The organism is Brevibacillus sp. NSP2.1 (assembly GCF_000470975.2).
Lineage (GTDB): Bacteria > Bacillota > Bacilli > Brevibacillales > Brevibacillaceae > Brevibacillus > Brevibacillus agri.
Window position 1 is genome coordinate 3117406 of the sequence record NZ_CP048274.1, and the last position, 230686, is coordinate 3348091.

233 protein-coding genes, 1 tRNA gene, 5 pseudogenes and 1 other annotated feature (2 of these 240 running past the window's edge) are annotated in these 230686 nt (G+C 54.0%); of the genes and pseudogenes, 31 read left to right on the forward strand and 208 right to left on the reverse strand.

Going from position 1 to position 230686, the window contains the following annotated elements; all coding sequences use genetic code 11:
* The 7 genes from M655_RS14980 to M655_RS15010 all read right to left on the reverse strand — a co-directional run.
* Positions 1-383 carry the 5' portion of a GNAT family N-acetyltransferase gene (locus M655_RS14980; protein ID WP_005833503.1) on the reverse strand. Its footprint begins 289 nt before the window's first position, so the window shows 383 of its 672 coding nt (coding positions 1-383); its start codon is at positions 381-383; the stop codon falls past the left edge of the window.
* 48 nt (positions 384-431) lie between these two features.
* Complete coding sequence (locus M655_RS14985) at positions 432-1100, reverse strand: GNAT family N-acetyltransferase (protein WP_005833505.1); 669 nt, start codon at positions 1098-1100, stop codon at positions 432-434.
* A gap of 27 nt (positions 1101-1127) precedes the next feature.
* A complete protein-coding gene (locus tag M655_RS14990; RefSeq protein WP_005833506.1) occupies positions 1128-1985 on the reverse strand; it encodes a carbon-nitrogen hydrolase family protein in 858 nt (285 codons plus the stop codon).
* 278 nt (positions 1986-2263) lie between these two features.
* On the reverse strand, positions 2264-3532 hold the full coding sequence (locus M655_RS14995; RefSeq protein WP_005833507.1) for a M20 family metallo-hydrolase: 1269 nt from the start codon (positions 3530-3532) through the stop codon (positions 2264-2266).
* Positions 3529-5151, reverse strand: a complete 1623-nt coding sequence (locus M655_RS15000) for an amidohydrolase (RefSeq protein ID WP_007779635.1) — start codon at positions 5149-5151, stop codon at positions 3529-3531. The genes M655_RS14995 and M655_RS15000 overlap by 4 nt, the downstream gene beginning before the upstream one ends.
* Before the next feature lie 39 nt (positions 5152-5190).
* Positions 5191-6684, reverse strand: a complete 1494-nt coding sequence (locus tag M655_RS15005) for a sodium:solute symporter family protein (protein WP_005833509.1) — start codon at positions 6682-6684, stop codon at positions 5191-5193.
* On the reverse strand, positions 6681-6884 hold the full coding sequence (locus tag M655_RS15010) for a DUF3311 domain-containing protein (RefSeq protein ID WP_005833510.1): 204 nt from the start codon (positions 6882-6884) through the stop codon (positions 6681-6683). The genes M655_RS15005 and M655_RS15010 overlap by 4 nt, the downstream gene beginning before the upstream one ends.
* Positions 6885-7049: 165 nt before the next feature.
* Here M655_RS15010 and M655_RS15015 point away from each other — a divergent pair, with 165 nt between their 5' ends.
* Both M655_RS15015 and M655_RS15020 read left to right on the forward strand, forming a co-directional pair.
* Positions 7050-8729: a PucR family transcriptional regulator gene (locus tag M655_RS15015; RefSeq protein WP_026557117.1), complete on the forward strand. Its 1680-nt coding sequence runs from the start codon at positions 7050-7052 to the stop codon at positions 8727-8729.
* A complete protein-coding gene (locus tag M655_RS15020) occupies positions 8722-8913 on the forward strand; it encodes a hypothetical protein (protein WP_005833513.1) in 192 nt (63 codons plus the stop codon). Before M655_RS15015 ends, M655_RS15020 begins: the two co-directional genes overlap by 8 nt.
* Before the next feature lie 101 nt (positions 8914-9014).
* Here the strand turns inward: M655_RS15020 and M655_RS15025 are convergent, their stop codons facing one another.
* The 7 genes from M655_RS15025 to M655_RS15055 form a co-directional block, all read right to left on the reverse strand.
* Entirely contained in the window at positions 9015-10628 is a 1614-nt protein-coding gene (locus M655_RS15025) for an ABC-F family ATP-binding cassette domain-containing protein (protein ID WP_005833515.1), read from the reverse strand.
* Between the two features lie 377 nt (positions 10629-11005).
* On the reverse strand, positions 11006-12121 hold the full coding sequence (locus tag M655_RS15030) for a sulfate/molybdate ABC transporter ATP-binding protein (RefSeq protein WP_026557116.1): 1116 nt from the start codon (positions 12119-12121) through the stop codon (positions 11006-11008).
* Positions 12118-12984, reverse strand: coding sequence for a sulfate ABC transporter permease subunit CysW (cysW, locus tag M655_RS15035; protein WP_026557115.1), 867 nt, complete (start codon positions 12982-12984; stop codon positions 12118-12120). The genes M655_RS15030 and cysW overlap by 4 nt, the downstream gene beginning before the upstream one ends.
* 12 nt (positions 12985-12996) lie before the next feature.
* On the reverse strand, positions 12997-13833 hold the full coding sequence (gene cysT, locus M655_RS15040) for a sulfate ABC transporter permease subunit CysT (protein WP_007779650.1): 837 nt from the start codon (positions 13831-13833) through the stop codon (positions 12997-12999).
* A gap of 40 nt (positions 13834-13873) precedes the next feature.
* Positions 13874-14941: a sulfate ABC transporter substrate-binding protein gene (locus M655_RS15045; protein ID WP_035422688.1), complete on the reverse strand. Its 1068-nt coding sequence runs from the start codon at positions 14939-14941 to the stop codon at positions 13874-13876.
* 170 nt (positions 14942-15111) lie between these two features.
* Positions 15112-15585 (reverse strand): hypothetical protein, encoded by a 474-nt coding sequence (locus tag M655_RS15050; protein ID WP_286085837.1) that lies wholly within the window; start codon positions 15583-15585, stop codon positions 15112-15114.
* Positions 15586-15851: 266 nt separating this feature from the next.
* Complete coding sequence (locus M655_RS15055; protein ID WP_005833528.1) at positions 15852-16076, reverse strand: hypothetical protein; 225 nt, start codon at positions 16074-16076, stop codon at positions 15852-15854.
* A 128-nt stretch (positions 16077-16204) separates the two neighbouring features.
* Between M655_RS15055 and M655_RS15060 the strand changes: the two genes are divergently transcribed.
* Entirely contained in the window at positions 16205-16507 is a 303-nt protein-coding gene (locus M655_RS15060; RefSeq protein WP_026557113.1) for a DUF3846 domain-containing protein, read from the forward strand.
* A gap of 119 nt (positions 16508-16626) precedes the next feature.
* Here the strand turns inward: M655_RS15060 and dut are convergent, their stop codons facing one another.
* Entirely contained in the window at positions 16627-17163 is a 537-nt protein-coding gene (gene dut, locus M655_RS15065) for a dUTP diphosphatase (RefSeq protein WP_005833531.1), read from the reverse strand.
* Between the two features lie 220 nt (positions 17164-17383).
* Between dut and trhO the strand changes: the two genes are divergently transcribed.
* The 3 genes from trhO (at position 17384) to M655_RS15080 (ending at position 19246) form a co-directional block, all read left to right on the forward strand.
* Positions 17384-18325: an oxygen-dependent tRNA uridine(34) hydroxylase TrhO gene (gene trhO / locus M655_RS15070; protein ID WP_005833533.1), complete on the forward strand. Its 942-nt coding sequence runs from the start codon at positions 17384-17386 to the stop codon at positions 18323-18325.
* A 231-nt stretch (positions 18326-18556) separates the two neighbouring features.
* Complete coding sequence (locus M655_RS15075; protein WP_005833535.1) at positions 18557-18760, forward strand: hypothetical protein; 204 nt, start codon at positions 18557-18559, stop codon at positions 18758-18760.
* 18 nt (positions 18761-18778) lie between these two features.
* Positions 18779-19246, forward strand: a complete 468-nt coding sequence (locus tag M655_RS15080) for an NUDIX domain-containing protein (RefSeq protein WP_026557112.1) — start codon at positions 18779-18781, stop codon at positions 19244-19246.
* Here M655_RS15080 and M655_RS15085 read toward each other — a convergent pair.
* The gene (locus M655_RS15085; protein WP_026557111.1) at positions 19204-19908 is read right to left on the reverse strand and encodes an HAD family hydrolase; all 705 of its coding nucleotides are present in this window, start codon (positions 19906-19908) and stop codon (positions 19204-19206) included. The two genes, M655_RS15080 and M655_RS15085, sit on opposite strands and share 43 nt — an antisense overlap.
* 181 nt (positions 19909-20089) lie before the next feature.
* Between M655_RS15085 and M655_RS15090 the strand changes: the two genes are divergently transcribed.
* Both M655_RS15090 and M655_RS15095 read left to right on the forward strand, forming a co-directional pair.
* Positions 20090-21499: an amidase family protein gene (locus tag M655_RS15090; RefSeq protein WP_502708207.1), complete on the forward strand. Its 1410-nt coding sequence runs from the start codon at positions 20090-20092 to the stop codon at positions 21497-21499.
* 166 nt (positions 21500-21665) lie between these two features.
* A complete protein-coding gene (locus M655_RS15095) occupies positions 21666-22142 on the forward strand; it encodes a GNAT family N-acetyltransferase (RefSeq protein ID WP_026557109.1) in 477 nt (158 codons plus the stop codon).
* 432 nt (positions 22143-22574) lie between these two features.
* On the opposite strand, the gene M655_RS15100 is transcribed toward M655_RS15095, so the two are convergent.
* From M655_RS15100 to dsdA, 4 genes are all read right to left on the reverse strand, one after another.
* A complete protein-coding gene (locus M655_RS15100) occupies positions 22575-23024 on the reverse strand; it encodes a hypothetical protein (RefSeq protein ID WP_005833542.1) in 450 nt (149 codons plus the stop codon).
* 153 nt (positions 23025-23177) lie between these two features.
* Positions 23178-23336: a hypothetical protein gene (locus M655_RS15105; protein WP_005833543.1), complete on the reverse strand. Its 159-nt coding sequence runs from the start codon at positions 23334-23336 to the stop codon at positions 23178-23180.
* Positions 23337-23551: 215 nt separating this feature from the next.
* A complete protein-coding gene (locus M655_RS15110; protein ID WP_005833544.1) occupies positions 23552-24208 on the reverse strand; it encodes a helix-turn-helix transcriptional regulator in 657 nt (218 codons plus the stop codon).
* A 335-nt stretch (positions 24209-24543) separates the two neighbouring features.
* Positions 24544-25911 carry a D-serine ammonia-lyase gene (gene dsdA / locus M655_RS15115; RefSeq protein ID WP_026557108.1) on the reverse strand — a complete coding sequence of 456 codons (1368 nt, stop codon included), beginning with the start codon at positions 25909-25911 and terminating at the stop codon, positions 24544-24546.
* 278 nt (positions 25912-26189) lie between these two features.
* Here dsdA and M655_RS15120 point away from each other — a divergent pair, with 278 nt between their 5' ends.
* Entirely contained in the window at positions 26190-26642 is a 453-nt protein-coding gene (locus M655_RS15120) for a GNAT family N-acetyltransferase (protein ID WP_026557107.1), read from the forward strand.
* A gap of 86 nt (positions 26643-26728) precedes the next feature.
* Complete coding sequence (locus M655_RS15125; RefSeq protein ID WP_238502144.1) at positions 26729-27178, forward strand: NUDIX hydrolase; 450 nt, start codon at positions 26729-26731, stop codon at positions 27176-27178.
* A 485-nt stretch (positions 27179-27663) separates the two neighbouring features.
* Here the strand turns inward: M655_RS15125 and M655_RS15130 are convergent.
* Together M655_RS15130 and M655_RS15135 are read right to left on the reverse strand one after the other, a co-directional pair.
* Positions 27664-28858 (reverse strand): annotated as a pseudogene (locus M655_RS15130) (transposase).
* An 861-nt stretch (positions 28859-29719) separates the two neighbouring features.
* The gene (locus M655_RS15135; protein WP_100228564.1) at positions 29720-30160 is read right to left on the reverse strand and encodes a hypothetical protein; all 441 of its coding nucleotides are present in this window, start codon (positions 30158-30160) and stop codon (positions 29720-29722) included.
* Between the two features lie 308 nt (positions 30161-30468).
* On the opposite strand from M655_RS15135, the pseudogene M655_RS15140 reads away from it, so the two are divergent.
* From M655_RS15140 to M655_RS15150, 3 genes and pseudogenes are all read left to right on the forward strand, one after another.
* Positions 30469-30558: pseudogene (locus M655_RS15140) on the forward strand (IS3 family transposase); the annotation flags it as partial.
* A gap of 43 nt (positions 30559-30601) precedes the next feature.
* Positions 30602-31492 (forward strand): annotated as a pseudogene (locus tag M655_RS15145) (aminotransferase-like domain-containing protein); the annotation flags it as partial.
* 457 nt (positions 31493-31949) lie between these two features.
* Positions 31950-32909 (forward strand): carbon-nitrogen hydrolase family protein, encoded by a 960-nt coding sequence (locus M655_RS15150; protein WP_005834566.1) that lies wholly within the window; start codon positions 31950-31952, stop codon positions 32907-32909.
* Between the two features lie 124 nt (positions 32910-33033).
* Here the strand turns inward: M655_RS15150 and M655_RS15155 are convergent, their stop codons facing one another.
* The 4 genes from M655_RS15155 to M655_RS15170 form a co-directional block, all read right to left on the reverse strand.
* The gene (locus M655_RS15155; RefSeq protein WP_026557105.1) at positions 33034-34152 is read right to left on the reverse strand and encodes a YheC/YheD family endospore coat-associated protein; all 1119 of its coding nucleotides are present in this window, start codon (positions 34150-34152) and stop codon (positions 33034-33036) included.
* Between the two features lie 59 nt (positions 34153-34211).
* Complete coding sequence (locus M655_RS15160; RefSeq protein WP_007785344.1) at positions 34212-35120, reverse strand: RluA family pseudouridine synthase; 909 nt, start codon at positions 35118-35120, stop codon at positions 34212-34214.
* A gap of 29 nt (positions 35121-35149) precedes the next feature.
* Positions 35150-35497, reverse strand: a complete 348-nt coding sequence (locus M655_RS15165; RefSeq protein WP_005834571.1) for a thioredoxin family protein — start codon at positions 35495-35497, stop codon at positions 35150-35152.
* 93 nt (positions 35498-35590) lie between these two features.
* A complete protein-coding gene (locus M655_RS15170; RefSeq protein ID WP_007785346.1) occupies positions 35591-36478 on the reverse strand; it encodes a LysR family transcriptional regulator in 888 nt (295 codons plus the stop codon).
* Positions 36479-36593: 115 nt separating this feature from the next.
* Between M655_RS15170 and leuC the strand changes: the two genes are divergently transcribed.
* Positions 36594-38024 carry a 3-isopropylmalate dehydratase large subunit gene (leuC, locus tag M655_RS15175; RefSeq protein WP_025845610.1) on the forward strand — a complete coding sequence of 477 codons (1431 nt, stop codon included), beginning with the start codon at positions 36594-36596 and terminating at the stop codon, positions 38022-38024.
* Positions 38021-38614 (forward strand): 3-isopropylmalate dehydratase small subunit, encoded by a 594-nt coding sequence (leuD, locus tag M655_RS15180; RefSeq protein ID WP_005834576.1) that lies wholly within the window; start codon positions 38021-38023, stop codon positions 38612-38614. The genes leuC and leuD overlap by 4 nt, the downstream gene beginning before the upstream one ends.
* 228 nt (positions 38615-38842) lie before the next feature.
* Here the strand turns inward: leuD and M655_RS15185 are convergent, their stop codons facing one another.
* The 37 genes from M655_RS15185 to M655_RS15365 all read right to left on the reverse strand — a co-directional run bounded on the left by M655_RS15185 (position 38843) and on the right by M655_RS15365 (position 81120).
* Positions 38843-39355, reverse strand: coding sequence for a GNAT family N-acetyltransferase (locus M655_RS15185; RefSeq protein WP_025845614.1), 513 nt, complete (start codon positions 39353-39355; stop codon positions 38843-38845).
* Between the two features lie 109 nt (positions 39356-39464).
* On the reverse strand, positions 39465-41123 hold the full coding sequence (locus M655_RS15190) for an AMP-binding protein (RefSeq protein ID WP_005834580.1): 1659 nt from the start codon (positions 41121-41123) through the stop codon (positions 39465-39467).
* A gap of 119 nt (positions 41124-41242) precedes the next feature.
* Positions 41243-41725, reverse strand: coding sequence for a hypothetical protein (locus tag M655_RS15195; protein WP_005834582.1), 483 nt, complete (start codon positions 41723-41725; stop codon positions 41243-41245).
* Between the two features lie 93 nt (positions 41726-41818).
* The gene (locus M655_RS15200; protein ID WP_005834584.1) at positions 41819-42310 is read right to left on the reverse strand and encodes a YajQ family cyclic di-GMP-binding protein; all 492 of its coding nucleotides are present in this window, start codon (positions 42308-42310) and stop codon (positions 41819-41821) included.
* Between the two features lie 45 nt (positions 42311-42355).
* Positions 42356-43144 carry an SDR family oxidoreductase gene (locus tag M655_RS15205; RefSeq protein WP_026557104.1) on the reverse strand — a complete coding sequence of 263 codons (789 nt, stop codon included), beginning with the start codon at positions 43142-43144 and terminating at the stop codon, positions 42356-42358.
* 130 nt (positions 43145-43274) lie between these two features.
* On the reverse strand, positions 43275-46370 hold the full coding sequence (locus M655_RS15210; protein WP_007785357.1) for an efflux RND transporter permease subunit: 3096 nt from the start codon (positions 46368-46370) through the stop codon (positions 43275-43277).
* A 3-nt stretch (positions 46371-46373) separates the two neighbouring features.
* On the reverse strand, positions 46374-47597 hold the full coding sequence (locus M655_RS15215) for an efflux RND transporter periplasmic adaptor subunit (protein WP_025843810.1): 1224 nt from the start codon (positions 47595-47597) through the stop codon (positions 46374-46376).
* Positions 47598-47850: 253 nt separating this feature from the next.
* Positions 47851-49662, reverse strand: coding sequence for an oligoendopeptidase F (gene pepF, locus M655_RS15220; protein WP_007785361.1), 1812 nt, complete (start codon positions 49660-49662; stop codon positions 47851-47853).
* Positions 49663-49815: 153 nt separating this feature from the next.
* Positions 49816-51102, reverse strand: a complete 1287-nt coding sequence (locus M655_RS15225; protein ID WP_005834593.1) for a UDP-glucose dehydrogenase family protein — start codon at positions 51100-51102, stop codon at positions 49816-49818.
* Between the two features lie 9 nt (positions 51103-51111).
* Positions 51112-52188, reverse strand: a complete 1077-nt coding sequence (locus tag M655_RS15230) for a glycosyltransferase (RefSeq protein ID WP_005834594.1) — start codon at positions 52186-52188, stop codon at positions 51112-51114.
* Positions 52189-52213: 25 nt separating this feature from the next.
* Positions 52214-53164 (reverse strand): NAD-dependent epimerase/dehydratase family protein, encoded by a 951-nt coding sequence (locus M655_RS15235; protein WP_025843809.1) that lies wholly within the window; start codon positions 53162-53164, stop codon positions 52214-52216.
* On the reverse strand, positions 53161-53964 hold the full coding sequence (locus M655_RS15240; protein WP_007785367.1) for a glycosyltransferase family 2 protein: 804 nt from the start codon (positions 53962-53964) through the stop codon (positions 53161-53163). Before M655_RS15240 ends, M655_RS15235 begins: the two co-directional genes overlap by 4 nt.
* Entirely contained in the window at positions 53961-55007 is a 1047-nt protein-coding gene (locus M655_RS15245; RefSeq protein WP_005834602.1) for a glucose-1-phosphate thymidylyltransferase, read from the reverse strand. The genes M655_RS15240 and M655_RS15245 overlap by 4 nt, the downstream gene beginning before the upstream one ends.
* A 122-nt stretch (positions 55008-55129) precedes the next feature.
* Positions 55130-56308, reverse strand: coding sequence for a glycosyltransferase family 4 protein (locus M655_RS15250; protein WP_026557103.1), 1179 nt, complete (start codon positions 56306-56308; stop codon positions 55130-55132).
* Positions 56289-56717, reverse strand: coding sequence for a hypothetical protein (locus M655_RS15255; protein WP_005834604.1), 429 nt, complete (start codon positions 56715-56717; stop codon positions 56289-56291). Before M655_RS15255 ends, M655_RS15250 begins: the two co-directional genes overlap by 20 nt.
* A gap of 111 nt (positions 56718-56828) precedes the next feature.
* Positions 56829-57512 carry a DnaD domain-containing protein gene (locus tag M655_RS15260; RefSeq protein ID WP_005834606.1) on the reverse strand — a complete coding sequence of 228 codons (684 nt, stop codon included), beginning with the start codon at positions 57510-57512 and terminating at the stop codon, positions 56829-56831.
* A gap of 116 nt (positions 57513-57628) precedes the next feature.
* Positions 57629-58918 (reverse strand): asparagine--tRNA ligase, encoded by a 1290-nt coding sequence (gene asnS, locus M655_RS15265; RefSeq protein WP_005834608.1) that lies wholly within the window; start codon positions 58916-58918, stop codon positions 57629-57631.
* A gap of 191 nt (positions 58919-59109) precedes the next feature.
* A complete protein-coding gene (locus tag M655_RS15270) occupies positions 59110-61542 on the reverse strand; it encodes a WIAG-tail domain (RefSeq protein WP_238500601.1) in 2433 nt (810 codons plus the stop codon).
* A 181-nt stretch (positions 61543-61723) separates the two neighbouring features.
* Entirely contained in the window at positions 61724-63238 is a 1515-nt protein-coding gene (locus tag M655_RS15275; protein WP_025843807.1) for an AAA family ATPase, read from the reverse strand.
* Positions 63231-63758, reverse strand: a complete 528-nt coding sequence (locus M655_RS15280; RefSeq protein WP_007785387.1) for a hypothetical protein — start codon at positions 63756-63758, stop codon at positions 63231-63233. Before M655_RS15280 ends, M655_RS15275 begins: the two co-directional genes overlap by 8 nt.
* Before the next feature lie 159 nt (positions 63759-63917).
* Positions 63918-64397: a cell wall elongation regulator TseB-like domain-containing protein gene (locus M655_RS15285; protein WP_025843806.1), complete on the reverse strand. Its 480-nt coding sequence runs from the start codon at positions 64395-64397 to the stop codon at positions 63918-63920.
* A gap of 30 nt (positions 64398-64427) precedes the next feature.
* Positions 64428-65123 (reverse strand): hypothetical protein, encoded by a 696-nt coding sequence (locus M655_RS15290; RefSeq protein ID WP_005834620.1) that lies wholly within the window; start codon positions 65121-65123, stop codon positions 64428-64430.
* A 374-nt stretch (positions 65124-65497) separates the two neighbouring features.
* Positions 65498-66802 carry an amidohydrolase gene (locus M655_RS15295; RefSeq protein WP_005834622.1) on the reverse strand — a complete coding sequence of 435 codons (1305 nt, stop codon included), beginning with the start codon at positions 66800-66802 and terminating at the stop codon, positions 65498-65500.
* A gap of 15 nt (positions 66803-66817) precedes the next feature.
* Positions 66818-67441, reverse strand: a complete 624-nt coding sequence (locus M655_RS15300) for a redox-sensing transcriptional repressor Rex (protein ID WP_005836584.1) — start codon at positions 67439-67441, stop codon at positions 66818-66820.
* 14 nt (positions 67442-67455) lie between these two features.
* Positions 67456-68346: a ComEC/Rec2 family competence protein gene (locus M655_RS15305; RefSeq protein ID WP_025843805.1), complete on the reverse strand. Its 891-nt coding sequence runs from the start codon at positions 68344-68346 to the stop codon at positions 67456-67458.
* 41 nt (positions 68347-68387) lie between these two features.
* Positions 68388-71288 carry an ATP-dependent DNA helicase DinG gene (gene dinG / locus M655_RS15310; RefSeq protein ID WP_026557102.1) on the reverse strand — a complete coding sequence of 967 codons (2901 nt, stop codon included), beginning with the start codon at positions 71286-71288 and terminating at the stop codon, positions 68388-68390.
* A 92-nt stretch (positions 71289-71380) separates the two neighbouring features.
* Positions 71381-72862, reverse strand: a complete 1482-nt coding sequence (locus M655_RS15315; RefSeq protein ID WP_026557101.1) for a tetratricopeptide repeat protein — start codon at positions 72860-72862, stop codon at positions 71381-71383.
* Between the two features lie 82 nt (positions 72863-72944).
* Positions 72945-73328, reverse strand: a complete 384-nt coding sequence (panD, locus tag M655_RS15320; RefSeq protein WP_007785399.1) for an aspartate 1-decarboxylase — start codon at positions 73326-73328, stop codon at positions 72945-72947.
* Positions 73329-73389: 61 nt separating this feature from the next.
* Positions 73390-74253 carry a pantoate--beta-alanine ligase gene (gene panC, locus M655_RS15325; protein WP_005831229.1) on the reverse strand — a complete coding sequence of 288 codons (864 nt, stop codon included), beginning with the start codon at positions 74251-74253 and terminating at the stop codon, positions 73390-73392.
* Positions 74250-75104: a 3-methyl-2-oxobutanoate hydroxymethyltransferase gene (gene panB, locus M655_RS15330; RefSeq protein WP_005831230.1), complete on the reverse strand. Its 855-nt coding sequence runs from the start codon at positions 75102-75104 to the stop codon at positions 74250-74252. The genes panC and panB overlap by 4 nt, the downstream gene beginning before the upstream one ends.
* 267 nt (positions 75105-75371) lie before the next feature.
* Positions 75372-76355: a biotin--[acetyl-CoA-carboxylase] ligase gene (locus M655_RS15335; RefSeq protein WP_005831232.1), complete on the reverse strand. Its 984-nt coding sequence runs from the start codon at positions 76353-76355 to the stop codon at positions 75372-75374.
* Positions 76345-77574 carry a CCA tRNA nucleotidyltransferase gene (locus M655_RS15340; protein WP_026557100.1) on the reverse strand — a complete coding sequence of 410 codons (1230 nt, stop codon included), beginning with the start codon at positions 77572-77574 and terminating at the stop codon, positions 76345-76347. Before M655_RS15340 ends, M655_RS15335 begins: the two co-directional genes overlap by 11 nt.
* A gap of 158 nt (positions 77575-77732) precedes the next feature.
* Positions 77733-78848 (reverse strand): N-acetyl-alpha-D-glucosaminyl L-malate synthase BshA, encoded by a 1116-nt coding sequence (gene bshA, locus M655_RS15345; protein ID WP_005831236.1) that lies wholly within the window; start codon positions 78846-78848, stop codon positions 77733-77735.
* A 20-nt stretch (positions 78849-78868) separates the two neighbouring features.
* Positions 78869-79570, reverse strand: coding sequence for a bacillithiol biosynthesis deacetylase BshB1 (bshB1, locus tag M655_RS15350; RefSeq protein ID WP_007785406.1), 702 nt, complete (start codon positions 79568-79570; stop codon positions 78869-78871).
* Positions 79567-79977, reverse strand: a complete 411-nt coding sequence (locus M655_RS15355; RefSeq protein ID WP_005831238.1) for a methylglyoxal synthase — start codon at positions 79975-79977, stop codon at positions 79567-79569. The genes bshB1 and M655_RS15355 overlap by 4 nt, the downstream gene beginning before the upstream one ends.
* Positions 79978-80027: 50 nt before the next feature.
* Positions 80028-80780, reverse strand: coding sequence for a 4-hydroxy-tetrahydrodipicolinate reductase (gene dapB, locus M655_RS15360; RefSeq protein ID WP_005831240.1), 753 nt, complete (start codon positions 80778-80780; stop codon positions 80028-80030).
* Positions 80773-81120: a nucleotide pyrophosphohydrolase gene (locus M655_RS15365; protein WP_025843800.1), complete on the reverse strand. Its 348-nt coding sequence runs from the start codon at positions 81118-81120 to the stop codon at positions 80773-80775. Before M655_RS15365 ends, dapB begins: the two co-directional genes overlap by 8 nt.
* A 232-nt stretch (positions 81121-81352) precedes the next feature.
* Between M655_RS15365 and M655_RS15370 the strand changes: the two genes are divergently transcribed.
* Positions 81353-82210, forward strand: a complete 858-nt coding sequence (locus M655_RS15370) for a YitT family protein (protein WP_005831244.1) — start codon at positions 81353-81355, stop codon at positions 82208-82210.
* Between the two features lie 90 nt (positions 82211-82300).
* On the opposite strand, the gene M655_RS15375 is transcribed toward M655_RS15370, so the two are convergent.
* The 41 genes and pseudogenes from M655_RS15375 to tnpA all read right to left on the reverse strand — a co-directional run bounded on the left by M655_RS15375 (position 82301) and on the right by tnpA (position 116272).
* Positions 82301-83116: a sporulation protein YpjB gene (locus M655_RS15375; protein ID WP_026557099.1), complete on the reverse strand. Its 816-nt coding sequence runs from the start codon at positions 83114-83116 to the stop codon at positions 82301-82303.
* 49 nt (positions 83117-83165) lie between these two features.
* Complete coding sequence (locus tag M655_RS15380; RefSeq protein ID WP_005831247.1) at positions 83166-83765, reverse strand: DUF1405 domain-containing protein; 600 nt, start codon at positions 83763-83765, stop codon at positions 83166-83168.
* A 75-nt stretch (positions 83766-83840) separates the two neighbouring features.
* Positions 83841-84638 carry a menaquinol-cytochrome c reductase cytochrome b/c subunit gene (locus tag M655_RS15385; protein ID WP_005831249.1) on the reverse strand — a complete coding sequence of 266 codons (798 nt, stop codon included), beginning with the start codon at positions 84636-84638 and terminating at the stop codon, positions 83841-83843.
* A gap of 29 nt (positions 84639-84667) precedes the next feature.
* Positions 84668-85339 (reverse strand): menaquinol-cytochrome c reductase cytochrome b subunit, encoded by a 672-nt coding sequence (gene qcrB, locus M655_RS15390; RefSeq protein WP_005831250.1) that lies wholly within the window; start codon positions 85337-85339, stop codon positions 84668-84670.
* Position 85340: 1 nt separating this feature from the next.
* Entirely contained in the window at positions 85341-85859 is a 519-nt protein-coding gene (locus M655_RS15395; RefSeq protein ID WP_005831251.1) for a Rieske (2Fe-2S) protein, read from the reverse strand.
* A 222-nt stretch (positions 85860-86081) separates the two neighbouring features.
* The gene (locus tag M655_RS15400; protein WP_005831253.1) at positions 86082-86507 is read right to left on the reverse strand and encodes a DUF2487 family protein; all 426 of its coding nucleotides are present in this window, start codon (positions 86505-86507) and stop codon (positions 86082-86084) included.
* 88 nt (positions 86508-86595) lie between these two features.
* Positions 86596-86811, reverse strand: a complete 216-nt coding sequence (locus M655_RS15405; protein ID WP_005831255.1) for an IDEAL domain-containing protein — start codon at positions 86809-86811, stop codon at positions 86596-86598.
* Between the two features lie 9 nt (positions 86812-86820).
* Positions 86821-87939, reverse strand: coding sequence for a hypothetical protein (locus M655_RS15410; RefSeq protein ID WP_005831257.1), 1119 nt, complete (start codon positions 87937-87939; stop codon positions 86821-86823).
* A 130-nt stretch (positions 87940-88069) separates the two neighbouring features.
* On the reverse strand, positions 88070-89014 hold the full coding sequence (locus M655_RS15415) for a tetratricopeptide repeat protein (RefSeq protein WP_005831260.1): 945 nt from the start codon (positions 89012-89014) through the stop codon (positions 88070-88072).
* A gap of 102 nt (positions 89015-89116) precedes the next feature.
* A complete protein-coding gene (locus M655_RS15420; protein ID WP_051353869.1) occupies positions 89117-89767 on the reverse strand; it encodes a zf-HC2 domain-containing protein in 651 nt (216 codons plus the stop codon).
* Positions 89764-90354, reverse strand: a complete 591-nt coding sequence (locus tag M655_RS15425) for an RNA polymerase sigma factor (RefSeq protein WP_007785416.1) — start codon at positions 90352-90354, stop codon at positions 89764-89766. The genes M655_RS15420 and M655_RS15425 overlap by 4 nt, the downstream gene beginning before the upstream one ends.
* A gap of 145 nt (positions 90355-90499) precedes the next feature.
* Positions 90500-91456: an amidohydrolase family protein gene (locus M655_RS15430; protein WP_241752999.1), complete on the reverse strand. Its 957-nt coding sequence runs from the start codon at positions 91454-91456 to the stop codon at positions 90500-90502.
* Between the two features lie 474 nt (positions 91457-91930).
* On the reverse strand, positions 91931-93214 hold the full coding sequence (gene aroA / locus M655_RS15435; RefSeq protein ID WP_007785420.1) for a 3-phosphoshikimate 1-carboxyvinyltransferase: 1284 nt from the start codon (positions 93212-93214) through the stop codon (positions 91931-91933).
* A gap of 81 nt (positions 93215-93295) precedes the next feature.
* A complete protein-coding gene (locus M655_RS15440) occupies positions 93296-94399 on the reverse strand; it encodes a prephenate dehydrogenase (RefSeq protein ID WP_007785422.1) in 1104 nt (367 codons plus the stop codon).
* A 68-nt stretch (positions 94400-94467) separates the two neighbouring features.
* Positions 94468-95562, reverse strand: a complete 1095-nt coding sequence (hisC, locus tag M655_RS15445) for a histidinol-phosphate transaminase (protein WP_005831272.1) — start codon at positions 95560-95562, stop codon at positions 94468-94470.
* 29 nt (positions 95563-95591) lie between these two features.
* Positions 95592-96410 carry a tryptophan synthase subunit alpha gene (gene trpA, locus M655_RS15450; protein ID WP_025843792.1) on the reverse strand — a complete coding sequence of 273 codons (819 nt, stop codon included), beginning with the start codon at positions 96408-96410 and terminating at the stop codon, positions 95592-95594.
* Positions 96410-97642: a tryptophan synthase subunit beta gene (gene trpB / locus M655_RS15455; protein ID WP_005831276.1), complete on the reverse strand. Its 1233-nt coding sequence runs from the start codon at positions 97640-97642 to the stop codon at positions 96410-96412. Before trpB ends, trpA begins: the two co-directional genes overlap by 1 nt.
* Positions 97602-98273 carry a phosphoribosylanthranilate isomerase gene (locus tag M655_RS15460; protein ID WP_005831278.1) on the reverse strand — a complete coding sequence of 224 codons (672 nt, stop codon included), beginning with the start codon at positions 98271-98273 and terminating at the stop codon, positions 97602-97604. The genes trpB and M655_RS15460 overlap by 41 nt, the downstream gene beginning before the upstream one ends.
* On the reverse strand, positions 98270-99079 hold the full coding sequence (gene trpC / locus M655_RS15465; RefSeq protein ID WP_007785428.1) for an indole-3-glycerol phosphate synthase TrpC: 810 nt from the start codon (positions 99077-99079) through the stop codon (positions 98270-98272). Before trpC ends, M655_RS15460 begins: the two co-directional genes overlap by 4 nt.
* Positions 99069-100094 carry an anthranilate phosphoribosyltransferase gene (gene trpD / locus M655_RS15470; RefSeq protein WP_005831282.1) on the reverse strand — a complete coding sequence of 342 codons (1026 nt, stop codon included), beginning with the start codon at positions 100092-100094 and terminating at the stop codon, positions 99069-99071. The genes trpC and trpD overlap by 11 nt, the downstream gene beginning before the upstream one ends.
* Complete coding sequence (gene trpE, locus M655_RS15475) at positions 100088-101602, reverse strand: anthranilate synthase component I (RefSeq protein WP_005831284.1); 1515 nt, start codon at positions 101600-101602, stop codon at positions 100088-100090. Before trpE ends, trpD begins: the two co-directional genes overlap by 7 nt.
* A 282-nt stretch (positions 101603-101884) precedes the next feature.
* Complete coding sequence (aroH, locus tag M655_RS15480; RefSeq protein WP_005831286.1) at positions 101885-102262, reverse strand: chorismate mutase; 378 nt, start codon at positions 102260-102262, stop codon at positions 101885-101887.
* The gene (gene aroB, locus M655_RS15485) at positions 102262-103365 is read right to left on the reverse strand and encodes a 3-dehydroquinate synthase (protein WP_026557097.1); all 1104 of its coding nucleotides are present in this window, start codon (positions 103363-103365) and stop codon (positions 102262-102264) included. The genes aroH and aroB overlap by 1 nt, the downstream gene beginning before the upstream one ends.
* Positions 103365-104528 carry a chorismate synthase gene (gene aroC, locus M655_RS15490; protein ID WP_005831290.1) on the reverse strand — a complete coding sequence of 388 codons (1164 nt, stop codon included), beginning with the start codon at positions 104526-104528 and terminating at the stop codon, positions 103365-103367. Before aroC ends, aroB begins: the two co-directional genes overlap by 1 nt.
* 202 nt (positions 104529-104730) lie before the next feature.
* Complete coding sequence (locus tag M655_RS15495; protein ID WP_007785434.1) at positions 104731-104898, reverse strand: hypothetical protein; 168 nt, start codon at positions 104896-104898, stop codon at positions 104731-104733.
* Positions 104899-104975: 77 nt separating this feature from the next.
* Positions 104976-105749: a CheR family methyltransferase gene (locus M655_RS15500; RefSeq protein ID WP_007785436.1), complete on the reverse strand. Its 774-nt coding sequence runs from the start codon at positions 105747-105749 to the stop codon at positions 104976-104978.
* A 140-nt stretch (positions 105750-105889) separates the two neighbouring features.
* Positions 105890-106333, reverse strand: a complete 444-nt coding sequence (ndk, locus tag M655_RS15505; protein WP_005831294.1) for a nucleoside-diphosphate kinase — start codon at positions 106331-106333, stop codon at positions 105890-105892.
* 104 nt (positions 106334-106437) lie between these two features.
* Entirely contained in the window at positions 106438-107403 is a 966-nt protein-coding gene (locus tag M655_RS15510) for a polyprenyl synthetase family protein (protein ID WP_007785438.1), read from the reverse strand.
* A gap of 16 nt (positions 107404-107419) precedes the next feature.
* A complete protein-coding gene (locus tag M655_RS15515; RefSeq protein ID WP_007785439.1) occupies positions 107420-108283 on the reverse strand; it encodes a menaquinone biosynthesis protein in 864 nt (287 codons plus the stop codon).
* A 4-nt stretch (positions 108284-108287) separates the two neighbouring features.
* Positions 108288-108884, reverse strand: coding sequence for a UbiX family flavin prenyltransferase (locus M655_RS15520; RefSeq protein ID WP_007785441.1), 597 nt, complete (start codon positions 108882-108884; stop codon positions 108288-108290).
* Positions 108881-109750, reverse strand: coding sequence for a UbiA-like polyprenyltransferase (locus M655_RS15525; RefSeq protein WP_005831302.1), 870 nt, complete (start codon positions 109748-109750; stop codon positions 108881-108883). The genes M655_RS15520 and M655_RS15525 overlap by 4 nt, the downstream gene beginning before the upstream one ends.
* Before the next feature lie 68 nt (positions 109751-109818).
* Positions 109819-110538 (reverse strand): demethylmenaquinone methyltransferase, encoded by a 720-nt coding sequence (locus M655_RS15530; RefSeq protein WP_005831303.1) that lies wholly within the window; start codon positions 110536-110538, stop codon positions 109819-109821.
* Between the two features lie 4 nt (positions 110539-110542).
* Positions 110543-111379, reverse strand: a complete 837-nt coding sequence (locus M655_RS15535; protein ID WP_005831305.1) for a heptaprenyl diphosphate synthase component 1 — start codon at positions 111377-111379, stop codon at positions 110543-110545.
* Between the two features lie 115 nt (positions 111380-111494).
* Positions 111495-112010 (reverse strand): hypothetical protein, encoded by a 516-nt coding sequence (locus tag M655_RS15540; RefSeq protein ID WP_005831307.1) that lies wholly within the window; start codon positions 112008-112010, stop codon positions 111495-111497.
* Positions 112011-112082: 72 nt separating this feature from the next.
* A complete protein-coding gene (gene mtrB / locus M655_RS15545; RefSeq protein ID WP_005831309.1) occupies positions 112083-112307 on the reverse strand; it encodes a trp RNA-binding attenuation protein MtrB in 225 nt (74 codons plus the stop codon).
* 36 nt (positions 112308-112343) lie between these two features.
* On the reverse strand, positions 112344-113021 hold the full coding sequence (locus tag M655_RS15550; protein ID WP_005831311.1) for a lytic transglycosylase domain-containing protein: 678 nt from the start codon (positions 113019-113021) through the stop codon (positions 112344-112346).
* 136 nt (positions 113022-113157) lie between these two features.
* Positions 113158-113234 (reverse strand) — tRNA-Pro (locus tag M655_RS15555).
* 176 nt (positions 113235-113410) lie between these two features.
* Positions 113411-113917 (reverse strand): hypothetical protein, encoded by a 507-nt coding sequence (locus tag M655_RS15560; protein WP_026557096.1) that lies wholly within the window; start codon positions 113915-113917, stop codon positions 113411-113413.
* A gap of 46 nt (positions 113918-113963) precedes the next feature.
* A complete protein-coding gene (tnpC, locus tag M655_RS15565; protein ID WP_035422683.1) occupies positions 113964-115541 on the reverse strand; it encodes an IS66 family transposase in 1578 nt (525 codons plus the stop codon).
* 58 nt (positions 115542-115599) lie between these two features.
* Positions 115600-115955: pseudogene (gene tnpB / locus M655_RS15570) on the reverse strand (IS66 family insertion sequence element accessory protein TnpB).
* The gene (gene tnpA / locus M655_RS15575) at positions 115949-116272 is read right to left on the reverse strand and encodes an IS66 family insertion sequence element accessory protein TnpA (protein WP_026557094.1); all 324 of its coding nucleotides are present in this window, start codon (positions 116270-116272) and stop codon (positions 115949-115951) included. Before tnpA ends, tnpB begins: the two are co-directional and overlap by 7 nt.
* Before the next feature lie 445 nt (positions 116273-116717).
* Between tnpA and M655_RS15580 the strand changes: the two genes are divergently transcribed.
* From M655_RS15580 to M655_RS15595, 4 genes are all read left to right on the forward strand, one after another.
* Entirely contained in the window at positions 116718-117902 is a 1185-nt protein-coding gene (locus M655_RS15580; protein WP_286085838.1) for an ISL3 family transposase, read from the forward strand.
* Between the two features lie 93 nt (positions 117903-117995).
* Positions 117996-118466 carry a YqxI family protein gene (locus tag M655_RS15585; protein ID WP_026557093.1) on the forward strand — a complete coding sequence of 157 codons (471 nt, stop codon included), beginning with the start codon at positions 117996-117998 and terminating at the stop codon, positions 118464-118466.
* A gap of 24 nt (positions 118467-118490) precedes the next feature.
* Positions 118491-118817 (forward strand): hypothetical protein, encoded by a 327-nt coding sequence (locus tag M655_RS15590; RefSeq protein ID WP_026557092.1) that lies wholly within the window; start codon positions 118491-118493, stop codon positions 118815-118817.
* A 478-nt stretch (positions 118818-119295) separates the two neighbouring features.
* Positions 119296-119811 carry an SMI1/KNR4 family protein gene (locus M655_RS15595; protein ID WP_026557091.1) on the forward strand — a complete coding sequence of 172 codons (516 nt, stop codon included), beginning with the start codon at positions 119296-119298 and terminating at the stop codon, positions 119809-119811.
* Between the two features lie 274 nt (positions 119812-120085).
* On the opposite strand, the gene M655_RS15600 is transcribed toward M655_RS15595, so the two are convergent.
* The 11 genes and pseudogenes from M655_RS15600 to M655_RS15650 form a co-directional block, all read right to left on the reverse strand.
* Complete coding sequence (locus M655_RS15600; protein ID WP_122953491.1) at positions 120086-121300, reverse strand: IS256 family transposase; 1215 nt, start codon at positions 121298-121300, stop codon at positions 120086-120088.
* 117 nt (positions 121301-121417) lie between these two features.
* Positions 121418-122452 carry a tetratricopeptide repeat protein gene (locus M655_RS15605; protein ID WP_026557090.1) on the reverse strand — a complete coding sequence of 345 codons (1035 nt, stop codon included), beginning with the start codon at positions 122450-122452 and terminating at the stop codon, positions 121418-121420.
* A gap of 473 nt (positions 122453-122925) precedes the next feature.
* Positions 122926-123216, reverse strand: a pseudogene (locus M655_RS15610) (tyrosine-type recombinase/integrase); the annotation flags it as partial.
* 271 nt (positions 123217-123487) lie between these two features.
* The gene (locus M655_RS15615; RefSeq protein WP_026557088.1) at positions 123488-124129 is read right to left on the reverse strand and encodes a tyrosine-type recombinase/integrase; all 642 of its coding nucleotides are present in this window, start codon (positions 124127-124129) and stop codon (positions 123488-123490) included.
* A gap of 302 nt (positions 124130-124431) precedes the next feature.
* Positions 124432-124995: a GTP cyclohydrolase I FolE gene (gene folE, locus M655_RS15620; RefSeq protein WP_005831313.1), complete on the reverse strand. Its 564-nt coding sequence runs from the start codon at positions 124993-124995 to the stop codon at positions 124432-124434.
* Positions 124996-125307: 312 nt separating this feature from the next.
* Entirely contained in the window at positions 125308-125580 is a 273-nt protein-coding gene (gene hbs, locus M655_RS15625) for a non-specific DNA-binding protein Hbs (RefSeq protein ID WP_005831316.1), read from the reverse strand.
* Between the two features lie 237 nt (positions 125581-125817).
* Positions 125818-127296, reverse strand: a complete 1479-nt coding sequence (gene spoIVA, locus M655_RS15630) for a stage IV sporulation protein A (RefSeq protein WP_005831318.1) — start codon at positions 127294-127296, stop codon at positions 125818-125820.
* Positions 127297-127477: 181 nt separating this feature from the next.
* A complete protein-coding gene (locus M655_RS15635; protein WP_026557087.1) occupies positions 127478-128206 on the reverse strand; it encodes a YphF family lipoprotein in 729 nt (242 codons plus the stop codon).
* 20 nt (positions 128207-128226) lie between these two features.
* Complete coding sequence (locus M655_RS15640) at positions 128227-128568, reverse strand: 2Fe-2S iron-sulfur cluster-binding protein (RefSeq protein WP_005831321.1); 342 nt, start codon at positions 128566-128568, stop codon at positions 128227-128229.
* A 14-nt stretch (positions 128569-128582) separates the two neighbouring features.
* A complete protein-coding gene (locus M655_RS15645) occupies positions 128583-128879 on the reverse strand; it encodes a 2Fe-2S iron-sulfur cluster-binding protein (protein ID WP_005831323.1) in 297 nt (98 codons plus the stop codon).
* Positions 128880-128891: 12 nt separating this feature from the next.
* On the reverse strand, positions 128892-129080 hold the full coding sequence (locus tag M655_RS15650) for a DUF2768 family protein (protein WP_005831325.1): 189 nt from the start codon (positions 129078-129080) through the stop codon (positions 128892-128894).
* Between the two features lie 129 nt (positions 129081-129209).
* Here M655_RS15650 and M655_RS15655 point away from each other — a divergent pair, with 129 nt between their 5' ends.
* Positions 129210-129740, forward strand: a complete 531-nt coding sequence (locus tag M655_RS15655) for a hypothetical protein (RefSeq protein WP_005831327.1) — start codon at positions 129210-129212, stop codon at positions 129738-129740.
* Positions 129741-129860: 120 nt separating this feature from the next.
* On the opposite strand, the gene M655_RS15660 is transcribed toward M655_RS15655, so the two are convergent.
* From M655_RS15660 to prsW, 17 genes are all read right to left on the reverse strand, one after another.
* Positions 129861-130130, reverse strand: coding sequence for a stage VI sporulation protein F (locus M655_RS15660; protein WP_005831329.1), 270 nt, complete (start codon positions 130128-130130; stop codon positions 129861-129863).
* Between the two features lie 74 nt (positions 130131-130204).
* Positions 130205-131242 carry an NAD(P)H-dependent glycerol-3-phosphate dehydrogenase gene (locus M655_RS15665; protein ID WP_007785459.1) on the reverse strand — a complete coding sequence of 346 codons (1038 nt, stop codon included), beginning with the start codon at positions 131240-131242 and terminating at the stop codon, positions 130205-130207.
* Positions 131243-131290: 48 nt separating this feature from the next.
* Positions 131291-131893, reverse strand: coding sequence for a glycerol-3-phosphate 1-O-acyltransferase PlsY (gene plsY, locus M655_RS15670; protein WP_005831334.1), 603 nt, complete (start codon positions 131891-131893; stop codon positions 131291-131293).
* A gap of 15 nt (positions 131894-131908) precedes the next feature.
* On the reverse strand, positions 131909-133222 hold the full coding sequence (der, locus tag M655_RS15675; RefSeq protein WP_005831336.1) for a ribosome biogenesis GTPase Der: 1314 nt from the start codon (positions 133220-133222) through the stop codon (positions 131909-131911).
* 53 nt (positions 133223-133275) lie between these two features.
* Positions 133276-133458, reverse strand: a complete 183-nt coding sequence (locus M655_RS15680; protein WP_005831338.1) for a capping complex subunit for YIEGIA — start codon at positions 133456-133458, stop codon at positions 133276-133278.
* 3 nt (positions 133459-133461) lie between these two features.
* Positions 133462-134367: a YIEGIA family protein gene (locus M655_RS15685; RefSeq protein ID WP_007785462.1), complete on the reverse strand. Its 906-nt coding sequence runs from the start codon at positions 134365-134367 to the stop codon at positions 133462-133464.
* A gap of 6 nt (positions 134368-134373) precedes the next feature.
* Positions 134374-135009, reverse strand: coding sequence for a YphA family membrane protein (locus M655_RS15690; RefSeq protein WP_007785463.1), 636 nt, complete (start codon positions 135007-135009; stop codon positions 134374-134376).
* Between the two features lie 79 nt (positions 135010-135088).
* Positions 135089-136141 (reverse strand): type 2 isopentenyl-diphosphate Delta-isomerase, encoded by a 1053-nt coding sequence (gene fni, locus M655_RS15695; RefSeq protein ID WP_026557085.1) that lies wholly within the window; start codon positions 136139-136141, stop codon positions 135089-135091.
* A gap of 106 nt (positions 136142-136247) precedes the next feature.
* Positions 136248-137420: a 30S ribosomal protein S1 gene (rpsA, locus tag M655_RS15700; protein WP_005831346.1), complete on the reverse strand. Its 1173-nt coding sequence runs from the start codon at positions 137418-137420 to the stop codon at positions 136248-136250.
* A gap of 187 nt (positions 137421-137607) precedes the next feature.
* Positions 137608-138201 (reverse strand): lysophospholipid acyltransferase family protein, encoded by a 594-nt coding sequence (locus M655_RS15705; protein WP_007785466.1) that lies wholly within the window; start codon positions 138199-138201, stop codon positions 137608-137610.
* Positions 138198-138869 carry a (d)CMP kinase gene (gene cmk, locus M655_RS15710; protein ID WP_025843785.1) on the reverse strand — a complete coding sequence of 224 codons (672 nt, stop codon included), beginning with the start codon at positions 138867-138869 and terminating at the stop codon, positions 138198-138200. The genes M655_RS15705 and cmk overlap by 4 nt, the downstream gene beginning before the upstream one ends.
* Before the next feature lie 185 nt (positions 138870-139054).
* Complete coding sequence (locus tag M655_RS15715; RefSeq protein WP_005831352.1) at positions 139055-139237, reverse strand: hypothetical protein; 183 nt, start codon at positions 139235-139237, stop codon at positions 139055-139057.
* A 27-nt stretch (positions 139238-139264) separates the two neighbouring features.
* A complete protein-coding gene (locus tag M655_RS15720; RefSeq protein ID WP_235694604.1) occupies positions 139265-139882 on the reverse strand; it encodes a flagellar brake protein in 618 nt (205 codons plus the stop codon).
* A gap of 184 nt (positions 139883-140066) precedes the next feature.
* Positions 140067-141434 carry a germination protein YpeB gene (gene ypeB / locus M655_RS15725; RefSeq protein ID WP_025843784.1) on the reverse strand — a complete coding sequence of 456 codons (1368 nt, stop codon included), beginning with the start codon at positions 141432-141434 and terminating at the stop codon, positions 140067-140069.
* A gap of 35 nt (positions 141435-141469) precedes the next feature.
* Positions 141470-141967: a cell wall hydrolase gene (locus tag M655_RS15730; RefSeq protein WP_369750406.1), complete on the reverse strand. Its 498-nt coding sequence runs from the start codon at positions 141965-141967 to the stop codon at positions 141470-141472.
* Between the two features lie 198 nt (positions 141968-142165).
* The gene (locus M655_RS15735) at positions 142166-142324 is read right to left on the reverse strand and encodes a hypothetical protein (protein WP_005831362.1); all 159 of its coding nucleotides are present in this window, start codon (positions 142322-142324) and stop codon (positions 142166-142168) included.
* 21 nt (positions 142325-142345) lie between these two features.
* Positions 142346-143020 carry a glutamic-type intramembrane protease PrsW gene (gene prsW, locus M655_RS15740; RefSeq protein WP_005831364.1) on the reverse strand — a complete coding sequence of 225 codons (675 nt, stop codon included), beginning with the start codon at positions 143018-143020 and terminating at the stop codon, positions 142346-142348.
* A gap of 82 nt (positions 143021-143102) precedes the next feature.
* On the opposite strand from prsW, the gene M655_RS15745 reads away from it, so the two are divergent.
* A complete protein-coding gene (locus M655_RS15745) occupies positions 143103-144074 on the forward strand; it encodes an asparaginase (protein WP_005831366.1) in 972 nt (323 codons plus the stop codon).
* A 143-nt stretch (positions 144075-144217) separates the two neighbouring features.
* Here M655_RS15745 and M655_RS15750 read toward each other — a convergent pair whose 3' ends face one another.
* The gene (locus tag M655_RS15750) at positions 144218-145450 is read right to left on the reverse strand and encodes a Glu/Leu/Phe/Val family dehydrogenase (protein WP_238500620.1); all 1233 of its coding nucleotides are present in this window, start codon (positions 145448-145450) and stop codon (positions 144218-144220) included.
* Positions 145451-145820: 370 nt separating this feature from the next.
* On the opposite strand from M655_RS15750, the gene M655_RS15755 reads away from it, so the two are divergent.
* Positions 145821-146573: a PIG-L deacetylase family protein gene (locus M655_RS15755; protein WP_005831371.1), complete on the forward strand. Its 753-nt coding sequence runs from the start codon at positions 145821-145823 to the stop codon at positions 146571-146573.
* Between the two features lie 71 nt (positions 146574-146644).
* Here M655_RS15755 and M655_RS15760 read toward each other — a convergent pair whose 3' ends face one another.
* The 7 genes from M655_RS15760 to M655_RS15790 form a co-directional block, all read right to left on the reverse strand.
* Positions 146645-147244, reverse strand: coding sequence for a genetic competence negative regulator (locus M655_RS15760; RefSeq protein ID WP_007785485.1), 600 nt, complete (start codon positions 147242-147244; stop codon positions 146645-146647).
* A 285-nt stretch (positions 147245-147529) separates the two neighbouring features.
* Entirely contained in the window at positions 147530-147895 is a 366-nt protein-coding gene (locus M655_RS15765; protein WP_005831375.1) for a hypothetical protein, read from the reverse strand.
* 156 nt (positions 147896-148051) lie between these two features.
* Positions 148052-148984, reverse strand: coding sequence for an NAD(P)/FAD-dependent oxidoreductase (locus M655_RS15770; protein WP_007785488.1), 933 nt, complete (start codon positions 148982-148984; stop codon positions 148052-148054).
* 59 nt (positions 148985-149043) lie between these two features.
* A complete protein-coding gene (locus tag M655_RS15775; RefSeq protein WP_237716678.1) occupies positions 149044-149634 on the reverse strand; it encodes a LysM peptidoglycan-binding domain-containing protein in 591 nt (196 codons plus the stop codon).
* A gap of 92 nt (positions 149635-149726) precedes the next feature.
* Positions 149727-150308: a CPBP family intramembrane glutamic endopeptidase gene (locus M655_RS15780; RefSeq protein WP_007785490.1), complete on the reverse strand. Its 582-nt coding sequence runs from the start codon at positions 150306-150308 to the stop codon at positions 149727-149729.
* Between the two features lie 17 nt (positions 150309-150325).
* Positions 150326-151834, reverse strand: coding sequence for a RecQ family ATP-dependent DNA helicase (locus M655_RS15785; RefSeq protein ID WP_005836239.1), 1509 nt, complete (start codon positions 151832-151834; stop codon positions 150326-150328).
* Entirely contained in the window at positions 151827-152945 is a 1119-nt protein-coding gene (locus M655_RS15790) for a YpbB family protein (protein ID WP_007785492.1), read from the reverse strand. The genes M655_RS15785 and M655_RS15790 overlap by 8 nt, the downstream gene beginning before the upstream one ends.
* A 186-nt stretch (positions 152946-153131) precedes the next feature.
* Between M655_RS15790 and M655_RS15795 the strand changes: the two genes are divergently transcribed.
* The 6 genes from M655_RS15795 (at position 153132) to M655_RS15820 (ending at position 159353) form a co-directional block, all read left to right on the forward strand.
* Entirely contained in the window at positions 153132-153950 is an 819-nt protein-coding gene (locus M655_RS15795) for a hypothetical protein (RefSeq protein WP_241753002.1), read from the forward strand.
* Positions 153951-154052: 102 nt separating this feature from the next.
* Positions 154053-154259 (forward strand): ferredoxin, encoded by a 207-nt coding sequence (locus M655_RS15800; protein ID WP_005836244.1) that lies wholly within the window; start codon positions 154053-154055, stop codon positions 154257-154259.
* Positions 154260-154608: 349 nt separating this feature from the next.
* Positions 154609-154859 (forward strand) — a binding site (T-box leader).
* A gap of 66 nt (positions 154860-154925) precedes the next feature.
* Positions 154926-156080 carry a pyridoxal-phosphate-dependent aminotransferase family protein gene (locus M655_RS15805; protein ID WP_007785494.1) on the forward strand — a complete coding sequence of 385 codons (1155 nt, stop codon included), beginning with the start codon at positions 154926-154928 and terminating at the stop codon, positions 156078-156080.
* Complete coding sequence (serA, locus tag M655_RS15810; RefSeq protein WP_007785496.1) at positions 156073-157656, forward strand: phosphoglycerate dehydrogenase; 1584 nt, start codon at positions 156073-156075, stop codon at positions 157654-157656. Before M655_RS15805 ends, serA begins: the two co-directional genes overlap by 8 nt.
* Before the next feature lie 125 nt (positions 157657-157781).
* Positions 157782-159065 carry an ArsB/NhaD family transporter gene (locus tag M655_RS15815; RefSeq protein WP_005835975.1) on the forward strand — a complete coding sequence of 428 codons (1284 nt, stop codon included), beginning with the start codon at positions 157782-157784 and terminating at the stop codon, positions 159063-159065.
* A gap of 12 nt (positions 159066-159077) precedes the next feature.
* Positions 159078-159353 carry a hypothetical protein gene (locus M655_RS15820; RefSeq protein ID WP_025843778.1) on the forward strand — a complete coding sequence of 92 codons (276 nt, stop codon included), beginning with the start codon at positions 159078-159080 and terminating at the stop codon, positions 159351-159353.
* Between the two features lie 86 nt (positions 159354-159439).
* Here the strand turns inward: M655_RS15820 and M655_RS15825 are convergent, their stop codons facing one another.
* From M655_RS15825 to M655_RS16090, 54 genes are all read right to left on the reverse strand, one after another.
* The gene (locus M655_RS15825; RefSeq protein ID WP_007785502.1) at positions 159440-160573 is read right to left on the reverse strand and encodes an HAD family hydrolase; all 1134 of its coding nucleotides are present in this window, start codon (positions 160571-160573) and stop codon (positions 159440-159442) included.
* Between the two features lie 14 nt (positions 160574-160587).
* Positions 160588-162378: an ATP-binding protein gene (locus M655_RS15830; RefSeq protein WP_005835982.1), complete on the reverse strand. Its 1791-nt coding sequence runs from the start codon at positions 162376-162378 to the stop codon at positions 160588-160590.
* Positions 162379-163095, reverse strand: a complete 717-nt coding sequence (locus M655_RS15835) for a response regulator transcription factor (protein WP_005835983.1) — start codon at positions 163093-163095, stop codon at positions 162379-162381.
* Between the two features lie 90 nt (positions 163096-163185).
* Positions 163186-164415, reverse strand: a complete 1230-nt coding sequence (gene ccsA / locus M655_RS15840) for a cytochrome c biogenesis protein CcsA (RefSeq protein ID WP_026557081.1) — start codon at positions 164413-164415, stop codon at positions 163186-163188.
* A 24-nt stretch (positions 164416-164439) separates the two neighbouring features.
* Positions 164440-166068: a cytochrome c biogenesis protein ResB gene (resB, locus tag M655_RS15845; protein ID WP_026557080.1), complete on the reverse strand. Its 1629-nt coding sequence runs from the start codon at positions 166066-166068 to the stop codon at positions 164440-164442.
* Between the two features lie 12 nt (positions 166069-166080).
* Positions 166081-166605: a thiol-disulfide oxidoreductase ResA gene (gene resA, locus M655_RS15850; protein WP_005835990.1), complete on the reverse strand. Its 525-nt coding sequence runs from the start codon at positions 166603-166605 to the stop codon at positions 166081-166083.
* A gap of 109 nt (positions 166606-166714) precedes the next feature.
* Positions 166715-167464, reverse strand: a complete 750-nt coding sequence (locus M655_RS15855) for a pseudouridine synthase (RefSeq protein ID WP_026557079.1) — start codon at positions 167462-167464, stop codon at positions 166715-166717.
* A gap of 113 nt (positions 167465-167577) precedes the next feature.
* A complete protein-coding gene (locus M655_RS15860) occupies positions 167578-168111 on the reverse strand; it encodes a spore maturation protein (RefSeq protein ID WP_005835993.1) in 534 nt (177 codons plus the stop codon).
* Positions 168112-168122: 11 nt separating this feature from the next.
* Positions 168123-168713: a nucleoside recognition domain-containing protein gene (locus tag M655_RS15865; protein ID WP_005835995.1), complete on the reverse strand. Its 591-nt coding sequence runs from the start codon at positions 168711-168713 to the stop codon at positions 168123-168125.
* Positions 168706-169875, reverse strand: a complete 1170-nt coding sequence (locus M655_RS15870) for a D-alanyl-D-alanine carboxypeptidase family protein (RefSeq protein ID WP_025843774.1) — start codon at positions 169873-169875, stop codon at positions 168706-168708. The genes M655_RS15865 and M655_RS15870 overlap by 8 nt, the downstream gene beginning before the upstream one ends.
* Before the next feature lie 96 nt (positions 169876-169971).
* On the reverse strand, positions 169972-170556 hold the full coding sequence (gene scpB, locus M655_RS15875) for an SMC-Scp complex subunit ScpB (protein WP_005835999.1): 585 nt from the start codon (positions 170554-170556) through the stop codon (positions 169972-169974).
* A complete protein-coding gene (locus M655_RS15880; RefSeq protein WP_005836001.1) occupies positions 170546-171307 on the reverse strand; it encodes a segregation and condensation protein A in 762 nt (253 codons plus the stop codon). Before M655_RS15880 ends, scpB begins: the two co-directional genes overlap by 11 nt.
* 20 nt (positions 171308-171327) lie before the next feature.
* Positions 171328-171996 carry a site-2 protease family protein gene (locus M655_RS15885; protein ID WP_005836004.1) on the reverse strand — a complete coding sequence of 223 codons (669 nt, stop codon included), beginning with the start codon at positions 171994-171996 and terminating at the stop codon, positions 171328-171330.
* 227 nt (positions 171997-172223) lie between these two features.
* Positions 172224-172658, reverse strand: a complete 435-nt coding sequence (locus M655_RS15890; protein WP_005836006.1) for a peptidylprolyl isomerase — start codon at positions 172656-172658, stop codon at positions 172224-172226.
* Positions 172659-172725: 67 nt separating this feature from the next.
* Positions 172726-174993: a bifunctional diguanylate cyclase/phosphodiesterase gene (locus tag M655_RS15895; protein ID WP_026557078.1), complete on the reverse strand. Its 2268-nt coding sequence runs from the start codon at positions 174991-174993 to the stop codon at positions 172726-172728.
* A gap of 122 nt (positions 174994-175115) precedes the next feature.
* Positions 175116-176438: a diaminopimelate decarboxylase gene (gene lysA, locus M655_RS15900; RefSeq protein ID WP_005836011.1), complete on the reverse strand. Its 1323-nt coding sequence runs from the start codon at positions 176436-176438 to the stop codon at positions 175116-175118.
* Positions 176439-176612: 174 nt separating this feature from the next.
* On the reverse strand, positions 176613-178082 hold the full coding sequence (locus M655_RS15905; RefSeq protein WP_005836013.1) for a spore germination protein: 1470 nt from the start codon (positions 178080-178082) through the stop codon (positions 176613-176615).
* A complete protein-coding gene (gene spoVAEA, locus M655_RS15910; RefSeq protein ID WP_005836014.1) occupies positions 178036-178653 on the reverse strand; it encodes a stage V sporulation protein SpoVABEA in 618 nt (205 codons plus the stop codon). The genes M655_RS15905 and spoVAEA overlap by 47 nt, the downstream gene beginning before the upstream one ends.
* A 27-nt stretch (positions 178654-178680) precedes the next feature.
* Positions 178681-179031: a stage V sporulation protein AE gene (gene spoVAE / locus M655_RS15915; RefSeq protein ID WP_005836016.1), complete on the reverse strand. Its 351-nt coding sequence runs from the start codon at positions 179029-179031 to the stop codon at positions 178681-178683.
* Positions 179031-180056: a stage V sporulation protein AD gene (spoVAD, locus tag M655_RS15920; protein ID WP_005836018.1), complete on the reverse strand. Its 1026-nt coding sequence runs from the start codon at positions 180054-180056 to the stop codon at positions 179031-179033. Before spoVAD ends, spoVAE begins: the two co-directional genes overlap by 1 nt.
* 14 nt (positions 180057-180070) lie before the next feature.
* Positions 180071-180556, reverse strand: a complete 486-nt coding sequence (spoVAC, locus tag M655_RS15925) for a stage V sporulation protein AC (RefSeq protein ID WP_005836019.1) — start codon at positions 180554-180556, stop codon at positions 180071-180073.
* 98 nt (positions 180557-180654) lie between these two features.
* Positions 180655-181074 carry a stage V sporulation protein AB gene (locus M655_RS15930; RefSeq protein ID WP_007785524.1) on the reverse strand — a complete coding sequence of 140 codons (420 nt, stop codon included), beginning with the start codon at positions 181072-181074 and terminating at the stop codon, positions 180655-180657.
* Positions 181071-181685 (reverse strand): stage V sporulation protein AA, encoded by a 615-nt coding sequence (locus tag M655_RS15935; RefSeq protein ID WP_005827376.1) that lies wholly within the window; start codon positions 181683-181685, stop codon positions 181071-181073. Before M655_RS15935 ends, M655_RS15930 begins: the two co-directional genes overlap by 4 nt.
* A gap of 156 nt (positions 181686-181841) precedes the next feature.
* Positions 181842-182597: an RNA polymerase sporulation sigma factor SigF gene (gene sigF, locus M655_RS15940; RefSeq protein WP_005827375.1), complete on the reverse strand. Its 756-nt coding sequence runs from the start codon at positions 182595-182597 to the stop codon at positions 181842-181844.
* An 11-nt stretch (positions 182598-182608) separates the two neighbouring features.
* Complete coding sequence (gene spoIIAB / locus M655_RS15945; RefSeq protein WP_005827374.1) at positions 182609-183058, reverse strand: anti-sigma F factor; 450 nt, start codon at positions 183056-183058, stop codon at positions 182609-182611.
* A complete protein-coding gene (gene spoIIAA, locus M655_RS15950; protein ID WP_005827373.1) occupies positions 183059-183409 on the reverse strand; it encodes an anti-sigma F factor antagonist in 351 nt (116 codons plus the stop codon). It lies immediately after the preceding gene.
* Positions 183410-183558: 149 nt separating this feature from the next.
* Positions 183559-184746, reverse strand: coding sequence for a D-alanyl-D-alanine carboxypeptidase family protein (locus M655_RS15955; protein WP_005827372.1), 1188 nt, complete (start codon positions 184744-184746; stop codon positions 183559-183561).
* A 99-nt stretch (positions 184747-184845) separates the two neighbouring features.
* Positions 184846-186918: a methyl-accepting chemotaxis protein gene (locus M655_RS15960; protein ID WP_005827371.1), complete on the reverse strand. Its 2073-nt coding sequence runs from the start codon at positions 186916-186918 to the stop codon at positions 184846-184848.
* A 176-nt stretch (positions 186919-187094) separates the two neighbouring features.
* Entirely contained in the window at positions 187095-188054 is a 960-nt protein-coding gene (locus tag M655_RS15965) for an ABC transporter ATP-binding protein (protein ID WP_005827370.1), read from the reverse strand.
* Positions 188055-188068: 14 nt separating this feature from the next.
* Positions 188069-189064 (reverse strand): ABC transporter ATP-binding protein, encoded by a 996-nt coding sequence (locus M655_RS15970; RefSeq protein WP_005827369.1) that lies wholly within the window; start codon positions 189062-189064, stop codon positions 188069-188071.
* A 14-nt stretch (positions 189065-189078) separates the two neighbouring features.
* Complete coding sequence (locus M655_RS15975) at positions 189079-189996, reverse strand: ABC transporter permease (protein WP_005827368.1); 918 nt, start codon at positions 189994-189996, stop codon at positions 189079-189081.
* 7 nt (positions 189997-190003) lie between these two features.
* Positions 190004-190936 (reverse strand): ABC transporter permease, encoded by a 933-nt coding sequence (locus M655_RS15980; RefSeq protein WP_005827367.1) that lies wholly within the window; start codon positions 190934-190936, stop codon positions 190004-190006.
* 246 nt (positions 190937-191182) lie between these two features.
* A complete protein-coding gene (locus M655_RS15985; protein ID WP_007785533.1) occupies positions 191183-192835 on the reverse strand; it encodes a peptide ABC transporter substrate-binding protein in 1653 nt (550 codons plus the stop codon).
* A 112-nt stretch (positions 192836-192947) separates the two neighbouring features.
* A complete protein-coding gene (locus tag M655_RS15990) occupies positions 192948-193418 on the reverse strand; it encodes an Lrp/AsnC family transcriptional regulator (protein ID WP_005827364.1) in 471 nt (156 codons plus the stop codon).
* A gap of 331 nt (positions 193419-193749) precedes the next feature.
* A complete protein-coding gene (locus M655_RS15995) occupies positions 193750-195057 on the reverse strand; it encodes a pyrimidine-nucleoside phosphorylase (protein ID WP_005827363.1) in 1308 nt (435 codons plus the stop codon).
* Between the two features lie 24 nt (positions 195058-195081).
* On the reverse strand, positions 195082-195891 hold the full coding sequence (locus tag M655_RS16000) for a purine-nucleoside phosphorylase (protein WP_005827361.1): 810 nt from the start codon (positions 195889-195891) through the stop codon (positions 195082-195084).
* A 60-nt stretch (positions 195892-195951) separates the two neighbouring features.
* Positions 195952-197124 (reverse strand): phosphopentomutase, encoded by a 1173-nt coding sequence (gene deoB, locus M655_RS16005; protein ID WP_007785537.1) that lies wholly within the window; start codon positions 197122-197124, stop codon positions 195952-195954.
* Between the two features lie 168 nt (positions 197125-197292).
* Positions 197293-198180, reverse strand: coding sequence for a site-specific tyrosine recombinase XerD (xerD, locus tag M655_RS16010; protein ID WP_005827359.1), 888 nt, complete (start codon positions 198178-198180; stop codon positions 197293-197295).
* 88 nt (positions 198181-198268) lie between these two features.
* Positions 198269-198508, reverse strand: coding sequence for a YqzK family protein (locus M655_RS16015; protein ID WP_005827357.1), 240 nt, complete (start codon positions 198506-198508; stop codon positions 198269-198271).
* A gap of 57 nt (positions 198509-198565) precedes the next feature.
* Complete coding sequence (gene ald, locus M655_RS16020) at positions 198566-199696, reverse strand: alanine dehydrogenase (protein ID WP_005827356.1); 1131 nt, start codon at positions 199694-199696, stop codon at positions 198566-198568.
* Between the two features lie 118 nt (positions 199697-199814).
* Positions 199815-200279, reverse strand: coding sequence for a ferric iron uptake transcriptional regulator (gene fur, locus M655_RS16025; RefSeq protein ID WP_005827355.1), 465 nt, complete (start codon positions 200277-200279; stop codon positions 199815-199817).
* 94 nt (positions 200280-200373) lie between these two features.
* Positions 200374-201000: a stage II sporulation protein M gene (gene spoIIM, locus M655_RS16030; RefSeq protein WP_005827353.1), complete on the reverse strand. Its 627-nt coding sequence runs from the start codon at positions 200998-201000 to the stop codon at positions 200374-200376.
* A gap of 66 nt (positions 201001-201066) precedes the next feature.
* Positions 201067-202236 (reverse strand): endonuclease Q family protein, encoded by a 1170-nt coding sequence (locus tag M655_RS16035; RefSeq protein WP_026557077.1) that lies wholly within the window; start codon positions 202234-202236, stop codon positions 201067-201069.
* Positions 202236-202799, reverse strand: coding sequence for an NUDIX domain-containing protein (locus M655_RS16040; protein WP_005827350.1), 564 nt, complete (start codon positions 202797-202799; stop codon positions 202236-202238). The genes M655_RS16035 and M655_RS16040 overlap by 1 nt, the downstream gene beginning before the upstream one ends.
* 160 nt (positions 202800-202959) lie before the next feature.
* Positions 202960-204168 (reverse strand): DUF3866 family protein, encoded by a 1209-nt coding sequence (locus M655_RS16045; protein WP_026557076.1) that lies wholly within the window; start codon positions 204166-204168, stop codon positions 202960-202962.
* 117 nt (positions 204169-204285) lie between these two features.
* On the reverse strand, positions 204286-205410 hold the full coding sequence (locus M655_RS16050; protein ID WP_005827347.1) for a M20/M25/M40 family metallo-hydrolase: 1125 nt from the start codon (positions 205408-205410) through the stop codon (positions 204286-204288).
* A 101-nt stretch (positions 205411-205511) separates the two neighbouring features.
* On the reverse strand, positions 205512-205925 hold the full coding sequence (gene mce, locus M655_RS16055; protein ID WP_005827345.1) for a methylmalonyl-CoA epimerase: 414 nt from the start codon (positions 205923-205925) through the stop codon (positions 205512-205514).
* 370 nt (positions 205926-206295) lie between these two features.
* Complete coding sequence (locus M655_RS16060; RefSeq protein ID WP_026557075.1) at positions 206296-208440, reverse strand: copper amine oxidase N-terminal domain-containing protein; 2145 nt, start codon at positions 208438-208440, stop codon at positions 206296-206298.
* 273 nt (positions 208441-208713) lie between these two features.
* Positions 208714-210090 carry a dihydrolipoamide acetyltransferase family protein gene (locus M655_RS16065; protein ID WP_026557074.1) on the reverse strand — a complete coding sequence of 459 codons (1377 nt, stop codon included), beginning with the start codon at positions 210088-210090 and terminating at the stop codon, positions 208714-208716.
* Positions 210091-210111: 21 nt separating this feature from the next.
* A complete protein-coding gene (locus M655_RS16070) occupies positions 210112-211095 on the reverse strand; it encodes an alpha-ketoacid dehydrogenase subunit beta (RefSeq protein ID WP_005827340.1) in 984 nt (327 codons plus the stop codon).
* A gap of 13 nt (positions 211096-211108) precedes the next feature.
* On the reverse strand, positions 211109-212101 hold the full coding sequence (locus tag M655_RS16075; RefSeq protein WP_005827338.1) for a thiamine pyrophosphate-dependent dehydrogenase E1 component subunit alpha: 993 nt from the start codon (positions 212099-212101) through the stop codon (positions 211109-211111).
* A 17-nt stretch (positions 212102-212118) separates the two neighbouring features.
* Positions 212119-213540, reverse strand: coding sequence for a dihydrolipoyl dehydrogenase (lpdA, locus tag M655_RS16080; protein ID WP_026557073.1), 1422 nt, complete (start codon positions 213538-213540; stop codon positions 212119-212121).
* 198 nt (positions 213541-213738) lie between these two features.
* Positions 213739-214830 carry a Glu/Leu/Phe/Val dehydrogenase dimerization domain-containing protein gene (locus tag M655_RS16085; RefSeq protein WP_005827335.1) on the reverse strand — a complete coding sequence of 364 codons (1092 nt, stop codon included), beginning with the start codon at positions 214828-214830 and terminating at the stop codon, positions 213739-213741.
* 209 nt (positions 214831-215039) lie between these two features.
* Positions 215040-217115 carry a sigma 54-interacting transcriptional regulator gene (locus M655_RS16090; protein WP_005827333.1) on the reverse strand — a complete coding sequence of 692 codons (2076 nt, stop codon included), beginning with the start codon at positions 217113-217115 and terminating at the stop codon, positions 215040-215042.
* 174 nt (positions 217116-217289) lie between these two features.
* On the opposite strand from M655_RS16090, the gene M655_RS16095 reads away from it, so the two are divergent.
* A complete protein-coding gene (locus tag M655_RS16095) occupies positions 217290-217550 on the forward strand; it encodes a DUF2627 domain-containing protein (RefSeq protein WP_005827332.1) in 261 nt (86 codons plus the stop codon).
* A 37-nt stretch (positions 217551-217587) separates the two neighbouring features.
* Here M655_RS16095 and M655_RS16100 read toward each other — a convergent pair whose 3' ends face one another.
* The 8 genes from M655_RS16100 to M655_RS16135 all read right to left on the reverse strand — a co-directional run bounded on the left by M655_RS16100 (position 217588) and on the right by M655_RS16135 (position 223218).
* Complete coding sequence (locus tag M655_RS16100) at positions 217588-218460, reverse strand: hypothetical protein (protein ID WP_026557072.1); 873 nt, start codon at positions 218458-218460, stop codon at positions 217588-217590.
* Positions 218442-219134, reverse strand: a complete 693-nt coding sequence (locus M655_RS16105) for a glycosyltransferase family 2 protein (protein WP_026557071.1) — start codon at positions 219132-219134, stop codon at positions 218442-218444. Before M655_RS16105 ends, M655_RS16100 begins: the two co-directional genes overlap by 19 nt.
* On the reverse strand, positions 219121-219678 hold the full coding sequence (locus M655_RS16110; RefSeq protein WP_026557070.1) for a copper transporter: 558 nt from the start codon (positions 219676-219678) through the stop codon (positions 219121-219123). Before M655_RS16110 ends, M655_RS16105 begins: the two co-directional genes overlap by 14 nt.
* A gap of 9 nt (positions 219679-219687) precedes the next feature.
* A complete protein-coding gene (gene steA, locus M655_RS16115) occupies positions 219688-220854 on the reverse strand; it encodes a putative cytokinetic ring protein SteA (RefSeq protein ID WP_026557069.1) in 1167 nt (388 codons plus the stop codon).
* Positions 220855-220963: 109 nt separating this feature from the next.
* Complete coding sequence (locus tag M655_RS16120; RefSeq protein WP_005827324.1) at positions 220964-221140, reverse strand: DUF2759 family protein; 177 nt, start codon at positions 221138-221140, stop codon at positions 220964-220966.
* A gap of 144 nt (positions 221141-221284) precedes the next feature.
* Positions 221285-222055 (reverse strand): class I SAM-dependent methyltransferase, encoded by a 771-nt coding sequence (locus tag M655_RS16125; protein ID WP_026557068.1) that lies wholly within the window; start codon positions 222053-222055, stop codon positions 221285-221287.
* 1 nt (position 222056) lies between these two features.
* Positions 222057-222431 carry a VOC family protein gene (locus M655_RS16130; RefSeq protein ID WP_005827320.1) on the reverse strand — a complete coding sequence of 125 codons (375 nt, stop codon included), beginning with the start codon at positions 222429-222431 and terminating at the stop codon, positions 222057-222059.
* Positions 222424-223218 carry a class I SAM-dependent methyltransferase gene (locus tag M655_RS16135; protein WP_005827317.1) on the reverse strand — a complete coding sequence of 265 codons (795 nt, stop codon included), beginning with the start codon at positions 223216-223218 and terminating at the stop codon, positions 222424-222426. The genes M655_RS16130 and M655_RS16135 overlap by 8 nt, the downstream gene beginning before the upstream one ends.
* A 97-nt stretch (positions 223219-223315) precedes the next feature.
* On the opposite strand from M655_RS16135, the gene M655_RS16140 reads away from it, so the two are divergent.
* Positions 223316-224182, forward strand: a complete 867-nt coding sequence (locus M655_RS16140) for a LysR family transcriptional regulator (protein ID WP_005827315.1) — start codon at positions 223316-223318, stop codon at positions 224180-224182.
* On the opposite strand, the gene M655_RS16145 is transcribed toward M655_RS16140, so the two are convergent.
* From M655_RS16145 to spoIVB, 6 genes are all read right to left on the reverse strand, one after another.
* The gene (locus tag M655_RS16145; RefSeq protein WP_007785578.1) at positions 224176-224967 is read right to left on the reverse strand and encodes a metallophosphoesterase; all 792 of its coding nucleotides are present in this window, start codon (positions 224965-224967) and stop codon (positions 224176-224178) included. The two genes, M655_RS16140 and M655_RS16145, sit on opposite strands and share 7 nt — an antisense overlap.
* Before the next feature lie 67 nt (positions 224968-225034).
* Positions 225035-225613, reverse strand: a complete 579-nt coding sequence (locus tag M655_RS16150) for a beta-class carbonic anhydrase (protein WP_005827311.1) — start codon at positions 225611-225613, stop codon at positions 225035-225037.
* A gap of 411 nt (positions 225614-226024) precedes the next feature.
* Positions 226025-226660, reverse strand: coding sequence for a restriction endonuclease (locus M655_RS16155; RefSeq protein ID WP_286085839.1), 636 nt, complete (start codon positions 226658-226660; stop codon positions 226025-226027).
* Positions 226661-226730: 70 nt separating this feature from the next.
* A complete protein-coding gene (locus tag M655_RS16160; protein WP_007785582.1) occupies positions 226731-227396 on the reverse strand; it encodes an MBL fold metallo-hydrolase in 666 nt (221 codons plus the stop codon).
* 985 nt (positions 227397-228381) lie between these two features.
* Positions 228382-229170 (reverse strand): sporulation transcription factor Spo0A, encoded by a 789-nt coding sequence (gene spo0A / locus M655_RS16165; RefSeq protein WP_005827306.1) that lies wholly within the window; start codon positions 229168-229170, stop codon positions 228382-228384.
* 356 nt (positions 229171-229526) lie between these two features.
* Positions 229527-230686 carry the 3' portion of a SpoIVB peptidase gene (spoIVB, locus tag M655_RS16170; protein WP_005827304.1) on the reverse strand. It continues 175 nt past the right edge of the window, so only the last 1160 of its 1335 coding nucleotides appear in the window; the start codon falls outside the window, past its right edge; the stop codon is at positions 229527-229529.

Genomic DNA, 230686 nt, shown 5'->3' on the forward strand with positions numbered 1-230686 from the left:
CCGCCAAAGCTGTGCTCCTCCACGCGGTACGGATCGTAAATTTCGGCAAACATGCCGTACAGCTCCTTGCCGTTTTCCTTTGCAAGCGCGAGCAGGTCTTTTTGCCGCTCTCTCGCCAGAAAACGGCCTACGCCAAGCCCTTCCCGCCCGATAATCGTAAAGTCGGTCATCGCGACGTTCAGGTCGGGATAGTAACGGTATTCGGTGGCTCCGACTACTTCTCCTTCATGCACCGCGACAAACACGCGAATGCCCGGGTCTTCGAGCGGCTCTTTCCACAGGTCGTAGTCCAAAACCTCTTCTGGCGGGAAAACTTCCTGCATCAAACGGTGCATTTTCGCAAACAGCGGGTTGTCAATATGTTGAATGCGTACAAATTCCATCGGGATCCATCCTCCTGAGCGTGAGAAAATCGGTGTATCGTCTGTCGCCTAGCGTGCCAGAAACGGGTTTTTCCACTCCATCAGCACGGCGTAGTTGCGGGACTCTTCGTCCTCCAAATAGTTCGGCACAATTTGCACGGGCACACGGCCACAGCGCATGAGAAACGTGATGACCGGGTCTTTGACCTCTCCGGCGACCACGCGCTCGACGTATTGCTCTGGCGTCCACTCGCCAGCGTAGCGGCCGTAGCCAGGCATTCTGCCGCCGCCCAAGAGCCGCTTCAAGCCTTTTTGCACGACCAGCTCGTACATCGCCTGCATCATGAGCTGTCCGAGTCCGAGCTTGCGGTGACTCGGCCGGATGCAAATGTCGACTATGTACAGCGTGTCCCCGTCCGGATCGTGGTTGCGAATGTAGCCGTTGTCGGTCACATCCGCCCACTGGTGCTCCGGGTGCGCTGGATCGAACGGCACGAGCAGCCCGGTCATCGAGCCTGCCAGCACGCCGTCCACCTCCACGCAAATCGCGCCCTCGGGAAACAGCGTAATGTGGTTGGTGAGCTGCTCCTGGTTCCACCACAGCTCGGATGGAAACGGCGGCGGGAAGCTTTCCGCCTGAATCTGGATCAGCTCGAAAAAGTCGGAGCGGTTGTAGTTGCGGATGACGGCCTTGCGCGGCTTGTCCCCTTCAAACACATACAGCTCTTTGCGGTACATATCCATCCTCCGTCCGTTCGCGGTATGCTAGCTCCAATCGGGATACAGGTCTGTGCGACGGTCGCGCCAGGTGGTGACCGAGCCTTTTTCCCGCACCTCGTACAAAAGCGACAGGTCGAGATCGGCGGTCACGAGCATGTCCTGGTTGATTTCGCCCTCGGCGAGCACTCCGCGAGGCGGGAACGGCACATCGTTCGGCGTCAAAATCGCGGCCTGCCCGAAGTTGGCACGCATAAAGTCGACGGTCGGCAGCGAGCCTACCGTCCCTGTCAGAACGACGTACACCTGGTTTTCGATCGTGCGCGCATGGCTCGTGTAGCGCACGCGGTGGAAAGCGTGGCGGTCGTCGGTGCAGGACGGACAGAAAATGACGTCCGCTCCGCGCGCCTTGGCGATGCGCACCCACTCGGGGAACTCGATGTCGTAGCAAATAATCAGCGCGACCTTGCCTTTGTCGGTCTCGAAAATTTGCAGCGAGTCGCCCGCGCCCATGTTCCAGCCTTTGACTTCCCATGGCGTGATGTGGATTTTCTTTTGCTGGCCCACCCGTCCGTCCGGATAGAACAAAAAGGCGGTGTTGTACAGCTTGCCGTTTTCCTCGATAATGTGCGTGCCGCCGATGAGGTGCATGTCGTACTTGGCCGCGAGGGAAGAAAACAACTGCACATACCGCTCGGTGAACGACGGCAGTGCCGTGATCGGCAAAGCATTTCCGTGTTCGTCGCCGATGGACATGAGTTGGGTAGTAAACAATTCAGGAAACAGCAAAAACTCGGCGTCGTACTCCTGGGCGTTTCGGACGTAGTGCTCAACCTGATTTGCAAAATCTTCAAAGCTATGTATCGTATGCAGATGGTACTGCACTGCTGAGACGCGCATTTTCATGGCATTCTTCCTTCCTTTTTTCCATATGCCTAAAATATATCAAAAATGATCGAGAAAGTCTCTCTTGCAATATGCCGCACAGCAAACTTGGCCAAAGGCAACAGAAGAGTCACCTGCCCCTTCGGACAGGCGACTCTTTTTCGGTCAACAAACGCGGAAATGCCCTCGCCAAAAAAACGGGGGTGCAGCAATGTACTTCGTGACCGGGCGACTGACCGCCTTCATGCAGCGAAACACCGTCCCGCCGGGAGTTGCGCGCGAGTACCGGCAGAAGCTTTTTACATGCCGCTGTTCGTGCCGCTCATGCGCAAGGCCGTCTTGTACAGCAGCTCCGTCCCGAGCGCGATGTCTTCATAGGTGGAAAATTCCTGCGGATTATGGCTGATCCCGTCCTTGCAGCGGACAAAAATCATGCCGTAGTCGCACACGTACGAAAGAGCCAGCGCATCGTGGAACGGGCCGCTCATCAGTTCGCGGGCGGAAATGCCCAGCGCACGGCTCTCCTCGTGCATGATCGCCTTGATCCAGTCCGCGCAATAGCGCGGGTCGCTGTTCGTGTCCTCCGTAATCGTGTACTGCAAGCCGCCCTCTGCCGCCGCACGGGCAATCGCCTCGCGCAGCGCTTTTTCCCGCTCGTCCCGCCGCACGAGATCAATGTCGCGCAAATCGACGGAAAAGCGCACCCGCTCAGGGATGATGTTGCGGGAATCCGGGAACACCTCCAGGTGGCCTACCGTGCCTACCGTCGGCGCCTCCGGGTCTAGCCGGGCCAGCTCGTTTACCGCGAGAATGACTTTGGCCGCTCCGACCAGCGCGTCTTTGCGCATCGGCATCGGCACCGATCCGGCATGTCCGGCAAAGCCCGTCAGCTCGACCGTCCACCACAGCGGGCCCGAGATCGCCGACACGATGCCGATCGGCTCGTTGGCATCGTCGAGAACTGGCCCTTGCTCGATGTGCAGCTCCAGATAGGCGCCGATGCTGCCTGCGGGATAGACCGATTCGGCCAGGCGCTCGGGGTCGCAGCCGAACGCTGCGAGCGCCTCCCTGCGCGTCACGCCGCTTTTGTCGGTGCGCTCCAGGTCTTGCGGGTCGAGCTGCCCGAGGATTCCTTTTGAGCCGAACAAGCCTTTTTGAAAACGGCAGCCTTCCTCGTCGCAAAACGCCACTACCTCAATCGGCTGCTTGGGGACGATGCCTTGCTCGCGCAGCGTCTGGGCGACCTCCAGACCGCCCAATACGCCGATTACGCCGTCATACCTGCCGCCGTACGGCTGGGAATCAATGTGCGAGCCGATCATCAGGACGGGCGCAGCCGGGTTTTGGCCAGCCAGTCGCCCGATCAGGTTGCCGAAGTGGTCCAGCCGGGCAGACAGCCCCGCTTCCTCCATCCAGGAGCGCACCAGCTCCACGCCAGCGCGATCCTCCGGGGACAGGGCCAGCCGACATACACCCGTCTCGCCGATTTTCCCGATCTGGGCCAAAGCTTCGATCCGCTTTCGCAGCCGCTCTTCGTTGATCGTAAGCACTCTCGCTTTTACGTTCATGCCTTCAAAACCTCCTCATCCTGACTTTGGTAAACGATCTTGCCGTCAATCATCGTCTGTTCGACCTTCAGTTCTTTGATGCGCTCGTGCGGGTGGGACAAAATGTTGCCGTTCAGCACCACGAGATCGGCCAGCTTGCCCGGCTCAATGCTGCCCTTGATCCCCTCCTCGAAGCTGGCGTACGCGCCGTTCCAGGTGAACATGCGGATCGCTTCCATGACGGTGACGCGCTGGTTGGTCCCGACTGGCTGGCCTGTTTTGCTCCGTCGGTTGACCGCGGCGTGAATGCCGATCAGCGGGTTGAAATCGGTCACCGGGCAGTCCGATGCCCCTGCCGCGATGATGCCAAGATCAGCCTGCCCGCGCGCGGGAAACATGTGCCCGACCCGTTCCCCGATGTTTTTGACGTACGAATCGCCGTGATCGTAAATGAACGCCGGGTTCGGGATCGGCACAACGCCCAGTCGGGCCATTCGCGCAAGTAAGTCCGGCGACGAGACGCCCGCATGCTCGATCCGGTGGCGGTGGTTCTTACGCGGATGCGCGGCCAGCGCGGTTTCAAAGCAGGTCAAGAGCATGTCGATTGCGCGATCCCCCTGGGCATGCGCGGTAATCTGAAAGCCTTTGGCATGTGCCTCTCCCAAAATCGTATTCAACTCGTCCTGTTCATAGTAGAGAATTCCGCAATCGCCGGGACGGCTGTCAAACGGCTTGCGCATCGCCATCGTCGGCGCAATGCTCGCTCCATCGGTAAACACCTTCGCCGGGCCGATGCGAAAGCGCTCGTCGCCCGTTCCCGTGACCATTCCCGCGTCGATCATCCGCCGCACGAAGTCCTCCGACTGATTCAGGGCGCAAATGATCGCGTAAATGCGCACCTTGACGTCGCCTGCCTGCACCGCCTTTTGCATCGCCCGATAGTTGTCCGGCCCGTACCCGCCTGCGTCGTGAACGCTGGTGATGCCAGCCGCCACAAAATCTTCGGAGGCGAGGCGCAGCCCCTCTTTGTACTCCGCTTCGGAAAAAGCGGCCAGCTCAAACATTTTCATGTGGGCCGTCTCGACCAAAAAGCCTGTCAATTCGCCCTGCCCGTCGCGGTCGATCCGGCCGCCCTGCGGGTCCGGCGTCTGTTTGTCGTAGCCGGCGCGCTCCAATGCCCGGCTGTTTGCGACACTGTGGTGGGCGCACGTCCGCATGACGAAGATCGGATGCTTGCCCGACACCGCATCCAGTTCGGCACGGGTCGGATAGCGCTGCTCGATCATCAAGTTTTCGTCGAACCCGCACGCTCTCACCCATTCGCCCTCCGGCGTTGTTTCCGCCCGCTCCCTGAGCGCCGCGAGCAGTTCCTCGATCGAGCGGATGCCGCGCGCCTTGCAGTCCACGCCGAGCTTGTTCGTGCCGTAGATCGTGATGTGCAAGTGCGCGTCGATAAAGCCGGGCAAAAGGCTTTTGCCTTCCAGGTCGATGATGTTTGTCTCTGGCTCGATCAGCTTTTTGATCTGTTCGGTTGTGCCGACAGCGACAATCCGGTTGCCTTTGATCGCGACCGCTTCTGCGATCCGGTCCTGCGCATCCACGGTCACCACATGTCCATTGAGAAAAACGGTATCTGCCATGTTGCTTCCCCCATTCGTTTTTTCACGTTGCCTTGCGCGCTATTCCAGCGTAGGCGTCCCTTCTGCTTTCGCCGCCTGATGCTCACCGACAGCCATGCTTCTCGTTACCGCTGTCACGGCAAACATGACGACGATGTTGACGAGCAGCGCCACTACCCCGATGTTCAAATCTTTAATCGCGGACGGCCAATGCGGGAACATTGTCGCCAGCGTCACGTTCGCCACCGTGACATAAGCCACCGTCGCCACCCCTGCGAGAATGCCGGCGAACGCCCCGTATTTGTTCACCCAGGGCTGCTTCGGCAAGCTGAACAACAGCGCCGGGAACAACTGGGTCACCAGGCTGTAGCCCATCAACAGCAAGGTTACGAGCGTGTCGCCGCCGCCGAGCGTAAAGTAGAGAGAAACCAGAGAGATAACTGGCACGAGCAGTTTTGCCGTCTTCGCGATCTGGGCATCCGTCGTGGCAGGCGCCATCACCTTGTACACGTTTTTCGCCAAAAGCGTCGCCCCTGTCATCAGCAGCATGGAGCCGGGCACGAGCGCCGTCAGCAGCCCCGCCGCCCCGATGATGCCGACGATCCACGGGTCAAACGTTGTAAGCGACAGCCGTAGCAAAGACAAATCCCCGTCTGCCCCTTGCAAGCCGGGAACTTGCAGGATCGCGGTAAAGCCGACGAAAAACACAAACAAGAGCATCAAGGTGTAGAGCGGCAGCATGATCGTATTTTTGCGGAAAACATTTTCATTCTTGGCCGAAAAGACCGAGCCGAACGTATGCGGCCACATATAAAAGCCGAAAACCGTAATGAGTACGGTGGAAATGTACCAGGAAATGCTGAGCCCTTCTTCCGGAAAGGTCAGAAAGCCCGGATTCGCCGCCTGCACCGCTTCGAACATCGGCTGAATGCCGCCGTAGTAGTGGTACGGCAAGTAAATCCCGAGAAAGACGACGACGAAAAAGATCATGATGTCCTTGATCGCTGCCGTCCAGGCCGAGCCGTGAATGCCGGACAGCATCACGTAGATAGTGACCGCGATCACGCCGAGCCAAACAGCGGCTGCTGGCGAGATCGTCCCGTAAGAAGCTTCCGAGACGATAATGCCAAGCCCTTTAAATTGCAGCACGAGGTACGGGATGATCGCGACGACGCCAACGGCGGCCACGAGAATGCCCAGGATCGGGCTGTTGTATTTGCTCACAAAAAAATCGGATTGGGAGACGAGTCTGTGTTCTTTGGCATAGCGCCAGATCGGAGGCAGTAGCCAGTAGGAAATGACGTAGGCAAGCGAGATGTAGGACAGGACGTAGTAGGAAGGCGCTCCTTTGGAGTAGGCCCAGCCGCTTCCGCCAAGGAACGTAAAGGTCGTATAAATTTCCCCCGCCACCAACAGGAAAATAAAGATAGAGCCAAAGCCTCTGCCGCCAACCGTCCATTGCTCCATGTTCATGTCTTTTCCTTGTCGCGCGCGAATCCCGGAGTAGAACGCCAGCAGCAGAAAGGCAAAAATAATCAAGAGGGCGCTGTTCATGATGAGCTCTCCTCCTCTTTTGTCGCCGGATCGATTTTGTTCAAAATCGCCATGACGACAGAGATCAGCACCACCCACAACACAATCCAGAACAGGACAAATGGCATCCCAAGCACATACGGCTCCACCCGGTTGACAAAAGGTATCCCGCCAAGCATGCCGACAAACGGCACGACCCCAAGCCAATCTCTTGCTTTCATGCAAATCCCCCTGTTTACTCGATTTGTCCCATTGCCTGCGCGCGCTTTGGACATGTACTCTATTATTATCGAAAAATTCAATTTTCTCCTTTGTGCAAATGACCAGAAAACAGAGCAAGCTTTTGTTTGTGCTGATAAAAAATGGAACACCGGGGGGGAAGTAGCGTGATAACAGTCCGTGAACTGATACAGGTTGGGGGCTTTGCAAAAAACGCCGTGCTGGCGGGGGAAGAGTTTCTCGACAGAGAGCTGCTCGGGGTTACTTCGTTTGACTCTCCCGACGGGCACCGCTGGCTGCGGCCCGGCGAATTTGTGCTGACGACAGGCTTCCCGTTTTTGACGCAAAAAGATTCATGCGAGGAAGGGCTGACCCGACTGATCGACGAACTGGTCGAGACGGGAACGCCGGGACTTGCGATCAAGCTCGGCCGCTACATCGAGAGCCTGCCCCCTGCCGTCCTCGCCTACGCGCAAAACAGGCAAATGCCGATCCTGTCTTTTCCGATGGAAAAAGCATGGTCAGATGTCATCGTGCCCGTCGTGCAATACATCAACGACAAACAGCGCATCGAACTCAACCGCACACACGCCATTTACGAGCGGTTTCATCGCCACCTGACCGCCGGAGATCCGGTTTCCAAGCTGGCTGAACTGCTGCACGACCTGTTGCAAGCCCCCGTCTCCATTCAAGTGCCTGGCTGCAAATGGAAGTGGGAGTCGCCGCCCGAAGCATTCCCCGCCGACTCGGAGATCGGCCAAAAGTTTGGACAAACCGCTTCCCGCCATCTGGGCATGCACCCGCTCGCCAAAAGCGCCAATGGCTATCCCATCCGGTGGCTGCTGCACGAGCAGAAGGTGCAGGGCGCGATTGTTGTGGGGCAAATGGACCGGGAGCTGCACGCGTGGGAAAAGGTCGCCATCGAGCAAAGCGCGGCCTTGCTGTCGCTGGAAATGGAGCGCATGCGCTCTGTCGCCGAGACGTATCAGCGCTTCCGCAACGATTTTTTGCAGCTTCTTCTCGGCGGCGAGATTCATGCGCAAGACGTGCTTACGCGAAAAGCGGATGAGGTCGGCTGGAAGCTCGCGGACCACTATACCGTCGTCGTCATGGGAGTGTCCCCGCACGAGCGCACAGGCATCGAAAACTGGACCGAAAATCACGGTTTGCTGGAAGCTCTCCGCCCTCTCCTGTCTTCTCTCGACCTGGCGATCCTCTTCGGGCTCGATCAGCACAATCGCGTCGTTTTGCTCGTGCCGACCGCAGCAGAAACCGCAGAGGCTGTAGGCAGCATGCGGCAAGTGCTCGAAGCCGTGCGCTCGTTTGCCTGGCAGCAGCCTGTGTTCGTCGGGCTGGGCCGCTTTCATTCTGGACGGGCAGGCATCGTCCAGAGCTACCGCGAGGCGCAAATCAGCTTTCGGACGGCGCTGCGCGGCAGTTCCGCATCCGCCGCGGCCAACACCGTCGTCGTCGACTTCCACGACCTCGGGCTGGAGCGCATCCTGTTTGCGGAGCAGCCCGGCACGGAAGCATCCTCTTTGGCTAGAGAATACTTGGGCCGGATCAGGGAGTACGACCGGGAGAAAAACGGCCAGCTCTTGCAGACGCTCCAAGTCTTTTTGCAGGCGGACGGCAATCATGCCGAAGCAGCCGCGCAGTTGTTCGTCCACAAAAATACGATCAAGTACCGGCTGGCACTCATCCGCGAGCTGTCCGGGCTGGACCCGGAAAACGGCCATGACCAACTGCTGCTGCGCATCGCCATGACAGTGCAATCGATCGGGTATCCGCAAGCGGAAGCTGGTATAATGGCAAAAGAGAGACGTAGGGGGAATTTGCATGGATGAGTGGTTGAACAAGCCTGTGAAAACGAGAGAACGCCCGAAAAAACGCGGAATCGTCGAATACATCGACGACCAGTACATCGTCGTCTTTTTTACGGCTCCGCGCAAGGAACGCGTTATCTTTTCGAGCAAAGAGTCGTTTTTGAGCAAAGTGGAGTTGTTGGAGGACGAGCCGCCCGCCCCGTAACAGTGTGCTTTTTCGCACGCCAAAAACCCGTGTCCGGCACAACGAATGGTGCATAGGACACGGGTTTTGCGTTTTCCTGTGAACGTAAGAAACCGTCGCTTTTACGCGTAGTGCTCTTCGCGCAGGCGCTTGATCTCTTCGCTGTCGAGGTACTCGTCGTAGGTCATCATCTTGTCGATAACGCCCTTAGGAGTGAACTCGATGATCCGGTTGGCGATGGTTTGCACGAACTGATGGTCGTGGGAGACGAACAGCAGTGTTCCTTCAAAGTCGATCAAGCCGTTGTTCAACGCTGTGATCGATTCCAGATCCAAGTGGTTCGTCGGTTCGTCCATAATCAGCACGTTGGCGCCAGCCAGCATCATTTTGGACAGCATGCAGCGAACTTTTTCGCCCCCGGACAGCACGTTCGCTTTTTTCAGCGCTTCGTCGCCGGAGAACAGCATGCGGCCGAGGAATCCGCGAATAAACGTCTCGTCCTGCTCCTTGGAGTATTGACGCAGCCAATCCACGAGGCTCAAATCGGTGTCGAAGTACTCTGCGTTGTCTTTCGGGAAGTACGCGCGGGAAGTGGTGACGCCCCATTCAAAAGAGCCGCTGTCCGGCTGTACTTCGCCCATCAAAATTTGGAAGAAGGTCGTTTTCGCCAGCTCGTTTGGTCCGACAAACGCTACCTTGTCGCCTTTGTTGATGACCAGATGGAGGTTTTCAAACAGCTTTTCGCCTTCTACGGTCTTGCTCAAGCCTTCGATCGCCAGCAAGTTTTTGCCCGCCTCGCGCTCCGGCTTGAAGTTGATGAACGGATATTTGCGGCTGGACGGACGGATGTCTTCCAGCGTAATTTTCTCCAACAGCTTTTTGCGCGAGGTCGCTTGCTTCGACTTGGAAGCATTCGCGGAGAAGCGCGCGATGAACTCCTGGAGCTCCTTCATCTTTTCTTCTTTTTTCTTGTTCTGCTCACGAACCATCTTCAGCGCGAGCTGGCTGGATTCGTACCAGAAGTCGTAGTTCCCTACGTACATTTGAATTTTGCCGAAGTCGATATCCGCAATGTGCGTACACACTTTGTTCAGGAAGTGACGGTCATGGGAAACGACGATGACGGTGTTTTCATAATCGGCCAGGAAGTTTTCCAGCCAGCGAATCGACTCGATATCCAAGTGGTTTGTCGGCTCATCCAAAAGCAGGATGTGCGGGTTGCCAAACAGCGCTTGCGCGAGCAGTACCCGTACTTTTTCCGTACCGGACAGGTCTTTCATCAGCTTGTCGTGCAGGTCGGTCGGGATGCCCAGACCGATCAAAAGGCTCGCCGCATCCGCTTCCGCCATCCAGCCGTTCAGCTCTTCAAACTCGCCTTCCAGTTGAGAGGCGCGGTTGCCGTCCTCTTCGGAGAAGTCTTCTTTCATGTAGAGCGCCGTTTTTTCTTCCATAATCTCGTACAGGCGCTTGTGACCCATAATGACTGTTTTCAGTACATCGTACTCGTCAAACTCGAAGTGGTTCTGCTTCAACACAGCGATACGCTCGCCTGGTGTCACCGAAACGTGTCCGCTCGTCGGTTCGATCTCTCCGGAGAGGATCTTGAGAAACGTAGATTTCCCCGCACCGTTCGCACCGATGAGGCCGTAACAGTTACCAGGGGTAAACTTAATGGATACATCTTCAAACAGTGCGCGTTTGCCGTAGCGCAGCGTCACGTTCTGAGTGCTTATCATCGTCGCAATACCTGCCTTTTTTGAATCGTTCAAACACTTATCTTACCAGAGATAGCCTCATATTGCAAAAGAAAAGCAGATGCCGCGAAGCGCGGCCAAAACGGACTCCCCCACATGGATTGCGGCGGAAGCGGGAAAGCTACCACTGTACGTCCATCCTAACGAAGAAAGAGGTCGTGACGATGTCCAAGCACAACGGAGTCAAAAACGAGATGGGCAAAAAAGAAAATCCTTCCCAGACGCGTTCTTCGACAACAGTGGGCAAAGAAGAGACGCGCTCCAAGCAACGCGGCGAATAACCGTGCCCTTCCCAGCGAAAACCGGCCTGCCTGTTTGGGCAAGCCGGTTTCGCATTCGTTTTGTCGCGCAACTACCGCTCAAATGCTCACTTGCTGCGGGACGTACGCCCGCGTTGGCTTGATCGCTGGCGCGTTGTCCACAAAAATGGACACGTTGTGCAGCGTCACGTACACGGTTCCGCCTTCGACGACGTTCAGTTCCAAAAACCGCTGCCGGCTCATTTCCGCTTCAAACACTTCCTTCGTATCCAGCCGCTTCAATTCCAGACGGACGATCGGCCCGAGCAAGGTAATCCGCTCGGTTTGCGCCTGAACGGCTGTCGCTGCGGACGATTTTGGCGGATGCAGCGACACTTCCACGTCATGCGGACGCATGTAGCCGACGGCTGGCCCCTCGCCGACATCGTGCTCCGCCTCGAACTCCGCTTCCCCCAGCTTGATCCGCCCGTTTTGAATCCGCCCGTGGAACAGATTGACGCGGCCGAGGAAGCTGTAGACAAACGGATTGGCGGGCTTGTGGTAAATTTCTTCGGGGGAGCCTACCTGCTCCACTCTGCCTTCGTTCATGACGACGACGCGGTCTGCCAGCTCCATCGCCTCTTCCTGGTCGTGCGTCACAAACAAAATCGTCAAGCCGAGCTTTCCGTGCAAATGGCGCAGCCAGCGCCGCAGCTCCTGCCTGACTTTCGTGTCCAATGCGCCAAACGGCTCATCCAGCAGCAAAAATTTCGGCTCCACCGCAAGCGCTCTGGCCAGCGCGACACGCTGCCGCTGTCCCCCGGACAACTGCGAAGGATAGCGATGGGCAAGCCCCTCCAATTGAACCAGCCGGAGCAGGGAATGCACTTTTTCGTGAATCTCTCTTTTGCTCGGCCTTGTTTTGCGGGGACGGACAGTAAGACCGAAAGCGAGGTTGTCGAAAATGTTCATGTGCCGAAACAGGGCGTAATGCTGGAACACAAAGCCCACCTGGCGCTCGCGCACGTCCCGGTCCGTATTGTCCTCGCCGTTGAACAGGATGCGCCCCTGCTGCGACTGCTCCAGTCCGGCGATCAGCCGGAGCAAGGTCGTCTTGCCGGAGCCGGACGGACCCAAGAGCGCAACCAGCTCGCCCTCGGGTATGTGCAAATTGACATTTTGCAGCGCGGTAAAGTTTTTGTATGTCTTCGTAATGTTGACAACCTCAATGCTCATCCTGCCCTCTCTCCTGACACGTCAAAGTGATGTTCCTCTTCCCCCTCGGACTGTCGCTCCGTTTTCCACTCAATCACGCTTTTCAAAACGAGCGTAACCAGTGCCAACACAGCGAGAAGCGTCGCGACCGCGAAAGCCGCAGCGAACTGGTATTCGTTGTACAAAATCTCCACGTGCAAAGGCAGCGTGTTGGTCATGCCGCGAATATGGCCGGAAACGACCGAGACAGCGCCAAATTCGCCCATCGCCCGGGCATTGCAGAGAATGACGCCGTACAAAATGCCCCACTTCACATTCGGCATCGTGACGCGCCAAAACGTTTTCCAGCCGCTCGCCCCGAGCGACACGGCCGCTTCCTCTTCGTCCTTGCCCTGCGCCTCCATCACGGGAATCAGCTCGCGGGCGACAAACGGAAACGTCACAAAAGTCGTCGCCAGCACGATGCCCGGCACGGCGAAGATGATTTTCAGGTCAAGCGCAGCCAGCCACGGCGCTGCAATTCCCTGGCTGCCGAACAAAAGAACGAAAATCAGCCCGGCGATGACAGGCGACACCGCAAACGGCAAGTCAATCAGGGTCAGCAGCACATTTTTGCCGCGAAACGAAAACTTCGCGATCGTCCACGCGGCAGCGATGCCAAACGTGACGTTCAACGGCACGCTGATCGCGGCGACCAATAGCGTCAGTTTGACCGCCGACAGCGTTTCCGGGTCGGAAATGGCGGCGAAAAACACGTCTGCCCCTTGCTTGAACGCCTCGGTGAACACGGCAATCAGCGGCAGGATGAGAAACAGGCCGAGAAACAGAAAAGCAACTGCGATCAAGCTCCAGCGCACGTAGGCTGGCTCTGTTACATGCTTCATTGGTCACACCCTCTATCGTGCCGCATCGAATTTGTTAATCCTCCATTGCAAGTAGTTAATTATCAGTAACATGACAAACGAGGCGACGAGCATGACCGTCGCGATCGCCGTCGCGCCCGCGTAGTCGAACTGCTCCAGCTTTGTCATAATGAGCAGCGGCACAATTTCTGTCTTGAGCGGCATATTGCCGGAAATAAAGACGACAGAACCGTACTCGCCGAGCGCTCGGGCAAAAGCGAGGGCAAAGCCGGTGATGATCGCCGGGAGCAAATGGGGCAAGATGACGCGGGTAAACGTGCGAAAGCGTGTCGCCCCCAGCGTCGCGGCTGCTTCCTCCATCTGCAAATCCCAGTCCTGCAAAACAGGCTGCACCGTCCGCACGACAAACGGAAGACCGATAAACGTCAACGCCACCCAAATGCCGATCGGCGTGTACGCCACTTTGATCCCCCACTCCGCCAAATACTGCCCGATCCACCCGTTTTCGGCGTAGATCGAGGTGAGCGCAATCCCGCCTACCGCTGTCGGCAAGGCAAACGGAAGATCGACAATGCCGTCAATAATACGTTTTCCGGCAAACTGGTAGCGGGTCAACACCCAAGCGACCAGCACGCCGAATACCGCATTGACACAGGCGGCAAAAAAGGAAGTGAGAATGCTGACGCGTATCGAGGCGAGCACGCGCGTATCGAGAATCGTGCCTACGAACTGCTCCCAGCTCAAGGTGGAAGCTTTTAAAAACAGGACGGACAGGGGGATCAGCACCAAGAGGCTCAAGTAAACAATGGTGTAGCCCATCGTGATCCCGAAGCCCGGCAAAAACCCCCTGCGCGAAAATAGTTTTCTCATGGAGCTAACTCCTCTGATGGCAAGATATGTTTATGGGCGATTACGGTTTGTAAAGCTGATCGAAGACGCCCTGGTCGGAGAAATGGATTTGCTGCGCCTTCGTCCAACCGCCGAACAGTTCGTCTATTGTGAACATTTCGATTTCAGGAAACGCAGGTGTATGTGCCTTGAGCACCTCTTCGGAGCGCGGACGGTAGTAGTGCTTCGCCGCGATTTCCTGGCCTTTTTTCGTGTAGAGGAATTGCAGGTACGCTTCGGCGACTTCCTTAGTCTTGTGCTTTTCCGCGTACTTGTCGACGACGGTGACAGGCGGCTCCGCCAAAATGCTGATAGACGGATTGACGATCTCGAATTTGTCTTTGCCCAGCTCTTTCACCGCGAGATACGCTTCGTTTTCCCAGGCGATCAGCACGTCGCCAATGCCGCGCTCGACAAAAGTAGTCGTCGATCCGCGCGCGCCCGAATCGAGCACCGGGACATTTTTGAACAGCGCTGCCACGAACTCCTGTGCTTTCGCCTCGTCGCCCCCGTTTTTCTTGAGCGCATAGCCCCAGGCAGCGAGGTAGTTCCATCTGGCTCCCCCGGACGTTTTCGGATTCGGCGTGATGACCGAGATGCCCGGTTTGACCAGATCGTCCCAATCCTTGATCTGCTTGGGATTACCTTTGCGCACCAGAAAAACGATGGTCGAGGTGTACGGCGAGCTGTTGTCCGGAAGCTTCTTTTGCCAGTCGGCCGGGATCAGCTCGCGCTCGGCAATGGCGTCGATGTCGTAGGCGAGCGCCAATGTGACGACATCCGCCTCCAGACCGTCGATGACGGAGCGGGACTGCTTGCCGGACCCACCGTGAGACTGCTTGATCGTGACCGATTGTCCGGTTTTTGCCTTCCACTCCTGGGCAAATTCCTCGTTAACCTCCTGGTAAAATTCTCTCGTCGGGTCGTAGGAGACATTGAGCAGCTCTACAGTCTGGGCGCTGCCCCCCGCCTCTGTCCCGCTTGTTCCCGTTCCTGTCGACGCAGCGGAGCATCCGCCCAAAGCGATAGCCAAAGCGACGATGCCGATGCGTTGCAGGCTGGAATGGATCTTGCCCTTTGTGGTGTTCATACTGGTAACCTTCACTCCCTGTTTTTTAATCTATACTATTTTACTCGGAATACTTAGTTATTTACGATTATACCCGCCTTTTTATCGCTGTCAATCATATTCCCATCCACTTTATGCCCCATGGGCGGGCGAGGTGAGCGCGGGCAGCCGTGCAGATGATCTTTATCGCATCAGTTGCGGCGACCGCTCCATTGAGTTTTTCCCTTGCGCAAACGTATCGCGCCGCTTCCCAGAGCATTTTTGGTCCAAAACAAAAAAGACAGCAACCGGCGCTGTCCCCCATGAATGCGGATCGATTTATTCATAAACTTTACTCCCCGGTTCTGTCGTCTGCTGCCGCTTGAATCTGTTGCACGACCTCTTGCGCTTCGAGCGGCGTGTGCGCCGGGAGCTCTAAAAAAGTAGCGGCCCGTTTCCTTGATTTTTTCGTAAAGCGCAAACAGTTCCGGGCCACTTTTCTCGCCGCCAGCCAGGATCGGCTCTGTATCGGTCGCGATGACGATTCCTTTGGCCCCCCCACCTTCCATGATGAACGAGAGCTTCTCATCCGTAGGAGATAGCCAATCCTGCATAGAACGGCCGTCATAGGAGCGTATTTCCTCCGCTTCCGGCAGCACAGCTCCCGGAATGGAAAAGCCGGACAAGCTTACGTTGCTTTTTCATTTGCTGAAAAATTTGCTGTCTTTGTTACGGGCCTGTTCCATCTTTTTGTAGCAGCCAGCGCTTCCTTGTCGCCTTGGTTCATGGCATTCGCCACGTAGCCAACGAAATTCCGGCCACGATGACGACGCCGAGCAATGTCCACGAATATTTATTCATAAACAAACCCCCACGTTCATTTTTTTCAAAACCGTATAAGGAGTCGACCCATTCTTGTCTGGCTTGAAATAGTATACCTAAAATATCCAATCTACCAAAATAACATAAAAAAACGGACGCCCTGTTCCTCGCCAAAAGAATGGATGCTGGCGGCAAGCAACTTGTCATTGGCGAACTGCAGCAGCCCTGTGTTGGCACAACTGCTGCCTCCGCCGACGATCACCACATCACAGCGCAAATCGTCCGAAATGGCAGGATAGCGTGGCGGGTTGGGAAAAGTATGCGACCAATACAGTTTGCCATTCACTAAATCCATGCGGCAATTCCCCTCGGCATTGGTTGGTGTAGCAGCTAACCCATAGCATAACCAACAGAAGCGTTGACATCCGTCTCGCGCATTTTTTCGCTTTCGGTTATGATGAAGGGACAAAGGAGTGAAGGAACGTGATTACCGTCTATGTAAAACGTCCGCATGAACAGGCGGAAAAGCTCGACATTGCCGATACCAGCTCCTTGAGCGACCTGGTGGACGGCGACTTTGAAGTGGTGGCCGACGATCATCTGGAAGGAATTTCCTTGATCGTGAATGAAGATGGGCGCGGCGTGTTGGGGAACAACTTCCCGATCACCTCGGACGGCTATTTGGACTGGGTCTACGGTCCGTGCGTGTTCGTCAAAGCCGACAGCCGTTCGCTCACGGAGGAGGACATCAGCCGGATCGACCGCTTCCTTGCGGCCAAAGTGTAAAAGCAGCTTGCTCGTTGCAGCGAGCGTACAGCGAAAAGACCCCTGATCTGCCCGCGATGTGCCGTTTGTTTCTGCACACGCTGCTTCCCAGGGGTCTTTTCTTTGTTGGGCAGATCGGCCTAGCCGTTGATCCCGCTGCTGCCGAAGCCTCCCGCTCCTCTTTCCGTCTCATCCAACTCGTCGACAACCTCGAAGCGGGCGACAGGCACCAGACCGATCACACCTTGCGCGATCCGGTCGCCTTTTTTAATGAAGTAGCTGTGCGCGTCGACTTCCTCAGCCACCTCCACCTGTTTTTCGCCTGCATCCAGACACACTTTGCCGAGCTTGCCAGAAGGAATGCGGATGTTGTCCATCAACACGCACACCTCTCCGCGATACCCCGCATCGACCGTCCCCGGCGCATTCGACAGGCGCAGCTTTGTCTTCGCGCCTATCCCGGAACGCGGGCGCACTTGCAGCTCGAACCCTTCCGGCAAGGCAAAAGCCAGTCCGGTCGGAATTTTGGCAGACTCCCCCGGAGCGATAATCGTATCTTCTACCGCTACCAGATCGAATCCGGCGTCCATCGCGCGCGCGTATTGCGGAATGACGGCATCCGGGTGCAGTTTTTTAAGTTTCACCTGGGCAACCAGGCGCTCATTTGTCGTATTCATCCAAGTCTCTCCTCGTCTATCGCCTCTACAGCTAATGTCCTTCCATAGTGTACAAGATGAACCTGCATCCAGCAAGTTCGCCGCTTTTTCACTACTATTTCGCACATTTTCATAGAAAGCTCACAAATTCCTTTCTTTTTCTACGCTTTTGCTGGCGAGTTGTGATATAATCACCGTTGCGTCATAAACTACAATTGAACAAGAAAGGTGGAATTGTACCTTGCAAGTACAAAAACCATACCGTATTTTGCTTTACTACAAGTACACTCCAGTGGACAACTATGAGGAGTATGCTGCTGAACACTTGCAATTTTGCAAGGAGATTGGACTGAAGGGACGGATTATCGTCGCTCCCGAGGGCATCAACGGAACCGTATCCGGCACCATCGAGCAGACAGACGCCTACATGGAGTATGTGAGAAAAGACCCGCGTTTTGCCGACATGTGGTTTAAAATAGATGAGGCGGACGGGCACGCGTTCAAAAAAATGTTCGTTCGCGCGAAAAAAGAGCTGGTGACCTGGCGCCTGGAAAAAGATGTCGACCCGAACGTCAAAACAGGAAAATACTTGAGCCCGAAAGAATTTTACGAAATGATGCAGCAAGAGGACGTCGTGATCCTCGACGGCCGCAACTACTATGAATACGACCTCGGTCACTTCCGCGGCGCGATCCGTCCGGAAGTCGATTCCTCCCGCGAGTTTCCTGAGTGGATCGCGAAAAACATGAGCCAGTTCAAGGACAAAAAAGTCCTCACCTACTGCACAGGCGGCATTCGCTGCGAAAAGCTGACCGGCGTGCTGCTGGAACAAGGCTTTAAAGATGTGTACCAGCTCCACGGCGGAATCGTCACCTACGGAAAAGATCCGGAAGTAAAAGGCCGCCTGTGGGACGGAAAATGCTACGTGTTCGACGAGCGCATCTCCGTACCGATCAACCACACCGAAGAAGACGTGGTGATCGGCCGCTGCTACTACTGCGGTACTGTCGAAGACCGCTACGTGAACTGCGCCAATCCTTTCTGCAACAAGCAGCACTTCTGCTGCCCGGAATGCGAGCAAAAATACAAGCGTTCCTGCTCCGACGAATGCCGCGAGCATCCGCGCAACCGCTTCGTCGAAGAAGAAAAAGCGAAGCTGCAAGCTGCCGGAGCGAACGCATAAGCAAACGAAAAACAAAGCAAGCTGACTGTCCCTTGTGGTAGTCAGCTTGTTTTTTTGCGCCTCTCGTCCCGGTGCGGATAAATAAGATGCTGTCGTTTCGAAATGCACCTTGATTCAGCCGATCTTTTCGGTTGTCTCCAAACGCAATCTCCTTCATAATAAACAAAGTGTTCGCAAAAATGGAAATCTCATCCTTTTGCTACATTTCGTTCTTTTTGCTTGGGAGGTGCTATGGAAAAGAAGATAAGTATCGTCATCGGTTTTTTGGTCGGACTTGTTTTCGTCAACTACGAGATCGACTATAATTTCCTGTTCGATCTGGGGATCAAGCCCGAGCCTGTGCGGCTTGCCGTGAAGCTGATCGGCTTGCTCAGCACCCTCATCTGCGGCCTGACGCTGATTTTCGACGCGTGGCGAGCGATGCGCTCAAGCTGATAAGCGGAGGAAACGCCCATGAATAACTATATTTCGACCATGCGCAAGCTCATCGGTCACGAGACGTTGTTGACAGTAAGCTGCGGCGCTATTTTGGAAGATGACCAGGGACGCATTTTGTTGCAGCAAAAATACAACCGGATATGGGGCATTCCCGGCGGCCTGTTGGAAATCGGCGAGACGTTTGCGGAGACGATCCACCGCGAAGTGCTTGAGGAAACGAACCTCATCGTCAAAGCAATGCAACTGTTTGGCATCTACTCCGGGAAAAACGGTTTTGCCCAGTACGCCAATGGGGACAAGGTGTTTAGCGTTCAGCTCATTTTTCATGTCACCGACTACACAGGCACCGGCCATCTCAATGAAGAGAGTACCGGACAGCCTGAATCCTCATCAGGCTCCGTTCATTCTGGACTGGGCAAACGGCGCAACAACGACAATTGTCAAATAAAGTCCAGGTCCCGGCTCGCCTGCCGCCGAAGCTGAACAGCCGGGAGCGCGATTCCGATCACTTCCGCCAGATCGGCAATGACGGCGTCCGCCTCGGCAGCCGCAGCAAACTGATCGCTGCGCTTCCAGACCGCTTTCATCCCGACGGCTCGGCTGGCACGCACGTCGTTTTCCGGATGATCGCCCACGTATATCGCTTGCTCCGGCGGTACGCGCAGCTTGGATAGCGCCCGTTGAAAAATCGCCGGGTCGGGCTTGCGCAATCCTTCCCATTCCGAAATCAGTACCGCCTCGAAAAAATGCGCGATGCCGAGCGCCTGCAAATTGGCGTACTGGAACTGTCCAAACCCGTTTGAGATCAGCCCGAGCTTGATGCCCTGCTGTTGCAGTTGTCCAAGCGTCTCGTGCAGATGAGGAAAAGCAATGCAATGTTGCGGAAACCGGCTGATATAGTCTTGCAGCAAAAACGAAGCGTCCAGATCGGGAATGGCGAACTCCGCGACAAGCTGCTCGTACACTTTGTCTTTCCATACATACCCGTGCTGGTCCAGCTCGATAAAACGCTCGCAAAAGACATCCTTTTGGACAAGCTGCAGCGCGCCAATTCGCTCGTACTGATCGTGTACGAATCGCAGAAGAGACGTGTCGCGGTCCAGCAAAGTGCCGTCCAAATCAAAAAGCACAGCCTGAATCGTCATGCCCAAGCACTCCTGTCTTCTTTTTGGTTTGCGGGCGCTACCCGTTACACCCGCTTCTGTTTCTCTGCCATTTTCCCGCTTCCCTGCTTTTGGTAAAATAAGAATGGTCAAATCCATCAGAAAAAGGTGAAAACTCGTGTCACCAAATTATGAAGCAAGCATTCTCGAATGGCAAGCAGCAATGGAAGAAGGAAAAACCACCTCGAGGGAGCTGACGCTTTCCTTTTTGGAGCGAATCGCGGCCTACGACAAACAGGGGCCTTATATCAACGCGATCAGTGAAATCAATCCGGACGCCCTGTTCATTGCCGAAGCACTCGACCGGGAGCGCGCCGTCTCGGGCAGTCGCGGCCCGCTGCACGGCATCCCCGTTCTCATCAAGGACAACATCGCGACCAAAGACAATATGCACACGACAGCCGGCTCGCTGGCACTGGCCGATTCCTACGCGGCGGCCGACTCCTTTGTCGCGGCGCGGCTGCGGGAAGCGGGAGCCGTCATTTTGGGCAAAACCAACCTGACCGAGTGGGCGAACTTCATGGCCGACCTGATGCCAAACGGCTACAGCTCGCGCGGCGGACAAGTCCGCAATCCGTACGGCCCCGGCACGTTTGATGTAGGCGGCTCCAGTTCAGGCTCGGGGGCAAGCATTGCAGCAGGCTTCGCCGTCGCGGCGGTCGGAACGGAAACATCCGGCTCCATCCTGCACCCTGCGGAAAAAAATTCGCTGGTCGGGATCAAACCAACGGTCGGCCTCATTAGCCGCCGCGGCATTATTCCGATTTCCCACAGCCAGGACACGGCCGGGCCGATGACCAGAAGCGTCACCGACGCAGCGATTTTGCTGGGCGCTCTCGCAGGAGTCGATCCCAAAGACCCGGCGACGGAAAAAAGCGTTGGCATCGCGCAGCGCGATTACCTCCCCTTCCTGGATGCGAACGGTCTGCAAGGCGCGCGAATTGGCGTCGTCCGCTCCCGCTTTCTGGCAAAATGCTCCGCGGAAGAAGTCGCGCTTTACGAAGCGGCTCTTTCGCAACTGCGAGAGGCTGGCGCGACGCTGATTGATCCTGTCCGCATCCCGACAGAAGACGCGGAGTGGAGCTCCCACGTTTTGATGCACGAGTTTAAAGCAGGCATCCAGGCGTATTTGAAAAACTTTGCGCCAACCTATCCGCTTCGCACCTTGAAGGACATTATCGCCTTTAATCGCGAGCACGAAGCAAGAGCGCTTCGCTACGGACAAGACATTCTGGAGCAGTCGGAAGAGACGAGCGGCACGTTGACCGAGCCGGCCTATTTGCGCCAGCGGCTGTACGATCTCGAAATGTCGCAGCGCCAAGGGATTGATGCCGCCGTCAGCGAACACGCGCTGGACGCCCTGCTCTTCCCCGGCAGCACAGGCTACGCCATTCCTGCCAAAGCGGGCTATCCGTCCATTACAGTACCTGCGGGCTACACGTCGGAAGGAAAGCCTTTCGGGATCACGCTGACCGGACTGGCCTTCACCGAGTCGGTGCTGCTTCGTCTGGCTTACGCTTACGAGCAAGCAACGTTGCTGCGCGTGCCACCCGTATTGTCGGACAAGGTCTGAGCCGCCTGCCGCACCTGATTCATCCCACCCATTGGCAAGGCCAACCGCTGATATTCCGGTTGGCCTTTTTCTGTAGCTTGCCAGCATGTCCAGATCGTGACATGATGAAGCAAGCTGGCTTTCCTCTCAACCAAACAGCCGACAAATGAATCGGAGGACTTTTGCCTTGAGCCACATTCGTTTACGTCCGACAACAGCAGACGATTTGCCCACATTTTACGCCCAACAGCTTGACCCGGAAGCAAACCGCATGGCCGCCTTCACGTCCAAGAACCCGAGCGACCGCGAAGCGTTTGCAGCGCATTGGAACAAGCTGTTGGCAGATGAATCCATTCACAAAATGACCGTGCTTGCGGATGAAAAGATCGCTGGTTACATCGTGCACTTCGAGCAATTCGGCCATCCTTCCGTCGGCTACTGGCTCGGAACGGAATACTGGGGCAAGGGCATCGCGACGACGGCGCTGCAAACATTTTTGCAGCTCATCCCCGCTCGTCCCGTCTACGCCCGCGTCGCCAAGGACAATGTCGGCTCGATTCGCGTCCTGCAAAAGTGCGGTTTTCAGACCGTTGGGGAGGACAAAGGGTTTTCCGCTGCGCGCGGCAGCGAGGTTGAAGAGTTTATCATGCGGCGAGAAGCTTGAATGAGCCGGGATGCAGCAACAGGCGTGACCGTGTGCTGCGCGCCGATTTTCCCGCTACGCTGAAACTTCTAGTATCTTCCAATCGGATATCCGAGAGAACAAGTCTGCTTGCACAGGAGGGAAAAAATTATGGCTGTAGTCTCCAACGTGTTGGTAGCGGTTTTGCTGTTTGCCTGGGCGGGGGCAGAGGTGCTTTTGGAGCCTGCGATGGGCATGGCGAACTCGCCTTGTCTTTTTTCTTTCCCTCGTTGTCATCAGCGGCGTGATCTACTGGAGCGGCTATTGGTGGAAAAGCTGATCGCATCGAAGATTTCGACGCGAGCGGAGAGCGGCGTACGGACAGCTTTTCCGCTCGTGGCGCAAAAGACGTCTTCTCCTACTCCAGCAGCCCATAAAAAAACGCATCGAACCGCTACAGGTTCATGCGTTTTTTTACATCGTCGTCGTTTCTTGTTCCGCTTTGCCCAGTCTGTCCTGGAACAACTTGCCGAGCTGGCCGATGTCTACTTCCCATTTTTCGTCCTTGTAGTAGACAGTAGCCTTCGTCTCTCCCTTTTTGCCCACGATGCGAATGCTGGCCGTCTTGACTTCGTAGCTGCCATCCGGCTGAAACGTAATGTCGGCATCCTTTAGTTCGCTGTCCAGCACAGGGGTGATCGTCTTGTCCACCACTTCCTGGGTGGCCACCACCGCTTGCCGCCCCATCTGAATGACTTCCTCCGGGCTGAACTGGAAAAACAGCACCAGCACCACGCCGATGATGGCAGCGAGCGAAATGATCCGGATCAGGCTGCGCACGACCCATTGTGCCGCCAAAATCACCACGATGATACAAACCGCGACGGGCCAGTAATCTTTTACGAGTTGAAGAACTTGCTCCATCCTCACCCCTCCTTCACCATCCCATTCTCGCCAAAAATGGGCGGTCGTTAATCAACAACCGGCGAGAAAATGGCGATTGTTTTGGAAAAGTAGAAAAAACCGCCGCATGATGTGCGGACGGACATGTTTGCCTGGCCTTCCCAAGCCTTAACATCATTCGACAATCCGGGCCAAGAGTCCTGCCCCCGGGCGTAAAAACCGCGAAGCGGCATGCGTCGCAAGCCTTGCCAGCTTTTGCTTCCCGGTGATTTTCTTCGCGATAAAAATGTCTGTCAGCTCAAGGGCGGCCATGCCTTCACCGAGCTGTGCCACGGTACTGTGCCACGGTTATTCCCGCCGCTCGGCAATCGCGATCTGCCTGTGGGCAATATCCGAACATCGTATGCGGCTTGATCGCAGGCCGGAGAGCAGCCCCTTCTGCATTAGAGCGACTGCCTCTGTAGCAACTTGTACTCCATGCGGTTCAGAACACTGGGCAGAGCGGCGTGACCAGTTCGTCCGCGCTATTTCCGATCAGCTTCATCGGGTCAGTCTTGCTCCGGCTTTTGGCTTTTGCGCAGCTCATCGAGATAGCTGTACAACGTCACCTTGGAAATTTTCAATTCGGCCGCCACCTTCTCCAGTGCGCCTTTAATTAAAAACACGCCTTTTTGGTCCATGAACTGGACGATTTGCAGCTTTTCGTTTTTGTCGATTTTCTCCACGTCTTTCTCGGAGATCGTCTGGGCAATCAGCTTTTCCACGATCTCCCACACGTTTTGCACAACTTCCGCTCCTTCGCGCTCCAGCGGCTCCCCGCCCATGCGGATGAAGTCCTCGATAAACTCCCGTGTGCTGACAAGCGGCTGGATGTCGATGTTGATGCAAAAAGCGCCGATCGCTTCCCCTTCGGCATTGCGGATCAGGGCAGTCGTCGACTTGATCGTCCGCCCGTCCTCCGTCTCGGTCCGGTAATTGGCTACGACGTCATTTTGCAGCTTTTGGGACAAAAGCACCTGTGTGATGAGCTGATGGAACGACTGGCCGATAGCCCTTCCTGTTACATGGTTGTTGGCTGCGTAAATAACCGAAGATTGCGGCGAGCTTAAATCGTGAATTACAACCTCGCAGTTCTTCCCGAAAGTCTGGGCCATGGCGTCCGCAATCGGAATGTAACGCTTTAATTCCTCCCCGTATTTCCCCATGCTTCCCGCTCCTTTCGTCCATGCTGGCGTTGCGGCTTGTTAGCCCTCATTTTATTTGCATGTATATTTTTTCAAGGTAATAGCATAATTTTTTCTATGAAATTCGAAAAAAGAGATTTTCTTATCGAACTGGGTAGACAGCCGCAAAAAGATGAATCTTCCACACTTCCTGGGCTATTGGTCCTTTGCGGAAAGAAGCGCCGAGAAAAAATTATATACGAGAGCCTCTTCGTTTTTTCTTTCTAAGTTTATACTTTTTTCTACAAACTTGCAGCTAAAAAAACTCAAAAAGAACCGCCGCCGATCCCCCAGACCGACGGCGCTCTGTTGCGCGACTAGATGTTGCGTTGGTCGTACTGCATGCCTTTGGCATAATACGCTTCCTGGATGTGCGCCGGAACCATGCTGCCTCCGGTCGCCCAGACGATATGGGTCGCGTTTGCCAGTTTGTCGGCAAGCCCTTGCTGCTCGATGTAGCGCTGCCCCGCCTCGGTCGAAAGCAGGCGGACTGGCCCCGGCATGCCAGCGAGAGCAGACGGCTCCAGCCGCACAGACTCGCTGTCGCGCAGCGCCCGCAGCAGCCGGTACAACTCCTCGTCAGCCACGGTGTAAACGCCGCTGAGCAGCGATTCCATCACCTTGCCGACGAAACGGGAAGGCCGCCCCACGGCCAGTCCGTCCGCTTCTGTCCTGTTGTCGATGCCAAAGTCTTGCACGGCTACCTGGTCATGCAGGCCAGTCATCAGGCCGAGCAGCATACAAGGCGAATGTGTCGGCTCCGCAAAAAAGCAGTGGACGTGATCGCCGTAGACGAGCTTCAAGCCGTAGGCGACGCCGCCCGGGCCGCCGCCTACCCCGCACGGCAAGTACACAAAGAGCGGATGCTCGCTGTCGACCACAACCTGCTGTTCCTCCAGTTGCTTTTTCACTCGTTCAGCGGCCACGGCGTAGCCGAGAAACAGCCGCTGGGAGTTTTCATCGTCAATAAAATAGCACTGCGGATCGGCTTCCGCCTGTTTTCTGCCCTCTTCCACCGCTTTGCCGTAGTCGGACTGGTATTCGAGCACCTGCACGCCCTTAGCGCGGAGCAGCTCCTTTTTCCACGCTTTCGCATCGGCGGACATATGTACCGTCACCTGAAAGCCGAGCTTCGCGCTCATCACACCGATGCTCAGCCCGAGATTGCCCGTCGACCCTACAGCGATGGAGTAGCGGGAAAACAACTCGCGATACGAATCAGAGGCAAACACGGCGTAGTCCCCGTCAACAGGCAGCAGACCGTGCTTGTCGGCCAATTCCTCCGCATGGGCGAGAACCTCGTAGATGCCGCCTCTCGCCTTGATAGAGCCTGCGATTGGCAGGTGGCTATCGCACTTCAGCAGGAGCCGCCCCGGAATTTCCTGTGCGAAGCGGGCCGCCAGTTCGCTTTGCATTTTGCCGATGGAGACGAGCGGCGACTCGATCAGTCCGCCTGCCTCGGCCGTTTCCGGAAATGCGCGTTGAATGAAAGGCGCGAATCGGCGCAAACGTTCCTCCGCCTCGCGCACCTCATCGGCCGTAACCGACAGAGCCGCACGGGCGATGGGGGCATAGCCCGGATTTGTCCAAAATACTTCTTTCGTCGCCATCATTTCGGACAATAACGGATACTCCCGCTTCCACTGCTCGATTGATTTTCCTGCTACTTTCACACTGTTTTCCATCGCAATCGCCTCCATTTTTGTTCCTGCTGCTCGTCAGGTTGCTTGTTCGCCCGGTGATGCGACTGGTGTGGTATACTTGCTCGTTCGCATCGCATCGTGACTGTACATATTTTACCAGCTCGCCCGTATCCGTATCGCGATTGGCACATTTTGCAAACTTTTTTAACGATTGTTATAATAGCACAAATACAAAGCTTGCCAATAGCAAGCAACGGCTGGAAGCTGGCAGGTCTGTGCTGCAAAAGCAGACTAAACCCCAGCCAAAAGGAGAGAACAAAATGGAAATCAGAAAGCTGGCTCCGCACGAGGAGGCCCCCATGCCCCTGCTATTGCTTGCAGATCCTTCGCCAAAATTGGTGGAAGACTACCTGAAAAGGGGGCAGTGCTATGTCGCCGTCCAGGACGCGGCCGTCGTCGGGGTCTACGTCCTGATCCCTACCCGCCCGGACACGATCGAGCTGGTCAATATTGCGGTGGATGAAGCTCATCAAGGAAAAGGCATCGGCAAACAACTCGTTTTGCACGCCATCGAGGTGGCAAAGGCGTCCGGATACAAAACGATCGAGGTCGGCACAGGCAATTCCAGCCTGAATCAGCTCGCCCTTTACCAGAAATGCGGGTTTCGCATGACCTGGATCGACCGCAACTTTTTTCTCCGCCATTACGAAGAAGCGATCATCGAAAACGGCATTCCATTGACCGATATGGTCCGATTCTCCCAAGATATTTGAATACTGCGCATATCGCCATATCAGAAAGGATTCCCATGTATACATACACAATCTGTTTTCTTATGCATCAAAACGAGTTTCTGCTGTTGAATCGGCGCAAACCGCCATTGATGGGCCGCTGGAACGGCGTCGGCGGCAAGCTCGCACCAAACGAGTCACCGCTTGCCTGCGTTCTCCGCGAAGTATTCGAAGAAACCGGCATTCCGTTGACCTCCGCCCGCTACAAAGGAATCGTCTCGTGGAAGCTCGACAGGACGGTACTTGGCGGAATGTACGCTTTCGTAGCCGAGCTGCCGGATGCATGGGAGCGTTTTGACACGCCCCGGCGAGTCGAGGAAGGCATTCTGGACTGGGTGACGCTGGACTGGATCTTGCACCCGGACAACGAAGGAATTGCGGAAAATGTCCCGCGTTTTTTACCGTATATGTTGGAAAACGACGAGCCTGTCGAGCACGCATTTACATATGAAGGCGGCCGGGTGATTGGCTACGAGCGGGTTTCGCTTCTGGAATTATCTCCATACCTGTTTGGTTGATTCCCTTAACCACAGCCTAGATGGTAGAATATCCCTATACTATCGCTGAAGACGAATTTGCTTGCTTAAGCTAAAACCAGGTTTGTTCTTAGCTATTACTTTGGGCATCCTTGGCTGCTCACCTTCAAATCCAGAGGAAACTGATACCCCCAAATATAAAGAGTATTCAAATCCTGAATTCGGGATAACCCTCCAATACACACCTGAACTTGAGATTGATAAATGATCCAACTTGTCTTGTTAGGTTTAAGTCAAAAAAAAGAACATGAGAATGATGAATTTATCGAAAACATCTCCATTAATGTAAAAGATATTGGCTCTTTTCAACTTGAAATGATACAAGTTGCTATTTGAGCACTTTGCATAATTCCATTTTCGAGAAAAAGACAACAGATTTATATGGCCTGTGGTTGGTTTCAATGTCGTGATGTGATGGCTTTGGAAAAATGGGCAGACCTGCAGAATTTTCGTCTATGCTGAAAAATTTAAGCTGCGGCTTTGCTTGAATGCTTAACCATGGCTAGTGCAGAAGCCAGCAATACAATGGCGTTAAGGTACTGGTGCGTTGTGACTTTCTGAATTCCCCAAACGTGCATCGCATCGGCAGTTAGATAGGTTTTCAAGCGGGAATTGCATCGTTCCACGCTAGTTCTTTCGTTGTACAGTTCTTTCCAACGCTTGCTCTCCCGATGCGGTGTGGAGTAGCGGCGCAGATCACTGGTTGTATCCACCTTAACGACCATCCCATAATTTGGAAGGCGAACAAGCGGCCATTCCGAGCGGGCAGTCTACCTTGCCTGTAGCATGGGGACAGCGGAATTTCAGAACATCGCCATCCGCTCCCCAACAGGTCATCGGAAAACCCATGGAGCAGCAAGGCGTTCCGTTTGATGTCATGCCGGCAGGCGGCTCTTTCTCATTGCGAAGATTCATCGGGATGATCGCCTGTGCTTTCAAATTCCGGGCAGCCTCATAGTTTTTTAGTTGGTCGTACCCAGCATCGAGGACAAAGAAGCTGACTTTGGTTTTTGCCGCGACTTGTTCCATCAGATCTGGCGCCATATCGCCGTCATGGACATGAGCCGGTGTCACGGCGAGCGCCATCGGCAGTTCGCTTTTGGTATCGACGGCGAGATGAAGCTTGTAGCCAAACCACTTCACCTTATTGCCGAAGGAGTCGAACTTGGCACCCCAGTTTGCATTGCCTGTGAGCTCGCTTTTACGTTTCGGCTGTTTCTTCTCGTAGGCATGGATCGCGGCACTATCGATGGCCACATGACTTCCATCGACGATGCCTTCTTGCTTGCAGCGTGTGACCAGATCCTCAAAAAGTCGCTTGACCAGGTCTTTGCTCGTAAGCTCGGCAAAGACGCGGCTCAACGTTGCCACGGAAGGAGCTTTCCGATCAAGCCGAAGTCCGCATCGATAGCGAAAACGAAGATCCATATCCAGCCGGCGATGTAGGCCAGTGAACGTACTGATATTCTCAAGCGGAGCTGCAAGCAAAGCCCGAAGGATTCCTTGTCTGCAGTGACCGTCAGCGCCTCGGGGGGAACGGCTTCTCAGTTCTTTGGCGTAAGGACGTAGGTCAAGAGCGCTGAAAAAGATAGGCAATCGTTCTTTGGATTCAAGTTTTTGCAGTTCCTCGAAGGAAAACAGACTTTCTTGAAGAATATACAAGGTGACTTCCTCCTTTTGGGCGTTTTTGGTTTGGTCACCGAAAAACTTCTCCAAATTGGGGTGAAGTCCCTTTTTTATCCCTAGAAATCCTTGTGTCTCAAGGGCTCAGATTTCTGCAAAATGCTCATTTTTAAAAATGGAAAATGATTTATGTTCACTTATACAGGTGAACAAACGAAATATGAAACATACGAAAAAGTTATCGATTCCATGATTCGGTCGATTAAATTCAGCACTATCGAGTAAATAATTCTTGATATTACTACCTTTCCATATCCATTCTCCAAGGATGTTTGTGAACGCTCACCAAAATGTTGACCACTTTGCTCATCATAAAGTTACCCACCTGACAGTTTGAGCACACGTCATCATTTTCACACCTAATTGCAAATGTTTTTACTGAGCCAAGGATCGTCAAGGGCTTGCGTAGCAAGGGGTTTACCCTTTATCCTTGACGATCCTTGGTGCAGGAAATAAAATGCTACTTTGTGTGAAAAAAAGCATCGTAGGTGGTCAACTCGAAGATGAGCGTTTGCTCCAAAAATGGTCAACTTTTTGATTAGCATTCACAGATGTTATCCAAATGGATAAGGGTGAAGATACAGCTTGACAAGATAAGGGGGGATGACTCAAATCAAATTTCGGGGCTTGAATATTTGGCACTACTATCTTCAACTATCGAATCCAGTTAACTAACCAAAAGCTGCCGTTAAAACTTAGGCAGCCTTTTCAATTCTTCTGTTATTCTTAGCTTGTTTTTTATTGTATTCAATTTTGTGAGGGAATAATAATTTCTCTCCAGAAACATCTTGATTAATTACGTTAAATAGAAAATTACGAATGATTTAAGTCTCTTTATAATCATCCAACGTAATCCTCAATCTCAAGTAGACAGGAAAGTTCATAAGACTGAATACCATGTACTTCGTTCTCAAAATCCACTTCACATTTCATCGACATTCTTATGGAGCGATCCGTTCTCTCCCCGAATTCCATGTTAGTAACGCAGACTGGACTATGGTAATAGGACAAATAAATTGACGCATCAGGCATAGGAACTTCGTAATCCTCGAAAGCGACGTCGGTAAACTCGTAAGCCTTATTCTCCAAATCCCTCCAACTCCGAACACCTGGCAATTCACGAAAATCAATACTGATCTTTGTATGTATTGGGTTATCTATACATTCATTTCCTTCCAGCTCAAATGGGCTCAAATTTACTTCGATTGAATGATATAACTTCCCATCAAATAAATTTGAGGAGTATTTACCACCAATTGCTACTAGTTTTACAGGTTTCATGACTACCCCCAGCATTTTCACGATTTTTTTGCAGTAATTAGTTTGATTATACATCCAAAAGTTGGATTTTTCATCAGATAAAAAACGCTCACTCTGGCTAAAAAATGAAAGTTTAGCGCAAGGCCGATGCTCACTTGTTTAATGAAAAAAGTGGATCAGCTACACTAAATTGGATAGAAAAATAAGGGCTTGGAGAATAAACCTATCATGTTACGGAGCGGAACTCTACAATGCCAAAACAACGACGACGTACCTTTACCTCAGAAACAGAGTTTGTGAATCAGATGAACTCGCAGAATCTCCGTCATCTGGAGCTGGAATTATATGATTACGTGAACTGGTTTAACAAGCATCGCATTCACGAAACCTTAGACTACATGACGCCTGTTCAGTATCGCCAAGAAGCCCTAAAAAAATTGTCTGATTTGCTGTTGACAATCCACCTCTGGAGCACAGCAGGCTCTATATTTAATTGTCCAGTGCTTGCTTCAACCAGGGGATGCAGTTGCGATTGAAGATCCTTCATATTGCTATTCGCTGCCCTTATTTAAATCAGCTGGACTAAGACCCTTTTTGCTGCCTGCTGATAATCATGGGATTAATCCGGATGATATCGTGCAATTGCATAAGCAGCATCGCATAAAAATGGTATTTCTTAACCCCAATTTTCAAAATCCCAATGGGTCGTTACTCGACCTGGAACGTAGAAGAAGGGTACTGGAAATTTCGTCTTACTACGGAATACCGATTATTGAGGATGATCCATATAGCTTAACTGCTTTTGATAAAACACATATTTCAACGTTAAAATCCATGGACCAAAATGGTACCGTTCTCTACGTCAGTTCTCTAAGCAAAATCGTCGCGTCAGGATTGCGAATCGGATGGATTTTTGGCCCACAAACAGTAATTGAACGCTTGGCGGATGCAAAACAACAAATCGATTTTGGACATAGCATTATTCCTGAATGGATCGCAACCCAGTTTTTATCGTCTGAGGATTTCTCGATACATATGCACAAGCTTCGTGACTCACTCGCATTGAATAGAGACAAAATCGTTTTCTCGTTATATGACCAACTTGATGACCAGGTAGAGTTTCTAATACCTGAGGGAGGCATTCATATCTGGTGCAAAGTGAAGGAAGACGTTAGCGAACAACAATTATTTAAGGAGGCAATCAAAAGAGGAGTTGTTTATGTACCTGGAAGTGTGTTCGGGACACAGAAAGGATATGCTCGCTTTACATTCGGCCGAGCTAAGGAAGAACATATACATGAAGCAATTTCTCGCTTTGCAGATGCATTACGTAGTTTCAAAAAAGGCAAATGATATCTCATAAGCAAGGGCTGCCCAAAAGCAGGTTTTCTACTGGCAGGTAGCAGCCATTTTCTTTATCGCTTTGTTGAACAGGTAGGTTGTGATTGCAGTGGATGGTTTAATCGATATAACATTGGATGGTTTGTTTTCATACTTTTTCTTTTATCATAGATAGCAAGTCGGGATTCATTGAGGAGTGATCGTACTTGACTATTTAAGACAAAAAAGAATCCAAGATCAAAATGCTCAAACGACCAGAGGGTGCTCAGCCTGAGTTGTTACTGCATTTCGAATTTGCTAGAAACAACGGTTATTATCTGGAGATTAAAGAAGGATATTGGCGGGCCGAAGCATGGAAGGAGGAAGGGCTCAGGCGAATATTAGCCCATGAAAACGAATGGATGCCATGATTGCAACGCTTTCCCATTATTACTCTGAAAAAATTTAAAAATAAGGGGAACTTACTAAAATGAATAGAAGAGCTATATGTGTAGCAGTTGTCCAATCCGCACCTATTCTTTTTAACAAGCAATCATCCTTGGACAAAATTGTAAGGATGACGAAGGAAGCTGCTGGAAAAGGAGCGAATTTAGTTGTCTTTCCGGAAGTTTTCTTGCCGGGTTATCCGAGAGGGTTATACTTTGGTACACGTGTCGGGAGCCGGAATACCGCTGGACGAAGTGACTGGGAACGATACTGGGAAAATTCGATTGACGTACCTGGCGTAGAAACGGAGCTTCTAGGTGAGCTTGCCAGAGAGACCGGAGTCTATCTAGCTATAGGCGTCGTGGAACGGGATCGGGAATTCAGTAGAGGAACTTTATACAATTCCATTGTGTATATAGGCCCGGACGGGAATGTTCTGGGCAAACACAGAAAACTCGTGCCAACAGGTTCTGAGCGACTGTTATGGGGGCAAGGGGATGGAAGCACGCTAACGGTCATCGATACTCCCTTCGGAAGAATTGGCGGTTTGATTTGCTGGGAAAATTACATGCCGCTTGCTCGAACAGCCATGTACGCTCAAGGGATTGACATCTTTATTACTCCTACGGCAGATGCCCGAGACACCTGGCAGGCCACTATACAGCATATTGCCTGTGAAGGGCGTTGCTTTGTTATTTCCTGCAACCAGTTCGTGACTAAAGATACGTATCCGACAGACTTGGCTTGTTACGATGACATTAGGCAGGACCCCGACATTTTATGCAGAGGGGGCAGCGCCATCGTTGGACCACTTGGGGAATATATTGTGGAACCTCTTTATAATCAGGAAGGCATTCTGATTGCAAATCTGGATCTTTCCTTGGTCACGCAAAGCCGATATGATTTCGATGTGGTAGGCCATTACAGTCGTCCTGATGTATTCCAATTAATCGTCAATCGTCAAAAACAGGACATTGTTCGGGTTTCAAAAATGGATGAGTGACGGCATACTGTTTGGAAAGAATTTTTGGAGATTTCTCCCAAAAACTTCCTACTGCCTCCCCCCACACGCACACCAAACAGCCGATGCTTTCTCAGCTCGGCTGTTTCCTTCTCTTCCGTCTTCCCTACCGACTTGCCACTTTACGCTTCAAAAAAGGCTCCCGTCCTTCGCGCCCCTGCGTTTTTACCAAATAGAGCGCGTACTCCAGCGGCCGCCGGATCGCCTGTCTGTACTGCTCGGTCGCGCCCATCTCGCGAAAAATTTCCCGCGCGGGCTTTGGGTTCACTTCGATCAGCCAGGCGCGTCCATCCACGTCAATCCCGATATCCAGCCCAAACTCGACCATGCGGCCAAAATGTTCCTCCAGCGTCAACGCTGTCTGATAGGCCAGCTCCTCGCAGTCGCGGACAATCCGGGCAGCGTGGTCCTCGCCGAAGCGCGGGCGCAAGAAATCAAACACCGGAACCGCCTTGCCTCCCCCGTGCAGGTTCGAGGTCGCGCTGCGCTCCCCGCCCACACGGATGCCATGCCCGGTGATGCTCCACTCGCCCTGCCCGTTTTTCTGGATCAGCAGCCGCATGTCCACGGCGCGCGATGGCACCAGTTGCAGATACAGCCCCTGCTGGACGATAAACTTTTCCTGCCTCGTCCAGCGATCGGCCCAGCGCTGGACGGCGGAAATGTCCGTGAAAAAGCTCTGGACCTTCGCCCGCTGCTTGTCGCGTCCCAGCAGCCGATAGCCGCCCCCGCGCTTCTCGATGGAAAAAAGATTGCGCCCGCCCGTCCCGTTCAGCGGCTTGACGTACAGAAACGAATGTTTGCCCAGCATTTGGACGAGGTTTTTTCTGTTATATAACACAGTTTCCGGCAACCAGCGATGCATGCGCGAATCGCGGTGCAGCACTTCGTGGACGCGCCACTTGTTTGCCAATCGATTGTTTGCGTATAAAAAATCGCTGGTGCGGCGAAAAGCGACGTAGTCTTTGAACGCTTGCGTCGGCGTATAGCGGTAGCGGTCGAACACGGCGTCCGGGCGAGGGAACAGGCGTCCTTGCCATTTGCCCTGCGCATCCAGGACGTATCCTCTCACCTGCTTGCCCGAGGCCAGTACATCCTTGGGCGAAAACAAAAAAACGGTGCAGCCCAGTTCTTGTCCTGCCTTGAGCAGTCGCCGGAAATAGGTCGGCTCTGCGAAGCGTTTGCCCTCCCGCCAAGTCAAGATGCCGATTGTGGGTCGTTTCATTCTTCCACCCTCTCTCGTTTCTTCCTTGGCAGTTTATTCAGCAGCGGGGCAAATGGCGCTTAGCGCAGCTTCTTTTCCAAGGCGAGCAGATCGAGCGGAAGCGGCGCGTACGCTTCCACGGCTTCGCCTCCAAACGGATGCGCAAGCGTGAGAACGGCCGCGTGCAGCGCCTGTCTTTTGACCAGATCGCGCTTGCCGCCGTACAGCTCGTCGCCGAGCAGCGGATGGCCGAGATGGCTCATGTGGACGCGAATCTGGTGCGTCCGTCCCGTCTCCAGCCTGCACTCCACCTTTGTCGCGGTCTTGTAGCGCTCCTTGACCTCGTAATGGGTGATCGCGGGGTCGCCGTTTGGAGCCACTCGTCTGCGTGTCGCATGATACCTGTCCTTGCCGATTGGCTCGTTGATCTTTCCGCTGCCCTTGGCCATTTGCCCCGAGACGAAGGCGATATACGTCCGCTTGATTTTGCGTTCGCGCAGCATTTCGTCCAGCAAGGCAGACGCCCAGGCGTGCTTGGCGTACAGCACCACCCCGGACGTATCCTGATCGAGCCTGTGGACGTGGCGCACCTTCGCTTGCAACCCCGTCCGGAAAAAATGCCCCGACACCAGATGGTCCAGCGTCAGATGATGGTGCGGCTCGGTTGGATGCAACAGCATGCCCGAAGGCTTGTTTACGATTAACAGATGGTCGTCTTCATACAACACTTGCAGCGACTCGCTGGCAGGCGCAAGCCCCAGCGGCTCCGGCGGACACATTCGCAGGCGAATCTCTTGCCCCTCTCTTACCGGCACATGCTGGGCGACAGGTGCGCCGTCTACGAGCACTTCTTTATGCTGAAACAAAAGATGGACCTGCTTGCGCGGCAACTTCCACACCTCGCGCAGCAGGTTCCCGATCGGGATGGCGTCGTCGTCCGCCTGCAAGCGGGCAACGAGCCATTCTCCTTCCTTTTTCATCGATCGCATGGTCAATCTCCTGCCTTATGTTCGTGCTGTCACGCCTCTGTGAGTCCGCTATTCACCTGAACGGCGCGGTCGAGAAAATGCTCGATCTCCTCGCGGCTTTTTCCGAGCTTGCTGACGAAGCGGATCAGCTCTTTGCCCTGGCTGAACGCGATGAAGCTGGGGATTCCGAACACATCGTATTTCTGCGACAGGTCTGGCAGCGTATCGCGATTGACCGCAACCATGTCCAACTGGTCTTTATACTTTTCTTCGACTTCCGGCATGAACGGATCAATCCGGTGGCAATCCGGGCACCAATCGGTGAAAAACTTCACCACAACGGGCTTGCTGGAAGCAATCGCCTGTTCAAATTCTGCTTCTGTCTTGATTTCTCTCATTTCGGGATCTTCCTTCCTACCTAGAATGATTTGGCAATAGTGTAGCACAAAAAATGCGCGTTTGTCGCACGAGGCCGACACTTCTCCTGTAAGCTACAGGGCGCCGCCCTGCTCCACCAAACATCGCACAAACGCTTCTGCCGGGCGAGACAGCGGCTTGTCCTTGCGATAGGCGACGACGAGCGTCCGATACGGCCTTGTCGCAAGCCGCACGTAAACAGGCGGCTCCAGCGTGCCCGGCGCGAGCGTAATCATTTTCGGCGCAAACGACAGCCCCATCCCCGCCGCCACGAGCGACTGGACTGTCTGGATGTTGGTGCTCTCAAACACGATGCGCGGACGGAAGCCAGCCTGCTCGCACAGCCGCAGAGAGATCGTCCTAAAGCCTTGGCCTTCCTTGAGCAAAATAAACGGTTGATCCGCAATCTCCGCCAGGTCTACCTCCTTTTTGCCCGCCAAAGGATGCTGCGGTGGAACCGCGAGAAAAATTTCTTCATTGATGGCCGGGATGATCGCAAGCGAAGGATCGCTGATCGGCATCGTCAGCAGGCTGACATCTATTTTGCCCCGCACGAGCAATTGCTCCAGATGGCTGGACGTTTCCTCCATCAGTTGCAGTTCGACTCCCGGGAACTGCTTGGTAAACGTCGGCAGTACGCGCGGCAGCACATACGCGCCTGTAATCGGCAGGCTGCCTACCAAAAGCCGTCCGCTCTCTCCGACCGCATAAGCGCGCATCTCCCGCTCCAGCCCTTCGGACATGTCCACGAGCGTTTGCGCGACCTGCACGAACCGTTGGCCCGCATCCGTCAGCTCCACATGCTGGGGCAAACGATGGAACAGGCTGACCCCGAGTATTTTTTCCAGTTTGGCAATCTGCTGGCTAAGCGACGGCTGAGCCAGATGCAAACGGTTGGCTGCCCGCGAAAAGCTGCGTTCCTCCGCAACCGCAAGCACATAACGAATCTGTCGTAACTCCATAAAAACCTCCCGATAGGCAAAAGCTATCCTTCTCATAATTATTATATCTTTGAACTATTTCCTTTGCCATGATACAACCTTGTTAAGAGTTTTCGCACGAAGGAGGAAATCATTGATGAAACCCCGCACGATGTTTGAAAAGATTTGGGACAATCACGTGATTCACGAGGAAGCCGGCAAGCCGACCTTGTTGTACATCGACCTGCACCTGGTGCACGAGGTCACTTCCCCGCAGGCGTTTGAAGGACTCCGCCTGGCTGGCCGCAAAGTACGCCGTCCTGAGCTGACTTTTGCCACCATGGACCACAACGTGCCGACAGCGGATCGCTTCAATGTCAAAGACCCGATCTCCCGCCAGCAAATGGAGACGCTGACCGAAAACTGCCGCGAATTTGGCATTACGCTCGCTGACCTGAACAGCCCGGACCAAGGGATCGTCCACGTCATCGGCCCGGAGCTTGGCCTGACCCACCCCGGCAAAACGATCGTGTGCGGCGACAGCCACACTTCTACGCACGGTGCTTTCGGCGCTCTCGCCTTCGGAATCGGAACGAGCGAGGTCGAACACGTTCTCGCGACACAGTGTCTGCCGCAGTTGAAGCCAAAAACGATGGAAGTCCGCGTGAACGGCGAGCTGCCCTTTGGCGTCAGCGCAAAAGACTTAATTTTGGCGATTATCGCAAAATACGGAACTGATTTTGCTACCGGCTATGTCGTGGAATATACGGGCGAAGCCATCCGCAAGCTGACGATGGAAGAGCGCATGACCGTCTGCAACATGACGATCGAGGGTGGCGCACGCGCCGGGCTGATCGCTCCGGACCAGACGACGTTCGACTACCTGAAAGGCAGACGCTACGTTCCGCAAGGCGAAGATTTCCTCGCAGCCGTAGAAGCGTGGAAGCAACTGTGCACCGATGAAGGCGCAACCTACGACACCTGTGTCGAAATCGACGCGGCTACCATCGCGCCGCAAGTGACCTGGGGAACAAGCCCTGGCATGGGCACCAACATTACCAGCACCGTTCCAGACCCCGAGTCTTTTGAAACAGCAGCACAACGCAAAGCGGCTCAAGACGCGCTCGCCTACATGGATTTGGCTCCAGGCACGCCGATGAGCGAAATCAAGATCGACCGCGTCTTCATCGGCTCCTGTACAAATGGTCGGATCGAAGACTTGCGCAAAGCAGCGGAAGTGGCAAAAGGACGCAAAGTCTCCCCTAACGTGCACGCCATGGTCGTACCTGGTTCCCAGGCTGTCAAGCAGTTGGCAGAAGAAGAAGGCTTGCACCTCATCTTCCAGGAAGCCGGCTTTGACTGGCGCGAATCCGGCTGTTCCATGTGCCTCGCGATGAACCCGGATGTCCTGTCGGAAGGAGAGCGCTGCGCTTCTACCTCCAACCGCAACTTCGAAGGCCGCCAGGGCCGCGGCGGACGCACGCACCTGGTCAGCCCGGAAATGGCGGCAGCGGCAGCGATTGCAGGCCACTTCGTAGACGTACGTGAATGGAAAAGAGAGAGCGTAAGCAAGGAGGTATTCCAATGAACCCATTTGTCGTCCATACCGGACTGGTCGCACCATTGGACCGTGTCAACGTAGATACAGACGCCATCATCCCGAAACAGTTCCTCAAGCGCATCGAACGCAGCGGCTTTGGCCAGTTTTTGTTCTACGAATGGCGCTTTGCGGCCGATGGCACGCCGATTGACTCGTTTATTTTGAACACGCCAGCGTACAAAGATTCGACCGTGCTGCTCGCTCGCAACAACTTCGGCTGCGGCTCGTCGCGCGAGCACGCTCCCTGGGCCTTGCTGGACTACGGCTTCCGCTGTGTGATCGCTCCGTCGTTTGCGGACATTTTTTACAACAACTGCTTCAAAAACGGCATCCTGCCGATCAAGCTCAGCGAAGAACAGGTAGATGAACTGTTTCAGCGCGCGCAAAGCCGCGAAAATTACGAGCTGACCATTGACCTTGAGGAGCAGGTAGTGCGCGACAGCGAAGGTCTGTCCTACCCGTTCGAGGTCGATCCGTATCGCCGCTACTGCCTGCTGAACGGCCTCGACGATATCGGCATCACGTTGCAGTACGAAGACAAAATCGCCGCTTACGAGGCAAGCCGTCAAGCTCGTTAAGCTGGCCCACGAAAAAAAGTCCGTCTCATAGCGAAGCGAAGGCATGCAAGCTGTTCATGCCTTCGCTTTTTTGCTTGGATCCGCTGTTTTCCCCCGATGGGGCACCAAGGTCGGACGGAGGTTCGCATCCCCCCGCCTCCACCAACCGATGGGGGGAGACTGTCACATGCACGGGGCCATGCGACCCGCGTGGCCGCTTCGGTGTGCCGTCATCACGTACGGCAACTGTCAATCGTGCAACAGCATGTACATATGCGTCTCGTCGACGTAGCGCTCCCCTGTTTTCAACGCCCGTTTTTCCAAGCCGTACGGCAAAAAGCCCATTTTTTCGTAAAAGCGCACCGCGCCGGGGTTTGTCGTGACAACGGCAAGCTGTACCTGGTCGATGTCGCCCCGCTGTCTCAAATAGGCCAGCTCTTCTTGCATCAGCGCGGCCGCAACTCCTGTTCCGCGATGCGCTTCGCGGACGTACATGGATACGACGGAAGCTTTGTGTCTCGCTTTCAGTCCGCGGTGCCGGAAATAGCCGATGATGCCCGCCAGCTCGCCCCCGACAAAAGCGCCGAAATAGCCGCTGTCGCCCTCAGGCCCCTGGGAAAGCCGTTCCTGCCATTCGGCCATCGGGCGCTTGATTTCCTCTTCATAGGTGGCGCCGAACGCGTCCGGGTCGGTTTGCAGCCCTTCCAGCCTTACTTTGACGAACGCTTCTGTATCCTCTGGTCCCAGTCGTCGAACTTCCATCTTTTGCTTCCCCTCTCCTAGCATTTCCACTCATCATAGTAAAGAGTTGCTAGGTTGTAAAGGATTGCCACAACAAAACGCCAGGAAAATATCCTGGCGCTTCGTTTGCTTACGCTAGCTCGGTCTGGGCGGGATCTGTGAGGCCAAACGTCGCCAGCGCCTGTTCACGCAGCTTGAATTTTTGAATTTTGCCGGACGCCGTCATCGGGTATTCGTCCACAAACTGAATGTAGCGCGGCGTCTTGAAGCGGGCGATTTTTCCTTCGCAGTATGCCAGCACTTCCTCCTCGGTCAATGTCTCTCCCGGCTTGACGCGGATGCAGGCCAGCACCTGCTCGCCGTATTTGGCATCCGGCACGCCGACGATCTGGACGTCTAATATTTTCGGATGAGTGTACAAAAACTCCTCGACTTCGCGCGGGTAGATGTTTTCGCCGCCGCGAATAATCATGTCCTTCAGCCTGCCTGTAATCCGGTAATACCCTTCCTCGTCTACGGTCGCCAAGTCTCCGGTATGCAGCCAGCCCTCTTCGTCGATCGCCTTTGCCGTCTGGTCCGGCATGTTGTAGTAGCCTTTCATCACCAAATACCCGCGCGTGCACAGTTCGCCCTGTACACCAGGGGGGACAATCTCTCCCGTGGCAGGGTTGATGATTTTCGCCTCGACCCCTTCGTGCAGCCGGCCGACGGTCGATACCTTGCGCTCGATGGAATCCTCCGGCCGCGTCTGGGTGATGACAGGCGAAGACTCGGTCTGTCCGTAGGCGATCGTAATGTCGCGAATGCCCATTTTGTCCACGACTTTTTTCATCACCTCGATCGGGCACAAGGACCCGGCCATAATGCCCGTGCGCAGCGAGCTGAGGTCGCGCTGTTCAAAAGTCGGATGGTTCAGCTCCGCGATGAACATCGTTGGCACCCCGTACAGCGCCGTGCAGCGCTCGGCTTCGACAATCGACAGCACCAGCCCCGGATCAAAGGCGATGACCGGAACCATCGTCGCTCCCGTCGCAACGCAGGCGAGCGTGCCCATCACGCAGCCGAAGCAGTGGAAAAACGGCACCGGGATGCAGACGCGATCGTCTACCCCGAGTCCCTGACATTCCGCGACCTTGATCGCGTTGTTGACGATGTTGACGTGGGACAGCATGACGCCTTTCGGAAAGCCTGTCGTACCGGATGTGTACTGCATGTTGATGACGTCATCGAAAGACAGCGACTCCTGGCGCAAACGCTGTTCTTCCTCGCTGACCAGCTCGGCTCGCTCCAGCAAGTCTTTCCATAAAAACATGCCGGGCTGGCGCTCTTCGCCCAAGTAGACGACATTTCGCAAGTTCGGCAACCGCTTGGACACGAGAGCGCCGGGCTCGCACGTCGCAAGCTCCGGACAAATTTCCCGGATCATCTCCAGGTAGTTGGCGTCGCGATAGCCGTCGATCAAAAGCAATGTCGTCGACTCCGACTGGCGCAGCAAATATTCCAGCTCGTGAACGCGATAGCTCGTGTTGACCGTCACCAGCACCCCGCCCATCTTGGCCGTCGCAAATTGCGAAATGACCCACTCCGGTACATTGGTGGCCCAGATGGCGATGTTTTCGCCTTTTTGAATCCCGAGCGACATGAAGCCTCGTGCCGCCCGGTTGCACACCTCCTGAAACTGGGCGAACGAATAGCGGAGCGATCGCTCCTGATAGACCAACGCTTCCTTGTCCCGATACAGTCTGGCTGCCTCATCCAGCAAGTTGCCAATCGTAATCATTCGCAGCATACAAGCACCTCCAAAACATTCAGACTATTCCATCTTTATTAACTAGGATTCGTTCCTTCCCATCATATTCCTTCTCGATAGAAAAAAGAAAAGCGTCCCCCAATCGGAACGCTTCCCGTTTACTTCACGACAATTTTTTGCGTCGCTTCCACCTTGTACGGCAGATGGTTGCTGTAGTTCAGCTCGACGCGAATCTCATGCTCGCCCTTCGGCAACTTTTTCAGCATGAACTCCGGATGGTAGATCATTCCTTTGGACTCGCCATCGAGGTACAGATGGGCGTGGCCTTTTCCATACACCGGCGTTTGCCCAAGCTCGCCGTTTTCCTGCACGAACTCGAAGTTTTGCGTCAAAAGCGATACTTCCGCTGTCGTTCCATCCACCTGTATATCCATGTTCAACGACGGCTTGGCTGCCCCTTCCGGCTGGGTCAACGGAGCACTGGCATTGGTCGTGGCCGGAACACTCGTGTCACCTGGACGATAGGAGTCAGAGACGTGCAACGGATCTTTGACCAATAGCACGATGCCCGCCACCAGAACAACCAGAAAGACGATTCCGCCCAAAATGAGATTGCGCATACTGATAATAAAGACCTTCATGTCTCTACTCTCCCTTTCGCAAGTGCTTGTCACTTATTTGTACATGCATATGCGAGAGGAAAGAGAGGTAGAAGCAAAACTTTGCTATAGCCGTCAGCGGTAGTTGATAAATTGCACCTCGAGCGGCAAATCCGCCTTGCGAATCGCACTGATGACTTGCTGCAGATCATCCTTGCTTTTGCCTGTCACGCGAATTTGATCGTCCTGAATTTGCGTCTTCACCTTCAGGCCGGCATCCTTAATAATGCCGTTGATCTTTTTGGCGTTGTCCTTGTCGATGCCCTGCACCAGCTTCACCCGTTGGCGCACGGTGCCGCCCGCTGCCGGCTCGACTTTTCCGTAGTCCAAATTTTTGATCGGCACGTCGCGCTTGACCAGCTTGCCCAGCAAAATGTCCTTGACCTGGCTAAGCTTGAAGTCGTCGTCGGAAACGAGGACGAGCTCGTCCTTTTCCAGTTTGATGCTGCTCTTGCTCCCCTTGAAATCGAAGCGGTTCTCGATCTCCTTCAAGGCGGTTTGAATGGCGTTGTTCACTTCGGCCAAGTCTACTTTCGAAACGATGTCAAACGAGCTTTCCTTGCTCATGCGTAGTTCCTCCTTCGCTTTTGCCTGTTTGGCGTTTTTTCGCTGCTAGATCGCCCGAACCAGTCCTCCGTCCACGAGGAAAGACTGCCCCGTGATATAGCTGTTGGCTGGCGATGCCAAAAACGTCACCATGCGCGCGAACTCATCCGGCTGGCCGTACCTGCCGACCGGGATTTGTTTTTCCCAGTTTTGCCGGACTTCCTCTGCGCTAATCCCTTGCCCCTGCGCACTCAGCCCGTCCAGTTGCTGCACCCGGTCTGTCGCAATTCGTCCCGGGCCGATCGTGTTGATGAGAATGCCATCCGGCCCCAGCTCAGCGGAAAGCGTTTTGGCCAGCCCCAGAACCCCTGTGCGAAACGTGTTCGACAAGATCAAGTTTTCCAGCGGCTGCTTGAACGAGGAAGACGCAAAGTTGACGATTCGCCCGAACTGCTTGGCGCGCATGTGCGGCAAAACAGCGCGGATCGCCCGGACGTAGCTCAACAGGTTCAGCTCGAAGGCCAAAATCCACTGCTCGTCCGTCAACTGGTCGAACTTGCCCGTCGCAGGTCCGCCCGAGTTGTTGACCAGTATATCTACGCTGCCGAAGTGGCGAACCGTTTCCTGCACGACTCGCTCGATGTCTCCCGGCTTGGTGACATCCACCGGAACGGCCAGAGGCGACTGCCCCGCTGCCTGCTCAATTTCGGCGCGCACGGCTTCCATCGCCTGCTCGTCTCTGCCGCAAATGGTGACATTCGCTCCCTCCTGCGCCAGGCAGAGCGCGGTCGCTTTGCCCAAGCCTTTTGACGAGGCGAGCACGAGGGCTGTCCTGCCATGCAATTGAAGATCCATGTTCAACGCTCCTTTCGAGGTACGGTTTTGGTTTTGTATGTATCATCCTTGCTTTATATTCTACAGAACTTTCAGACGAACGAAAAGCAAAGAGAAGGGGAAAAGCACACTCCCCTTCTCTTTTTCGCCGTTACATCTCTTTGTGAGACGTGTTGCTGTTTTTGTTTTGCTTCGCGATGCGCTTTGCCTCTCGTTTGGCCTGACGCGCTGCCTTGCGGGCGAGCCGTCTTTCTTTGGCTCCTTCAAACAACGAGTACAGCACAGGCACGAGCACCAGCGTCACCAGCGTGTGGAAGATCAAGCCGGAAATTACGGCTGTCGCGAGCGGTGCCTCCAGGTCGGAGCCTTCCGCCATCGCCAGTCCCATCGGCAGCATCCCCAGAATCGCCGTCAGCTTCGTCATGATAACCGGGCGGACGCGGTCCTTCGTGCCTTGTACAATCGCTTCGGCGGTAGCCATCCCGCGATTGCGCAGCAGGTTGATCCGGTCGATCAGCAAAATCGCGTTGGACACGACGATCCCGACCAGCATGATAATCCCGATCATCGCCATTTCGCCAAACGTTCGTTGTGTAAGCACGAAGCCCATCACCACGCCGACCAAGGCCATCGGAATCGTCAGCAAAATAATGAACGGCTGCGAGAGACGGCCAAACTGCGCGACCATGATGACGTAGATCAACGCGAGCACGCCGACGAAGACGAAAATCCCTTGCGCGAGGTTGGCGCTTTGCTCTTTCAGCTTCCCGGCGATCTCCACCTTGTACCCGGCAGGAACGACCAGGCCCGGCAGCTTCTCATTTATTTCACGGCCAACCGTCCCCAAGTCGCTTCCTTGCATCTCGGCAGATACCGTTACGATCCGCTCGCCTTTTTCATGGATCAACGTAATCGGAGACTTGCTGTAGTACCAGTCCACGAGGTCAGCCAGCGGCACCTGGGCGCCGTCCTTGGCTGTCACCATCATTTGCTTGAGCTGTTCCGGGTGCTTCAGCCAGTCGTCCGGCATTTGGGCGACGACATCCACCTCGATTCCATCCTTCGTGATCGACGTGATCTGCTGGCTGCCAATCCATACGCTCAACTGCTGGAGCAAGGAGCGGTGGTCGACGTTCAGTCTGGCGAGCGCCTCCTGCTTCGGAATGAGCGTTACTTTTTCCTTGCCTTCTTTAAAGTCGTTGCGAATGTTGGTCAAGCCCGGTACGGTGGACAGCATGCCTTCCACATCGGTAGCGATTTTGCGCATTTGCTCCATATCATCCCCGATGATGTCGAGCTGGATCGGCGCCGAAGCCCCTTGCTGCCCGAACGTCATCGAGATGGATTCAATGCCCGGGATCGAGTTGAGGCGATCGTTAATATCGGCCGTCAACAGTTCTTTGTCGCGCGTGCGCTCTGATTTCGGCACGAGCGAAATGAAAATCTCCGACCCTGTGCTGGAGGAGAAGAAGAACACGTCTTTTACTTCCGGGATGCCGCGCAGCGCTTCCTCTCCGGTCAGTGCCGCCTTCTGTGCCCGCTCCAGGGTGGAGCCTGTAGGCATCTCCAGCGTGGCAAAAATGAAGTTTTCATTCGGGTTAATGCCTTGCCCCATCTTCATGAGCGGCATGAGGAAGCCCGCGCCGACAAACATCAGGAGCGCGACGATAATCGTCTTGACCCGGTGGCGCAAGGCCAGTCGCAAGAGGCTGTTAAACAACCGATTAACCACATGCTCTTTTCCTTCGCCTTCCAGCGCGACGTGTTTGTCTTTTTGCAAAAAACGATCGGAAAAGACGGGAACGAAAAAGAAAGCGGCGATGGTCGATGCGATAATGGCGGAAGATACCGTAAAGGCAATCGTCGCCAAAATCGGTTTGAGCCAGTCTTCAAAGTCAGCAAAGACGAGCGGCAAAAAGACGATGATGATCGTGAGCTGCGAGGTGAAGACCGGCGTCAAAACCTCTCGCGTTCCTTTGATAATCGCCTGCTTGAGCTCCTCGCCTCTTTCCCGGAAGTGGTAAATGCTCTCCAGGACGACGATTGCGGCGTCGACAATCAGGCCGACAGACAAGCTAAGCGAGAGCAGGCTGACCATGTCAATGTTGTAGCCGCCGATTTTCATGGCGATAAACGTCATGAGCGCGGACAGCGGCAGCGTCGTCGCGATGACGAGCGTCACCCGCCAGTTGCGCAGGAACACGAACAAGATGATGATCGCCAGCGCGCCACCGATCAAAACGTCACGGCTGAGGTTGGTCACCGCATGCTCGATGTACGAAACGGCTTCGAACATGACTTTCATCTGGTATTTGCCATTCGCTTCCGCATTGATCCCGCGGACGACTTCCTCGACTTTGCGCTGGGTCGTAATCAGGTCGCTGCCATCCGCGCGCGAAACGCTCAAGTGCACGAATACGTTTCCGTTCGTCAGCGCTACCGAATCTTTCACTTTTCCACGCAAGTCCTCGACCGTCGCGAGCTGTTCCAACGTAACCGTGCCGTTTGGCGTCACAATCGGCAACGCGTTCAGTTCCTGAACCGAGTTGAACGTGTTGTCAATCATGACGACGGTGTCAAAGCCCGTGTTTTCCAGCGTGCCGATCGCTTGCTTCCAGTTCGTCTCCTGAAGCTGCGAGATCACCTCTGACGGGGTAGTCCGATACGCACTCAGCCTGTCTGGACGCAAAGTGATGGCGATCTTGTTTTCGAAGCTGCGGTCCGATACGGCGACTTCCTTCACCCCGGACACTTCCTCGATCCGGTCCTTGATCGTCGTTTTCGCCAGGCTGAGCATCGCCTGCGGATCGGCTCCGACCAACGCGTAGTCGATCATTTGTTCATTCCCGAAGTTCATCTGGTTCACGCTGACGCTGTCAACGGCTTTCGGGAACCCGTTGCGCAAGCGGTTCACGGCATTTTGCACGTCCTGCTTGACTTTTTCGCCTTGCCCTTCCGTGGCCGTAATCTGCACGTTGACGTAGCCGGTACCTGTCGTAGACGAAAATTCTTTGATATCCGCAATCGATTTCAGTTCCTGCTCTACTTTTTTCGTAATCTTCTCTTCCATCTCTTCCGGAGGCAGCGCCCCACCTGAGATGTTGACGGAGAGCACGGGGAAGTTCGTTTTCGGAACCAGCTCAACGTTGAAGCTGAGCAGGGAGCCAAGACCGGCGATGACGAGCAAAAAGGTAAACAGATAGACGATCAGGCGCCGCTTCAGCAAAAAGAGAATCATCTTGTTCATGCGCTATTCTCCCTTCGCCTCTACTTTTTGCCCCTCGACGTAGAAAGTAATACCGCTGCGCAAAAGCTGGTCGCCTTCTTTGACACCCGAGAGAATCTCGATTTGATCGTCGACAATTTGTCCGGTTTTGACTTCCTTTTTCACGGTCAGGCCGTTTTCCACCGCCATGACGTAATGCTGGGTAGAGCTGACTCCGACGCTTTCCAGCGGTACGAGGAACCCGTTTACTTTGCGCGGCGCCTCAATCGTCGCAGCCATTCCCCCGCGCCAGAAGCCGTCTGGGTTCGGAATCGTCACTTCCACGCGGTACTTGCCCGTCTCCTTGCTCACGACAGGCGAGACGAAGGTAATCGTGCCCTCGCTCTTTTTCCCGTCGTCAGATACTGCCTGCACCTTCGCCTTTTCCTGGAACTGGCTGATGAGATCGTTGGTGACGTCGAGCGTGACCTTCACTTCCGTCAAGTCGACCAGATGGACGATTTTCTCGCCTGGAGAAGCCTGCTCGCCAGTCTGCTTGTAAACGTCTACGACCGTTCCGGCAAAAGGCGCGTGAATTTTCGCATCATCCAGACTCTTTTTCGCCCGCTCCACCTGTCCGGCTGCCGCCTTGATCGAAGCGTTCGCCATCGCGATGTCCTCTGGCTGCGCTCCGCGTTGCAGCTCGGTGAGCGACAACTGGGCGTCGCGGGCGGAAATTTCCGCTTGGGTCAGGGCGCGGCGCAAATCATTTATTTCGGTTTGCGAAATAGCGCCTCCCGCGAACAGCTTCTCGCCTGCTGCGAGGTCTTGTTTCGCCTTTTCCAGACGGCTCTGGGCACTTTGCACTTGCAGGCGCTGCTGCTCGATCGCTTCTGCTGTCGCGCCCTTCAGCGCTTTCGTTTTGCGGGCGGCCGCCTCTTCTACCTGGCTGGCAGCGGCTTCGACTTCTTTTTGGTAGTAGCGCGAATCCAGTGTCGCCAAAAGCTGTCCTTGTGCAATCTTCATCCCTTTGCTCACCTGGATGGCCGAAATCGTTCCCCCAGTGCCAAAGGGCAGTTCCGCGCCGCGCTTTGCTTCCACCATTCCCGTTACCCGCAGGAAAACAGGTTGTGCGGCCTTCTGTACTTTGACGACCTCCACGACTTTCGCTTTGGCTTCCACCTGCGCCGGAGGCTCTGGTGCCGGTCCTCCGCAGCCGGCTGTAACCAGCAAGAGAGAGGCCATAATGATCGATGCCCGTTTTTTCACAATGATTCCTCCAAATGTTCACAATCATTCCCTTGCGTAATTGTGCCAGTTTTTACCTTTCCTGCAAAACAGTCAGTGGTTGGAAATTTGCCTCAGCCCCGAGACGGAGAACACAATCCCCACCAGTTCATAAGTATATACGAACAATATGCAGGACCGTTACCTTTTTTTGGACTTCTCGCTAATATTTTGTAAAAAGGGAAAAGGCAGCCAAACCCGATAGCTTGACTGCCTTTTCATGCGGTGACGCTGTTTAGTTTTCTGCGAGAAGCTGTTCCATTTCGTCCAGCAAGCCTTTGAACACGCTCAACGCTTCCGCGATCGGAGCCGGAGAAGCCATGTCCACGCCCGCCTTTTTCAAGAGATTGAGCGGATAGTCGGAGCTGCCGCCCTTGAGGAATTGCAGGTAGCGGTCCACAGCCGGCTGGCCTTCCTCCAAAATCTGTTTGGACAAGGACGTCGCGGCCGAAAACCCGGTGGCGTACTTGTAGACGTAGAAGTTGCGATAGAAGTGCGGGATGCGCGCCCACTCCAGGTCCACCTCGCTGTCCACGACCATCTCCGGTCCGTGGTAAGCGACGTTCAGCTCGCGGTAAATCGCGCTGAGCGAATCGGCTGTCAGCGGCTCTCCCTGCTCCTCCTTCTCGTGCACGATCTTTTCGAACTCGGCAAACATCGTTTGCCGGAAAACGGTGCCGCGGAATTGCTCCAGGTAGTAGTTGATTAAGTACATCCGCTGCTTTTTGTCTGTCGTGGTCTGCAGCAAGTGGTGCATCAGCAACGCTTCGTTGAGCGTCGAAGCCACTTCGGCCACGAAAATTTTGTAGTCCGCATACGTGTACGGCTGCGCCTGGTTGGAGTGGTAGCTGTGCAGCGCATGGCCCATCTCGTGCGCCAGCGTAAACATGTTGTTCACGTTATCCTGGTAGTTCATGAGCACGTACGGATGGGTCGTGTACGCGCCCCACGAATACGCCCCGCTCGTCTTTCCTTCGTTTTCGTGCACGTCGATCCAGCCGTTGGAAAAGCCTTCGGCAAGCACGCGGCCGTACTCTTCGCCGAGCGGATGCAGGGCTTCCTTGATCGTGGCTACCGCCTGGTCGTACGGGATTTTCATGTCGACCTCGGGCACGATCGGCACGTACAGGTCGTACATGTGCAGCTCCTCTACGCCGAGCAGCTTTTTGCGCAGAGCGATGTAGCGGTGCATGAGCGGCAAATGCTCGCGGATCGTCGAGATCAGATTGTCGTACACGGACAAGTCCACATTGTCCGAGAAAAGAGCCGCGTACAGCGCGGACGGATATTTGCGCGTCCGGGCGTAGAAGACGTCGCCTTTGATCGCAGAAGTCAGCGACGCCGCGATCGTATTGCGGAACTTGCCGTACGTGGCGTACAGCGCCTGGAAAGCTTCCTTGCGCACGCGTCTGTCCTTGCTCTCCATGAACTGCGTGTAGCGCCCTTTGGTCAGCTCGACCTCTTCGCCGTTTTCGTCCGTAATCATCGGGAACTTCATGTCGGCGTTGTTCAGCATGCCAAAAATTTTGGTCGGGGCAGAAGCCAGCTCGCTCATGTTCGCCAGAAGCGCCTCTTCTTCCGCGGAAAGCGTATGCGGCTTGAAGCGCGTAATCTCTTCCAGCAAAATCCGGTAATGCGCGAGTCCCTCTGTTTCCTTGATCCACTTCTCCAGCTCTTCTGTCGGGATCGCCAAAATCTCCGGCTGTATGTACGCGATTGCCCCGTACACTTGCGTGCTGAGGCTGGTGGCACGGTCAGTCAGTCCCTGATACGTGCTGTTCGCATTGTCCTCGTCGCGGCGCATGCGCGCGTACACGTACACGGTATCGAGCGTCTTCAGCAGCTCGTCCTGCAAGGTCAGCGCTGCGAGCAACTGCTTCCCGGACTGCGCCAGCGTCCCTTTCAGAGCGGCAATCTGCTCGGTCAGTTGCTTCGCCTTTTGCACATCCTTTTCCCAGTCCGCGTCGGTCGCGTAAATATCCTCCAACCGCCACTTGTATTCAGCGGGGACGTCACTTCGTTTTGGCAATGTTTTGCTTTTGTTCACCGCGATCACTCCCTCGTCATTTGCACAAGAATGGTCAAATCATTCATATGTGACTATCCTACCGTATTATGCCATCTTGTTCAAATCATTAGCACAGTTGGCACCTGCTTTTTCGCGGCAAAAGAAAAAAGCTGAGCTTCTCCTGCGGAAAAGTCAGCTTTTTCCTACGCCCACATAGCGAAATCCGGCTTCCTTGACGATTTTGGCCGGCCACGCATTGCGTCCGTCCAGCAAAACGGGCTGGGCCATCTTTTGGTAGACCTGTTCCCAATCGAGCTGCACGCACTCTTTCCACTCGGTAATTAAAAGCGCGGCATGTGCGCCTTGCACGGCTTCTTCGGCTGTCTTGGTGTACGTAACGTTCGGAAACTTCTGCCGCACGGCGTCGGTTGCGATCGGATCGTAGGCGAAAACCGCAGCTCCCTTTTCCTCCAGCGCTTGCAGGACGGCCAGGGACGGCGCCTCGCGAATGTCGTCCGTATCCGGTTTGAACGCCAATCCGAGTACCGCGATCCGCTTGCCGCGACAGTCCGGAACGAACGGTTGCAACTGCTGCAAAAACCAGACGGGCTGCGTGGCGTTGACTTTGCGCACTTGCTCCAAAATACCGAGCGAGATGCCGTTTTGCGCAGCGAGCTGCAGCAAGGCAATCGTGTCTTTCGGAAAACAGGATCCGCCATAGCCGACGCCCGCCCGCAAAAACTCCGGCCCGATCCGGCTGTCCAGCCCCATGCCGTGCGCGATCGTCACGATATCGGTTCCCAGTGCCGCGCTCAGCCGCGCCAGCTCATTCATGAAAGAAATGCGCGTCGCCAAAAAGGCGTTGGAGGCGTACTTAATCAGTTCGGCGTTCGCGCGGGTCGTGACCACGCGCGGAGCGTCCACCCCCTTGTACAGCTCCTCCATGACCTCTCTCGTTTCCGGCTCGCCCGCTCCAATGACAATCCGCGAAGGCGCCAGCGCGTCGTACAGCGCACTGCCCTCTCGCAGAAACTCCGGATTGGACGCGACCGACAGCTCCCCGCAGCCGCTGAGCAGCTCGGCAACCTTGTCGCCCGTCCCCACTGGCACCGTGCTTTTGACGACTACGACTCGCCTTTTCGGGGAGGCTTGATGCATCTGTTCGATCGCAGCTACGGCACTGTACAAATAGCGCAAATCGGCGGTCCCGTCAGCCGCTTCCGGAGTGCCGACGCAAACAAAGAAAACGTCCGCGTCTGCTGCCTCCTGCAGCTTCGTGGAAAAAGCGAGGGTGCCGTTTTCCAGCACCTGTTTCAGCGCTTCCTCCAACCCGGGCTCGTAGATGGGCGAGATTCCTTGCCTCAGTTTGACAATTTTGGCTTCGACCAGATCGATGCCGATCACCTGATGGCCGTTCATGGCCAGGGAGACAGCGGTTGTCAGCCCTACGTAGCCGGTACCGATAACGGCAACTTTCATCACTTCACCTCATCGTTTTTTCATCACACGCAAATAAAGCTCCTCCAGTTTGAGACGCTGCTGGTGAATATCGTGGTTTTTCTCCACCTTCATCCTCGCCCGCGCCGTCATTTCCGGCCATTCGTGCGCGGATGCGAGCACGTGGTTTATCATCCGTCCGAGCTTCGCCGGAGAGCGCTCCGGGACGAGATAGCCGGACTCCCCGTGCTCCACCAGTTCGGGAATGCCCGCGTGATACGTCGAAATGACGGGCCTGCCGGACGCCATCGCTTCCATCAGCACGTTCGGGATGCCTTCCTGGTCGCCGTTTTTGGCCGTTTTGCAGGCGATGACAAACAGATGGCATCGCGCCAGCTCGCGCTGCACCGCTTGATGCGGCAAAGCGCCCTTGAGGACGACTTGCTTTTCCAGCTTGTATTTTTTAATCATGCTGCGCAGCTTTTTCTTTTTCTCGCCGTCGCCGACGATAATCAGCTTGGCCTTCGGATGCTTTTTGTGCACCTGCACGAACGCCTGGATTAACGTGTCCATGCCTTTTTTCTCCGTCAGGCGGCCAACGCTGAGCAGCCGGTACTCGCCATCGTGGACCGGCTGGGGCGGCAGCATCGGAAATTTGCGCAGATCAATGCCGGAGCGGATCAGCGTGATTTTGTCGCCCGAGCAGCCCAGGCGGATCAGCCGCTTTTTCATATGATTGCTGACGACGGTAAACGCCTTGCCTTTGCGAAACAGTCGCTTCAGCGAGCGGCGATAGCCCGGATTTTCCCGCACGCGCTTGGTCGCATCAAAGCCGTGAAAAGAAGTAATCAACGGCAGTCCCGCCTTTTTGGCGTACGGAAGCAGCTCCAGGCCAGCCGGGCCAAACCGCGCATGCAAGCATTTGATCTTTTTTCGCTTCAGCCACCCGGAGAGGCCCGCCATTGCCTTGCGCACATAGACCGGCGAGTACGGAAACTGTTTGCGGTTGAACGGCCGCTGTCTGGTCAGCACGACAGGTTTGACTCTCTGGTGCCCAAGCAATTGCTCGTAGATGAAGGTTTCGCTTCGGGGCAGGAATTTTCTCCGATAGACGAGGACCCGATGCATGCAACTGGCCTCCTATTTTCGAGTTTTAGCTCCTCGGCTGAAAACGCATATCCGCCAACTGCCGACGAAGCCCCTCTTCCAAGGAAACTTGCGGACGGTAGCCCAGGCGCTGCTCAGCCAGCCGAATGTCCGCGCAAGTGCGCAGCGAGTCGCCTGCCGGACCGGGCTGAAAGCTGATTTTCGGCGAGATGTTCATCAGCGTGCCCATGATGTTCAGCACGTCGATCAATTTGACTTCACGATTTCCACCCACATTAAATATCTCGCCGGGTGCAGCGTGGCGCCCCGCCAATATGTTTGCCTCCACGGCGTCCGTAACGTAGGTAAAGTCTCGCGATTGCTGCCCATCTCCGTAAACGACGACGGGATCTCCCTTCATCATTTGCCGGAAAAAGCGGTGAAAAGCCATGTCCGGCCGCTGTCTCGGGCCGTACACGGTAAAGTAGCGCAGCATCGTGATCGGCAGTCCGTACGCTTTGACGTAGACGGAGCACACCTGCTCCATCGCTTCCTTCGTGACGCCATAAGGCGATACGGGACGCAGCGGAGCAGATTCGTCCGTTAGCGTCCCTTGCATCGTGCCGTACACAGAAGAGGAAGAAGAGACGACGATGACAGGCGGTTTTGGCCTTTGCATGCACGCCTCCAGAAGCAGTTGGGTAGCCAAAATATTGTGACTGACGTACTCCGCGAATGCCTTGCCCCAACTGTTCCGCACGCCGGGCAGCGCAGCCAGGTGATAGACCACATCTACTCCGTCCAGCCAGTCTTTCCACCGCTCTGCCTGCAGCATGGTTGAATGAAAAGTAAAGGCGGGATGGCTCCCGATCTCTGCGAGATTGCGGAGTTTGGCAGCAACGTCGTAGTTATCGACGAAGCCGTCGATGCCGATCACTGTCACCCCGTCATTTAGCAAGCGCTGGGTCAGATGCGACCCGATAAAACCAGCACAACCGGTGACAAGTGCTTTTGTCATCGCTTCCGCCGCCTCACTTTCTTCAACCGTTTAATGACGAGATAGCCATCCTTGTAGCCGTAGACCGCTTTGTATTTGTTGCCCCAGCGTTTGAGGTAATAATTGAACGTTTTTTTGCGTAAATGATTGCGTCTCCGCTTCATCTTGTTGTCGGTAAGCTGTCCTTTGTGCTTCGTCCGGTTGTACAGCTTGCGATTGATAAACCGGACGCGGTATTTTTCAATCAGCCGCAAAATGATGCGCCGATCCTCCATGATTCGGCCTTCGTATTTGTCGGAGGTATCCCAACCTCCGACCTCCCGAAGCGCTTCGACCCGGTAGCAGCGCGGCGCCACCATCCAGCGGTTGTACTTCAAAAACTGGTATTTGTTGCGAAAATGCTTGTGCTTGACGAGAAACGGGTTGTAGTATTTCCCGCGCCGCACTCGCCATATTTTGACGTTGCCGTAGTAGAGCGCTGTACTTTTTTTACTCTTGCGAATGTACTTTTTAATGACAGCCAGCGTCCGTTTTGGCAGCCAATCGTCCGAATCAAGCTGCAAAAGGTATGGCGTGTCGACCATAGACAAGGCCTGATTCATCACTTTTCCGATGCCGGAGTTTTGTTCCATCCGGTAGTACATGATGTTCGGATGGTACAAATACTTCTCTACCTTTTTCCTCGTCTTGTCGGTAGAGGCATCGTCAATGATTAGCAGCTTCCAGTCTTTTGTCGTCTGCTTCAAGACACTGTTGATCGCTTTGCGGATGAACTTGGCGCGATTGTACGTCGGGATGACCACAGTAAAGGTTGGGTTCATGTGTCCTCCCTCTTCACGGCTGGAATGCGAATCGATGACTTGTCGCTTAAAATGAAGACACCGCTCGAATTGGCTGACTGTCCTGTCAAATGAGACGACCTTCCGAAAACGCTGTCCGTAACGCTCCAGGCGACGTCCATGAGCGAGCTGTTTTCCAACAGGATGCTGTTCTCAATGTGCGCACAATTTTTCAGATGCACCCCGTTTTGAATCGAAACGTACGGACCGAGCCGGCAATTTTCAATGTGACAGTCTTCCCCGATCAGCACAGGTCCGATAATCTCGCAGTTTGTGACGACGGACCTTTGGCCAATCTGGTGAGTCTGACCCAAATCTTTTGCCAGCATCCAACGGTTTGCCTCCAGCCAACGATCAATGGTTCCCACATCGGAATACTTGCCGCTCGTAAGTGCATGCGCAATATGAAAACCGCGATCAATCATGGACTGGATCGCATCCGTGATTTCATATTCACCACGGGCGGATGGCTGCAGTGTAGCAATCGACTCAAAAATGGGTGGGGTAAACAGGTATGCGCCAATGACAGCCAGATTGCTCTTCGGCTGACGAGGTTTTTCTTCCACGGAGACCAGACGCCCTTCCTGTACTTCGGCAATCCCATAATCCTGTGGTCTCTCCACTTCACTTAGCATCACAACACCGTCTGATTTTTCACTGGTAAACGCACGCATTAGCCCGTGCAGCGAATCCATCAACAAGTTGTCACCAAGTAACAAGATAAACGGTTCGTCTTGCAAGAACGGTTGCGCTAAATGGACAGCATGTGCGATTCCAAGCGGCACCTCCTGCTCGATAAAAGTAATGGTAGCCCCAAATTGACTACCATTGCCCACCAAGGGAGGAATCTGCACTTGGGAAGGGTGGATGACGATGCCGATGTCATGCACACCCACTTCACGCAGTTTGCTGATGCAGTAGTGTAATACCGGATGATTGGCCACAGGGAGGAGGGTTTTTGGTTGCGAATAGGAAAAGGGGTGCAGTCGCGTACCACGTCCAGCACACAAGATTAACCCTTTCACAAGTATCACTCCCCAGTTGTGCTCTGCGATACTTATAAGGTATGCGCCTCGTGATCTCTGGACAGGGCAGACGTCCACCGGGCACAAAGAAAGGGCAATAACCTAGCGGCTGGACAAGTGAATCATCCCGTTTTGAGCAGCGGCTGCTTTTCTTTTGGCTTCTTGCCGACCACGCTTTCAAACACATTCAAATAGCCTTGCGCCGTGGCGTACCAGGAGAATTGCTTTGCGCGAAGCAATGCCTGTTTGCCCATTTCCGTGCGCACGTGCGGCGTGCTCCAGAGCAGCTCCCAGATGGCGGGCAGTTCTTTTTCCCACTCTTTGGGCGGAATCAGGAACCCGCTGCCTTGATGGGTGACAACCTCCTTGATCCCGCCCCGCGTCGTGGAAATGACAGGCTTGCTCGATGCCATCGCCTCGAGGTTGACCCGGCAAAAGGCCTCCTTCCAGATCGAGGGTGTCGCCACGACATCGCCAATCTGGTAATACAGCGGCATCTGCGCGCTGGGGACGAAATTGACGAAGCGTACTTTGTCGCCGAGCGGCTTCGCCAGCCGTTTCAGCTCGCGCACGTACGGATTTAAGCGATTGCTGCCGTAGCCGGTTCCGCCGACGATGACGAGCCGCGCGCGAGGGTCTTGCTTGCTGACCTGGTGAAACGCCTTGATGAGAATGTGGACGCCTTTTCCCCGCATGAGCCTTCCCGCGTAAAACAAAACGCGGTCATCCGCTGCGAGGCCGATCTGTTTGCGCAGCTTTTTGATCGTGTAATGCAGCTTTGCCACCTGGTACGGCGACACGTCTACCCCGAGATGCACGGCGTGAATTTTGTGTGGAGGAATTTTGCACGCCTTGATAAAATGCTGGCGCAAAAACTCGCTGTTCGTAATAAATCCGGACGACAGCCGGACGACCCGCTTCATTTTTTCCTTGCTAATCATGGCGGGAGAGCCGTAGACGTGCGAATGCATGTTGACGAAAACCGGAATTTTGGGAAAATGCTTTTTGAGTTGCAAGACGTAAATCGGCCGATTTTCGACGAGAATGACATCCGGTTTATGCTTGCGAATATGCTTGATGATCTTGCGCAAATAAGGCGTTGGACCATCGTAGGGGAAGCGAATGAACTCCCGGTTGTCCTCCACGGACGACGTTGGGTAGGTCGCACAGCGCCGGGTGTAGATCGTCACTTTGTGCTCGGGATCGATCATCTTCGTCACTTCGTCGATGTCGTGCTCCACCGAGCTGCCTTTGACGGGTGGCACGGAAAAGGGCCCCGGGCTAATTATGGCGATGTTCATTACGCTCGCTCTCCCACTCCTTTTTCAAGGAAAGAACCACCTGATACAAATATTGCCTTTCTTTGGCCTGCTCTTCCTCGGCTTTTTTCCACCGTTTTTCCCAGGCGGCAAGCGACTCCTTCAAGGCGGCAACCTCCTGCTCCAGCTTCTCCAGTTGCTCGGTCGTCACCACGTCGGTTTCTCTCATCATGATCTCGAACTTCGGCTCCAGCACCAGCTCTCGCGCCTCTGCGGGCTGCTCGCAAGCGGTCTGTTCCGTCGCTGTCGCTTTTTCCACGGCGGCCTCCTGTCCTTTTTCACCGGGTTTCACAATCGAGATGCGCTCTACCGCTTCATCGACCACAAAATGGCCAGAAAAGACTCCTGGCGTGACCCAATGCGGCAGATCCCATTTTTTGCGTTTTTCCATAAGTCTTCCCTCCTGCAACGTGCTTCTACGTAATATGCTATGACAAACGCGGAAAATGGGTACGTGTACATAGGAGACAGACAATAGAAAAAACCGCCTTGATAGCTGGCATCAAAGCGGTTGTCGATAGTCTTTGGATTGGTTTTGTCTGCGGAAGTTCAGGCTGTACAGCCGTGCCTGCTCGACCGTGGTAATTTGCTGTTTTTGCCACTCCAGAAGGATTCTGTCGATGTAGCGAATGTGAAGCTTGCCTACGGTTGCGGCTTCACGCAATGCTGTTAAAATCAGCTCTTCCTGATAACCGTCCTGCTCTGTCCACATGTGGATGCTCTCCAATTCAAAAGGAGACAAGGGCCGACCAAAAGCCTGCTCAAACCGGGAGTAAATCGCCACCGGCTCGGAATCTACCGTGGCCGCGGCTTCGTTGAACGGCGCCAGCATCCGCGGATCGGCCTGCTGCTCGCGCCAGGTCTGGTACAGCTTTTTGTACAACGGGGTCAAATTGTACTGCTCGTGGCGCAGCCCCGTATGCGGGTCGATAAACTCGTCGATGCTGATCCAGTCTTCCTTCAGCAGCTTTTGCAGCGATTGGATCAATCTCATGCTGGACATGGACATGCGTTCTTCCAGCTCAGTCAAGGTCGGAAAACGGTTCCCCTCCTGCTGAAAAGAAAGCAGATGAATGAGCAGCATCATTTCGTCGTCTGCCAGGGACATTCGTTTGTACATCTTCAGAAGAAGGTTGGAGACGGATGTTGCACCTTCTTGCAACAGTTGCAATATATGGGAATCCATAACGCATGTTCACCTCTGGGTTGGATTAACAAAGGAAGGGCGTAAAACGCGCTGCCATACAATAGGAACACCCTGCTGCCCTCTCGCAACAGGGTGTATGGAAAAAACGAAAAACCTTACGGGTAGAGACGGTACAGCATGCGCGGGAACGGAATCGTTTCGCGCACGTGATCCAGTCCGCAAATCCAGGCAATCGTCCGCTCAAGGCCCAGACCGAAGCCGGAGTGAGGAACGGTACCGTATTTGCGCAGGTCCATGTACCAGCGATAAGCTTCCTCGGACAGCTCATGCTCGGCGAAGCGCTTCGCCAACAGCTCCGGATCGTCGATGCGCTGGCTGCCGCCGATGATCTCGCCGTAGCCTTCCGGGGCGATCATGTCCGCGCACAGCACGACTTCCGGACGCTCTGGATGAGGCTTCATGTAGAAAGCCTTGATCTCGGTCGGATAGTGCGTGATGAACACCGGCTTGTCGAAGTGGTCAGCGATCAGCGTCTCGTCCGGCGCACCGAAGTCGTCGCCCCACTTGATCTCGCTGCCTTTTTCCTGCAACAGCTTGATCGCATCATCGTACGTGATGCGCGGGAAGGAGCCCGTCACGTTTTGCAGTTTGGTTGTATCGCGCTCCAGCGTTTTCAGCTCCTGCTGGCAGTTTTTCAGGACGGATTGCACCACGTGGGACACAAAAGCTTCCTGAATGCGCAAGTTTTCCTCGTGGTCGACGAACGCCATCTCCGGCTCGATCATCCAAAATTCGATCAGGTGACGACGGGTTTTCGATTTTTCCGCACGGAAGGTCGGTCCAAACGAGTACACGCGGCCCAGTGCCATTGCCGCCGCTTCCATGTACAGTTGGCCGGACTGGGACAAATACGCATCTTCATCAAAATATTTGGTGTGGAACAGGTTCGTTGTTCCTTCTGCCGAAGTCGGTGTCAGGATTGGCGGGTCTACTTTGACAAATCCATTTTCATGGAAAAACTCGTAAACAGCGCGAATCACTTCAGAGCGAACCGCCATGACCGCACGTTGACGAGGAGTGCGCAGCCACAGATGGCGGTGATCCATCAGGAAGTCTACCCCGTGCTCCTTGAGCGAAATCGGGTATTCCTGGGCAATCTGGATGATCTCCACGCCTGTTACCGTCAGCTCGAAGCCGCTTGGAGCACGGTCATCTGCGCGAACAACACCGGTTATGTATAAAGAGCTTTCCTGGGTCAGTTGGGATGCTTTTTCCCATACGTCTTCCGCTACTTCTGCTTTTACTACTACGCCCTGGATGAAGCCGGAGCCGTCGCGAAGCTGCAGAAACTGAATCTTGCCGCTGCTGCGCTTGTTGTACAGCCAACATCCAATGCGCACTTCTTGTCCAACATGCTGCCCTACCCGGGCAATCGTCGTCAACATCGAATAATTCCCTCCATTTACCATGCCACACTACAGACTAAGTGTACCCAACAATTATACTATTGGGGAACGGCAAATTCAATGAAAGTCTCCCCGTCCGGTGATTACCATAATTTTATTATGTAAACAAGCGCAAGGGAGATCGTCTGGCTTGCTCGCCAATGACCTCCCCTGCCCTCCGGTTTTGCAAGCTAGCCGTTCACGTCGTCTGTATCCTCTGTGTCGCCAGCCGCTTCGCCGTCGAGTTCGCCCCCTTCTTCTTCGCTGTGATCTTCATCGGCTTCGTCGTCGCTCTCGTCCCACTCATCCTCCAGGACGTTTTCCTCGTGTCGGTGCAGATGCAGGGCAGAAACCTCATCGTGCACAGGCTCTCCCTTTTCCCCGACTGCAATCCATTGCAGCACTCCGCTGTCTTCCTGCTCTGTCTCATGGCGAAAAACCGTCAGTACGGCCGACGTGCGCTTTGTGTACTTCAGCGAAACCGACACTCCTGCCTGATTCGTCATCGCCACCAGGCAATAGTGCGTATCGGCATACGGTAGCGGCACGCGCACGGTGACATCTGCCGTCTGGCGCTGCGCCGGGATGCGGAACGGGACAAAGCCGAATTGCTGCAACGTCGTCCCGATGCGGCCTAGAGTCTCTACGGCTTGAAAAGCGAGCTTTTCCTGCGTGATCGACTTGTCGGCAAGGTGCTCTTCGGCAATCGCCCGCGGCGCAATTTTCGCTTTCGTGACCGCATGATCGGCCAGCTTTTCCTCGCTGACAGCGTGCTTTTGCAGATGCTGCCCCTCGATGGATTGCGCAGCGAGATGTTCGCCAGACAGCGTTCCTTTCGCGAGATGCTCGCCGTTCAGGCTGCCCTTTTCTACATGCTTGCCTGTGATCGCATGCAAATCCAGCTTGCTTCCGTCGACAGCGTGATCGGCCAGCTTGTCGCGGGTGACGCTGCCCTCCTGCAATTTTTCCTTCGAGATCGCTTTCGGCTGGATGTGCTCGTTCTGCACGGATTGATTGGCGAGATGCTGGGACGACACCGCTTTTTCCGCGATCTTCTCGCCCGTGACGGCTCCCTTGCCCAGATGCCTCGCCTTGATCGCGTCTTTCGCCAGTTTGGGGGCAGTCACAGCAGCATCGGCGAGCTTGTTGGCGGTGATGCTCAGATCGGTCACCTTGTCTGTCGAGACGGACTCCGGCGCAAGCTTCGAGGTAGTGACGACGTGCTCGTGCAAATGCTGGGTTTGAATCGCGTAATCCCGCAGATGGTTGCTGCCGATGACGCGATCGGTCAAATGCTGTTCTTCAATCGAGCGCCGCGCTATTTTTTCCGCGCAGATGGCCCCGTCTGCCAAATGCCTCGTGTTGACGCTCTCTTCGATCAACTGCTGGTCGCCCACGCTTCTGTTCGCCAATTTATCGACCGTGACGGCCCTGTCAGCGATTTTTCCTGTCGTGACCTGCTGCTCCCCGATTTTTCGCGCGGTCACCTGCCCATCCTGCAAGTGGCTCGTCTGGATGCTGCCAGCCTGAATGTGTACGCTGCCAATCGATTCTTTGGCGACTTTTTCCGACGTGACGCTCGCATGGTCGAGATGCTCGGTCAGGACGGCATACGGGCTGATTTTGTCGCTGGTGACCGCCTCCGACTGCAGATGCTGGCTGTAGATGGCGTGAAAGGCGATATGCTGGTCCGTTACGCAGCCGAGCGCGATATTGTCGCCATCCACGCTGTTCTCCGCCAGATGATGACGCAAAATAGCCCTTTCGCGAATATGCTGGGACTCGACTGCATCTTCCTCCAACTTGGTCGAGGTCACCGCCCCGTCGCGAATTTTGTCCGTCGTGACTGCGCCGTCCTCCAGCTTGACGGAGTTAATCACGTAATTGGCGAGGTTCCGTGTCTGAATGCTGCCCATCTTGATTTTATCCGAGGTGACAGACTGGTCCTGGAGCAGCTCTGTCGTAATCGCCTGCTCCTGGATATGCTTGGTCTGGATCGCTGCTTCGGCAAACTTCATCGAGTCAATCGTCTTGTCAGCGAGCTTCTCGGAAGTAATGCTGTTGTTGACCAGCTTTTGACCGCTAATCGAATGGTCCTGCACATTGTCGCTCGTGATGACATGGCGCCCCAGATGTTCGCCCAAAACGGCGCCGGGCGCAATTTTGTTCGAGGTCACGCTCTTGTCCGCAAGCTTGGTGCTGTCCACGGCGTAATCTTTCAGCAGCGCGGTATCAATCGTCCCCGGTTTGATTTTGGAGGAATCGACAGCTCGATTGGCGATTTTCTCCGTGGTGACAGACTGATCCGTCAAGTCGTCGGTGTAGACAAACGATTGTACCCTGTCGTCGTTGCGCTCCTTGATAATTTTCGAAAAGGTCGTCTGATTCGAGGACGCCCCCTGCTTGGGCATTTTCTGCAGCGGCTGTTGCAGTGGACTTTTGGCTGCGTGGGCGCTTGGCTTCGCGCTGTTGACAGGTTCGCTCTCCGAAAGCTCCAGTTCCAGATCAGCCACCCAGTCGCGCTCCACCGTAGAAGAAGTTTGCATCAGCGGAATTTCATGCAGCGTCTGCCGAAATGTTTTTCCCAGACCTTTGCTCGTTTTTTTTCGGTTCACATTCGCCATAGAGTCTCCTTGCCTCCTGATGTCATTCCCGTATCATTGTGTAACATATTCAACCCATAGGCTTTTGGCACCGCTCCGCGAAATTTGTTTCCCCACGCGCGCTCGCCACGCATGCCAAAAAACCTGCCAAACCAACGGCAATCGTTGGCTGGCAGGTTTTTGGTAACGCATCACGCTCTGATTACGACACAGCCGCTTCCTGTCTCGTCTGGGACAAAAGGGCTCTAAACTCATCGCCTTGCAGGACTTCCGTTTCCATCAGCGTGCCCAGACCTGTCTGGAAAACAGCGTCATACTGTCTGAGCAGGCTGCGCGTATCCTCCAGCAGACGGGAGAGCAGCCGATCCACTTCGTCGTGAATCCGGTTTTTGTCGACGTACTGCAAATGCACGATCCCGAGGTCGGACATCCCGCTGGAAACGATTTCCTGCGCCATGCCCAGCGCTTGTTCGAAGTCGTTTTTGGAGCCGGTACTGCGTCCGCCGTAGTAGATTTCTTCTGCAACCGCTCCGGCCAGACTGACCATGATCTGGTTTTCCAACGCTTCTCTGGTGTACAGATAGCGGTCTTCCATCGGATTTTGCCGGACGTAGCCGAGCGCCTTGCCGCGCGGGCTCAGCGTGACTTGCGAGACTGAGCCTGGGCGCACCACTTCGCTCACGATCGCGTGGCCCAGCTCGTGCAGCGCTACCCGCTTTTTCTCTTCCTCGGAAGCCTGGCGGTCGACTTTTTCGCCGAGCATGACCTTGTCTACGGCGTAGGCAAAATGCTTCGCCATGATCTTGTCGCTTTTGTCGCGCATAGCGTAAATCGCTGCCTCGTTCGCGACGCTTTCCAGTTGCGCACCGGAGAAGCCGAACGTCTCTTGCGCCACTTTTTCTAAAACGACATCTGGTCCAAGCGGCTTGTTCGCCGTATGAATGGTCAAAATCTGCTCGCGTGCAGGCTTGTCAGGCAAATCTACGGTAATGTGACGGTCAAAACGGCCTGGTCGAAGCAGCGCTGCATCGAGCATGTCTTTGCGGTTCGTCGCAGCCATGACCAGAATGCGCGGCTTGTCACTCGTCGCCACCCCGTCCATCTCGGTCAAAAGCTGGTTCAAGGTCTGGTCGTACTCCCGCTGCTGCTGACCATCCCGTTTTCCCCCGACGACATCAATCTCGTCGATAAAAATAATCGCGCTGTCCTGTCCATTTTTCTCCGCCATCGTCTTCGCTTCTTTAAACAGCTCGCGCACGCGCTGCGCCCCGACCCCTACGTACATCTCCACGAACTGGGAGCCGGAAGCCGCCACGAACGCCGAGTTGGTGTAGTTCGCTGCGGCTTTTGCCATCAATGTTTTCCCTGTACCGGGAGGCCCGGTCAACAGCACTCCTTTGATCGGGCGAATGCCGTACTGCTCGATCTTGTCTTTGTACACGAGAAAGTCAAGCGATTCCTTCAGCTCTTTTTTGGCCCGCTCCTGACCGCCGATGTCGGCAAACTGCACGTCCGACTTCGGAATTTCGTGCTTGTTCTGCTTTCGTTTGCCGCCGAGCGCGACATTGCCTCCCTGTCCGCTTTGCTGGCGAACGACGAGGAAGTAAATCGCGCCCAGCACAGCGGCGAACAGCACAAAGGGCGTAATGTTCACCCCTAGAAACACGAGAAAAACCAACACCGCAGGAACGACGCCGATCAGCAGCTCTTTACCCACGTGCCGTCACCTCTTTTGCCTCGGAACGGGGAATGATCGTGTAGAAATCTTCCGTTCCTTTTTTCAAGTAAACGTAAATGTTTGCATCATCCATCAAAGCAGACGCTTCATCCAGCTTGTTCGCCTGTTTCCACTCCTCGATCAGAGAAGGGATGCGGCTGTATTGGTGCAAGTCCATCGCTTCCGTGAACACAAACTGGCCGCTTTTCCAAATGTCTGTCATCGCTTCGGACTGGTTCGCGACTACGATCGCGACCTGCTTGTTGCCTGCAATCTTTTCCGTTTTGGCAACGAGGTTGCGGTACTCCGCCGGAAACGTCTCTGGATTGGTTACTTTCAAATCTATTTGAATTTTGTCTTTGCTCACATGGAAATGGCCCAAGGTGGCGGATTGCATCTGACCGATTTCTGCGCGGATAGGCTCCTCAATCTCTATCTTCTGATACAAGAACCAGCCTCCGAACAGGAGAGCAAGTGTCGCCAGCAAGGACAATCCGATCGCACTTTTTTTCAACTGCACTGCTACTCCCCCCATATCGCGTTCTCGTTGTTCTCTCTTGTCAACAAAACCAGTATATCACATGGGTATATCAATTTTTTATACAGATGTTGGGTCGCATGCCAAACAGGCCTTTTCCTCAGCGGAAAAGACCTGTCCTCCGTTCTTTTTATGAAGCGATCATGTAGGCGACAATACGTAAGAAGCGAGCAAAGCCCCACTGAACAAATCGTAGTGCAAGTAGTGGTAGCGGCCGTTTGCGTCTTTTACCGTGACTTCCCAAAATTTCTTGTCCTTTTCAAGTCCGGGGACGATATGCGTTATCTCTGATTGCGGAAACGCCTTGCTTACTGCTTCCTCGACATTTTTGCGCGGCACAGCGAGATCCATTCGATCAAACGCTACTTTTTCCGCAGTCATCCAGGCGACGACAGGCGTACCGGCGTTGTTTTTGCCGATGACGACCGCGTAACTCTCCGTCCCGCGGTATTCGTCGATCGACTCGATTTCGGCGATCGTCGTCCGCGCCTGTACCCACTCGCGGACAGTCGCCTCGAACTGGTTGCGCTCTCCTGCTACGGAAGCAGTCAGATGATAGGCGAATCCCGCTCCTGTCACCAAAAGCGCGATGATCGCTCCCACAATGATTCTCACTAGCACGTTCCCGTTAACTCCTTTATGCGGTTGACATTACAAACGGAAGCGAAGCTGGTCCTGTTTGACGCCAGCCGCCGTCCTGATTTGCATTTCCAGCTCCAACTGGCGAAGCGTGCCTGTATCCGGCTCATACCATAGCTGGTACTCGATGCTGATCCCGCGCGCCAGCTCAGGCGTGATGTCAGCGATCGGAAAAGACGGTCCGAGCCACATCGAAAGCAGCGACGTCACCTTTTCCGGCGGCACCGCCAGGCGATAGCCGCTCCAGTCGCTGCCCGACGTATCCGCAATCGGCTGGGGCGAGACGGATGGCAGCACACTTTTCAACAGCGTCGCATGTTCATACGGCGTAAACAAAGCGTAGGGCAAGGCAGCGTGATCCTGCACCTGTCCGTCTATTCTTACGGAAACCGGCTGCTCGTGGTTACGGCTGATGGCCAGCTTGTGCCCCCCGATTTCCCCGTCGAGACTGAACGTCTCGCGTACATAGCGCCCGTTCAATGCCTGGTCGTGCATGTAAACGAGAAACGCCCGCTCTTCGTCCTGTGTCAATTGCGCAAGCAACTGCGGCACCGAATACGGCTCCTGTTTGGCTGCCGACACCTGATCGCCCCCTGTCCCGGCAGCCGAATGAATCCATTCACCTGCAGAACCGAGCGCCATCCCCAGACCAAACAGACCGAGAAAGATCGGGAAAAGCCACCACAGCTTTTTGGGCCGGATGTACATCTCCGTCCCCCCTGTCCCATTTTTGTCTCTAGCCTATGCTATACGGGAAGGTTTTAGAACGACACGGAAAAGTTGCTAATCATAGCTCGGGGCCGGGCGGTCATACTACTTATACACCCGCAAGGAGGTGAGCGCGTGAAGTCACCGCAACAAAACGCATCTCCTGACATACTTGGGTTTTTGCTACAGGAATACCGCGTCTCCTGGGCTGGATTGTCTTCTCCATTGCGTCAACTGTCGCACACACCCACACTGCATTTTCGCCATCATCCCCTGACAGAGCTGTGGCGAAAATGAGCACGGCATGTAGTACCCATATTCCCCTACCTACACCTACACTCCCTTACTCCTGTCCCACACCAGACAGGAGCCTTTTACCGTTTCAACTGCTGGAACACGCGGTTCGCTTCGTAAATCGCCCGCTCCTCGTCAATCGTGAGCAGCTTGTGGTTGCGCATCAAAAATTTGCCCGCAACAATCGTATCTTTGACGTCGCGGCCATTTGCGGCATAGACGACATGGGAAATCGGCTCATGCGCCGGGTGGAAATGGGCTTGATGGCTGTCGAGAACGATCAGGTCAGCCTGCTTGCCTACCTCGATGCTGCCGAGCGTGTCCGCCTGGAATACGCCGTCTGCGCCGTAGCGTGTCGCCATGCGCAGCGCTTCCTCGGCTGGCACCGCAACCGGGTCGTTGTTTACACCTTTGTGCAAAATCGCCGCGAGCTTCAGTTCTTCAAACAGGTTGAGGTTGTTGTTGCTCGCCGAGCTGTCTGTGCCAAGCGAGACGCTCACGCCTTTTGCCAGCATTTTTGGCACAGGTGCAACCCCGCTCGCCAGTTTCAGGTTGCTCACGACGTTATGGGAAACTTTCACTTGATAGTTTGCCAAAATGTCAATCTCTTCATCCGTCAAATGTACGGCGTGCGCAACCAGCGTAGGACGGTTGAACATGCCAAGCTTCTCCAGGTGAGCGACTGGACGCAGGCCGTAGTCTTTCTCGTTTTGCCCGACTTCCCAGGCAGTTTCGGACATATGAATGTGTAGCGGCAAGGACAGCTCGTCCGCTTTTTCGATAATTTGCGTAATGAACGCAGGCGAGCACGTGTACGGCGCATGCGGCGCCATCATGACGGTGATGCGGCCGTCTGCCTGGTTGTGCCATTCTTTGGCAAACGCAGTCGCGTCGCGCAGCTTGGTTTGTCGCTCTTCCTCGGAGCACAGGCCGATCATGCCGCGGCACAGGCGAGCGCGCATGCCGGACGCCTCGACAGCCTTGGCTACCTCATCCATGTGATCGTACATATCCACGAACGTAGTGGTCCCTGTGCGGATCATTTCGATCAGCGACAGTTGCGTGCCCCATTTGACGGAATCGGCGGTAAATTGCGCTTCCAGCGGCCACATTTTTTCTTCCAGCCACTGCTGCAGCGGCAAATCGTCGGCATAGCCGCGCAGAAGCGACATGCCCGCGTGTCCGTGCGTGTTAATCAGACCTGGCAGGATGAAGTCGCCTTTTTGGTCGATGACTTCATCGTAGCCGGCGTCGGAAAGATCCTCAGGCGTCGGTCCTACATACGTGATCTTGTCGCCCTCGAAAGCGACCGCTCCGTCGTGGATCACTTCATTTTGCTCGTTTACCGTAATCACTGTTGCGTGGATGAGGATAGTTTTTTTCATGGTTACACTCCATTCTTACGTTAAGTAATAGGCCAGGCTCTGCAAATTGGATGTCACATCCGCATAGTGAATGCGCACATCTTTTTTCGCGCGAATTGTCGTAGGAGCAAAATTCAAGATTCCCTTGATACCCGCTTGAATCAACAGATCACATACGGATTGCGCTGCCGGCGCAGGGACGGTAATGATCGCCAACTTGATCTCTTTTGCTGCGATCGTGTCCGCCAGCTCGTGCAAGGGCTGGATCGGGATACCCGCCACTACTTTTCCCAGCTTGCCGGGATCGTTGTCAAAAATGGCCGCAATCCGCATGTTATCTTTTAAATAAGCGTTGTAGTTGCTGATCGCATGCCCCAAATGGCCTGCTCCTACCAGAGCGACGCGAACTTCCTCTGTCAGCTTCAAAATCTGCCGTATTTTTTCCACCAGGTAATTGACGTCGTAGCCAATCCCTTTTTTCCCGAAATCGCCGAAGGTAGCCAGGTCTTTTCGGATTTGGGCTGGATTCACATCCAAATTTTTGCCCATTTGCTGGGAGGAAACAGTGGTCACCTCGTTTTGCTGCAAATAGCTGAGGTAACGCAGATAAATCGGCAAACGGCGGACGACCGCTTCCGAAATCTTTTCGTGTTTAGCCACGTTCGGTCTTCCCCCTATTTCTTTTGCTTGAATACCCTGTAATCTTTCCCATTGGACAAAATGACGATCGAGCCGTCCCTGCCTGTTACATACGTCTCCGCCCACGATTCGCCCAACCGCTCCAGCACCTCGGACTGGCCGACCTCGCTGCGCTCCTTGCCTGTCTGGATGACCGCAATCTGGGGGTCGACCCGCGTCAGAAACGGCTGAGAGGTGCCTTGATTGCTCCCCTGGTCGCCGACCTTGAGCACTTCCGCCTTGAGCTGGTCCGGATGGCGCTCAATCAGGCGTTCCTCGGCTTTTTCGTTGATCCCGCTCGCAAACAAAAACCGCAATTGGCCGTGCTTGAGCAAAAAGACGAGCGAATTGTTTTGCGGAGACAAAAACAGCGGTTCGCTCGGCAACAAAGCCTCCAGCGTGACGTCGGTATCGAGAATGAGCTCCTGATTTTCCTCCAGCTCTTTCTGCTTTGGAACCTTGTGGAGCGGGACGAACTGGCGGATCGAGGGCGAAATCAGCTTGGGCAAAATGACCGAGTCGATGATGATTTGCTGGCTTAAAAAAGGGTATCCTCCTGCATACTCGGGCTGATCGTTCGTCAAAACGAGATAGTCGAGGCGCGTCACCTTCGCGGCAGACAGATGCGCGGACAACGTGCTCCAATCCTCCGCGCTGCCTGTATCAATCAGCATCGTTTTTCCGCCCGGCATCCGCACCAGCGTGCTTTCGCCATGAGGAAGCGCCCAATACGTAATGACAAGACCCGTAAACTCCTCCACGCGCTCGGTAGCAAACGGGTCGTCTACCTTCACGGCTTCCTGCAAATGGTTGTCGATCGAGCACGAGCACAGCAAAGCCACACACGTGACGAGCAACAGCCAGGCCCGCTTTTTTTTCCATAACATTTATTTTATCACCTAAATCCCTGCTAGACTATTGCTTCATTTTATGAATCTGACAAGGATTGCATACTAAGGAACGGCGCAATCCGCTCACGCAGCGTCGCCCAGGAGCCGGTTTCGACCTGGAACGGCGGGAGCGATTGCAAAAACGAACGGCCGTAGCGCGATTCGACGACACGCGTATCGAACACGACCACGACGCCGCGGTCCAAATGGTGACGGATCAACCTTCCGACCCCTTGCTTGAACAAAATGACAGCCTGCGGCAGCGACAGCGACATAAACGCGTTTTTCCCCTCGGCCTTGAGCGATTCGGCGCGTCCCTGGTAGACAGGGTGATTCGGCGGCGTAAACGGCAGCCGTACGATGACCAGACTGCTCAGCCACTCGCCCTGGATGTCCACGCCTTCCCAAAAGCTGCTCGTCCCAAGGAGCACGCTTCTCTCCATCGTCCGAAACAGGCGCACCAGCTTGCTGCGGTTGTTGCTGTCGATGCCGTGCCCGAACAGCGTGTACGGCTCTGCCTCCTCGGCCAGCCGCTCCTTCATGGCCTGGTACACCAGCCGCAGCATCGAGTGCGACGTGAACAGGATCAACGTTCTGCCCTTCGACGCCACGACGATATCGACACAGCCCTGGACAATCGCATCGAGATACGCCTGATCGTTTTCTTTGCCGGGCGCCGGAAAATCGGACGGGATCAAGAGCAGCCCCTGTTCTTCGTAGCGGAACGGAGAAGGCAGCGACAGCGTGCGCACCCGTTCGGCCGGCAGTTTGTCCAGGCCGAAGCGGCTCATGACGTAAGAAAAGCTGTTTTTGACAGTCAAGGTGGCCGAAGTCATAATCAGGCTGCGCTTTTGCGAAAACAGCGGTTCCTGGAGCGAATCGGCCACGTTCAGCAAGGCCGCAGACAGATGCACCTGCTTGCGCGCCGCGCGCGACTCGACTTCCATCCAGTAGACGTATTCTTCGTCTTGCACGAGTAAAAAGAAATGCAAAAGCTCCATCATCTGCTGCCATTCCTTCACCAGCCCGAGCAGATCGGTCTGCAGGCTGCGGATAGAAAACGGCGGCTTCTCTTCCTGGGGAATGCTTTGTACCATTTGCTCCAGATGGAGAGCAAATGCCGTCATGCCATCGAGCAGCTTTTTCGTCGCCTTGCGGATTTTCTCATGCTTTCCGGTGAAGGAAGCTACGCGGTAGCGCACTGTCTCTCGGCCGGCATCCGTCGTCTCTTCCGCGCGCTGCGAGGCCCATGCGAACAAAAACTGGGTCCACTGCTGGGCCTTCTCCCGCAAGGAAGCAGACAGCTTCTTGCATTCGGAGAGGTGCGCGGACAGCTCCTGTGCGACTGCAGGCTGCCAGCTTTCCAGCTCCGCTGCGAAGCGTGCGATCGCGCCGCCGTCCTCTACGGAAGCCCGGTCGAGCAAAAACAGCAGTTGGGTCGTCGTCAACTGCTTGCCCAAATGCTGGGTCGCCGCATCTTCCAAATGATGCGCCTCGTCGATAATCGCAACTTCATAGGGCGGCAAAATCCGGTTCTCTGCTTGCAGGTCGCTGATGAGCAGGGCGTGGTTGACGATGAGGACATCCGCTTCCTTTGCCCGTTCTTTCGCCTGGAAGTAGTAGCAGCGGCTAAACCACGGACAGGCGCGGTTCAGGCACGAGCTGGTGTCGCTTTTGACTTGCTGCCACAAAAGCTGTCCGCTCGGCGGCATGCTCAGCTCCTCCACGTCGCCCGTCTCGGTCTGCGTCAGCCAGGTGAGCAGTTGCCCTTTTGCCAGCCGCATTTCCTGGCTGCTGCCTTCCACCGGCTCCTCCAGCGCCTGCTCGAACTTGCGCAGACACAAATAGTTGCCCCTGCCCTTCAGCGTGGAAGCCGTAAACGAAAACGGCAGCGATTGCTGCAAGGTCGCAATCTCTTTATGGAACAACTGTTCCTGCAACTGGATCGTGTTCGTGCTGACCACCAACTGCTCCCGATTCTGGTGCGCCCAGATGATGCCTGGCAACAAGTAGGCCAACGACTTGCCCGTACCTGTCCCTGCCTCCACCAACAGGTGCACACCGTCTTGCATCGCGTCAAAAACGGCGTGCATCATCGCTTCCTGGGCTTCCCGCCGCTGAAAGCCGCTCATGCTCACCTGTATCTGTCCCTGCTCGTCCATCAGCTTTTCCAGTTGCTCGCCGAATGCTTTTGCCCGGACCAGATCGCCCTCGGGCCGCTGGAAGCTCGCTTTCAGCTTTTCCTTGCGCTTTTTTATGGCGAGCTGGCGATAAATGTCCCACAACTGCGTGTTTTCCTCTGCCGACTCAGCCCCCAGCTCGGGCAGCTCCGTGAGCTTTTCCATCTCCATTTGCCGCAAAAGGACGTGGATGTCCGAGCGAAACGACGAAACAAGCATTTGCAGCCGTTGAATGGTCACGAGCGGCAATTGCTGCAAAATATCGAGCAAGTGCAAAAAAAGTTGGGCCGTTGCCAGCGCGTCACTGTCGGCCTGGTGAGGATTGTCGTGCTCGATGGCCAGCTCTGACGCCAGCTCCCCGAGCCTGTAGCTGTTTTGCATCGGCAACAGCAGGCGGGACAGTTCCACCGTGTCGAGCACGTATCCGTCAAACGCATAATAGCCCTGACTCAGCAGGGCTTCTTGTAAAAATTGGAGATCAAAGCTTGCATTATGGGCCACAAAGACCCGTCCATCCAATAGTCGCAAGAATTGAGGAAATACCTCTTCCAACGTCGGGGCACCGGCCACCATCTCGTTAGTAATTCCCGTTAGCTGGGTAATAAAAGGGGGGATGTCCTGTCCGGGATGAATCAGGGTCGAGAAGCATTCTGTGATCTGGCCGTCGTCGATGGCCACAGCGCCGATCTGAATGATGCTGTCTCCCTGCCGCGGATGGCTCCCCGTCGTTTCAAAATCTACTACAAGTAATCGATTCAAGCGTTGTCACCTCGTAACCTGAGCGGGAACCTGTCATCCGCACTCATTCACATTCGGCAACGATGCGAATGATTCCTGCTTCCAGGCTGCAATTACGGCTGCACAAGCTCGCTTTCTGCCGCTTGCCCGCCGAGCTTGCTCGCGCACAATTGCAAGTAAATAGGGATTTCGCGGAACTGGTCGGCATGCGGAAGCGTCCGTTGGAAATACTGCTCGGCCAGCCGCCAGTTTTCCTCGATCATCGCCAGTCTGCCTAAATGAAAATAGCCAAGGGAACGGATATACGGGTCTGAATCGTCCAGAAACTGCTTGGCCAGCCGCTTTGCTTCCCGCGTCTCTCCCACTTTTTCAAAAGCGGAGATCATCCCCGACTGGCCGAGGCGATTTTCGCTGTCTTTTTCCAGCATGTGGCGAAACGCTAGGATGGCGCCGGGGATGTTCCCGTCAAACAACTGCATCCAGCCGTAGCTGAAGACGAAGTCGTCCTGCCCCGGCGCCAGGCTGATCGCTTTTTTCATCAAGGTCAGCCCCCGTTCGCTGCCTGCGATCAGCCAGGTGTTCCACGCCAGTCCGTGCCACACCCAGCCTTCTTTTGGCAGGCGCTCGGTCAAAAAATGATAGCAAATCTGCGCCCGGTGATAATTGGCCACCGCTTCGTACAAATGCGCCATTTCCTGCAGCGTCTCGCTGTCCAGCTCGCGATTCGGCAACGTCAGGCTGGCAGGCGGGGCAAGCTCAGCCGTCTCGTCCATCTGAAACAGCAAATGGGCGGCGCGCAGCCAGAGCAACTGCGCCTCCCAATCGTGCTCGTGCTTTTGCAGGTAGCCTTCGATTTCATCGAGCGCTTCCTGGGCATCTCCGTCCATCAAGTAGCAGAGCGCGAGATTGTACCTGGCTTCTTCCTGGTCGGGCTTTGCCTCCAGCGAGGTTTTGAAGGCTTGCGCCGCCTCCAGCCACTGCTTTTCCTCGGCGAGTATGCAGCCGATCGCATTGTAGCTGATGGCGACGACGGTCGGAGAGCTTGCCGACTTGGCGAGCAGGCGAAACTCGCGAAAAGCCGTTTCCATCTCGTCGCAAAACAGCAGGCTGTAAGCGTAGTACAGCCGCCCGCTCTCCCAGTCCGGCGACTCCTGCACGAGCTGGGCGAAGCATTTTTTGGCGTCCTGAAACATGCGCAAATGGTAAAAGCCTTCTCCCCGGCGAAAGACAGGCTCATACGCGTGCATTTCTTGCGGGAGCTTGCCGTGTTTGACCTCACTGCCCGCTTCTTTTGCAGCCGTTTTGCCCGCCTCTTTCTGAACGAGTGCTTCCCCTTCTTTTGCCATGGCCGTTTCGGCCTGTTCCTCTTGCGTTGCGGCCGGAAGCTGCCCTTCCATTTGCTTGATATGGCGGATGGCGTTGGACAACTTTTCCTCAAACTGCAGCCACAGATCTACGACCGTATCGCTGACCTGGCGCAAGTAAAACAGTTGGTCGGCGAGCTGAAGCCGCTCCTGTTCCGAGGCTTCCTTCCACCGCTCTTCGATGCTCTGCGCTTTGGTACGCAGCGTCTGAAACCAGTCTTCGATTTTCACGCGAAAAGCACCCCCTTGTGAGGCATGAGTAGTTTCATTGTCTCACAAGGCAGGTGGCTCTATGCGTACAAGCGGCCCTCGCCTAGACGATGGTCCCGTGCACTTCCTCGCCGAGCATTTCCTTGATCCGGTTGTGCTCGTCCATAATCGCCACGCGCGGCTTGTACGTGCGCGCCTGCTCGTCTGTCATCATGGCGTAGGCGATAATGATGACGATGTCGCCTTCCTGCACGAGACGGGCGGCTGCGCCGTTCAGGCAAATCACGCCACTGCCTGGCGCCCCTTCAATGACGTACGTTTCCAGGCGGGCACCGTTGTTGTTGTTGACGATTTGCACTTTTTCGTTCGGCAAAATATCCAGTGCATCCAAAATATTTTTGTCGATCGTAATGCTGCCCACGTAGTTGAGGTTGGCTTCCGTCACGGTAGCGCGATGAATTTTCGCCTTCATCATAGTGCGAAACACAGGCATTTCCTCCTTTGGCGTTCTCGAAAATAAGTATCCGCTAATCGCCTATCCCTATCGGTCAACGGATCGCGGCAATCAGATTGTCAATCAGGCGCGTCTTGCCAAAGCGAACGGCCAGCGCCACGATAATCGCTTGTCCCGGCAGTTCGGTTTCTACAGGCTGCAAATCGGGATAGCGCAAAATCTCTACGTAGTCGATCTCGGCGAGCGGTTTGTCTGCGATCATCTGTCTGATGCGCGCTTTGATCTGTTCCAGCGGCAGCCCTTCTTCCAGCCATGCCGCCGCCTGCCGCAAGCTTTGCGAGAGGACGAGAGCCTGTTCGCGCTCTTCCGCCGACAAGTAGACGTTGCGCGAGCTCATCGCCAGCCCGTCCGCTTCCCGGACGATTGGGCACGGGATTACTTCGACTGGAACGGACAAATCGTTGACCATTTGCGTGACGACAGCCACCTGCTGGGCGTCTTTTTGCCCGAAAAAGGCGTAGTCAGGCTGGACGATGGAAAACAGCTTCAGCACGACCGTCGATACCCCGTCAAAATGGCCCGGACGGGAAGCGCCGCACAGTGGTGTCGTGACATTTGCGACCGATACCGTCGTCAAAATCGGCCTTGGGTACATTTCTTCCACGGACGGGGTGAACAAGAGATCGACTCCCGCCCCCGCCGCCATTTGGCTGTCGCGCTCGATATCGCGCGGATAGCGCTCAAAATCTTCGTTTGGGCCAAATTGCAGCGGATTGACAAAAATACTCATGACCACCAGGTCGCATTTTTCCCGGGCCGCTTTGACCAGGCTGAGGTGCCCCTCATGCAAAAAGCCCATGGTCGGCACGAAGCCGATCGTTTTTCCTTGCAGCCGTGCTGCCTTTATTTGAACGCGCAATTCCTCGATGGTGGATATTTGCTGCATCGTTTGAATCATGCCTGGGTCACTCCTTCCCCGTACAGCTCCTTGATCGTTTCTTCGGACGCGTGGAAAACGTGATCGGGTCCAGGGAAACGCCGAAGCTCGACTTCTTTAATATACGCGGCGACCGCTTCGCGGATGGACGTGCCGATGTCCGCGTAGCGCTTGACGAATTTCGGGGTCAATTGGGAAGCGTAGCCAACCAGGTCGTGGAACACCAGCACCTGACCGTCGCAGCCTGCCCCGGCACCGATGCCGATGACCGCGATCTCCAGTTTCTCGGCGATCATTTTCGCTACTTCTTCCGGCACGCATTCCAGCACGATGGCAAAAGCCCCTGCCTGTTGAATCGCCAAGGCGTCGTCCAGCAATTTTTTCGCCGCCTCCAAATCTCGTCCCTGCACCTTGTAGCCGCCAAGCTGATGCACGGACTGCGGCGTGAGGCCGATGTGCCCGACAACGGGAATGCCTGCCTGCACCAGACGGGTAATGAGTGGCGCAAGCTCGCTTCCGCCCTCCAGCTTCACCGCTTTCGCCAGTCCCTCCTGCATTAGTCTGCCCGCGTTTTTCACCGCTTCCTCAATCGTTCCGTGGTAGCTGAGAAACGGCATGTCCGTGACGACAAAAGCGCGCTTGGCCGCTCGCGTGACCGCCTTCGTATGATGGAGCATGTCGTCCATCGTCACCGGCACGGTCGAGTCGTAGCCCAGAACGACCATCCCCAGCGAGTCGCCAACCAGGATCATGTCCGCGCCTGCTTCTTCCACCAGCTTCGCAGATGGAAAATCGTAGGCTGTCACCATCGAAATCGGGATGCCCGCTTCTTTCTTTTTGCGGATGTCGGAAGTCGTGACTTGTTTTGCCATTTGCGTCTTCTCCTCTTTCGCGCCAAGGCTTCGTGGATGGAGAGGAACAAAAAAACCTTCTCGCTCAAATGCGGAGAAGGTTGTCCATGCCAAAGAGACATACTTGTCTTGTCATAAACGGATTCCTTCTGTCTCGGTCCACAAAGGCTCTGAGCAGATTTTTGTCCTTGCACTATTGCCTTATTGATACACCAATCATGCCAAAAATACTCCGGGAGTACCGTTCTGCCACAGATACAGCCTCCCATTTGGAGTATAGCAAATCATCTACACATTTGCACGATAATTGACGTCGGCCGAATACACTTTATGAATTTGTCCGGCGCGATCCTCGACCATCAGCACGCCTTCTTCATCGAGGCCGATTGCCTGGCCCTCCAGCTTTTGCGAGATCGTCTGCACCGTCACCCAGCGGCCGATCGAGTAGGAGTTGGCTTCCCATTCGTCTTTCACCCGCTGGAAGCCCTCCTGCAAGTAATGGTCGTACTCTTCCTCGAAGTTTTGGCAAAAGCGCTGGATGAACGCGACGCGCTTGACCGGGGTGCCCGACTCGATTCGCAACGACGTGGCGATCGAAAGCAGCTCTTCCGGGAAGTCAGCCTGTACACTGTTGGCGTTCAGCCCGATGCCGATAACCAAATAGTTGACCCGGTCTGCTTCCGCATTCAGCTCGGTCAAAATTCCGCACACTTTTTTATCGCCAATGAAAATGTCGTTCGGCCATTTGATTTTGACCGTTAGTCCGGTTTCTTCCCGAATCGTCCTCGCGACGGTCACCGCCGTCAGCAAGGTCATCTGCGGCGCTTTCGGCAACGGAATCGCAGGACGGACGATCAGACTCATCCAGATGCCTGTCCCTTTCGGAGAGTGCCACGGACGTCCCAGCCGCCCTTTGCCGCCTGTCTGCTGTTCCGCCAAAACAAGCGTGCCTTCCTGCGCCCCTTTTGCCGCCGCCTCATGCGCGAGCGGCTGCGTCGAGACGACCTCGTCGTGGGCGATGACGTGCTGTCCGATCCTTGTCGTGGCAAGCCCTGCCATAATTTCCGCGGCTGACAGCCGATCCGGCGCGGCCAGCAGACGATAGCCCGACTTGCGAACCGCCTCGACCTCGTAGCCGTCCCGCCGCAACTCTTCTATATGCTTCCAGACGGCCGTTCGCGAGCAGCCGCACGTCTGGCTCAATTCTTCGCCAGAGATAAAGCGCCCTGGCTGGTCGCGAAATGCTTGAAGAATGACCTGTTTAATGTTCATCTTGCGCTACCTCTTTCTTTGCAGCTTCGATTAGAGCCTCCGGCGTGTTCGGCAAGCCGTGGAGAGCTGTCTGCGCAAGCAGCGCCCGAAGCACGTGGACAATCCACTCGCCCGCTTTCTTTTGCAGCGCGACTTGCAGGTCAAGCCCTGTCACCGCCAGCTCCTTCATCGTTTTCACAGGCATGGCCCGATACTGTTCGACCAATGTCTGCATCAGGCTGTGCGTCTGCGCTGGCTGCTTCCACCAGCAGCTTTGCAATATCCCGGCAAGCTGTTCGCACGTGTCCCAGCCGGCATCAAGCAGCAACTGTCCCCACTCGACAGTCTCGGGCGCGTCCCATTTTGGCTGGATGCGCTCCAACAGCTCCACAAAGCCGACGATCGTCTCCGTCTCCCGTTTGGACATCCGCAGCGACTGGCAAAACGCTTTGGACTCCGCCGCAGTAAAACGCGCCGCATAGAGCAAAAGCGACCATTTTTGCGCCAGACTCTCCACATGGACAGCCCGCCAAAACTCGGAAGCCGCATCGCGAAACAGCCGCTGCAAGCCAGGAGCGTACCCGAACAGCCCTGTTTTGTTAATCAACGCGCAGCCGATTTGCGGCGAATCGCTGGCGAGCATTTTGTTCAGCTCTTCGCGGACGCGCTCCACCGCGATATGCGACAGGAGCGGAGCCGTCTGTTGCATAGCGGCAAGCGTCTGCGCCTCGATGGAAAAGCCAAGCTCGGCGGCGAACCGTACCGCCCGCAACAACCGCAGCGCATCCTCGCGAAAACGCTCCAGCGGCTCGCCTACGGCCCGCACCAGCTTTTGCGCGATATCCGCCCGCCCGCCAAACGGGTCCTGCAGCTCTTTTGCGCGGTTCATCGCCATCGCATTCATCGTAAAGTCTCTGCGTTCAAGGTCCAGTCTCAGCTCGGAAACGAACTGGACATCAGCAGGACGGCGGTAGTCTTCATACTTGCCTTCCGTCCGGTACGTCGTCACTTCAAAAAACTGCCCTTCGATTCTCACGGACACCGTTCCATGCTTGAGTCCGGTCGGGACGTGATCGGGAAACAAGCGGATGACGTCGCTAGGATGGGCATTCGTACATATATCTATATCGTGCACCGGCCGAGACAACAGCCAATCGCGGACGCAGCCGCCGACATAATACGCTTCAAAGCCGTGCTTCTCCAACGTTTCCAGAATCTGGTTAGCCAGATGGAGCGTCATGCCACTTCCCCCCTTTCTCGCATGGTTCACCTGATTACATAAGGAGGCGATACGCATGAGATTTTTGTATGGGCTCTTTATTTTCGTATCCAAACTGCATCAACTGGCGAAAAGCAATCTGTCCCGCCAGTGAGCGTGACCGTTTGCGGCAAAAAAGCTTACCCGAGCAACTTTGTATAGAGAGCCTCGTACTGGGAGGCAATCGTCTCGTGACAAAACGTTTTGCAGGAGCGCTCGATGCTGTTTGCGGAAAACTCGCGGTACAACGCTTCGTCTTGCAACAGGCGAATCGCTGCCTGCGACATGCCTTCGACATCCCCAATCGGGCGCAAAAAGCCATTGACGCCGTCGACCACGACTTCGGGTATCCCGCCGGCAACCGTCGCCACAACAGGCACGCCGCAAGCCATCGCTTCTAACGCAACGAGCCCGAAGCTTTCTTTTTCCGACGGCAACAGCATCAGGTCGGCCATGGACAACACTTCCGCGACGTCTTCCTGCTTGCCGAGAAAACAGACATCGTCCGTCAAATTTTGCTCGGCAATCTGCTTGCGGACCGCCCCCATTTCCGGCCCTTCGCCAATCAGGATCAACCGGGCAGGCATTGCTTCCTTGACCCGCGCGAAAATCTCAATGACGTCCGGGACACGCTTGACCGGGCGGAAGTTGGAGATGTGCATGAGAATTTTTTCACCATTCGGCGCGAACACCTTTTTCAGCTTCTCTACTTCTTTTGGATAGTAGCGGCGCTTGTCGACGAAATTGTACACGGGAACGATTTCTTTTTCGACGTGCAGCAGCTCTTTTGTCTGCCTGATTAAGTCTTTGGACACAGCCGTCACCAGATCGCTGCGCTCGATGCCAAAGCGGATCATGTCACTCAGGTTCGAGTCATAGCCCAAAACGGTAATGTCCGTCCCGTGCAAGGTCGTCACGATTTTCAAATGATCCCCGACCATCTGCTTCGCTAAAAACGCGCACAGCGCATGCGGCACGGCATAATGTACGTGCAGTAAGTCCAGGTTTTCCGTTTTGGCCACCTGCGCCATCCGGTTTGCCAGCGTCAAGTCGTAGGGAGGGTATTTGAATACATCGTAATGGTTCACTTCTACTTCATGGTAAAAAATGTTCGGGTGGAAGGCACCGAGGCGAAAAGGCATCCCGCCCGTAATGAAGTGCACCTGATGCCCCCGCTCCGCCAGCAGCTTGCCTAGTTCCGTCGCAACGACCCCGGACCCTCCCAGCGATGGATAACACGTAATCCCGATCTTCATTTCTTAGGTGTCACTCCTTCTCACAAGCTGGTCAATACATACGGCGCAGCGCTGACAAACCCTTCGGCATAACGGACGCCTGCCTGCTGCCCAAACAACCGCTCGCGGTACTCGACGGATTCGAGATACCCGTTCGTGAGCGGTGTTTGCACGCTGCCTTCTTCCAGCTCGAACTGGCTGCGGTAGCAACGGAGGACTTCCATTTTTTGCGGAAAAACCGTAGTAATATCGACCACGACCTGCGGCGTTACCGTCGAATTAATAAAATAGTACAGAAATTGAGCGGGACGATACGCCGGCAGCTCCGGATCGGGCATGTACTTGCGGATGCCCGCGTTGAAGATGGCTTCGCGCACGATGCGGCTTACGCTCTCATGGTCGGGATGGCGATCGGAAAAATACGGGGCGAGTACGGTGCGCGGACGCGTCTTCCGAATCAGCTTCACCACACGCTCGATCGCTTGCTCCCTGACAGCTTCCAGCCCGCGGTCAGGCAATCCGAAATTGTAGCGCGCACACACTCCGAGCAGCTTGTCGGCCGCAGCCGCTTCCTGCTGTCTGCGCTCCACCGTACCGTTGGACGACAGTTCAGCGTAAGTCAGGTCGAGAATCGCTGTCCGTTTGCCGGAAGCTGCCGCCAATAGCAGGCTGCCTGCCGCCCCGATCTCCACGTCATCGGGATGGGCGCCAATCGCCAAAATGTCGAGTTCGCGTGTACTCATGCTTCGTTCTCCTTGTGCAGCACGTCACGCCAAGCCAGCTCTCCCCGTTCCAGCGCCTTGAGCATAATCTCCGCAGAGCCAAGGTTGGTGGCAAACGGAATTTTGTGCACATCACACAGTCTCAAAAGCGCGATAATATCCGGTTCGTGCGGCTGGGAGGTAAGCGGATCGCGCAAGAAAATAATCAGGTCCATCTCGTTTTTGGCAATCATCGCGCCAATCTGCTGATCGCCGCCTAATGGGCCGGACAAAAACCTGGTGAGTTTCAGCGAAGTGGCATCCATGATTCTTCCGCCCGTCGTTCCTGTGGCGTACAGCTCATGCTCCGCCAGGATGGATTCGTAGGCCATGGCCAGTTGGACAATCTCTTCTTTCATTCGATCATGGGCAATCAATGCTATTTTCACGAGAAACTCTCCCTTATGTCTCGATAGAGATCGCTTTTTTAATCAAACGTTTAATCAATCAGATGTTCCAAACCGTAGATCAAGCCATACATACTCATGACGGCCTTAATCGCCAAATTAACGCCTGGCATAAACGACTCGCGGTTGATCGAATCGTGGCGAATGGACAACGTTTGCCCGGTCGAACCGAACAGCACTTCCTGGTGAGCGACCATTCCCGGCAAGCGCACACTGTGGATGCGGAAACCTTCGTACTCCGCTCCCCGTGCGCCGGGAATCGTCTCTGCTTCTTCCGGGTGCCCCTGCTTCAGCTCCTGGCGTACCGCGGCGATCATCTCCGCTGTCTTCAACGCTGTACCGCTCGGCGCATCCAGCTTGCGATCATGGTGCAGCTCGATGATTTCCACATGCGGCATATATTTGGCTGCCATCGCGGCAAATTTCATGCACAAAATAGCGCCAATCGCAAAGTTCGGAGCGATGATGGCACCAAGCCCCGCCTCTTTGTAGCGATCTGTCATTTCCTGCAACTGCTCTGGAGTCAAGCCCGTAGTCCCGACCACTGGCCGCACCCCATGGGCCAAACACAGCTCCATGTTTTTGTAGACGCTGTGCGGCGTGGTAAAATCGACGAGCACATCCGGCTTCATTTCTTCCATCTGTTTGTTGATTTCTTCGCTGCCAAGGCGAGTATCCAAATTTCCGGTGTAGATCAACTGCGCGTCCTGCGCCAGCATTTTCACTACTTCCTGGCCCATGCGGCCATTTGCGCCTGCAACCGCTACGCGAATCTGTTTATCCATGTTGGTTGTTCTCCTCAATTCTTGTCCAGCGATCTTTATCGCGTGTGTTGAATTTGTGCATAATACGATCAAACGCTTCCTGCAGGTCGATGCCAAGCGAGTTCGCGAAGCAGATCACGATAAAGAGCACGTCTCCCAGCTCTTCCTCGACGGTTTTCTCGCCTTCGTCTTTCTTCTTTGGCTTTTCGCCGTAAAAGTGATTGATCTCCCGCGCCAGCTCCCCGACTTCTTCGGTCATGCGCGCCAGCATGGAAAGCGGCGAGAAATACCCTTCCTTGAATTGCGATATGTATTGGTCCACTTCCTGCTGCATTTCCTGCATGGTTTTTTGCCGTTCCATCTGCCCACTCCTTTTGTTTTTCATCCTTCTCTCTTTCACCTATCGTACACAAAAAGGCTGCGTTTGCCAAATCTCAATACTTCGTCTTCCAACATATGGACAATCAAATAATCGTTCATTTATAATGGCTTTCGGATGGCCCTAAGGTATTGAGTATTTCGCCCGCACTACTGCACAACATGTCGGACGATCAACAGCGTCATTTTTCGCTCCGGCAAAACAGGAGGACACTATGAACATACGTTGGAAGAGCATCATCGCTATCATTATCGGTTCTGCCATTATGGGATTCGGCATTAACGCCTTCAATATCCCCAACCACCTTGCCGAGGGCGGGATCACGGGGATCAGCATTTTACTCAAGCTGTTGTTTCCCGCTATCGACCAAGGGATCGTCTTCTTCGCCCTGAACGTGCCGCTGTTCATTTTAGGATGGAAAATTCTCGGCCGCACTGCTTTTTTCTATACTATTTTAGGGACCGTTTCGCTCTCTGTCTTCCTCTCGGCGTTTGATGGCGTGCTGCCGCTCGTGATGCACGATCGTCTGCTCGCATCCTTGTACGCCGGCGTGGCTGTCGGTGTCGGTTTGGGCATTATTTTCCGCTACGGCGGAACGACTGGCGGCGTTGACATCATCGCCCGATTGCTGCAAAAGTACATGGGCGTGAGCATGGGAAGAACGCTGTTTTTCGGCGACATCCTCGTCATCGGCGCTTCGCTCGTATACTTGAACCTGGAGAGCGCGATGTACACGCTCGTCGTCGTGTTTATTGCCGCCCGCGTCATCGACTTTTTACAGGACGGTGCCTATGCCGGAAAAGCGCTGACGATCATTTCCAACCACGCAGAAGAAATCTCCCGGCAAATTCTCGATTTGGGCCGAGGCGTAACGCTCCTGGCTGGTAAAGGCGCATACTCCGGCGAAGAAAAGAAAGTGATCTACGTCGTCGTCGGCCGCAACGAGGTCATGCGCTTCAAAACGATCGTGCAGGAGATCGACCCGCACGCATTCGTCATCGTCAACGATGTTCACGAAGTGCTCGGCGAAGGCTTTACGCTTGATGAAAACAAGAAGCCTTTGCATGACTAAGCGTGACGCGAGTAAGGAAGGCCGACATTGCACCAAAAATAAAACCTTGCCTGTTTTTCGGCAAGGTTTTTTTGTATGCGCTTCGCTTCATTAGGCAGAACGGATTTCCCCGTTGTATTTTTTCCAGGCCACGTACGCCAAGGCAGCGACCAACGCAATTGAGATCGAAAACAGGATCGCCAGTGGCGAGTCAGGCCGCATCATCAGGCGGGCAAACGTACTTTTCTCCTCGCCGACAAACGCTGTCTGGATCGAGCCGTTCAAATCGCGCAAAGCTTCCCTGACGAGCTGCCAATCCATTTGCGCGTTTCGCATCTCTTTGGAGATGACGTCATACGCCGCAGAGATGGAAGCGAGCTGATCCTCGGGGAGTTGGATGCTCATTCCCGGTTTGATCGCCAAAAACAGGCGGTAGTTTTCATCAAACTGCTCGCGGAACTGGTTGTAATTGCGTTCCACGGCGGATTGCTGCAAATTTTGCACCTGTGTCACAAGGGATGGATAATAGCTGCGCCACATCGGCTGATGCTCGTGCGTCAGGGAGTCAATCGCTACACGAACCTGCGTGGCGTGCCACAACAACTGCTGCTCGCTTACGTTCGTGGAGGCAAAGCTTTTTTTAGCCGCCAAAATCGATTGGGTAACCGCGTTCAGACTTTCAATCCGAATCGGATAGGTCAAATGCTGGTTGGGAAACTTCTCAGCCAGTTGGATAATCCGCTGCTGCGCTCCTTCGAGATCCCCTTTTTTGGCGTAGGTCAAAAATTCATTCGCGATCTGATCCAGTGCCACTAGCTGCTGCTCCTCGATCGGCTGGTTCAGCTTCGAGTACAGGCTGTGGATCGGCCACGACAAAAACAGCCCGATCGCGAGAAAAAACATTAAAAAGCGGATGTTTTTCTTCAACGCAAAAAACCCCCTTCCCCTAGTACAGCCTATGGAAAGGAGGACAAGATTAGACCTTGTTTATCGTGTGCTTTGTGTTTACGAGCCAGATGACGGATATGGAAATCAGGCTGAGAAGCACGGTAAACAGTCCCACAAAACCTTCGTACGGGTCAAGCACACTCGGCAACCACGGATGGATGTCCATGACGTAATCCAAAAAGTCGTTGTTCAGTGTCCACAAGGCAGCGATCCCTACTGGCAGGATGCTTAATTTGTAAAAGCGTGCATACAAAACTGATTCAACCGCCATGCCTGCATGGGAAAAGATTAACATCACATCTGTCCAACGCACTTCATTCCCCATCATCCAACCCGCTAAGATGATGCAGACGGCCCATACACCGTACTTGAAATTGGTGATTCCTGCCAACGCTTCTAGTACCGGGATATGGCGACCCAACAAATAAGTAAGGAGTACCAGCGTGAATAGTCCACTACCTGTCGGGCTGTCTGGAACAAAAGGAGTCAAGTACGCTGGCGTTTCTGCCAGTTGGTTTTTATACCAGATGAATCCGTATATAGTTCCCAGCAGGTTTACGATAAACAGCGTCCATAGAAACCATCTTTTCCCCAAAGAATGTATAAACCACTCCCATATCCAGATCATGTTTATCGTCTCCCGCTGTGTACGCCGCTAAAGAAAAAGCTGACCGCATCGTCAGCCAGCTTTTTCCTTATTAGCTTATTTCAAGGTTGCCATGTATTCAGCCAGCTTAGCGATTTCCGCATCATCCTTGATTAAGCCGCCTGGCATTCCAGGTGCTTTCCCGTTTTTGATGATGTCGGCAATCTGCGTTGCATCGTATTTTTCACCGATCTTCTGGAGATTTGGCCCCATGCCACCCTCCATGTTTTTGCCGTGGCAACCCATGCAGCTTGTTTGCGCTTTCCAAACTGCATCTGCTGTAAAGCTGGTATCAGCAGGTGCAGGCGCAGCCGCGCTGGAGCCGCCGTGACCAGCACCGCCACCATCTTTGCTGGACGGATGGTTGAGGGAGTGCTCATGATCGGCTGCCCAAGTGAGGTAGAAAATCCCTACGAGAGCTGTCAGCATCAAGCCTGTAGCAACCGGACGCTTGGATGGACGACGCTCTTTGCTGGTGTCCAGCCAAGGCGCGAGCAGCAAAGCACCAAATGCGATACCTGGTACAACGATGGTCCCGAAGACTACCCAGTCACCCGCAGCCCAAGGGTATTTCAACATTTGGTACAGGAACAGGAAGTACCAGTCTGGCAATGGAACGAATGACGTATCATTCGGGTTTGCCTTGTCTGTCAGCGGCGACGGATGGGAAACCGTCAGCACGAGGAAGCCAACCAAGCAAACTGCTGCCACCATCCACTCTTTCAGCAGGAAGTTAGGCCAGAACGGCTCATTTTTTCCCGGAAAATCGGAGTAGGATGGAGAAATGTTAGGGATACGCTTCGCCGATACTCGGGAATCTCCGACGAAGGTAGCATCTTTGTCTTGTTTTGCCATGCTATTTCCTCCTTTTTATCGAAGACCGATTATAGTGGACCCGAGATACCTTGCGAACGAATCATGACAAAGTGTGCTCCCAAAAGGCCGAGCAATGCGCCAGGCAGGAAGAACACGTGAATCGCGAAGAAGCGGGAAAGAGTTTGTGCCCCTACGATGTCTCCGCCTGTCAGCAACATTTTCGCATATGGACCGATGATCGGAACGGAGTTTGCAATCTCCAGACCTACTTTTGTCGCAAAGTATGCGGTGTTGTCCCATGGCAGGAGGTAACCTGTGAAGCCAAGTCCCAGCATGACGAAGAAGATCAGCATGCCCACAACCCAGTTCAGCTCGCGAGGCTTTTTGTATGCACCTGTAAAGAAAACACGCAACGTATGTAGGAACATCATCACGATGACCAAGCTCGCGCCCCAGTGATGCATACCGCGTACGATTACCCCGAACGCTACTTCGTTCTGCAGGTATTTGACAGATTCGTATGCGTTAATAATGTCTGGCACGTAATACATCGTCAAAAACATACCAGACAAGATTTGAATAACGGTAATAAAGAACGTTAGGCCCCCAAAGCAGTAAACGAACGCAGAGAAGTGGTGTGCCGGGTTCACGTGCTCAGGTACTTCGTGGTCGGCCAAGTCACGCCACATTGGAGTGATATTCAGGCGCTCATCGACCCAATCATACATTTTTTGCAACATCTTAGCCGTTCACCCCCGGACGAGGATTTGCCTTTACTTTACCCAAATACAACTTGCCGTCTTTCACTTCTGTTTCATACTCATCAAGAGATGCCGTTGGTGGTGTCCCCAGAATGTGTTCGCCGTTAATGGTATAACGGCCCAAGTGGCATGGACAGAAGTACTGGTTCGGATGATCGGCACTTTCGTTCCAGTTTACTGTACAGCCCAAGTGCTTACAGATCGGGGACAGAGCGAGGATTTCACCCTTGTCATTCTTCGTAATCCATGCAGATAAAGTAGATTCAGATTCATACCAACCGTCCTTGGTATGTACTTTAAACTCAACGCGCTTTGGTTCCGGACCAAACTCATCTGGTGAACCAACAGCCACTTTATCTCCACCTGCATGTCCTTGCAGTAAAGGATCAACCGCAAAACGAATCATAGGGGTAATCATACCCGCAGCAAGGAACCCGCCAGTTCCCATGAGTGCGTAGTTCAAAAATGTACGTCTGGAAATTTCGCGTTTGTCTCCCATCTCTTTTTTCCCTCCTTATCCTGTAAAATAGCGCTACGATGGCGTTTTCATACATATACACTAGGTCAATCCCAATCATAGCTAACGCCTATAAAGATGTCAAGAATGTCCAGTGGACATGTCTGAACCCAACCACCGCCTGCGGAGAGATTGTTGCCATTTTGTCAAAATTTGCTCCTTGTCCCTCCCGTTTTCCTGTAGTATTACCGGAAAACGCTTTCTCTATTGCGCACTCTTTTGCTGCCACAAACGAATAATTTCTTTGGTCAGCACATCGACCGTCACTTCAAAGCGCAACGACGAATCCAAGTCTTCCTCGCCTACCGGAAGCATGAGCGTACTTGCCTCTCCCTGATCGCCAAGCCGGATTTTGTCCCCGGAAAAATGCAGTCCAACGGAAAAAGCGAAGCCCGGCGGCGTCTTTTGCTCCTGCTCCTCCCAGGCGAAGCGATAGCTGAGCGGAAACAACAGAATCCTTCCCTTCAGGCGCTGCTCGATGCCAGCCGCCACATTCAGCAAGTAGTTCATGCGCAGCACGTGCTCTTTTACCTCGATCCCGTCCCGGTACAAATAAAGAGGGAGCAGCGCGGTGTCCACATAAGGCCGCAGCTCCTCCCAATTTTCAAACTCGTTTACATTCCATTGCATAGGGTCGTCTCCTCTTCTTCGCGTAGATTTCCGGAAACTAGCGTACCATGAATCAGCGGAGACTCGCAATATCGCTTCCTGCTAAGGTTCAGGCCTTTTCGTAGGCCATGATTTCTTTCAGTTCGTCTGTCAAGCGGATAAACAGCTCTTTGTTTTTCGTAGCCAACGCCTCATCGATTTCCTGGTAAAGCGCCCGCTTGCGGTATTGACGCATTTGCTCGTCGATTACCATCTCAGAAAGCAACCCGGATACCATTTGATTGTTCGTTCCGTACGCGTTGGAATAGAAATTTGGCCACTCCATACCCATCCCTCACTTCAATAAAATAGTCGTTTCCGTAAAGCCGTTGTATTTTCGAAGCCAAGTCTGGCTCGCATAGGTGGCAGTGTACAACCACTGTTCATGCTCGTCTTGGCCGACTCGAAGCAATCCGAGGTGCACCATCATTTTGCAGACGCGATTGACCAAAATATCTGCGGGTGCATCGTAGTAAAACTCCTTGATCCACGCAAGCAGCGTGTTCATCAGCGATTCCTGCCTTACCCAGCCACCGGCTGCAAGCAGCGGAATCAACTGGACAAGCATCGGCAAATTCGGGATCGCCCGCTTGTACAACCTCATCCAAAAACGGATCACATCGTGGTAGAGCTGATCGGTGTACGGCTGCTCCAGCCGCTCGCGGCCCGCCTCCGTAATCGCCACTTTTCCTTCCGCTTCCTCAATCCACTTGTGGTAGTAGCAGAAATCGTAGAGCAACGAAAACCGGTCCGGGTACACATCGAAGTGAAGTCCGTAGCCAAAGCGCCATTTTTGCGGCAAAAGCGGTTCTTCCTTCACGTACAAAAATTGAAACAACTGCTGCTGATGCCTTTTGTACATGCCTCCTTCGGCCGTAAGCGGTACAGGCTCTTGCTGAAGGAATTGTAAAAATTGCATGATATCGTCGCAGAGAGCCGTTCCTTCATCCCTGTACGCTTCCGGTCCCGGAACGACCAGCGTGTTTTGTTCGCGCCACTGATCGAGCCAGGCTTGTATGTACGGCTCACGGATGTCGAGCGGAATTTGATACTGCCCGATCGTCTTGCTTTTCGCCGGGAAGATCCATCCTCTTTTCATGGCCGCGGCCACGAACTTTCTTGCTTCTTCCTGCTTTTTTTCTTTGGCACTCTCCAGAGCTACTCCCGCTTTGGCCAGCAAATCTTCCAGCGACATGACGGTTCGCTTGTCGAGTAGCAGTTGCAGCAAAAAATGCGTTTCTGCCGAGGATAGCTGGGCTACTTCTTGCGCGATTGTCAACCGATGGCGCAGGCTGGACAAGAGCGAGGTGATTAGCTCGTTTTTGGAATGAGGGTTGCATTCGCATCCGTAGTGATTGGCAATCTGATGGAGCTGCCGGATATCGGTGTACACCAAGATCTCAGCCAAGTTCATCTGTGCATCCCTTCTTTGCGATGGCTTTCTTGTATCCCTCATTCTTGCCAATAAGCGGAAAAATAAACAGGAAGCCACCTGAGTGACTTCCTGTTCGTCGATTTTTTTATGCGCGAGCGTTTTTTTCGCTCTATTCTTCGTCTGTTTCGTGATCCCATTGGTCGTGCAACTGCTGGTATTCTTTCGCCTCGTCGTACCGTCCTGCCTGCGTCAAAAGCGCAATCAGGCGGCGAATCTGGTCGAGGTCGAAGCCGGACAGCGTCACGTATTGCTTCAAGGCGTCGATGGCCTGCTCGGTTTTGCCGAGCGACAAGTAAATGTCTGCCGCCAAAGGGTACGCGGCGACGTATTCCTCGTCAATCGCCTGCAGGGTGGTCACCAGCTCCACGGCTTCCTCCAGACGTCCCACATGGAAGCCCATCAAGGCTGCTCCGTACAGCACTTCCGGCGAGCGATCGAGCACCAACGCCTGGCGGAACACCTGGTACGCCTGCTCAAACTGGCCGCTTTGCGCCAGCGAGCGCCCTTTTGTCAACAGCAGATCGAGGCTCTCGTGGCCTGCCTCCTCCAACAGCTTCATCGCTACGTCGTCTTCGCCGATGCGGAAGTACAGATTGCCGAGTGCCGCCAAAATGTCCTGGTTGTCCGGCTCTTTTTGCCTTGCCTGCTCCAGATACTTCACCGCCACCTCATCCAAATCTTGCAGCGCGTACAAATCGGCGAGCAACAGGTCAAGCTGAATGCTTTCGTAGCCCGATTCCTTGCATTCGTAGAGCAAATGCTGCGCGGTTTCAAAATCGCTGGAATCAAGGGCAATTTCTGCGAGCAACAGTTGGCACTCTCTGCGCAAGGAAGGCTCCATGCCCGGATTTTTCTCCAGCACCTCCGACAACAGCTTGCCCGCTACTTCCAAATGTCCCAGCCGGTACCACACCTCGGCCAAATACATCATCACATCCGGAAGATCAGATCCGTGCTCCTGCACTTTTTGCAGGGCGGTCAAGCCCAGCTCCACCTCGTCGTTTTCAATCCGCTTGATTGCCTCGTCTATGACATACAGCCATTTTTTTGGCATCGTGTTCACCTCATATGTATTTTGCTTCGGCCGTATTCTCAATGAATAGCCACAAAAGACCGTCCGAGGACGGTCTTTTCTTTCCTTAATGATCTTATACCATTATGCACGAGTAAGCCAGCTCATTGTCAACACGGTTATCAAAATCCCGAAAACACTGAGCACGATCGAATAGTTAGGCTTGGCTGCATCCGCTGTCGCAGGCTTGCCATCCAGCGGAACGATGGAAGCCGTCGCACTCGCAAGCGCATCTCCCTGGGAAGAGAGCGGCTGTGCTTCTACAACGTATGTACCATCATCTGTTTGCATGGAAGAAGAGATGACTTGTGCCTTTGGCGTGTTCATCGCCATCACTTCCCCGTTAATGACGAGGGCGTTAGCCTGTTCCGTGGAGCTTGTATTCACATATAGCGTAAACGTAAACAACAGCAGCAAAAGTACGGCTACACTTGCCCCCATACGTCGCATTCTGGCTGTTACGCTGAAAATTTTTCTGCCAATCGGGATCGCCCACTGCTCCTCAGACAAAATCCGGGCCATGACCGCATCTACAATGGAACGGGAAGGCGTAACCGAATGGTACTCTTCCTTGTCCATCGCCATCCACTCCCCGCTGTCCGACCAAATTTCATAGTCGGAACGGCAGGCATAACAAGAAGCCATATGATGGTCGACGCGGCGTTGCGTCACCTCGGGCAACAGATTTTCGGCGTAGTCAGGCAGAATTTCCTGCACTTCTTCACATTTCATCATCGATTCATCCCTTCAGCTTCATCCAATTGAGGGTCCAGGATGTAGGTTTCCAACTGGCCTTTTATACTTTGGCGTGCCCGAAACAGCAAGGATTTCACGGAGCTGACGGTCAAATTGAGGATCGTGGCGATCTCTGTGTAATCCATTTGTTCGTACTCCCGCAAAATCAGGGCGGAACGCTGCTTTTCCGGCAGGTTGTTGATCGCCAGTCTGACCATGCTCTCCCGCTCGTTGCGCAACAACACCTGCTCGGGCAAGGTTTTGGGAGAAGCCATCGGCACTTGCAGCGTATCGTCCAGATACACGTCGGAGTTGCGGCTTTTGCGCAATTCGCTGAGTACGGAGTTGCGGGCTATCGTATAGAGCCAGGTGGAGAAGGTTGCTTCTACATCACGGAAAGAATGAATGCTCTTATACGCCTTGTAAAACGTCTCCTGACAGATGTCCTCAGCGATATGCTCCAAATGAGCCTGGCGCAAAAGGTGAGTGACAAATGAGAGGATCTTTTTTTCATAACGACGAATCAGTTCAGCATAGCATTCCAGATTACCTTCTTTAATCTCTCGGATAAGCTGGGAATCGGTCATGATCAGGATTACCTCCTTGCGATTCCGATCCCTCAGCGGCCTTTGTCATATTAGACTGCTGGGGATGTAAAAAGTTGCGCGACCTTACGATTCTTTTCTCGTCTCACTGCGGGAATCCTTCACGAAAAAACCCCCAATTTTGGGGTTAAATGACATAGGCGTTGGGCTTTGTGTCGAAAATCCGCCTGCCCATCCCGATTGAAGAACTAAACTGCGCATTTCGATACATCCATTTACCGTTCGACATAACAGATGCTGGAAGATGCATTTCGCTAAAATTGAGAATAGTGGAAAGATCATACTTTGTCAACCAGTTTTCCTTTTTCAGGAAGACAATATCAGCGTCCGCCCCTGGTGTCAAGCTTCCTTTTTGCGGATAAAGCCCAATCGCCTTGGCAACGTTTGTCGAAGCGAGTCTGACGAGCAGACAAAGCAGCATTTCCGGCGAGCACCATCTCCTGCGATAGTCAATGCGAACCTCCTGCAGAGGCGAAGCGACCTGGCAGCTATCGTAAAACCTCTGATATATATATCGGACAGCCCGGTCAGTTGTTTCAGCGTTCAAACGGAAAATGTGCAAAAACGGATCGGATTGTTTTGGTTCAAAGGCCGCTGACGGATCAGCAATGACAGTACGCACCTTCCAGTATCTCGTGGCGTCCAGCCAAAGCTGCCGAATGAGATCACGCTGTTCTTTTTTTACGGAAGCATCATTTTGAATATGCAAATGCAGAATCGTTTGTTTAGACGTATGAAGTGGCAAAAGCGTTTCCCAATTTATTGTGGAAATTTCTTCTGGGCTTCGGACCGTCACATGAAAGGAAGAAAAGCCGAGCTCTGAGTACTGCGCCACCGTTCTCGGCTGTAGCTGGGCAGGCTCGATCGCCACGTGCCAGGCGTAGTCGAGCGGGCTGTTGAAGTGCCTCGTCTGCTGGTATTCCACCTGCGGCCTGCTCATCCACGGCTCCGGGCGCAACACGTCCACGAAGCTCGTACAACCGCTCCTGACGAGCTCTCGCATCACTTCTATGTACGTCTTCCCATCTTTTATTTTATACAACGATTGTGTCGGCAGTGCGACGAAACCGGGCAAAAGATACATACCGGACGCGTCCACCTCTTCAAAGACGGTCGTCGCGGTCGTTTTGGGCAAGGTATCCTTGGCGATGCGAACGATTTTTCCGCCTGCAATCCAAATATCTGCTTCTTTGACTCCGTGCGCTGTGACTACCGCTCCTCCTCGAGTGACCATTCCTTGCTCCGGCACGCTCGTCCCCTCCCGCCTCGCATCGAGCTGCAATTTGTACGAGCATATGCGCGGGCAAGGAAAAAAATACAAAAAAAGACCGCCGTTGATTGTAAGCGCATTCAAACGGCGGTAGCACACGTGTGCTTTTATAATATTGGATAGGAGTGGAGAGAAACCATACTGTAGTTTTATAATAAACGGAATGTAAGCGCTTGTCAAATCATTTTTGCTAAAAACCGCCAGACCTGTCCCGACGTTTTCCCGGCGGTTGGTAGACAGGCAAAAGAGCCTGGCTCGGTTGCGAGCGGCAGGCTCCTTTCCCTCTTTTTACTGTTGGCTGATGCGCGTAAGCAGCTCGTGGAATCCCGGGAACGATACGTCGATCGCTTCCTCGTTTTCGATTCCCGTCTCCCCTGTTGCCGCCAATCCGGCAATCGCCATCGCCATTCCGATGCGGTGATCGCCCATGCTGTCGATGACCGCGCCTGTCAGCGGAGTCTCGCCTTCGATAATCATGCCGTCCTCTGTCGGCGTGACACGACCGCCGAACTTGGAGAGCTGGCTTACGACCGTAGCGATGCGGTCGGTTTCTTTTACCTTCAGCTCCTCCGCATCGCGAATCACGGTCTTGCCCTTTGCCTGCGTCGCCATGACCGCGATCACCGGAATCTCGTCGATCAGCCGCGGAATGATGTCGCCCGCGATTTCAATGCCGTGCAACTCGGAATGGGTCACGAGCAAATCGGCAACCGGCTCTTCGTTTACGACGCGCTCGTTGAGCAGCTCCAGGCTTCCGCCCATCGCTTTGACCACGTCGATGATCCCTGTGCGGCTCGGATTGATGCCGACATTTTCGATCAACAGCGAGCTGCCGGGAACAACCATAACCGCTGCGATCAAAAACGCCGCAGAGGAAATGTCCCCTGGCACGGAGATAGCCCGTCCTGTCAGCTTTTGTCCGCCTTCTACAGATACGGTCAGGCCGTCGCGCACGACAGAGACGCCAAACGCTTGCAGCATGCGCTCCGTATGGTCGCGGGACAAATGCGGCTCCGTGACGCTGGTCACGCCGTTCGCCTGCAAGCCTGCGAGCAAAATCGCCGACTTGACCTGTGCGCTCGCTACCGGAGACTGGTAAGCGATCGCCTCCAGCTTGCCGCCGCGAATCGAGAGTGGCGTAAACTCGCCGTCTTTTCTGCCGTCGATCTTCGCGCCCATCTGGCGAAGCGGTCCGATCACGCGCCGCATCGGGCGTTTGGCGATCGACTCATCGCCTTCCATCACTACGTGAAACGGCTGTGTCGCCATAATTCCGGACATCAGGCGAATCGTCGTCCCGGAGTTGCCGACGTCGAGATGCTGCAAAGGCTCCCGCAGGCCGTACCAGCCTTTTCCGTGAACAGTCACCTTGTCGCCTTGCTGTTCGATCTCGATGCCCAGGCGGCGGAAGCAACTGATGGTGCTCAGGCAATCTGCCCCAGGCAAAAAGCCTTCAATCGTGGTGACGCCCTCTGCCAGCGCACCGAACATGACAGCGCGGTGCGAGATGGATTTATCTCCCGGAACACGCACGGTCCCTGTTATTTTTTTGGCTTGACGAACTCGAAGCACAGTTCCACTCCCCTTTGTCTCTTCAGCAATTAGTCATGCTGTGAAGCGTCTTCGTTGTAAAGTGTGTTTGTACAAAATGGCTTAGGAACGCCTGTACACATTGTAATCGAAAAAGCGCAGAAGTTCCTCCCCTTTTTCCATCTCCTCCTGGGAATGGAAGGTGATGCGCAGCGCTCCGTATATGTCTTCACGCGTCTCTCTGATTTGCAGGTTGGTAATGTTGATCTGCTTCGCTCCCAAAAGCGTCGTGATGCGGCCAATCTCCCCCGGATGGTCGGGAATGTCGATATACAGGTCGTTCAGAGGCGGCAAAGCCCCGGCTTTGCGCTCCGGCAGGCCGTCGCGAAAATCGCGCGCTGTCTGGAAAAACCGCTCAATGCCTTCTGGATCGCCCTCTTCCACAAGCTCGATAACATCCTCCAGAGCTTTTGTCCAATCTTTGGCGATTTTTAACAGCGGCTCACGGTTTTGCAGGAGCACATCGCGCCACATCCGCGGGTTGCTGGACGCAATGCGCGTAATGTCGCGGAAGCCGCCTGCGGCCAGGCGTGCGTGCCAGCCGTTTTCCTCGTCGTAGCCCGCAACCAGATTGACCAGCGCGGATGCCAGCACGTGCGGGAAGTGGCTGACCGCGCCCACTACCTGATCGTGGGTGTCAGCGTCCATTTGCACGACTTTTGCCCGCGTCAGCGAGAGCAATTCGGTCAGGCGCTCGACTTTTTCAGGCGGGGTGCCCGGTGCGGGCGTCAATACGTAATAGGCATTCTCCAACAGCCTGTCCGAAGCCGCTTCGACCCCTGACTTGTGCGAGCCTGCCATCGGGTGTCCACCAATGAACGTCACGCGCTCCGGGATGACTTCTACGGCTTGTCTGACGATGCCGGCCTTGGTGCTGCCCACGTCTGTTACAATGACGTCTGGCTGCAGCTCCATGTCTTGCAAATGCTGCAAGGTAGCGACGATCTGCTCGACAGGCGCAGCGAGAAAAATGACATTCGCTTCCCGGACGGCCGTTTGCAAATCGGTCGTGCCTGCGTGGATGACGCCGAGCGTCAACGCTTTATCTAACGGTTCTTGACGTACGTCGTAACCGACGACCCGGATGTTGGGGTCCCGTCGCATCGACAAAGCGATCGAACCGCCGATCAATCCGACTCCGATTACGGCGATAGTAATTTTTTTCATCTCCACTTCCTGTCCTTCCTTGTTCGCGTAGACAAAGATGCCGGGGCACGCCCGGCATCTTTTGTCCGTTATTTCAATGCGCCAGTCACAATTTCTTTCAACACAGACAAAATCTTTTCATTCTGTTCTTTCGTTCCCACCGTAATCCGCTGGTATCCCGGGAAGCCGAGTGCATTCCCCGAGCGCACGATGATGCCGTGCGTCAACAGCTTTTTGAACACTTCATCGGAATCTCTTTTCAGGTCAACCAAAATGAAGTTGGTCTGCGACGGGAAGTAAGAAAGTCCCCACTCGTCAAAAGCGTCCGTCAATTGCTTCAGCCCTTCGCGGTTGCGCTCGCGGCATGCGGCCACGAACTCCTGGTCGCGCAAGGCCGCACGAGCTGCTACTTGACCGAGCGCTCCGGTGTTGAACGGTTCGCGCACGTGCTCCAGTGCAGACACCAGCTCTTCGGAGGCGATGCCGTAGCCGATCCGCAGCGTTGCCAGACCGTAAATTTTGGAGAACGTCCGCAAAATAATCAGATTCGGATACTGATCGAGCAAAGGAACGGTTTGTGGATATTTTGGATCAACAACATACTCGTAATAAGCTTCATCCAAAACAACGAGAACGCTGCTCGGCACTTTTTTCAGGAACGCTTCCAGCTCTGTCGCAGTCACGATGGTACCGGACGGGTTGTTCGGGTTACATACCCATACGACTTTTGTCTGTTCGTTGATGGCTGCTGCCATCGCTTCCAGATCGTGAACGCCGTCCTTGAGCGGAACCTCGATCAGCTCTGCCCCTTCGATAATCGCATTGGAGCGATACTGGGAAAAGGTAGGAGTCGCCATGACCGTGTTCGTGCCTTCACTCAAAAAAGCGCGGGAGATCATCAACAAATTTTCGTCGGAACCATTGCCGAAAATGAGTTGACTAGGCTTCACGCCGAGGAAATCAGCCAAATCCCAGCGCAGGCTGAGGCTTGCGCCGTCCGGGTAAAGAGCGAGATTGTCCAGTTGCTCCGCAATGGCCGCCTTCGCCTTAGGCGAGCAGCCGTAAGGGTTCTCGTTGGACGCCAGCTTGATTACTTCTGTCAAACCAAACTCCCGTTTGACGTCTTCAATGGGCTTCCCTGGCTGATATACCGGGGCATTGAGTATGCGTTGCTTCGGTTGCATCCACGTTCACTCCAGTCACATTTTTCCCATTATTGTAGCGCACTCGCCAACTGTTGTACAAACGTTTTTATTTTTTCAACAGCAACTGGCATTTGTGCCGGATCTTTCAGTTGGTCCTCGTGCTGTTCAATCTGCTGCACGATCGCGCTGCCCACGATCACGCCGTCTGCATGCGGCGCTACGGCCCGCACCTGCTCTGACGTGGAGATGCCGAATCCGACGGCAGTCGGCGCAGTCGTGCTTGCTTTTACCCGCGCCAAAAAGTCCGCCAAGTCTTCGCGCAAGTCTGTCCGCGCTCCCGTCACGCCGAGCGACGAAACGCAGTACAAAAAGCCTGTCGCCTGCTCGCCGATCGTCTGGATGCGCGTATCGGACGTCGGTGCCACGAGCGAAATGACGTGCAAGCCGTTTTGCTTCGCGGCAGCCACGGCTGGGCCGTTTTCTTCAATCGGCAAATCCGGAATGACGACGCCGTCTGCTCCATGCGCGGCCAGGTCGGCGAAAAAGCGTTCGATTCCGTATTGCAGCACGGGATTGAAGTAAGAAAACAGGACGATGCCCGCTTCTACGCCCGACTCTCGCAGGCGGGAGACGAGCTGCAAGGCGTCTGCGATCGACACGCCGTGTTGCAGCGCACGCTGCGAGGCGCGCTGGATCGTAGGGCCATCTGCCAGCGGATCGGAATACGGAACGCCAAGCTCGATCACGTCCGCTCCGGCCTCCACCATCGCAGTCACGAGTTGAAACGTCGCTTCCAAGGTCGGATCTCCTACCGTAATAAACGGGATAAAACGCTTGCGGCTGCGATCCGCAAACAAACGGTCAATTCGATTCGTTGCTGCCGTCATCATGCCACTCCCCCTTCTGTGCGTTCCGCCAGCGCTTCCTGGATGGTCAGCACGTCTTTGTCCCCGCGTCCCGACAGGCAAATGACGATGATCTTCTCCGGCGACATTTGCGGAGCGCGCTTGATGACCTCAGCAATCGCGTGGGCGCTCTCCAGTGCGGGAATAATCCCTTCCGTGCGGCACAAAAGCTCGACGGCCGCGAGCGCCTCCGCATCGGTTACGGACGTGTACGTCACTCTCCCGGTATCTTTTAAATACGCATGCTCAGGGCCGACGCCCGGGTAGTCCAGCCCCGCCGAGATCGAGTGCGCCTCTTGCACCTGTCCGTGCGCATCCTGCAGCAAGTAGGTGAGCGAGCCGTGAATCACGCCTGGCCGCCCAAGGGTCAATGTCGCGGCATGCTTGTCTGTCTCGATTCCTTTTCCTGCCGCTTCCACGCCGCGAAGCGCGACAGACTCATCCTGAATAAACGGGTAAAACATCCCGATCGCGTTGCTGCCGCCGCCTACGCAGGCGACTACCTCGTCGGGCAACTTGCCGAGTTGCTGCAAAATTTGCTTACGCGTCTCCTCCCCGATAATTTTCTGGAACTCGCGCACCATGTACGGATACGGATGCGGGCCGACGACCGAGCCGATCACGTAAAACGTCTCCTCTACGTGCGAAACCCAGTGGCGAATCGCCTCGTTCGTCGCGTCCTTCAGCGTCCGCGAGCCGGACACGGCCGGAATGACTTCCGCTCCCAACAAGTTCATGCGAAAGACGTTCAACGATTGGCGGCGAATGTCTTCCTCGCCCATGAACACTTTGCAGGAAAGCCCGAGCTTCGCTGCGACCGTCGCGCTGGCAACGCCGTGCTGCCCCGCTCCCGTCTCTGCGATAATCGCCTTTTTGCCCATACGCTTTGCCAAAAGCGCCTGCCCGAGCGCATTGTTCAGCTTGTGCGCCCCGGTATGGTTGAGGTCTTCGCGCTTGAGGTAAATTTGCGCCCCGCCAAGCGCCTCCGTCAGCCGCTCCGCATGTGTCAGCGGCGTAGGGCGACCTGCGTATTTGCTAAGCAGCTCATTCAGCTCGGCTACGAACTGTGGATCACGTCGCGCTTCCTCAAAAGCAGCCTCCAGCTCGTACAAAGCATTCATCAACGTCTCTGGCACGAATTTTCCGCCGAACGCTCCAAACCGTCCGTTCTCGTCAGGCACGACCCGCGTGGTTGTCTGTGTATTGCTTGGCATGCGCCTTCACCCTCTCCACCAGTTTTTTTATCTTTTCTCCGTCTTTCTCTCCATCCGTCTCTACTCCGCTGGACACGTCGATCACCGCAGCCTGGTACGTGCCAATCAGCTCGGCTACGTTTTCGGCATGAATCCCGCCTGCGATGATGCAATCCGCTTCCTTGCACTTCGCTTGCAGCAGCGGAATTTGCTCCCACGAAAACTTTTTCCCTGTTCCGCCTGCTTGCGCCGGATCGTACGTATCGAACAAAAAGGCGCTTACAATCCCCTGATACGCTTCCAGCGACGCGGAGGCATCCGCTTCGCCTCCAACAGCCAGTGCCTTCCATACCGGCACCGAAAACCGCTCTCGCACTTGGCGGCAAAATTCCGGCGTCTCCTGGCCGTGCAGTTGAATGACAGAAAGCGGCGCTTCCGCGAGCACTTCAGCCAGCTCATCCATCGTCGGATTGACAAACACGCCGACAGCCGGCGGGTGGCCGAAAACGGCAGCGAGCAGCCTCCCTGCCGTTTTCGCGTCTACCTTGCGCTTGCTTGGCGCAAACACCAGACCGACATAGTCGACGTCCAGCTCTTTTAGCAGCGCAAGCGTCTCCGGGCGTTTGATCCCGCAAATTTTCAACCGGGTCACAAGCTCACCCCCGCCTTGCTGCCTTTCGCTGGTCCGACCAGATCGAAAACCGCCTGTTTCACGTCTTGCTGGCGCATGAAGTGCTCGCCGACCAAAACCGCTCTCGCTCCCGCCTGTCTGACGTTTTCCACATCGGTCGCAGAAGAAATGCCGCTTTCGCTAACGACAGTCAGGGAAGCAGGCAGCTCCGCGAGCAGTTCGTGCGTCACCGCGAGATCGGTCTGAAACGTATGCAGGTTGCGGTTGTTGATCCCGAGCAGCTTCGGTTCGATCGCGCGGAAAACGAGCTCGCACTCCCGCTTGTCGTGGACTTCGACGAGGACGTCCATCCCGAGTTGTTCCGCCGTCTGCGACAAATGCCGCAGTTGCTCGTGCGTAAGGATCGCGGCGATGAGCAAAATGCAATCCGCTCCGGCTGCCCGCGCTTCCACTACCTGAATGTCTTCGATGAGAAAATCTTTTCGCAGCAAAGGACGGTCTACCGCTTCGCGAATGCCCTGCAAATAAGCGAGACTGCCCTGGAAAAACGACTCGTCGGTCAAGACGGACAGGCACTCGGCCTCAGCCGCCTGATACGCCCGCGCAATCGCGAGCGGGTCAAAATCCGGGCGAATCAGCCCTTTGGACGGCGAAGCCTTTTTCACTTCGGCAATTACGCTGACCGGGCGGCTGCTCTGTTCCAGCGCCTGGCGAAAGCCGCGCGGACGCTCCTGCGCTTTGGCTTGCTGCAGCAAGGCCGCTACCGTCGTCTCTTTTTGCAGGCGAGCGATTTCCTCGCGTTTTTTTTCCACGATTTTATGAAGCATGAATCATCCCTCCTGCAATTTGCCGAATGTGCTCCAGCTTGCGCATGACGAGTCCGTCGTCAATCAGCTCCGCTGCCCGGATCACGCCTGCTTCGATCGAGCGAACGCGATTCGCCAGGTAGAGGATCGCCCCTGCGTTTAACAGCACGATGTCGCGCGCCGCCCCGCGCTTGCCAGCGAACACCTCGCGAATGATCGTCGCGTTTTCGCACGCGTCTCCGCCGCGCAGCGCTTCTTTTTCATGGCGGCGCAATCCGAACTGTTCTGGGTCGATCTCATACGTGCGAATCTCGCCGTCACGCAGCTCCGCGATCTGGCTTGTTCCCGTCACGGTCAGCTCATCCAGCCCGTCAGAGCCAGCCACGACCAGCGCCCGCTCTACATGTAGCTCGCGCAGGACAGCCGCGACAGTCGGCAGCAGCTTCGCATCATAGACGCCCATGAGCTGATGGCTGGCGTTTGCCGGATTCGTCAGCGGGCCAAGCAGGTTGAAAACGGTGCGCACGGCCAGCTCCTTGCGCGGACCTGCCGCATGCTTCATCGCCTGGTGGTAGAGCGGCGCGAACAAAAAGCACAGGTTGGTCGCACGCAGACAATCAGCGGCGGACTTGGGCGACAGGTTGACCGGAACGCCCAGCTCTTCGAGGACGTCTGCACTGCCGCTTTTGCTCGACACAGCCCGGTTGCCGTGCTTGGCGATCCGCACGCCGTCGCTCGCCGCCACAATCGCACTGGCTGTCGAGATATTGAACGTGTTGCTGCCGTCTCCCCCTGTGCCGCACGTATCGACCAGACCCGGCAGCTCGATCGGAAAACGCATCGCCCGGGCGCGCATCGCCTGCGCAAACCCGATGATTTCCTCTACTTGCTCGCCCTTGAGCCGCATACTCGCCAAAAAGGCTCCGATCTGGGCTGGCGTCGCTTTGCCGTCCATGATTTCTCCCATCGCTTCCTCTGCGATTGCCCGCGACAAATCGTTTCCTTGCAAAATTTGCTCCAATGCATGGGTCAGCATGGCAATACCTCCTTGCGCACAAATAGCTGTTCTGCCTTTTCCAAAGCCGAAATCATCGCGGCTGCCTTGTTTACCGTCTCCTGGTATTCGCTTGCGGGAACCGAGTCGGCGACGATGCCTGCTCCTGCCTGCACGTGCGCGTACCCATCCTGGAAAAACAACGTCCGGATCGTGATGCAACTGTCGAGCGAGCCGTCGAAGGAAATGTAGCCGATCGCTCCGGCGTACAGATGGCGGGCATCCGGTTCCAGCTCGGCGATAATCTCCATCGCCCGCAGCTTGGGCGAGCCGGAGACGGTCCCGGCCGGGAAGGCGCTGAGCAGGGCGTCAAAAGCGTGTAGCCCCTCGCGCAGCTTGCCCGTCACGTGCGACACCATGTGCATCACATGCGAGTAATTTTCGATGACGAGCGCCTCTTCCACGCGGACGCTGCCGTAAGCCGACACCTTGCCGACATCGTTGCGGCCCAGGTCCAGAAGCATGTAATGCTCCGCCCGTTCCTTTTTGTCGGCCAAAAGGTCTGCCGCCAGCTCCTCGTCCTCCTGCGGCGTCGCGCCTCTTTTTCTCGTTCCGGCGATCGGGCGCATCTCGACTTTTTCATCCTCGACCCGCACGAGCAGCTCGGGAGACGTACCGACGACCGTCTCGCCCTCGTATTCGAGGTAGTACATGTACGGCGAAGGATTCAGCGTGCGAAGCAGTCTGTACACGGCAAACGGATCGACGTCGGTCTTGACGGAAAAGCGCTGCGAGAGCACTACCTGGAAAATATCGCCCGCTGCGATGTACTCTTTTGCCTGCTCGACCATCCGCTCGTACTGCTCGCGGCTCATGTTCGGCTCGACGTTGAGCGGGGCTGGCGACTGGGTTTCTACCTGGATGCGGCTGTCCACCTCCAGCGGAGCGGTTACCTTTGTAGCGAGCTGCTCCAGCCTTTCGCAGACTAGCTTGTATTTTTCGTCAATAACTTCGGCGGAATCTCCCGGCTCTACGTGCAAGTTGACGATCAACTGAATTTCCTGCTTCAAGTGATCGAAAGCGATCATTTCGTCGACGAAGAGGAAGCGCATGTCTGGCACGCGTACTGCCTCTTGGCGGTGCGCCGGCAAATTTTCAAAATAGCGCAGGGTGTTGTAGCCAAAAAAGCCTACGGCCCCGCCGCTCAAGCGGGGAAAGCCGGGCAGCTTCGGGCTCTTGAAGCGATCCGTCTCCTGGCGCAAAAAGTGGACGGGATTGCCTGTCAAAGCTTTTCGCTCTCCGCTGCGCGTCACTACGGAGATGTCTTCCCCTTTTGCTTCCACGATTTGAAAAGGGTTCATCCCGATGAACGAGAAACGGGCCCAACGCGCTCCGCCTTCCACGCTCTCCAGCAAAAACGAATCACTCGTACGAATCTTCTGATACAAACGGATGGGTGTCTCCTGGTCTGCCAAAAGCTTCAGGCTCACAGGAATCAGGGAATAGGTCGCCGAAAGGTTCTTGACCTCAGCAAGGGAGGGAAAATACATGAACTCTCATCTCCTTTTTAGTGGGAGCGAAAAGGGAGAACAACCGCCTTTTCACTGCCCGCTGCCTAGAGCGAGAGGTAGGGGGGAGAAAAAAATATACAAAAAAACCCAGCGACAGAACTGGATTGGGTAGACAAATATGTACCCAGCCTGCTCTTCTCTCCTCAACCTAACTCATCTCAACTCTGCTCTACTCATTCTCAACTCAGCCGGTATTGGCTCTTCTTCTGCAAAAACGAGGCGCTCTCGTTTCATTTATGGTAAAAGAGAGCGCCCTGATTGTCAACTGCGATTTGTCAAATCCGGGCGAAGCTTGACTGCATCCCGCAAAAAGACGTGCTGAATCTCTTTTGCCGACTTCTCTGTGTTGACGTGCATCATGACGCGAATACAGAGGGGCAAGCTGCCCGGCACAGGAATTTCCCGCGCGCACATCAGCGGGACATACTGCCAGGCCTCCCCTTCCAACAGACGCGCCGCCTGGGCGGGAAACGTCGCACACAAATCCTCTGTCGTCGTGATGATGATACTGCCGATCTCTTCCGGATTTACTTCATTGCGCGTGACCATTTCTTCCAGCAGCCACTTGGTGGAAGAGACAATCTCTTCCCGCGTATCGGCTTCTACCGTAACCGCGCCTCTGATTCCTCGCATTCCCATTACAAAGCCTCCGCTTCTTCACTCATTACTGTCAGGATGAGCTGTTCGTCTACGTGTTTCCCAATCTCCGCCTGCCCGATTGCGCTAGGCAATACGAGGGCAAGCTGGCCGCCGACTGTCTTTTTATCCCGCTTCATCGCCTCGAGGACGTCTTGCGGCTCAAGTCCTTTTGGCCAAGCCGTTGGCAAATGGTACAGGCTGAGCAAATGCTTCGTGCGATCGTACACGCCTCTTTGCGCCAAGCCGATTCGCTCCGCTACTTTGGCGGCGATGCACATCCCGATGGAAATGGCTTCGCCGTGATTCAACGTCGCGTACGCCGACAGCGCCTCAAACGCATGGCCGAATGTGTGCCCCAAATTCAAAAGCGCACGCTGGCCCTGCTCGGTTTCGTCGGCAGAGACAACCGCAGCCTTGACGGCGCAGCCTCTTTCGATCGCTTTCCCTAACAATTCTGAATCAAGCTCCCACAGGCGGGCGGCGTTCTCCTCCAGCCAATCCACAAAGGAGGCGTCCGAAATAAGAGCGTGCTTGATGACTTCGGCAAAGCCTGCGGCCACTTCGCGCTTGGGCAAGGTGTGCAGCACCTTTGTGTCGTAGATCACGACGCGAGGCTGATGAAAAGCACCGATCAAGTTTTTCCCCAACGGGTGATTGATCGCCACTTTTCCTCCGACTGAGCTGTCGTGAGCGAGCAACGTCGTCGGCAACTGGACAAAGTCAATGCCGCGCATGAACGTAGCCGCCACAAAGCCAGCCAAATCCCCCACGACGCCGCCGCCCAGCGCGAGAATTGCGGATTTGCGGTCCAGTCCGCCCTGAATCGCTTCGGTCATCAACCGTTCGTAGACAGCGAGACTTTTCGATTGCTCGCCCGCTTCCACGACGCTCGCTATCGCATTGTATCCGGCAGCGCGCAGAGCATCGCGCAGCGGCTCTAAGTAACGAACCGCCACATGCTCATCTGTAATAATCATCAGTTTGCTTGTGGAGACAACTCCTGCCTCCACAAGCAAATCAGGAACCTGCTGCAATAGAGAATCGCCGATCACAATCTCGTAAGAACGCTCTCCCAGCTCTACTGTCAGTCTGTTGGTCTTCATTAGAATTTCTCCGTGTACGCGCGGTATTCACGCACGTTTTCGATCATGTCGTCCATCGAATCGCTCGGGAACTTCTCGCACATCGCCTGCGCGATCTCCCACGCGACTACCGCTTCCGCTACGACGCTCGCAGCCGGAACCGCGCAACTGTCGGAGCGCTCGATGCTCGCGGAAAACGGCTCGCGGGAGTCGATATCCACGCTCATGAGCGGCTTGTACAGCGTCGGGATCGGCTTCATCACGCCGCGCACGACCACAGGCATCCCCGTCGTCATGCCGCCCTCCAAACCGCCTGCGCGATTCGTTTTGCGGCTGTAGCCGGTCTCTTCGTTCCAGATGATTTCGTCGTGGACTTGCGAGCCTTTCAAGCCTGCCGCCTCAAACCCGATGCCGATTTCCACGCCTTTGAACGCCTGAATGCTCATGATCGCCTGCGCCAGTCGTCCGTCAAGCTTGCGATCCCATTGCACGTGGCTGCCAAGGCCGATCGGCACGCCTTCCACGATTACTTCGACCACGCCGCCGAGGGAATCGCCGTCTTCTTTTGCCTTGTCGATCGCCGCCATCATGAGCGGCTCCGCTTCTTTATCCAGGCAACGAACCGGCGATTCTTCCGTCCGGGCAATCAGCTCTTCCAGGCTGACCTCCTGACGCTTCGCCACCACATCATTGATCTGCAAAACTTGTCCGCCGATCCGGATGCCGAAAGCCGCCAGCAATTGGCGAGCGACAGCCCCTACGGCCACGCGGATTGTCGTTTCGCGGGCGCTGGAACGTTCCAGAATATTTCGCATATCGCGCTGATGGTATTTAATCGCACCATTCAGGTCAGCGTGGCCTGGACGCGGGCGAGAGACGCGGCGCTTTTCCTCTGCGCCCTCTTCTACCGGCTCGGCACTCATGATCGTTTGCCAGTGAGTCCAATCCTTATTTTCAACGACCAGCGTGATTGGTGCCCCTGTCGTATAACCGTGGCGCACGCCGGACAAAATTTTCACCTGGTCTTTTTCAATCTGCATTCTGCGGCCACGTCCATGCCCTTTTTGACGACGTGCCAACTGTTCATTGATTGCCTCAACCGAAATCGGCAAGTTGCTCGGAACTCCCTCGATGATCGCCGTAAGCTGCGGGCCGTGAGATTCCCCTGCTGTCAAGTAACGCATCTCTTCCTTCCTCCATCCTCCAGGCAGCTTGTATCCCCATTCCTTCCGGTTCGGGTCGCTGTCCTTTATCACTTTTAAGCGCTATAATATCATACCTGTCTCGCTGTGGAAACACAAAAGTAGAAACCTGCGCGAAAACCTTTCGTTTGCAGAAAAAACGCCCCTCCGACGGGAGAAGCGCTTCGTTTGCAGATGGCGCTGATTAAAAAGGATCGACCATCAAAAAAGGATTGGGGCTAAGCGGCCTTCTGGAATGATCCACACGTATCAAATCATCCAGTTGAGTTTTTTCAGCCCCAAGTATTTGTCCGCATTCTTGCAACGTAATCAAACCCCGACGGTATGCTTCGATGACCTTGTGCTTATCCATCTGCTGCCTCCCTTGACAAAGTAAGTATTCCTAGTCTTGGGAAAAAAGAGCAGCGTTATACAAAGGGCCGTGGGGATTTATCCCATTTTTCGATAAAAGAACGTATCTTCCGTCTCCAACTGGTATTGCTGGGGCTGGAAAATTTGCTCCGTGCTGCCGACAAACAGCACGCCGCCCGGTTTGAGCGCCCGGCTGAACTTGTGGTACAGCTCGTGCTTCGCCTCTTCCGTGAAATAGATCATCACGTTGCGGCAGATGATGAGATCGAACTGCGTGTCAAACGCATCAGCTAGCAAGTTGTGCTTCTTGAACGTGACACGTCTCTTCACCTCGTCGGAAATCCGGTAGCTGAGCGCGTCCTTGACGAAGTACTTGTCCACCAGCTCCTTCGGACAATCCTGCAACGAACGGTCCGTATAGACGCCTTGCTTGGCCTTGGCCAGCGCGCCCTCATCAATATCGGATGCCAGCACAGTCGCGTCCAGACGCTTGCGCAGCAAGATCAGCGAGAGCGTGTACGGCTCCTCGCCAGTGGAACAAGCGGCACTCCAGCATTTGATGCGCGACGATTGCTTGGCGAGCCGCGGCAAGATCTTGTTCTCAAGAACTTCCCAGCGCCCAGGGTTGCGGAAAAACTCCGAGACGTTGATCGTCATCCGATCGAGAAATTCGTAAAACAGTTCCTTGTCCTTTGCAATCGCATCGAAATATTGGACAAACGTGCCATAGCCCCGCTTTTGCCGCAACGAAGTCAGGCGCCGCTTCATCTGTGCTTCCTTGTAGAGGGCAAGATCAATTCCGGTCATTTTTTTCACACTAGCGATAAATTGGAGAAAGTCCTTATCTTCCATACAGAATTGTACCCCCTTGAAAACTCTTAACTCTTTGATTTCGCTAATATTCGCCAAAATCCTATCACTTCTCGGGGAGATTTTGACGAAAAAAAGAAAAAACCCCACGCATGGGGTTTTTTCGTCGTTGGATCGGCAAATTAGATCCAGCGTTGGATTGTTTTCTCGAAGGAGAGAACTTCATCAGCGGAGAACCAGAGGCCGATTTCACGCTCAGCGCTTTCTGGGGAATCGGAACCGTGGATGATGTTCATGCCAACGGAAGTCGCGAAATCGCCGCGGATTGTACCAGCAGCCGCATCAACCGGGTTTGTTTTGCCCATCATCGCACGAGCAGTGGAGATGACGTTGTTTCCTTGCCATACCATTGCGAATACAGGACCGGAAGTGATGAAGTCAACCAGTTCGCCGAAGAACGGGCGCTCTTTGTGCTCGGCGTAGTGTTGTTCAGCCAGTTCGCGGCTTACTACCATCAGTTTAGCACCAACGAGTTGGTAGCCTTTTTTCTCGAAACGGGATACGATTTCTCCGATCAGGTTACGTTGTACGCCGTCAGGTTTTACCATAAGGAACGTTTTTTCCATTGTAAGTATGCCTCCATCAAAGCTATGTATTGGTGTTTACAACACCAACGAAAATTTTATCAAAACTGGGGTGGCCAAGCAACAGGCAGACAGTCAAATTCTCATTAAAATTTGCGATCGATGATAAAGTTGGCAATTCCTGTCAGCGATGTTTTCGCCTGCGTATTGGGCAAGTCGCTGAGAACCGCATGCGCGCGGGCGATATAGCGCTCGGCCAGCCGCTGGGAAAAGGCAATGCCTTCGTCCTGGCGCACCAGGCGAATCGCTTCGTCCGTATGCTCCCAAAACGTATTTTGCCTGATCCATTCCTGGAACTGTCCGCTCGCCTTGCCGTGGTAAGCGGTGTAGAGCGCCGGCAGCGTGATGTTGCCATGGAGAAGGTCGCTGCCCGCCGGTTTCCCCAACTGCTTTTCCGTTCCGGTAAAGTCGAGAATGTCGTCGGTAATTTGAAAAGCCATTCCGACGTTGTAGCCGTACCAGTACATTTTTCGCACCAACTCTTCGGTGGCGCCGCTCGCCACGGCACCCAACTGACAGCTAATCGCGATCAAAAGCGCCGTTTTCCGCTTGATTCTGCGCAAGTACGTGCGGAAGTTTTGATCCCAGTTGTTCAAATCTTTTACTTGCTCGATCTCGCCCTTGCACACCTCGACAATGGCGTTGGAGAGAATCTGGTGCAGCTTCGGATTCGGAAGCTGGGAAGCGATCGCCAGCGCGCGCGCGAAAATGTAATCGCCCGCGTACATCGCTATTTTGTTGTCCCATTTCATGCGCACCGTGTCTTTGCCCCGCCGCTTGTCCGCATCGTCAATCACGTCGTCGTGCACGAGCGAAGCCATATGAATCAGCTCAAGCGGGACGGCGACGTGCTTCAAAACTTTTACATCGTAATGGCCCCACTTGCCTCCGAGCAGCACAAAGACCGGACGGATGCGCTTTCCTCCTGCTTTGAGCAAATGCGTCGAGGATTGATACAGCTCGCGAACGTCTGTATCGATCGATTTTTCCAGTTCATCCTCAATGTACTGGACGTCCTTTTTCATCTTGAAGTAAATATCGACTAGGTTCATCCGTTATCCGTTCCACCTATCTCGCAAGCGTAATATTGGTCTTGTGGCCATCCGCCTGCCACAACTCGACGGTCGCGGGCGCCGCTAGTAACCCCAGCTCCGCCGCGCATCGGTAATAATACTCCAGTCCTACCCGCTGCCCTTCGCCGAAATCGTGCTGCAGTCCCGCGAAGTAACGAATCCATTCCTCTTTTGTTCCGCCGAAGTGCGCGCATACATAGTCCACTAACGGACCGGGATCGGCTTTCGTCTTCTTTTTGCTCGCCAAAAACGAAGCGTGGACTTCTGCGATCAAATCGTAATGCTCGGCTATGACAGCGCGCCTGAGCGCCCAGATGGCAAACGTCATGGAATAGCCCGTAAATCGGTGCCACAGCTCCCCGAGATCGTACACGTGCAAGTCTTTGGCCGTCCGCTCTGCGGCAATCGCGTCGTCGCCGATGAGCAGGGCAGCATCTGCGCCTTGCAGCATCTGCGCCAGGTTCGGCTCTTGTGTAACGTAAGCGATCTCGTATTCGTAAAACTTGTGGAACACGATTTTCAACAGGTTCACCGTCGTCGCTGACGTGTTGGTCAGGGCGATTTTCGCCCCGTTCAACTGCTCGATCGGCTTTTTGCTGAATAAGAAAAGGGAGCCTACTCTCCCTTTGGCACTGACAGACAGGTCTGCCAATGCCACGTACTGGGAGGCATGCTCAGCATAGCTAAACGAGGAGATCGGCCCCATGTCAATCTCGCCTTTTGCCATCGCCAGATTCAACTGGGCTGGCACCTGGCGGATGAACTCGATCCGGTCCTCGAATTTTGCTTGTTCAAAGTAGTAGTAAACAGGCAGTACGTTGGTGTACAAGATTTGTCCGATCCGCAAAGACTTTTGCATGCGTCTACTCCCCCCAACGCCGAAACAGCGAGTGTGGTACATCCAGTGCATCCAAAGCTTTCCCAACGACAAAGTTAATCAGGTCATCCATCGTTTGCGGCTTTTGGTAATAGCCGGGCATCGCCGGCAAAATCCGCACGCCCAGCCTGCTCAGCGTGAGCATGTTTTCCAGGTGGATCGCATTGAGCGGCGTCTCCCGGGGGACGATGACCAGCCGCCTGCCTTCCTTAATCATCACATCGGCGACGCGCTCCAGCAAATTGCCGGAGGCGCCATGGGCGATGCCGGATACGGTGCCCATCGAGCACGGAACGACGATCATGCCGTCGCAGCGATACGAACCGCTCGCAGCAGGGCAATTGAAGTCGCGCAGGCCCCAATAATGCAGCTCTCCGGGGAAATCGTGCTGCAGCTTCTCCCGCAATAGCCCTTCCCGGTCGTCTGCCTGCCAGTCCAGCTCATCGTGAAAAACTTGCCAGCCTGCCTCGGTAATCATCAGATGGACGATATGCCCGGCGCGCAAAAGCTCGGTGACGACGCGGACGCCGTAAATCGCGCCGCTTGCTCCTGTAATCCCCACTACCCACTTTTGCCTGTTCATGCAATCACCAGATCAATCATAGTAAACACGAACATGACGACGCTCAAAATTCCGTTCATGTTGAAAAACGCCACGTCGACTTTGGACAGGTCGGTCGGCTTCACCAGCGTATGCTCGTAAATCAGGATCGCCCCGGAGATGAGCACGCCGAGCAGGAACCAGATCGACAAGTCCGCTACGACGTACAGCGACATCAAGCCGACAAAGGTAAGGATGTGGCACAGTCTCGCCACGAGCAGCGCATTCGCAATGCCAAAGCGGCTCGGCATCGAGAACAGCCCTTCTTTGCGGTCAAAATCGGCATCCTGGCACGCGTAAATAATATCGAAGCCCGCCGTCCAGAACAGCACGGACGCAAACAGGAGTAAGCCGATCGCGTCTACCTGGCCTGTCGTGGCTACCCAGCCTCCCAGCGGTCCGAACCCGATTGCTACTCCCAATACAAAATGGCAGAGCCATGTAAAGCGTTTGGTGTAGGAATACAGCACCAGTACGAAAACAGCAAGAGGCAGCAGCTTGACGGCCAGATCGTTCAACTGGAAAGCAGCGATGAACAACACAATGAACGAAACGACGATAAACAGGATGACTTCCAAAACGGAGATCAGCCCTGCCGGAATCGCGCGTGTTGCCGTTCGCGGGTTTTTGGCGTCAATGACGCGGTCGATGAGTCGATTCAGCGACATGGCTGCGCTGCGCGCCCCTACCATCGCAACGGTCACCCAAAAAATTTCCAGCCAGGTCGGCCATGCCTTCTCAATTACAATACTTCCCAAAACTGCGCCCATAAAAGCAAAGGGCAGAGCAAACAGGGAATGCTCGAATTTTATCATTTCCAAGATGATTTTCAATTTACGTAGACCCATCTATGACACTTCCTATCTACTGAAAAAATACCGCCCATGCCCGCTCACGCCGGGGCCAGATGCTGAGGCTACGGCTTTGTGCCGATATGCAGAGCGGATACCCCACCCATAAACAGCTTGACCTGGACCGGGGCCAGACCAGCCTGCTGAAACATCCCCGCCAGCTCGCGGCTGTCCGGGAAATTCGTCAGGGAGTGCGGGAGCCAAGCGTATTCCTCATACTTGTTCACGGTCATTTTCGCAATCAACGGCAAAATTTTATAGAAGTATAAGTAAAATAGCTTGCGATACGGAATGAATGGAGGCTTGGACACTTCCAGGGAAACGACTTTTCCTCCCGGCTTCACGACGCGGGCCATCTCATTTAGCACCTGCTGCACATCCGGTACGTTGCGCAAGGCGAAGCCGATGGTGGCAAAATCAAATGTATTATCCTCGTAAGGCAGATTCATCGCGTCGGCATTCACCAGCTTGACGGTATTGCCGACCCCGGCGTTCGCTACCTTGTACGCTCCGACATCCAGCATGTTTTGGCTGAAGTCCAGTCCGACAACCCGCCCGTCTTTGCCCACGGCCTTTGCCAGCGCAATCGTCCAGTCCGCCGTTCCGCAGGCGACATCAAGCGCGCTGTCCCCTGGCTTGATGTTCATCTGCTTCATGGTGTAATTGCGCCAGGCCAGATGGCTGCCAAAGCTGATGACGTTGTTCATTTTGTCGTAGTCGCTTGCAATGCTCTCAAATACGGAGTGAACGTACTTTGCCTTCTCTTTCATTTGTGTCTGGTCCACTAGGCTACATCTCCTCAATAACTCGTTTCAGGCGATTCACTCGATGGGAGTAGCGAGCCGTTATGGAAGCGAGCACGTTGCGCGTTTCGGCAGGGTGCAGCGTGCGCACCATTTGCTCGCACAAGCTGAGCATTTCCATGGCTTTCATCTCGACGCCTGACAACACCTGGGCAAGCGTAGCGCCTGGTTTTTGCAGCAAAAAACGAGCAAAACCAAAAGGAACTTGTTCTTGCCACTTGATTTGCTCCCATTCTCCAATGACACTCTCTACCTTGGCCGTTTCTTTCATCAGGTTCACCCAGAAACGGCGGCGATCGTCCGAATCGGCATACTTCTCGACAATCGCTACATACAAGCCTGTATCAATCGCATTGCGCAGCTCCCAGTACTCTTCGTCTGACAAGCTTCTGGAATCGCGACCTGCCACGTACAGCTTCATTTTCGCTTCATTCACGCGCTGAACGGCTCCGGACAACACCTGGATCGCTTCGATCTCGCCTGTTTCAGACAGCAGGTGGTAGTAGCGGCTGCTGTAATAATCGCCGGCGAGCACCGTCAACTGCCGATTTCGTTCTGCGCTCAATGAATCTTCGTACTGATTTTTGACATGTTCGTGCATGTCCAGTCCCAACTGAACAAGTCCCGTCGCCGTGCAGAAAATGGATGCCCGTTCCTTCGTCATGCCTTGTTCCCGCAAAAACAGATACAAGAGTTCCAGGCGATTTTCCGCCATGGAAGGAACGTCCACGTAATACTCTACATAGGAATGGGTGGTTCGCTTGTAGATCTGCTCGATGATCGACCGAACCTCTTCTACATATGGGGTATGTTCTTTGCTCATGCGTCCTCCTCCACAAGCTGCGCAACCTAAAGATGTCTGCCTGTTCCGTACACTTCCGTCTACCTTTACCATCCGGTCAAAAGGCCGTCCTTACTATCATACCATACTTCTTCCATCAGGGACTAATTCTCTCGTAAAAATACGGCTCGATTCGCACGGGAAATGTGTTTTTGACAAAGGAATCGACGTCTTCCAGCTCCGCGATCGGTTTGGGATGCGCCAGCGAACTGGCTCCCGTCGTTTGAATGGCAATCAGTAGTTTCGACTCTTTCGGCTGGTCGCTTTCCTCCAGCAAGCGGAAATAGACCTGCCCGACATTATCCGTGAGCGTCAACAGCTCGTATGTCAACTGGTAAAAATCGTGATACACATGACTGACATTCACCTTTTCCCCCGGTTTGATCACGAAATCGACATAAACTGACGGGTTTTCCCATTTTATACGCTTCATTTTATAGTGTGGCGTCATCAATGTAAACAAATCGAGGACATTTCGCTCGCTCAGTTGAATCGGGTGTGACGGCTGGAAGGTTGGAACATCCGTCCGCTGCCACCCGGCGCTCGGAACAAGCGACAGCATCAAGGCCAAAAAAGTGGAAACGACAATTGCCACGAGCAGTTGGCGCGGCATAGACATCCCTCCTCTCCACCATTGTACAAATAAAAAAAGCAGGCTATGCCTGCTTTCGCAAAATGGAACTCGTTATTCCGTCGTATCGATGACACCGTGCTGCGAGTAAATCACTGCTTTTCCTCGAACCTTGATGGCAGAAGTATGCTCTGTGAATTGGAAGATCATCACTTCGCCCTTGTCGAGCTTTTCCGTATGATGAAAACGGGTGTCGGAGCCGCGTGTAAGGCCGATGACATGCACGCCGTTTTCTTTTGCTTTGACTACAAAATAGTCCTGGTTAAATGGCTGTGACAAGTTGTTTCCTCCTGACCAGTGCGTGATGCGCCTTGTCTAGTATGATGTCCCGTCGGGCTGCAAACGGCTCATGATTTTTGCTACATAACGCTGTGTTTCCTGAGGCAACTGATTGTACTTCGCCTCCAGCTCCTCATCGCTGTCGATGCCCAGTCGGCCTACGCGACCCGGGCCTGCATTGTACGCTGCCAGCGCCACTTTGACGTTTCCATTATAGCGGTCGAGAAGCGATTTCAAGTATTTGGTTCCACCCGCCAAGTTTTCGTCCGGGTCGTATGCATTGCGGACGCGCATCGCCTGTGCAGTCTTGTCCATAAGCTGCATCAAGCCTTTTGCCCCCGCTTTGGAAACGACGTTCGGGTTGAAGTTGGACTCTGCCCTCACGACTTCCCTGACGAGGTCAGGGTCGACGCCGAGCGCTTTGGCGGTCCGTTCGATTTTCTCCAAAATAGCTCCGGGAGCAACCGTTGCTCCTTTTGCCGCCGTCGTATTCAACTCTGCCTCGTAGTCTGCGGCCAGCTTCCACTCCTTGCTGCCGTCGAGCTTGGCCAAAATCTCTTGCGAGGAAATGACGCGCTGGCCTGACGCCAACTGCGTCTGCAAGATATCAGAAAAGAGATCCTGCTCTCCGTAGGGGGAAGAAGCTGCTTGATCGGTCAAATAAGATTGCGGCATTGATTGTAAATACGGCTGAAGCGATACAGGCACCTTCATGGCATGGAACAACCCTTCCCTTGCTTGTCTCCCCTCTATTATAAAAAAGAAAGATCAGGAAGCCAATAGCAAAAATGGCAACTGTCAAGAACAAAAAAAGAAGCCTGTTCAGAGGCTTCCTCGCTTTTTATTCAGATGGTCGGAATGCAGGGATTCGAACCCTGGACCTCACCCACCCCAAGGGTGCGCGCTACCGGGCTGCGCCACATCCCGACTGTAAAAACCTTATGTAACAACACTTTGCTCATGATTCAGTGGCTTGCTGACCACTACCTAAATCATATCGCTGTAGTTCATTATAAAGTGGTCGAGTGGACTTGTAAAGTGGTCGCTAATAAATTCTTGGATAGTGGTCGTAATTTGCTTTTCCCTTCATTATATATGAGGATTCATTTATAAAATGAGCGGTCGATGACACCATCCCAATTCGCATGGTCATACAGCCAATGAATACTGTTAACCTTGTCAGTCTGTTGTGATGAAGAAGTCACTTTGACATTGATACGAACCAGACCTTTTGAGATGAATTCAAATCCCTCATACGCATACTGACGATTGTCAATGACAATATCATGCTTCCTAGTATTGTCTGTGAACGAATCGAATATTGCTCTGGTGGTTGCATTATCTTGGGCAAAGACAGCCAGTTCTCCCTCTCCAAGAATCACTTGTCTGCCACCATCCAAACCAAAATCACTTGTAGTCTGGACAATACAAGGGATTTCCTTAACGTCATATGATAAGTATGTTGAGTTTGGAGCATCCTTAACAGACAAATTAAATCTAATGTAATGCTCTGCACACCTTATTATGGCTTTGTACGATTCGTAACGTTTGGTCTTGACTTGGCTGATAACATACCAATCTTTGCCTTGCAGTAGAATGGTAAGCGTCAAATAGCCCCCACCTTGTTGCCAAGATGAGGGCTGGTCTATGCTGGGGTCAAGAGTTGAACACGTTGCAAGTTAGCGGTAACGACGGCGACCAAGGCAGCAAACTATCCAGGGTTTCTGGATTTTTCAGATCGGGAAGCTGTGGGAGTTGTTCGAATAGGTACGTCAAGTACTTGAACGGGTTCAGTCCATTCTCCTTTGCTGTTTCGATGACACTGTAGATGATTGCGCTCGCCTTTGCACCGCGAGGCGTATTGGCGAACAGCCAATTCTTTCGTCCGATCACAAACGGCTTCATCGACCGCTCGCTGCGGTTGTTGTCAATCTCGAGCCGCCCATCCTGCAAAAACGCCGTCAGCTTGTCCCACTGATTCAGGCTGTAGGCAATCGCCTGCCCCAGCAGACTTTTGGGAAGCGTTCGGGGGCGTTGCTGACGCAACCATGCCAAATAAGCGTCCAAAATGGGCTTGCTTCGCTCCATTCGGACGGTATAGCGTTCCTCTGGTGTCACGTCCTTCAGTTCCCGTTCAATGGCAAAGAGCTGGTTGCAGAACTGAAGCCCTTGCTGAGCTGCTGTTTCGTTTTTGTCTTGGGAGGCGGGCAGCGCCTTCAACGCCTCGTCAAACTTGCGACGCGCATGTGCCCAACATCCAACGAGGGTGACATCCTTCACCTTGTGGTAACCGGCATAGCCGTCCACGTGAAGATAGCCGCCAAACCCCGTCAGAAAGTTCCGGGGATGCTCACCGCCGCGCGTTGTCCGGTAATCGTAGAGCACGATGGGCGGACCCATGCGGCCTGTCCGGTACAACCACAAATAGGACTGCGTCTCTGCGGATCGGCCAGGCTCGCGCAATACCTGCAGCGTCGTTTCGTCGGCGTGCAGAATATCCTGGTTCAGCAGATGCTCCCGCATGCGGTCTGTCAGCAGGGAGAGCCACTGCTCTGCCCCGTAGATCATCCAATTCGCCAGCGTCTGCCGCGAGATCGTCAGACCCATGCGGGCAAACTGTTGCTCCTGTCTGTACAACGGTTGGCTGTCCACGTACTTCTGCGTCATGACATACGCCATACTCGAAGGAGAAGCGAGGCTTCCGGGGTAGACAGGCTCTGGCATCGGAGCCGTGACGATGGGTGTGCGAATTTCCTCTCGTTCACAGCGGCGGCAAGCATACACCTGGCGAACATGACGCACGACTTTCACTTCTGCCGGGATGACCGTGATTTCGTTACGGGTCTCGGTACTCATCTCGTGGAGAGGACCTCCGCAGCATGCGCAAACTTGCTCCGTTTCCGGCAGTTCATAGAGGACCGTTTCCACGGGGAACTGGTCCAGCTTGGATTTGCGGCCAGCAGACTTTTTACGGCTGTACGTAACCGTTTCTACATCCGGTTCCTGAGCGGCAGGAGTCGCCAGCACCTCGGCTTCGTTGAACAGGTTCAGCTCCAGTTGATCCGGATGCGTCTTCTCGCTGGAGGCACCGAAACGTTTTTGCTGGGCCAGTCGGAACTGCTCCTCGTACCATTTGAGTTTGGCCATGAGCTCGGCGTTTTGCTGCTCCAGTTCGAGGCAACGGTCCTGCAGATGTTCCATTGTAATGTGGGGCGTTTCACTTGTTTTTTTCATACTTGTTTGATTCGACAACTGAGCAGGAATATCCTGTGCCCTTGTTTGGAAAATAGGCTCAAATGACTGTGCGGGCCGTCACCTCCGGATGTGCTTGGTGTTGTTCAAGTGACAACCCATCGAGCAGCCAGCGCAGCTCACGTCGGGTCATTTTCATCGGCGCAGCGCTCGCATCTGTCGGCCAGCGGAACTTGCCACGCTCCAACCGACGGTAGTAGAGCCAGAATCCGTTATGCTCCAATAAAGGATTTTCAGTTTGTCTCGCTGTCTGTTGCAAAAGACAAACAGCGCAGATGAAAACGGATCGAGATGAAATCCCTCCTTGACCAGGACAGCGAGTCCGTCAATGGACTTGCGCATATCCGTGCTGCCGCAAGCGAGGTACACCCGATCTGCCTGAATCTCGCTTACCATAAGGTTTTCAACACCTTGACCACATCCGCAAGCAGGGATGGATCAAAGCCGGATCTGATCTCAATGCTTGCCGAACCAACTTTCACAAGCAAGGGCGATGCTGTGTCGGATGTCGATTCTTTCACTTGAAGGGGAACCCACTGCGGTTTGTTGGTTGCTTGTTTTGGCTCATCTTCCCCTTTCAATTTCCGCATCCAATACCAAAGCTGGCGCGGCGTAACCTGATGACGTTCGCACCAGGTCGCGACGCGCTCTCCACTAGCCCGGTAGTCATTGATTCGGGTGCTCCATACCTCTCGAAGCTCCGCTTGCGTCATAAAAAAACCTCCTCGTATCGTTCTGAGGAAGATTATCTCACGGGACATTTCTGATTCGTAGGTGTGCTGGATTTGACGCTTACAAAGCACCGAAAATTACTTCGTTGCTTTTTCTACAACTTCGTGGATGACTCCCCTCTAAGTGTCATTCGCGCTCAAAACTAAGCACAAATGAAATTCACCGTGTACAGATTCAAATTAATGGTTCTGATTGTTTGAAGACAGGTTTGTTCCTGTCTTTTTTTACGCTTAAATCTAAAACCTAATTGTCAACCTCTTATTATAGTTAGATAACATGTGACGTTAGTCCTATTTACAACCAAATTCTCCCAAAATAAACTATAAATGATTCATCACCATAACCCGTGCTAGACATTGAAAAAACGTAGATGTTCCTCTATCGTGAAAGTTGTCCTGACCATCACAAGATAGGAGGAAATCTACGTTGTCTAACCAGTTTACCACAGACTTAATCGGCCTTCCATCGTTTCAACTTTCCCATTGGGACAAAACGACTGAAACCGATTGGGTAGTGACTCTCACTCCAGCCTCTCATCTGTGTCCTCTCTGCCTGAAAGAGAGCACCAATCATGCTCGCCCAGGGTACCGTCTTCTTCGTCACCGCTTTATTCCTTCATGGGGTACTGTCTGGGTACGTGTTCCTGTATATCGACAACGTTGCCACGATTGCCAGATCACCTGGACTCTCGAATGGGATGGAATTCCCTATCGAGGAACGGCTACTTTTGCGTTTCGTCAAATGGCCGTTGAGTTGTGTCAGAAGAGGGATTTGCTTAGCGTTTCCAAACAACTCGGAATCTGCTATACGACATTGGAACGGTGGTATTACCAACTGGCTCCTCAGCTTCTCGCTAAGCCCCAAGATCATCTTACGCCTACTATGGTCTGTCTGGACGAGTTTGCTCTCCAAAAAGGACACAAGTACGGTGTCAACCTCATGGATGCACAAAGCGGGCATATCTGGCAGGTTACAGAAGGGCGTTCACGTGAGCAGGTTCGTCAGGCTCTCATGAACTGGCCCTTTGCTACGCCTCCACAGGTTGTTGTGACAGACTTGGCTCCTGGAATGGCTGAGACGGTTCGCGGTGTTTGGAAGGATGCCACGGTAGTAGCGGACAAGTTCCACGTCATTCAGCTCTTCTCCAAATCGTTAGAAGCTGCTCGTAAACGTACCCGTTCGCGGGGAACTCATCGCCGGGGTAGACATGAACAACGTCTGCTCCACACACCTCCTGATAAACTGAAACCTGAGGAACAGGAGGAATTGAAAGCCTGGTTCGCTCAAGATCCCCATTTGGAACGCCTTTACAACGCTCTTCAGCACATGAGAACGGTATATGCAGCTCAGACAGAAGAGTCGGGAAAAGAAGCACTCCAACAATGGATAACCGAGCACCTCACATCTCCCACCTCTGCCGTCCGTTCGATTGCAAAAACAATCGTTCAATGGCGACAGTCGGTTCAGAATTATTTTTCGTTTCGAGTTACAAATGCTCCGATTGAAGGGACACACAACAAAGTGAAAGTCATCAAGCGACGAGCCTATGGGTATCGCAACATCGAGCGGTTCAAGATTCGAATTCGGCTGGAGTGTAAACCAGCCATATAAAAAAGTGAAAAACTACGCTAGAGGAAGATCAAGCACGTTTAATGGTGAAGAGCTCTATAAATGCAATATAACGCATATATAGGAGGTATTGTTATGCTTAGACTCTTCAAAAAAGCTGTTTTAAGCCTTTTGTCTACGTCTGTATTGGCTGTATCTCTAGCAATTCCAGTCTCAGCGTCAGCCGCACCTTCAACACAGTACACAACAGCAGGACCAAATTTTGAGGTTGGGACGCAACAAGTAGAGCCTTATGGTTGGAAAACGAAGATAACAAAAGAAGGTGTAGAATTAGCCGCTAGTTATATTAGAAATGGCGGATATGCCCTAGAGAAAGCAATATCAAAGCTTTCCCCAACTGCCGCTAGAGCATTCGGCAGATGGGCTGATAATATTGCGGACTTCTTGGACGACCTTTGCAAAGGGTGGGATGAAGCGGAAGAATACGCTATTTCTTATGTAAAAGACCAAGTAAGAAACTTCCTAAGAGAGAATACAAAACTCTCCCCTGGTACAATCGAGGAAATTGTTGTTGCGGTCGATTGGTTGCTCTGGTTCGTTGCTTAGTTAAATCACCAAGGGGGAATCAGATTGAGTCAGGAATTTACCTACTATGATTGGTTTTTAGAGCAAAATCTAACATCTGAGCAAGAATCCAAACTAAACATCCTACTTTATTTGATTTCAGATAAACTGACCCATGAGAAGATTGTCGAAGATTATGACAGGAAAATACGTCAAACAGCACCAGAGTTTGTGCATATACTTGATGCTCCTGAGATAACTCATGAGTTGATAATTACCACTTTGGTTGCAAACTTTCAGCTAACAAGAGAATCAGTTTCTCAAATGTTTGAGGGTATGCGTAATCAAGGTAATTTTGCAAAGCTTGCAGAATTTATGAAAGAGTATAAATAGCCTAGCTCGCAAGCTAAAACAGACAGAACCTTGTCCATTGCTAAAACAACAAAATAAAGTGTAATCCCTAATTATTCCAAAAACTCTTTAAATGAACGGAACATCAACCTAAAGGTAGTTCCGTTCATTACTTTTATGTTTATGCAACGTTAGTGAGTTTAAAGATTTCACCGTATGATAGAAATGAAAATGCTTCTTTAGGCTACTCATATACCTTTCCTAAATTGGGTTTGTCCCTTCGGAGAGGAAACGTACTTAATGATGAGGATTTAGAAGCAGTTTGGTTTAAAGAACTTAAACCAAGTATACAAGAAGATGAGATGAGGAATTTATATTTTGAGACTGTAACTATTTCCAAAATATCCCACGAAGAGTAACAGGGCAAGGTTTGCAACCTGCCTTGTTTTATGTTGCAGTTGAAAAATAAAATGTCAGTAAGATGTACCACATTATGCGTTCGCTTTTGGAGGGAAGTCTCATGAAACCAGATATAGTGCCAATATTGGATGCATTGAAGGTTAGACTATCCAAAGGCTACACACTCATTCAGGAAGAATATACTGGTGATTTGATTGATGTGGAGTTTCAGTGGAATGAGCCAGTATCTAAAGAAGAAATCGAATCCTTTACAGACAAAACGGGGTGGGTATTGCCTGACAGCTACAAGGAATTTTTGTCAATCCACAACGGGGCTGGCTTGTTTATAAGTGAAACGCATCAGATTTTTATACACTCAATCGAAGAAATAATGCAGTATCACGCTAGTAGAGATAAAACCTACCCTCCTAGCTGGTATCATGTAGGTACTTTTTACGGACATGGCGAGTATATGTATATCGACAGTGAGAAAGTAAAAAATGGTAGAGAAGACTATATAATTATCATCGGAGTTGGGGAAGTTACAGAGCTTCCAGTAGGCTTTGAAACATGGCTTAGTAGACTCATTGTTAGTCAAGGTAATAGGTTTTGGAGTTGGGATAATCGCATTGAATAACGAGTAGGTCAGTAAAATGGGCAGGGTCGCTCCCTGCCCATTTTACTTTAATGCAACCATCCAGCTTGTACTAAGCTGATACAGATAAATACATTACCTTTCCCCCAAACAGAGTCTGTCAAGATTTTTGTGTAAACGTGAAAACGATGCTTCATATGTCGGGCTTGACATGGAGCCACTGGCGGGCATGAGTTCTTGCGATTGGGCGATGGAGAAGTTCACACCATCGCAAGGCAAAGTAGCCTATCATGCCCGCCCCTCCATGTAAAGCCCTTCATCGAATCTGTACCCGTTCTGGGAAATGTACAGTCAACTGGAGAAGGATTTGCCCCCAATTTTGGACCCGCCCTGTCCACTTCCGAATGACATCCATCGTCGCCAAATATAGCATTTTGAGTAGCGATTCATCCGTCGGAAAGATACTTTTTCCCTTTGTCACCTTCCGGAGTTGTCGATGGTAGCTTTCGATCATATTCGTTGTATAGATGAGCTTGCGCAACTCAGGGGAGTACTTGAAAAAGGTCGCCAGTTCATCCCAGTTACTCCGCCACGACCGGACAATCAGGGGATACTGTTTTCCCCAGGTCTCCTCAAATTGATCCAATTCCAGGAGAGCCGCCTCTTCCGTTGGGGCCGTATAGATCGGACGCAAGGCCGTAGTAATCTTCTTCAAATCCTTGTACGACACATATTTGATGGAATTGCGGATCTGGTGGATGATACATTTTTGAACCTCCGTTTGCGGATAGCTGGCTGCAATGGCTTCGCTGAAGCCTTTTAAATTGTCTACACAGATAATCAAAATGTCCTGAACGCCACGATTTTTCAGATCCGTCAACACATGTAGCCAGAACTTGGCTGACTCGTTTTCTCCGATCCAGATGCCAAGAACGTCCTTATAACCTTCCAAATCAATGCCAATGACCATATAGGCGGCTTTGCTGATAATTTGCCCGTCCTGTTTTACCTTAAAATGAATGGCATCCATGAAAACAACGGAATACACGCTTTGCAGCGGGCGATTTTGCCATTCCTTGATAAGAGGTAACAGTTTAGCTGTTACGTTGGAGATAAGGGTCGGGGATACCTCAAGTCCATACAGATTGTGCAAATGATCCTGAATATCCCGTGTGCTCATGCCTTTGGCGTACATAGAGACGATTTGATCTTCAATACCCGTTACATGTCTCTGGTGTTTCTTGACAATCGCAGGTTCAAATTCTCCAAGACGATCACGGGGAATCGTGAGATCCAACTCCCCATACTCAGACGTAACCGTTTTTTTGCTATAGCCGTTCCGACTGTTTTTCGTCTGCTTCTGCTTGCTGTCATGCTTGGCATAGCCCAATTCGGTATCCAATTCGGCCTCCAACATTTCTTGCAGTGTTTCTGCAAAAATGTCCTTCAGGGCTTTTTGAACATCCTCCATGGTTTGCAAGTTGTGTTCTTTGATAAGTTGGCGCAGCTGGTCTTTTGGAATGAGTCCCATGTGTTCTCTCAACCTCACTTTGTTTCATTGTAATGGAATGTGGAATGAGAGTTTACACAAAATATTTTACAGTCCCCCCAAACAAAAAGTGAGGTGATTGTATCTCACCTCTCATGCTCATGAATCTTTTTTCTCATATATCTTTAATAGGACTTCGTAGGTTTTAATCAGATAGTCTTCAAATTTATTCTTTTCTTGTTTGAAGTATTCCAATGCAAGCTTTGCATTTTTGAGAGCATCATCGTACTGCTTGTCAGAATAAAGCGTCTCCGCAAGGGCATATTGTGTTTCTGCTAATAATTCATCCGTAGTGCAATCATCAATCACCTTGTAACAAAGACGTTTTGATTCCTCTATCTGCCCAATTAAACGGTACACTTTTGCTAGTTCTAGGGTGGTATTCTTAATGGAGTGTTTTCTGTCTGCTTCTTGGTGCAGTTCGAGTGCAGAGTGTAGGTGTTCTAATGCTTCTTCATATCGACCTGTTCTTCTGTAAAGCATTCCTAAGTTGTGGTCGAGAACTGCTTCTAGCTTTTCATCTGGAAGCACCTTTAGAATGTCTAGCACTTTAAGAAAACTTGTTTCAGCTTCTTCATACCTTGATAGCTTGTGATAGCATATACCTTGGATGATTAGTATATCTGCACAATAAAATAGAAGATTCAGTGAAGAATTTAATTCTTCTGCACGTTTCAACCATTCCAAAGCAGAAACATACTCTTCCAAAACTCCGTGTGTCACACCCTTCGCATAGTAGGTGAGAACTTTTAATACACCTCCGATTGCGTGTCTGTCAAGTAATTGGGTTGCCAACATAAGTTGTGGCACAGCTTTAATTGCCTCGCCTGTCTGTGAATAGAATAAGCCGAGAGAAGACAATACCCTAACATAGTCCGTGGCATTATTCGTCTCTTCAAAAGCATTTTTGGCAAACGAAGCACTTAGAAGGTATTGCTTTTCTGCTACAGGAAAGTTCTGACTTCGGTGGTTTAAACGGGCGCTAACCCACCAATACATGCTCTTGTCTTCGACTTCAATTTGCTCTGCATCCAAACCATCAAACTGCTTTCTTGCTTCTTCCCACTTATTTTCTTCTATGTTGTTGATAATGTGTTGTAAGATTAGATGAGATTCTTTGACTACGTTTTCCATCAAATAGCCCCCTGATATGTAATAGTAACCCCCTCACATTTATCCAATAATTTACAAGTTTGACAAGCTAAACTATTGGAAATATAATGTAAAATGTACAAGATTATCTTGTGGAGGTGTGAGAAATGAAGTTCCTAGCTAAAGGATTAACGGTGTTTAGCTTGCTAACTGCACTCGTAATAACTTCTCCAACGCTTAGTCCAGATAACATCCAGACGGGCACAAAGGTAGTTCAATACAGCCACGAGTGGGGAACGTAAAAAGGGAGATAAATAACATCTCCCTTTTTACGTTTTAGAACTTCGTTTTCATATTCTAACACAACGGTTTAACCACCCATTGTCAAACGCTCATTTTCGCCCTGTATGGCTGTCTAGCTACAAGGACAGGCATTCCCCCTCCCCCACTATAAAACAGGCTTAGAAAGCCTTCTGGAAGCCCTCATGCGTTCAATTGTTTTTTCCCGTTCTTCCTCAGACCTCTAAATGGTTCAATGGATTGTATTTGTCATTCTGCTCCTTCAATGCAGTTCCCCACAAAGCCAGGTATTTCTTACTCATGTCCAAATCCGTATGACGCAACATCTTTTGAAGAGTGAAAACATCCGCTCCGTTCATTATCATTCGATGAGCCATTGTATGACGGAATGTATGAGCTGATAGCCGAACATCCTTAAAATCCATCACCTTTTGAAGTCGCTTGAAAATACACTTTATGGCGTTTGGCGTAAGCTGACTGTTGTCATGATTCGGAAAGACGTACTCCACCTGTGTGAACGCTCACCAAAATGTTGACCACTTTGCTCATCATAAAGTTACCCACCTGACAGTTTGAGCACACGTCATCATTTTCACACCTAATTGCAAATGTTTTTACTGAGCCAAGGATCGTCAAGGGCTTGCGTAGCAAGGGGTTTACCCTTTATCCTTGACGATCCTTGGTGCAGGAAATAAAATGCTACTTTGTGTGAAAAAAAGCATCGTAGGTGGTCAACTCGAAGATGAGCGTTTGCTCCAAAAATGGTCAACTTTTTGATTAGCATTCACACACCTGTCCTTTAAAATGCTTCTCACAATACAACTTAAACTCCATCAGTTCTTTAATGATTTTATCAACGAGTGGAATACTGGACATTTCACGCTTTTTACCAAAGACGGTAGCCACTTGATTTACTAAATCGACATCATTCCATTTCAGATTACTGACTTCACCTAATCTGCAACCTGTTGACAGGAGAAACAAAATCAAAGTGTAGTCCCTAATGGAATAAAACGATTTTGACTGGTCTTTTATCTTTCTGTAGTAACTCAGCATTTGCTTGATGTGGTAATCGTTGAATACCTCAATTTTTATGTCCTCACGAGCGTAATTGACCTTCTTCGATGGATTCAACTTTTCGTCGATGTAATTGCTCTCCACCAAATAATTGAAAAATGATTTCAATACTCTTAGCTTGGAATTTTTGGTTGTCGGATTGTTCCCCTTCTCGTTCTGGCAATAAAGCAAGTATTTCTTGATTGTATTATTCGTTACCTGTTCGGCATTAACAATTTCATCCTTAACACAAAACTCATGAAATTCATTCAGCGTTCTTGTGTATCGGTCAAGCGTGTAGGAGGAAATATTCTTTAGTTCCCTGTCCTCCATAAAATCTTTGACGGCAAATTTAAGTAACATAAAAAAACCACTCCCTCAATTTTTTCGATACATTAAGGTAGTGGTTCATATGAGCAATATCGTGTCTGTCAATGACTACAACCTTTTTCGTTTTCAAAAAATCTCGAAACGACTTGTGGTTGTAAGGTTTTTAGGTGTATGGGCTTTCAAAGCTCCGCGCCTGTCCACCCCAAGGGTGCGCGCTACCGGGCTGCGCCACATCCCGACTGTACATCTGTACTTTACAATATTTTACCTACAGTGTCAATAGAAAATGCCGTAATTTTCATCTTCGCACGCGTTGACTGCATACCAGCGGGACGCTAGGAACGGATGAGGCTGAACACTTCCGCACGAGCGGCTGCGTCTTTTTCAAACATGCCGCGCACCGCAGAGGTGACGGTTTTCGAGCCAGGCTTCTTCACGCCGCGCATCGTCATGCACATGTGCTCTGCCTCCACCACGACGATCACGCCGTGCGGATCGAGCTTGCGAACGATGGAGTCGGCAATCGTTGTCGTAATTCGCTCCTGAAGCTGCGGACGCTTCGCCACGGTGTCGACCGCGCGCGCCAGCTTGCTCAAGCCTACGACACGCCCGCCGCGCGGAACGTAGGCGACATGCGCCTTGCCGAAAAACGGAACCAGATGGTGTTCGCACATCGAGTAGAACGGGATGTCCTTGACCAGAACCATTTCTTCGTGATCTTCGCTAAACACCGTCTCGAAGTACTGCTCTTCGTTTATGTGCATGCCCTCGAATACTTCGGCATACATTTTCGCAACGCGCTTGGGAGTATCCAGCAGCCCTTCCCGGTCGGGATTATCGCCTACCGCCTCCAGAATCATGCGGACAGCCTGTTGAATTTTATCCAAATCAACGTTCATACATTCGTACCTCCTACATAGCGGCCTCTTTCCCTAGAAGCGACAGCTTCTCTGGCTGGCCTTATCCTGATCCGATTGTCATGCTTCCGTGCGCACAAACAAGCCAAGCCAATCTTACCATACCCGCTTCAAAAAAACAAAAACATCTGACAAGACAACTGTATGTATGGGGCTCAAGCGCCGATAAACATTTTGATTGAAGCCTGCTCCCGGGAGGTGATCGCGTCGGGTCATCCCCAGACGTTAAAAAAAATCCACATTGCAATCAATGTGGATTTTTTTATGTAAGTGCTTCGTTCTCAAAAGAAACAACTACTTGATGGAGTCTTTGAGTTGTTTACCTGGTTTAAACGCAGGTACTTTGCTGGAAGCGATTTCGATCTCTTCACCTGTTTGTGGGTTACGACCTTTACGAGCCGCGCGCTCACGAACTTCGAAGTTACCAAAGCCGATCAGTTGGACTTTATCACCAGTTTTCAATGCATCAGCAATTGCATCGAGAACAGCGTCAACTGCTTTTGTTGCATCTTTCTTGGTGAGTTCAGTGGTTTCCGCCACTTTTGCAATCAATTCTGTTTTGTTCATTTTATTCACCTCCCCTCAAAGAACACCAAGTCCTAGCTATTATTTTTCTTAACCGAAACGAAGCGTTTTATACACGATTGGTGGTATTTACCGATCTGACAAGCTTATAGTAATACACCGATTTCTTAAATTCAAGCCCCTCCTGTCGAAATTGAACGAAATACAAGAAAAAAAGGCATCCCGTCACACCGGGAGCCCCCTTTTAGAATCAATTGTCTAGGTCTATTTACCTAGTCCTTAAAGTATGATCGCAATCAGACCGCCAGAGCCTTCGTTGATGATTCGGCCCAATGTTTCCTGCAGTTTGTAGCGGGCATTGTCCGGCATCATGGTGATCTTCGCCTGGATGCCCTCTCTCACGATGGAGTGCAGCGAACGACCGAAAATGTCCGAATTCCAGATCGACAGCGGGTCTTTGTCGAAGTCCTGCATCAAGTAGCGGACGAGCTCTTCGCTCTGCTTCTCGGTTCCGATAATCGGCGCAAACTCGGATTCGACGTCCACGCGGATCATGTGGATCGACGGCGCGGTCGCTTTCAGCCTGACCCCGAAGCGCGGTCCCTGGCGAATCAGCTCAGGTTCGTCCAAGGTCATCTCATGCAGCGACGGAGCAGCGATTCCGTAGCCCGTACTGCGCACCATATGCAAGGCTTCCGCTACCTGATCGTACTCGCGCTTGGCGTGGGCGAACTCCTGCATGATTTTCAGCAAATGATCTTTGCCGTTGATCTCGACACCGACGATCTCCATCAGGATGCGATCATACAGTTCATCCGGCGCGAACAGGTCGATTTCGGCGATCCCTTGGCCCATATGCATGCCTGCCAGAGACGCCCGCTCCACGAAGTCATAGTCATTGAAGAAACCGACGACGCGGTCCACGTCGCGCAACCGGCGAATATCCTGCACGGTTTCACGTACGGCTTCTTCATAGTTCTGACGGAGCCAGTGACCGTTTTCCAGCACCATGACCCAGCTAGGCAGATTGACGTTTACTTCGTGCACAGGGAACTCGAACAGCACTTCTCGCATCAGGAGGAGAATTTCCTGCTCCGTCATGTGGTCGACGGACAAGGCCACGACGGGCACGTCGTACTTTTCCTGAAGCTGCACGCGCAAGTTTTGCGCTTCGTCCGAGCGCGGGCGCGTCGAGTTGACCACGATGACAAACGGTTTGCCCACTTCCTTCAGCTCATTGACGACCCGTTCCTCCGCGTCGATGTATCCTACACGCGGGATTTCCGCGATGCTGCCATCTGTCGTGACGACGATCCCGATGGTCGAGTGCTCCTGGATGACTTTGCGCGTTCCGACTTCTGCTGCTTCCTCGAAAGGAACCGGCTCCTCATACCACGGAGTGTTCACCATCCGGGGACCGTTATCATCCTCGAAGCCTTTTGCCCCCTGAACCGTATAGCCAACGCAGTCAACGAGGCGGACGTTAATGCTGAGTCCTTCTGTTACATGTACGTTTACGGCCTGGTTCGGAACAAATTTAGGCTCTGTCGTCATAATTGTTCGGCCGGAAGCGCTCTGCGGCAGTTCATCTGTAGCGCGAATCCGCTCTGCTTCTGACTGGATATTCGGGATGACGACCTGCTCCATAAACCGTTTAATAAAGGTCGACTTTCCCGTACGAACAGGGCCCACTACCCCGAGGTAGATGTCTCCGCCCGTCCGTTCGGCAATGTCTTTAAAGATGTCGACTCGTTCCACCATCGATGACCTCCTTCTATTTGTCTATTTTTACACTATGACCGATTTTCCGAATTATCCCTGACCGTCAGTATTTTCGTAGGGAATCTCGTACTAGTTTCGTGGACAGTACAAGTATATGTGCGGCTGGACCAACTAGAACAAAAAAAACAACTCCGGCAAGAGTTGTTTTTTGTGTCCGCTATTTGATTTTGAGCAGCCTCGGCTCGCCGTCTACCAGCTCGTACGGGAACGATTTGGCCGGCACAAACATCGAGGCGCGCGCGAGGACGTATCTCGGGTCTGTATTGGGCGTGACAGTCGCTTTGTTTTCGCGCAGCATCGTCGCGATATCTGCCGCGTAGTCGATCCCGACCTGCCCGTCTGCGTTCATGACCAGCGGCAGCAAATAATTGCCCATGGTGGACGGCACCTGCCATGTTTTCACGCCGATTTCGGCATGGTCGATCGAGTAGTAGCCATTGCCCAGATCGGCCTGAACAGGCAGCTTGTTGAAGTAGCCGCGGTAGCGGTCCACCGCGCTTTGCACGTCGGCAACCGTGCTGACGGCCCCCAGATGGATCAGCTTGACAGTCGGCTTCGTCTCCACGTCAATCAGGACGTATTTGTAAATCCCGCCCTTTTCAAAAGCGTTTCCGGGAACATCCGGGATGTATTTCGGAATCATTTTGCGAAAATCAATCTCGTATTTCTCAAAAATGGGAGTATCCAGCGGCTTCGTCACGATCGGCAGCACAGACGTATCTTTTTGGAATTGTTCGATTCCTTTTTGCGCCGCTTCGAGAAAAAACGCGATGGGAACCTGGTTTTCCGCCTTTCGCTCTTCCGGATACAAACATCCGGACAGCAGAACGGAAAGGATGCTCAAGCTCATCGTCAGCTTGAAGGTTTTACGCCATGATTGCCACATCTTATGTACACCTCAAACCCTCATTCTTCATTTTCCATGCGTTGCCGCTCCAGCGCGGCAGCCACGACCGATTTCAAGCGGCTCTCCGGTATGCGGACCGTACAGTCGCCGTGCGTCGTCTTCGCCTGACAGGCCAGGCGTATCCCCTGCCGCAAGTCCTGCTCCGGCATTTTTCGCAGCTCCAGCGCGGTCGGAGCCACCAGCTCGCCGCTCTCCACGACGACGCGGCACATCAGACAGGATGCGTGGCCGCCGCACCTTTGCGGGATCACGATCCGGGCATTGCCAGCCACGCTGACAAGCGTCTGTCCTGCCCTGGCCTTCACGCTTTTGTTACTGGGAAGAAAAGTTACCTTCCCCATGTCGTCACTCCTTTTTAATACGGTCGATGGGCAAGCTTCACATCTCCTTGCCCGACGATCCTGATTTGGCAGCCGAGTCTGAATCCTTCTGCCCGCTCGGCTTTGCGCAGGCGCAGTTTTTCTTCGCTGGTGATCTCGTTGAGGAATGAAGCTCCCTCCACAACCAGCGTGCGGCATTGGGCGCATACGCCTCTCTGGCAGGCATGTCCCCACGTCACCTTGTGGTTTTTGGCCATCGCGACCACCGTTTCGTTCAGCTCCACCGGCAGTTCGTGGGTTCCTGCACGCGTAATCAGCGTCAACTGCGACATCCTTTCTCCTCCTTAGACAAAAATCACGATCAAAATCATGACAAACACTGCGATCAGTAACAAGAAAGCGCAAGTCTTCACGAGAAACCTGACAAGCGCATTTGTCATTTTTCTGGCAAAGATCATCAGCAAATTGCAGACGAACATCAGCCCAATCGCCAGCAGCGAAATGTTCATCTTGGTCATAGGATCAATATACATCTTTCTTGCAGCATCCTTTGCATTTTTTGCTTCATTATACCATACTTCCCAGCTCTCGTCTGATGTTGTGAACCTCCATCTGGACGTTCGCATAGACTATTCTGATGAATTCGCCCATGGGAGGGATGAATGTTGAACAGCAAAGTAAATGGACGCAAGTGGCGGAACCCGTACGCTCCCATACCGAGCAGAAAACTGAGCGACCAAGCGGCCGACGTATCATTGGCCATCAGCCCGAAAAAAATCATTCCCGCCGTCGACCTGCGATCGTCTGTGTCCAAAATGCGCAGCAACATCAAAGGGATCAGCAGCACGATTCGCCAGGTAGAGGAAACGATGGATACGCTGTACGGAGCAATGGAGATCATCGAGAACCTGGGCAAGCGCACAGCCGAACCTGAAGCGGCCGCAGAAAAGCCCGTCTCGACCAGACGAAAAGGCAATGCCGGCGCAGCGAAGGAGAACGTAAAAGGCAGGGAAGCGGTCCGCGCAGAAGAGGCTCCACAGGAATCCAGTGCAGCGGCAGGAAGCGGCGGAGGCAATCCGCTGGGCAACATCGACATCGGGCAAATCCTGGGCCTCTTGCAATCGCCCTTGGTGCAAAACCTGCTGACGCAAACGGTGAGCGGCACGAGCAAGCAACGAAAAAAAGAGGGATGAGATCCCTCTTTTTTTCTTGGTATCTGTAGGTCAGCCATGTCCCTGTAGAGCCATGATTGTTCCTAGTTTTACTGTATGATGCTTTTGACAGCAGGTAACGGGCATAATCGCCCATTTCTCTCATTTGAGCAGCTTGGACAAGGAAGACATGTCATTCAAATTGATTTCTTTGTTGCGGAACATCTCGATGATCTTGTCTTCCTTTTCGGCGTTGAGCTTTTTCCCGCTCATGGTCGCGAGCGTCTGGAGGATTTGCCGCAGCTTTGCCTCATCCTCGAAGTCGCTGCGCTTTACCTGGCTGGCAAGGGAACGCAGTTTCCCCTCGTCGACCTTTTCTGCAGCTTTTCCTTGCAAACGCTCCAAAAAACGCTTAGAAAGATTGTTGTTCATCCTTTGATCTCCTCCTGCACCTGGGCTTTCACCCTATCGTATGTGCAGGAGCCTACATGTGTGAAAAGCTTCGCCTATGCTTCTATGCTTCCGTCCGGGTTCAGGTAGCCCATCTCGAACGTCTTCCCTCGGCCCATCAGCTCTTCTACCCCTTGGCGCGGCTCTTTTCCTTCGAACAAAATGCCGTACAGCACCGACGTAATCGGCATCTCGACCTGTTCGCGCTGTGCCAGGGCGTGTGCCGCGTGAGTCGTGCGCACGCCCTCGACGACCATCCCCATCTGCTCCAGAGCGTCGTCGAGCTTTTTGCCTTGGCCCAGCATGAAGCCTGCCCGCCAGTTGCGGCTATGGCGGCTGGTGCACGTCACGATCAGGTCGCCGACGCCCGCAAGCCCCGAGAACGTAAGCGGCAAGGCGCCCAGTTTGATGCCGAGGCGGCTGATTTCCGCAAGTCCGCGGGTCAAAAGCGCCGCTTTCGCGTTGTCGCCAAATCCGAGGCCGTCTGACATGCCCGCTCCGAGCGCAATGATGTTTTTCAGCGCGCCGGCAATTTCCGCCCCGATCAGATCATGGTTGGTGTAGACGCGAAAATTGGCGTTCATCAACAGGTCCTGCGCGCGGAGCATGCTCTCCTCCGCTTCTGACGCAACCACCACTGTCGTCGGCTGCCTGCGGACTACTTCTTCCGCGTGGCTCGGTCCGGACAGGACAGCGAGCTTGCCGGAAATTTCGGGCGGGATTTCTTCCATGATGACCTCTGACATTCGCTTCAGGCTTTCCAGCTCAAAGCCTTTGGTCGCATGGATCAAAAGCACATCCTTATGTAAAAACGGAGCCAACTGCCTGCAAATTTGCCGCATCGCGTGCGACGGAACGGCCAGCAGCACGATCGGTTTGTCGGAAACGGCCGCCTGGATATCCGTCGTGGCGACAATGCTCTCGGCCAGCTTGGCCTCAGGCAAATATTTGGCGTTCGTATGCTTGCTGTTCACTTCATCTGCCAGCTTGGGATCGCGTACCCACAGCGTAACCTGATGGCCGTTTTCCGCCAGAACGGAAGCGAGCGCCGTTCCCCAGCTACCCGCACCGACTACTGTAACCTCTTTTCTCAATAGATCCCCCTCCATCATTCCAGTCTTTTTCGTAAGAACGATTCAGACCTATCCCAGCTTGCGATTGGACTTATCTCCCAATTTCCGTTCGTTTCCTGCGAGAAGATTGCGGATATTATTATAATGGCGAACATACGCAAACACAGCGATTACCAAACTTGTCCAAAAAAAGGAAATCGGTTTGTCCAACAGATAAAGGGAAACAGGAATAGCCGTAACCAGCACAAGCGATCCGAGCGAGACGTATCGGGTAATCGCAATGACCAGCACGGCCAGTACCGCTGCAATCAAAAAGGCCAGGGGAGAGAAGCCGAGCACCACGCCGAGCGTGGTCGCAATGCCCTTTCCCCCGCGAAAGCCAAAGTAGATCGGCCAGTTGTGCCCTGCGATGACAAACAGGCCCGCCACTGCATAGGCAGCGGGATCACCTGTCATGAGGTGTGTTATTCCCATCGCCGCCAATCCTTTTAATGCATCAAGAATCAGCACGGCGATACCCGGACCTTTTCCCAGCACGCGAAGCGTATTGGTCGCCCCTGCGTTCCCGCTGCCATGTGAGCGAATGTCAATTCCTGCAACTTTTTTGGCGATCAGATAGCTGAAGCTAATTGAACCGATCAAATAGCTGAGCACCCAGGCTACTAACACCATGGCGGTTTCCTCTCCCTACGTTTTTTTCCGCGTCCATATGCGAACAGGCGTACCTTCAAAGACAAACGCTTCACGGATCTTGTTCTCTATATAACGCTCATAGGAGAAATGCATAAGCTCCGGATCGTTCACGAACAAAATGAACGTGGGAGGCTTGACTGTCGCTTGTGTCGCGTAGTTGATTTTCAGTCGCTTTCCTCTGTCAGACGGCGGCGGTGTGCGAATCGTCGCATCCGTTACGATATCGTTGAGGACGGAGGTCGGAATGCGCATGGCGTGTGCTTGCGCGACCTCGTTGACTTTCGGCAGGATCGTGTGAACGCGCTGCTTCGACTTCGCCGAGACGTACAGAATCGGCGCGTAGTCCAGATATTTGAACTCCTCGCGAATCAGCTCTGTGAAGCGCCGCATCGTCTTGTCGTCTTTTTCAACGGCATCCCACTTGTTGACGATAATAATTACGCCGCGGCCTGCCTCGTGCGCATAGCCGGCAATTTTTTTGTCTTGCTCGATGATGCCTTCTTCCCCGTTGATGACGACGAGCACGACATCGCTGTCCTCAATGGAACGCATCGCGCGCATGACGCTGTATTTTTCCGTCGTCTCGTACACTTTCCCGCGCTTGCGCATCCCGGCGGTATCGACGAGAACGTAGCTCTGTCCATCCCGCTCAAACGGCGTGTCGATCGCATCCCGCGTTGTGCCCGCGACGTCGCTCACAATGACGCGCTCTTCGCCGAGCAGCGCATTCGTCAAGGACGACTTCCCGACGTTCGGACGGCCGATAATGGACACGCGAATGACGTCCTCTTTCCGCTCCTCGTCGTCTTCGGCAGGAAAATGCCGGACCACTTCCTCCAGCATGTCTCCCAGGCCAAGGCCATGGCTGCCTGAGATCGGGAACGGTTCACCCAAGCCAAGCGAATAAAAGTCGTAAATATCGGCACGCATGTCCGGGTTGTCCGCTTTGTTTACTGCGAGCACGACTGGCTTTCCGGTGCGGTTCAGCATCCGGGCCAGCTCCACGTCAGCGTCTGTCACGCCTGTCCGGCTGTCGGCGATCATGATGATGACGTTAGCCTCATCAATCGCCAGCTCCGCCTGGTAACGCATTTGCGTGAGAATTTCATCGGTCTCGCCAAACTCAATCCCGCCCGTATCAATCACGTGGAAGGTATGGGTCAGCCATTCTCCTTTTCCGTACAGGCGGTCACGGGTTACTCCCGGCATATCCTCCACGATCGCGATGCGCTCGCCGACCAGTCTGTTAAAAATCGTGGACTTGCCCACGTTGGGTCTCCCCACAATGGCTACCACAGGTAATCCCATAATCAACAACACTCTCTCTCATTTACGTTTTGACTAGCTAATCATACCATACACTACTTGTGGCGAACAACGATAAGGGTATCAGGGCTTACCTCGTGCACCATGGCGTCCAAAATCTTTTCCAGCGTGAAAGCCGTCTGCTGCATCTTCTCATGTGTCGGCTCGATGAAAATCGGCGCGCCGCCCGCGATGCCTTCCCTGTTCACGGTAATCACGGCCAAAATCGTCCCGGTCATGATCTACAGCTCCTTTTTGACTAATTTCGTCTTCTGCGGCATCCGGAAGACGCTCTCTAAAATCGGCACCGCATCAATGACGGCTTTGCCCCGCTCGGCATCTTTTTCCTGCGGCAAAAGGAAGACGCCGAGCCTGCCGGATTGCAGGTCGCGTTTTACCAGTGGCGTCAAGGAAGGCTCCCCTGTATCGGTGTACACGCCGAGCTGGGTCGCTACATCATGCAAAATCGCCTGGCGCTGGCCGGGATGGGCGATCGTCACTTTGGCGTTGGCATCCTTCGGGGTCAAAATAAAGCCGACTCCGTGCTCGCGGATGACCTTTTGCGCGTCTTCCAGGCCGACGTTCATGATGTAAATGTCGCCTACGTACAAGTCTTTTCCGTCCACTCTCACCTCTGCCGGACTCGTGTCTGCGATCAGCGACAGCGTCTTCCCGGAGCGCAGCTTGCGCGAAATGACAAGGGCGATCACCCCCGCGATGATGCCGCCCCACCAGTTGAACAAAATGGTCGCTGTCGCGGCGACGAGGGAGGTGAAAATGACCATGTAGTTGCGCCCTTCGAACACCATGGCGATCCCTTCGATGTACGGACCGCCGCGCGGTACCAGCTCTAGCTTGTCAATCTCCGTCAAGGTCGTCCGCTCCATGTTGCGCACGTCGCGGAACTGCTGGGCGGCCACGGTCAAAAACGTCACGGCCGTATAGTTTTCCTTCAACAGTGCCGGCACAGCCAAAGCGCCCAGGGCCGAGGCGATCACCCCGAGCGAGACATGAATGATTTTTCCGTGCGGATACGTCGGATATTGGCGATAATCCGTCCGCAGCAGATGGATTCGGCACATGATCCCGAAGACGAACCCGATCGTCAACGGAACGACAAACTCATTGGCCAACAACTCTTTAAACAAGCGCGATCACCTACCAGTATCGGAATGGGAAGGCTCTGCCTCCCTCCGTCCGAAAAGCCGACGAATGGCAGTCCAGAGCATACTGATAAGCCCCAGCAACGAAATGCCGCTCCACAACAGGTCTTGCGCGTAATCCGTTCCCAGGCTGCACGCTCCGGACGCCCGCCAAAAATAGAGCGCGTAGAGCGCATCCGCCAGCGGCAGCGCCAGCATGAGCAGAAACAGCCGGACGGCCATAAGCCTGCTCGTCGCAAGCGTGATCGCGACGCTAATTCCCGGCACGATCACCCGCTCGTCCCAAATCAACAGGATCGGGTCGGAAAAAAACAGCCAGCGCAGCCAGAAAACCATGACGGCAACCCCCGTCGCGCCGAGCACATACAGTCTTCGGCCTGCTTTTGGGAGCCGTGCATAAAAGATCGCGCTTGCGAAAAAGGGCAGCAACGTTCCGCTGAGACTTACCTGAATCGGGGCGAAAAACAATGTCCAACTGACAAAGGAGCAAATCAGAAACGCACAAAGAACGGCGAGCACGCGCCTTCTCTCCATGCCCATTTCCCGCAGTTGCGAGTCAAAGCTCCCCATCCAGACAAGACAAAGCAAAGACCACTGGATGAGGATCGCAATGGTTCCCTCGTTCATGTTCATCTCCTCAAAATGATGGTTGTCTCCCCAAAGTATGCCTCAAGCGTCCGCCTTTCATGAATGGCTCGTCCGTTAGTCAGCGCCGCTCTGCCCATTCCTCCACTGCTCTCCCGCGCAGACGGGCGCGCTCCGCTGTTTTGCCTGTTATCAACAGCGGGGTGTTGACGCCATCTGCGAGCTGCACAAGCCCGAGCGCCGTCATCGCCACGCGAATCTGGTGATGCCAGCCGTCTACTTCCGCCAGGCATTCTTCGATCGGGTGCGCGTGCACGACGCGCAATAGCGCACCCGCCACGCCGACAGCCGAAGCTCCCAGGCAGACCGCTTTTATCACGTCCAGTCCGTGCCGCGCTCCTCCCGTCGCCATGACAGATGCTTGCGCGTGTATATCGCGGTCTGCTTCCAGCAGGCTCTCGACGGTCGTAAAGCCCCAATCCTCAAACATGGACAGCGGGTGAGCGCTCCTTTTGTTTTCCACTTTGGCAAAATTCGTTCCGCCTCTGCCGCCCACGTCGATGCTTTTGATCCCGGCTGCGGTCAGCTTGAGCATCGTTTCCTTCGCCATCCCGAATCCGACCTCTTTGACGATCACCGGGACGTCGACGCTCTCCTGGATGCGCTGGATCCGCTCCAAATAGCCGCTGAAATCGCGATCTCCTTCGGGCATCAACAGCTCCTGCATCACATTCAGGTGAATTTGCAAGCCGTCTGCCGCAAGCATTTCTACCGCTGCCTGCGCTTGCTCCACTGTCGCTTCCGCCCCGACATTCGCCCAGACGATGCCGTGCGGATTTTCTTTGCGCACAATCTGGTAGCTCGCGGCGACAGACGGGTCGCGCAGCGCGGCCATCTGCGAACCGACGGCCATCGCCAGTTGGCGCTCCCTGGCAATGATCGCAAGCTTCTGATTAATCTGCGTTGTCGCTTCCGCTCCGCCTGTCATCGCGTTGATAATGAGCGGAGACGGCAGGCGAAAAGAAGCAAACTCCGTATCGAGCCTTGTCTGTTCGTAGCCGATATTCGGCAGGCTATTCGGCACAAAGCTGACGTCATCAAAGCTGTTTGTACCGGTTTCGGCCGTTGCCAGTGCATGGCGAATATGGTCAAGCTTTCGTTGCGAACGATCCACGCGTCTTCCCTCCCGACAAACCTTTTATCCCCTTGTAGCTTTGGCCACAGCCAAGTAAAAAGGGATACGCAAGAGCGTACCCCCTTATTTTTCCCGTCTGTCTCGCTTACTTGAACTTGTCTTTCAGATCCGCGAACAGTTCACCAAGCGTTACACCCATTGGCTGATTGTTTTCTTGCGTGAATTGTTGCTGTTCACGCTTGCTTGCGCGCTCTGCCTGCTCGGCGCGATCTTCTTCTACCGCGCGGATGCTCAAGCTGATGCGCTGCTCTTGTGGAACCACATCGAGAATTTTCACTTGCACTTCCTGGCCTTCCTTGAGCACTTCGCCAGGCGTGTTCACGCGACGATTCGCGATTTGCGAGATGTGCACAAGCCCTTCAATTCCAGGTGCCACTTCGACAAAAGCACCGAAGGAAACGAGGCGTTTCACTGTACCCGTTGTGATCGAGCCTGCTTTAAACTCTTCGGCAACCTTTGCCCAAGGACCTGCCTGGGTTTCTTTGATGCTGAGGCCGATGCGCTCGTTTTCGCGGTCGATTTTGAGCACTTTCACTTGTACCTTGTCGCCTTCTTTTACGACGTCAGATGGCTTTTCTACGCGGTTCCAAGCCAGCTCGGATACGTGCACCAGGCCGTCTACCCCGCCGATGTCCACGAATACGCCGAAGTCGGTCATGCGTTGCACAGTGCCTTCCAGCACTTGACCCACCTGGATTTGATCCAGTACGGACTGTTTTTTCGCTTTTGCTTCTTCTTCCAGAACCGCTTTGTGGGAGAGGATCACTTTGTTTTTCTCTTTGTCCATCTCTACTACTTTCAATGTCAAGGATTTGCCTTTGTAATCGGAGAAATCCTCCACAAAATGACGCTCGACCATAGAAGCAGGGATGAAGCCGCGAACCCCTACATCTACGACCAGACCGCCTTTGACGACTTCCTTGACTGTCGCCTCGATGATCTCGCCTGACTGCATTTTTTGCTCCAGTTCAGCCCAGGAAGATTCCATCGCAACCGCTTTTTTGGAAACGACAAGCTCTTCTTTTTCATCGTTGAGCTTGATTACTTTTACTTCAAACGTGTCGCCAACCGCAACGACGTCAGACACTTTTTCCACATGCAGAGGAGACAGTTCGCTGATCGGGATCAGGCCATCGTATTTGTAGCCTACATCCACGAGAGCCTGTTTGTCTTCGACTTTGGTTACAGTCGCTTTTACGACATCCCCCACAGAAATCGTTGTTGCATCCGTCAAGCTTACGTTTGTTTCATCCATCATCCAAAAAACCTCCTTGAATACCATCGAGTCCCAGACCATCTATGTACAGGTTGTGTACCAACCATATTACACGAAGCGGGAGCAAGTATATTTTTTACTGTCGCCCGAAGGCTGGCAGTTAGCACTGACGTAGCCAGTAAGTTCCAGCAAATGTAGTATTTGTCCCTTTGTCGATTCTATACCGGACTTAGGGAAGATGCTGGTCGCGCAATTCCTTGATGCGGGCCATGATTAAATCGCTCGTCTCCTTCAGCACATCGGAGCCGGACTTGGCTTCGCGCAAGCTGGTGAGATCGATCGGCTTGCCGTAGACGATCTTGATCGGACGAAACGCCCGATACGGCCCGATAATCGCTACCGGAATGACCGCTGCCTGCGATTTGAGGGCAAACATCGCCACCCCTGGCATCGCTTCTCCCGGTTCGCCGGTTTTGCTGCGGGTTCCCTCGGGAAAAATTCCAAAGATTTTTCCATCTTCAAGCAGTTTGAGCGTCGTGCGGATCGCCGCCCGATCACCCGCGCCCCGCTTGACAGGGAAAGCGCCGAATTTCGTAATAAGAAAAGATAAGAGCGGAATTTTAAACAGCTCTTCCTTGGCCATGAAGTGCACCTGGCGCTCGATTCCAGAACCGAGCAGCGGCGGGTCCCAGAGCGAAATGTGATTGGCGCACAAAATCACCGGGCCTTCCTTAGGTATATGTTCACGCCCAATCACTTGCCAACGGAAGACAAGCGAAAATATGATGCGGAATATTCCGCGGAATAAACGGTAATAGGTCACTTGGCCGACTCTCCCGTTCGTTCGCAGATTTGCAGGATGTGGTCTACGACCTGGTCGATGGTCATCCCCGTAGTGTCGACCAGCACGGCATCGTCCGCCTGGCGCAAGGGAGCCACCTCTCTTTGCATGTCCCGGCGATCTCGCTCCTCTATTTCTTTTTCCAGCTCAGCCAGGTCTGTCTCGGTTCCTTTTTCCCGCAGTTCTTTCCATCTGCGTTCTGCTCGCTCGCGGATGGAGGCCGTCAGAAAAATTTTCACCTCGGCGTCAGGCAGGACATGCGTTCCGATATCTCTGCCGTCCATGACCACGTTTCCTTGCTTCGCCAGCTCTCGCTGCAACACCAGCATCTGTTCGCGAACGGAACCGTAGCTCGCGACAATCGAGGCGTACTGACTGACCTCTGGCGAACGAATCAGGTCCGTCACATCGAGCTCGTTCCAGAACACACGCTGCTGTCCAGCTTGCCGAACCAGACCAATCTTGTTGTTTTTCAAAAGTTCGGAAACAGCAGGCTCGTCGCCGATCGGAATCTGCCCGGAAGAAACAGCCCAAGCGAGAGCGCGGTACATGGCCCCGGTGTCGATGTAGACGTATTCCAGTTGCCTTGCTACCTTCTGTGCAACCGTGCTTTTCCCTGCTCCCGCAGGTCCATCAATCGCTATGTTCATTACTTCTCACCTGCTATGTACAGTAGTTCAGAAAGGGAGTAAAACAAGAAAAGCTTCTGCCCGAAGCCCTTTCCCATTCATGTGGTGAAAAACACGTGGCGACCGCGCGCGGTCTACGAAAACGCCCCTGACCGTTTTCTATGTTATTTATAATAGTACCATAGTATGGAAGCATGCGCAAACCTTTAGGGCTTGTCTGACACGCCTTCCAAGCGTTCTGTCTCGATCAGGAAAACGCGAGCCGGAACGTATTGAATCAGAATCTCTCCGGCTGTCAGCGCGATGGCGCAAGCCGCAATTCCAATCAAGATGCCTTTCTCTACCCGTCTGGAAAATCGGCGAAAACGCTCGTCGTACTGACTGGTCACTGGGGTCACTTCCTTTTCGGAAAAGCGTCAATCCTCGACGCCTTTTTTGCGAAGCTCTAGTTGTCTTTCGTAACACGCCCGAACCACTTTTACCCGATCCTGTTCGCTAATATTCGTAAATTTTCCCGATATCCACTGGTGCAAGCCCTTCTCTTCCGGCGCCTTTTGTCTGACGACCTCCAGCTCGGCGAAGGCGTGCTGGACCTGTCCGTTTTTGCTCGGCAGTGCGATCCAGACTTGCAGCACGTCTTTTTCGCGCAGACGATAAGACTCATCGCAAGTGAAAGACAAGCCGCCACCGCTGATGTCGATGGTTCTCGCCAAAAAATGATAGCGTCGCATCGGGTCCTGATGCTTGACAGCGATGTCCAGCGCGGTTTCGATTCGCAAGTAGTTGCGCCGTTGCGTCCGCACGATCTCTTCTTTTTTCGGCAGTTGCAACAGCAAGACAGGGATGTGCCCGCTCTCCCTGCTGACGATGGAAGACTGAAATTCATAGCGGGACCCGTCTTCGCCTACATACCAGACCAGACAGCTTGTCCCAGGCCGGAACACGCCAGTCCGCCCCGTGCTTTCACTGGTTGGCAACTCAATGGAAGCCAGCTCTTCTGTCATGTCGGTTATGCGGCTTTTAAAGGCCTCCATGCCCTGCTCGTCTTCAGAGGAACCCGTGAACTGAAGTCGTATGGTTTGTCCTACTCGTGGAAGCATCATAATAGCAAATGTTCCTCCTTTTCCCTCTCACCCACCCATTATATACTCTTTTCTTTCCAATCAGCAAATAGGGAAAGCCGTCAAATTCAGCTTTCCCCTTGATTTTTTCGTGTGCCTATTGCTGATTGTCCTGGTCTTCGCCCGTCTCCATTTTCACGACTTCTTCCTCGTCGCCATTCATCGCGTTGATGTACACCATGTACGAATTTCCTTCAAAGCTGCCGGTCAGCTCCCAGGTCAAAACTTCCTTGCCGTCGTTTTTCCCTTCGATCAGCGCCAGTCGTTCGTTCGTAACCTTCACGCTCGGATTCACTTTTTTGCGCGCTTCTTCTTTGGAGATGCGCGGCTTGGACAGGATGCGTCGTTTGTGGTTAAACAAGTATTCGGTCGAGTTGAACGCTGTTACTTCCCCGTTGTCCAGCGCAATCTCAATCGTCACCGAATCCGGGTAAATGCGGACGCCGTCCTGGACGGGCACGAACGTAAAGAGGGCATTGCGGTCGTAGCTGTCAATCTCGGAGACGATCATGTTTTCAAAGCCATGCTTGCGCAAAAATTCCTCGCCCCGCTCCTGCGCTTGCTTCATGTCGAGCTTCTCTTCCCCAATCTCGCGCTCGCTCATCATCCAGACGACTTTGCCGCCGCGCTTTGTCACATCGAGGTTAATCGCGGCCTTTTGCCCATTGGGAGTGACGCGGACGCTGTACGCCGTGTAGGTTTGGCCTTTGCCGTTTTCATCTACCTCCACCTTGGCGTCCTGCGCGTTCAGGCGCAAAAATTCCAGTGCGCTTTTCTTCGCGTCCTCCGGAGTGGCTGGCTTGCCGTCGATCCCCTGGATTCGCTGCTGCTTTTTCTTGTCCAGGCTCTGGATGCCGACTCCCCAATCCAAATCGGGAAACTCCTGCACTTTTTTCTCGATCGTCTGAAACCCGTCGACAATCGTGTTGTCCGATTTTTTGTCGTCGGAAGCGAGCGCCGTCTCCACATCCATCCAGCGAAGCTGTTTGTCGATGACGTTGGCCTGGACGTTGCGAAGCTGGTCCTGGATGTCCTTGGCCTGCTTGTGCAAGCTTTTCAACGTGCCGTATTCCTTGTCGCTAAGCGGCTCCTTGTCCAGATCGCGCACAGCGACCCGATACGAAAAATCGGCGACCCGTGACAGCATCTCCTCTGTATTGTTGAAAGGCATCAAGGTCAACGGAAGCTGGCCCACGTCCGACTGCGCCGCATAGGCGAGCCGCCATACATTGGTCAAGGTCGGCGTCATTTGCCGCCGGGAGTTGACCACCAAAGATTTTCCGAGTTCGTCATGCAATTTGTCTATGTGATAGGTCAGATCGTGAAAAGCCCGCTGATACGAGTTCTCTGCCTTAATCAAAACCGAGTTTTTTTCGTTGTGCTCCTGGTAGCCCCACATCCCCGCGCCTACCAAGGCAACCAGAGCGATGGGAAACAAGACACGCGCCGTTGCTCCATATACCATCCCTTGCCACTCCTTTTCTTCTTTTTAAATAGCCGTTACCTGCAGAAGATGTGCTTCCCGATTTTTTTGACTTGCGGCCTGCTCCAAATCCATTTGGATGTCGCCGTTTCCGGATTGAAATAGTAGGTGCAGCCTCCCGACGGGTCCCACCCGTTCAGGGCGTTTTTCACAGCCTTGCGCGCACTTTCATTGGGGGTCAGCCAAATCTGGCCGTCCGCTACAGCCGTAAACGCGCGCGGCTCGAAAATGACCGCAGATGGCGTGTCAGGAAAAGATGGGCTTTTGACGCGGTTTAAAATGACGGCCGCGATCGCCACCTGGCCTTCGAACGGCTCGCCCCTGGCCTCTCCGTACACTGCATTGGCCATCAGCTTCAGGTCATTCTCCGATATGCGCGAAGGATGAAAGCTCGCTTTTGCCTTTGACTGCTTCTCGTTTGCCGGTGCAGCTATCTGTACTTCCCGTGCGGCCGCAGCGCTTTTTTTGCTGGAGAAAAGCTCGTACCCGCCAAAGCCTGCCACTCCAAACAAGATCAACAAACTTGCGATCCAGATTTTTTGCACGGCGAAAATCCTCCTTGGCATGAATTGAAATCTTTGCATAGTGTTAGTGGAGGAAGAATGGATTATGCATGCAAATCCGCCAGAAGGCGCAAGCCCCAGAGGCTTCCAGCACAAAAAGACCGATGCGGCTTGGCATCGGTCTTTTTGTACCGTTTGTTATTCGTTTGTTTACGATTCGTCAATGCGAAAATGCTGGTCGTTGTCGCACAAGCATTGCTTGAATCCCGTTTCCACTTGCCCGCCCGGTTCCCTGCGGCCACGGAGGGTAAATTTTTCTCCACATACATTACATTGAATGGTCACTTTTGCTCGTTCGGATTTCAGCATGTCTCGTCTCCTCCTTATCGTCTATTGTGGACGCGAAGAAAGATTTTTAGAACCGTAATCATGAGCGCGCTGCACCTTTTTCAAGCCTTGCCACCAGAGGACAAGCATGAATGGCACGATGACCACGAGCCAGTTTTGAATGGAGAGAAAAATCGCGTTGTAGAGGGCGTGCAGCCCGATCGGCAACGAGATGGACAGCCAGAGAAAAAGCTTCTCCTGCTCTTTCTTTTGCGAGAACTTCGCTCGCCCCAAATAATAGCCCATCCAGACGGCGAACAGCGCGTGACTGGAGACGGGCAAAAGCGCGCGCCAAAAGGCGATGTTCAAGCCGTTGATAATCAAATAAAACAGGTTTTCCAGAGTGGCAAAACCGAGCGACACGGCGACCGCATAAACAATCCCATCGTAAGGCTCATCGAACTCCACGTGCTTGTAGGCGGTGAAGAAGATGACCATCCATTTGAAAAACTCTTCTACTACAGCGGACTGGATGATTTCCGCGACAACTCCGCTCCGCCAGTTCCATTCTGTCTGCATGATGTACTGGAGCACCATAATCGGAATCACCAGCAGCATCCCAAAGATAAACGACCGGATGACCATAGAGATCGGCTCCGGCTCGAGACTGTCACGCAGGTAAAAATAACTCATGATGGCGATACCGGGGGCTATTGCCGCGCCGATCATTGCAATCATCTTTTATTGCTCCTTTACACAAGGCTGTTATTCATCGTACCATGAATATTGGTTGATGAAAACCCGCTACAGGAGAGAGAGCATGACAAAAAAAATATTGGTAGTCAACACTGGCGGCACCATCGCCATGTCTGTAGATGACACAGAAGGCGTAAAACCGCTGGATGACCAGGCTGTGAACAAAATTCTTCCTTTTTTAGAGCGTTATGCGGACGTCACCATGAAAAATGTACTGAATCTGCCAAGTCCTCACATGACTCCCAAGATCATGAACGACCTGCGCCTGCAAATCGAAGAAGCTTTTCGTCAGGAGCAATACGACGGTGTGGTCATTACGCACGGAACCGATACGCTGGAAGAGACGGCGTATTTTCTCGACCTGACGCTGTCTGTCGACGTGCCGATCGTCGTGACGGGCGCCATGCGCAGCAGCAACGAGCTGGGCGCGGACGGTCCGGTCAACCTGATCTCCTCCGTGCGCACGGCCGCTGATCCCGGAAGCCTGAACAAAGGCGTGCTCGTCGTGTTCAACGATGAGATTCATGCGGCGTGCCACGTCACCAAGACACATACGAGTAATGTCGCCACTTTCCAATCGCCGCAATACGGCCCAATCGGCACCATCGCCAAAAAAAGCGTGCAGTACCACCACGCGCCTTTGGCGCGGGAGCATTACACGATTTCCCATGCCGACGGAAACGTCCCGCTGATTAAAGCAGTCGCTGGCATGGATCCGTCCTGGCTCCAGTTTTTGCTCGACCAGCCGATTGACGGGCTCGTGATTGAAGCGTTCGGCCTCGGCAATTTGCCGCCAGCGATCATCCCGACCTTGCAGCAGTTGCTGGATCGCGGAATCCCGATCGTGCTCGTGTCCCGCTGCTACAACGGGCAAGTACAGGACGTGTACGACTACGAAGGCGGAGGCCGCAAGCTGAAGGAAATGGGCATCATTTTCTCCAACGGGCTCAACGGTCAAAAAGCGCGAATCAAGCTGATCGTCACCCTGCAAAAAACACGCGACTTCCAGGAACTGCAAAAACTATTCGATCAGTAACACGACCGGACAAACCCTCCTCGACCCTTCCAGGAGGGTTTTCCTGTTTCTGTTTCCTGTACGTTCCCGCCCAAACAAAAAGGCTTCGCCACATAAGCGGCGAAGCCCGGTTTTTCTCATATCGGGAAGGTCGTCTGTTTTGCTTATACCCAGCCGCGGAAGCGAGAAGCTTCTGCCATTTTGCGCGCACCGACCATGTAAGCGGAGAGGCGCATGTCCACACGGCGTGTTTGGGACAGGGAGTAAACATTTTCAAACGAGCGAACCATTACTTTTTCCAGTTTCTCTTCTACTTCTTCCTCTGTCCAGTAGTAGCCCTGGTTGTTTTGTACCCATTCGAAGTAGGAAACCGTTACGCCACCGGCACTTGCCAGTACGTCCGGTACGAGCAGGATGCCGCGCTCGGTCAGGATCTTGGTCGCTTCGAGCGTAGTTGGGCCGTTAGCCGCTTCTACGACGATTTGCGCCTTGATGTTGTGAGCGTTTGCAGCAGTGATTTGGTTTTCGATCGCTGCAGGAACGAGAATGTCGCAATCCAGCTCCAGCAGTTCTTTGTTCGTGATCGTGTTGTTGAACAGCTTGGTTACCGTACCGAAAGAGTCGCGGCGATCGAGCAAGTAGTCGATATCCAGACCGTTCGGATCGTGCAGAGCGCCGTAAGCATCGGAAATCCCGACGACTTTTGCTCCTGCATCGTGCATGAATTTCGCCAGGTAGCTGCCTGCGTTACCGAAGCCTTGCACGACAACGCGCGCGCCTTTCACGTCAATGTTGCGGCGTTTTGCAGCTTCGCGAATGCAAATGGTAACCCCTTTGGCTGTCGCTGTCTCGCGTCCATGCGAACCGCCAAGTGCAATCGGTTTACCGGTAATGAAACCAGGTGAGTCAAATTCACGGATACGGCTATATTCGTCCATCATCCAAGCCATGATTTGCGAGTTTGTAAAGACGTCCGGAGCCGGAATGTCTTTTGTCGGCCCCACAAGTTGGCTGATTGCGCGAACGTAACCGCGGCTCAGTCTTTCCAGTTCACGGAAGGACATTTCACGCGGGTCGCAAATGATACCGCCTTTACCACCGCCATAAGGCAGGTCGACGATACCGGCTTTGAGGCTCATCCAGATAGAAAGTGCTTTAACTTCATCCTCAGTAACTTCCGGGTGGAAACGAATGCCCCCCTTGGTCGGACCAACCGCATCGTTGTGCTGAGCACGATAGCCCGTAAACACCTTTACTTCGCCGTTATCCATGCGAACCGGAATGCGTACGGTCAAAACGCGTAGCGGCTCCTTCAAGAGTTCAAACATCGATTCTTGGTAACCTAGTTTTTCCAGTGCTTCCTTGATCACCGTTTGAGTCGAATGCAGCAAGTTCATTGTTTCTTGCTTTGCTTTCCCTTCGGTGCTTTCGGTTACCACGTCTTGATTACCCATTACTTACCACCTCAAAAATGTTATCGGTCAATGCAGCCTTTAGTATACACGCTTGTATCAGGGTTGAGAAGCGAAAAAAAGTTTTTTTTCCATTTCGAAAACGTTTTCTCCGGCTCATCTGCATATAAATACAACGATTTCCCCGCCAGTCGCAACTGGAAACGAAAAGCGCCCATGCACCTTGACATGGCGTAAAACGTACATCCCTTGGTTGTTGTAGTGTACCCAACGCGCATTCTTTCATGACGGGGCAAGTGAAATTATGCCATAATGGAAACAGTAATTCTGGAAGTTTATTCACGGAGGCGTTTTTATGAAAAAAAATAAGATTTTGTTCGTTTTCGCTCATCCTGACGACGAAACCTTCGCGTCCGGCATTACGATTTCCAAATATACCCAAGGAAACATAGCAGAATGCCACCTGCTCTGCGCCACCAGGGGCCAAGCAGGCAAACCCGGCAATCCACCGCTCTGCACCATCGAGCAACTGCCCGCGTATCGCGAGCAGGAATTGAGAGAGGCGGCTTCCATCCTCGGGCTTGCGAGCGTGGACATATGGGACTACCAGGATAAGCTGCTGAACACCGTGCCCGTCCAGGAACTGGTGGAACGCATCCACCAGGCGGTCGCAAAAATCGAGCCTCATGTACTCGTCACTTTTGCCCCGCATGGCATTTCCGGTCATCCGGACCACCAGGCGATCTCTCTCGCAACGACCCAGGCTGTCCAGTCCTTGGGCACGGCGACGAGCGTTCGCAAGCTGTACTACGCAACCCGCGCCTCCAACGGGCCATTCGGGGCCGTACAGCCGCCGTTTTCCGATCCGATCGAAAGCATTACCACCATCGTTGACGGGCCGGCGTACAAGCCGCAGGTAGCTGCTGCTCTGCGCGCCCACCGCACCCAGCATCTGTCCGTAGAGCGCGTGTTCCCTGGCGTCACTGCCGGCGGCTTTGAATCGGTGCCTCCGAGCAATCACTACATTCTGGCCTGGCACAACCTTCCCGGCTACACGGTCGCAGGCAAGGAAGCCGACTTTTTCGCCGGCCTCGACAGCCCCGAGTAACCTGAGACAGCAAAAGCACCTAGTTGATGGACTAGGTGCTGTTTATTCTCCCAGGCATTTCATCCTTTTGCTTACGTGAAATGTCTGCATATTTCCTTGACAGCATCGTCGGCAACGACAACTTTGCCATATTCCTCCAGTACATAAATCGTTGTCGGCGTCGCTTCCCCGTACTCAGAGAGGATCGCAATCAACTTGTGGTATCGCTCCTGATCCAATTCCACCTCTTCCAAGACCAGGTGGTATTTCCCCTGGTAGAAGTAGGCCGACCCTCCATTGGTCAGCAAGGCATTGATACGATGGGCAGCTTCAACCATATGCTCAAAGTCACGGAAGGCGTAGATAATCAGGTCGCTTTCCTCTAGGGTGACTTCTAATTCGTACACTTCTTCGTCCTCAAATTCTTCTTCTTTTCCGTCCTTTGAGCCTGTTTTGCCGCGAGTTACGATCACGACCATTCCCTGAGCTGGCAAGGCGAACACTTCAACTGCAACAGGCCCTGACACTTCGAATCCCAATTCGTGATAAGCCTGCTCCATCATGTCGTTGAACAGTTCATGAACTTTAGGAATGTCACGCCACATGTCTTCTTTTTCTATCCCGCGCTCTGTTAGGTCGTCAAACGTTAAAAAGATTCGTATTTTGTCTTGACCAAGGCGTTCAACACGCATGACTGTCCCTCCTCGCCATCCAGTCGTACTACAAAATATGATGCTAAGCCTGTAAGAGTTCTCCGCATTTTCCGACGAATGCCCGTGCTGCATTCAACCATTTTTTCGCAGATGGGAAAATCCGGGGTAGTCCTATCATATCACATTTAGTAGCAGGAACATAGCACCTGACACTCTCCGAGGCTCTTCGCGCACTTTCGCACGCACGTGTCGATTCGGACGCTTGAAAAGCTGACTTTGTAGCAGCCTGTCGCTTCCTGCGCTTTCCCAGGAAAAGCTGCTCGTTTATCGCCATCCAATCATGAGCGCGACTGCGGCCGCCAGGAAGGTGGGAACGGGCATTTTGACAAATTGGATCAGCAGAACAAAAAAGGAGAAGAAGCACAATGGGGCGTGAACCCATCCTGTCTGCAGCATTCGGCCGTACAAAAACTGGCTGACATGAAAATGCAGCAGGCCGAACAACAAGAGGCAAGCCCCGCTGAACAACAGCAGTGACAGCAAAATCTCCACGGGCGAAAACAGAAACATCGACACCCAGTCTCCGAATCGCTCCAGATGCATATGTTTGGCGGGAAAAACGTGCTGGGCAGCACTTCCCAATAGCCATGCCAGAAGTCCGACAAACAGGCTTCTTCCCATTACCAGCATGATTCTAGGGCCTCCCGATTGTTCCTTCCCCCCATATATATTGATTCCGGCTAGTTCGGGTTCCGCGTCCATTTGCTCAAGCAAGAAAAAAACGCCGCACGCTTCGGCGTTTGCTTTTTTCCCAAAACGTCCGCCCTGCTCCCCCCTGCAAAGGGGCTATTTCTGTTCAAACGGCAGCTCGCCATCCAGCTCGCGAAGTCGCTTCTGAATCCAGATCGCCGCCTGTGCGCCATCCCCCATCGCGATCGCGACCTGCTGGGAATGAACGGCGATGTCACCGACTGCCCACAGATTGCGATGATCGGTTTCTTTTGTGCGCGGATCGGTGCGCACGTGTCCTTTTTCATTGATATGTACGGAAAAAGCTTGCAACAGCCCGGTCTGGGCCTGCGCCCCGGGAAAGGCCAAAAAGGCGCGGGTCACGGTCAACTTTTCCCCTGAGGAAAGCTCTAATCGTTGCAAGAGGCCATCTGCTTGCACGAGCTTTTCCACACGCGCAGCGCGATAGCCAATCCCCAGCCTGTCCAGCAGCGCCTGCTCCTCTTCGTCGATTTCGCTGCCGCCGTGATTGACGACGACCAGCTTTTTCGTGTAGAAAAACAGATCGCCTGCCATCTGGACAGCGTGTGAGCCATCGCCAATCACCGCCGTTGTCTGTCCGACGCTCTCGTACCCGTCGCAATCCGGGCAAATAAAAACAGACAGCCCGAGACAGTCGCGCAGTTCGGCAATCGCCGGAAAAGGGTCCGCCATTCCCGTCGCCATGACGAGCGTTTTCGCCTGCAACGCCTGTGCGCCCGCTCTCGTTTTCGTGGTTACCCGGAAGCTTCCCTCCGGATTTGCGACAAGCCCCGTCACTTCATCCGCAATGAACTCGGCGCCGTATTGCGCGGCCTGCTTCCGCCCTTCCCGGCGAAAAAAATCGCCGCTGACCCCTTCCGAGAATCCGAGGATGTTCCGGTAGTTTTTGGCGACCGCCGACCGTCCTCCCGGCACGTCGATGACCGCCACGCGGCGAGGGCTTCTGGCGAGCTGGATCGCCGTCTGCAAGCCCGCTATTCCCCCGCCTACAATGATCGTATCGTACATCGCTAGCCCTCCACTGATCCGTCTACTGCCTTTAGCATAACCGCAGGCGGCGGGAACGATTACGGAGAGAGCGGCACGAAGACCACCTTTCCTTCTGCCAGTTGCGTTTCCGCGTTCAGCCCGTTGTATTTGGCAATGCGGGCGACGTTGGAATTGTTGCCGTAATATTTGCGGGACAGCATGAACAGCGTCTCTCCCTTTTGTACGACGTGCTTGACGACTTTTGGCTTCTGGGCTGGTTGTACCGGCTTCTGTTCAGGAGCTGGCTGTGCCGGAGCAGGAGCAGCAGATGCGCTCTCGGTTTTTTGCTGGACGGGCTTGCTCTCGGTTTGCGGAGCTACTGCCGCGCTTGTGCTGGCCGGAGCGCTGCTTGCGGCAGTAGCAGGCGGCGAAGCGGCAACAGACGCAGATTCAGTCTGCTCGGCTGGCTGCGCAGTCTCTGCGGGAGTAGACGGGAGCGCCACCGATGTTGGCTCGCTGGCGGCTGTTTCCGTTTCCGCTCCCGTTTCTGCTTCGGCTGCCGCCGTCTTCGCTTCGCCTGCCTCTGGCGGCGTCAAGATCATGTCGACGGCTTCTGCCTGTTCCCGGGCTACATTCGCCTTGTACAGCTCCAGGCCGATCAGCCCGAAAAAAACAAGTCCAAATACCAAGAGTCCCGACCGAACCCATGTTTTCAATCCCACTGACGCTTTTGGGCGGGTATGACGGGAGCGTCGAGGCGGCAATTGGTTCGTCTGCAAATTCACTCTTCCTCCCCCTTTTCCTTTTTCAAAGTCTTTTGCAGATAAAAGGCCAATGAAACATCAATGGCAATATGCGCGACGATGGGCGGCCACAAAGAGCCGTGCCAATCCATCAGCAGCCCCAACAGCCAGCTCGTGCCATACACGCTCGCGATTAACAGCGGCTTTTTCAAATAGCGCACATGTACGAGCGTAAAGATGAGGCTCGTCCAGGCATTCCCGGCAAACGGCTGGATCACGCCGCGAAACAGCCATTCCTCGCCAATACCGACGATGACGCATACGAGCACCGTCAGGCTGGAAGACATGGCTCCAAACACTTTTTCGTTGATGCTGCCGTCGTCCTGCCAGCGTCTGGGTAAATAGGTTTCCATGGCAATGCTGAAGAGCACAATCCCCGCTGCCACACCGCACGCAAGGCCGATTCCCTTCCACCCCGGGAAGCTGAACAAGCCAAGCGTCCCTTGCCATCCGTGGACCCAGAAGCTGCTTGCCGCTGCCGCCGCCAAAACCAACGCCTGGGTCAGCCACAGATTCAGCCGCAGCGTCGCTTCATCCACCTCTAGCCCACTTTCTTTCACGTAATCGTTCTCTCCTTTTATTTTTTCGGCAAAAGCTTGTCCAATGCCTGCCGCAAACTCCAACTGTTTTGTGCTTCCGGCTGCATCAGCGCGGGCTGCTGCCCTTCGTAAGCTTGCCGCTGCAATCCGCAGCGCGAGCAGCAAAAACGGTCATAGCCGTGGTCTGCTTCGCCAAAGTATTGATTCAAATGCTTGCGCAGACAACTGTCAGCGAGCACGTACGATACCATTTCGGACAACTTTTTTCGCTTGACGGCCTTTCGCTTTTCCGTCTCCTGCCAAATATCATGGACGGGATTGGCTATTTCGTGTGTGCTGCTCACCTGCGCCCGGGACAGGGCACGCTCTGTATAAAAGGTGAGCATGGCCGCCATTTCCTCGGACATGTCGATCATGGCCAATGCCTGGGCATCCAGGGCCGCTCCCCCGCGGTAATATTGGATAAACTGCTGGATTTGCACAGGAGTCGGGTATTCCTTGTCCAGCATGTACTGATGAATCTGGATGTCCTCCTGGGCGTACAGCAGCATGGCATAGCCGGGCCGTCCATCGCGGCCGACCCTGCCGATCTCCTGCGAGTACGCCTCCAGGCTTGCTGGCATCTGGTAGTGAATGACGTAGCGAATATCCGGCTTGTCGATGCCCATGCCAAATGCGTTCGTCGCGATGATGACGTCCAGTTCGCCCGCCAGAAACTGCGTCTGGATCAGCATCCGCTCTATGCTGTTCATGCCTCCGTGGTAACCGTCCACGCGCCTTTTCCCGTCGAGCTGATACGCAGCCACGAGCACATCGACGGCCTGCCGCGTGCTGCAATAGACGATTCCCGGCCCTTCCAGCCTGTCCATCAGCTCGAACGTCAGTTGGCGCCGCTCGCTTTCCCCGTTCACTTCCGCCAGATCAAACGCGATGTTTGCCCGATTGAGCGATTGCACGACGACATGTTCCTGCGCAATCCCGAACAGGGAGCAGATTTCATTGCGCACCGCTGTCGTCGCCGTCGCGGTCACAGCCAGCACGGGCGGATTGCCGAGCTGTTTTAGCGTGTCCGGCAGCCGCAAGTAATCGGTGCGAAAATCGTGTCCCCACGCGGAGATGCAGTGGGCTTCGTCAATCGCCAGAAGCGACACCCGCGCGCGGCCCAGCACTTGCTGGACGTAGGGCTGCTGCAGCTTTTCCGGCGAAATGTACAGCAGCTTGCAGGCGCCAGCCGCGATCTTCTGCAACACTTCCCGCGCCTCTGCCGGGTCTTGCGTGCTGTTTAAATAGGCGGCAGGTATGCGCCTTTTCGTGCGCAGTTGCTGAACCTGATCGACCATGAGCGAAATGAGCGGGGAAACCACCACCGTGATACCCGGCAACAGCAAGGCAGGAAGCTGATAGGTGACCGATTTCCCGCCGCCCGTTGCCATCAGGCCGAGGACGCTCTGTCCGCCTAGCACTCGTTTTATGATAGCCGCTTGGCCCGGCCGGAATGCCTCGTAGCCGAAATACTCCTTCAAATAGTCGTGCAACTCTTTATCCATTCGTCTCCCCCTGCCTGCGGGCCAACGCCAGACGGATTTGCAAATAGCTGACGGCAGGCCCGACGTGGTCCTTGATGAGCCGCAGTCTGCTCGTTTGCAACGCTTCGCTTGCGGCGACGATCACGCTGCGCGTCTCGGGGGACAAATAGGCCGATTCATCCCACTCCGGACAGCGCAGGGCAATTTCCACGAGATGATCTTCGACCGTGCTTTCTTTCATTTGCCGTCTGACGGCGATCTCCGCCTTGCTCCAGCCTCGCTGCACCATGGCATACGTCCGGGCCGCGCTGTCGCTCAACCGCGGATCGAGCTTGTTTTCCCGGGTGACCAGCCGGGAAAGCAGCGGAAACGCCTCTGCTTCCTTCATCAGCCGTTGCATCGAGGCAGCCAGCCCATAGCGGAACAACAGCGTCAGATAGACGTGCGTCACCTGCTGTTGCTTCGCCAGTTGTCCAAGCGTTTTTCCCACCTGCGAGATGCCGGATAGTTGAGTGACCAGCAGCTTTTGCACCTCGGGCGCAAGCGGCTCCCACAGCCGGTACAGCTCCTCGGCCAGCCCGTCTGTCCATACCGCTCTCGCCTCTTTCGGCTGCAACTGCTCCTTGACCCAAAGCTGGACGGATTTGTCGGTCACGACAGGCGTAAACCCAAGGTCTTTTCCCAGCATTTGCGACACCGTTTGCACCAGAAGGTGAAGCCGCTGCCAAAACGTCTCGATGCGCGAAGCGAAATCAAACTGCGTAAAGGGCGCAAACCAGACGGCGAAGCGGTATTTCTCATACGCCTCCCGGGCAGACTGGCAGCCTGTTTCGGTGACCAAAAACGTCGGCTTGGGGCTTGCCCCTTCCCCTTCCCGCTGTTGCAAATGCCCTTTTTGAAACAAAGTTGCAACAATTTTATCCCAATCCTCTTTTGAAAAACCGGGAAACATCCGATAATACGGATAAAGGTTGTACAAATGCACATCCTGCAGGGTCTGATTCGCTTTTCTGCCGCGCAGTATGTAGTAGGCTGACTGAAGCGTTCTCTCGTTCGCCAGAGGAATCATCGCATTCAGGGCGACAGCGCATAGAAGCTCAAGTTCCTCTGCCACACTGTTTTGACTGTTCATTGGTACTCCTTGCACTTTTCCTTTTTATTTTTGGCGGGCATGGCAGCCTGCACCATTTTTGCTGGATTGGATTTGGAGGATTTCTTTATGACAAAACGATTGAAAAAGTCAGAATTTATGATGGCGTACATGATCATCATAACACTTGCATGCGGGGTTGGTGGATTTTTTTTCGGCGCCCATTATATGAAGTCATCGATTGAAGCCGAGCAGGCGGCTGCGCTGGAAGCCAAACAAAAAGAAGCGGAAAAGGAAAAGCTCCTGCGCGAGCAAAAGCTGTACAGCGAGCAGGACTTCATCCGCTTTTACTACGCCGTGTACGCGCCGGCGCTTGAACTGAAACAGGCGCATTTCGATGCGATGGCAAATTGGGGAAGCCTCGATCAGAAAGGCCGCTCTGACGCGTTGAAGCAGTTGGAAAAGCTAGCCGAGCAGACGCTGAAGGAGTTGGAAAAAAAGGTGCCGCTCCCGACCTCTCCGCTGCTGACACAAGCACACGCCAATTTTACGAACAGTGTACGGGCTTATTTGGATAGTATGGAGAGAATCCGTTCCGATCAGAATAGTAATGCCGCAACGCCTGCTGCCATCGCTTCCAACTTGACTTTATCCCAGAACAGTTGGTTGACGGCCCAGGAAATGGTCTATCATTCCGTCGCGGCCTGGGAATCGGCGTATGTCGAGAAAAAACCGATGCCACAAACAGCGCCTGCAACCGTTACGGCAGCGCAGTGGAAGCAGTACCCTTTTCACTACCGGACTTATTTGGCCGCCCTGTTCATGTCTGCGAACAAGCATTGGGACAGCTACAATCCGGAAGATTTGACCGCCCGCCTCGACCTGCTGCTTGCTTCCAGCGAGTCGCAAACGTTGGGAATCACGGATGTGGCAGCGGCAGTGAAGGTGTTGTATGCAACCGATGCCGTCCACTTTGGCGATTTCAAGAAGTTGAATGGCAAGCTTTACTCCGTACTGAACACCCCTGAAATCCCGCTTTACAAGTAGTCGTACATTTTTAGACTGATTCAATCTTGAAATCTTGTGGACAAGAGCATACAATTGTCTATGATAGTGGACGTACCACTTGTAACGGGAGGTGAAACCACAATGACTACATGGGTAGATAAAGATACTTGTATTGCTTGCGGTGCCTGTGGCGCCACGGCCCCTGACGTTTTTGACTACGACGATGAGGGCCTTGCGTTCAACAAGTTGGATGACAACTCTAACAGTGTTGAAATCCCGGATATCCTGCAAGACGACGTTCGCGACGCTGCGGAAGGATGCCCGACCGACTCTATCAAAGTGGAATAGGATTCCAAGAACAAAACCTCTTACGTACTTTGTATGTAAGAGGTTTTTCAGTTTTCTCCCCTGAACGGCTGATCGACATTTTCCCGTTTCTTATTTTTTGATTTTTCGGTAAGATAAAATCATGCAGAAAAACCGAACATTCCGGCGCATTTTTCCCATTTTTTGTGAGACTAATATCTTAACGTTCGGTTTTTGGTTGTTTTCTAGCTCTTACCCACTCCCTGATCGCTATTATTCACGAACGATAAATCTACTTTTTTTGACATTGTTCATTTTTTCTTGTTTTTGTTCTTGACGGTGTCATTTTGCCGTGATATCTTTAGTACAAATCTTACGAAACACCACATCACCAACAGCGATGACGAAGAAATGCTGTGGCCCCGGAAATCCTCAGAGAGCCGATGATTGCTGCGAATCGGCGGTTTCTACCACAGATAAGCACTTCCGAGCTGCTGCGCTGAACGGACGATTTTTCCCGTCCCAGTAGGTGCGAACGGTAGATCCGTTATCTCTACAGGTCATGTACCTGCCAAGGCTCCTTTTTGAGAAAAAGGGAGCGAATGAGGGTGGCACCGCGAAGCAAAGCCTCTCGTCCCTCACTGTTCTGTAATAGGAGCAGTGTGAGAACGGGAGGTTTTTTATTGATTTATTTAGGAGGAGAGAGACATGTTCACTGACAAACTGATTTTGCGCATTCCCGGCCCTACCCCGATCCCCCCTCGCGTGCAGTTGGCGATGAGCCAGCCGATGATCGGACATCGCAGCGGCAAATTTTCCGCTCTGTTCGCTCGCACGGCGGAACGACTGAAGCCTTACTTCGGTACGACCCAGGACGTGTACATCCTGGCTGGCAGCGGAACCGCCGCGCTGGAAACAGGCGTCGTGAACACTCTGCAGCCTGGAGATGAGGCAGCGATTCTCGTCAGCGGCGCTTTCGGCGAGCGTTTCGCCAAAATTTGCGAGCGCTACGGCGTGGTTGCCCACCGTCTGGAGGTTCCTTGGGGGCAGGCCGTTACACCAGAGCTGCTGGAAGCTTTCCTCAAGGAAAAACCGCAAGTAAAAGCGGTATTCGCGACCTACTGTGAAACATCTACCGGGGTGCAAAACCCGATTGCCGAGCTTGCCAAAACGATCCGTACCCATTCGGACGCGCTGTTCATCGTGGACGCGGTTAGCTGCCTGGGCGCTGTCCCTTGCGAAATGGACGCCTGGGGTGTCGACATCGTCGTGACCGGCTCGCAAAAAGCGTTTATGCTGCCAACCGGCCTTGCTTTTCTGGCGGCGAGCGAACGCGCCTGGAAAGTCATCGAAGCGAACAAGCCGCTCGCTTTTTATCTCGACCTGAAGGCGTACAAAAAAAGCCTCGCCGAGCAAACAACGCCGTACACCCCTGCCGTCTCGCTCATTTTCGGTCTGGCCGAGGTGCTCGATATGCTCGACGAGGAAGGCTTGCCTGCGATCATCAAACGCCATGAGCTGATGCGCGACATGACCCGCGCAGCCATGCGGGCGTTGAACGTCAACCTGATGGCCGACGACGCTTACGCCGCTCTGACCGTCACTTCCTGCGATCCTCAAGGGGCGTTTGACGCAGAAGCGCTGCGCAAGGTGCTGACGAAGCAGTACAACGTCACCATCGCCGGCGGCCAACAGCATTTGAAGGGGAAAATTTTCCGCATCGGGCACATGGGCTATTGCGAGCCGCTCGATGTCCTGCAAGTGATTTCCGCGATTGAAATGTCGCTCCACCAGATCGGTGCTCCAGTCGAACTGGGTGCCGGTGTCAAAGCTGCTCAGGAGGTGCTCATTGCACATGTATAAAGTTCTCATTACTGACCCACTTAGCGAATTTGGTATCCAGCAACTGCTGGACGCAGAAGATGTCGAAGTCGTCCGCAAAACCAACCTCTCTCCTGCTGAGCTGATCGAAGTCATCGGCGACTACGACGCCTTGCTCGTCCGCAGCCAAACACAGGTGACAGCCGAGGTGCTCGCCGCCGGGAAGAACCTGAAAGCAGTCGGCCGCGCTGGCGTAGGCGTGGACAATATCGACATCGCCGCAGCGACCCAGGCGGGTATCCCGGTCATCAATGCGCCGGACGGCAATACGATTTCCACCGCCGAGCATTCCTTCGCCATGCTGATGGCAGTCGCTCGCAACATCCCGCAGGCGCACAAAAAGCTGGTCGACGGCACTTGGGACCGCAAAAGCTTCCAAGGAGTGGAGTTGAACAAAAAAGTGCTCGGCGTCATCGGCATGGGCCGGATCGGCTCCGAGGTCGCCAAACGGGCCAAAGCGTTTGGGATGAGCGTCATGGGCTACGACCCGTTCATGACGGAAGAACGCGCGCAAAAAATGGGCGTCATCCACGCGACTGTCGATGAGATTTGCCGTCAGGCCGATTTCATCACCGTTCACACCCCGCTGACAAAAGAAACACGCCACATCATCAGCACGCGTGAATTTGCCAAGATGAAGGAAGGCGTGCGTCTCATCAACTGCGCGCGCGGCGGCATCATCGACGAGAAAGCGTTGTACGAAGCCATCACAAGCGGCAAAGTCGCCGGAGCCGCTCTGGACGTATTCGAGGAAGAGCCGCCTGTCGACAACCCGCTGGTCGGCCTGCCGCAAGTGGTCACGACCCCTCACCTGGGCGCTTCGACAGTGGAAGCGCAGGAAAACGTCGCGGTCGACGTTTCCGAGGAGATTTTGAAGGTACTGCGCGGCGAGCCGTTCAAAAACGCCGTAAACCTGCCGTCCATCCCTGCACACGTGATGGAAAAGGTGCAGCCGTACTTCCAGCTCGGTGAGAAGCTGGGCCATTTCCTCGCCCAAGTGACTGTCGGTTCGATCTCCGAGGTGGCAATCAAATACAGCGGCGAGCTGACCGACGTGGATACGTCGCCACTGACCCGTACCGTCCTGAAGGGCGTCTTGTCCTTCCGCCTCGGCGAAGTCGCGAACTACGTGAATGCGCCGCTGCTGGCAAAAGTGCGCGACATCACCGTTACCGAGCAAAAGGCGGCGCAAAACAAAGGCTTTACCAACCTGCTGACGGTTACCCTGAAGACGACGCAAGAAACTCGCACCGTTGCGGGTACGCGTCTCAACGGCTACGGCGCGCGGATTGTGAAAATTGACGACTTCGCCATCGACGTGGCGCCAGAAGGCTATCTGCTCTATATTCACCACAACGACCGCCCCGGTGTCATCGGACGCGTCGGTTCCATCCTTGGCGAAAACAGCGTCAACATCGCGACGATGCAAGTAGGGCGCCGCGATGTCGGCGGAGACGCGATCATGATGCTGTCTGTAGACAAACCGCTGACCCCCGAGCTGCTCGATACGATGGGCGAGCTGGCCGAAGTGAAAAGCGTCACGCAAATTGAACTGTAGGCGGTTTTTCCCGCTTCATTTTTCGCCGAAAAGACCTGGCTGCGCGCCGGGTCTTTTGCTTTACCCTCCATTTTGTTAGCGCTATAATGGGACAAGATGATTTTACACCAAGAAAGGAGTTTCTTATGACGAACCAGGCGCTGTTCGCCATTGGCATCTTTTTAGTTACTTACGCATTTATTATTAGCGAAAAATTGCACAGAACGATCGTCGCCATGTGCGGCGGGATTCTCATGGTGCTGTTTGGCATCGTCACCCAGGAGCAGGCGATTCATCACATCGACTTCAACACGCTCGGCCTCTTGATCGGGATGATGATTCTCGTAGCTGTGACAGCGCAAACCGGCGTGTTCAAATACGTCGCGATTCGCGCCGCCAAGCTGGCAAAAGGCAAGCCAGTCCGCATTCTCGTCTACTTGAGCATCATCACCGCGCTCGCTTCTGCTTTTCTGGACAACGTCACGACGGTGCTCCTGATCGTCCCCGTTACGTTCAGCATCGCCAGACAGCTTGAGCTGAATCCGATTCCTTTTTTAATCAGCGAAATTATTGCCTCCAATGCAGGCGGTACCGCAACCTTGATCGGCGACCCGCCCAATATCATGATTGGCAGCTCCGTGCCCGAGCTTGATTTTATGGCGTTTTTGCTGAATTTGAGTCCGGTTATTGCCATCATCATGGCGCTGACCATCTTGTGCCTCGTTTTCATTTATCGGAAACAACTGCATACTTCTCCGGAGCTGAGCGCGAAGATCATGCAGTTGAACGAACGCGACGAAATTACCGATACGACCTTGCTGAAAAAATCATTGACCGTCATGGCTTTGACGATTATCGGCTTCATGCTGCACGGGGCCCTGCATCTGGAATCCGCGACCATCGCGCTCACTGGCGCTTTTCTGCTTCTCCTCATCACCGGAGAGCATTACCTGGAGGACGCGATCAGCAAAGTCGAGTGGAACACGATTTTCTTTTTCATCGGCTTGTTTGTCCTTGTATCGGGTCTGGTCGAAACAGGCGTCATCGCGAAGCTGGCGAGCCAGGCGATCAACCTGACAGGGGCCGATCCGTTGAAAACGTCGCTGCTCATTCTGTGGATGAGTGCGATTGCTTCGGCGTTTGTGGACAACATCCCGTTCGTCGCGACGATGATCCCGATGATTAAAGAGATGGGGGCACTGGGCATTACCAACCTGGAGCCGCTTTGGTGGAGCCTCGCTCTCGGCGCCTGCCTGGGCGGAAACGGCACGCTCATCGGTGCCAGTGCCAACGTCATCGTCGCCGGTCTCGCCGCCAAGGAAGGGCATCATATCGGCTTTGTCAGCTTTATGAAGGTGGCTTTTCCGCTGATGATTATGTCGATTGTCGTCTCCCATCTGTACGTTTACTTACGCTATTTTGTCTGGTAAGGAGGAAACCGTTTGCTCCACTACACATTTGCTGAGAATGAAATCGAGATCACGGAGAAAAGCGCAGCGCAGGACACTACTTTTACGATTGCGGTCAAGTCCGAGGAAATGAGAACGCGGCTGAAGCAGGTTCGCCATTTTTTTGAGGAAAACAAAGATTACACCGATGTGCTGTTTTACTCGCGCCAGGACGGAACCTACGAAGTGATCGTCCGCCACGATCAAAAGCACGCGTTTCTCATTCACGCCTTCCGCTGCAAATGTTTGACCTCCTTGCGCTGGGCTTGAGCTTGCACACACGTTTGAACAAAATCACAAAGACTCCGCCGCTTTTCATTGCGATGGAGTCTTTTTCGTACGCCGTGCGCTTGGCTTCACTTCAAGATGTCCAAAAGGCCGCGAACATCATCCAAAATGTAGTCGGCTTGCACTTCTTCAAATTTGCTGCGGGCCTCCTGGCCTGACAATCCGGTCAGTGTCGCCGCAAACCGGCAGCCGATGGAGCGAGCCGCGAGGAAATCGGCCAAGGAATCTCCCACGACCAGTACTTCGGCGCCGTTCGCGATCGGCAGCGGGTATTGCAGCACGTCACGGTCCGGTGTGGACAAGCCGAGCAAACCTTTTACATACGAAAAAGGATGCGGCTTGGACAAGGGCACGTAGTTCGGGCAGTTCGCTTCTGCTTCGAGCACATGAGTGGCGGTCACTACACGCTCAGGGTCAAACCAATCCAACAGGCCCATCTCGCGCAAAGGAACGTGTGTCTCGATGCTCGGACGGCCTGTTCCAATGCCCAATGTGTACCCGCGTTCTGTTAACGTGCGGAACAGCTCGACCATGTCTTTCGTCGGCACAATCGGGATTTCGTCAGTCAGGAAGCCTTTTTTGCCTGGCTGCATCGTTTCCCGTCCGATAGAGGCAGCCACTCGCTCATCGCCCAAGTACCATTCCTGAAACGTCTCCTGCACCAACTGCCACAGGGCGCAGTTCGGCGAAAACATGTCGGTTTCCACTCCGCAACGTTCGCGGGCCAGCTCGTTCAAATACAACAGCAGGTCGGCCTTTTGCGCCGAGCTTCGCGCAAAGTCAGGGAGAAAAGCAGCGTAGTCGACCTGAAAATCAGGAGCGTAGACGGTTGCCCAGTCGCGCAGCCGGGCGAGCTCTTGCCGCTCAAGCGGAGCGGTGAGCAGGCTTGCCGCTTCCGGCACGTGCGGCTTGAGGGCTTCGATCAAACGAATCAACTGGTAGGAAAACGCGAGGAAAACCATATCCCAGTTGGAATTGATGCCGCGGGATTTGATGAAATCCAGCACTTCATCATGCGCGAACACTTGCTCACGGACGCGCCGAATCAGCGCTTCCTCGGGAGCCGGAGTAAACGTATCCCCTTGCAAACCGACGTACCCCGGACTGAACAAAAGCTCCCAGACTGTCAGCGCGGAAGCATCGAAGTAGCGTTCTTCGCTGAGCATAACCCCATCCACATCAAACAAGATCGTTTTTATCATCTCTCTCTACACTCCTATTTGTTTTTCGCCTGTACGGTCATCGCGATCGTAAAGGTCGTACCCTCTCCCAGCTTGCTTTGCACGCCGATTGTCCCGCCGTGCGCTTCGACGATGTTGCGCGCGATGGCAAGACCCAGTCCGGTCCCGCCTACGCGCCCGCGTGTCCGGGCCTTGTCGGCCTTGTAGAAGCGCTCGAACACAAACGGCAAATCCTCCTGCGGAATCCCGCTGCCTGTATCGCTGATCTCGATCAGCAAAGTCTTGTCGCCGCGCGCGCGGATGGTGACGCTGCCCCCGCTCGGCGTGTGCCTGAGCGCGTTGTCGATCAGGTTGGTCAACACCTGCTCCATCCGGTCCGGGTCGATGTAGACCTCGCTGTGCGACGTCGTCACATCCAAAAGCAGTGTAATCCCGCGCTCCCGGGCCAGGTTCGTGAACTTGCGCTGGATTCGCTCCAGGTACGGGCGCAGCTCCACAATCTCCTGAAACAGCTCCACATGCCCGGCTTCCATCCGCGCCAGGCTGAGCAGCTCGTTGACCAGCTTGGTCATGCGCACCGACTCGTCGTAAATGATTTGCGCAAGTTCTTTGTGCTCTTCCGGCGTCGTCGCGATATCGTCGACTATCGCCTCGCTGTAGCCTTGCAACATGGACAACGGTGTGCGCAGCTCGTGCGACACATTCGCCACGAAATCGTTGCGCATTTTGTCCAGCTTTCGCTCCTGGGTGATGTCGCGCAGGACGGCTACAGCCCCGCGAATTTGCTCGCGGTCATTGAGCGGCACCATGACAAGCGCCCAGATGCGGCCCTGTACCGGAATGTCCTCCGTGACCTCCTGCCCGGTTTGCACGACCTGCTGGTAAAAGGCGAACAGCGGAACCTGCTCGTCCTTGTGCTCGAACTCCCAATCGCGCAAAAAGCGCTCTGCGGGCGGATTCGTGACGGCAATTTTCCCGTTGACGTCGATCATGACCACCCCGTCCACCATCGAGCGCAAGACGCTTGCGAGCTGCTCCTTTTCTTTGGACAAGGCGTCGACAAGCTGATTCAGCTTGCTCGCCATCGTGTTGAACGAGGCCGCCAGCTCGCCGGTTTCGTCCGTTGTTTTGATCGGAACTTCCGCGTGAAAATCGCCTTCCGCGATCCGGTGCGCCGTCTCCTTCATTTGCCTGAGCGGAATCGTGATCCGCGACGACAGGAAAAAGGCAAACACCGTGGTAGAAACGAATGCAATCACGCCGACGACAAAAATTAAAAACCGCACTTCGTTTACGGTATCGTCAAAATCCTCAATCGCCTGGTACATCACCACAGCGCCCTGCTTGCCCGGCGCGACCTCCAACGGCACCGCCACCGCGAGCATTTGCACGCTGCTCATATGGTCGTTCGGATTGTTCGAGGCCACCTGCAAGTATATTCGCTGCGGGGCGGGATGCTTTCCGGCCAGTGCCTCGGACAGATGCAACGCCTGGTCTTTCAGCAACTGCTCGACGGGAATGTCTGGCAAGCCGTTGCCTTCGCTTTTTCCGATGACCTGGCTGTTCTCATCCAGCACCACCATCCCGGTGTGGTGGACAAGGCCAAAGGTCGAAGCCATCTCCAATGCTTCCCGCTTGTCCGCGCTCGCTGCCAGCCCCTTGGACAATCCCTCTGCCAGCTCCTGCAAATTTTTCGTCTGCCGATTGCTGTAAAAGCTGTCAAACGACTGCACGAGCAGCAGGCTGAAGATCGTCAAAACGAGCGCAAACAGCGCAATAATCGTCATCCATAGCTTTCCGACAACGCTGCGAAAAATAACGTCCACTTATTTCGGCACCTCAAGCTTGTAGCCGACTCCCCAGACGGTCGCAATCATGTTGGCCGCCTGCGGAGAAACCCGGTTCAGTTTTTCGCGCAGCCGCTTGATGTGCGTATCTACCGTGCGCAAATCTCCGAAAAACTCGTAATGCCAAACGTCTTTGAGCAGCTCCTCGCGCGTAAACACTTTGTCCGGCGACAGGGCGAGGTAGTGCAGCAGCTCGTACTCTTTCGGCGTGAGGCTCACTTCCTGGCCGCTCGCGATGACTTTGTGCGCGTCGTGGTCGATCGTCAGCTCGGGGAAAACAAGCACGGAGTGGCTGTTGAACGTCTCCGTCTTCAAGTAAGCGGTAGCGGAGGAACGGCGCAGAATCGCTTTGACCCGGTACATGACCTCGCGCGGGCTGAACGGCTTGACAACGTAATCATCGACTCCCGCCTCAAAGCCATGCACACGGTTTGTTTCTTCGCCTTTTGCCGTGAGCATGATGATCGGGGTTGCCTTGAACTCGCGAATGCGCTGGCATACTTCGATCCCGTCCATCCCGGGAAGCATCAGGTCGAGCAAAATAATATCGTAATCGCTGCCGACAGCCATCTCGACAGCCTGTTCGCCATTGTCAGCCTCGTCGATGAGGAAGTTTTCCCTTTCCAGGTACATTTTCAGCAGGCGGCGAATGCGCTCCTCATCGTCTACTACGAGAATACGTGCCATTTTTTCCATGTTTAACACCTCTTGGCCTCATGATATCGTACAACGGTTTGAAGATAGTCCAAAAAGCTGGCAAAATCACCAGCTTTTTGAAGGGGTATGCTACACGCCTGCGTAGGAGTGCAGACCGGCAATGACCAGATTGACCACGACCAGTGTAATTAAAATGATAACGAATCCGATGACGGACATCCAGGCTGATTTCGCACCGATCCAGCCGCGCGATAGGCGCAGGTGCAAATACGCACTGTAAAACAGCCAGACGATGAGCGCCCATACTTCTTTCGGGTCCCAGCCCCAGAATCGTCCCCAAGCTTCCTGCGCCCAAATCATCGCAAAAATCAAGGCGCCCAGGGTGAACACAGGATAGCCGATACTGATGGCCCGGTAGCTGATTTCATCCAGCAGGTCAGGCTCGATGCCTTCCAGCGAAGGCTGGATCACAGCGCCGAGACGCTTGCGGAAAATCAGGCGCAGCCCGCCGTACAAAACGGTCCCGGTGATGATCGACCAGAGCATCGTGTTCAGTTTGCGCGCGGCGTCCTTCCCTTCCATCCAGGTCGGCGCTTCGAACCACGGGTTCATCGGCCCGGCCTGAACGATTTTCGAATCGGCTGGGGCGACGATCGCGGGCATCGTGTACTCCACCTGTACTTTTTCCATCTGCCCGGCCGCGTTCATCTCCTCCATGTTCATTTCAAAAACGGTCTTTTGTTCCATTCTGGCAAATGTGGATTCCATCAAAATGAACCCGACGAGCATGAGAACGACAGCAAGCACGAACTCCAGCCACTTGGTGCTGCGCGTAGAAATATGTTGCGGCACCGTACGAATCAAATACATCAGCCCTGCTGCGAAACCGACTGCGAGAATCCCTTCCCCGAGCGCCGCTGTCGTCACGTGAATGTGCAGCCAGTAGCTTTGCAGCGATGGAATCAGCGGCGTCACTTCTTTGGGGAACACGTACGAATACGCCAGCATGATGACCCCGAGCGGAAGCACAAACGCCCCGATTACCGTCAGCTTGTAGATGCGATAAATAATCAGATAGGCCAGGATAATACAGTAATCCAAAAAGGCCATAAACTCAAACATGTTGCTCGTCGGGCTGTGCCCTCCGCCAATCCAGCGGGCAATCACATACCCTGTCTGCGCCAGAAAGCCAATGACCGCAAGCCAATAGGCAATCCGGCCATAGCGTTCCTCATGTTGCTTCGGATCGCGTCCCGCCCAGTTTTTCCCCGTCATCGCCACCACAAACACAATCGACGAGATCACGTACAGCAAAAACGCGATATCCAGTAACCAGTCACTCAATTGTATGAGCTGCACGTCGAGAGTACCCCCTTGGAGCTTTTACGCCTTCGTTTTTTCTTCCATGGTTACAGGGAGCTGCAACTGCTCAACCAAACCGTCCACTTCCCTGCGAAGCCCGAACCAGTTTTTGTTCGTATGCGCTGCCAGCAAAATCGTTCCATCCTGTGTCTGCACCCAGATGCGGCGATGCTGCCAGAAGAAGCCCATCGCGACACCGATCATAAAGATAAACGCCCCGAAGTAAATGAGCGGCACGGCCTTGTCGATCCGCACGTTCAAGCCGGAGATGTCGATCAGATCAGGCTTGTGGAAGGTCAGGCCGAAGCGGGCATCCGATTTTTGCGTCAAAACCGAGCCTTGCAAATAGACCAGCTTCTCGCTTTGCTGTGTAGCTTCATCCACAATCTCCAGCGCGACCATCGGATTTTTCGGCAGGTTCGTTTTCGTAGCAGGCTTGCCGTCGCTGCCCATGATGAAATCCGGGAAGTAATCCAGGACTCGCACCTTGATTCCGGCGGCGACTTCTTGCTCTACTGCCGGATTGTACAGATCGACCTTGAACGCCCCCAGCTCCTTGTCTCCGTTTTTCACGTCGACCAGCACAAAGTTGAGAGCGCCGAGCTGCATCTCCTGTACCCCTGACTGATAAATCGCAATATCTCCTTCGATCATCGGGTGGTTGACGATAATCGGGCCTTTTTGCACTTCGACCAGATCGGGTTTCTTGCCCGGTACGTCCGCGTTTTTGTTCAAGTACAGGACGGCATCGGTCTGGAAGCTTTTCGGGATTACGCCCCCGTTCAACTCCAGCTTCTCCGGCATTTCTTCCTCCGACCAGTACGTCGTCTGGTAGTTCTCGCTTTTTATGTAGTAGGGCGTCTCCGGGATCGCAACGGTTTGTCCCTCGCGCACCCAGACGAACTCGTCCAAGTAGAAGCCAGGGATATTGCGCATGAGCACACCGATCAGAAACAGGATCAAACCGATGTGGTTGATGTATGGGCCCCAGCGGCTAAAGCGGCCTTTTTCGGCCATGATCGCCCGCTCTGCCCGGAAAATCCGGTAGCCTTTTTTCTTCAGGACGGCGGCCGAGCGCTCCAGAAGCTCCGCCTGATCTGCTTCCGGCGCAAGCTCTCCTTCGCCAAACAGCTTCTGCCCCTTCAAAAACGACTTGTGCTGATTGAGCCGCGGCTTGCTGAGCGCCTTGTAGAGCGGAACGACCCGGTCGAGACTACAGATGACCAGCGAAGTTCCCAAGAGCACGAGCAGCGTCACGAACCACCAGGAGGAGTACAGATTGTGAAAGCCCAGCCCGTAGTAAACGGTTCCGAGCGTCCCGTACGTATCGGTATAGAAGCGCGCCACATCGGCTTCTGTCGGCACCGGAACAGGTATGTATTGTTGCTGCGGAAACACCGTTCCGACGGCAGAGGCAACCAGAATAACGATAATGATACCGATTGCAATTTTGACCGAGGAAAAAGTATTCCAGATTCGGTCGATCCACTTTTTCGTGTACGTCTGGGAACGCCGTGCCATCCCTTCGTAGCGCATGTCGGGAAACTGTATCTGCTCGAACACTTCCACATTCAACGGCTTCCCGCACGATTCACAGAGCAGCGTTCCGACGGGATTCGTATGTCCACATTCACATTTTCGCTGATCCATATTGCTCCTCGCTTACGGCAAAATTTTGGACAGTTTGTCCGCAATCATCGCTTCATTTAGTTGTCCGATAAAAATTTCCTTCACTTCTCCATCAGGCGCGATGAAAAAGGTCGTCGGAATCGGACCGATCCGGTACAGCTTCGTAATTTGCGACTGGCGGTCCAGCAAAATCGGAAACTCGACGCCGAACTGCTTCACAAATGGCTCTACGGCAACCGGCGACTCGCCGATGTTCACGCCGAGTACAACCAGTCCTTTGTCCTTGAACTTGCTGTATTGTTCCTGCAAGGCGGGCATTTCCTTTTTACAGGGCTCACACCACGTCCCCCAAAAGTTGAGCACGACGCCCTTCCCTTTCAAATCGTCAAGGGCCAATTCTGGTCCATTGAGCTGCTCCAGGCTGAAATTCGGAGCGTCTCTCCCTACTTTTACCGCATTCGGGTCCTTCACGAAGCTGGAGTAGAGTGCAAAAACCAGGGCGACAAGCAGCAGACCCAATACCGCGATCCTGACATATGTACGATTGCTTTTGTTCATGTTGCCCATACTCCCATCTACTACAAATAAATTGCAGGCATTATCCATTCTATTATAGCGTTCCTAGATTTTCCGCCAGCGCATAACTTATGAACAGATTTTGAACGAATCACAGTTTTGCCCCTCGGCTCCGCCTGTTTTGAATCAGTCCCTGCCTGAGCTTGTCTACTTCCTGCCGCGACAGCGGACGATACTGGCCTGGCCGCAAGCCTTCCAGCGTCAAAAAGCCGAGGCGAATGCGCTCCAGCGTCAAAACGGGATGGCCAATCGCGTCGCACATCCGCCGGACTTGCCGATTCCGTCCTTCGTGGATGGTCAGCTCGATAAGCGCCTTCGCATTGCCTGACTCTGCCTTCACCAGTCTGGATGCCCCCGGCGAAGTCATGCCGTCCTCCAGGCGAATCCCGGTCGCGAGCTTTTTCAGCTTTTCCTGGCTTGGCACGCCTTTTACCCAGGCGCGGTACACCTTGTCGATTTCATAGCTCGGATGGGCAAGCTTGTTGGCGAGATCGCCGTCGTTCGTCAGGAGCAGCAAGCCTGACGTATCATAGTCGAGACGTCCTACCGGATAGACGCGCTCTTTTACTCCTGTCAGCAAGTCGGTCACTACCCGCCGTCCGCGGGGGTCGGTGACGCTCGTGATGACGCCTGTCGGCTTGTACAGCAAATAGTAGACGTGCTCTTCCAGCGCGATTTCCCGGCCTTTTACCGTAATCCGGTCAGTCGCTGGATCGACCTTCATCCCTTGCTCGCGAACGACCTGTCCATTCACCTGCACGTGTCCTTGTGCGATCAGTTCCTCACAATGCCGGCGAGAGGCGACTCCAGCATGCGCCAATACCTTTTGCAAACGTTCCATTGTTGGATCACCTCTACAACATCATACCCATTCTTACCAGTGTGGACAAGAAAAAGGGAAAAACTTCCCCGGCGTTCGAGGAAGTTTTCTCATCCGACATGTCTGTTTTCGATTCAGGAGAACACATACGAGACGATCAGCAAGGAAAAAATGACCCCTGCCAGGTCAGACCACAAACCTACTTTCAGCGCGTAGCTCGAATTGCGAATCCCGACAGCGCCGAAGTAGACGGTCAAGACATACAGCGTCGTGTCCGTGCTGCCTTGCATCGTGGCAGCCAACCGGCCGAAAAACGAATCCGGCCCGTACTGGGCGATCAGATCGGTCGCAATCGCAAGCGAGCCCGTCCCGGTCAGCGGACGCAGCAGGGCGAGCGGCACGAGTTCCTCGGGAAAATGCAGCATGTCGAGCACAGGCTTGATTCCCCGCAAGAGCAAGTCCAGCGCCCCCGACTCGCGGAACATGCTGACTGCGACCATCATCGCGATCAAATGGGGCAAGATGCGAATGGTCGTGGTCAGCCCCCCTTTTGCCCCTTCGACGAATGTTTCGTAAACCGGGACCTCTCTCTTCCACCCGTATAAAAGGACAAACGCGATCGTAACGGGAATCGCCCATAGCGAGAGCAGGGACACCCATTGGTACATACGGTTTCCCCCTAACTGTGACGTCGTAAGTGACGATAGCGATACCAGCGGTCGATGAAAAGCGCCACGATCGTTGCGGCAAAGGAAGAGACAAGCGTCGTGCCGACTATCTCCACCGGATTGACCGAGCCGTACTGCATCCGGATGGCAATCATCGTGGTAGGGATGATCGTGATGCTCGCGGTGTTGATCGCAAGTAGCGTGCACATCGCCGGGGAGGCGTGCTGCTTATCCGGGTTGAGCTTTTGCAGCTCTTCCATGGCTTTCAGTCCCATCGGCGTCGCCGCGTTGCCAAGTCCGAGCAGGTTGGCGCTCATGTTCGACAAAATATAGCCCATGGCAGGGTGCCCTTTTGGCACGTCGGGAAACAGCAGTTGGATGATCGGCGCCAAGACTTTAGACAACAGCGCGAGCAGCCCTGATTTTTCTGCGACTTTCATGATGCCCATCCAGAAGGCAAGCACGCTCAGCAGGCCAAAGCATACCGTGACGCCCGTTTTTGCTCCTTCAAAGGCAGCGGCGTTGACCGCTTCCATCCGCCCGGTGACGGCTGCCACCACGATGCTAATGACAATCAGTCCGAGCCATATGACATTAAGCACTCCACAGCCCCCCTGCCACGATGTCCCAGAGTTGCTTCCAAAACGCATGCGCGCCCGTCAGCGGCTGGCTGCTCGTCGGGGCGTCCGCGCGAACGAGCAGCGGAACCTGCCCGATCATCTGTTCCTTCAAATAAAGCTGCAAAAAGCCGACAAGCTGCCCATCCATCTTCGGGGTAATCGTCGATTGGCCCACTACCACGCGCTGCTTAATCCCCGCCTCCTCCGCAGTCTGGAGCGGATAGCGAAACGCGTTTTGTGTCACCAGATGGGTCCCTGCTTCCATCGTGAGCGGCATCTCCGGCTGGACGTCCTGCCCTTCCCCGACCAGTTGCTTCAGCGGGAACTGGGCAAATCCGTAGTCCAACAGCTTCGCCGAATCGTTCCAGTCATCCGAAGCGTTCAACGTAATCGTCGCCAACTGTCGCCCGTCGCGCGTGGCCGATGCTGCGAGGCAACGCTTCGCCAGCTTCGTATAGCCTGTTTTGACGCCGTCCGCTCCGTTGTACAGGTGCAGCATCTTGTTTTTGTTCAAAAGCCGTCTGTCCCACTCTTCCCCTTCCCAGGAGATATCCTTGACTTTGGTGGACACGATCTGGCGAAAGACGGGATTGCGCAACGCATAGGCGGACAGCTTCGCCATATCTTCCGGCGTGGAGTAATGCTGGTTGCTGTCATCGAGCCCGTGCGGATTGGTAAAATTCGTATGCTCCATCCCGATCAAGGCGGCTTTTTCATTCATCAAATACGTAAAGCCGGGGACAGAGCCGCCGATATGGGTGGCAATCGTGACGGCAGCGTCGTTTCCGGAGCGCAGCATCAGACCGTAGAGCAGCTCTTCCAGCGTCAGCTTCTCGGAGCGCTTCAGGTAGATGGACGAGCCTTCTACGCCTACCGCTTCCGGTGGTACGGTCACCACATCGTCCAGCTTCCCGGTCTCAATCGCGACAATCGCCGTCATCGTCTTCGTCAGGCTGGCGATCCGCATTTTTTTCGTGCCGTTTTTCGAGTAGAGAATCCGCCCGCTGGCAACGTCAATCAGGGCCGCCCCCTCGGCAGACAGGCTCGGCGGCGCTTGGGCTTCTGCGATTGATACCGGAGCCAATAGGAGCTGTATAAAAAGAAAAACGACGAGTCCGCCGGACAGAAGTTTTCGCACGTTCATAAACGTCCTCCCCATCCCAAAAGTACAACGATACACAGGTTTGTACATATATATGGGGACGAGTCGGGAGGTAGTACGAAAAACTGTCCGAACTGACTAATCGTTTGTCTTTTCTTCCTGCTTGCCAAATAGCGCGGATGCTTCCATGCGGATTTCCTCGATATCCAGATTGACGGGCGGCTCCGGCAGATCGGAAATTTCGCGCAGGCCAAAATGCTCGAGAAACTCTTTGGTCGTGGCGTACAAAATCGGGCGTCCGATCCCCTCGGCTCTGCCCGCTTCGCGAATGAGCTGTTTCGACAAAAGCGTATTAAGTGCCTTTTCGCACTTCACGCCGCGGATTTCTTCGATTTCCGAGCGCGTCAAAGGCTGCTTGTAGGCAATGATGGCGAGCGTCTCCAATGCGGCCTGGGACAGCGTCGACTGTCCCGGCGAGGTTGCCAGTCGTTCGAAATACGGAACATGCTCGGGCAAGGTGGTCAATTGATACGCCTTGGCCACTTCCACGATTTGCACGCCGCGCCCTGCCCGGCGAAAGTCCGCTTTCATGTCCTCGATCAAATCAACGACCTCTTCTTCCGACACCTCGACGATTTCACTGATCTCCTTGGCATCAATGCCTTCATCCCCCGAGATGAACAGCAAGCCTTCGATCACGCCTTTCAGCTTGTCATAGTCCATCGTTTTGGGCTCCTTCCGCATCACATATCATGATGTCCTGAAACAGTTGATTTTGAATACATGTAATGTGCTTTGCCTTCATCAACTCCAGCAAAGCGAGAAATGTCGTCACGATTTCCGAACGGGTCGCCCCTTTGGAAAAAAGCTGGGAAAAGCGCACCATTCCGCCGCCGACACGCACTAGCTGGCGAATTTGCGTCATCCTGTCCTTGATCGAGATTTCGTCACGGGAAACCTTTGTCATCGGCTCCTTGTCTTTTGCTTTTTGCACCAGCTTTTCCAGAGCGTTAATCAGATCGTACAAGGTCACGTTTTTGACCGTGTGATCTTCCTCGCGCACGTACGGCGCCAGACTTTCCGCAGGCCGGGTAAACACCTGGTTGCGGCCGATTTCCATCTCGCGCAACTGCTCGGCCAATAGCTTGTAGCGCTTGTACTCCAACAGCCGCGCCACCAGTTCCTCGCGCGGGTCCACTTCCTCGACATCCATATCGAGAAACGGCTGAAACACGTGCTCCTCTTTTCTTGGCAACAGCATCTTGCTCTTGATCGAGAGAAGCGTCGCCGCCATGACGACAAACTCGCTGGCGACGTCCAATTGCAGCTCTTGCATTTGATCGATCGTCGCAAGGTATTGCTCGGTAATTTCCGCTATCGGGATGTCGTAGATGTCCACTTCCGCCTTGTCGATCAGGTGCAGCAAAAGGTCAAGGGGCCCTTCAAAGGAATCAAGTTTGATGCTGTATGCCAAAAGACGTCCCCTCGTTTCCTTTAAATGAACACGCTCACGATGCCCGCTGCAATCTGTTGCACAAAGTTCAGCATCATGCCCATAGGAACTCCGAAGATCATGGAGCTAACCCCCGGGATAAAGATCAAGAGCAGCAAAAGCCACGGGCCGTAAATTTCAAAGTTGTAAAAAGCGCCATCCCAGCGTCTCGGCGACAGGAAACGCACGATCTTGTACCCGTCGAGCGGTGGAACCGGCAGCAAGTTGAACACAAACAGACCGATATTGATGATGATACAGAATCGGAGCGTCGTCTCCAGCGCAAACGCCGCTTTGTCGCTCATGCCGTCCATCACGCCGAAAAGGCTTACGAGTATGTAAATGACGCAGAAAAGAATCGCCAGCACCAGGTTAATCAGTGGCCCCGCCGCTGACACGTACACAATGCCCAACCGCTTGTTCCCGCGAAAATGCAGCGGGTTGATCGGCACAGGCTTGGCCCAGCCGAACGGTCCAAACAGAATGAGGATCAAACCGAACGGATCGATATGCGGGATTGGATTTATCGTTAAACGGCCCTCATTTTTGGCGGTATCGTCGCCCAACTTCCAGGCGACAAAGGCGTGCGCCCATTCGTGCAAACTGAAAGCGATAACGAATGCAATCATGCGAAACGGTACCGTTTTCCAATCAAAGTGAAAAAGATCCATTGGTTCCCCCTTAACAGCCTCTAAGGCAAAGCCGTTCCCCCCAAGCCAGCATATCATGCTATGTCGAGGCAGCTTGTTTACGCAGCTTGTGAAAAGTCCATCGGCTATGCTCGGCAAAAAATCGTCTACCCTATAGGATACCAGCAGATGGATAGGCTTACAAGTGTATTCGCGGCGCAATAAAAAGCACCGGCAAGCCTGTGCCCGCCGGTGCTGCAAAACGCTGATTATTCGGCTCCGACTTTTACGGTTGCCATTTTGTCGCCTTGCTTGATCGCGTCGACATGCTCCATGCCGGAAGTCACGCGGCCAAACACAGTATGTACGCCATCGAGGTGCGGGAAGGAATCGTAGCAGATGAAGAACTGGCTGCCGCCTGTGTCTTTGCCTGCATGCGCCATGGAGAGCGCACCGCGCAGATGCTTGTGCGGGTTTCCTTTTGTTTCACATTTGATGGTGTAGCCTGGCCCGCCTGTTCCTGTTCCATACGGGCACCCGCCTTGAGCTACGAAGCCAGGAATGACACGGTGGAACGAAAGACCGTTGTAGAAGCCTTCGTTTGCCAGTTTTTCAAAGTTCGCAACGGTTCCCGGAGCTTCCTGATCGAACAGCTCCAGCTCGATTTGACTACCATTTTCCATGGTGATGTGCGCTTTTTTCATGGATGAGCCTCCAGACCTTGTAAAGTTAACGTTCCTATTTTACCACGCGCAAAGGTCCCCGTCCAATTTATACCTCCACGCCCGTCTGCTGCTCGCATTCGCGGTCGTGGACAAACACCGTGCCGGGATGCGACTTGGCCGTTTTTTTCACATCTGCCGCCCGCCGCGCCACTGCTTCCGCGCTCGCGTACAGGTCAGGGCCGAGATCCACTCCGGCCATCGACATGGACAGTTGCACCTCATCGCCCATCCGGCACTTTTCATAAATGTCCGCGAAGTACGACGAAAACGAATCAATCAGAAAAGCAATGAGCGCATCCACCCCGTGCGCCGACGTGATGAGAATAAAATCGTCGCCGCCGATATGGCCGATAAAATCGTTTCCGCTCCCGAACCGCCGGGACGCTTCACGCAGCAAATTCGCCGTCCGGACGATAATTTGGTCCCCGACCTCAAAGCCGTAGCGGTCATTGAACCATTTGAACCGATCGAGGTCGCAATAGATGACCATCTGCGCCTCGCGCTGCTTGATTCGCAAGTTCAGCTCGCGCTCAATCTGCACATTTCCGGGAAGTCCCGTCAGCGGATTGGCGGAGCTGGCCATTTCCAGCTTGATCGACGCCATCTTGTCGAGCAGGTTTTGCACGGTCACGATGCCGAGGTATTCATTTTGCTCGCCGACGATGATGACGACGTCGTACAGATGGTAGGCGTCCCGCGCCATGGCCCGCTTGGCTACCTCGTCCAGCCTGTCGGTTTTGCCGGCTTTGAGCGGATTCGTGTTCATGATGTGCGAAACAGGCCGCTCGTAGTAGAGCGCAATCCCGTACTGGCCGCCGAGAATTTGATAGAGGGAAAAGCGCATGACCAGCCCGATCGGCCGCCCCTCCTCCAGCACGACGACGCTTTCGATTCGCTGGTTTTGCTCAAAAATTTCGTGCACCCGGCGGACGCGGACGTGCTTTTCCACACAGATCGTCTTCGCCAAAATCTCCGTCATGTCCGGCGTTACAATCAGCGCCTCGCGCTCGCCGTTCCTTCGTTTTTCCTGCATGTAGCGCAAAAAGTTCATCGCCTGGCCAGACACTTGCGCCATCCCCTTGTCCGGCTTGCCCAAGAAATAGCCTTGGCCGTAGACGACGCCTACGTCCATCAGCGTTTCCAGCTCGCGCTCTGTTTCGATGCCTTCCGCAATAATTTTGCAGTTGACCTTCTCGGCAAACGACACGAACGTCTCCAGAAGCGCCTGCTTGATCGGGTCGACATCAATGTTGCGGATGAGCGACATGTCCAGCTTGATGAAGTCGGGGTAAATCTCCGCAATGGATTCCAGGCTGGAATACCCCGCTCCGGCGTCGTCTACCGCGATCAAATAGCCTTTTTTGCGATATTCCTCGATAATTTTGCGAAAAACGGCATAGTTGGTGATCGCCTGGCGCTCGGTAATTTCGAAGACGATGTTGTGCGGGTTGAGTCCGTAGTTGGCAAGCAGGCTCTGGACTTTGCCGCGCAGCAAAAACGGATCGTCAATCGCCCGCGGGTCCAGGTTGATAAACAGCTTTTCGTTCGGATTCAGGTAGCGCAGTTGCTCCAGCGCCCGTTTGCGGCAAATGTGCTCCAGGCGAAAAACCGTATCCGTCTCTTCCGCATAGCTGAACAACGTCGCAGGCGTGGCAAACGGGCTGTTTTGCGGGCCGCGAGCCAGCGCCTCCCAGCCCAGGGCGTGACCGTCGGGCAGATGAACGATCGGCATGAAATGCATGTGTACATTTTCTTCGGCAAGCAGCTTGTGAAACTGCGTCATGTGCGTATATTTTTCCGAGGTGATCCCGTACTTCGCCATGTGGACGGCGTGTTTGACAGAGGTGTACATCTCGCGCACGATATCGTGACCTGCAATCGGGGCGTACCCGATATGGACGCGCAAGTCCTCCCGATTGACGAAGCTGACCTGGCGATTGAGCTGCCGCTCCGCCACTTCCTGAAAATGAATGGAGAGCATGCGGCAATCTTCGTCGCTCACTTGCCCGCCAAACGAAACGTAAATGGCGAAATCGTCGCCCCACAGCTTTTGAATCGCCAAAATCCTCCCCTTGATTTCAAACGCCTGGCGGGCCACCGCCGGCAGTATGCCTTCAAAAATGTGCAGCACCCGCTTGGCGCTCGTATCGCCATAGCGCTGCTGCACTTCGGTCATTTTTACGATGTCTACGTAAAACAAGACGACATTGCGGCCTTTGTTAATTTCCTGCCGAATGACGGTCTTCATCCATTGACGCTTATCTAAGGAAAAATAAGGAAAGCGCCAAAATCGTCTGATGAGAGTCGACAGCATGCTGGATCCTCCTCGCCACCTCCATTATGGCAGGGAAGGTTTAATTTTTCGTGAATGCGGAGTGAAGGTAATATAAAAACCCTTCCGCAGCATGGTCGGAAGGGTTTGGTCTATTGATTCGCTTAGCGTTGCAACTGCGCCCGTTTTGGCAAAAGGTCGTGGCCGACTACATCCGCGTACGTCTCGCGTTTGACGACCAGCTCGGCCTCTCCGTCCTTCACGAACACAACAGCCGGACGAGCGATGCGGTTGTAGTTGTTGGACATGGAATAGCCGTAAGCCCCTGTGCTGGTCACAGCCAAAATATCGCCCGCAACCGCTGGCGGCAGCTTCACGTCCCAAATCAGCATGTCGCCAGACTCGCAGCATTTGCCTGCAATCGAAACGACTTCGCTGGCAGGCTGGTTCATCTTGTTGGCAATCGCCGCTTCATACTGCGCATTGTACAGGGCAGGACGCAAGTTGTCCGTCATGCCTCCGTCCACCGCGACGTATTTGCGGACGTTCGGAATTTCTTTTTGGGAGCCGATTCGGTACAAAGTAGTGCCCGCGTCGCCCACGATGCTGCGGCCTGGCTCGATCCACAGCTCAGGGAGCGGAATTGCACGCGCAGTCAGCTCTTCGCGAACGACATCGGTAATCGCCTTGATGTACGTTTCGGCTGGCTGCGGCGTGTCGCCCTCCACATAGCGGATTCCGAAGCCTCCGCCCACGTTCAATACTTCTGGCAGGAAGCCGTACTGTTCTTTTGCTTCGCCCAAAAGCTCTGTCAACCGCCTTACCGCGACGAGGAAGCCGTCTGTTTCAAAAATTTGCGAGCCGATATGGCTATGAACGCCCAATAAGTGCAGATGATTGCTCTCGTGTGCATAGCGGATCGCTTCCAGCGCCTGACCGTTTTGCACGTCAAAGCCAAACTTGGAGTCGATTTGCCCCGTGGAAATGTATTCGTGCGTATGAGCTTCCACACCTGGCGTCACGCGCAGGAGAACCGCAATCTTTTCGCCGCGCTCCTCGGCCAGATCGGCAAGCACGTGAAGCTCATAAAAATTGTCTACCACAAAACAGCCGATTTTCGCATCCAGCGCCATCTTGATTTCGTCTATCGACTTGTTGTTGCCGTGGAAGTGAATGCGCTCTGCCGGAAAGCCTGCCTGCAGCGCTGTGTACAGCTCACCCCCCGATACGACATCGAGAGAAAGCCCTTCTTCCTCTACCAGTTTGCACATCGCCATCGTGCAAAACGCTTTGCTGGCGTACGCGACCTGAAACGAGAAGCCCGTTTGCCTGAACGCCTCTACAAAGCTGCGGCACTTTGCGCGAATGTGTGCCTCGTCATATACGTACAGCGGCGTGCCGTACGTAGCTGCCAGGCTGGTCGTATCACAGCCCCCGATTTCCAGATGTCCCTGCTCGTTCACTCGACTTGTCCCGTGTAAAAACATAATTGGCTCCTCCCAGTCTAAACCCGCCGATTCTAACAGCCCAGATCCTATAGAGAAAGGCAACCGACCCCAATGCGTCAGTTGCCATACATAACAAGCATCGTAAGGCTTCCCCATCAATTTACTACAAGCCTGTGCTTTTGACAATGGGTGATGACATCCGTTTTCTGAATATTATTGACGAGAGGAATTTTGGGAGCGAACGATACTCGGACGCCGGTTTTTGCTTGGAACCGCCAGGCGGACGACGACATCCTTCATCGCCTTGTAGTTAAAAGGAATGAGCGGCCACAAATAAGGCGTGTTGAGCGATCGCGTCGCAGCCAGGCCGACCAGGACAGCGAGGAAGCCGATCATCAGGCCCGGCGTCGAGAAGAAGCCGACCATCAAGATCAGGAAAATGCGCACCAGCCGATTCGCTAGGCTCAGCTCGTAGCTTGGCGTCGCAAACATGCCGATTGCCGCCACGGCGAGGTACAAAATGACCTCCGGCGCAAACAGCCCGACTTTGATCGCGACATCCCCCACGAGAATCGCCGCCAAAAGCCCCATCGCGACCGAAAGCGGTGTGGGGGTATGAATCGCGGCCATTCTCATCAAATCTAGCCCCAGCTCCGCCATAATAAATTGCGCCAGCAGTGGAATGTTGCCTTTATCCTTAATGCCGATGAAATGAAGCGGCTCCGGAATCATCGACGGATGCATTACCAGAAGCAGCCAGATCGGCAAAACGAACACCGAAACCAAAATTCCGAAGAAACGCACCCAGCGCAAGTACGCTCCCACGACAGGAGTCTGGCGGTATTCCTCTGCGTGCTGGACGTGATGAAAATAAGTCGCAGGAGTAATCATGACGCTCGGCGATGTGTCTACGTAAATCAGCACATGTCCTTCCAAAAGGTGTACCGCCGCCACGTCGGGTCGCTCGGTATAGCGGACCAGCGGAAACGGATTCAGCGTCTTCCCGATGATGAACTCCTCAATCGTCTTCTCCGCCATCGGAATCCCGTCGATCTGGATATTTTGCAGCCGTTCTTTCAATTCGTCCACCAGATCCGGGTTCGCTACATCTTGCAGGTACGCGACGGCGACATCCGTTTTGGTGCGCTCGCCAATCTGCATGATCTCGAATCGCAACCGCTCGTCGCGTATCCGCCTGCGCGTCAGCACCGTATTCGTCACGATCGCCTCGGTGAAGCCATCGTGCGCCCCGCGAACAATCCGCTCCGTGTCCGGCTCCTGCGGCGTACGCGTGGGCAACACTTTCGCATCCATAATGATCGCATGGGGAGAGTGGTCGATAATCAGCCCGACCTGCCCGACCAGCAGCTTGTCCATAAACTCGTCTGTTGTATCGACTTTGACGAGCTGAAAAAACGGAATGAACTTGTAAAACAGCGTATCAAACAAATTGTCCGCGACGTCCCTGCCGCGCAAGTCGTTGATCTCCCGCATGATTTGCGTGACGAGCTGACTCTCCACAAACCCGTTTATGTAGTACATAAGCAGCTTCGTGTTGCCCACAAAAAACTCGTGGACGCCGATGTCAAAGCTTTTTCCTACCCCGAGCCTGTCGTTTAGATACTCCTTGTTTTCCTCAATTCGGTCCGAGATGGGGCGTCTTTTCTCCGTCACTGTCGCCATAGGCACCGCTCCTTTCCATGATCCATTGCACCGCCCTTTTGGTGATCGGGCAGCCGTTTTGCAAGCTGTCGCGCCCGTCCATTTTCCCGATGTCTCCGATGCCGATGACATTGGGCAGCTTCAAGGTGTTCAAAATATCGACGGTGTCGCCGTAAATATGATGCTGCAGCTCTTGATCCGCATATCCGTCCTTGTCGACCGCCCCCTCTACGATCTGCCCCTGGTTGTCGACGGAATAGGCAACCGTCACACCGTGTACCCAGTTCGTATGAGAGGCGACTGCGAGCGCGCCAATCACTTCGATGTCCGGGTGGCTGGCGACGTATTCAATCGCCCGCTCCCCGCGCCCTTTGCCAAAATCGCCGTTGTCATCGAACATGACGATGACCGGATCGTGGGGCGCCATCTTGATGAGCTCCACCACCTGCTTGCCGGAAACAGGAGTCGGATTTCCCGCAGACAGCGAAATGCACCTGCCTCCCAGCTCTTTCGCGACGCTCTCCACTGCTTTTTGCGCGATATGGTCGCCGTCTGTCACCAGGATGACCTTGCGCCGCTGATCCTCCCTCATTTGCTCACCGTCCCTGCCCCTGCTGCGTCAGCCTTTCGGTTTGAAGACGAGCGAAGCCAAAAAGCCGAACGCAATCGCAGCCGATATCCCTGCACTGGTGACTTCAAAAATGCCGGTAGCGACCCCGATCAGGCCGTTTTGCTCCGCTTCGCTGATCGCTCCGTGATACAGCGCATGTCCGAAGCTCGTAATCGGCACCGTGGCACCTGCTCCGGCAAAATCAATGAACTTGTCGTACACGCCGATAAAATCGAGCACAACCCCTGACACTACCAACGTACTCATCACGTGAGCCGGGGTGAGCTTGCCGACATCGAGAAGCAGTTGCCCGATGACGCAGACAAGCCCTCCGACGACAAATGCAATTACATATTCCATCATTGTCCTCCTTCGAGCGCAACCGCATGGGCGATGCACGGAATCGAATTGCCTTGCTGCGTGCTGACCGGACTGAGCAGAGCCCCCGTCGCGCATACCAGCACTTTTTTCAGCAAGCCGCGGTTCAACTGGTCCATAATGTAGCTGTAGGTCACAACGGCGCTGCTGGCGCAGCCGCTGCCGCCTGCGAATACGTCCTGATCCGGCGTGTAGATCATCAGGCCGCAGTCGTTGTACACCCCGTCCATATCGTAGCCTTCTGCGAGCATCAGCTCTTTGACGATCGGATAGCCGACAGACGCCAAATCGCCTGTCACGATCAGATCGTAGTCTTTCGGCTCTCGTCCCGTATCCTGAAAATGGGTCAAAAAGGTCGATACCGCCGCAGGTGCCATGGCTGAGCCCATGTCAAACGGGTCTTTAATGCCCATGTCCACCACTTTTCCCAGCGTCGCATACGTAATCCGCGGCCCCGTCCCCCCAATTCCAATCAGCCCGGCTCCCGCTCCCGTCACGGTCCATTGCGCGCTCGGCGGCTTTTGCCCGCCGTATTCGGTCGGATAGCGATACTGTCGCTCTGCCGTGGCGTTATGGCTGCTGCAGGCAGCTACTGCCCTGTCTGCGTAGCCTGCGTTTACCAGAGCCGTCGCCGTAGCCAGTGTCAGCATCGAGGTCGAGCACGCCCCGTACATCCCCAACAGCGGAATCTCCAGCTTTTCGGCCGTGAAGTTGGTCGTGATGTTCTGATTCAGCAGATCGCCTGCCAAAATGACATCGACGTCCTGGCCCGTCACGCCCGCTTTTTTCAGCGCGGTGGAGACGGCGTCCTCCATCAGCTTCCGCTCCGCATTCTCCCACGTATCCTGGCTTGCGTACATGTCGTCGTGAATCACGTCAAACAAGGAGGCCAGTGGCCCTTCGCCTTCCTTCGGCCCTACTGCGACCGCCGAGCTTTGCAGGCGGACGTTTTGGTCGAAGCGCCAGGTCTGGCGGCTCACGCGTTTCTGTTGTGGATTGCTTGACACAGACAGCCCTCCCGTCAAAAGAACATGTGATACAGGCTTTTTAAAACGCCCGCAACAAAGGCCGCCACCACCCCGAACACAATGACGGAGCCTGCGAGCTTGAACATGTTGCCGCCCACTCCGAGAACCAGTCCCTCGCTGCGATGCTCGATAGCGGCCGACGCGATGGAGTTGGCGAAGCCCGTTACCGGAACGGCAGAGCCCGCCCCGGCGTACTGGCCGATGTTGTCATAGACGCCGAGCCCCGTCAGCAGCACAGACAAAAAGATCAGCGTGGCAACTGTCGGATTGCTCGCGGTCTTCTCGGTAAAACCGAAAAAATGGATATACATATTTTGAATAACCTGTCCCAAAAGACAAATCGTTCCCCCGACCCAAAACGCCCGCAACGAGTTCAAGAGGACATTGCGCTTCGGCTGATACTTGGAAGCCTGCTGCTGGTAAAGCTGCTTCGTCATCTGCATCGATCCGAGCGATTTCGATTTCGTTTTGGTTGCCATGCCCTTTCACTCCTTTGTAAGTCCATAGATCCTGCCAGGTCCCCTACCTCTATCTTTCCTTCTTCAAACTTTGCCTATGAATAGCGGTATTTACCAATTCACAGATGCAAGAGCCATTGCAGAAGCGAGCCGGTGACTTTGCCGAACACGACCGCCATCAACAGAAACAGCAGACTGCCATCCATGCTGATCCGCTTCGCCAAAATCGGAAAGACGTTCAGCACCTCGGTCAAGCCGGCAGCCAGTGTGCCGACAAATACGCCCGCAAACAGCCCGTAAAGCGAGGTAACGACGACTGGCATATGAGCTTTGACGTGAAAAAAGTCAATCAGCGTAAAAAAAAGCGCCCCCATCACCAAGGCCCATTCCAGTGCGCGAATATGACGGTGAGCGTTGGTCAGTTGCGTCAGCCTCGGGATAATGTCCAGCACGGTAATGAAGGCGACAAGCCCGCTCCCCACCGCAAGCCCGCCGCCCAGTCCAATCAAGACCAGCAAGCCGCATGCCCATACGCTCATAGCTTCGTTCGCTGGTTTTCTTTGTTCTCGTTCTGGATGTAGTACTGGTCGAGGCTTTGCTGGTACATGAACAGCTCCACTTCCAGGGGGCTTGGCTCTTCGTTGATTTTTTTCTCGAAAATATGGTTGAAAAACAAAATCATCCCCATGCCGATCCCGATCGAATACGGAATCTGCAGCCAGAGCGGCTGCTTGCTCTGCTCACCCGTGATGAGATAAAAAATGCGCTCGTGCACCTCGCGCATGCTGACGTCCGTGTGGAAGTTCATAATCGCCAGGCCCGAGCCGATGAACAAAAGCAGCCAGACGAGCGCAACCAGCACAGGGTTCGCTTTTTTCCGCGGGTTCAGCACTTCCACAATGATTTGCGGCGCTCCCTGGATTTCCAGCTCGACTTCCGGATAGACGGAGCGGACTCTCTGGATAACCTGCATGATGTCGATGACGATCAAGTTGCCGTCCGTCGGCTTGACCTGATAGATTGGCATTCGCTTTAACGCATCCTCGCGTTTCCCATCCCAAAAAAGCTGGCAAATATCCCCTAGCGTAATCATCGCCTCCGGCTTGACTGCCAGACGCTTTCTCAGACGGAGAAACAGCGCGTCTTTCATGAAAACTCCTCCCTGCCTAAAACGTGCTCATTTATCCCGTAGTATGTGCCCGCAGCCAAAATCCATACCCTAAAAAAGGCTGCGGCTGCCATGTACAGGCAAACCAAAAACACCCAAGCGCCAGGCTTCGGTGTTTTCCATCCTTCTATTCGGCTATCAGTGTTCGATCTGATCCTTGATCGTTTGCAAAATGCGCTTCTCCAGACGGGACACCTGAACCTGGGAGATTCCGAGCCGCTCCGCCACCTCAGACTGGGTCTGGTCTTTGTAGTAGCGCAAATAGACAATGAGCTGCTCGCGCTCGCTCAACCGACTGATCGCATCCTTCAGCGCGATTTTTTCAAACCACTTGTTCACGCCTTCGTCGGCGATCTGGTCGATCAGCGTAATCGGGTCTCCGTCATTCTCAAAGACTGTCTCGTGAATCGAGGAAGGCGCCCGATTCGCTTCCTGGGCAAACACCACTTCCTCCGGCGTGATTCCGACGGCGTCTGCCACCTCGGCAATCGTGGGTGCGCGGCCAAATTGCTTGTACAGCTCATCCTTTGTTCGTCGCACCTTGTTCGCGGTCTCCTTGAGCGATCGACTAACCTTGACTGTGCCGTCATCACGCAAAAACCGTTGGATTTCGCCAATAATCATCGGCACGGCATACGTCGAGAACCTGACGTCATAGGAAAGGTCGAATTTGTCCACAGCTTTCAAGAGGCCAATACAACCAATTTGAAACAAATCATCCGCTTCGTACCCTCGGTTGATAAAGCGCTGGACGACGGACCAGACCAACCGGATATTGCTGTTCACAAGAAGCTCGCGCGCTTCGGTGTCTCCAGCCTGGCTTTTGGCGATTAGCTCTTTCACTTGGTCATTGGTCAGAAATGGTTGACTCGCATTTTTGATATCGGCACCCATTGGCACTACCCCTAATTTTGCAAGGCTTTGGCAAACGACAGGCGTTTGGTCAGACGAACGGTTGTCCCTTTACCAACAGCCGTCGCGACTTCCAAAGAATCCATGAAATTCTCCATAATGGTAAAGCCCATTCCCGAGCGCTCCAGCTCAGGCTTGGTCGTATAAAGCGGCTGCATCGCCTGCTCCACATCCTCGATTCCTTTTCCGTTGTCCTCCACGACCAGCTCCACAGCTCCCTCGTCGATTCGCACAGAGATATGTACCACGCCCTCTGGATTTTCGTCGTAGCCGTGAATGATGGCGTTCGTGACAGCCTCGGATACAACCGTCTTGATCTCCTCCAGCTCATCCATCGTGATGTCGAGCTGCGAGATAAACGAAGCGACCGCAATTCGCGCAAACGCCTCATTTTGGCTCAGTGCAGCAAACGATACGGACATAAAATTGCGCTGTACCTTCATTTACGCCACCCCCAGAACAAGCAGAGCATCTGCTTCATTTTCGCGGAACTTGATTACTTTGAACAGGCCAGACATTTCAAAGATCCGGTAAATGGTGGGGTTGATCGAGCATACGTACATTTCCCCCGAGCGGGCGGATATTTGCTTGTAGCGCCCCAAAATCACGCCGATACCGGAACTGTCCATGAAAGCCAAATCAGCCAGGCTCAGTACGATATGACGAATGTTGGGTGTACGCAAAATATCATCCACTTTGCTGCGCAGCTCTTCGGCTGTATGATGGTCCAGCTCTCCCTGCAAGCGGATCACCAGCACGTCCTGCCGGGTCTCCATCGCAATCCGTAAACTCATGGCTGACTCACTCCTTCTCCCTTGAATAACCCTCTCTTTCTGCTTCGCCCAAACCAATTCCTGCCAGGCGACAAAAGAACAAAAAAATCGAGCAGCCGCGCCATCGCATTCGAGGCAACTCGATTCTTTTCGCGCTTCTTTGCTGTCTGTCAGTAACTAATCAAAACGCCCTTGGTGGTTCGCTTGAGAATCTCCCACATGCTTGCTTTATTCACTTGTTGCTCCGGGAACAGGTCAATCCGGTTTACTTCGCGGCCGTCTTTCGTGCGGATGAAAATATGGCCGACGACCTGGTCCTTCGAGAGTGGAGCGTTGACGGAGCGGTTCATGACGACTTCTTTCGTGTACGTGTCCGCCGACTCGCCTTTTTTCATCAGCAGGCTGACGGCTTGTGGCGTCACCACGTTGACTTTGGGCGTCTGCCCTTTATCCACCGTGAGCGACTCCACCGTCTCGCCTTTTTTGTACATCGGCATCACCTGGAAATGGGTGAAAGCGTAGTTGAACATCGTGGACACTTCGTTGTTGCGCGTCTTGACGTCAGGCTCGCCCATAACGACCGCGATGATGCGCATATTGTTGCGTTTGGCGGTAGCGGTCAGGCAGTACTTGGCCTCGCCTGTAAAGCCGGTCTTCAAGCCGTCTACGCCTTCGTAAAAACGGACGAGCCGGTTCGTATTGACCAACCAGAACGGGCTTGCCGAGTCTTTGCGCAAATAATCCTGGTACGTCCCGGTAAACTTCGTAATCCCTTCGTGCTTCAGCAGCTCACGCGACATGATCGCGATGTCTGCCGCAGAGGAGTAGTGATTTTCCGCAGGCAAGCCGTTAGAGTTGACAAAATGCGTGTTTTTCATCCCCAACTGCTTCGCCCGCTCGTTCATCCGGTTGACAAAGCTCTCTTCCGTTCCGGCGAGATGCTCTGCCATGGCGACTGAAGCGTCGTTGCCCGAGGCGATCGCGATGCCTTTTATCATGTCCTCTACCGTCATTTCCTCGCCGGGCTGCAAAAAGATTTGCGAGCCGCCCATCGACGCTGCTCGTTCGCTGGTTCTAACCTTATCGGTAAATTTAAGCTCTCCCCGCTCCACCGCCTCCATAATCAAGAGCATCGTCATCACCTTGGTGATGCTGGCGGGTGGCATTTTTTCGTTTGCATTTTTTTCGTACAACACCGTTCCCGTGTCTGCTTCAATCATGATCGCAGACGAGGCGTGCGGGGCAAAATTCATCTCGCTGTTTGGCGGAGCTGCTTTTTCTTTTGCCAACGCACCCATCGGAGAAAAGATGGTCACACACATGATGAAGCAAGAAGCCAAGTATCCTATCCGTTTCATAGCAGTCCCTTCCCTCCATTCATGGTTTTATTCTCACCAAGGGGGTAGGAAAATATTCACAAAAAAAATCCCTTCCGCATTTCGCAGAAGGGATTCGTTTTAGATCACAAAACGGCTGACATTTTCCGTCAATTCGTCTGCCATCTTTTTCAGTTGTTCCACATTTTCGTTGATGCGCGCAATCGAATTCAACTGCTCGTCTACCGTCTCGACAACCCCGGAGATCGACTCGCTGATTTCGTCGGACATGCTGGCCAGACGCTGCATCGAATTGGTTACAACCTGATTGCCCGCAGCCATTTCCTCGGAGGTCGCCGTCATGGACTCGCTCTGCTCCGCAGCCGACTGAATCTCCGCCACGATGTTTTGGAACGTCGTGCCCACAGACTCGACAGACTTCAAGCCGCCGCCTACCATCGTGACGATTTCGTCCATATGCTTGCTCATATCCATCGCTTCATCGTTAATCGAGTGAGCGATAGCGGCAATGCGCTCGGAGAAGGAGCTGCTCTCTTCTGCCAGCTTGCGCACCTCGCTCGCCACGACCGAGAAGCCGCGTCCTGCTTCGCCTGCGCGCGCCGCCTCAATCGCCGCGTTCAACGCGAGCAAATTTGTCTGTGAGGCGATGCTCGTAATCATTTCGACGATACTGGTAATCTCGCGGGCCCGCTCGCGCAAGCTGTGCATTTGCGCGGCTGTGCGTTCCACCTCGCCTGTCGCGCGGCGTACCGTGTCAATGACGTCCTCGACCAGTTGCATACCGCCCTGGGCGCGCTCAAACGTCCGCGTCGTCGCAATCGAAGTGGACTCCGCCGCGATCGCTACCTGCTCGACGCCTTGCGAGATTTCCGAGACGGTCGTCGCCGTCGCCTGCACCTCGTTCGTCTGCGTGGAAACCCGTTGCGCGATCGTCGAGATGTTGTCAGTGATGACGCTGATCGCCCCTTTGTTGTCCTGGGCGAACTGCGTCAGCTCGTCTGTCGCCACGTTCAACTGGGTTGCTTGTCCTTGCACGAGCGCAATCAGCTTGCGCAGCTCGGCAGCCATCTCGTTCATCTTGCGGCCTACCATCGCCAGCTCGTCATTGCCGTTTACGTTGACATGGACGTCGAAGTGGCCTGAGCCGATGCGATCCATGTCTCTGGCAATCGCAAACAGCGAGAGGCGAATCCGCTTGGCGAACCACCAGATCGCCCATACCGACAGCGCAATAATCGGCAGGCTGAACAGGACAAAGTACAGCCACATGCCATTCACTTCGCCGTACACTTCATCGCTGCCCGTCGACAGGACGACGTTCCACTTCAACAGGTGGATCGGCGCAAAGGCAGCGAAGGAATCTTTGCCGTGATCGGAGTACAACAGGCTGTTGCTCATGTCATGCTTCATCAACTCCAGCATTTCCTCGTAGTCCGACTGCCCTGCGAGCACCAGCTTGTTGTTGTTTTGCGGGTTTTGGTGAGCAACGACCAGCCCGTCCTGCCGAACGACAAACGCATATCCGTTTTGCATGAAGGAGATTTCCGGAATTTTTTCCGTCATCTGGTCAATCGTAAATCCGACGACGAACATGCGGCTCGTATCGCTGTTTTTCTCCCCGACAGGTGTCGCAATATAAAGAAAACTCTTATTAATGCCCTCAACAATTTCCTCGTCTGAAATGACCGTTTTCCCGGTACTCATGACCCGTTGGTAATACTGCTTTTGCTTGAAGTCAATCTCGTTTTTCCCGGTCAGGGAGTAGAGCGACCTCCCGCTGCTGCTGTCTATCAAATAAATTTTGGATATTTCTTTATGCGATTGCCGCATCAGCGTGAACTGCTCCATAATCAACGGCTCCAGCTCTGTCATCATGACGCGCTTGGCGGCAGCCGATTCTGTCGACTTCACGATTGTTTGAATCCAGTCTTCCATGCTGGCCGCGTGCTGCTCCGCCAGCATTTTCGCTTGCTTGGAAGTAATGGAGAGCAAAGTAGATTTTGAAAAAGAAAGCGCTATGTATTGCAACGAGCCAATAATGATAAGTACGAGAATCAAGCCAAAGACAATCATCTTTGTTGCCAGGGAGCCCCGCAGTTTCTCTGTGGCGAGCAGGCTCTTGATGTTTCCTTTTCCAGAAAACGAAAACCCAGCCCCTTTCTTTTTCCATTTCGGCGACAAAAATCGGCTCATGATGCTGCCTCCTTTTCATACCCTACATTTTCTAGTGATGGTTTTGAAAAAAATACCCTTGAAAAAGGTTATCAACTGTACTTATACCCTGTTTTCCAAGTGGTAAAACCTCCCTTTATGAAAGGAGCGAGTTCCGGGTCTGATGCATCCGAGAACTCGCTTTCTTCATGAAAAGATTAATTGTACAAGTGACAAGCAGCGAAGTGTCCGGGCTCGACTTCTTTCCATACTGGTACAGATGCAGCGCACTCCGGCATTGCTTTCGGGCAACGCGTGCGGAAATGACAGCCGCTTGGCGGGTTCATTGGGCTAGGTACATCACCTTGCAGCACGATGCGCTCGCGGTTGCGCTCCACCTCTGGGTCTGGGATCGGAATCGCAGACAACAGGGCTTGCGTATAAGGATGGAGCGGTTTTTCATACAAAGCGTCGCTTTCGGCCAGCTCGACCATTTTGCCCAGGTACATAACGGCAACGCGGTCGGAGATGTATTTCACCATCGACAGGTCATGGGCAATGAACATGTAGGTCAGGCCCATTCTTTCCTGAAGCTGCTCAAGCAGGTTGACAACCTGTGCCTGAACGGATACGTCGAGAGCGGAAATCGGCTCGTCACAAACAATAAACTTAGGTTCTACAGCCAGCGCACGGGCAATCCCGATACGTTGGCGCTGACCGCCCGAAAACTCGTGCGGGAAGCGGTTCATGTGCTCAGGGTTCAAGCTGACCAAAGAAAGCAGCTCCTGGATGCGTTCCTTGCGCTTTTGCCCGGTAGCAAGGCCGTGAATGTCAAGCGCCTCGCCGATGATATCCCCAACAGTCATACGCGGGTTCAAGGAAGCGTACGGGTCCTGGAAAATCATCTGCATGTTGCGGCGCATGGCCTTCATTTCCTGATGATTCAAATTCATGATGCTTTTGCCTTCAAAGAGGACGTCCCCGCCAGTCGCGTCATATAAACGAAGAATCGTACGACCCGCGGTGGACTTCCCACAGCCGGACTCCCCTACTACCCCGAGAGTTTCCCCCCGTTTGATTTCAAACGAGATATCATTCACAGCTTTCAGAGTATTATCGCCAATGGAAAAGAACTTTTTCAAGTTGCGTACTTCAATGAGTGTCTCACGGTTATCCACTGTTTACCCTCCTCCTACGATCCTGCGCGGTTCTGAGCGAGCGGGTGCTGCAGCCAGCATGCTGCTCGTTGGGTCGTGCTGATTTCGTTCAACTCAGGATCGATCTCCTGGCAAACACGCATAGCCGATTCGCAGCGAGCGGTGAAGCCACAGCCCACTGGCGGACGCAGAAGGTCCGGCGGTGTTCCGAAGATGGGAGTCAACGGCTCATCACGGTTCAAGTCCAGACGCGGCACAGAGCGCAGCAGACCTTTCGTGTACGGATGTTGCGGGTTGTAGAAAATGTCATCTACTGTGCCCGTTTCAATCACTTTCCCAGCGTACATGACGATTACGCGGTCGCACATCTCAGCAACAACACCAAGGTCATGCGTAATGAGGATAATGGAAGTACCCGTTTTCTTTTGCAAGTCTTTCATCAAATCCAAAATCTGAGCCTGAATCGTTACGTCCAAAGCTGTTGTCGGCTCATCCGCTATCAACAGCTTGGGCGAACAGGCGAGAGAGATGGCGATCATCGCCCGTTGGCGCATCCCGCCGGAAAACTCGTGTGGATATTGCTCCACACGTTTTTCCGGTTGCGGGATACCTACCATGGTCAACAGCTCAATCGCGCGATCGCGAGCGGCTGCACGGCTCATGTTTTGGTGCTTGATAAGTCCCTCGGTAATCTGGTTGCCAATGGTCATCGTCGGGTTCAACGATGTCATCGGGTCCTGGAAAATCATCCCGATGTCTTTTCCGCGGATGGATTCCATTTCTTTATTCGACTTTTTGACAATGTTCTGTCCATTAAAGAGGATTTCGCCTTTTTTGATCTCGCCTGGCGGCATCGGGATCAGCTTCATGAGGGTTTGAGCGGTTACGGATTTACCGCAACCGGACTCCCCTACAATCGCTACTGCTTCCCCGCGATTTACGTGAAAATTAACGCCTCGTACTGCTTTGACTTCACCTGCATACGTATGGAAGGAGACATGCAGGTCTTTTACTTCGAGAATGCGTTCCATAACGATGATCCCTCCTATTTACGCAGGCGTGGGTCTACTGCATCGCGCAGACCGTCACCAAACAAGTTAAATGCCAAGATGGTCACGGAGATGAAAAGGGCCGGGAACATCAACCGCCACGGATAGTACTTCATGGCAGGCAAACCTTCTGAGGACATCGTGCCCCAGGAAGCAACAGGCGCCGCTACCCCCAAACCGATAAAGGACAGGAAAGACTCTGCGAAAATCGCGGACGGTACAGTCAAGCTGAGCGTAACGATGATTGGACCCAAAGCGTTTGGAATCAGGTGTTTAAAGATCAAACGGCCGCTGTCAGCACCAAGGGAGCGCGCTGCCAGCACGAATTCTTGCGATTTGAGCTGCAAAATTTGCCCGCGCACAATCCGGGCCATCCCAATCCACCCCGTTATCGTCAAGGCGATAATGATCGTGCCGACCCCGGGGGCTAAGACAACCATCAGCAAAATAACGACAAGCAAGTACGGAATAGCGAACAAAATATCAGCGAAACGCATCATGATCTCGTCTACTTTACCGCCATAGAAACCGGCAATACCGCCCCAGATGACCCCGATAATCAAGTCGATGAAGGCAGCAGCCAGACCAACTTCCAAGGAAATGCGAGCTCCGTACCAAATCCGCACGAACATGTCGCGTCCAAGGTCATCCGTACCAAACCAGTGCTCAGCGGATGGCTTTTTGTTTTTGCCAGCCAAATCGGTTGTGAAATAGTCGTTGGAAGACACCATCGGAATGACGACAGCACATACCATCAGCGCGACGATAAAGATCAAGGAAGCCATCGCGACTTTATTCATTTTCAAGCGACGCCATACATCCGCCCAGAAAGAGAGGCTCGGACGCTTGATCGCTTCTGCTTGGCGAAGATCGACCGAAATCGGTTCAAAATGCTCTTTTGTCAATTGCTGCATTTTCACATTACTCCCTTCCTGCGTCTGCGAGTTTAATTCGTGGGTCTACCAAGGTGTACGCGATGTCCACAATCAGGATCATCACTACGAGAATGATGGAGTAGAAGACCGTTGTCCCCATGATAACCGTGTAGTCGCGGTTGGTGATGGACAATACGAATTCACGACCCAGACCAGGAACCCCGAAGATACGCTCGATAACGAATGCACCAGTCAGGATGTTGGCAATCAATGGACCGAGGTAAGTAATAACCGGCAAGAGCGCGTTGCGAATTGCGTGCTTCACGGTAATCGTAAAGGTGTGCAGACCTTTTGCTTTTGCCGTTTTGATGTAGTCTTGTCCAAGGACTTCAATCATATTGGAACGCGTCAAACGAGCGATAAAAGCCATTGGCGACGCGGCGAGTGCGAGAGATGGCAAAATCGTGTACTCGAAGCCTTCCCATTTTGCGATAGGCAAAAGGCCCCATTGAATCGCGAAGAAATACTGATAAAATGATGCCAAGATGAAACCTGGAACGGATAGCCCCAAAACTGCTATCACCATAGCGGAATAATCTTGCCACTTGTTATGCTTCAGTGCTGCAACCACCCCAAGGATAATACCTCCGAAGATTGCCAAGAGCAATGCTTGTGCTCCCAAGTGCGCTGATACAGGGAAACCGCGATTAATCATTTCGTTTACCGTCGAAGATTTTTCTGTAAACGACGGGCCCAAATCCCAAGTAACGACACCCTTCAAATATTCGAAGTACTGCTCGTGCAGCGGCAAATTCAGCTTGTATTTGGCCTCGAGTGCCGCTTTAATCTCATCAGGAACGTTTTTCTCTGATGTAAATGGTCCACCCGGTACCGCTTTCATGATGAAGAAGGTGGCCGTTACAATCAGGAAGAGCGAGATGAGCATGAAGATGATGCGCTTACCAAGATAACGGATCAACTAATTTACCCCCTTGACAGATTTGATTGCTTTCACGTCCCATCTTTACACTGCGGACGTTACCGACACAGTGCAAAAATCGGCTGTGTAAATAACCCAAAAATGATCTCTTGCGTTGAAACTTTTCTCTATATTTTTCTTTTCCAGCTTGTTTGCGAGCTGGTATTTATGGGAAGGGACTGCATAGCAGAAGGTATATGGGTTTCCATATACCCTCTGCCGCAATACCCGATTCCTTCAGTTAGATTACTCTACGTATGCCCATTTCCAGTCGACGTCTCCCAGACCGCCAATGACAACGCCTTTGACGTTTTCTTTCTGTACCCAAGAGTTGGTATAGAAGTAAATTGGCATGATCGGCATTTCGTCCATCAAGATTTGCTCGGCATCTGCGAGAATTTTCTTACGCTTCTCCGGATCAGCTTCCAGAGCAGATTGGTTCAGGAGCTCTTTGAACTTCGGATTTTCCCAACGCGTATCGTTGTTTCCACCCAGTTTGTCCTTGTACAGCTCCAGGAAGTTGATTGGATCGTTAAAGTCGCCCAACCAGCCCATACGGCCTACTTGGAAGTTACCCGCATGCATGTCTTCCAGGTACACTTTCCACTCTTTGTTTTCCAGCTTCACTTCTACTCCGAGGTTTTTCTTCCATTGGTCTTGGATCGCTTCCGCAATCTTTTTGTGACCTTCGGAAGTGTTGTACGACAAGGTAATTGGCGGCAGCTTTGTCAGGCCTTTTTCTTTCATGCCTTCTTCCAAAAGCTTTTTCGCTGTTTCCAGGTCGTTGTCCTTGAAGTAGCCGTTCGGGTTCAGGACCATGGATGGCGGTACTGCCCCTGTTGCCGGGATTTGTCCGGTTTGCAGAATATTGTCAATCAGGGCTTGGCGGTTAATCGAGTAAGCAAAAGCTTTCCGAATCTTCACATTATCGAACGGAGGTTTTTCCACGTTGAACTTGTACCAGTACGTACCCGCGATTGGCTGGGTCGTAATTTTGCCTTGCTCCTTCAGCGCAGGAATCGCATCTGTCGGCAGCGCGCTCATTGGAGCACCCGCCCAATCCAGTTCTCCGTTTTCAAACATGGACAATTCGGTGTTCTCGTCCTCTACCATGGAGAACTCGATGCGATCGAGCTTCACGGCATCCTTGTCCCAATAGTTTTCGTTTTTCACGAGCACGAGCTTGCTTTTGTGCTCCCAGGATTCCATTTTGAACGGGCCGTTGCCCACGTGGGTTTTCGCTTCGCCAGCCCACTTCTCGTTGGCTTCGATCACTTTTTTGTTAACAGGGAAGTAGGTTGGGAAAGCAGTCAGCTCCAGGAAGAATGGAGTCGGATTTTCAAGCTTTACTTCCAAAGTCTTGTCATCCAGTGCCTTCACACCAACATCATCAAGCTTAGCTTCGTTTTTGTTCGCTTTTTCACCGTTCTTAATGTAGTAGAGCTGATAAGCGTAGTTTGCTCCGGTTTTCGGATCGAGTGCCCGCTTCCAGGCGTACTCGAAGTCGTGCGCTGTTACCGGATCGCCATTGCTCCATTTTGCGTCGCGAATGGTGAACTTGTAGGTCAGCATGTCTTCAGAGACTTCCACTTTCTCGGCAGCCGCCTCATGAGGCTTTCCGTCTTCTCCGATGCGGGTGAGACCGTCAAAGGTAGCGCGGATAATCGCTGCGGAAGTAGTGTCTTCCGAAAGGCCAGGGTCAGCCGTAGGTGGCTCAGAGTGCAGGTTCAGTTTCAGAACTTGTGGTTTTTTCTCTGCCTCTGGTGTTGCCGCAGGCTGTTCGGTGCTCGAATTGTTTGACGGTTGTGCTGGAGTGGAAGCTTGCTGGCCACCGCAACCGGCCAATGCCGTACCCAAAACTGCAATCGAGCTTACAAGTGCAAATACATTCTTTTTCAACGCAATAACCCCCCGTACGTTTTCTTTTTTGTCTTTTTTCAGAAAATAAAGGACGAAAAAAACGAACATGGCCCGAAGCTTGCTGACTTCGGCTAGAAGGCATCAACCCCTTTCACTGCAGGGTCACCTCGTCATCGTGAACGATAGAGAAGGAATCTTTGTACTGCTTCAGTTCCAACGAAACATCCGCGCCTACAATCCCTTCAATTTGAGAGAGTCGTTCATTGACGAAAGTGATCAGCTCGTCATTGCTATGGAAACACGCTTGGATAATCAAGTCGTGCTTACCGCTAAATGCCCCCACAAACCGGACTGCAGAGAATTTGCTCAACTCTTCTGCCACATTTTTCTGTGAACCGAGTTTGGTGGTCAACCCGATGATTGCTTGTACTTTCAGCCCAAGCTTTGCCGGGTCGGGATGAATAACGAATTGAAAAACTCCATCTTGCAACAGACGGGTAATGCGAGATCGAATGGTTCCCTCGCTCACGCCAAGTTGATGCGCGATTTCTGTGTACGGGATTCGTCCGTCTTCCTGGAGGATTTGCAGAATCTGCTTGTCAACATGGTCCAGCTTTCTCATAAATACGTTTTTCCGGGAACCTCCATCCTTTTTTTACGAAATTCGAAAAAATCTTTAATAATTTGTCTGTTACATTAAAAGTAATCTGAAATGATAGCGGTGTCAACGAAATTTGACAAGTAGAATTATAAAACATTATAAAGTGTAGCCGAACAGTAAAAATTTTTTTATATTATCAAACAAGCACTTCCTATCTCATATTGAAAAGGAAAATGACAATTTAATCAACTATATTTTCTCGAAAAACTGTATTTTTACACACAGAAAGAGTGTGCGCACCCCAGGCAGGCACACTCTTTCCTTTGTTGATCCTTCAAGAAAAAGGCGCGATTTACGCCTCGATGATTTTATAAATCAGCGGCTGGGCGGACGGAATTGTTGTCGAAATAGAGAAGGCATTCCGCAATTCTTCCAGCGCGCTTTGCAAAAGCTGCTCGTCGTTGGCGTGGATCGTCATCAGCGCCTCGCCGGCCCGGACTTCGTCTCCCCGCTTTTTGTGCAGCACGAAGCCTACCGCCAGATCGATCGGCATTTCCTTCGTCAGACGGCCAGCTCCCAGGACGACAGAGGCATGCCCTACCGCTTCGGCGTCAATCGCCTCCACATAGCCATCCTGCTCTGCGACAACCTGATGAATGATTTTCGCCTGCGGCAAACGGGATAGGTCGTACACGTCCTGTTTGTCGCCGCCTTGCGCTTCCACCATCTCGGCCAGCTTGTCCACGGCTTTGCCGCTCGTCATCAGTTCCTCCAGCTTGACGCGGCCTTCCTCAACAGTGGAAACGAGTCCACCCAAAACAAGCATGCGCGAGCCAATCGAGAGGGCAAGCTCGGTCAAATCTTTTGGCCCTCTGCCAGCCAGCGTCTCTACGGCTTCTTTCACTTCCAGCGCATTGCCCACGGCAAAGCCGAGCGGCTGGTTCATGTCGCTGATGACCGCCACCGTTTTGCGTCCGACCTGGCTGCCGATTGCGACCATCGCGTTTGCCAGCGTTTCCGCTTCTTCCAGGCTTTTCATGAACGCACCCTTGCCGACTTTTACGTCGAGCAGGATGGCGTCAGCGCCCGCCGCAATCTTTTTGGACATGATCGAGCTTGCGATCAGCGGAACCGCTTCTACGGTCGCTGTCACGTCACGCAGCGCGTACAGTTTTTTGTCTGCCGGAGTCAGGTTGCCGGACTGCCCGATGACGGACACGCCAATATCGCGCACCTGCTGCAAAAACTGCTCGCGTGTGCGCTCTACCTGAAAGCCGCTAAACGACTCCAGCTTGTCGATCGTTCCTCCCGAGTAGCCCAGGCCGCGGCCCGACATTTTCGCTACGGGAATGCCTGCTGCTGCCACCAGAGGGGCGACGACAAGCGTCGTCTTGTCGCCTACTCCCCCCGTGCTGTGCTTGTCCACCTTGATGCCTGCCAGCGAGGACAAGTCGAGCTGTTCGCCCGAGCCTGCCATAGCCAGTGTCAAATCTGCTGTCTCGCGCGCTGTCATGCCGCGGAAAAAAACCGCCATCGCCCAGGCGGACATCTGGTAGTCAGGAATGGTTCCGTCTGTATATCCGTCTACGAGAAACTGTATTTCCTCGGTTGTCAGCTCGCCGCCGTCACGCTTTTTGGCAATCATATCGACCATCCGCATAGAAAATCCCCTCCGCCTTGTTCTTTACAGTTTGGCTACGATGCCGTTGACCAATGCCAGGAACTGCGTTTTTACTTTTTCGGTCGTCTCCATTACTTCATCGTGCGAAAGCGGCTGTTCGAGAATGCCTGCTGCCATGTTGCTGATGCACGAAATGCCCAGCACTTTTACTTTCATGTGGCGCGCGACGATCACTTCCGGAACAGTCGACATCCCTACGGCATCTCCGCCGAGCAGACGGAGCATGCGGATTTCCGCCGGCGTCTCGTAGCTTGGGCCAAGCAATCCTACGTACACGCCTTCGCGCAGCTTGATGCCTTGCTCGGACGCTACTTGATGCGCCAGTTGGCGCAGCTCTTTGGAGTACGCTTCGGACATGTCAGGGAAACGCGCGCCCAGCTCGTCGTCGTTTGGCCCGATCAGCGGGTTGCGGAAAGTCATGTTGATATGGTCGGAAATCAGCATCAGATCGCCCGGATCGTAACCTTCGTTAATGCCGCCCGCCGCATTGGTCACGATGATCGTCTCCACGCCCAAAAGCTTCATCACGCGGATCGGGAAAACGACTGCATCCAGCCCGTGGCCTTCGTAGAAGTGGAAACGGCCTTGCATCGCCACTACTTGTTTGCCTTGCAGCTTGCCGATGACGAGCTGCCCTTTGTGTCCGACTACCGTGGACACGGTGAAGCCCGGAATTTCGTGGTACGGAATGACGACCGGATTTTCGATCTCATCGGCCAAAACGCCCAGCCCGGAACCCAATACCAGCCCGATCGTCGGCTTTTCCGCCAGTTTTGGTTCGATAAACGCTACTGCTTCTTGCAAATTTGCCATATGTGAACACTCCTCTTCGGTTACGTTTCTTCTATATAAATATTTATAATCACTTAACCTTTATACACGATTCAGGAAGCTTTTTCCGATTGCCGGAGCGGCCACGCCAAAATTGTCCGCAATCGTCGCGCCGAGATCGGCAAATGTTTCGCGAATGCCCAAGTTTTCCCCTGTGCGTATGCCTTTGTGGTACACCAGGAGCGGAACGTATTCGCGCGTATGGTCGGTTCCGTGGTGGACCGGATCGTTGCCGTGGTCAGCGGTAATCACGAGCAGGTCGTTTTCTCGCATGGCGGCCAAAATTTCCGGAATGCGGGCATCGAACTCCATCAGCGCCTGGCCGTACCCTTCCGGATCGCGGCGATGTCCGAACTTCGCATCAAAGTCGACGAGGTTGACGAACGACAGACCTGTAAACGACTGCTTCATCGTGCCGATCAATTGGTCTACGCCATCCATGTTATCTTTGGTTCGGATCGACTGCGTGATTCCTTCCTCGGCATAAATGTCGCTGATTTTACCGATCGCGATCGAGGTCAGTCCGGCATCCTGCAAACGGTTCATCACGGTCGGCTCGAACGGCTTGACGGAGTAGTCATGGCGATTGGCGGTGCGTGTGAAGTTGCCCGGCTCTCCGACAAACGGTCTGGCGATCACGCGCGTCACGGCAAACTCATCCCGCAAAGTAAGCTCGCGCGCCACCTGGCAAATGCGATACAGCTCCTCCAACGGCACGATTTCCTCGTGGGCAGCCACCTGGAAAACGCTATCAGCAGACGTGTACACAATGACAGCCCCTGTTTTCATGTGCTCTTCGCCCAGCTCGTCGAGAATATCCGTACCGGAAGCGACTTTGTTTCCAAGCACCTTCCGCCCGATGCGCTGTTCAAATTCCGCGATCAGCTCGGCTGGAAAACCGTCCGGATACGTCCGAAACGGCGTTGCGACGTGCAAGCCCATAATCTCCCAGTGGCCTGTCGTCGTATCTTTTCCCATGGAAATTTCCTGCATTTTCCCATAGTGGGCGGCTGGAGCTTCCGCAGCAGGGACGCCTTTTAGCGGGGCAATATTTCCGAGCCCGAGCTTTTGCAGGTTCGGCAAAGCAAAGCCTGCGACGCGCTCCGCGATATGGCCGAGAGTGTTGGCTCCTTCATCGCGGAATTTGGGAGCATCTGGCTGTTCGCCGATTCCCACGCTATCCATAACGATCAGAAATACACGTGAATAACGCAATGTTAACGCCTCCAGTTCAAAAAATGGATAAAGTTTCATCCCAGGTCGTCAGACGTCTGACCTGATGGAGATAAGCTTGCTCCGCCTCGGACTCGGGCGGAGTCATCTGTGTTTCTTTTGTCTAGCGTTGTCGGGGGTATCTTCATCGTATCCCAAGCCGCATCGGCATTACGCTCGCGGATGCGTTTTGGCATAAATGTCCTTGATCCTCGTCCGGGTCACATGCGTGTAGATTTGTGTCGTGGAAATATCCGCATGCCCGAGCATCTCCTGTACCGAGCGCAAGTCCGCCCCGTTTTCCAACAGGTGGGTGGCAAAAGAATGACGCAAGGTATGCGGCGTAATCTCCGCCCGGATATTCGCTTTCGCGGCATAGCGCTTGATAATTTTCCAAAAGCCCTGACGCGTGATCTGCTTGCCCAAATGATTGAGAAACAAGGCTGACTCGCCCGTCCCCTTCACCAGCTTGGGACGTCCTGCCTGCAAATAGTGCCGGACCATCTGAATGGCGACGGAGCCAAGCGGAATAATCCGTTCCTTGGAGCCTTTTCCCATGCATTTGACAAAGCCCATATCCAGATTGACATCCGCTTTGTCCAGATTGACCAGCTCAGAGACGCGGATGCCTGTCGCATACAGCAGTTCCAGCATCGCCTTGTCCCGCAGCCCGGCCGGGTGATTGACAGGGGGACTGTCCAGAAGCCGCTCCACTTCGTCAACCGAGAGCACTTTTGGCAAGCGCTTTTCGATTTTGGGCGTCTCCAGGTGGATCGAAGGATCTTTGTCGATGATTTTGTCCCGAACGAGAAACTGGTAGAAAGCGCGAATGGATGCCATATTGCGCGAAAGCGTCGCGGTTGCCCGCCCCTTTTCCCGCAGGACGAGCAAGTAGCCGATGATGTGCGTCCGCGTTGATTCCTCGATCCGGGTCACGCCCTGCTCGTGCAAATACGAGGTATAGGCGACCATGTCCCGCTGATACGATTCCAGGGTGTTGCGCGATAGCCCCTTTTCCACAGCGAGGAAATGGATAAATAGATCAATCAGACTGTCCATGAAGCTGTCCCCTTCAGGTGATAAGTATCCTGTATTGCTTTCCACATCGAGTAAAAATCTCCTGCTGCCCGCACACAAAAAAGTGCATTTACTCTCCCGTCAAATAAAACAACTGCAACCGCGCGAGGTAGCCGTCCAGGTCCTGTGTTTGCGGGGAATTAATCAGTTTCACGACCTTCACGGCATTCCCGTGCGGCTCGTGGTATGGGTCGGCCGGCAGCAATTTTTCCGCAAGCAACGTGATGATACCGTAAGAGAGCAATGAGCACGTCACGAATAACAGCAAAAAGCGAAGCGCCTCCATCATCCGGCGATACGGGAACCCCATCTGTCCACCTCCCTGCTCTCTTCATATGTATGCACTTGTCTCTTCGCCCATGCGGCTCTACAGCGGAAGCTCCTGCAGCACATCGTCGAGCGGCGTGTACGGCAAGTTCAACGAACGGGCGACAGCCTCGTAAACGATATGTCCGTTTAGCACGTTGACCCCGCGCGCCAAGGCCCGATGCTGGGAAATCGCCGCCCGATACTCTTTGTTGGCGAGCAAAAGCCCGTACGGCAGCGTCACGTTGGACAACGCAATCGTCGAGGTGCGCGGTACCGCCCCTGGCATGTTGGCCACCGAATAGTGGACGACGCCATGCCGGACATACGTCGGGTCGCTGTGGGTGGATATGCGGTCGACCGTCTCGATGGAGCCGCCCTGATCGATTGCCACGTCGACAATGACCGAGCCAGGCGACATCGTCTTGACCATCTCCTCCGTGACCAGCCGCGGAGCGCGGGCGCCGGGAATGAGCACGGCTCCAATCAGTAAATCCGCGTCTTTTACCGCTTCGGCGATGTTGTAGGAGTTGGACATCAGCGTCTGCAGCCTGCCGCCAAACATTTCATCCAGTTCGCGCAGCCGGTTGGCGTTAATGTCGAGCAAAGTGACATTGGCCCCAAGCCCGATCGCCATTCGCGCCGCATTCGTCCCGACGATGCCCCCGCCTACAATGACGACGCGCCCAGGCAAAACACCGGGGACCCCGCCCAAAAGGACGCCTTTTCCGCCGTGTGGCTTCTCTAGAAACTGCGCCCCGATCTGAACGGACATCCTCCCCGCCACTTCGCTCATCGGCATGAGCAGCGGCAGTGCCCCGCTGTCGGTCTGGATCGTCTCGTAGGCGATTGCCACCACTTTTTTCGCCCGCAACTGCTCGGTCAGCTCCCGCTCCGGCGCGAGGTGCAGATACGTAAACAGAATCAGGTTTTCCCGGAAGTACGGGTACTCGTCAGGCAGCGGCTCCTTGACCTTGCAGATCATGTCGGCGTTTTTCCACACTTCCTCTGCCGACGGCTGAATTTCCGCCCCTGCTGCGGCATAGTCTTCATCGGTAAAGCCGGAGCCTACTCCCGCCTGCGTCTCTACCAGCACGCGGTGTCCTGCTTGCCTGTAGGAGCTGGCGCCAGCAGGAGTAAGCCCGACGCGGTTTTCGTTATTTTTGATCTCTTTCGGTACGCCAATAATCAAAAGCCATCTCGCCTCCTGTCTCCATGTACTGTTTTAGGATGCCACAGGAAAACGTCGGCCATTACAAAAGCGCCGAAAGAGAAAAGAAAAAAACTTCTCCGTTCCCAGAGAAGTTGGCTTATTTGAAGTCCTCCACGTTTACTTTGTCAATGCAGCGACCGCAAATCCCGTAAAAGGTAAGACGGTGGTCGGTAATAGCAAAGTTGTAAACATTCTTGACCTTTTCTTCTGCACTGACAAGCAAGTCTTCAAAAATCTCGTCCACAGTGCCGCAGTTGAGGCAAATGAGGTGATGGTGGTGGTAAGCCGCATTGTCATCGCGAAGGTCGTATCTGGCTACCCCATCGCCGAAGTTCATTTTATGAAGGATTTTCAAGTCGCTCAAAAGCTCAAGAGTTCTGTATACAGTCGCAAGCCCGATTTCCGGCGCTTTATCCTTCACCAGCAAATAAACATCTTCCGCACTCAAGTGATCTTCTTCATTTTCCAGCAAGACGCGAACAGTGGCTTCACGCTGTGGTGTCAGCTTGTAGTTTTGTGAATGCAACTGTTGCTTGATCTTCTCTAATTTTTCTTCCAACATTAATGCCCCTCCCCGCTCGCATGAAACCTGTTCCTATTATAGTAGAGGGGCGTCGAATAAGTCAAATGCATGAGTTCTTACCTGATAATTATTCTTAATTGAGCACGAGCTGCATCAGTCTCGGCGACACAAACGTCTCGAACAGAGCGGCCAGCGTCAGCACGCCCAGCATGGAAATGACCAGCACGGTATAGCCCATGAAATGCGGGGCAATGACATCGCGCTTGCTCAACAGCCGGGTCTGGATCAGCCGGAGAGAAAAAGAAATTCCGCTCACGCCGATGATGAACAGAGCCGGAACGACGAGCAAATTTTGCGGGAGTACGCCGAGCATGGCGAACGTCACGCCTTTCCACTGCAACTGGCTGACTAAAAAGCCGACGGTAAATCCGACGACGACTCCTTTGAGAAACAGCATCAGCAAAATCATCGGCAGGCCGATAATGGATAAGCCCAGCACCCACATGATCGCGACCGTTTTCGCATAATGCCCGAACGACTGCTGAAAATGGGCGCTCGTCTCCGGGATGCCGCTCGTGCTCAGGCTGTTAAAAAAATATTGCAGAAAACCGTACAGCTCCTGCTTTTGCGAAAGTGGCAGCGAGTTGACGAGCACGGCACCGAAAATAATCCCCATGGCAAACAGGACAATCGTAAACCAATAGAGCGACTGATGTTCTCTCATATAGGATTGGATAGTTTGTCCGACTCGTGAACGCACGGTTCGTCCCCTCCCGCTTCGCTGATTACTGTACAGCTTATGCGCCGGAGACGGGGGCTATGACAGTTAGGACAAGATCACCTTTCCGTAAGTTCCCGCGCCGCCTTTTTGCACGTTCAAACAACCTGCTCTGCCTGCCACGATCAGCTTGGCAATTTTTTCGCCGACGACATGTGCCAGTTCTTCCTCTGTCGCTCGGTGCACGACATTCATCTGCGTGCCAAACGCGTGATACAGCTTGGCGAGCAGCTTCGGCCCGACTCCCGGGATAAACTCGAGCGGAAACTGCTCGATATAAGGCGGGCGAAACGCAGGGTGCGCTCCGGCTTCCCGGTCTGCCAGATCGTCGATGCGCGCAGCCACGCCGCGCACGATCCGCTTGTGTCCGCACTCGGGACATCTCCCTTTTGCGTCTGCTGGCAAAAGCGACTGGCAGCCCTGGCAAGCGGTTTGGTGGTATTTGCCCAGTTGCGGATGCAGGCCGTAATTCACCGTCACCCCTCTGCCGCCCTCGCGGCGAATCGCTTTTGCCCACTCGGCGAACGAACGCGCTTCCATCGCGATGCTTTGATACTCTCGGCCGATTTTGCCGAGGGAGTGCGCATCGGAATTGGTGAGAAACGTTTTGGCGTGCAGCTCGGACAGCCGATCCGCCATGTCCGTATTCGCGCTCAGCCCAAGCTCTACAGCGTAGATGCGGGACGGGTCGAGCACATCCGCCAGCCGATCTGTACAGCTTCCGTACAGCCCTTTGTGCGGGGTGAAAATGTGCGCCGGAATGAGCATCCCGCCCAACTGTTCCACGGCATCCTGCAGCTCGCCAATCCGGGCAGCCACGCGCTGGGAGCTGAGCTGGACATTTTTGCAGCGCTCGGCAAGCCAGCGGGTCCATTGCTGCATGTTAGCCAGCCTCGGCAAGTAGACGAGGAAGTGAGCCGCTCCCCGCCCCGGCTCCTTGATTTCCAGCTCGCAGCCGAGAATCAGCATCGTCCCTTTGTATAAAATCCCTCCGTCCGCATGCTCCGTCGCCGCTCCCGCCTCCAACAGAGACATTAGCTCGTCCTGCACCTCCGGCGAATGCGCGTCGATAATCCCGATGACATCCATTCCCTTTTTTTCCGAAGCTTCCTCCAAAATTTTCGTCAAGGTCATCTGGCGCGACGCGGTAATTTTCACGGGCTTTCCGGTCCACGTTCCGCCTATGTGGATGTGCATGTCGCAAAAATAAGTCTGCATTACCCGTTCAACTGCTTTCGGAGCAGCATGTTCTCCCAGGCAAACAGCGCCACTACCGTTTTCGCATCGCGAATCTCCCCGCTGCGGTGCAAGGCGTGCGCTTCCTCCAGTGTCAGCTCAAGCGCGTCCACGAACTCATCCTCGTCCGGCTTGCTCTCGCCTTTTTTCAGCCCTGTCGCGACAAACACATGCAAAATCTCGTCGGCAAAGCCTGGCGAGGTGTAAAACGAGCTGAGCGGCTCGTAGTGGCTCGCCACATAGCCTGTCTCTTCTTCCAATTCGCGCTTGGCGCAAGTCAGTGGCTCTTCTCCCGGCTCCAGCTTGCCTGCGGGAATCTCGACAATCGTCTGCTCCAGCGGCTTGCGAAATTGCCGCACCGCCACCAGCTTGTTGTCATCCGTCAGCGCCATGACGGCAACCGCTCCCGGGTGATTGACGATCTCCCGCTTCGCTGTATGTCCGTTTGGCAAAAGCACCTCGTCGACCTTCAGACTGATAATCCGTCCCTCGTAAATCGGCTGGCTGGCAATCGTTTTTTCGTACAAGTGGTCTTGCTTGCTCACATTCATCATCCTTTTTTTCAGCTTGGTCGTTCTAATTCGATTCCTCGCTCCATAAGTTGGGAGCATAAAGCTTGTCCACACTCATTGTATCGGAGGAGATTGTGAATGAAAACCTATGTCAGCGAAAAGCAATTGCGGATGGTTGGAAAAGCATGGGAAATCAAGGCCGCTCTCCGCTCCTGGTCAAATAAAGAGCTAACGCTTCAAGAGTATTTGACGAAGCGGACAAACGCTGCTCGCCGCTGAGCGCCTCCGCCGGATACGACAGGCTTTTCCCCAAAAGATCGGCGGCCAAAACAGCCGTCTGAAACGGAACCGGGTCCTCTTGCCAGCTTCTGCCCATTGTGGAAAAGGACAAGCCGTAGCCTTTTTCCAGCGCATCGAGGCGCGCGACAGACGGCGCTGGTCCATATGCCAGCCTGTGTCCGGCCCGGCTGTCTGTAATCGCTGCGAGCTGCTCTTCGATAATCGCATCGCGCTCGTCGCCAAGCCGCGGCAACGTCACCAGCACGGGGCAGAGGGCAAATCTGCCGAGGATCGCAGTCGTATGATGGCTGATGCCGTAATGGCGGCTGCGCTGGTCGGCAAAGCTGATGCGCGGAATAAAAAAAGGCGTGCCTCCCAGTGCCGACACGGCATGAATCACTTCTGCCAACTGGACGCCGGAAAAACCGTAGGAAGTGCCCGTTCCCGCAACGCCCGGGCCAAGCATGCAGACGATGACATCGGCCCGCTCCACATGGCGCGCGGCCAGCAAACCGCTATGAATCGTCACCGCCTCGCGATCGCCGCCCCACGCATGTCCCGTCGTAATCGTCGCCGTCAAGTTGCCCGACCGGGACAACTGTTGGACGTGACGGCTAAGCGCAATCGGCAGCGAAGCCGCATCGGGCATGACATAGACTAACCGCAGTTGCGGATCGTTTTCTTTGAGCGCAAGTATTGCCGGCGGCAGCAGGCTGTGCAGCTCGCCGATGAGCACAGGCGTACCGTCCAGCGACAGGTCCGGCTGCCGAAACAAGTCGTGAAAAGGGCTGGCCTGTTCTTCGACCGCATCCACTGCCAACTGCCAGGGCGAATAGCGCATTTTCATAATATGTCCCCATTTGCTCGGCATGACGTCGCGGCTTGCCTCTTCCCCAGTCTTGCCGACGACCAGATGAAACCCGCCCGTCCCGAGTTGCAGGCGCAGCGCCGTCGTATTGAGCAGGAGCGTATCGCCGATGCGGTAGTCCTCCTGGGCAAACGAAAGTGCCTTCTGCGGGCCAGCTTCCTCCCCGGCGCAAGCAGCCAACTCGACCTCCAGCACTTGCATTCCCGCGTGCTTTTCTCCTATACGAATGACCGTGCCCGTCACCAGATACAGCATGCTCCTCCCCCTCGTCCCGCTCCTTCCTACAGTCTATGACAGACAACGTTTGTCCCAATCATCCATTCGCAAAAAAGCAAAAAGCGGAACCCCCATCGGGATTCCGCCAGCCTGTTCCTACTGTTCTTGTACTTCTGCGATGATAGCGAGCACCAGCTCGGCTGCTTTGTTCAGTTCAGCGATTGGCATGCGCTCGTTTTTCGTATGAATTTCCTCGTAGCCGATGGCAAAGTTCACGCTCGGGATGTTGTAGCCGTTGAACACGTTGCCGTCGCTGCCGCCGCCGCTTGCGACAAGCTCCGGATTGCGGTCAATGCGCTTGACTGCGCCGATCGCTTTTTGCACGACTGGCGTTTCTTCATTGAATTTGTAGCCGTGGTACATGAAGATGACGTTGTTCTCGCAAGTAGCGCCCATCTCGGCTGCCGCTTCCTCGAACGCTGTCGTCATTTTCTTCACTTGCGCTTCCAACTTGTCCATCACGAGACTGCGCGCTTCGGACCAGATTTCCACGTAATCGCTGACGATGTTGTACGCCTTGCCGCCTTCGAAACGCCCGATATTCGCGGTGGTATCCGCGTCGATGCGTCCCAGCGGCATGCGGGAAATCGCCTTGCTAGCAACGGTGATCGCGCTGATTCCATCCTCTGGGTTGACGCCAGCGTGAGCGGCTTTCCCATGGATTTTGGTGACGATACGGTACTGACCCGCACCTGCCACCGTAATTTTGCCGACAGGGCCTTCAGAGTCGAGAATGAAGCCCATCTCCGCCTTGAGCAAGCTTGCGTCCAACGCGCGGGAACCGACCAGACCGGATTCTTCCCCTACGGTCAAGACAACCTGGATCGTTGGATGGGGCAAGTTTTGTTCCTTCAGCGTGCGAATGCCTTCAAAAATAGCAGCAATCCCCGCCTTGTCATCCGCTCCGAGAATGGTCGTACCGTCAGAGTAGATGTAGCCATCGCGGATTTGCGGCTTGATGCCGTTACCTGGCACAACGGTATCCATGTGGCTGCTGAACAAAATCGCCGGACCGTTTCCTGTGCCTTCCAAGGTCGCAATCAAGTTGTTGGCGCCATGGCCTGTCTTCGCTGCTGCGTCATCCTCTTCGACCGTAAAGCCCATCTCGATCAGCTTTTGTTTCAGCACCTTGTGGATGGCTGCCTCGTTTTTCGTTTCGCTGTCAATCTGCACGAGCTCCAGAAACTCGTTTAGCAAACGTTCTTCGTTGATCGCACTCACACTCGTTACCTCCCGATTACTTGCCCGATTTTGGTACATATTCACAAGTTCCAGTATACCGCAAAAAAATTTTTTCTACTACGAAATCGCTCGCGATTCTTTTACGCTTTTGGATACTGGCACAGCTCGTACAGGACGCCGCCCGTTGCCTTCGGATGCAAAAATCCGATCAGAGCGTCGTGCGCACCGGCTTTCGGCACTTCGTGAATGAGCGCCACTCCCTGCTCCTTCAACTGCTGCAATCGGCTTGCCACGTCATCTACGTCGAATGCGATATGGTGCACCCCTTCGCCCCGCTTTTCGATGAACTTGGCAATCGGGCTGTCCGCCGAAAGCGGTTCCAACAGTTCGATCCGGCTTTCTCCGATCGCCAAAAACGCTACGTTTACTTGCTCACTCTCGACTTTTTCCGTCCCAACCAATGTCAAGCCCAACTGCTCGGTGTAAAAAGGGAGCGACTGCTCCAGACTTTTTACCGCAATTCCGATATGGGCAATCTTGTTTGGTGCGCTCACAGCCATCATCCTTTTCGCAAATGGTTGTCTCTTCGGCTACATTTCGGTACAATCCTGTTGAGGTCACGCATTCGTGTTAAAGCTAAAAAAACAATCAAGGTTGTTCTCTTTTCATTCTAGCATAGCTAGAGTCGAAATTACCTGATATTTTCCTCTCATTTGGTCATTTTCCGATCTGAAAGGAGGTTTTTCCACCGTGAAATTTCAGTCGCTGTTTGCGAAAATCCTAATTGGCTTGCTGATTCTCTCCCTCGTTGTGCCTACGTTTTTTTACTACCTGTAAACGCCTGCGGGTACGCCAAAAACCCCCTGCCGCAGCCAACATGCTGCGCAGGGGGTTTTTCCGTTCTACAGTAATGCTTGCCTGTTTTTACTTGTAAACGAAGACGCTGGATGTCTTCGCATCCCAGCCTACTTTGTAGCCGAGGTTGTCGGTTACGGTGCGAACCGGGATCATTGGCATTCCATTTTTCAGCACGACAGGCGTAGGCAGGGTGATTTCCTGGTTGCCCACTCTTGCTTTGTTGGAGCCAACGGTGAACTTCATCACTTTTGTTCCGCTGATGATCGCCACAGTGGAATTGTTCCATTGGGTGGTCAGCGCGAGCGCTTCCTTGAAGAATTGCGCTGGTACCATTGTCGTATTGCCGTTTGCGATATAAGGCGCTACTTGCAATGGATAGGTTTTACCGTGCAAGGTGAAGTTCGCTGTATTCACCTTGAACAGCGCTGCATTCGTCGGCACGGTCACGGCTGGCTGTTGCGGCTGTGGTGTCGGCTGCGGCGCTGGTTGAGCCGGAGCTGGCATTCCGACGCCTACTGCGCGCGCAAACAGCAATCCTTTTTCTTCAGACGTAAAGACGCTGATGCTGTATGTGTTTTTCACAGCAGGGTTTACGATGTTGGCAGCAGCATTGATGCTGATGTTTGCCGCTGTCGCTGCCGGAATGTCTTGCGAAGGGTAAATCAGCACGTTTTGGCCGCGCACCGCTACGTAGTTGGCGGCTACGCCGTTCACGGTTACGTTTGCCGGAGCGATGTACGCCGGAACCTTGTAACCTGCCGGGAACACAAGCTCCACGAAGTCGCGCTGCTTCACAAGTCCTACGCCGAGACCTTTGATCGCCACATTGACACCTGTCGGCTTGCCAAGCGCTGTCGAGGTCAGCGCGATGGTCGCTGTGCTGTTATTCACCGTGTTGTTCGGTGTTGGTGTCGGAGTAGGTGTTGGCGCCGGGTTCGGTGTCGGATTGACAACAGAACCGCCAATCGTGAACGACTTGGACTCCAAAGTCCGGCCAGCGGCTGTCGCCTTCAAGGTGTAGCTGCCCGCTGTTTTCGGGTTGGTGATCCAGGCAGAGAAGGAAACGACTACTTTTACTTCGCTGGTGGCAGAGAAGTTGGACGGAGCCGTAATGTACACCTTGTTGCCGGAAGCGCTGACTCGCTTGGCCGTTTTGCCGTTCAAGGTAAAATCAGAGGCAGACAGAATGCCTGGAACCATATCGGCAGACGGGAATTCCAGAACGAGCTCTTCGTCCGCTTTCAACTGTTTGCTGCCGAAGTCGGCGTCAAAGGTGTAGCTGGAACGCGCTCCCGCAGACGGGTCGGACAGGTTGACCGTAAAGCTGTTGGTCGCTGTGCTGGTGCTGGAACCGGATTTGGTGATTTCGAACTGTTCAGATTCGTATGTAACACCATCGTATTTGACTTTGTACGTGTATTTGCTGCCAGCGCTAGGGTTTTCGATGCCAGCAGACTTGCTGAATTCGAGGGTGATGTAATCATCGCCGGCAACGGAGCTTGGAACCTTGATTTCCACCTCGTCATCTTTTACGCTGACGGTTTTCACCGAGTAGCCGTTCAACTTGACATCGCCCGCGTCGATTTTGGACGGCAGCATGTCTTCATCCGGGAAAATGACGGTGATGTACTCGTTGGTTTCCAGCTCGTCGCTGCCTTTCAGCGAGATTTTGCCCAGCTTGACGCTTGTCGCTTCGCCCGCTGCCTTGCTGCTGAGCGATACGGAGTAGTCCTTGCTGGAGCTGGAACTGCTGGAGCTGCTTTTGATCGTGACTTCGCCGTATTCTTCATCTTCGCTGCTGGTTGATACATATACGTCATAAGTTCCCTTGTCTTCCGGGTTTGTAATGCCGTCTTCGATCGTAATAGTAACCTTGTCGCCCTCTTCAAGATCTTCGTTCAATGTAATGATGACTTTTTTGCCGCTTGCTTTTGCGCTTTTGACTTTGAAGCTTGCATCTATATCGCTTGAACTGATGCTTTTGCTCACGGTATATTCGGAATCAAACTCAATCGTAATGGTATCTCCCTTGGTCAGATCCTCTTCCAACGTAAAGCTGATGTCGTAAGAGCTATCCTTGTCAGCCCCATCGTTGTCCGCTTTGACGCTCACTTTTTTCAAAGCATGGGCTTCTTGCGGTACAGCGACAAAAGGTGTAGCGGCCAGCGCTGATGCCAGCACTATTGGCAGTGCTTTTTTACTCTTCTTCATGTTTTTCCTCCCACATTTACCTATAATCTGGAAATCATTCTCTAGCAGGTCGCTACCAGTCTACCATAAATGATATCTGGAGGGAATCTCTTCTAAGGAAGATAAGAGACTCCTTGGCTACTATTGCTAAGACGCATTCACCCGGGAAAAAGTTACATGTAAAAATCGTTCATCGGAAAATTTTTTTGCTGGCGAATGCCCCTCTCTTCGGCAGCCATAAAAAAACCAGGCCGGACCCGACCTGGTTGGCGTTGCTCGCTTTTTGGCGAGCGATCAGTACAGCTTCGTATCCGGGCCGATGCTCTCCAGCTTTTGCTTGACGCTTTGCAGGAAGCGTCCGCAAATGAGTCCATCGAGCACGCGGTGATCCAAAGACATGCACAGGTTCACCATGGAACGCACGGCGATCATGTCGTTGATGACGACCGGACGCTTCACGATTGATTCCACGCTGAGAATTGCCGCTTGCGGCGAATTGATGATCGGCTGCGACAAAACGGAGCCAAACGAGCCAGTGTTGTTGACGGTAAACGTACCGCCCGTCATGTCGTCCATCGTCAGCTTGCCGGCGCGTGTGCGTGCAGCCAGATCGTCGACAGCCTTGGCGATGCCGAGAATCGACTTCTGGTCGGCGTCCTTGATGACCGGAACGTAAAGCGCGTCCTCTGTCGCGACCGCAATGGAAATATTGATGTCTTTTTTCACGATGATTTTGTCGTTCGCCCATGTCGAGTTAATCATCGGGTATTCTTTCAGCGCTTCGACAACCGCCTTGATAAAGAACGGCAGGAAGGTGAGGTTGAGCCCTTCTTTTTTCGCAAACTCGGCTTTTGCCTGGTTGCGGAAGTTGACCAGATTGGTCACGTCCACCTCGATCATCGTCCAGGCATGTGGCGCCTCGTGCTTGCTTTGCACCATCCGGTTGGCGATCGTCCGGCGAATTGGCGTTACCGGAACGAGCTGATCGCCAGTCGCAACCGGAATGTCGACGGAAGGTGCTGGCGTCGCAGCAGGCGCTGTCGGAGCCGGAGCTGCTGTCGGAGCCGGAGTTGCAGCCGCTGGAGCAGGAGTCGCTGCCACAGGTGGTTGTGCAACTGCCTCTGCCACTGGCTCAGCCGGCTTTTGGCCGCCCGCGTCAATGATCGCTTGCACGTCTTTGCGCGTAATCCGTCCGCCTGCGCCTGTTCCCACGACGCGGGACAGATCAATACCATGCTGCTGCGAGAGCATCACGACGGCAGGCGAATAGCGCTGCTTCGTCCCGTCGTTTCCAGCCGCTTGCCGGGCTGCCGGAGCGGATGGTACAGCGGGTGCTGCTGCCGGAGCACTCGGTGCGGTGCTCGCCTGAATCGCCGCAGAAGCTGGTGCTGGCGCCTCTGCTGCTGCCGGGCTGGCAGACTCGCCTGCTGCACCACTTTCTTCTATATATAGGATCAATGTCCCGACCGCTACCGTTTCTCCTTCGGGAACGACGATCTCCGCGACTCGTCCGGATACGGTGGAAGGAACCTCCGCATTCACCTTGTCTGTCGTCACTTCCGCCAACGGATCGTATTTTTTGACGGTGTCGCCAACATTGACCAACCATTTGCTGATGGTCCCCTCGGTCACACTCTCGCCGAGCTGGGGCATAAGTACTTTCGTTGCCATGATCTTTGGTCCTCCTCGCCTTTAAAAGTTGGCCAACTCGCGCATTGCTTCCAATACTTTTTCCGGGTTGAGCATGAAAAATTTCTCCATCGGCGGGCTGTACGGCATCGCAGGTACATCCGGTCCGCACAGACGCTTGATCGGCGCATCCAGATCGAACAGGCAATGCTCAGCCACGATTGCCGCTACCTCTCCGCCGACGCCACCCTCCTTGTTGTCCTCATGCACGATCAGCACTTTTCCGGTCTTGGACGCCGCTTCGACAATCGCTTCCTTGTCCAGCGGGTACAGCGTGCGCAAATCGAGAACGTGCGCGCTGATGCCTTCCTGTGCGAGCTTCTCGGCTGCTTGCAGGCAGAAGTGCAGGGCAAGGCCGTAGGAAATGACGGTGATGTCCGTACCTTCCCGTTTGACATCTGCTTTTCCGATCGGCAGCACGTAGTCATGCTCCGGCACTTCACCTTTGATGAGACGGTAGCAGCGCTTGTGCTCGAAGAACAGCACCGGGTCCTCGTCGCGAATGGCCGCCTTGAGCAGACCTTTTGCATCGTACGGAGTGGAAGGCGCCACGACCTTCAAGCCGGGAACATTCGTAAACATCGCCTCAACCGACTGCGAGTGGTAGAGCGCGCCGTGTACGCCGCCGCCGAACGGAGCGCGGATCGTGATCGGGCAATTCCAGTCGTTGTTGGAGCGATAGCGCATTTTCGCCGCTTCGCTGACAATCTGGTTCACGGCCGGCATGATGAAGTCGGCAAACTGGATTTCAGCAATCGGGCGCATGCCGTAAGCCGCCGCCCCGATCCCTACTCCGACAATCGCGGATTCTGCGAGCGGCGTATCAATCACGCGCGCCTCGCCGAACTCTTCAATCAATCCGTTGGTCGCACGGAACACGCCGCCGCGCACCCCGACGTCTTCACCGAGGACAAATACATTCGGATCGCGACGCATCTCTTCGCGCATCGCCATCGTAATCGCATCAATAAACGAAATGACTGCCATGAAAGTTCCCCCCTTAGTTCCCGTAGACGTGTGTCAATGTCGATTCAGGTGTCGGATACGGAGCGTTTTCCGCGTACTCGGTCGCCTCGTCTACTTCGAGCTGCACACGCGCCAGCATATCCGCTTCTGTATTTTCATCAAGCAAGCCGATTTCTCGCAAATAAGCGGCAAAAACGATCAGCGGATCTTTTTTCTTCGCTTCTTCTACCTCTTCCCGCGTGCGATACACGCGGTCGTCGTCGTCGCTGGAGTGCGGTACCAGACGATACATCACCGCTTCGATCAATGTCGGCCCTTCGCCGCGGCGAGCGCGGTCCACCGCTTCCTTCATGACGCGGTACACTTCAATCGGATCGTTGCCGTCTACGCTGACGCCCGGGAAGCCGTAGCCAATCGCCCGGTCTGCTACGCTTTCGCAAGCGAGCTGCTTTTTCAGCGGAACGGAGATCGCGTATTTGTTATTTTCACAGAAAAAGATGACCGGGAGCTTGTGCACGCCCGCGAAGTTGGCTCCCTCGTGGAAATCCCCCTGGTTGCTGGAGCCTTCGCCGAAGGAGGTGTACACGACAAAGTCTTTGTTTTGCATTCTGCCTGCCAGCGCCATGCCGACTGCGTGCGGAACTTGTGTCGTTACCGGGCTGGAGCCTGTCAGGATGTTGTATTTTTTACCGCCGAAGTGCCCTGGCATCTGGCGTCCGCCGCTGTTCGGGTCTTCTGCCTTGGCAAAAGCGGAGAGCATGCAGTCACGCGCCGTCTGGCCGAATACGAGCACCAGACCGAGGTCGCGGTAGTACGGGCACAAGAAATCTTTGTCTGTCTCCAGCGCGAAAGCCGCCCCTACCTGAGCCGCCTCCTGCCCCTGGCAAGAAATGACGAACGGCACTTTGCCCGCTCGATTCAACAGCCACTGGCGCTCGTCAATTTTTCGCGCGAGCAGCATGTAATAGTACATATCCAAGACTTGCGCATCAGTCAAACCAACTTGTTCATGCCGTTTGGTTGTCATCGTGGATACCCTCCTTGCTAATTGTGAATCGCTTTTCCATCTACGGCCTGGGCCGCTTCCATGATTGCCTCCGAGAGCGAAGGATGCGGGTGGATGGTCTGTCCAATCTCCCACGGAGTCGCATCCAGCACCCGGGCAAGGCCCGCCTCGGAAATCATATCGGTCACATGCGTGCCGATCATGTGTACTCCTAACAGGTCATTTGTCTTGGCATCAACGACCAGCTTCACAAAGCCGTCATTTTCGCCGTGGATCAGCGCTTTACCCAATGGCTTGAAGCTGAACTTGCCTACCTTCACGTCAAAGCCTTGTTCGCGCGCCTCTTTTTCCGTCAAGCCGACATTCGCCACTTCCGGACGGCTGTACGTGCATTTCGGAACCTTTGTGTAATCGAGCGGATGCGGATTCAGCCCTGCCATGTGCTCGACCGCCAAAATTCCTTCGTGCGAAGCGACGTGAGCGAGCTGCAAGCCGCCAATGACATCGCCAATGGCATATATATGCGATTCAGCCGTCTGGAAATGTTCGTTGACGACGATGACGCCGCGCTCGACCTTGATGTCCGTCGCTTCCAGGCCGAGGTTTTCCACATTGGCTTGACGCCCTACGGATACGAGAATTTTCTCGGCCGTAAACGTGTCCACGCCGTTTTTCGTCTCCGCGGAAATGACGACTTTGCCTTCGCCTTTTTCCAGTGTCTCCGGCAAAACTTTCGCGCCAGTGACGATGTTGACTTTGCGTTTTTTCAGCAAACGGGCCAGTTCCTTGCTCACTTCTTCGTCTTCGAACGGCAAAATCCGATCCGCGTACTCGACAATCGTAACCTCGACGCCAAAATCGTTCAGCATGGACGCCCACTCGACGCCGATCACGCCGCCGCCTACGATGACGACCGACTCAGGGAGTTTTTCCCATTGCAGCGCCTCGTCGCTGGTCACGACGTAGGACCCGTCAATCGTCAGCCCTGGAAGCGTGCGCGGACGAGATCCGGTCGCGAGCAGCAAAAAGCGCGGCACGATCATTTCCTGGTCGCCGTTTTCTTTTTCGATGCGGACAGCGCCTGCCTGCGGGGAAAAGATGGATGGCCCCATCACGCGCCCGAAGCCTTCAAAGACGGTGATTTTGCCTTTTTTCATCAAAAACTGAATCCCTTTGTGAAGCTGGTCGATAATGCCCTGCTTGCGATCCTGAATTTTGCCGAAGTCATAGCCGACAGCGCCTGCCGAAACACCGTACTTGTCTGCTTCCTTCAAGGTCGAAAACACTTCTGCGCTGCGCAACAGCGCCTTGGACGGGATGCAGCCGCGGTGCAGGCATGTGCCACCGAGCTTTTCCTTTTCTACAATCGCGACATTCATTCCGAGCTGGGAAGCGCGAATCGCCGCTACATAACCGCCGGTCCCTCCACCGAGAACGACCAGATCGAATTCTTGAGACATGCTGGATCTCCCCTTTCATACGAAGCGTCTTCCCACATGGGTGAAGACAGTCGAAAAAGCTGGCTGCTGATTTTTCGTGTCGCTTGCCTACGTTTTTCTGAGAATGAGAATATTCTAAGAACAAAGGATATGTACCCCCTGACCGCCCAGTCGACGGGAAAGAGCGGGAGCAGGGGAGTGTTTTTCGCTATACAATGATTAGCGATGGTAGACGGTCTTGCCGTTTTGCAGGAACGTATTGCGGGATTTGCCTACGCTGGCAATGCGCTCTTCGGCCATGCGGTCAGCCGCCTTGTAGGATGGCATGCCGTCGCGCTCGGCAATTTCGTACACTTTCAGGATCGTGTCGTAGATTGTTTCTACTTTTTTCAGGGCGCGCTCGCGGTTGTAGCCTTGCAACTCGTCAGCCACGTTGATGACGCCGCCCGCGTTGATAACGTAGTCTGGCGCGTAGATCAGGCCCATTTCGTGGATGAGGTCGCCGTGGCGCTCTTCTTTCAACTGGTTGTTCGCCGCACCTGCGATTACTTTTGCTTTCAAAAGCGGAATGGTGTCGTCGTTGATGATCGCACCCAGTGCGCAAGGCGAGAAGATGTCGCACTCGACGCCGAAAATATCGTTGACGCCAACCGCTTTTGCCCCGAAATCGTTGACAGCGCGGTTTACGTTTTCTTCATTGATATCGGTGACGATCAAATGTGCGCCTTCTTCATGCAGATGGCGGCACAAGTTGTAGGCCACGTTCCCGACGCCTTGTACAGCAACGACCCGGCCGGAGAGAGAGTCAGAGCCGAAAGCGAGCTTCGCCGCTGCCTTCATTCCGCGGTACACGCCGTAAGCTGTTACCGGGGACGGGTTGCCGCTGGAGCCGAATGCAGGAGAAACGCCTGTCACATAATCTGTCTCCAGGTGGATCATATCCATGTCCGCGACAGTCGTACCTACGTCCTCTGCCGTGATGTAGCGGCCATTCAGCCCTTGAATGTAGCGGCCAAACGCGCGGAACAGCTCTTCGCTCTTGTGCTGGCGCGGGTCGCCGATGATAACGGCTTTACCGCCGCCGATGTTAAGCCCTGCTGCCGCGTTTTTGTAGGTCATGCCGCGACCGAGGCGCAGTACGTCGATGATCGCTTCTTCTTCTGTTTTGTACGGCCACATGCGCGTGCCGCCCAATGCTGGTCCAAGTGTCGTATCATGAATGCAAATGATTGCTTTCAGGCCGGAATTTTCGTCCTGGCAAAATACCAGTTGCTCGTAATCGTACTTTTGCATGTAGTCAAAGATGTTCAATGAAGAAACCTCCCTAGTATCATTCTTCTGGGTTAACAGTGGGCTCCGTGTGGAGAATTTCCCGCCAAGTAGTTTATGCAAAAGTCATGCCAACGCAATCGTTTTTTTGAAAGCGCTTTATTTGAGGGGATGTGGATGAATTCTCCATTCGTCAAGTGTGCAGTTTTTTGCACAAACGCGCAATTATTTGCACGCAAATTTTTGCGCATTCATTTTACATCTTCCTGCTGATCCATGATTCCCAATTTTTCCATCTTGTAGTACAGGCTGCGGATCGCAATTCCGAGCCGCTTGGCCGCCAAGGTCCGATTGCCTTTGGCCGCAGCCAGTTCGCGCATAATATGTTGACGTTCCGCTTCCTCCACCGCCTGCTTCAATGTTTTCCCCGTGGAGCCTGCCGTCGTCTCTGCTTCCTTTGGGGCCTTGCTGATTTTTCGTTCCAAAGGAGGCAAATGCTCAGGCATGATCGTGCGTTCGTTGATGCGCATATGTATCATCGCCCTGCCGAGGACGTTCTCCAGCTCGCGCACATTGCCCGGCCAATGGTAGGACAACAGCATCTGCAACGTTTCCTCATGCAGCTCCTCGACGTTTCTGCCGTATTCCAGATTCGCCTTGCGCAAGAGGTACATCGCAATCGGCTTGATATCTTCCAGCCGCTGGCGGAGCGGTGGGATATGGATGGGGACGACGTGGAGGCGGTAGTACAAGTCTTCGCGAAAACGTCCCGCGCCAATCGCCGCTTCCAGGTTCACATGGGTTGCGGCAATGACCCGGACGTCGATATTGATCGGCTTTGTGCCCCCGACCCGGACGACCTCCCGTTCCTGCAGGACGCGCAAAAGCATGACCTGCATCCCCATGGACAGCTCACCGATTTCATCCAAAAATATCGTGCCTCCGCTCGCTTCCTCGAACAAGCCGCGCTTTCCGCCTCGCCTCGCTCCCGTAAAAGCGCCTTCCTCGTAGCCGAACAGCTCGCTCTCCAACAGGCTCTCGGAAATCGCCGCGCAGTTGACCCGGATAAACTGGTTGTACTTGCGCTCGCTCGCGTTGTGAATGGCGTGGGCAAACAGCTCCTTGCCCGTCCCGGACTCTCCGCGCAGCAGCACGGTCGCTGGCGTCAACGCCGCTTTTTTCGCCTGCTCGATGGCGCTTTTCATCTGCTCGCTGTAGCCGATAATATCCGCGAAGCTGTACTTCGCCTCCAGCGTGCGGATGATGCGCCGGGCTTTTTCCAGCTCTTCTGTCAGCCGCTTGAACTCGGAAACGTCGTGAATGACGCCGACGCTGCCTTTCAGCTCGCCATCGACGACGACCGGAGCGACGTTCACGACCACGTCCTTGCGCTTCGGCCCGAGCTTCATCGGGACGCCCCGGACAGGCCGCTTCGTTTTCAACACTTGCATGTGCATGCTGTCGCCTTCGGAAATGTCGACCGTAGCCGGCTTGCCGATAATATCGTCCGGCGTCAGCCCCGTCAGTCTCGTGTACGCCGGATTGATTAACAAGCCGATGCCGTTCTGATCCACGACCGAGATCGCCTCGTCCGAGGATTGAATGATCGCTTGCAGCATGCTCTGCAGTTCCTTGAGATTGGTCACTTCTTCAGCGAGCGCCATCACCTCGGTAATGTCGCGGAAAATCGCCACGGCTCCGACCACTTCCCCTTTGTCGTTGCGCACGGGGACGCGGTTCGTGATAATGCGCGTCTGGTTCGGCAAAATCTGCTCCTGGTTCAGCTCAGGGCAGCCTGTCTCTAATACAATATGTAGTCTGGTGTTGGGGATGCGCTCGGATACTTTTGTATCCAGCACTTCGCTTGCCTCGATGTCCATCAGGCGTTCGGCCGCCTTGTTGAACAACGTGATGACTCCTTGCCGATTGACGCCGATAATGGCATCGTGCGTAGAGTCGAGCATCGTCTCGCGCTCGCGCTGGTTTTGCATCATCGCCGCGATCAGCTTGTCGCGCTCGCGGATGAGCCGCATGACAATTCGCGTGAAGGTGCCCGGAATGAGCACCGTCTTTTCCCGCTTTAACTGGCGGAGCTGCTCGTATTCTTCCATGTCCCCTGTCGCTTCCAAAATCACGTCCAGCTCGTCGTCCAAATAAGGGCGGTAATCCGAATCGACCTTGATGCCCAGCGATCTCGCCAGCTCAATTCCGGGAGCGTCTGGCCGCCGATCGACCACGGCGACAATTTTCAGCCTGTCCATCTGGTTCAGCGTCCGCAGCAGAGCCGTACCGCCTCGTCCAGCACCTACTATAAGCAGCTTGTGCATGCGCTAGACCCCTCGCTTTTCATCTTACTCGTTACCATTGTACTGCAACAAACCGTTGATGGACAGGCTCTCTTCCCTAACGTGCGCTCGCTCGTGTGCACAGGGACGGACGGTGGACAAGCATACTGGCATCCGATATGATGAAAGAATGAGAGAGAAAGGTGTGAACCACCAGTGATCGTACAGAAAGTCATTGCCCTCTTAATCATGGTCATTCCGGCTGCGATTGCCATGTACGGGATCAAGCTGATCCGCGACGCCTTTTTTTATTCGACGGCACCCGATGTCAGCTTCCTGTGGGGAAAGCTCATTCTCGGCGTCCTTGCTTTCGCCATTCCCGTCTTGTTTATTGCCGGGTTCATTTTGCACCACGAACGCAAAAAAAATCGGGTACAACCCCGCTTCATGATTCGCGAGGCAGAAGACGACGAGTAGAACAGGCAGGTGAAAATCTGCCTGTTTTTGATTGCGCTCATCTTCCCCACTCGTCCAGCCTTTTGAGCCACGCTTTTTGTTCAATGACCTGCGAAAACGAGACGAACTCGGCCGCGACCTGAAGCGCGACGAAGCCGCACAGGAAGGCGGCTTGCCAAAACAGCGGCGTCGCCGTCGCGTATGTATAGCCAATGGCAAAGCCGAGCGCATTCGCTCCGGTATCCCCGAGCATGATCCGGCCGCCTGCATCGTGCGGAAAAAACAAAACCGTCGCGACGAGAACCGGCAGAAGAAACAGCCAGACCGCAGACGGCTCCCCCGTTGTCCCCCCCGAAACGCTCCCGATGGCAGCCAGCGACACGAGCAGCCAAAACACTTTGATCGCGCGCGCCGGTCTTAAATCAAACAGGTTCAGGATGTTCGGGGAAATCGCCAGCAAGCCGCAAGCGACCAGCCACGGCCAGAAGCCGGCCGAAACGAACAGCGATACGCTGACAGCCGTCAGCCCGCCGCCAATCAGCTTGCCCATCCCGCTCGTCACGCGCCTCTCGCGCAAAAGCGCGCCGAAGTGGCCGCGAAATCCTTTCGTGATCCGGTCACCAGCCTTGTCGTCGATCCAGCCCCAGCACGCCATCGCCGCCATTCCGCAGGCGAGCAGCAAGCCTTGCACCAGCATCTCGCGCGAAGCGCCTGCAAGCGCGAGAAGCAGAAGCTGGACGAGAATCGTCACGGCCATGCTCGCCACAAGCACCAGCCCGCCTGCCGTCAGCACTGGCTCGCCGCGATAATTGGGCCGGGTCATGCGCTTTTTGGCGAGAATCTGCGAGCAGAAACTGAGCATGGGACGCTGCAGGACGAGCGGCAACACGAGTGCGCAGAAAAGCGCGAGTATCACGGCGTGTGCAGCCATGGCTTTCCCTCCCACCACTTTGTGCACAGCGTCCGGCCGATGGCGACAAACTCTTTGCCGCGATGAGAGTAGCCTCGCCAGTCGTTGCCCGTTTCCCGGTGAAAAAACCCGATGGGCACTTCCCGGATGCGATAGCCTGCACGCAAGGCATCTACCGTAAGACCTACCTCGATGCCGAAGCCTTTGTCGATTTTCCCCAGCTTTTGCAACAGGTCGCGGCGAATGGCCCGCTGACCGGACAAGGGCGCGCTGGCCTCAAAGCCCGTCAGCCACTTGATCCCTCGATGAGCCAGCCCTTTTGCCAGACCCATTCCCGCTTTTTGCCTCGGGGAAGGCAGAATCGCGATCGCCATATCGCAGGCATCCTCCATCACAGGGGCAAGCAGATGCTCGGCCTCTGCCGCACTCTCGCGCAAATCGCCATCCAGCAGCATGACGACATCGCCGTTTGCCCGTTGCCAGCCGAGTTGGACGGCAGCGCCTTTGCCCCGGTTTTGCGGCACGGTAATGACGAGATCGGCCCACTTTTTGGCGAGAGCAGCCGTCTCGTCCTCGCTGCCGTCGTCGACGACAATCAGCTCATGGCAGAAAAGCCGTTCGCGAATCGCTCGCAGCGTCGCTCCGATCGCGTCGGCTTCGTTGTAGGCAGGAATGATGACGCTAACTTTTTTCACGCGCGACCCTCATTTCTGTCATGGTTTGCTGCACCTTTTCCAGCAAGGCCCATTGCTTGGCCAACGAATCCGGCACCTGCTCCACCAGCAGCCATTTGCCCGTGCCCGCCCGCTGCTCCAGCCATGGCGGCGGCTGGCCCGCGACCACAAGCAGCAAGCCGTCCTCCCAAGTCCCGCCCCGTTCATAGGCGACGACGTTGATGCCTACCGAATGCATCAGCCGGGTAATCTCTTTGGCTTCCTTGTCTGTATCCTGCCAGACGTACACTTTTTTCCCTGCGAGATCATTGCCGTAGCGCATCGCCATCATGTGGACGACTTCCTGGTTGCGTTGCTCCACTTCCTGCAGCAGCCGATTGATTTGCTGCTTCAAATCGTGGTTGCTTTTCAGCGCCCGGTCGTATTTGGCCTCCATTTTCGCCAAAATTTCCTGGGCGCCCTCAGAAAACCACGGATGACCCGCCGTTCCTCCCAGCAGGATGCCGACGCCGAGCGCAACGAATACGGCTGCCAACGTAATCAGATGATACCGAAAAGAAATCATAGCGCCTCCTTAAAAAGCCCAGGTCCGCCATTGCGTCCAGAGCATTTGCGCCGCGTGACGGGCGATCGGATGAATCATCAGCGCAGCGGTGACAGGCAACAGCATCGCCGCCATGCACCAGCCCCACAGCTTCCACGAGCCAGTCGGCTGGTAGAGCTGGCTGACTCCTTTGGCGTCAATCAGCCTGGGGCCGATCTTCGTGCGCACCAGCAAAGTACTGGCCATCCCTTTGCGGCCTTTTTCCAGAAAATCAATCATGTTCGTATGGGCACCAATCGTCACGATCAGCTCTGCTTTTTTCTCATAGGCCAACAGCATCGCCACATCTTCGCTCGTGCCAGGCGCAGGCAGGACGTGATGCGCCACCCCGAGCTGCTCGACTCTGGTTTTTCCGGGAGCAAGCCCGTCGACAAAGGCGTGGACGACGATTTCGGCCCCGCACAAGAGCGCCTTGTCCGAGATGCTGTCCATGTCGCCGACGATCAGGTCGGGCTTGTACCCCGCTTGCAAAAGAGCGTCCGCTCCCCCGTCGACCCCGATGAGCACGGGCCGGCATTCGCGTATGTAGGAGGAGAGCGTCTGCAAATCTTCCTTGTAATGCTTGCCGCGGACGACGACGACGACGTGCCGTTTTTCCAGTCTGGTCCGCAGCGGCATGGGACAGAGCGGCTTTAAAAACAAGTCTTTTTCTTTATTGGCGTACATGAGCGTGTTATCAATAAATAAGGACAGCGTATCATCCAGCCTGCTCTGCGCCTCGGCCCACTTCCCGAGCACCGCCTCCACTGTGACGTGGCGAAGCGACAGGGCAAGCTCCCATTGCGCCTTTCGTTTCAAGTACAGACTGCCTTCCCGGATGGCTGCAAATTGGCCGTTCCACGCTTCCAACGCGGTCGGCTCTGCCGGCTCGCGCTCTGCCTCGTACAAAGCGACGCCCGCTCGCAGCAAGAGCCGCGCTCCTTCGGCTGGATACTGTCCTGTCATGAAAGCGGACAGGTTGACAACTACCCTCGCCCCCGCTTCCAGCAAGGACCTGGCCGCCATCTCATCCACATCGGGATGATCGATGACGGCGATATGGTGGGGGTGGAGCCGTTTGCAAAGCTGCTTCGTCTTGCGGTCAGCAGCAATCACTCCCGTATAGGTAAGAAAATCGAGACGTTTTCGCTTGCCCATCTTTTCCACCTCCAGGAATAGTATGCTAAAAATTTCCTTGGAGCATGCAAAAAAGAGGCTGTGCAGGAATCGCACAACCTCTTTTTGGCCGGACGGAAAGCCTTGTTGACTAGGCTCCCTTTGTTATGTAGTAAATAATCAAACCGTCAGCAAACAGGAAAACCGCCAGCGAAAGCAAGCCAAATCCGATTGCGAATTTGTTTTTCGCCTTAATCGAGTTCAAACAGCCCCAAGCGATAAAAAACGTGAAGACGAACATCAAAATATCAAACAACACAATCTTCATGTACGACAACTCCTTCACCATGATGACGCTAACCGATAATACAATGGCAATATTATTATATATCCTCGCGTATTAAGAGACAAGCATATCCAAATTTGTGACAAACAAATTCACAATTACGTTTATTTTTATTGTGCCACAAACTTATTTGCCTATCCATATCGTCCAGCGATCCTGCTCGCTGATCGTCTCATGTCCGGACAGCTTCAGGCAAATCGCGTCCACCAACTGCTCCAGCTCGGCGTCCGTCAGCTCGTGGAGCAAAGAACGCCCTTTGCGCGAGCGCAAATCACGCGCCAGCTCATCGAGAGTGCCATAGACGCGCCTGACCTCCCAGAGCGACAACCGCTCGATTTTTGCAAGTCCAGCCTGCTGCATCGCTGCCCGGACCGTCCGATCAGCCGGGCGACGCTTGGCCTCGACGTCAAGCAATCGCGGAAACTGCTCGAAAAAATAGCCGCGCAGATGCGTTTGGGAAGCCGGGACGGCACAGTCGTCAATCGTTCGATCCTGAATCAGACAAATGCCGCCGGTAGCGAGCAGTCGTTTTACTTCGGAAAAAAATCCGCGCAGATCGTGGAGATGGTGAATCAGCGCCCGGGCAAAGACGATATCGGCACAGCCGTCAGGCAGCCCGGTTTCCAGCGCATCGCCCTGCACGAACGAGATGCGCGGCTCGTCTGCGCATTGCTTTTGCGCCGCTGCCAGCATCACGCTGGAAAAATCGACTCCGGTGACGCTTGCAGCGCCCAGCTTCGCCCACGCCTTGCTGTAGATGCCGCCTCCGCAGCCGATATCGACCACGCGCTTGTCGCGCGGATCGACGACAGACAGCATGGTGCTCGCCCACGTGGCGTCTGCCGCTCGACCTGTGTAGCTGTCTTCGTTTTCCTTGGCGTGAAAATCCATTTTCATGCTACTTCGCCTCCATAAACTCCAGACGGTTTCCGAATGGGTCTTCGGTAAAGAAGCGGACAAGCCCGGGGATTTCATCGTCGAGCCGAATCGGTACGCCCGCCTGCTCCAAATGCGCGATCAGCGCCTCGATGTTTTGCACGACAAAGGCAGGGTGCGCTTTTTTCGCCGGAACAAAGCCCTGCTCGATTCCGAGGTGAATCAATTGGGCGCCGCAGCGGAACCATGCGCCGCCGCGCGCCCGGAGCTTTTCCGGCTTGGGCACTTCCGGCATGCCGAGCAAGCCTGTGAAAAAGCGCCGTGCCTCCTCTTCCGCTCCTGGCGGGGCTGCCAACTGGACGTGATCCAAGCCGATCCATTCAAACTGGTTACTCATCGTCATTTCCTCCCTTTTTTTGGCACATTACCATCCATTCATCAATCTGATGCGCCACAACTCTTCCTTGCTCGATTTTCACGCCGAGATAGTGTTGCTGCTCTGCAGTCGCCTCCAGGAGCATTCGCTCGACTGCCTGCTCCTGCTCCGGTGATTCGGACATCCGCTGTACCCAGGGCAAAAAGGCAAACTGTTTTTTCCGCAGCCGTGCCTGCCGCTCCTGCAAATCGCAAGCCGCGTGCAGCGCTCTCCACTCGCTCACCGACAGGCAGCGCACGTGGCTTGGGTCGCGCCGCTTCTCTACCTGGTTCACGAAGTCCGCGAGCTGTTCTTCCTCCGGCGCTACGTTGTCGATGAACAAAAACCGTCCGCCCGGGCGCAGCACGCGACTCGTCTCACGGACAAAGGCGGCCGGATCTGGAAAATGGTGCGCCGCAATCCGGCAAGTGACCAGATCGAACGTTTCGGACAGAAACGGCAGCGCCTCTGCGTCGGCCTGGACGTACAAAATGTTCGGCGCTTGCTCGTTCGCCTGCGCTGCCGCCGCAAGCATCGGGCGGGTCAGATCGGTCGCGACCACAAGCTCGACAAGCGGTGCCAGCGTGCGGGCAACATGCCCTCCCCCCGTGGCGATATCGAGCACCTTCCAGCTTGTTTGCGGCGAAAGCCACTCGACCATAAGCGGCAAATCCGCTCCTTGCGCGTGGGTTTTGCTCTGCACGTACTCCTGTGCGTTTTTCCCGAATTGCTGCTGCACGGCCTGTTTTACTTCCTGATTTTTGTCCATACTCCCACCTCCTGCTCGTATTTTATGCCAATTTTTGTTGGCTTTGTTATAGAATATGGTTAACCAGTTATCGAGTTTTTGAATAGGAGGGTTTCTTGTGGACAAAGAAAGCCTGGAAGTTTTTTTGACGATCGCTCATCACGGGTCGATCAATCGTGCGGCACAGGCGTTGTTTCTCGCCCAATCGACCTTGACGCATCGGCTCAAGCAGTTGGAGCGGCAAATCGGCAGCCCGCTGTTTGTGCGGACCGCCTCCGGTGTGAGCTTGACGGGGGAAGGACGCCGCCTGCTGCCGATCGCGGCGAACATCGTGGAGCAGATGCGTTCGTTCATGGAGCAAAAAGAACAGGTGAAATCCATGACGATTGTCGCCGGAAAAGCGTTTGTCGCCTACGAGCTGCCCCGCCTGATCGGCGAATACCGCCAGGCGAACCCCGGCTTTACCTGTTACGTCCGCTCGACACTGTACGAGGAGTCGCTCAGCGCCCTGTTGACAGGCACCGCCGATATCGCCTTTCTCGGCAGCGAGATGTACCATCCGCACGTCCACCAGGAATTTTTGCCAAGCGACCGCATCTTGCTCGTCATGGCACCCGAGCATCCCTGGGCCAGCCGCTTTCCGGGCTTTGCGAGCTGGGGCGCGCAGGAAATGATTTTGTTCGGCAACCATACCGCCCCCTACCGCCAGCGCATCGATCATTTTCTCGCGCGAAACGGCGTGTTTCCCAACGTCATCATGGAGCTGGACAGCTTCAGCGCGGTCAAAAAAATGGTGGAACGCCAGCTCGGGATCACAATGCTGCCGGAACGAACGATCCTGCGCGAACTGGCGGAAGGCAGGCTCGTCGCCCACGACATCGCGGAAGGCACGCTGCAGCGCCCAACTCTCATCGCCTATTTGCATCAAAAAAAAGAGGACGAAGCTTTTCAGCAATTCGTCCAATGGATCAAAGATGCTTATTGATGCAAAGTAAAGACTGTCAATTCGGGTCGGCACAAAAAACGGACAGGCAAAATCGTCGTCCCCAGCCCTCTGTTCACGTACACTGGCATCTGGTTGTCGCCTGCGCGGTACAAGCCTTTGACGTACTTCGCCGCAAGCTTGGGCGTCAGGACATGCCCGACAAACGGCAACCGCACCTGCCCGCCGTGGCTGTGCCCGGACAGTTGCAAATCGACAGGATAGCGAGCCGCTTCATCCGCAAAGTCCGGCTCGTGCGCCAAAAGGATGACGCTGGCCGCCTCCGGAATCCCGACCAGCGCCTTCGGCAGATCAGGCACGCCGTTCAGCGCGTCGTCGATTCCGGCTATGTACAAACTGTCGCCATTTTTGCCGACCGCCACATGTCGGTTGTCCAACACCTCAAAACCAGCGGCAGCCCAGCCTTGGCGAATCGCATGCTGCTGGCCCGCCCGGTAGTCGTGGTTGCCCAGCACCGCAAATTTTCCAAGCGGCGCCTGCAACTCGGCCAGCATCGGAACAGCCGCGGAAAACGACTGTGTCTCCAGGTCCACGATATCGCCGGTAAAGCAGATCATATCCGGCTGCTCGTTTTGAATCAAGTCGAGAATGCCTTGCAGTTGCTCGGGCTTGCAATAGTGCCCCAGGTGGACGTCGCTGAACTGTACCAGCTTGCAGCCGTCGAAGCTTTTCGAAAGTCGCGGCAGCGAAAGCGTCACCCGCTCGATTTGCAGCCAGGTGCGCTCCCATGCATAGCCGTATGTACCTGCCACAAGCCCGAGTCCCACCAATCCTCCCAGCCACTTCATCGAACGATGCAAAAAGGTTCGACGTGAGACTGTGACAAGCTTTGGATCATTCACTAGCTTCCGTTCGCTCGTAGCCATTTACGACGACATCCAGGCGCCCTGTCTCCGGATCGATCAACAGGCCGTGAACGTCGACGTTAGCCGGCAGCAACGGGTGTTTTTTTATCGTTTCCACGCTGTTGCGCACACTTTCCTCCACCCGGTCGAAGCCGTGCAGCCATTTGTGCAAATTGATCCCTGCGTGCTGGAGGGTGGAGAAGGTTTGGGCAGAGACGCCTTTCTCCAGCATTTTCGCCATCGTCCGCTTGCTGTCAATGGCGCTCATCCCACAGTCGTAATGGCCGACGACGATCACTTCCTCGGCATTCAGTTCATAAATCGCCACGAGAATACTGCGCATGATACTTCCAAATGGGTGAGAGACGATGGCTCCGGCGCTTTTTACGTGCTTGATGTCGCCGTTGCGCATGTTCATCGCCTTGGGCAGCAACTCCTCCAGACGCGTGTCCATGCAGGAGAGAACAACCAGGCGCTTGTCGGGAAACTTGGTCGTTTGATATTTTTCATATTCACGATTCGCTACAAATTCACGGTTAAATGCGAGAATTTCATCCAAATTGCGCATGTTGCAACACCTTCCTCGCTCTTAATTAGGAGTATGTTCTCTATTGTACATACTTATTGGCATCGTTCAAGCGACTGGGGCACATTGGCGGCGAGATTTTGCTATGTTTTTATTTTTTTTACAATGATAGGTGAGGGGGGTGGAAATCAGTGACACTGGGACGGACTTCTGCGTTAGGCAAAAGAGGTGACCGTAGGCGGAATTTTCATGGCGAATATTTTGGTACTGGCTGAAGATGGAGCAGAAATTACTATCTGACGCAGCAGACCTCAATCGCGCAGAAGACGATGGTCTGCTATACGTGGCTGCTGTTTGGCTAAACCTCTTGGCGATTGATATCAGCACCTTCATGGTTAAACCCTAGCCACTCAGTTATGGTTATATATCGCCTGCTCCATAATCGCTATCGTTTTAAACTGCCTTCGTATTCCTGCACTTTGGAAAACTGCTGCATCCGTAAAACTCGCCTTTTGTACTTTTGCGTACGACCATTTGACTACCGCAGCGATCGCATTGCAGCTTTTGTTGCGGGAACTGCGCCCTCACCTGTTTCGGGTTTGGTTTTGCCGCAGGATTCATGCGCTGGATCATTTCAATCAGCGCCTCGCGATTTATCAATCGAACGCCATTTGAAGCGGCCAGCTTGTAGGCGGCGTCTGTAAAATCTCTGTTAGTGACAACCCATGCTGCATTTGCTCCATAGTGAGCAAGTGCCCCCACAATTTGCTGAACGGCATCGATCCCGACGTTTTTACTATATCGCTTCGCCTGGACCGCTACCTTCCGTCCATTCTGTTCCAGAATGAGATCAGCGCCGTAATCGCCTGCTGCCCTTGTTACGGTCGTTTTGTATCCTTGTGAGTGAAACAGCAGTCCAAGGTAATGTTCAAACTGCCTGCCGTCCATTTTGTCTATTTCCGCAATGCCGGAGCGTCGCAGTTTCTCTTGGGCAATGGAATCAATCCAGAATCTGATTCCCTTTGCAAGTCCCAGCAAAATTCCAAACGCGATGCCTGCAACAAGCAAATAACCACGACATGTTTCCACAATAGCAAAACAAAAAAACCATCCTTGTGAGATGGTTTTGCTGTGTCACCGGCTTTTCGTTCCTTCCCTGTCATTCTCCCTGGATCATTCCTGCGATCTGCTCCTTCACTTTCCCCCTGCTCACTCCCCCGTGGTAACAAACCACAGACGCAATGTCGAGGTCTACATACTTTTTCAACGAGAGGCGAGCTGCGTGCATATCCAGGGTCGTCGGGGCGTGAATCCCTGCGAGCGTCCCATTTACACTGTACAGCGAATCCCCGGCAATGAGCGTCTTGCTTTGCCTGACGTAAAGGCTGATGTGCCCGGGCGTGTGACCCGGCGTATGAATGACGCGAATCCCGCCGCAAAACGGCAGCTCCTGGCCGTCCACCACCGTATGATCTACCCTGCCCTTCGGCGGATTTTCAAGGTGCGCGTCTTTGACAAGCGGGATTTCTCCCTGAATATACGGCTTGTCGAGTGCGTGCGCGTAAACTTGCACACGATGACCGCACTCCTGCAAAATCTCAGGAAGACAACCGATATGATCGACATCTTGATGCGTCAAAATGACGGCTTTCAGTTTGGTAAGCGGGACTCCCGCTTTTTCCATGGCCGTACGCAATTCTTCTATTTGTCCCGGGAAGCCCGTGTCTATCAGGACAGCCATGTCTTGGCCCGACAAAAGGACGGGGTGAATCTCGTATCCATGATAGTCTAGGTGTAGCATTTCTACTCCCTTGAAAATTTCCATTGTATCGGGCCTCCATAAAATTATATTTTTACGTAACTAAATATTATTACGTTGATTTTGTCATTGTCAACATCTTCCTTTTAATTCGCTCGGGCATTGCAGTGTGGTCTTCGAAGGTTCATGTTCATGATGTTTATTGACTCGTGCGAAGCGGCGCTGCCTATACTGTACTGCCCACTGTCCAATCTTCCTTGTTTACAACGAAAAACCCCCAATGAATCGACTTGATTCAAAGGAACGTTCTATTTGCTGGCTATCCAAGTGCGAGGCTAGCACGGCCTAATGGCGTTTTTCATTTCCCACCGTTCTTTTTCCTTCGATAACTTTGCGCTTATAAAAAAACACCCCCTAATCGGATTTTCACTCCGCTCGGTGGGTGTACATACCGCAAAAGCTGCGAGTATGTACCATGCACGTTTCATGGCAAACCTCCATTTGTATTCCTTTCCTTATGATACCATGCGGGCGAGAATGATCGGCAGTCAATGAACTACACACCCGACCGCACAACCTTGGCAGCAAGTCCGGAAAGCATCACCGCAAGCTGAGCGCCTCCGGTAACGTTGTAACTTCGTGCGGTATGTTTCGCTCGTCGAGTTTACTGCGGATGAAATCACGGCATTCGCCCGAATTTGTACCAAGGGATCGCGCTTGCCCACACCGCCACTTTGCTGCATTAAAACGAGATAGCGTTCGCATTTTCTTCCGCAGACGCGATGGCGTGTGCCCCGCGCTTTCACATACTAAAGTACAGAGACAAAAAAGCAAACGTCATCCCATTCAGGCAACGTTTGCTTTCGAACGTGTATTCGGTTAGACTCGGCTCAACGATACATCACGTGAAGTTCACGATTTACGGAAGTGAACTCCTCACACGTTTTCGGAATGGCAGGAATCGAGTTTGTCAGAACGTCCCCGCAAATGATCGCAAAATTTACGGGAACAGACCGATCAGCCATTGTTTAAAAACGTTGTTATATTGCGCCTAACTAATCTTCGCCTCAATCCTTAACTTATCCGCGACCATCGCAATAAACTCGCTGTTGGTCGGCTTCGCCTTCGTGTTGGAAATCGTGTATCCAAACAGGCTGGAGATGGAATCGAGATTTCCGCGGGACCAGGCGACTTCGATGGCGTGGCGGATGGCACGCTCGACGCGGCTTGCGGTGGTGTTGAACTTTTTGGCGATGTCCGGGTACAGGACTTTGGTGATCGAGCCGAGCAGCTCGACGTCGTTGTACACCATCGTGATGGCTTCGCGCAAATACAAATAGCCTTTGATGTGGGCAGGCACACCGATCTCGTGGATGATGCTGGTGATGCTTGCATCCAGGTTGCGGCCGCGCACTTGCAGAGTCGATTGCGGCTTGACCGATGTGACGAAGGAGGAGGCTGGCTTCGTCGTGATGATTTGACGGATGCGCTGCGCGAGGACCTCCATGTCAAACGGCTTGAGGATGTAGTAGGCAGCTCCCAGTTCAACCGCTTTCTTCGTAATCTCTTCCTGTCCGAATGCCGTCAGCATAATAATTTTGGGCTGCGGACTCAAGCGCATGGCCTGGATCTGCTCCAGGACGGCGAGTCCATCCAGGTGAGGCATAATAATGTCCAAAATCAGTACATCCGGTACCCGTTCCTGCAGCAAGCGCACAACTTCATTGCCGTTGTACGCGACACCGATGACGTTCATGTCATACTGGCTGCTGATATACTCTTCCAACAGGCTTACAAATTCTCGGTTATCATCTGCCAACAACACTTCAATCTTGCTCAAGGTCGTTCCTCCTAACAATGGACGGTCTTTTGGAAAGAAGGTGGCGTTCTAGGGGGTTCCATTTCTACAAACGATTAGTCCATACCATCTTTTTCTCTGAGAAAAATAATTCGACAAAGCCATATTCATTCCTGCCAATGACGAAAGATTGAATGATTTTACTGATATTTCGACAAAGAATCCCCTCATTTTTCATCTATTCGTCATAAGCCTCCATGACTTTACCATGCAAGCCGACGTCGTTCCAGTGGAAGGTTATGCTTATGGCGACGGTTTGAAGCTTACGGTCTTGCGCGCATGGTGCCATGGAAAAAAGCCGCCTCGCTTCGTTTGCGTGACGGCTCGTCTCTTCGTATTCAGGCAGCCTGTTCGGCTTTGGCATTCGACTGCGGGGCGTTGCGCACCTGCACGCCTGCATCCTGCAGCATCCATTCAATGTAGCAGCCATAGCCCGATGTCGGGTCGTTGACAAAGACATGCGTGACGGCGCCTACAATCTTGCCGTTTTGAATGATCGGGCTACCGCTCATTCCTTGTACGATGCCGCCTGTCTTTTCCAAAAGACGTTTGTCCGTCACCTTGATTATCATGCCCTTTGTTGCGGGAAAATGCTGCTTGATGACGTTGGCGATCTCGATATCGAACTCCTCCACCTTCTGTCCTTCGACGACGGTGAGGATTTTCGCAGGACCTTCCACGACCTGCTCGGCGAGCGCTACAGGGAGCGGCTCACGGTAATAGCTGCGCTTTGGCTCGTCTTTCATTTTGCCGAAGATGCCAAACGGCGTGTTTTTGGTGATGTTCCCCAGCACTTCGCTTTCGTTGTAAAAGCGGGCGAATTTTTCTCCCGGATTGCCGCTCTGTCCTTTTTCGATCGACGTCACGCTCGCCTGGACGATCTGGCCATCCCCTACCACGATGGCTTGGCCCGTATCGACATCGGAAATGACGTGTCCCAGCGCGCCGTACGCCTTGGAATTGGGATCGTAAAAGGTCAAAGTGCCCACGCCAGCCGCTGAGTCGCGAATGTACAGTCCCATCCGGTATTCCCCGTCTTTTTGGTCCTTGGCGGGATGGAGCGTCAGATTCAGCTTTTCTTTCCCGCGCACGACGAGCAACTGCACCGGGCTATTCTTTTTTCCGGCTTCGTTAATCAGCTTCTTTACTTCGTTCATGTCATTGATGTACAGATCATTCATTTTGACAATCATGTCACCAACGTGAATGCCTGCCTGCTCGCCAGGGGAAGCCTTGCTTTTGCCATTGTCCACGAGGTGATGACCGACAACGAGAACACCCGCCGTTTGCAGCTTGACCCCGATCGATTGCCCACCAGGGTACAACCGCAGGTCCGGCAGCACATTTACTTTTACAGCCGTCAGCGGAATGTTTCGCCATTTTACCTGCAATTCGGCTTCTCCAGCCCTGCGCGGTTCTACCGACATCGGCTGGCTCAAATCAACGGATACTTCGCGCGCTTCTGTCCCGTTGACGTGCAAAATGTCAGGATTGCTAT

Excerpts from the sequence above, each read along its gene's own strand:
- M655_RS14985 (WP_005833505.1), bottom strand. The coding sequence starts at position 1,100 with ATGTACCGCAAAGAGCTGTATGTGTTTGAAGGGGACAAGCCGCGCAAG.
- M655_RS14990 (WP_005833506.1), bottom strand. The coding sequence starts at position 1,985 with ATGAAAATGCGCGTCTCAGCAGTGCAGTACCATCTGCATACGATACAT.
- M655_RS14995 (WP_005833507.1), bottom strand. The coding sequence starts at position 3,532 with ATGAACGTAAAAGCGAGAGTGCTTACGATCAACGAAGAGCGGCTGCGA.
- M655_RS15000 (WP_007779635.1), bottom strand. The coding sequence starts at position 5,151 with ATGGCAGATACCGTTTTTCTCAATGGACATGTGGTGACCGTGGATGCG.
- M655_RS15005 (WP_005833509.1), bottom strand. The coding sequence starts at position 6,684 with ATGAACAGCGCCCTCTTGATTATTTTTGCCTTTCTGCTGCTGGCGTTC.
- M655_RS15010 (WP_005833510.1), bottom strand. The coding sequence starts at position 6,884 with ATGAAAGCAAGAGATTGGCTTGGGGTCGTGCCGTTTGTCGGCATGCTT.
- M655_RS15020 (WP_005833513.1), top strand. The coding sequence starts at position 8,722 with ATGGATGAGTGGTTGAACAAGCCTGTGAAAACGAGAGAACGCCCGAAA.
- M655_RS15025 (WP_005833515.1), bottom strand. The coding sequence starts at position 10,628 with ATGATAAGCACTCAGAACGTGACGCTGCGCTACGGCAAACGCGCACTG.
- M655_RS15030 (WP_026557116.1), bottom strand. The coding sequence starts at position 12,121 with ATGAGCATTGAGGTTGTCAACATTACGAAGACATACAAAAACTTTACC.
- cysW (WP_026557115.1), bottom strand. The coding sequence starts at position 12,984 with ATGAAGCATGTAACAGAGCCAGCCTACGTGCGCTGGAGCTTGATCGCA.
- cysT (WP_007779650.1), bottom strand. The coding sequence starts at position 13,833 with ATGAGAAAACTATTTTCGCGCAGGGGGTTTTTGCCGGGCTTCGGGATC.
- M655_RS15045 (WP_035422688.1), bottom strand. The coding sequence starts at position 14,941 with ATGAACACCACAAAGGGCAAGATCCATTCCAGCCTGCAACGCATCGGC.
- M655_RS15055 (WP_005833528.1), bottom strand. The coding sequence starts at position 16,076 with ATGGATTTAGTGAATGGCAAACTGTATTGGTCGCATACTTTTCCCAAC.
- dut (WP_005833531.1), bottom strand. The coding sequence starts at position 17,163 with ATGAATACGACAAATGAGCGCCTGGTTGCCCAGGTGAAACTTAAAAAA.
- M655_RS15075 (WP_005833535.1), top strand. The coding sequence starts at position 18,557 with ATGGAAAAGAAGATAAGTATCGTCATCGGTTTTTTGGTCGGACTTGTT.
- M655_RS15080 (WP_026557112.1), top strand. The coding sequence starts at position 18,779 with ATGAATAACTATATTTCGACCATGCGCAAGCTCATCGGTCACGAGACG.
- M655_RS15085 (WP_026557111.1), bottom strand. The coding sequence starts at position 19,908 with ATGACGATTCAGGCTGTGCTTTTTGATTTGGACGGCACTTTGCTGGAC.
- M655_RS15090 (WP_502708207.1), top strand. The coding sequence starts at position 20,090 with ATGGAAGAAGGAAAAACCACCTCGAGGGAGCTGACGCTTTCCTTTTTG.
- M655_RS15100 (WP_005833542.1), bottom strand. The coding sequence starts at position 23,024 with ATGGAGCAAGTTCTTCAACTCGTAAAAGATTACTGGCCCGTCGCGGTT.
- M655_RS15110 (WP_005833544.1), bottom strand. The coding sequence starts at position 24,208 with ATGGGGAAATACGGGGAGGAATTAAAGCGTTACATTCCGATTGCGGAC.
- dsdA (WP_026557108.1), bottom strand. The coding sequence starts at position 25,911 with ATGGAAAACAGTGTGAAAGTAGCAGGAAAATCAATCGAGCAGTGGAAG.
- M655_RS15120 (WP_026557107.1), top strand. The coding sequence starts at position 26,190 with ATGGAAATCAGAAAGCTGGCTCCGCACGAGGAGGCCCCCATGCCCCTG.
- M655_RS15135 (WP_100228564.1), bottom strand. The coding sequence starts at position 30,160 with ATGAAACCTGTAAAACTAGTAGCAATTGGTGGTAAATACTCCTCAAAT.
- M655_RS15150 (WP_005834566.1), top strand. The coding sequence starts at position 31,950 with ATGAATAGAAGAGCTATATGTGTAGCAGTTGTCCAATCCGCACCTATT.
- M655_RS15155 (WP_026557105.1), bottom strand. The coding sequence starts at position 34,152 with ATGAAACGACCCACAATCGGCATCTTGACTTGGCGGGAGGGCAAACGC.
- M655_RS15160 (WP_007785344.1), bottom strand. The coding sequence starts at position 35,120 with ATGCGATCGATGAAAAAGGAAGGAGAATGGCTCGTTGCCCGCTTGCAG.
- M655_RS15165 (WP_005834571.1), bottom strand. The coding sequence starts at position 35,497 with ATGAGAGAAATCAAGACAGAAGCAGAATTTGAACAGGCGATTGCTTCC.
- M655_RS15170 (WP_007785346.1), bottom strand. The coding sequence starts at position 36,478 with ATGGAGTTACGACAGATTCGTTATGTGCTTGCGGTTGCGGAGGAACGC.
- leuC (WP_025845610.1), top strand. The coding sequence starts at position 36,594 with ATGAAACCCCGCACGATGTTTGAAAAGATTTGGGACAATCACGTGATT.
- leuD (WP_005834576.1), top strand. The coding sequence starts at position 38,021 with ATGAACCCATTTGTCGTCCATACCGGACTGGTCGCACCATTGGACCGT.
- M655_RS15185 (WP_025845614.1), bottom strand. The coding sequence starts at position 39,355 with ATGGAAGTTCGACGACTGGGACCAGAGGATACAGAAGCGTTCGTCAAA.
- M655_RS15190 (WP_005834580.1), bottom strand. The coding sequence starts at position 41,123 with ATGCTGCGAATGATTACGATTGGCAACTTGCTGGATGAGGCAGCCAGA.
- M655_RS15195 (WP_005834582.1), bottom strand. The coding sequence starts at position 41,725 with ATGAAGGTCTTTATTATCAGTATGCGCAATCTCATTTTGGGCGGAATC.
- M655_RS15200 (WP_005834584.1), bottom strand. The coding sequence starts at position 42,310 with ATGAGCAAGGAAAGCTCGTTTGACATCGTTTCGAAAGTAGACTTGGCC.
- M655_RS15205 (WP_026557104.1), bottom strand. The coding sequence starts at position 43,144 with ATGGATCTTCAATTGCATGGCAGGACAGCCCTCGTGCTCGCCTCGTCA.
- M655_RS15210 (WP_007785357.1), bottom strand. The coding sequence starts at position 46,370 with ATGAACAAGATGATTCTCTTTTTGCTGAAGCGGCGCCTGATCGTCTAT.
- M655_RS15225 (WP_005834593.1), bottom strand. The coding sequence starts at position 51,102 with ATGAAAGTTGCCGTTATCGGTACCGGCTACGTAGGGCTGACAACCGCT.
- M655_RS15230 (WP_005834594.1), bottom strand. The coding sequence starts at position 52,188 with ATGCATCGGGTCCTCGTCTATCGGAGAAAATTCCTGCCCCGAAGCGAA.
- M655_RS15235 (WP_025843809.1), bottom strand. The coding sequence starts at position 53,164 with ATGACAAAAGCACTTGTCACCGGTTGTGCTGGTTTTATCGGGTCGCAT.
- M655_RS15240 (WP_007785367.1), bottom strand. The coding sequence starts at position 53,964 with ATGAACCCAACCTTTACTGTGGTCATCCCGACGTACAATCGCGCCAAG.
- M655_RS15250 (WP_026557103.1), bottom strand. The coding sequence starts at position 56,308 with ATGAACATCGCCATAATTAGCCCGGGGCCCTTTTCCGTGCCACCCGTC.
- M655_RS15255 (WP_005834604.1), bottom strand. The coding sequence starts at position 56,717 with ATGGAAAAACGCAAAAAATGGGATCTGCCGCATTGGGTCACGCCAGGA.
- M655_RS15260 (WP_005834606.1), bottom strand. The coding sequence starts at position 57,512 with ATGGATTCCCATATATTGCAACTGTTGCAAGAAGGTGCAACATCCGTC.
- asnS (WP_005834608.1), bottom strand. The coding sequence starts at position 58,918 with ATGTTGACGACGATTGCCCGGGTAGGGCAGCATGTTGGACAAGAAGTG.
- M655_RS15270 (WP_238500601.1), bottom strand. The coding sequence starts at position 61,542 with ATGGCGAATGTGAACCGAAAAAAAACGAGCAAAGGTCTGGGAAAAACA.
- M655_RS15290 (WP_005834620.1), bottom strand. The coding sequence starts at position 65,123 with ATGTACATCCGGCCCAAAAAGCTGTGGTGGCTTTTCCCGATCTTTCTC.
- M655_RS15295 (WP_005834622.1), bottom strand. The coding sequence starts at position 66,802 with ATGAAAAAAACTATCCTCATCCACGCAACAGTGATTACGGTAAACGAG.
- M655_RS15305 (WP_025843805.1), bottom strand. The coding sequence starts at position 68,346 with ATGTTATGGAAAAAAAAGCGGGCCTGGCTGTTGCTCGTCACGTGTGTG.
- panC (WP_005831229.1), bottom strand. The coding sequence starts at position 74,253 with ATGATTCAAACGATGCAGCAAATATCCACCATCGAGGAATTGCGCGTT.
- panB (WP_005831230.1), bottom strand. The coding sequence starts at position 75,104 with ATGGCAAAACAAGTCACGACTTCCGACATCCGCAAAAAGAAAGAAGCG.
- M655_RS15335 (WP_005831232.1), bottom strand. The coding sequence starts at position 76,355 with ATGAACATTAAACAGGTCATTCTTCAAGCATTTCGCGACCAGCCAGGG.
- M655_RS15340 (WP_026557100.1), bottom strand. The coding sequence starts at position 77,574 with ATGACGCTCCATCTGGCTAACCAGATTCTGGAAACGTTGGAGAAGCAC.
- bshA (WP_005831236.1), bottom strand. The coding sequence starts at position 78,848 with ATGAAGATCGGGATTACGTGTTATCCATCGCTGGGAGGGTCCGGGGTC.
- bshB1 (WP_007785406.1), bottom strand. The coding sequence starts at position 79,570 with ATGAGTACACGCGAACTCGACATTTTGGCGATTGGCGCCCATCCCGAT.
- dapB (WP_005831240.1), bottom strand. The coding sequence starts at position 80,780 with ATGGATAAACAGATTCGCGTAGCGGTTGCAGGCGCAAATGGCCGCATG.
- M655_RS15365 (WP_025843800.1), bottom strand. The coding sequence starts at position 81,120 with ATGGAACGGCAAAAAACCATGCAGGAAATGCAGCAGGAAGTGGACCAA.
- M655_RS15370 (WP_005831244.1), top strand. The coding sequence starts at position 81,353 with ATGAACATACGTTGGAAGAGCATCATCGCTATCATTATCGGTTCTGCC.
- M655_RS15380 (WP_005831247.1), bottom strand. The coding sequence starts at position 83,765 with ATGATCTGGATATGGGAGTGGTTTATACATTCTTTGGGGAAAAGATGG.
- M655_RS15385 (WP_005831249.1), bottom strand. The coding sequence starts at position 84,638 with ATGGCAAAACAAGACAAAGATGCTACCTTCGTCGGAGATTCCCGAGTA.
- qcrB (WP_005831250.1), bottom strand. The coding sequence starts at position 85,339 with ATGTTGCAAAAAATGTATGATTGGGTCGATGAGCGCCTGAATATCACT.
- M655_RS15395 (WP_005831251.1), bottom strand. The coding sequence starts at position 85,859 with ATGGGAGACAAACGCGAAATTTCCAGACGTACATTTTTGAACTACGCA.
- M655_RS15400 (WP_005831253.1), bottom strand. The coding sequence starts at position 86,507 with ATGCAATGGAATGTAAACGAGTTTGAAAATTGGGAGGAGCTGCGGCCT.
- M655_RS15405 (WP_005831255.1), bottom strand. The coding sequence starts at position 86,811 with ATGGAGTGGCCAAATTTCTATTCCAACGCGTACGGAACGAACAATCAA.
- M655_RS15410 (WP_005831257.1), bottom strand. The coding sequence starts at position 87,939 with ATGAACTTGGCTGAGATCTTGGTGTACACCGATATCCGGCAGCTCCAT.
- M655_RS15415 (WP_005831260.1), bottom strand. The coding sequence starts at position 89,014 with ATGCCAAAAAAATGGCTGTATGTCATAGACGAGGCAATCAAGCGGATT.
- M655_RS15420 (WP_051353869.1), bottom strand. The coding sequence starts at position 89,767 with ATGATGAAATGTGAAGAAGTGCAGGAAATTCTGCCTGACTACGCCGAA.
- M655_RS15425 (WP_007785416.1), bottom strand. The coding sequence starts at position 90,354 with ATGACCGATTCCCAGCTTATCCGAGAGATTAAAGAAGGTAATCTGGAA.
- M655_RS15430 (WP_241752999.1), bottom strand. The coding sequence starts at position 91,456 with ATGTATCTTTTGCCCGGTTTCGTCGCACTGCCGACACAATCGTTGTAT.
- M655_RS15440 (WP_007785422.1), bottom strand. The coding sequence starts at position 94,399 with ATGAAAAAAATTACTATCGCCGTAATCGGAGTCGGATTGATCGGCGGT.
- hisC (WP_005831272.1), bottom strand. The coding sequence starts at position 95,562 with ATGCAACCGAAGCAACGCATACTCAATGCCCCGGTATATCAGCCAGGG.
- trpA (WP_025843792.1), bottom strand. The coding sequence starts at position 96,410 with ATGACGGCAGCAACGAATCGAATTGACCGTTTGTTTGCGGATCGCAGC.
- trpB (WP_005831276.1), bottom strand. The coding sequence starts at position 97,642 with ATGCCAAGCAATACACAGACAACCACGCGGGTCGTGCCTGACGAGAAC.
- trpC (WP_007785428.1), bottom strand. The coding sequence starts at position 99,079 with ATGCTTCATAAAATCGTGGAAAAAAAACGCGAGGAAATCGCTCGCCTG.
- trpD (WP_005831282.1), bottom strand. The coding sequence starts at position 100,094 with ATGCTGACCCATGCATTGGAGCAAATTTTGCAAGGAAACGATTTGTCG.
- trpE (WP_005831284.1), bottom strand. The coding sequence starts at position 101,602 with ATGTATTTTCCCTCCCTTGCTGAGGTCAAGAACCTTTCGGCGACCTAT.
- aroH (WP_005831286.1), bottom strand. The coding sequence starts at position 102,262 with ATGGGAATGCGAGGAATCAGAGGCGCGGTTACGGTAGAAGCCGATACG.
- aroB (WP_026557097.1), bottom strand. The coding sequence starts at position 103,365 with ATGAAGACCAACAGACTGACAGTAGAGCTGGGAGAGCGTTCTTACGAG.
- aroC (WP_005831290.1), bottom strand. The coding sequence starts at position 104,528 with ATGCGTTACTTGACAGCAGGGGAATCTCACGGCCCGCAGCTTACGGCG.
- M655_RS15495 (WP_007785434.1), bottom strand. The coding sequence starts at position 104,898 with ATGGATAAGCACAAGGTCATCGAAGCATACCGTCGGGGTTTGATTACG.
- M655_RS15500 (WP_007785436.1), bottom strand. The coding sequence starts at position 105,749 with ATGGAAGATAAGGACTTTCTCCAATTTATCGCTAGTGTGAAAAAAATG.
- ndk (WP_005831294.1), bottom strand. The coding sequence starts at position 106,333 with ATGGAAAAAACGTTCCTTATGGTAAAACCTGACGGCGTACAACGTAAC.
- M655_RS15510 (WP_007785438.1), bottom strand. The coding sequence starts at position 107,403 with ATGAACCTAGTCGATATTTACTTCAAGATGAAAAAGGACGTCCAGTAC.
- M655_RS15515 (WP_007785439.1), bottom strand. The coding sequence starts at position 108,283 with ATGCAAAAGTCTTTGCGGATCGGACAAATCTTGTACACCAACGTACTG.
- M655_RS15520 (WP_007785441.1), bottom strand. The coding sequence starts at position 108,884 with ATGAACAGGCAAAAGTGGGTAGTGGGGATTACAGGAGCAAGCGGCGCG.
- M655_RS15525 (WP_005831302.1), bottom strand. The coding sequence starts at position 109,750 with ATGGGTCTACGTAAATTGAAAATCATCTTGGAAATGATAAAATTCGAG.
- M655_RS15535 (WP_005831305.1), bottom strand. The coding sequence starts at position 111,379 with ATGAGCAAAGAACATACCCCATATGTAGAAGAGGTTCGGTCGATCATC.
- M655_RS15540 (WP_005831307.1), bottom strand. The coding sequence starts at position 112,010 with ATGCCGCGCCAACTGCTCGTGGCAATTGTCGTTTCCACTTTTTTGGCC.
- M655_RS15550 (WP_005831311.1), bottom strand. The coding sequence starts at position 113,021 with ATGAAGGTGCCTGTATCGCTTCAGCCGTATTTACAATCAATGCCGCAA.
- tnpC (WP_035422683.1), bottom strand. The coding sequence starts at position 115,541 with ATGAAAAAAACAAGTGAAACGCCCCACATTACAATGGAACATCTGCAG.
- tnpA (WP_026557094.1), bottom strand. The coding sequence starts at position 116,272 with ATGACGCAAGCGGAGCTTCGAGAGGTATGGAGCACCCGAATCAATGAC.
- M655_RS15585 (WP_026557093.1), top strand. The coding sequence starts at position 117,996 with ATGCTTAGACTCTTCAAAAAAGCTGTTTTAAGCCTTTTGTCTACGTCT.
- M655_RS15595 (WP_026557091.1), top strand. The coding sequence starts at position 119,296 with ATGAAACCAGATATAGTGCCAATATTGGATGCATTGAAGGTTAGACTA.
- M655_RS15600 (WP_122953491.1), bottom strand. The coding sequence starts at position 121,300 with ATGGGACTCATTCCAAAAGACCAGCTGCGCCAACTTATCAAAGAACAC.
- M655_RS15605 (WP_026557090.1), bottom strand. The coding sequence starts at position 122,452 with ATGGAAAACGTAGTCAAAGAATCTCATCTAATCTTACAACACATTATC.
- M655_RS15615 (WP_026557088.1), bottom strand. The coding sequence starts at position 124,129 with ATGTTACTTAAATTTGCCGTCAAAGATTTTATGGAGGACAGGGAACTA.
- folE (WP_005831313.1), bottom strand. The coding sequence starts at position 124,995 with ATGAACGTTGATTTGGATAAAATTCAACAGGCTGTCCGCATGATTCTG.
- hbs (WP_005831316.1), bottom strand. The coding sequence starts at position 125,580 with ATGAACAAAACAGAATTGATTGCAAAAGTGGCGGAAACCACTGAACTC.
- M655_RS15635 (WP_026557087.1), bottom strand. The coding sequence starts at position 128,206 with ATGTGGCAATCATGGCGTAAAACCTTCAAGCTGACGATGAGCTTGAGC.
- M655_RS15640 (WP_005831321.1), bottom strand. The coding sequence starts at position 128,568 with ATGGGGAAGGTAACTTTTCTTCCCAGTAACAAAAGCGTGAAGGCCAGG.
- M655_RS15645 (WP_005831323.1), bottom strand. The coding sequence starts at position 128,879 with ATGTCGCAGTTGACGCTGATTACGCGTGCAGGAACCCACGAACTGCCG.
- M655_RS15650 (WP_005831325.1), bottom strand. The coding sequence starts at position 129,080 with ATGTATATTGATCCTATGACCAAGATGAACATTTCGCTGCTGGCGATT.
- M655_RS15655 (WP_005831327.1), top strand. The coding sequence starts at position 129,210 with ATGTTGAACAGCAAAGTAAATGGACGCAAGTGGCGGAACCCGTACGCT.
- M655_RS15660 (WP_005831329.1), bottom strand. The coding sequence starts at position 130,130 with ATGAACAACAATCTTTCTAAGCGTTTTTTGGAGCGTTTGCAAGGAAAA.
- plsY (WP_005831334.1), bottom strand. The coding sequence starts at position 131,893 with ATGGTGTTAGTAGCCTGGGTGCTCAGCTATTTGATCGGTTCAATTAGC.
- der (WP_005831336.1), bottom strand. The coding sequence starts at position 133,222 with ATGGGATTACCTGTGGTAGCCATTGTGGGGAGACCCAACGTGGGCAAG.
- M655_RS15680 (WP_005831338.1), bottom strand. The coding sequence starts at position 133,458 with ATGACCGGGACGATTTTGGCCGTGATTACCGTGAACAGGGAAGGCATC.
- M655_RS15690 (WP_007785463.1), bottom strand. The coding sequence starts at position 135,009 with ATGAACGAGGGAACCATTGCGATCCTCATCCAGTGGTCTTTGCTTTGT.
- rpsA (WP_005831346.1), bottom strand. The coding sequence starts at position 137,420 with ATGATGGATGAAACAAACGTAAGCTTGACGGATGCAACAACGATTTCT.
- cmk (WP_025843785.1), bottom strand. The coding sequence starts at position 138,869 with ATGAACATAGCGATTGATGGACCTGCGGGAGCAGGGAAAAGCACGGTT.
- M655_RS15720 (WP_235694604.1), bottom strand. The coding sequence starts at position 139,882 with ATGGAGGCCTTTAAAAGCCGCATAACCGACATGACAGAAGAGCTGGCT.
- ypeB (WP_025843784.1), bottom strand. The coding sequence starts at position 141,434 with ATGGTATATGGAGCAACGGCGCGTGTCTTGTTTCCCATCGCTCTGGTT.
- M655_RS15735 (WP_005831362.1), bottom strand. The coding sequence starts at position 142,324 with ATGCTGAAATCCGAACGAGCAAAAGTGACCATTCAATGTAATGTATGT.
- prsW (WP_005831364.1), bottom strand. The coding sequence starts at position 143,020 with ATGATTGCAATGATCGGCGCGGCAATAGCCCCCGGTATCGCCATCATG.
- M655_RS15745 (WP_005831366.1), top strand. The coding sequence starts at position 143,103 with ATGACAAAAAAAATATTGGTAGTCAACACTGGCGGCACCATCGCCATG.
- M655_RS15750 (WP_238500620.1), bottom strand. The coding sequence starts at position 145,450 with ATGAACTTGCTGCATTCGACTCAAACGGTGATCAAGGAAGCACTGGAA.
- M655_RS15755 (WP_005831371.1), top strand. The coding sequence starts at position 145,821 with ATGAAAAAAAATAAGATTTTGTTCGTTTTCGCTCATCCTGACGACGAA.
- M655_RS15760 (WP_007785485.1), bottom strand. The coding sequence starts at position 147,244 with ATGCGTGTTGAACGCCTTGGTCAAGACAAAATACGAATCTTTTTAACG.
- M655_RS15765 (WP_005831375.1), bottom strand. The coding sequence starts at position 147,895 with ATGCTGGTAATGGGAAGAAGCCTGTTTGTCGGACTTCTGGCATGGCTA.
- M655_RS15770 (WP_007785488.1), bottom strand. The coding sequence starts at position 148,984 with ATGTACGATACGATCATTGTAGGCGGGGGAATAGCGGGCTTGCAGACG.
- M655_RS15785 (WP_005836239.1), bottom strand. The coding sequence starts at position 151,834 with ATGGATAAAGAGTTGCACGACTATTTGAAGGAGTATTTCGGCTACGAG.
- M655_RS15790 (WP_007785492.1), bottom strand. The coding sequence starts at position 152,945 with ATGAACAGTCAAAACAGTGTGGCAGAGGAACTTGAGCTTCTATGCGCT.
- M655_RS15795 (WP_241753002.1), top strand. The coding sequence starts at position 153,132 with ATGAAGTCATCGATTGAAGCCGAGCAGGCGGCTGCGCTGGAAGCCAAA.
- M655_RS15800 (WP_005836244.1), top strand. The coding sequence starts at position 154,053 with ATGACTACATGGGTAGATAAAGATACTTGTATTGCTTGCGGTGCCTGT.
- M655_RS15805 (WP_007785494.1), top strand. The coding sequence starts at position 154,926 with ATGTTCACTGACAAACTGATTTTGCGCATTCCCGGCCCTACCCCGATC.
- serA (WP_007785496.1), top strand. The coding sequence starts at position 156,073 with ATGTATAAAGTTCTCATTACTGACCCACTTAGCGAATTTGGTATCCAG.
- M655_RS15815 (WP_005835975.1), top strand. The coding sequence starts at position 157,782 with ATGACGAACCAGGCGCTGTTCGCCATTGGCATCTTTTTAGTTACTTAC.
- M655_RS15825 (WP_007785502.1), bottom strand. The coding sequence starts at position 160,573 with ATGATAAAAACGATCTTGTTTGATGTGGATGGGGTTATGCTCAGCGAA.
- M655_RS15835 (WP_005835983.1), bottom strand. The coding sequence starts at position 163,095 with ATGGAAAAAATGGCACGTATTCTCGTAGTAGACGATGAGGAGCGCATT.
- resB (WP_026557080.1), bottom strand. The coding sequence starts at position 166,068 with ATGGATCAGCGAAAATGTGAATGTGGACATACGAATCCCGTCGGAACG.
- resA (WP_005835990.1), bottom strand. The coding sequence starts at position 166,605 with ATGAACAAAAGCAATCGTACATATGTCAGGATCGCGGTATTGGGTCTG.
- M655_RS15855 (WP_026557079.1), bottom strand. The coding sequence starts at position 167,464 with ATGGAACGTTTGCAAAAGGTATTGGCGCATGCTGGAGTCGCCTCTCGC.
- M655_RS15860 (WP_005835993.1), bottom strand. The coding sequence starts at position 168,111 with ATGTACCAATGGGTGTCCCTGCTCTCGCTATGGGCGATTCCCGTTACG.
- M655_RS15870 (WP_025843774.1), bottom strand. The coding sequence starts at position 169,875 with ATGAACGTGCGAAAACTTCTGTCCGGCGGACTCGTCGTTTTTCTTTTT.
- scpB (WP_005835999.1), bottom strand. The coding sequence starts at position 170,556 with ATGGACTATGACAAGCTGAAAGGCGTGATCGAAGGCTTGCTGTTCATC.
- M655_RS15885 (WP_005836004.1), bottom strand. The coding sequence starts at position 171,996 with ATGGATCTTTTTCACTTTGATTGGAAAACGGTACCGTTTCGCATGATT.
- M655_RS15890 (WP_005836006.1), bottom strand. The coding sequence starts at position 172,658 with ATGAAAAAAGCGCACATCACCATGGAAAATGGTAGTCAAATCGAGCTG.
- M655_RS15895 (WP_026557078.1), bottom strand. The coding sequence starts at position 174,993 with ATGCTGTCGACTCTCATCAGACGATTTTGGCGCTTTCCTTATTTTTCC.
- lysA (WP_005836011.1), bottom strand. The coding sequence starts at position 176,438 with ATGTTTTTACACGGGACAAGTCGAGTGAACGAGCAGGGACATCTGGAA.
- M655_RS15905 (WP_005836013.1), bottom strand. The coding sequence starts at position 178,082 with ATGGCGACAGTGACGGAGAAAAGACGCCCCATCTCGGACCGAATTGAG.
- spoVAEA (WP_005836014.1), bottom strand. The coding sequence starts at position 178,653 with ATGAGGGAGGATCAGCGGCGCAAGGTCATCCTGGTGACAGACGGCGAC.
- spoVAE (WP_005836016.1), bottom strand. The coding sequence starts at position 179,031 with ATGGAATATGTAATTGCATTTGTCGTCGGAGGGCTTGTCTGCGTCATC.
- spoVAC (WP_005836019.1), bottom strand. The coding sequence starts at position 180,556 with ATGGCAACCAAAACGAAATCGAAATCGCTCGGATCGATGCAGATGACG.
- M655_RS15930 (WP_007785524.1), bottom strand. The coding sequence starts at position 181,074 with ATGAGCGTATGGGCATGCGGCTTGCTGGTCTTGATTGGACTGGGCGGC.
- M655_RS15935 (WP_005827376.1), bottom strand. The coding sequence starts at position 181,685 with ATGAAAGACGCGCTGTTTCTCCGTCTGAGAAAGCGTCTGGCAGTCAAG.
- sigF (WP_005827375.1), bottom strand. The coding sequence starts at position 182,597 with ATGGGTGCCGATATCAAAAATGCGAGTCAACCATTTCTGACCAATGAC.
- spoIIAB (WP_005827374.1), bottom strand. The coding sequence starts at position 183,058 with ATGAAGGTACAGCGCAATTTTATGTCCGTATCGTTTGCTGCACTGAGC.
- spoIIAA (WP_005827373.1), bottom strand. The coding sequence starts at position 183,409 with ATGAGTTTACGGATTGCGATGGAGACCCGGCAGGACGTGCTGGTGATC.
- M655_RS15955 (WP_005827372.1), bottom strand. The coding sequence starts at position 184,746 with ATGAAACGGATAGGATACTTGGCTTCTTGCTTCATCATGTGTGTGACC.
- M655_RS15960 (WP_005827371.1), bottom strand. The coding sequence starts at position 186,918 with ATGAGCCGATTTTTGTCGCCGAAATGGAAAAAGAAAGGGGCTGGGTTT.
- M655_RS15970 (WP_005827369.1), bottom strand. The coding sequence starts at position 189,064 with ATGGAACGCATTCTCGAAGTAAAAGACCTGCATGTCTCCTTCCATACG.
- M655_RS15975 (WP_005827368.1), bottom strand. The coding sequence starts at position 189,996 with ATGCAGCAATTGACAAAAGAGCATTTTGAACCGATTTCGGTCGATCTT.
- M655_RS15990 (WP_005827364.1), bottom strand. The coding sequence starts at position 193,418 with ATGAGAAAGCTGGACCATGTTGACAAGCAGATTCTGCAAATCCTCCAG.
- M655_RS15995 (WP_005827363.1), bottom strand. The coding sequence starts at position 195,057 with ATGCGGATGGTCGATATGATTGCCAAAAAGCGTGACGGCGGCGAGCTG.
- M655_RS16000 (WP_005827361.1), bottom strand. The coding sequence starts at position 195,891 with ATGGCAAATTTGCAAGAAGCAGTAGCGTTTATCGAACCAAAACTGGCG.
- xerD (WP_005827359.1), bottom strand. The coding sequence starts at position 198,180 with ATGGACAGTCTGATTGATCTATTTATCCATTTCCTCGCTGTGGAAAAG.
- M655_RS16015 (WP_005827357.1), bottom strand. The coding sequence starts at position 198,508 with ATGGGGTTCCCGTATCGCCGGATGATGGAGGCGCTTCGCTTTTTGCTG.
- fur (WP_005827355.1), bottom strand. The coding sequence starts at position 200,279 with ATGTTGGAAGAAAAATTAGAGAAGATCAAGCAACAGTTGCATTCACAA.
- M655_RS16035 (WP_026557077.1), bottom strand. The coding sequence starts at position 202,236 with ATGCAGACTTATTTTTGCGACATGCACATCCACATAGGCGGAACGTGG.
- M655_RS16045 (WP_026557076.1), bottom strand. The coding sequence starts at position 204,168 with ATGCTGTATCTGGTGACGGGCACGGTCATTCGTATAGGAGAAAAGCAC.
- M655_RS16060 (WP_026557075.1), bottom strand. The coding sequence starts at position 208,440 with ATGAAGAAGAGTAAAAAAGCACTGCCAATAGTGCTGGCATCAGCGCTG.
- M655_RS16065 (WP_026557074.1), bottom strand. The coding sequence starts at position 210,090 with ATGGCAACGAAAGTACTTATGCCCCAGCTCGGCGAGAGTGTGACCGAG.
- M655_RS16070 (WP_005827340.1), bottom strand. The coding sequence starts at position 211,095 with ATGGCAGTCATTTCGTTTATTGATGCGATTACGATGGCGATGCGCGAA.
- M655_RS16075 (WP_005827338.1), bottom strand. The coding sequence starts at position 212,101 with ATGACAACCAAACGGCATGAACAAGTTGGTTTGACTGATGCGCAAGTC.
- lpdA (WP_026557073.1), bottom strand. The coding sequence starts at position 213,540 with ATGTCTCAAGAATTCGATCTGGTCGTTCTCGGTGGAGGGACCGGCGGT.
- M655_RS16090 (WP_005827333.1), bottom strand. The coding sequence starts at position 217,115 with ATGCACAAGCTGCTTATAGTAGGTGCTGGACGAGGCGGTACGGCTCTG.
- M655_RS16100 (WP_026557072.1), bottom strand. The coding sequence starts at position 218,460 with ATGGCTGCACACGCCGTGATACTCGCGCTTTTCTGCGCACTCGTGTTG.
- M655_RS16110 (WP_026557070.1), bottom strand. The coding sequence starts at position 219,678 with ATGATTTCTTTTCGGTATCATCTGATTACGTTGGCAGCCGTATTCGTT.
- steA (WP_026557069.1), bottom strand. The coding sequence starts at position 220,854 with ATGGGCAAGCGAAAACGTCTCGATTTTCTTACCTATACGGGAGTGATT.
- M655_RS16120 (WP_005827324.1), bottom strand. The coding sequence starts at position 221,140 with ATGAAGATTGTGTTGTTTGATATTTTGATGTTCGTCTTCACGTTTTTT.
- M655_RS16125 (WP_026557068.1), bottom strand. The coding sequence starts at position 222,055 with ATGAAAATGGATTTTCACGCCAAGGAAAACGAAGACAGCTACACAGGT.
- M655_RS16130 (WP_005827320.1), bottom strand. The coding sequence starts at position 222,431 with ATGAGTAACCAGTTTGAATGGATCGGCTTGGATCACGTCCAGTTGGCA.
- M655_RS16135 (WP_005827317.1), bottom strand. The coding sequence starts at position 223,218 with ATGGACAAAAATCAGGAAGTAAAACAGGCCGTGCAGCAGCAATTCGGG.
- M655_RS16150 (WP_005827311.1), bottom strand. The coding sequence starts at position 225,613 with ATGCGCAATTTGGATGAAATTCTCGCATTTAACCGTGAATTTGTAGCG.
- M655_RS16160 (WP_007785582.1), bottom strand. The coding sequence starts at position 227,396 with ATGGAAATTTTCAAGGGAGTAGAAATGCTACACCTAGACTATCATGGA.